Source organism: Mesorhizobium sp. CAU 1732, assembly GCF_039888675.1.
Classification (GTDB): domain Bacteria; phylum Pseudomonadota; class Alphaproteobacteria; order Rhizobiales; family Rhizobiaceae; genus Aerobium.
The window spans coordinates 55,570-279,684 of record NZ_JBDQQR010000001.1 but is presented as its reverse complement, the minus strand read 5'-3'; the positions used below and the strand labels follow the sequence as shown (position 1 = coordinate 279,684).

Sequence of the window (224,115 nt, the reverse complement as noted above, 5' to 3'; positions counted from 1 at the left end):
TGAGCGAAGCGGGTGCGCCGACCGACGACCTGGCGGGCCGGCCGCAAACGCAGATGGGCTCGCAGATCAGCGAAGGGCGCGCGGCGCTGGCGGGACAGGGCGTCGGGATGCTGACGCCGTTCTATTTCAAGGCCGAGCTGGACTCGGGCCGCCTCATCCAGCCCTTCGATCTGGTTTGCGAAAACGGCCACGCCTTCTGGCTGGTCTACCCGGAAGCCCGGCGCAATGTCCCGAAAATCGCGGCCTTCCGGACGTGGCTGCTCAACGAGATTGCCCGCGACTGACCCGCCGCGCTCCGATTTCCCTCATCTGCGAACACACCGACAAGACTGCGCGGGCGGCCATGCTGCGGCGCAGCATCGAATCGGCCTTGACTTCGCATGGCTGCGGCTGAATATTTGCCCATCGTACAAGCAAATGCTCATCATGGTTTCTAGGGAGGATGTCCATGGCACTTCGAACTGTATTGCTGGGCGCGTGCTCGGCACTCGCTTTCACCGGCTACGCATCGGCGGAAACGATCACCATCGCCACGGTCAACAATGGCGACATGATCCGCATGCAGAAGCTGACCGAAGACTTCACCGCCAAGAACCTCGACATCGAACTCCAGTGGGTCACGCTGGAAGAGAACGTGCTGCGCGAGCGCGTCACGACGGACATCGCCAGCAATGGCGGCCAGTACGACGTGATGACGATCGGCAACTACGAAGTGCCGATCTGGGCGAAGCAGGGCTGGCTGACCGAACTCAACGGCCTGGGCGACGACTACGACGTCGACGACATCCTGCCGTCGATCCGCGGCGGGCTCTCCGTCGACGGCAAGCTCTATGCCGCACCTTTCTACGGCGAATCCGCGATGATCATGTATCGCACGGATTTGTTCGAGGCTGCCGGTCTCGAAATGCCCGAGTCTCCGACATGGGAGTTCATCGGCGAGGCCGCCCGCAAGATCAAGGCGGACAACCCCGACGTGAACGGCATCTGCCTGCGCGGCAAGGCCGGCTGGGGCGAGAACATGGCCTTCATCACGGCACTGACGAACTCCTATGGCGGACGCTGGTTCGACGAGAACTGGGCGCCGCAGTTCGACCAGCCCGAATGGAAGAACGCGCTGCAGTTCTACATCGACCTGATGAAGGATACCGGCCCGGCCGGCGCCTCATCGAACGGCTTCAACGAAAACCTGACGCTGTTCCAGCAGGGCAAATGCGGCATGTGGATCGACGCCACGGTCGCCGCGTCCTTCGTGTCCAATCCAACGGACTCGACTGTGGCAGACAAGGTCGGCTACGCGATTTTCCCGGATACGGGCAACGGCAATCACGGCAACTGGCTGTGGTCGTGGAACCTCGCGATCCCCGCCAGCTCGCAGAAAGCGGAGTCGGCGCAGAAGTTCGTCGCCTGGGCAACCAGCAAGGCCTACACGGAACTGGTCGCCGAGAAGGAAGGCTGGGCCAACGTGCCGCCCGGCACGCGCACCTCGCTCTACGAGAATGCGGAGTATGAGAAGGAAGCGGCCTTCGCCGCACCCACGCTCGCGGCGATGAACGCGGCCGACATCACCAAGCCTTCGGTCAAGCCGGTTCCCTATACGGGTGGCCAGTTCGTCGCCATTCCCGAATTCCAGGGTCTCGGCACGACGGTCGGCCAGCTGTTCTCGGCGGCACTCGCCGGTCAGATGACGGCCGACGACGCCCTGGCACAGGCTCAGAACGTGGCGACGCGCGAGATGACCCGCGCCGGCTACATCAAGTAGGCGTCCTCCCGGAGCCTAGGCCGTCCGGCTTCGGCCGGGCGGCCACCTTCCCGACTCACGACATCGATGCTGCTCCAACGGCAGGGTGACAGCCATGGCCACGCGACAGACACGAACGCTTGCGCGCTTCATGATGGCGCCCGCGGTGATCTTCCTCCTGATCTGGATGATCGTGCCGCTTTCGATGACGATCTGGTACTCGTTCCAGAACTTCAACCTGCTGAACCCGGCAGGGCGCGGCTTCGCCGGCTTCTTCAACTACGTCTATTTCTACACCGACCCGGCCTTCTTCCAGGCGATCTGGAACACGCTGCTGATCGTCGTCGGCGTGCTGCTGATCACGGTCATCGGCGGCATCCTGCTCGGCATGCTGCTCGACCAGCCGATCTTCGGGCAGGGGATCGTGCGCATTCTCGTGATATCGCCGTTCTTCGTCATGCCGCCGGTCGCGGCGTTGGTGTGGAAGAACATGATCATGCATCCCGGCTACGGGGTGTTCGCCGACATTTCGCGCTTCTTCGGGCTCCAGCCCGTCGACTGGTTCGCGCAATATCCGCTGTTCTCGATCATCATCATCGTGGCCTGGCAGTGGTTGCCTTTCGCGACGCTCATCCTGCTGACCGCATTGCAGTCGCTCGACGAGGAGCAGAAGGAAGCCGCCGAGATGGACGGCGCGGGCTTCTTCAGCCGCTTCTGGTATCTGACGCTGCCGCACCTGGCGCGGGCGATCACGGTCGTGATCCTGATCCAGACGATCTTCCTGCTCGCCGTTTATGCGGAAATCCTGGTCACCACGAATGGCGGACCCGGCTACGCATCCACCAACCTCGCCTTCCTGATCTACCGCACGGCCCTTCTGTCCTACGACGTGGGTGGTGCATCGGCAGGAGGCGTCATCGCGGTCATCCTGGCCAACATCGTCGCCATCTTCCTGATGCGCGCCGTCGGCAAGAATCTGGATCGGTAGGAGCGACCCATGGCACGCAAGGTTTCGACACAACGCAAGGTCGTCGCCACGGCGGCGGCCTGGATCGTGGCGCTGATCATCTTCTTCCCGATCTTCTACATGGTCGTCACGTCCCTGAAGACGGAAGCCGAGGCGATCTCGGGCATCAGCCTGATCCCGTCGGGCACCTTCGAAAACTATTTCGAAGTGCAGTCGCAGCGCGACTATTTCAAGCCGTTCATGAACTCGGTGATCATCGCGCTCGGCTCGACGTTCCTCGCGCTCCTGATCGCCATCCCGGCCGCGTGGTCGATGGCATTCTCGCCGACGAGGCGCACCAAGGACATCCTGATGTGGATGCTCTCGACCAAGATGATGCCGGCCGTCGGCGTGCTGGTCCCGATGTTCCTGATCTTCCGCGACACCGGCCTTCTCGACACCAGGCTCGGCCTAACGATCGTTCTGACGCTCATCAACCTGCCGATCGTGGTGTGGATGCTCTACACCTACTTTCGCGAGATACCGGGCGAGATCCTCGAAGCCGCGCGCATGGACGGGGCGACGCTCTGGGGCGAAATCCTCTATGTGCTGACGCCGATGGCCGTGCCGGGCATCGCCTCGACGATGCTGCTCAACATCATCCTGGCCTGGAACGAGGCGTTCTGGTCGATCCGGCTCACGGCTGCCAACGCCGCGCCGCTGACGGCCTTCATCGCCTCGTTCTCGAGCCCGCAGGGTCTGTTCTGGGCCAAGCTTTCGGCAGCATCGACGCTCGCCATCGCACCGATCCTCATCATGGGCTGGTTCTCGCAACGCCAGCTGGTTCGCGGCCTGACGTTCGGCGCGGTCAAGTAGAAGCGCGGGAGGGACCCATGGGAAACATCACGCTCACCAACGTCAAGAAGTCGTTCGGATCGACCGAGATCATTCCGGACATCAGCCTCGATATCGCGGATGGGGAGTTCGTGGTCTTCGTCGGCCCCTCGGGCTGCGGCAAGTCCACTTTGCTGCGGCTGATCGCAGGTCTCGAGGACACGTCGGGCGGCACTATCGCCATCGACGGCAACGATGTCACCGACGAGGCGCCCGCCAAGCGGGGACTGGCGATGGTGTTCCAGTCCTACGCGCTCTATCCGCATATGAGCGTCTACAACAACATCGCCTTCCCGCTGAAGATGGCCGGCATCGACAAGGACGCGATCGACAAGAAGGTGCGCGGCGCCGCGGCTACGCTCAATCTGACCAACTATCTCGAACGGCGTCCCGGCCAGCTCTCGGGCGGACAGCGCCAACGCGTCGCCATCGGCCGCGCGATCGTGCGCCAGCCCAAGGCGTTCCTGTTCGACGAGCCCCTGTCGAACCTGGACGCGGCCTTGCGCGGCACGATGCGGCTCGAAATCAGCGAACTCCACCACCAGCTCGCGACGACGATGATCTACGTCACGCACGATCAGGTCGAGGCGATGACGATGGCCGACAAGATCGTCGTGCTCAACGCCGGCAATATCGAGCAGGTCGGCTCCCCGCTCGATCTCTACAAGACGCCGAAGAACCTGTTCGTGGCGGGCTTCATCGGCTCGCCGAAGATGAACCTGATCGATGGTACGGAGGCTGCCAAGCACGGCGCGAAGACGATCGGCATCCGGCCCGAGCACCTCAAGCTTTCCACGACCGAGGGAGCCTGGAAGGGCACGGTGGGTGTCGCGGAGCATCTAGGCTCCGACACGTTCCTGCACGTGCAGGCGGACGGCCTTGGTCAGATCACGGCGCGCGGGGACGGCGAGTTTTCGCTCCACCACGGCGACTCGGTCTGGCTCACGCCGGACCCCGCCAAGCTGCATCGATTCGGCGACGACGGCGAGGCCATCTGATGCCGCGACTTGCCGGAAAATCGGCCATCGTCACCGGTTCGGCACGCGGTATCGGACGCGCCTTCGCGGAGGCCTATGTGCGGGAGGGCGCCACGGTCGCCATCGCCGACATCGATTTTTCCCGCGCGCAGGATACTGCACAGGAAATCGGTGATGCGGCTTATGCGGTGCGGCTCGACGTGACCGATCAGGCTTCGATCAATGCTGCGATCGCCACCGTGGAGGTGCAGGCCGGCGGTATCGACATCCTGATCAACAACGCCGCGCTCTTCGACATGGCGCCGATCGTCGACATTACGCGCGCGAGCTACGACAAGCTTTTCGCCGTCAACGTCGCCGGCGCGCTGTTCACGATGCAGGCGGTCGCCAGGTCGATGATCGCGCGCGGACGCGGCGGCAAGATCATCAACATGGCGAGCCAGGCCGGCCGTCGCGGCGAGGCGCTCGTCGGCATCTATTGCGCGACCAAGGCCGCGATCATCTCACTGACGCAGTCTGCGGGCCTCGACCTGATCCAGCATGGCATCAACGTCAACGCGATCGCCCCCGGCGTGGTCGACGGCGAACATTGGGATCACGTCGACGCCCTGTTCGCACGGCATGAGGGCCGCGCGACCGGCGAGAAGAAGGCGCTCGTCGGCGCGTCCGTCCCGTTCGGTCGCATGGGCACCGCGCAGGATCTGACCGGAATGGCGATCTTCCTCGCCACGGCGGAAGCCGACTACATCGTCGCGCAGACATACAATGTCGACGGCGGGAACTGGATGAACTGACATGACGACGAAACTCTCGCTCGCCACGATCGATGCGCTGCCGGGCGATGTCGGCCGGCCGTCCTACAGCCGCGACCGGCTTTCCGCCGGCATTGTGCATTTCGGGGTCGGCAATTTTCACCGCGCGCATCAGGCGGTCTATCTCGACGATCTGTTCAATGCGGGCGAGGACCATGACTGGGCGATCGTCGGTGCGGGCGTTCTCGACGCCGAGCGCGCCGGCCGGGACAGCCTTGCGACACAGGATTGGCTGACGACCGTCGTCGAACAGGATGCGGGCCACATGGTCGCCCGCGTCACCGGCGTGATGATCGATTTCCTGGAGCCCGGCGATACCGAGACGATCGTGACGCGCCTCGCCGATCCCGCGATCCGCATCGTTTCGCTGACGATCACCGAGGGCGGCTATTTCATCGATCCCGCTTCGGGGCACTTCAATCCGGCTCATCCGGCGATCGCGGTCGATGCCACGAACATCGCCGCTCCGAAGACCGTCTTCGGCCTGATCCTCGCAGGCCTGATGCGGCGGCGCGATGCGAGCATCGCACCGTTCACCGTCATGTCGTGCGACAATATTCCGGGCAATGGCCATGTGACGCAGGATGCGGTGGCGGGTCTCGCCAGCCTCATTGATCCGGACCTCTCCGCCTGGGTGCGTTCCGACGTGGCGTTTCCGAACGGCATGGTCGATCGCATCACACCGGCGACGACGAACCGCGAACGCACGATGCTGCGCGATACGTTCGGCGTGGACGATGCCTGGCCGGTCTTTTGCGAGCCGTTCCGGCAATGGGTGCTGGAAGACAATTTCCCCTCCGGGCGACCGGCGCTCGAAAAGGCCGGCGTGACCTTCGTCGATGACGTCGCGCCTTGGGAATTGATGAAGATTCGCATCCTCAATGGCGGCCACGCGGCTATTGCCTATCCGGCGGCCTTGATGGACATTCATTTCGTGCACGAGGCGATGCAGGAGCCGCTTATCGCGGGGTTTCTCGCCAAGCTCGAAAACGAGGAGATCATCCCCGTCGTGCCGCCGGTTCCCGATACCGATCTCGGCGAGTATTTCGCCCTGATCGAGCGGCGCTTTTCCAACCCGACGATCGGCGACACCATCCCGCGCCTGTGCCTCGACGGATCGAATAGGCAGCCCAAATTCATTCTCCCCTCCGCAGCAGATCGCCTCAAGGCAGGCCAGAGCGTCACGGGCCTGTCGCTCGTCTCGGCGCTGTGGTGCCGCTACTGCGCGGGAACCAGCGATTCAGGCCGCGAGATCCCGCCCAACGACGCGAGTGCGGCGAGGCTGAAAGAGGCCGCACTGAAGGGGAAGGACGACCCAAACGCGTTTCTGGCGCTTTCGGATATTTTCGGCGATACAGGCACGTCGCCGGTGTTTGCCGAACATTTCGCCCGCAATCTCAGGTCGATCTGGGAGCGGGGCACCAGGCAGACGCTCGAAGACTATCTTGCCGGAACGCTCTGACCGGCCCACGAACCGGTAAGGCCTTGCATGCAACTTCCTCTTGTCATCTTCGATTGCGACGGCGTTCTGGTCGATAGCGAGCCGATTTCGATCGCGGTTCTGCGCGAGGTGATCGCGAGCGAGGGGTACGAAGTCGATGAAGAAACCGCCTACCGGCTCTTCCTCGGTCGATCGATGACGACCATCAGCACCACCCTCGCCGAGCAGTTCGGGCTGAACTTCACCGAGCAGCACCTCGCCGTCATCAGACAGCAGCTCTTCGAGCGGTTCCGTGCCGATCTGAAGGCGATCGACGGCATTCGCGACGCCCTTCTGGCCCTGCCGAATCCGCGCTGTGTCGCTTCCTCCAGCAAGCCGGAGCGGATCAGATTCTCGCTCGAGGTCTGTGGCCTCTTGGACTTGCTCGAACCGAACATCTACAGTGCGACCATGGTGAAGAACGGAAAGCCCGCGCCCGATCTTTTCCTGCACGCCGCGTCCCAGATGGGCGCGCACCCGCAGGATTGCGTGGTAATCGAGGACAGTCCGGCCGGCATCGAGGCCGCGAAGGCTGCCGGAATGCGCGTCTTCGCCTTCGCCGGCGGCTCGCATGCCACGGCGGGCGGGCTGATCGTCGCGTTCGACCGATTGCAACCCGACGTGATCTTCGACGACATGCGCACCCTGCCCTCGCTTCTGGGCCACCCGGTGGTGCGGTGACGGGCGGGCTCGTCTGCGCTGTCGATGTCGGAACCGGGAGCGCGCGCGCCGCGATCCTGGACCGGACCGGCAGCCTGCTCGGGCGCGGCGAACATCCCATCATGATGCACCGGCCGAACGCGGATCACGCCGAGCACGATTCGGAAGACATCTGGCGCGCGGTCTGCGCGGCGGTGAAAACCGCGCGCGAGGCGTCGGGGGCAGACCCTGCGGATATCGTGGGCATCGGCTTCGACGCAACCTGCTCGCTGGTCGCCCGCGACAAACGTCAGCAACCGCTTACGCTTTCAACGACCGGCGATCACCGCTGGGACACGATCGTCTGGCTCGATCATCGGGCCATCGACGAGGCGGACGAATGCACAGCGACCGGGCATGGCGTGCTCGCCCATCTCGGCGGCGCGATGTCGCCGGAGATGCAAACGCCCAAGCTGATGTGGGTGAAGCGCAACCTGCCCGAAAGCTGGCAGGCCGCCGGTCACTTCTTCGATCTCGCCGATTTTCTCACCTTCAGGGCCACCGGCAATCTCGACCGGTCGCAATGCACGCTCGCCTGCAAATGGAACTATCTGGCGCATCAGCAGCCCGGATGGCAGCGCGACTTCTTCGCCGCCGTCGGTCTCGACGATGTGATGCAGTGCGCGAACCTGCCCGAGAATGCCCGTCCGGTCGGCAGCGATCTCGGCCCGCTTTTGCCGGATGCCGCCGCCGATCTCGGGCTCTCGACGCACTGCCGAGTCGGCACCGGGCTGGTGGACGCCTATGCCGGCGCGCTCGGCGTGCTGGGCGGCTTCGCATCCGACCGCCACGAAATCGAGCGCCACATGGCGCTGATCGCCGGCACGTCGAGCTGCGTCATGGCCATGTCCACCGAAGCGAAGTCCTTCACCGGCGGCTGGGGCCCGTATCTGGGCGTCACGCTGCCCGACCTCTGGATGATCGAAGGCGGCCAGTCGGCGACCGGCGGGCTGCTCGACCATCTCATCCGCTGGCACGGCGCCGGCGGCGAGCCCGACGCCGCCATGCACCGCCGCATCAGCCAGCGCATCACGGCGCTGCGCGAGGCGGACGGCCCGAACCTCGCGAACCGGCTCCACGTACTGCCCGATTTCCACGGCAACCGTTCGCCGCTGGCCGACCCGCATGCCGTCGGCGTCATTTCGGGCCTGTCGCTCGACGCATCCTTCGACAGCCTGTGCAAACTCTACTGGCGCACCTGCGTCGGCATCGCGCTGGGCGTGCGCCACATCCTCGACACGCTCAACGAAGGCGGCTTCGTCATCGATACGCTGCATGTGACGGGCGGACACACGCGCAACCCCCTCCTGATGGAGCTCTATGCCGACGCAACCGGCTGCCGCGTGGTCGAACCGCTCGCCGACGAAGCGGTGCTGCTCGGCTCGGGCATGGTGGCGGCCACCGCTGCCGGGCTTTACCCGTCGCTCGCCGAAGCATGCGTGGCCATGCAGCAGGGCGGCCGCGAACGCACGCCTGACCCTGCGGCGCGCGAACGGTTCGACCGCGACTACCGCGTGTTTCTGGAGATGCACCGGCAGAGGCAGGTGCTGGACGCGATGTGAGAAGAGTTCTGCATCCGTTCAAAACGCCTTGAAGGTCAGTGTCGTCAGCGAGCGCACGATGCCTGCTATGTTGGCGACGTTGTCGTTGATGAATTTGCCGATATCGACGCCGTCCTCGATATAGACCTTCATCAGGAGATCGTAGTCGCCGCTGGTCGAGTACAGCTCGGAGGCGACTTCGCGCCTGAAGAGTTCGTCGGCGACCTCGTAGGTCTTGCCCGGCGAACACTGTAGCTGCACGAAAACCGGTCTCATATCTTGTCCTCGACTCCAGAACTCATCGCACGCCAACCGATGCGACGGGCATCGGTTGCAGACTCCCGCCTCGGCCTCACCCTGTCAACACGGTTCTGGTGAGCGGGTGGTCGGGATCGGCGAGGCCGTCGATGATTGTGAAGTGATGCTTGTCCGCCTCCTCGACGATCATCGTCTGCGCGCCGAGGCCGGTCCAGATATTGGCGAGAAGCGCGTTTTGGCGGATGAATTCGGCGCGTTCGCCAGCGCCAACCCAGCAGGCGATGCGCGCGCCGTCCATCGGCGTCAGGAGGACGGGGCTTTCGGCCAGGGCCTCGGCATCATCGATCTTCAGATCGGCATTGGTGGCGATGTTCATGATCGGCCGCAAATCGTGGACGCCCGAAATCGAGACGGTGGACACGATGCGGCTCTGCACGTCCGGCTTGAGCGGCGAGGTCGTGGTGATCATGCGCGAGACGAGATGGCCGCCGGCCGAATGGCCGGTCAGGTGCACCGGACCATCGACGAGGCCGGCTGCATGCTCGATCGCGGCCGCGACCTCCCTGACGATGCCGGCGATGCGGATGTCCGGGCAGAGGGTGTAGGACGGCATCGCCACCGCATAGCCGTGCGCGAGGGGCCCAGCCGCCAGATGCGACCACAGGCTCTTGTCAAGGCGAACCCAGTAGCCGCCATGCACGAAGACGACGAGACCTTTTGCCTTGCCCTTGGGCAGGAAGAGGTCGAGGCGGTTGCGCGGCTTGTCGCCATAGGGGATGTCGAGCTTTGCGCGCCCTTCGCCCGAGAGCCTGTCGCGGAAGGTTTTGGCGGGCTCTACCCACAGATCCGGCCACCGGTCGCCGCCCGCGATGTTCGGCCCGTTCGCATAGGCGTCGTCCCAATCGTCGATGCTGCGGTAGATCATGCTCAACTCCCCTGAAGCCCCACGCCTTCCATCGCGCGGCGCTATCACTCTGTCCAGTCCGCGAAGTTATTTCAACCTTGAAATTTCATACTTGAAGCAATCGGCGTTCGGTGCCATGCTCATGACAGACAAGAGCAGGACAATCTGCCGGGAACATCAAACGGAGAGTTCGACCCATGAAAGTTGCAGTGCTGGGCGGCGGACCCTCCGGCCTCTATTTCGCGATCTCCATGAAACTGCGCGACGCGGCGCACGAGGTCGTGGTGTTCGAGCGCAACCGCGCGGACGACACATTCGGCTGGGGCGTGGTTCTCTCCGACGAAACGCTGGACAATCTCGCCGCAAACGACGCCAAGAGCGCGGCCGCCATTCGCGAGCATTTCGCATATTGGGACGACATCGCCGTGGTCCACAAGGGTGTCCGCACCCTGTCGACCGGTCATGGCTTCTGCGGCATCGGGCGCAAGCGGCTCCTGATGCTTCTGCAGGATCGCGCGCGCGAACTCGGCGTCGACCTGCGGTTCGAGAGCGAGGTCGACGAGCCGTCCAGATACATGGCAGAATACGACCTCGTCATCGCCGCGGACGGGCTGAACTCGCGAGCCCGCACGACCTTTGCCGAGCATTTCCGTCCCGACATCGACACGCGCAAATGCAAGTTCGTCTGGCTCGGCACGAACCAGAAATTCGACGGCGCCTTCACCTTCATCTTCGAGAAGACCGAGCATGGCTGGGTCTGGGCGCATGCCTACCAGTTCGACCCGAACACCGCGACGTTCATCGTCGAGTGTTCGCAGGAAACCTGGGACAAGTTCGGCTTCGGCGAGATGAGCCAGCAGGAGTCGATCGCGGTCTGCGAACGCATCTTCAAGGATCATCTGGGCAGCCATCCGCTGATGACCAACGCCAACCACATTCGCGGTTCGGCGTGGATCAACTTCCCGCGCGTGCTGTGCGAGCGCTGGTCGTACAAGAACCTCGCTTTGATGGGCGACGCGGCGGCGAGCGCACATTTCTCGATCGGCTCGGGCACGAAGCTGGCGCTCGAAAGCGCGATTGCGATGGCCGAATACGTCCATTCCGAGCCGACGCTCGAGGCCGCTTTCGCGAAATACGAGGACGCACGGCGCACCGAAGTGCTCAAGCTGCAATCCGCAGCGCGCAACTCGCTGGAGTGGTTCGAGGAGGTGGAGCGCTACCTCAATCTCGATCCGGTGCAGTTCAACTATTCGCTTCTGACGCGCTCGCAACGCATCAGCCACGAGAATTTGCGCCTGCGTGACAAGGAATGGCTGGGCGGTGCCGAAGCGTGGTTCCAGCGCGAGGCAGGCTCTGCAGCGAATACCAACCGCGCGCCGATGTTCGCGCCCTATAAACTGCGCGGCATGGAGCTGAAGAACCGCGTCGTCGTCTCGCCGATGGCGCAGTACAAGGCCGTCGACGGCACGCCGACCGACTGGCACTTCGTGCACTATGCCGAGCGCGCAAAGGGCGGCGCCGGTCTCGTCTATGTCGAGATGACCTGCGTGTCGCCCGAAGGCCGCATCACGCCCGGCTGTCCCGGCCTCTACACCCCTGAACACGAGACCGCATGGACGCGTCTCGTCGATTTCGTCCACGCGGAGACCGAAGCAAAGATTTGCGCACAGCTCGGCCATGCCGGCGCGAAAGGCTCGACGCAGGTCGGCTGGGAAGATGCGGACATGCCGCTGAAGGACGGCAACTGGCCGCTTCTCTCGGCATCGGCGATCGCGTGGTCGCCCGACAACCAGACGCCGAAGGCGATGGACCGGACCGACATGGATCAGGTGCGCGACCAGTTCGTGGCATCCGCCGAAATGGCAGAGCGCTGCGGGTTCGATATGCTGGAACTGCATTTCGCCCATGGCTACCTGCTCTCCTCCTTCATCTCGCCTTTGACCAACACGCGCGACGACGACTATGGCGGGTCGTTGGGAAACCGGATGCGCTATCCGCTCGAAATCTTCCACGCGGTTCGTGCGGTCTGGCCCGCAGACAAGCCGATCTCGGTGCGCATCTCGGCCAATGATTGGGTCGGCGACGAGGGCGTGACGCCGGCAGAGGCCGTCGAGATCGCAAAGATGCTGCAGGCTGCAGGCGTGGACATCTGCGACGTGTCCGCCGGCCAGACGTCCAAGCGCGCGAAGCCGGTTTATGGCCGCATGTTCCAGACACCGTTCTCCGACCGTATCCGCAACGAGACCGGCATGGCGACGATGGCCGTCGGCAACATCTTCGAGCCGGACCACGTCAATTCGATCCTGATGGCGGGTCGCGCCGACCTCGTCTGCCTCGCACGGCCGCATCTGGCCGATCCGTACTGGACCCTGCATGCGGCGGCGAAGCTCGGCGACAAGGGGGTCACATGGCCGGACCCCTATCTCCCCGGTCGCGACCAGCTCTACCGGCTGGCCGAACGCGAGGCCGAACAGATGACGGGGAAGGTGTGAGAATGATTCGCCAGACTCCCACTCCGGTTCGCTGCGCGAACCACCTCTCCCTCTCAAAAGAGGAGAGGAAGAGCGCCAGGCGCCTCCTTCTTCCTCTCCCCCGGGCAGGGGGAGAGATGGCCCGCAGGGCCGGAGCGGGGGCGCTGTTCTGCCGGATTTCGAGGCCACATCCATGACCCACGCACTCGTCACAGGTGGTGGAACGGGCGTCGGCAAGGCGATCGCGCTGGCGCTCGCCGTGGCCGGGCACGCGGTGACGATCTGCGGACGGCGTGCCGATGTGCTGGACGACGTGGCGCGCGGCCATGAGCGCATCCATGCCGAGACCGCGGACGTGACCGACGAGGCCTCCGTGCTGGCGCTCTACGAGAAGGCGCAGGCGGCGCGCGGGCCGTTCGGCATCGTCGTCGCCAACGCAGGTGCGGGCGAGAGCGCGCCGGCGCACAAGACCTCGCTCGACCTCTGGCAAAAGACGCTGGACGTGAACCTCACCGGATCTTTCCTCACCGTGAAACCGGCGATCGAGCCGATGAAGCGTGCAAAGTCCGGCCGTATCGTCTTTGTGGCATCGATCGCGGGGCTGAAGGGTGCGCCTTACGTCTCCGCCTATGTCGCGGCCAAGCACGGCGTCGTGGGACTCACGCGCGCGCTTGCCCTCGAACTCGCGAAGTCGGGCGTGACCGTCAATGCCGTCTGTCCCGGCTATGTCGAGACACCGATGCTGGAGCGCACGCTGGCCAACATCATGGAAAAGACCGGCCGCTCGGAAGCCGAGGCGCGCGCGGACCTCGCGGGCGGCAATCCGCAAGGCCGCATCATCGAGGTCGACGAAGTCGCCGCCGCGGTGCTCTATCTCGTCGGCGAGGGCGCACGCTCGGTCAACGGCCAAGCGCTTGCGATCTGCGGAGGCGAGACATGGTGAGCGCACCGCTCGACATGGTGGATGCGCCGCTCGCCAACAAGGAACGGCTACGGCTGTGGATCCGGCTGCTGCGCGTCGCGCGCATCGTCGAGGGTGAGCTGCGCGAGCGGCTCAGGCGCGATTTCGACTCGACGCTGCCGCGCTTCGACGTGATGTCGGCGCTGTACCGGCAATCGGACGGCATGCTGATGAGCGACCTGTCGCGCTTCCTGCTGGTGTCCAACGGCAATGTGACGGGCATCATCGACCGGCTGGTGACGGACGGCTACGTCGTGCGCTCGAACCGCGAGGGCGACCGGCGCACATCGATCGTCCGGCTCACGGATTCGGGTCTGGCGCAGTTCCGCGCCATGGCCGCCGCACACGAAACATGGATCGCGGAACTTCTGGGTGAGATCGGCGAGACGGAGGCCCGTACGCTGTCCTCCATACTCAAATCGTTCCGCAGCAATTGGGAGGGTGAACATTGACCAGCATGGCGAACCTCAAGCCGAAGCATTTCCTGTGGCGCATGGAGGGACGCGTGGCGGTCATCCAGCTCGACCGGCCGGAGCGCAAGAACCCGCTGACCTTCGAGTCCTACGCCGAACTGCGCGACACGTTTCGTGACCTCGTCTATGCCGACGATGTCGATGTCGTCGTCTTCCTGCCGAACGGCGGCAATTTCTGCTCCGGCGGTGACGTTCACGACATCATCGGACCGCTGGTCGACATGGACATGAAGGGCCTTCTCGCCTTCACGCGCATGACCGGCGATTTCGTCAAGGCGATGCTCAATTGCGGCAAGCCTATCATCTCGGCGGTCGACGGCGTGGCGGTCGGCGCCGGCGCGATCATCACCATGGCCTCCGACATCAGGCTTGCGACACCGGAAGCGAAGACGGGCTTCCTCTTCACCCGCGTCGGCCTCGCCGGCTGCGACATGGGCGCCTGCGCCATGCTGCCGAGGATCATCGGGCAGGGCCGCGCCGCCGAACTGCTCTACACCGGCCGCACCATGAGTGCGACCGAGGGCGAACGCTGGGGCTACTACAACCGCCTCGTCGAGGCGGACGCACTGGAAGCCGAAGCGCTGAAGCTCGCGCAGCAACTCGCATCCGGTCCCACCTTCGCCCACGGCATCACCAAGACGCAGCTCAACCAGGAATGGTCGATGGGTCTCGACCAGGCGATCGAGGCGGAAGCGCAGGCGCAGGCGATCTGCATGCAGACCCAGGATTTCTCGCGGGCGTATCACGCATTCGTCGGGAAAGAACGCCCTGTGTTCGAGGGGAATTGAGGATGGTCTCGCGCCAGACACCCCCTCCGACCCTCAGGGCCACCTCCCCCGCTTCGCAAGGGAGGATCTCCGGTCGTGGACGGCTGCAGCGGCGGATCCTCCCCCATTCATGGGGGAGGGGGACCATGCGGAGCATGGTGGAGGGGGTATTGGTCTCTATGGTGGCACGTCATGCCTGAGCGCTCCTTCCTCTCCTGGCCATTCTTCGAGGACCATCATCGCGACCACGCGGAGCGTCTCGAAGCGTGGTGCAAAACGAACCTGCCCGTCGATCACACCGACGTGGACGAGGCCTGCAAATCTCTGGTCGCCAAGCTGGGCGAGGCCGGATGGCTGATGCCGACTGCGGTTGATCCGGCCGATCCGCAGCCGCTCGACGTGCGGACGCTGTGCATCACGCGCGAGACGCTGGCGCGCCATGACGGGCTGGCCGATTTCGCTTTCGCCATGCAGGGGCTCGGCACCGGTGCCATCAGTCTCTTCGGCACGCCCGAACAAAGGCAGTGGCTGGACAAGACCCGCCGGGGCAAGGCGCTGTCCGCCTTCGCATTGTCCGAGCCGCGCTCGGGCTCGGACGTCGCGAACATGGAAATGACCGCGACCCGCGACGGCGACGATTACGTTCTGTCGGGCGAGAAGACCTGGATTTCGAATGGTGGCATCGCGGATGTCTACTGCGTGTTCGCGCGTACCGGCGAAGCGCCGGGGGCCAGGGGCATCTCGGCCTTCGTCGTGCCCGCCGACACGCCCGGCCTGACCATCGCCGAACGCATCGAGGTCGTCGCGCCGCATCCGCTGGCCCGGCTGTCCTTCGACAACGTCCGTGTCCCGACTTCCGCCCTGATCGGCAAGGCGGGCGACGGGTTCAAGATCGCCATGTCGGTGCTCGACGTGTTCCGCTCCACGGTGGGCGCGGCGGCGCTGGGTTTTGCGCGGCGGGCGCTGGACGAGACCGTCTCCCGCGTCGGCGGCCGGCAGCTTTTCGACGCACCGCTCTTCGATCTGCAGATGGTGCAGGGCCATGTGGCCGACATGGCGCTTGACGTCGATGCGTCGGCGCTGCTGATCTATCGCGCCGCCTGGACGAAGGATTCAGGGGCTCCGCGCGTCACGCGCGAGGCCGCGATGGCAAAGCTCTACGCCACCGATCGCGCGCAGTCCGTGATCGACAAGGCGGTTCAACTTCACGGCGGAGACGGGGTGCGCAGGGGGCACATCGTCGAAAGCCTGTATCGGGAAATCCGCGCATTGCGCATCTACGAGGGCGCATCAGACGTCCAGAAGGTGGTGATCGCGCGGCAGGTCATGGGAGCAGGGTGAGATGCTTGGTGCGACAGCACATGTCGATACGTTTTGCCGGGACAATCTCCCCCCACATGACCAGTGGCCGGATCTGCCGCAGGACGGTTTCGACTATCCCGAATACATCAACTGCGCGGTCGAACTGACGGACCGTCTGGTCGAAAAGGGTTTCGGCGACAACACCGCACTGATCGGCAACGGCCGCCGCCGCACCTACAAGGAACTCTCCGATTGGACCAACCGGCTGGCGCGCGCGCTGGTCGAGAATTATGGCGTCAGGCCGGGCGACCGCATCCTGATCCGTTCGCCCAACAACCCGGCGATGGTCGCGTGCTGGCTGGCCGCGACGAAGGCCGGCGCCGTGGTCGTCAACACGATGCCGATGCTGCGCGCGGGGGAACTTGCAAAGATCGTCGACAAGGCAGAGATCGCGCTTGCCTTGTGCGACACGCGCATCAAGGACGAACTCGTCGCCTGCGCCAAGGACAGCCGCTTCCTCAAGCAGGTCGTCGGCTTCGACGGCACTGCGAACCATGACGCGGAACTCGATCGTGCCGCGCTTGACAAGCCGGTGCGCTTCGACGCGGTGAAGACTGGCCGCGACGACGTCTGCCTGCTTGGTTTCACATCCGGAACGACCGGTGTGCCGAAGGCGACCATGCACTTCCATCGCGACGTGCTGATCATCGCCGACGGCTATGCCAAAGAGGTTCTGGGTGTCACGCCGGAAGACGTTTTCGTCGGGTCGCCGCCGCTCGCTTTCACCTTCGGTCTCGGCGGGCTAGCCGTGTTTCCTCTGCGCTTCGGAGCAGCCGCGACGCTTCTGGAAACCGCCACGCCGCAGCACATGATCGAGATCATCGAGACCTACAAGGCGACGATTTCGTTCACCGCGCCGACCGCCTATCGCGCCATGATGAAGGCGATGGACGAAGGCGCCGACCTCTCCTCGCTTCGCATCGCGGTTTCGGCCGGCGAGACGCTGCCGGCCCCGGTCTACGAGGAGTGGACGCGAAAGACCGGCAAGCCGATCCTCGACGGCATCGGTGCGACCGAGATGCTGCATATCTTCATCACCAACCGCCTCGACGACCGGGCGCCGGGCGTCACCGGGCGTCCCGTCACCGGCTATGAGGCGAAAATCGTTGATGGCGAGATGAACGAGGTGCCGCGCGGCACGATCGGCAAGCTCGCCGTGCGCGGGCCGACAGGCTGCCGCTACCTCTCCGACGATCGCCAGGCCGACTATGTCCGCGACGGCTGGAACCTGACCGGCGACGCATTCATCCAGGACGAGGATGGTCGTTTCCGCTTCGCTGCGCGCACCGACGACATCATCCTGTCCTCGGGCTACAACATCGCCGGGCCCGAGGTCGAGGCCGCACTTCTCGCGCATGATCTCGTTTCCGAATGCGCCGTCATCGGTGTCGCCGACGACGAGCGCGGCCAAATCGTCGAGGCGCACGTGGTTCTCGTCGAAGGGACGGCCAGCGACAGCGCCACGGTCAAGCTTCTGCAGGACCATGTGAAGGCGCTGATCGCGCCCTATAAATATCCGCGCTCGGTGAAGTTCGTATCGGGTCTGCCCAAGACCCAGACGGGCAAGATCCAGCGGTTTCGATTGAAGGAAGGGGGATGATCCTCTTGCCGTCGTTCGCGCCTCCACCCCCACCCTGTATCCCTCCCCACACGGGGGAGGGAGACATGCACGTCCAGCCCCAACGCCAACGCAGCGCGTGGGGTATAGTTTTGGGCTCTTCGCCGACGACCCCCTCCCCCTTGTGGGGAGGGATACAGGGTGGGGGTTCGACATGACCGAGTCGGCTGAGAAGAACGAGAGCCACGGCGCGCAGACCGATTTTCGCGGCCGCATGTCCTATGCGGACTATCTGCACCTGGAAAAAATCCTCGACGCGCAGTCGCCGCTGTCGGCGTCGCCGGACGAACTCCTGTTTATCATCCAGCACCAGACGTCCGAACTGTGGATGAAGCTCGCGATCCACGAGATTTCGTCGGCGATGGAAGCGATCCGCGCCGACGATCTTCAGCCAGCGTTCAAGATGCTGACGCGCGTGGCGCGCATCTTCGAGCAGTTGAACAGTGCGTGGGACGTGCTGCGCACCATGACGCCCAGCGAATATACCCGGTTTCGCGGATCGCTCGGGCAGTCGTCCGGCTTCCAGTCCTGGCAGTACCGCGCGATCGAGTTTCTCGCCGGAAACCGCAACATTGCGATGCTCAAGCCGCACGCCCACGTGCCGGAGACGCTGACGCGGCTCGAAGCGATCCTCGCGCGCCCGAGCCTTTATGACGAGGCGATCGCGCTTCTCGCCCGCAGGGGTTTCGACATCGGTGCCGACGCTGCGCGTAGCAATTGGGACGCAAGCCGTGAGCCCAGCGATGCCGTCATGGCCGCGTGGAAAGAAATCTATGCCGCGCCCGAAACGCATTGGGCGCTCTACGAACTGGCCGAGAAGCTCGTCGATTTCGAGGATTATTTCCGCCGCTGGCGCTTCAACCACGTGACCACGGTCGAGCGCATCATCGGCCTCAAGCGCGGCACCGGCGGCACCGCCGGCGTGTCTTACCTGCGGCGCATGCTCGAGGTCGAACTGTTTCCCGAACTCTGGACCGTGAGGACGGAGCTTTGATCCCGTCAACACAAGCCCAGCAAGAAAAACACCGAGACGGGCTGGCAAAGCCCGCGCATTTTTTCCATCGTAGGAAACCCAGAGGGGTTTCAGGAACAACGGGAGCAGACCAATGAAACGAATGATTGCAGCGGGCCTTCTCGGCCTGTCGATGAGCGTATCCGGCCTCGCCTTTGCCGAGCCGGTCAAGGTTGGCCTTATCACCACGCTTTCGGGCGGTGGCGCGGGCCTCGGTATCGATGCGCGTGACGGCTTCATGCTCGCGCTCAAGAATGCCGGCGATGCCGCGAGCGAAATCGAGGTGATCACCGAGGATGACGGCCAGAAGCCGGAACTCGCGGTGCAGATCGCCGACAAGATGATCCAGTCCGACCAGGTCGACGTGCTGACCGGCATCATCTGGTCGAACCTCGCAATGGCCGTCGTGCCGAGCGCCGTCGCGCAGGGCAAGTTCTATTTGTCGGTCAATGCGGGGCCCTCCGCGCTCGCCGGCGCGCAGTGCAACGAGAACTATTTCAACGTCGCCTACCAGAACGACAACTTCCACGAGGCGATGGGCCAGTACGCGACCGAGACCTATAAGAAGACCTTCATCATGGCGCCGAACTACCCGGCCGGCACCGACTCGCTCACCGGCTTCAAGCGCTACTACAAGGGCGAACTCGCCGGCGAGGTCTACACGCAGGTCGGACAGACCGATTATGCGGCCGAGATCGCGCAGATCCGCGCCTCGGGTGCGGATTCGGTCTTCATCTTCCTGCCGGGCGGCATGGGCATCGCCTTCATGAAGCAGTACGCGCAGTCGGGCGTCGACATCCCGGTGATCGGACCCGGCTTCTCCTTCAGCCAGGACGTTTTGCCGGCTATCGGCGATGCCGCGCTCGGCGTGAAGGCCTCCGGCTCCTGGGCCAAGGACCTGGACAATGAAGCCTCCAAGACGTTCGTCGAGACCTTCCAGGCTGAATACAACCGCCTGCCCTCGATCTATGCCGCGCAGGCCTACGACACCGCCAACCTGCTGATCTCCGCTGCCGGCAAGGCGAGCGTCAAGGATGCGGACGCATTCCGCGCCGCGCTCAAGGAAGCCGACTTCGACAGCGTCCGCGAGAAGTTCTCCTTCAACAACAACAACCATCCGATCCAGGACATCTACGTCACCGAGGTGGTCAAGGAGGGCGACGTCCTGACCAACCACATCATCGCCACGGCCTTCACCGACCACGGCGACGCCTATGCCAAGGATTGCGCGATGCAGTAGCCATCGTTCCTTCTCCCCGTTCACGGGGAGAAGGTGCCGGCAGGCGGATGAGGGGCAGCGGATGCGGCGGCAACTGATTGTTGCGTTCGCGCCGCCCCACACCCGACCCATCGGGCCACCCTCTCCCCGTGAACGGGGAGAGGGTATCGTTACCGTCACCACATTGTCCTTCACCTGAAGAGCCAGACCAAACCCCGTGCAAATCGCCCTCTTCATCGAACAGATCCTCAACGGGCTGCAGCTCGGCGTGATGCTGTTCCTCATGGCAGCCGGCCTGACGCTGATCTTCGGCGTGATGGGGCTGATCAATCTCGCGCATGGCTCGCTCTACATGGTGGGCGCGTTCGCCTGCGCGACGGTCGCGGCGGCGACCGGGTCGTTCTGGCTGGGGCTGGCGGCGAGCCTCGCGGCAGCAGCGGCGGCAGGTGCGATCATTGAAGTGCTGGTGATCCGGCGGCTCTACGAGCGCGACCATCTCGACCAGGTGCTGGCGACATTCGCGCTCATCCTGATCTTCTCGGAGGGGACGCGCTGGCTGTTCGGCTCGTTCCCGCTCTATCTCGACATTCCCGCCGTACTGCAAGGCTCCGTGCCGCTGCCCGGCGGTTCGCGCTACCAGCTTTACCGCCTCGCCATCATCGGCGTCGGCATCGCGGTCGCGGTCGGGCTTTTCCTGCTGATCTCGAAAACGCGCCTCGGCATGCGCATCCGGGCCGGTGAAAGCGACCGCGAAATGATCGGCGCTCTGGGCGTCGATATCCGGACGCTCTACACGATCGTCTTCGCGCTGGGCGCGGCACTTGCCGGTCTCGCTGGCGCGCTTGTCGGCGCGATCCAGTCGGTTCAGGTCGGCATGGGCGAACCCGTGCTGATCCTCGCCTTCGTGGTCATCGTCATTGGTGGCATCGGCTCGATCCGGGGCGCGCTCGTCGGCGCGCTGCTGGTCGGGCTCGTCGATACGATGGGCCGTTTCCTGCTGCCGCAGCTCTTTGGTTTCTTCATGAACGCCTCGCAGGCCGGCCTTGTCGGCGGCGCGCTCGCCTCGATGCTGATCTACATCGTCATGGCCGCGATCCTCGCGGTGCGGCCGCAGGGCCTGTTCGGCGTGAGAGGGTGAAGCGATGACACTCTCCCGCGAAACCGCGATCAACCTCGCCGTCGCGCTCGTCCTTCTGGCGGTGCCGCTGGCCGCGCTCCAGTTCGGCAATCCGTTCTACGTGACGCTGGCGACGCGCATGGCGGTGCTTGGGCTCGCCGCAGTCGGCCTCAACCTCGCGCTCGGCCTCGGCGGCCTCGTCTCCTTCGGACACGCGGCCTTCTTCGGCGTCGGGGGCTATGCGGCCGGGATTCTCGCCAGTCATGCATTCTCCGGAGTGCCGTTCAATTTCGGCCTGTTCACACTGCCCGGCACGAATGTCATGCCGATCATCTGGATCGTGGCGATGCTCGTCGGCGGGCTTCTGGCCGCCGCGATCGGCGCAATCAGCCTGCGCACCTCCGGCGTCTACTTCATCATGATCACGCTCGCCTTCGCGCAGATGACCTTCTACTTCGCCATCTCATGGCCCGCCTATGGCGGCGAGGACGGCCTGTCGATCCTGGTGCGCAACACCATGCCGGGCTTCAACACGATGGTCCCGCTCAACTTCTTCTTCGTCTGCTACGGGCTGCTGCTCGCGGCCATCCTGTTCTTCACGCTGTTCAAGGGCTCGCGCTTCGGCGCGGCACTCCAGGCATCGCGGCAGAACGAGGTCCGCGTCGCCTCTGTCGGCATCGCGCCGTTCCGCATCAGGCTTGCAGCCTTCGTCCTATCCGGCATGATCACCGCACTTGCCGGCGCGCTCTACGCAGACCTCAACCGCTTCGTCAGCCCCTCGATGATGTCGTGGCACATGTCGGGCGAGTTCATCGTCCTGATCATCCTGGGCGGCGTCGGCCGCATCTGGGGTCCGGTGGCCGGCGCCATGCTGTTCGTGATGTTCGAATATCTGCTGGGTGGGCTGACCGAGCGCTGGCAGCTCTTCCTCGGGCTCCTGCTTCTCGGCGTGGTGCTCTTCGCGCGCGGCGGCCTGATCGGTCTTCTCGCCGGGAGGGCGCGTCATGGTTGAGCCTATCCTCGCGATCCGCGACCTCTCCAAAACCTTCGGCGCATTGAAGGCCACCGCCAATGTCAGCCTCGATCTGCGGCCCGGCGAAATCCACGCGCTGATCGGCCCGAACGGGGCCGGCAAGTCGACGCTGATCCACCAGATCGCCGGCACGCTCAAGCCCGACAGCGGAACGATCGAATTCCTCGGCGAGGAGGTCGGGCATCTCGGCGTGGCCGAGCGGGCGCGCATGGGGCTTGGACGCTCGTTCCAGGTGTCGTCGCTCGCGGCGGAGTTTTCGGCGCTGCGCAACGTGATGCTGGCGGTCCAGTCGCGGCAGGGCTCGTCGTTCCGCTTCTTCAAGCCGGTGATGAGCGATGCATCGCTGACCGAACCGGCGATGGCGGCGCTCGAGCGCGTCGGCCTCGCCGGGCGGGCGGGCATACCCGCGGCCGAGCTGTCGCATGGTGAGCGGCGGCAGCTCGAAATCGCGATCGCGCTGGCGCTTGGGTCCCGCGCCTTCCTGCTCGACGAACCGATGGCCGGCATGGGGCCGGAAGGCTCTCGCACGCTGACCGGCTTCCTCGACACGCTCCGCGCGGAAGCCCCCATCCTGCTCATCGAGCATGACATGGATGCCGTCTTCGCGCTCGCCGACCGCGTCTCGGTGCTGGTCTACGGGCAGGTGATCGCGTCGGGATCGGTCGACGAGATCCGCAACGACCCGGAAGTTCGCCGCGCCTATCTGGGAGACCCGTCATGAGCCTCCTGACCCTCTCGGGCATCGAAACCTATTACGGCGCAAGCCAGGCCCTGTTCGGCGTCGATCTCGACGTGGCGGAAGGCGAAGTCGTCGCCCTGATGGGGCGCAACGGCATGGGCAAGACCACGACGATCCGCTCGATCATGGCCCTGACGCCCGCGCGTTCCGGCACGATCCGCCTGGGCGGACAGGACATCCGGTCCAGGAGCCCGCATCGCATCGCGCGGCTGGGCATCGGGCTGGTGCCGGAAGGGCGGCGCTGCTTTCCCAACCTCACGGTCGGTGAAAACCTGATCGCGGCGGCCACCAACGGCCGTTGGAGCCTCGACGCGATCAACCAGCTTTTCCCGCGTCTGGCCGAGCGGCGCGACCAGATGGCGCGGTCGCTGTCCGGCGGCGAGCAGCAGATGCTCGCGATCGGCCGCGCGCTGATGACCAATCCGAAGCTACTCATCCTCGACGAGGCGACCGAAGGTCTCGCGCCGGTCATCCGCCACGACATCTGGTCGGTCATCCGGACGCTCAAGTCCGAAGGCCAGTCGATCCTGATCGTGGACAAGACGCTGGCCGAGCTTCTGCCCTCGGCCGACCGCTGCTTCGTGCTCGAAAAGGGCCGCACCGTCTGGAGCGGTTCGCCAACGGACCTGACGCCGGAACTGCAGGATCGCTACCTCGGCGTCTGACACGAACAAAATGAGACGGCGGCACGATGATGCCGTCCAATGGAGGCATTCATGACCGCGTCGCCCAAACCCCATCAGGAACTCCATCCCGCAAGCTGGAAGAAGGCCGTCGGCTACGCCAACGGTATCCAGGCCGAGGGCCGGATGGTCTTTGTCGGCGGACAGATCGGCTGGAACGGGGACCAGGTCTTCGAGGAAAAGGGTCTCGCCGGCCAGACGCGCCAGACGCTCGAAAACATCGTGGCCGTCCTCGCCGAGGCAGGCGGGCGGCCGGAGCATATTGTGCGCTTCACCTGGTACGTGGTCGACAAGCAGGAATATCTCTCCAACCTCAAGGGCGTCGGCGAGGCCTATCGCGCCGTGATGGGCCGCCACTTCCCCACCATGGCGATGGTGCAGGTCGTTGCCCTGATGGAAGACGATGCGCGCGTGGAAATCGAGGCGACCGCCGTCATTCCCTGAGCAAATGGCCCTGACCGCATAGTCTGCGGCCAGTCGGAACGATCGCCGACTTCGCTGCGTTGCCCCTTCGACATCAATCGACGGGAGACCATGACGGAATGGCGAAAAGCGAAAAGCCGGTTGTCCTCATCACAGGCGCCGCGGGCGGCATCGGAACGGCGCTCGCGAGCGAACTTCAACCCGACTACGCAATCGTTGGGCTCGACATGGAGGGAAAGCAGGCCGACTTTCCGCTCGCCGACGTCGACCTCTCGGATGCGGCTTCGGTTCGCAAGGCGCTCGAGACCATTGCCGAAACGCACGGTCGCGCCTTCGCCGCCGTCATCCATCTGGCCGCCTATTTCGACTTCACCGGTGAGGACAATCCGCTTTATCAGAGCGTCAATGTCGATGGGACGAAACACCTGCTCGACGCGTTGCAGGAATTCGAAGTCGAACGCTTCATCTATTCGGGAACCATGCTTGTTCACCGCGCCGGCAAACCCGGCGAGACGATCGACGAGGATGCCCCCCTCGACCCGCAATGGGCCTACCCTATCTCCAAGGCAAAAGCGGAAGACGCCATCCGTGCGCATCACGGCAAGATCCCGTACGCGCTGCTCCACCTCGCCGGCCTTTATGACGACGAAAGCGCCGTGCCGACGCTGGCGCATCAGATCACGCGCATCTACGAGCGCGACCTGAAGAGCCGGCTCTATTCCGGCGACAAGCGCGCCGGCCAGTCCTTCATCCATCGCGACGACATGATGCGCCTGTTCCGGCTGGCGGTGGAGAAGCGCAACGAGTTGCCCGCCGACGTAACGCTGCTGGCGGGCGAGGAGGACGCCATCGCCTATGAGGACATGCAGGATCGCATCGGGCAGTTGATCCATGGCAAGAACGAGTGGGCAACCATCTCTGTCCCGAAGCCGATCGCCAAAGTCGGCGCGTGGATCGAGGAGAAGGCAGAGCCCATCATCCCCGACGCAATCGACAAGGGCGAGAAGCCGTTCATCCGGCCCTTCATGATCGACATGGCGAGCGATCACTACTCGCTCGACATTTCGCGCGCCCGAACGCTTCTGGGCTGGGAACCGAGGCGCGGCATCCTCGAGACCCTGCCGTCCATCGTCGCGGCGCTGAAAGCGTCCCCGGCCGAATGGTACGAAAAGCACGGCATCACCCCGCCGAGTTCTCTTGAATCGGCCAAAAGCTGTTTCTCCTACGCACTGTCTAAATCGATTTAATGGCGAAGCTGTTGACACCGTCGGCGTTCGGTGACGAGATGACGTCAATCAAAGCGCTCTGGGGGATGGTGCTGCAAGGCGCGTCTCCGGAGGCAGACAGGAGGTGCGAAATGGAGGTTTCGCACCCACCAGCAGCGAGACTTCGAACGGGAGGAATTCATGAAAAAGACCCTGATGGCGGGCGTCGCGCTCGCCGGATTGACGCTCTATGCGGCGCCGGCCTCGGCGGAACTCAAGTTTGCGCCGGGCGAAGACGCGCGTTTCACATGGACCGACTTCGACACGCTGAAGGAAACCGACCTGTCCGGCGAGACGCTGACCGTGTTCGGCCCATGGCGCGGCCCCGACGAAGACCTTGCCCAGAGCATTCTCGAATATTTCCGCGAGGCCACCGGCGCGACGGTCAACTACGCGTCGTCCGAAAATTACGAACAGCAGATCGTCATCGACACGCAGGCCGGCAGTCCGCCCAACATCGCGATCCTGCCGCAGCCGGGCCTGATCCAGGATCTGGCCTCGAAGGGCTTGCTCACGCCGCTCGGTGACGAGACGGAAGCCTGGGTCGGGCAGAATTACGGTGCTGGCGAATCCTGGGTCGATCTCGGCACCTACAACGACAAGGACGGCAATCCGCAGTTCTTCGCCTTCCCCTACAAGGCCGACGTGAAGTCGCTCGTCTGGTACTCGCCGGACAATTTCGAGGATGCCGGCTACGAAATCCCCGAAACGATGGAAGACCTCCTCGCGCTGCAGGAGCAGATCGTCGCCGATGGCGGCGTGCCCTGGTGTATCGGGCTTGGCTCGGGCGGCGCGACGGGCTGGCCCGCGACCGACTGGGTCGAGGACATCATGCTGCGTATCAACGAGCCCTCGGTCTACGACCAGTGGGTGACCAACGAAATTCCCTTCAACGATCCGAAAGTGGTCGAGGCGCTCGAAATCTTCGCCTCCATCGCCACCAAGGACGAGAATGTCGACGGCGGCGCGGCCGCCGTGGCGGCCACCGACTTCCGCGACAGCCCGAAGGGTCTCTTCGGCATTCCGCCCAAATGCTACATGCATCATCAGGCGTCGTTCATCCCGTCCTTCTTCCCTGAAGGCACGGAACTCGGCGTCGATGCCGACTTCTTCTACATGCCCGCTTATGCGGAAAAGGATCTCGGCAAGCCGGTTCTCGGCGCGGGAACGCTCGCCATGATCACCAAGGACTCCGACGCCGCGCGCGCGTTCATCGAGTTCCTCAAGATGCCGCTGGCGCATGAATTGTGGATGGCGCAATCCGGTTTCGTCACCCCGCACAAGGGCGTGAATGTCGAGGCCTATGCCAACGACGCGCTCAAGAAGCAGGGCGAAATCCTTGCCGAGGCGACGACGTTCCGCTTCGATGGCTCGGATTTGATGCCGGGCAAGATCGGCGCGGGCTCGTTTTGGACCGGCATGGTCGATCTCGTCGGCGGCAAGCCGGCCGAACAGGTCGCAACCGAAATCCAGCAGAGCTGGGATTCTATCAAGTAGCGAGGGCCCACAGTCGAGGACGTCGCTGCCCCTCATCCGCCCTTCGGCACCTTCTCCCCCGTGAACGGGGAGAAGGGGAGACCGCAAAACGGGCCGACCGGATTGATTGCTATCGAGGGAGGAAGCGATGACGGGTCAGATAGTCTCTGCGATCCTGACGATCGTGTTCGGGGTCCTTGGTTGCGTCGCGTATTTCTGGGGCGCCAACAAGCTGGTCGACATCGTCTTTCCGTCACGCGGGGTGAGCGGTGCCGCCGCGATCGACAATCTGCGCCGTCAAGGGTTGATCCGCCCGTGGCTGTTCCTCGGACCTGCGCTGATCATCCTCACGATCTACCTGATCTACCCGGTCATCGAGACGGTGCGCCTGTCCTTCATGGACCGCAGCGGACAGAATTTCGTCGGCACCGCCAATTATGAATGGGCGCTGGGCGACCGTGAGTTCCGTCAGGCGATCTTCAACAATTTCCTCTGGCTCGCCGTCGTGCCGGCGGCTTGCACCTTCCTCGGGCTGGTGATCGCGGTCCTCACGGATCGCATCTGGTGGGGCAACATAGCCAAGATGTTCGTCTTCATGCCGCTCGCCATCTCCTTCGTCGGCGCCAGCGTGATCTGGAAGTTCATCTACGAGTATCGCGGCGTTGGGCAGACGCAGATCGGCGTGCTCAATTCGATTGTCCAGTGGTTCGGCGGCGATCCGCAAGTGTGGATCTCGATACCGTTCTGGAACAATTTCTTCCTGATGATCATCCTGATCTGGATCCAGACCGGCTTCGCGATGGTCATCCTGTCGGCCGCTCTGCGCGGCATTCCCGAAGAGACGATCGAGGCAGCCACGATCGACGGCGCCAACGGTTTCCAAATCTTCTGGAAAATCATGGTTCCGCAAATCTGGGGCACGATCGCCGTCGTCTGGACGACGATCACGATCCTCGTTCTCAAGGTCTTCGATATCGTGCTGACGATGACCAACGGGCAATGGAACAGCCAGGTCCTGGCCAACCTCATGTTCGACTGGATGTTCCGTGGCGGCGGCGATTTCGGGCGCGGTGCGACGGTCGCGCTGATCATCATGCTCGCCGTCATCCCGATCATGATCTGGAACATCCGCAACGCCACCCGCGAAACGGGAGAGCATTGAGATGGCCGCGCGAGCTGGACGATCCTTCTTCCAGCGCTGGGGCATCCACCTCATCGTGCTGGTGATCGTCATCATCTGGACGATCCCGACCTTCGGCATCCTGGTTTCGTCACTGCGCGACCGCGATCAGATCGCCGTCTCCGGCTGGTGGACCGCGATGACCACGTCGGCCCAGACCGGACAGGGCCGAACCGCGGGTGCCGACGCACAGGTGGAGCGTGACGGCGCCTTCGTCATCTCGGGCTCGCTCTTCGAGGACGGCGACACGCGCCGCATCATCTCGTTCGGCACCCGCATCCAGGCCCCGACGGAGCATAAGGCGGGGGCGGTTGCCGAACTGCGCGACGGCGAGACGTTGCAGGTCAATGAGGACGGGACATACGAAAACATCTCCCCCGTCGCCTTCGAGGGCAATCGCGGCCAGCGCATCTTCTTCGAGGCATCGACGCCGGCCAGCTTCACCACCGAGAATTACCGGACCGTGCTGTTCTCGGAGGGCATCGGTCGTTCCTTCGTCAACTCGCTGACGGTGACCATCCCCGCGACGATCATCCCGATCCTGATTGCGGCCTTTGCTGCATACGCCCTCGCTTGGATGAAGTTCCCCGGCCGCGCGATCCTCATCGCGGTGATCATCGGCCTGCTCGTCGTGCCGTTGCAGATGTCGCTCATTCCGCTCCTCAAGATGTATAACGGCGTCGGCGCGTTCTTCGGCGTCCCGGCCAAGACCTATCTCGGCATCTGGCTGGCACATACGGGTTTCGGCCTGCCCTTCGCGATCTACCTCCTGCGCAGCTATATCGCCGGCCTGCCGCGCGAAATCATGGAATCGGCGCGCATCGACGGCGCCAGCGATTTCGAGATCTTCGTGAAAATCGTGCTGCCCCTGTCGTTTCCGGTGCTCGCCTCCTTCGCCATCTTCCAATTCCTCTGGGTCTGGAACGACCTGCTGGTCGCGATGGTCTTCCTTGGCTCGGGTTCAAACCAACTTGTGCTGACCGGCAAACTCAACGCGCTGCTCGGATCGCGCGGCGGCGATTGGGAAATTCTCACCACATCTGCCTTCATCACCATAATCGTGCCACTGATCGTGTTCTTCTCATTGCAGCGCTATTTCGTCCGCGGTTTGCTCGCGGGCTCGGTCAAAGGTGGTTGATGACGATGCAGGGTGCGGTTCGGATGCAGGATATCGAGGGCGTCGAGCCCGCAATCGAAGTCGATCGCGACTGGTGGCGGGGAGCGGTGATCTACCAGATCTACCCGCGCTCCTTCCAGGATTCGAACGGCGACGGCATAGGCGACCTGCGCGGCATCCTCACACGGCTGCCGCATATCGCGGAACTCGGCGCGGATGCGATCTGGATATCGCCCTTCTTCAAGTCCCCGATGGCCGACTATGGCTACGACGTCTCGGACTACTGCGACGTCGATCCGTTGTTCGGCACGCTGGATGATTTCGACGCCGTCGTCGCCGAGGCGCACCGGCTGAACCTCAAGGTGATGATCGACCTCGTCCTGTCGCACACCTCGGACGTGCACCCCTGGTTCAAGGAAAGCCGGTCGTCGCGCGACAATGCGAAGGCCGACTGGTATGTCTGGGCCGACGCCAAACCCGACGGCACGCCGCCCAACAACTGGCTGTCGATCTTCGGCGGGTCGGCCTGGACGTGGGATACGCGCCGCCAGCAATATTACATGCACAATTTCCTGGCCGAGCAGCCGGACCTGAATTTCCACAACGCGCAGGTTCAGGACGCACTTCTCGACGCGACGCGCTTCTGGCTGGAACGCGGCGTCGATGGCTTCCGCCTCGACACGATCAACTTCTATTTCCACAGCCAGGGGCTCGAGAACAATCCGCCGCTCGCGGTCGAGGATCGCGATTACTCGACCGCGCCGGCGGTCAATCCCTACAACTGGCAGGACCATCTCCACGACAAGAGCCGGCCGGAAAACATCGCGTTCCTGCGCCGTTTTCGCGCGCTGCTCGACGACTACCCGGCTGCGGCAGCGGTCGGCGAGGTCGGCGACGCGCAGCGGGGCTTGCAGGTCGTAGCCGACTACACATCCGGCGATGATCTCGTTCACATGTGCTACTCGTTCGACTTTTTGGCGCCCGACAAGATCAGCGCATCACGGGTCCGCACCGTGCTCGAAACGTTCGGCGCGGTCGCCAAGGACGGCTGGTCGTGCTGGGCATTCTCCAACCACGACGTGATGCGGCATGCATCGCGCTGGGCGGCCAGCGAGGAGGATCGCAACGCCTATCTGAAGGTGATCTCGGCGCTTTTGATGTCGCTGCGCGGCTCGGTCTGCATCTATCAGGGTGAGGAACTCGGCCTGCCCGAGGCCGATCTCGCTTTCGAGGATTTGCATGACCCCTACGGCATCCGGTTCTGGCCGGAGTTCAAGGGGCGTGACGGCTGCCGCACGCCGATGACGTGGGATTCGAACACCGCCAATGCCGGCTTCTCGACGACCAAGCCGTGGCTGCCGGTTCCCGCCGAACACATCACCCTGTCGGTCAACACCCAGGCCGGCGACGAAACGTCGGTGCTCGAACATTACCGCCGCATGCTGTCGTTCCGCGCCGCGCATCCGGCGCTGTCGAAAGGGTCGATCAGCTTCATCGAGACGGAGGGCGATATCGTTGCCTTCACGCGCAAGCACAACAACGAGCAGATCCTGTGCGCGTTCAATCTGGGTGCCGGCTCGGGTTCCGTCATCCTTGGCGACGGCATCAATGCCGTGTCGATGCCCGGCCACGGTTTCGAAGGAACGACTGCGGACGGAAAGATCGTGCTGGGCAGCTACGGCGCCTGGTTCGGACGGATCGCCTGAACGAGACTGAACGCCGCCAGATCCGGGTCAACCGGATGCGGCCCGACGGGAGGGAAGCATGGCAGATCTACTGCTCAAGGATGTCAGGAAAGCCTATGGCAATCTGGAAATCCTTCACGGCATCGATCTCGACATCAAGTCGGGCGAGTTCATTGTCTTCGTCGGGCCGTCGGGCTGCGGGAAGTCCACGCTGCTGCGCACCATAGCGGGGCTGGAGGAGATCAGCGGCGGCACGCTTTCGATCGACGGCGAGGTGGTGAACGACGTACCGCCGTCGAAACGCGGCATCGCGATGGTGTTCCAGTCCTACGCGCTCTATCCGCACATGACGGTCTACGACAACATGGCCTTCGGCATGAAGATCGCCAAGGCGAGCAAGGCCGATATCGATGCGCGCGTAAACCAGGCCGCCGAAATCCTGCAACTGACGAAGTATCTCGACCGCCTGCCGAAGGCGTTGTCGGGCGGCCAGCGGCAGCGCGTCGCGATCGGCCGCGCGATCGTGCGCAATCCGAAGGTCTTCCTGTTCGACGAACCGCTTTCGAACCTCGATGCCGCGCTGCGCGTCGCGACACGCCTGGAGATCGCCAAGCTCAAGGAGTCCATGCCCAACACGACGATGATCTACGTCACCCACGATCAGGTCGAGGCGATGACGCTCGCCGACCGGATCGTCGTGCTCAAGGACGGCCATATCGAGCAAGTCGGCACTCCGATGGATCTGTATTGCAAGCCGGGCAATCTGTTCGTGGCGCAGTTCATCGGCTCGCCTGCGATGAACATCCTTCCAGCGAAAGTCGAGCGGGCGGGCGGTCCGACTGCGGTGCGGCTTGCGGGCGGTGTCGTCGCGCACGTGCCGACGCTGACGCCCGAAACGGCGACGGGCGCGGACATCAGCTTCGGCGTGAGACCGGAGGATTTGAAGATCGCCACCGACGCAGATGGGGGTATCCTGTTCGAGGGCACGGTCGACTATGTCGAGCAGCTCGGAGAGGTCCAATTGCTTTACATCGAGCTCGGACGCGACGGAGAGCCAATCGTGGCGAAGATGCCCGGCAATGCGCCGGTGGAACGCGGCTCGACCATCAGGCTCACGGCGGACCCGGCAAACCTCCACATCTTCGACGGCGATGGACTGTCCTTCGAGCGCGAGCGGCTTGCGATCGCCGCCGAGTAGGCTTGGCTGAATTATTCGGCCGCTTCGCGCCTGGCCGCCCCCGCGCTTTTGCGATGTTGCGCGGCGATCGGCGAGACGTCCTCCATCGGAAACGCATCGACCGCGATCAAGCGATCCGCAGCCGCTTTCGCAGTCGCAAGCTGGTCGAACTCGGCCGCACTGATCACGCCGGCGTCGCGTGCGGCAGTCGCATCACGCAGCTTGGCATCCCGCATCTTCTTCTCGATCGGCTCCACGGCCACCACGAGGCGGAACGCCTCTTCGAGATGCGCCAGAGCATGATCCTCGCGCCCCTCGCCCAGATAAATGCCGGGCGTCAGCCGGTCGCGCTGGGCCGACGGCCGCAGCAACATCTCCGCCACCTGATTGGTCAGGCGATCCGGGGGCGCCCTGTGCGCGATGCCGAACGGGAATGCGACGATCCGAACCGCCCATGCCGCCCAGCGCGCCGGAAGATTTTGCAGCACGCCGTCGAACGCGACCGCGATGCGCTCATTGCCGCGCAGCATGATGTAATCGACGATCGGCTCGTCTTCCTCGACGCGCCCCTCATCCTCGAAGCGCTTCAGAACCGCGCCGAGAAGATAGAGTTCGGACAGGATATCGCCAAGGCGCGCCGACAGCATCTCCTTGCGCTTGAGCTCCCCACCCAGGGTCAGCAGAGCGAGATCGGACAAGAGCGCGAACGCCGCTGCATGGCGCGACAGGCTTTTCCAGTGATGCGAGAGCGCCGCGCCATCAGGTGCCGGCCCGACGCGCCCGCCCGTCCAGCCCCGCCCGATTGACCGGAAGACGTTCTTCAACGCGTGACCGGCATGGCGCCAGAAGTTGCGATCGAACGCGTCGAGCCCACGCTCCTTGTCCTCGTCGGAGAGCGCCAGCAATTCCTCGAGCATAAAGGGATGCGAGCGGATCGCTCCCTGGCCGAAGATCATCAAGTTCCGCGTCAGGATGTTCGCGCCCTCGACCGTGATGCCGATCGGGACCGACCGGTACTGTCCGCCCATATAGTTCTTGGGGCCGTCGATGACCGCCTTGCCGCCATGGATATCCATGGCCTTCTCGATCGAGCGGCGCATGCGGTCGGTGGCGTGGAACTTCATGATTGCGGAGACGACCGACGGCTTGTGGCCGGCATCGAGCGCGGCGACCGTCAGCCGGCGCGCGGCGTCGATCAGATAGGCGTTGGCCGCGATGTCGGCGAGGTGCTCGCGAATGCCCTCAAACATGCCGATATGCACGTTGAACTGGCTGCGCACCCGCGCATAGGCACCGGTGGCGCGCGCGCACATCGCAGCCGAGGCGGCGGATTGGGACGGCAGCGAGATGCCGCGACCGGCGGCAAGCGCCGTCATCAGCATCTTCCAGCCCTGCCCGATCTGCTTCTGCCCGCCCAGAATCCAGTCGAGCGGGATGAACACGTCCTTGCCGTAGAGCGGGCCGTTCTGGAAGTGGGTGAATTGCGGAATGTGCCGTTCGCCGTGGCTGACGCCCGGCGTCGACGTCGGCAGCAGCGCCACTGTGATCCCGAGTTCCTTGCCGCGACCCAGCAGGTTTTCCGGGTCGTGCATCTTGAAGGCGAGACCCATCACCGTCGCGACAGGGCCGAGCGTGATATAGCGCTTGTGGAAGTTCAGGCGGATGCCGAGAACGCGCTCGCCCTCGTGCTCGCCCCATTCCACGACGCCCGAATCCGTCATCGCGGCCGCGTCCGACCCCGCATCCTCGGACGTCAGGCCGAAGCACGGAATCTCGGACCCATCGGCAAGGCGCGGCAACCAATGGTCGCGCTGCTCGTCGGTGCCGAAATGCATCAGCAATTCGCCCGGCCCGAGCGAATTCGGGACCATCACGGTCACGCCGGCCACGACGCTCGCCGACGACACGGTCCGCACGACTTCCGAATGCATCGTGTTGGAGAAACCAAGCCCGCCATATGTCTTCGGAATGATCATGCCGAAGAATTTCTGCTCGCGCATGAACCGCCAGACTTCGGGCGGAAGGTCGCGGTCTTCCCAGACGATCTTCCAATCGTCGATCATCGCGCAGAGCTGGCGGACCGGGCCGTCAATGAACGCCTGCTCTTCGGCCGAAAGACGTGCCGGCGGCATCGCCAGAAGCTGGTTCCAGTCGGGATTGCCGGTGAAGAGTTCGCCGTCCCACCACACCGTGCCCGCGTCGATCGCGTCGCGCTCGGTGTCCGAAATCGGCGGCATCACACCGCCGGCCCATCTGAAGATCGGCTTGGTGAGATAGTCCCTGCGAAGTGTCCTGATGCTCATGGCGCTCCCCGGCTTCTTCGAAGAATGCATCAACGGGTTCGATGGTTCCCCCCCGGACGATGCCGGTGATTGGGCCGGGCCTCTTCATCGTCGGCAAACGCCCGGCTGGTTCGCCCGACCTTGACGGAACAAGACCACCTTTTGTCCCGTTACCCGGGCCGCACCGCCGACCAATAGGCCTTCACCGGTGCAGGATGGAACGGTTTTCAGTCCCGGCTGTTTCTGGGGCGCGGCACGTCGCGTGACGGCCGGTTCCGCTCCAGATTTTCGGCTATCCAGTGGTGAAAAAAACTCCCTCCGAACGATCTCGTGCTGCCAAGCCATGGCGTGACCTCGGCCGTGCGGCGGGCGGTGCGGTCGTCTTTTCGCTGCCCATCCTCATGACGATGGAGATGTGGTGGCTCGGTTTCTACATGGACCGGCTTCGTCTGCTCGTCCTGTTCGCCCTGACGTTCCCGCTTCTGATGGGGCTTTCACGCCAGATCGGCTTCGAGGACAGCAGGAGTTGGGGCGGCGATTTTCTGGATAGCCTGATCGCGCTGGGGATCGGCGCGCTCGTTTCCTCGACGGTTCTCTGCATCTTCGGCGTGATCACGCCCGACATGTCCCTGGATGAGATCGTCGGCAAGATCGCGTTGCAGACCGTGCCGGCCGCGATCGGCGCGCTTCTCGCGCGCAGCCAGCTTGGGCGCAGCGAGGACGACGAGACCGGCGAACGCGAGGAAGGCTATTGGGGCGAGCTTTTCCTGATGGCGGTGGGGGCACTGTTCCTCGGCTTCAACGTCGCGCCGACCGAGGAGATGATCCTGATCTCGTACCAGATGACCTCGTGGCATGCGCTGGCGCTGGTGGTGCTCTCCCTGGGGATCATGCACGCCTTCGTCTTCTCGCTCGGTTTTGCCGGCGGAAGCGAAGTCGGGCCCGACGATCCTTGGTGGAGCGGCTTCGTACGGCTGACGCTGCCCGGCTACGTCATAGCCATCACGATCAGCCTTCTCGTCCTATGGCTGTTCGGGCGAACGGACGGGAACGCGTTTCACATGACGGCGTTCGCGACCATCGTGCTCGCCTTTCCATCCGCGATCGGCGCCGCCGCCGCACGCCTCATCCTGTAGAGCGCAAGATGCCAAAACCCGCCAAGCAATCACCTGCAACACATCCCCGCGAGGGAGGGCGCGGCATCGAATGGGTCGTCGGCATCGCCTCGGGGGTGCTCGTCTTGGCCATGATGCTCTATCTTGCCTATGAGGCGCTGTTTCTGGACGGCGAGCCACCGTCATTTGCGATCGTCATGGAACGAAGCGAGCGCCACGACGACGGCTTTCATGTCACCGTGGCGGTGACGAACACCGGCGACGAGACGGCCTCCAATGTCGAAATCGCCGGATTGCAGGAGAATGCTGGCGACGCGGACACAAGCCTCGAATTCGATTACGTGCCGGGCCGCTCTGTGCGCCGGGGTACATTCGTCTTCCAGGCAGACCCCGAAACGAACCCTGTGCGCTTCACGGTGCGGCGGCACGTCGAGCCCTGAGCAGGAACAAAATCGCTATGGTCGGCGACGACCAGCCCGGGGAATCAGGCGGCGTCCGTGCGCCCCGGCGATGTGACGGGAAACGTTTCCAGCTTCTCGACCGAGCTTGAGGCCGACGCCTCGTCGAGTTCCTTCAGCAGACGCGTGCGCGCCCTGTTGAGCCGGCTCTTGATCGTGCCCATCGCGCAACCGCAGATGTCCACGGCTTCCTCGTAGGAGACGCCCAGGACGCCGATGAGCATGATGACCTCGCGCTGTTCGGCGGGCAGGCGCTGGATCGCCGTGGCGACCTCGCGGCCACGCGCTGACCATTCCTGCGTCGCATCCGTGCTCAACCGTCCCGACACGCAGTCGGCACTTCCCGGCGCCTCGCGATTCGACACCTTCACCTTGGTGTAAAACGTGTTGCGCATAATCGTGAACAGCCACGATTTCATGCTCGTACCGGCGTTGAACTGGTGGATGGCGCCCAGCGCCCGCGTCAGCGTTTCCTGGACGAGATCGTCCGCATCGGTCGTATCGCGGTAGAAGGTTCGTGCAAAGGCGCGAAGCGCGGGGATGAGTTCGACGATCTCATCTCTCTCGGGCGACCGCCTCCGCGACTCGCGTTCCGGAACCGATGGCATCCGGCAGTTCTCCCTGGCTGTGCTGACAAGTCCACGCTCGAAAACGAAGCCGAGAGGATGTGGTTCCGGGCCAATCTCTCGATTTGAACGACAACGCTTCGCAGCGCCCTCGATGCTCAAGCGGCGTTGCGTTCTGACGCGCCGCGGAACATCATTCCTGCCGCGGGGTTGTTAACAGCCACAACCGAAGGAAGACCCGATGAGCAAGGTAACCTATGAAATCGTGGAGCACGATGGGGGCTGGGCGTACAAGCTTGGCGACGTGTTCTCGGAGACCTTCCCGAACCGCCACGACGCGGAGCTCGCAGCCGCTCAGGTTGCCTCGGAGCATGCGAGACCGGGCGAGAATGAACATATCGAATTTGAAGATGAAAAGGGCGTCTGGCACGAGGAAGACGCCGCCGGCAGCGATCGTCCGGATGTGAGCGTGCACAAGCCGGACTGACATCGCTAGCTATAGTCAGGCGTGCGGACTGTCCGTCAGGATTCCGTCGGCAACGAATTCAGATGTCTCCGCAAGGCGCTTCTCGTCCAAAGCGCCTTGCAAGGCTCTCGCGGCCTCGAGCAACCGCCCGGGCGTCGCTTCCGCCTCGACAACGGTGAGGACCTCGGCGAACTCCGCACGACCATCGGACGTCGAAATGCCCTCATCCCCGGCGCCCATGGCGTCTTTCTGTGTCATTTCAGACCCGTAACAAATGATAGTCCCTTGCCACCGGTATCGGTCGGCAGGGGTGTCATTGCAAGCTTTAGCTGGGGCCGTGCGTCAGATTGCCCGGCAGCGTGTCCCAACCGCAACGTCAGAAACGGCGGCTCAGGAAGCGCGAACCGGCAAGTCCGTAGCGGCGATGGAGGTCCACGGCCTTGCTGATGCCGATGCGCGGGCCGGCAATATGCTGGGCCTGAAGGGCAGGAGAAAGCACGAGATCGGTGCGGTTCAGGGGATGGCCATCCAGACCGCCGTCGATGGCAAGCGCCTGGCACAGGCGGCCCGGCCCCGCGCAGAGACGTCTTGGGTCATCGATCCCGCGACGCCGGATCATCTCGTCGACGCCGTGCGTCGGCTCGATGGCGCGGATGAGCACGGCCGATCCCGGACAGCACACCACGTTGAAGCACCAGTGCAAACCATAGGAGCGATACACATAAGCGGTGCCCGGCTGACCGAACATCGCGCCGTTCCTGACCGTGCGCCCCGCAAAACTGTGCGAGGCCGGATCGTCATGCTCATATGCCTCGGTTTCCACGACAATGCCGCCGACGCCGCCGTGCAGAAGCGTTGCGCCGAGCAGTTCGGGGGCGACGTCGCTGGCCGGACGATCGCAAAACGCGCGGAATCCGCCTTCGGTGTTCAGCGCGGCGGGGTCGAGAGGCGTCAAATCTCGTCGAACCGGCCGCCTTCCTTGCTCGGGTCCCGCGAGATCACACGTTCATCGAGGTCGTCGGGCAGGGCCTCGTCGCTGTTCTGGTAGGGATTGTCGTCGTCCTCCTCGGGCAGATCGCCGGATTGTTCTTCCTCACCATCCAGCTCCGCGATTTCCGGCGGAACGTCCCCGTCCGGTTCACCGGCATCGACGTCGTCCCAATCGACCTGTTCGATGCTCGGCGCTTCCTCGTCCAGTTCGACGCGGCGTTTCGGATCAGCAGGGTTCATGACGGGCTCCTTCAAAAGATCGGTGCATTGTCTGTCCTGCGCGCCCAACCGCCACGCCGGGAGAAAGGTTCCAACCCAGCCCGGATGCGAAAAATGCCGGAACAATTCGGCACGCATCGTGTTCGGGTGTCAGATCGCGGGCATCCCTCATGTCCCCAAACCCTGCCCGCGAACGCGCCTGCATTCAGCCCCTGCAGAGCGCCTCTCATGGCGGTCCCTCGCTCTCTCCTGGGGCCGCCATGCTTTTGTCCGTCATCCGGTTCGCTGGAACGACGACGCGATAAGAGCGTTGTCGCGATGCGCGTCTGGAGGACATCATGGCTCCGCGAACCTTCTGGAAGGGCTATCTCAAGCTCTCTCTCGTCACCTGCCCGGTCACGATGACGCCGGCCACGACCGATGGCGAGAAGGTGCGTTTCCGAACACTCAATCGCAAAAGCGGGCAGCCGGTCGTCAGCCGCTATGTCGATGCCGTGACCGGCAAGCCCGTCGACCAGGACGACGAGGTCAAGGGATACCAGCGCGGCGAAGACGACTATGTCATGCTCGAGGACGACGAAATCGATGCGGTCGCGCTTGAAAGCACGAGGACGATCGATATCGACACCTTCGTCGATGCGGACTCCGTCGATTGGATCTGGTTCGACCGGCCGCATTACCTCGCGCCCGACGATCCGGTCGGCGAGGAAGCCTTCTCCGTCATTCGCGATGCTATGGAAGCGACCGGGATGGTCGGCGTCTCGCGCCTCGTGATGTATCGCCGCGAACGCGCCGTGATCCTCGAGCCGCGCGGCAAGGGCATCGTCCTGTGGACGTTGCGCTATGGCGACGAGGTGCGCGACCGTGGCGACTATTTCGGCGACATGACGAAAGAGAAGACCGACCCCAAGCTCATGACGCTGGTCAAGACGCTGATCGACGAGCGCACCAAACCCTGGGACCCGTCCATGGTCGACGATCCCGTACAGGAGCGTCTGCTCGAAATCATTTCCGCCAAGAAAAAGCGGCGCAAGAAACCCGCCAGGGCCAGGAGCGAAACTGCGTCCGAGGAGACATCGAGCAACGTCATCAACATCATGGATGCGCTGCGCAAGAGCATCTCGTCGGAATCCGGCGCGAAGCCGAAGAAGCGGAGCTAGCGCTTCGTCCCGATCGCCTTTAGCGGCGGCAGCGCCGTTGCATCCTCGCGGAATTTCGCCCATGGGTCCGCGCGCAGCGACGACAGGCGTGCAGGCGCGTTTGCCACGGTGAAATAGGCTGAGCCGATCGCCGGATCGAGTTCATCCCATGACAGCGGCATCGACACCGGAGCGCCGGCGCGCGCGCGCGTCGAATAGGGCGCGACGGCGGTCATGCCGCGCTGGTTGCGCAGATAGTCGATCAGGATCCTGCCTTTGCGCTTCGACTTGGTGATCGTCGAGACGAAGTTTTGCGGCTCGTCCGCCGCCATCGCATCGGCGAATGCCTTGGTGAACCCCTTGACCGCGAGCCAGTCGGCCTTGGGCTTGAGCGGCGTCACGACATGAAGTCCCTTGCCCCCCGACGTCTTGACGAAGGCGGGCAGGCCGAGATCTTCCAGCCTACGGCGGGTTTCGCGCGCCGCCTCGATCACACGCTCCCACGGAACGCCGTCCCCCGGATCGAGGTCCATGACGATCATGTCCGGATGCTCCCAGTCGGCCAGCGTCGAACCCCATGGATGGATTTCGAGAACCGCCGCCTGAACGAGCCCCATCAGGCCATCCAAATCCTCGATGGCGATCAGCGGCTCGTCGCTCTTGTCCTTCGGGTCGGTCACCAGCCTGATTGAGCGGTGCAGCCCTTTCCACGCATGCTTCTGGAAGAATGTCTGGCCGTCTATCCCGCCCGGCGCACGAAGCAGGGCCAGCGGCCTGCCGACCACGAAGGGTGCGATATGCCGCCAGATGTCAGCGTAATAATCGCCCAGACCCTCCTTGGTCACGCCGGCATCGGGCCAGTAGATGCGGTCGGGGTGGGAAAACGTCACGGTGCGCGCTTGCGGCTTGTCGGCCTGGACCGACGTCTTCATCTGCTCGCGTACGATCTCGCGTGCCGGCTTGTCCTCGCGCAACCCGCGAAAGGAGGCGTGGCGCAGATTGCCGTCCGCCGTCCACGCGCGGAATTCCACTTCAGCGACCAGTTCCGGCCGCACATAACGCACCTGACGTGCCGCATCCGCAGTGAGCGGTTTCGCGAACGGTCTTTCCGTGACGCGCATGCGTTCCAGCGTCTTGTAGAGGCTCTCGGCAACCGACGCCGAAAAGCCCGTTCCGACGCGGCCGACATGCTCCAGAACGTCGCCATCATACACGCCGAGGACGAGCGACCCGATCGCCTTTCGCGAGGTCGTCGAGGGCACGTAGCCGGCCACGACGAATTCTTGCCGGGCCGAGCATTTCGACTTGATCCAGCTCTTGCCGCGTCCCGAACGATAGGGCGCGTCGCGCTGCTTGGAGACCACGCCTTCCAAGCTGAGCCTGCAGGCATGGCGCATCACGATCTCGCCGTTCTCCTCGAAATGCCCGCTGTAGCGCACGGTGCCGGTGGCGGGCAGCAGCGTCTCCAGCGCCGACTTGCGCGCGATCAGAGGCGCGCCGCGCAGATCGTAGCCGTCGAGATAGAGCAGGTCGAACGCGTAGAACAAAAATCGATCGGAACGGCCGTCACTCAGATCCGCCTGAAGCGCCGAAAAGTCCGACGCTCCGGCGCCGCTCTCCACGACGAGCTCGCCATCGATCAATGCCCTCTCGACAGGCAAGTCCGTCAGGGCCTTTGCGACGTCCCTGCCGAACTTCTTCGTCCAGTCGAGCCCGCTTCGCGTAAGAAGCTTGACCCGGCCCGCCTCAATGCGGGCCTGGAGCCGGTAGCCGTCGAACTTGATCTCATGCAGCCAGCGATCCCCGGACGGCGGACCCGATACCAGAGAGGCCAGCGTCGGCTCGACGAACGCAGGAAGCGCCGCCTTCTTCGCGCCCTTCAGCGATGACGGGTCCAGCGTATCGTCATCGGATTCCTTAGCCAGCTTCTTTGTTTGCACTTTCGCGGCGGGCGCGGTGGTTTTTTTCGCTGGCTTCTTCATGTCGAGTTTGCCCGTCTTCGACGACCAGCCGGGCTCTTCGCCGGCAATCTCCGCGAGATCGCGGCCCGTCTTCACCGATTCCGGGCGCTCATCGAGAATGTCGGGGTCGCCCTCTTCTCTCGCGACCTCGTCCTCGGCCTTGATCAGCAGCCAGTTTTCACGCTTTTCGCGCGGCTTCTTCGCCATGCGGACAAGGTGCCAGCGCCCCGTAAGCTTCTCGCCGGAGAGCGCGAATTCGAGATGCCCCTTGGCATAGCCTTTTTCGGGATCGAAAACCGGCTCCCACGTTCCGCGATCCCACAGGAGCACGGTGCCGCCACCATACTCGCCTTTCGGAATGGTGCCCTCGAAGTCGCCGTAGTCGAGCGGGTGATCCTCGACATGGACCGCGAGGCGCTTCTCACCCGGAACGAGGCTCGGCCCCTTGGTGACGGCCCAGCTTTTCAGCACGCCGTCCATTTCCAGCCGGAGATCGTAATGCAGCCGCGTGGCGTCGTGCTTCTGGATCGCGAAACTGTTGCCGCGTTTTCGCGCCTTTCGCCCCCTGGGTTCGGAGGTCGCGCCGAAGTTGCGCTTCTTGCGATAGGTTTCGAGCGGCATCAGCTAGCCTTGCGGCGAGGCGCGGCGGCTGCGGGCTTCTTGCTTGCCGACGCGGCGGCTTTCTTCGAGGTCGATGCCTTCTTGCCCCCGCCGGCGCTCTGGCGCAACGCATCCATCAGATCGATGACCTTGCCGCGCTCGGGCGCCTTGCGCTTTTCGATCTTGCGGCCTTCCATCTTCGCTTTCACGAGATCGGCAAGGGCGGCTTCGTAGCGGTCCTCGAAGGCAGACGGGTCGAATTTTCCGCGTTTGGTCTCGATGATGTGCTTGGCGAGATCGAGCATCTCGCCCTTGATCGTCATCGACGGCACGTCGTCAAAAACCTCTTTCGACGAGCGGACTTCGTAATCGAAGTTCAGTGTCGAGGCGACGAGCCCGTCATCATGCGCCCTGATCAGAAGCGTTCGCATCCGCCGGAACAGCACCGTCTGGGCAAGTGCTGCGACCTTCTTGGCCTTCATGCCATCGCGGATCAGCGCATAGGCTTCATCGGCATGGCGATCGCTCGGTGTCAGATAGTAGGGCTTGTCGAGATAGACGTCGTCGATCTCGTTGCAGGCGATGAAAGCCTCGATGCGCAATGTCTTGTCGCTGTCGGGTACCGCGGCGGCGACTTCCTCCGGCTCCAAGACGATGAATTCGTCCTTGCCGACCTCGTATCCCTTGACCTGGTCGTCGCGCTCGACCGGTTTGCCGTTCTGGCTGTCGACGAATTCGCGATGCAAGCGGTTCCCGGTTTCGCGGTTGAGCATATGGAAGGCGATGCGGTCGGATGTCGACGCGGCGGTGTAGAGCCCCACCGGACACGACAGTTCACCGATCCTGAGAAACCCCTTCCAGTTCGCACGCGGAGCCATCGTGGATACTCGCATTAGCCTCGGCTTGAACGAGTCTTGGGCTCGAATGTTCCGATGAGTCGGGCGTCATGCGCATATGCGGGGTGGAATACGGTGCAATGCCGCCGGGAAACTTGGTGGAGGTAAGAGAAAAATCCTCGAACCGAAACAAGGTCCCAACCGCGGCCCGGCCTTGGGGCCGCCCCATCGATGGAAGATGTGAGCGAAGCGAACTGCCGTGAGATAGGGAAATTTGGTGGAGCCAAGCGGGATCGAACCGCTGACCTCCTGCATGCCATGCAGGCGCTCTCCCAGCTGAGCTATGGCCCCACTTCCGGTCAGACCGGAGCCGTTTCCGGCAGTCAGGCCGGCGCACATGGGCAGCGCGCCGGGTATCGATGCGGCTTCTATCCTTGCCCGCAGGCAAGATCAAGCCTTGGTACTGGCCTTTTTTAAAGGCCTCAGCTTTCTTCGTCGTCGTCGCCGACGCTGATCATGTCCGAGACATCATCATCGTCCTCTTCGTCGTCGGCAAGGAAGGTGTCGTCGTCATCGTCGTCGCCGAGATCGACGTCTTCCTCGTCGTCGATTGCGAGATCGTCGCTCTTGCCTTCTTCGTCGGCCTCTTCCAGCGAGACGATCTCCGCGCCGTCCTCGACGTCGACTTCCTTCTCTTCGATTTCTTCCTCGTCCTCGATCACGGGTGTGCCGCTTTCGAAGTAGGATCGCGCATAGGTCTGCCCGGTATAGGGCGAGACGATCGGATCCTTGTTCAGATCATAGAACTTCCGGCCCGTTTCGGGGCAAATGCGTTTGGTGCCGAGATCGGATTTTGCCACGTGTGCCTCTTCGTCTGCTTGCTGCGGAGCCGGCCCCAGCCGCCCGGCCCGCCGAGGGGCGGCATTGCGTGCGACAGCCCCTTCCTCGTGAAAAAGTTCGGTCCCCTTAGCGGCAAGTTGGCGTGGTGTCAAAGCCTATGTCAACCGCGCTTCGACCGACACCGCCAGGCATTGCGAAACCCGGAAAATCCGGCCTCCCGCGCGCCCCTCGGCGAGGGATGACAAGGGGATGACCATAGGCTGCACGCATGATAGGAGAGCCGGCAAGACGCCGGGGCCGCCGCCCCGCCCCCCGCATGTACGGATCATTTCAGGATCGACGATGAACGCCCACGCAAAACCCACCCCCGCCACGGCGAGACGATCGGACGCACTGTCGGGTAGCGCCCGCATCCCCGGTGACAAATCCATCTCGCACAGATCCTTCATGTTCGGTGGCCTTGCCTCGGGCGAGACGCGCATCACCGGGCTGCTGGAAGGCGAGGACGTGATGCGCACCGGCGAGGCGATGAAGGCGATGGGCGCCTCGATCGAGAAACAGGGCGACGAATGGATCATCCGGGGCGTCGGCAATGGCTGCCTCCTGGAAGCGCAGGCACCGCTCGACTTCGGCAATGCGGGCACGGGCGCGCGGCTCACCATGGGCCTCGTCGGCACCTACGACATGAAGACGACCTTCGTCGGCGACGCGTCGCTGACGGGCCGTCCGATGGGTCGCGTCCTCAGTCCGCTGCGTGAGATGGGCGTGCAGGTGCTCGATGCGGCGCCGGGCGACCGCATGCCATTGACGCTGCGCGGGCCGAAGCGCGCAGCGCCGATCAGCTACCGCGTGCCGATGGCGTCCGCGCAGGTGAAGTCCGCCGTACTGCTCGCAGCCCTCAATGCGCCGGGGGTGACCACCGTCATCGAGCCGGTGATGACGCGCGACCACACCGAAAAGATGCTGGCCGGCTTTGGTGCGTCGCTTGAGGTCGAAACCGATGCCGACGGCGTCCGCCACATCCGCATCGAGGGCGAAGGCACGCTCACCGGGCAGACGATCGCGGTGCCCGGCGATCCGTCGTCGGCGGCGTTCCCGCTCGTTGCCGCGCTCATCGTGCCGGGCTCGGACATCACCATCGAGAACGTGCTGATGAACCCGACCCGCACCGGCCTGATCCTCACGCTGCAGGAGATGGGTGCGTCGATCGACATCATGAACCCGCGCAATGCGGGCGGCGAGGACGTTGCCGACCTGCGCGTGCGCTCCTCCGATCTCAAGGGCGTGACTGTACCGCCCGAGCGGGCGCCGACAATGATCGACGAGTACCCCGTTCTCGCCGTCGCCGCGTCGTTCGCCGAGGGCGAGACGGTCATGGACGGGCTGGACGAGCTACGCGTCAAGGAAAGCGACCGGCTGGCCGCCGTCGCGCGGGGCCTCGAAGTCAACGGAGTCGATTGCACCGAAGGCGAGATGTCGCTCACCGTCAGGGGCACGCCGGGCGGCAAGGGCCTCGGTGGCGGTCCAAATGGGGCGGGAGTTGTCGCCACGCATCTCGACCACCGCATCGCCATGGCTTTCCTCGTCATGGGCCTCGCGTCCGAAAAGCCGGTGACGGTCGATGACCGCGCGATGATCGCGACCAGCTTCCCCGAATTCATGAATCTCATGGCGGACCTGGGCGCGCGGATCGAATAGGGTCACCTGACGGATCGGAACGGAGAGACCACATGAGCAGTGACAAAGTCGCGATGATCGTCGGAGGCGGCTCCGGCATGGGCGCCGCTGCCGCGCGCAAGCTGTCGGATAACGGCTACCAGGTCGCCGTCCTGTCCTCCTCCGGCAAGGGCGAGGCGCTGGCGAACGAACTCGGCGGGCTTGGTTTTACCGGTTCCAACCAGTCAAACGACGATCTCAAGCGCTTCCTCGATCTGACGCTGGAGCGTTTTGGCCGCATCGACGCCCTGGTCAACGGGGCGGGACACGGCCCGCGCGCCGCCCTTCTCGAGATTACCGACGAGCAGTGGCATACGGGCCTCGACGTCTATTTCATGAACGTCGTGCGCGCCGTGCGGCTGGTCGCCCCGGTCATGGCGGCGCAGGGCAAGGGATCCATCGTCAATATCTCGACGGCATGGGTCGCAGAGCCCAGCGCGATGTTCCCGACGTCGGCAGTGGCGCGCGCCGGCCTCGCCGCCTACACCAAGCTCTTCGCCGACGACTTCGCGGGCAGGAACGTGCGCATGAACAACGTGCTTCCCGGCTGGATCGACAGCCTGCCGGGAACCGAAGAACGCCGCGAGGCGGTGCCCATGAAACGCTACGGAACGGTAAGCGAGGTGGCCGACCTCGTCCTGTTCCTCGCATCGGACGCGTCGAGCTACATCACCGGCCAGAATGTCCGCATCGACGGCGGCATGATGCGGTCGGTGTAAGGGCAAAAAGCAGTACGGCCCATGTTGCCATTTTGTTCACGTCCCTTTATCAAATAGGGATGACCGAAAGCGCTGACGGCCCCGTGAGACTTGTGGAAGATGCCGAAACCGGAGATCGGTTTCTCGTCTACGCCGCAAAAAGCGGGCCGCGCCTCGATATACGCTTCGAAGGCGAAACGCTCTGGATGACACAGGCGCAGATCGCAGAACTGTTTGGTGTCGATCGGTCTGTGGTCACAAAACACCTCTCCAACCTGTATCAGGAGGGAGAGTTGGAGGCAGAGGGAACTAGTGCAAAAATTGCACAGGTTCGATTCGAAGGCGCCCGACAGATCACCCGGCTGCTGGAGCACTACAATCTGGATGCCGTCATCTCGGTCGGCTACCGGGTGTCGTCGGGCCAGGCCACGGTCTTTCGTCGGTGGGCGACCAGCGTGCTCGTACAGTTCGCAAAAAAGGGGTTTGTCGTGGATGCGGCGCGCCTCAAGCAGCCCGACAATTCAGGCCGAATTGCCGAACTGCGCGACATCATTCGCGATTTGCGATCGGATGAGGCGAACCTCTACCGCGAACTGCGCAACATCTGCGCGATGTGCCAGGACTATGACCCCGCCAGCAGCGCGGCTCATGAATTCTATCGCAGGACGCAGGCCAATCTCGTCTTCGCGGTAACCTCCCATACCCCGGCTGAGATCGTAGCCGATCGGGCAGATCACGCGGCTGAACATATGGGATTGCAGACGTGGCCAAACGACAACATCCGAAAAACCGACGTCGCCGTCTCGAAGAACTACCTGACACCGCCTGAAGTGCGGGAGTTGAACCGGCTGACGACGATCCTGCTTGATATTTTCGAGGATCAACTCGACCTCGGGCGGCTTGTCATCATGCAGGACGCGCAAGACCTGCTTGACAGGCAACTTGAGCAGCTTGGAAGACCTGTATTGCGCAGCGGCGGATCGACCAAATCATCCGATGCAAGACGCAAAGCTGAAGCAGAATACGAAAAGTTCGATCAGAGCCGAAAGATCGAACGGCAAAACGATGCGGATGGGCGTATTGCAGCACTGGCAAAAGAGGCTAAGGGACTACCCAGAACGTCTGGTCGTTAATTTTCCGAGCCCGCGCCATGCCTAGCACCTTCACAATCGCCATCGACGGCCCCGCGGGCGCCGGCAAGGGTACGCTGGCGCGGCGTCTGGCCGACCATTTCCACCTCAATTTGCTCGATACGGGACTGACCTATCGCGCGGTCGCCCATCGCATGCTGCAATACGGGTTGCCGCTCGACAATGCGTCGGCGGCCGAAACCGCGGCGCGGCAGATCGACCTCGGTGCGCTCGATCGCGAGGTTCTCTCGGTTCACAGCGTCGGCGAGGCCGCCTCGCAGGTCGCCGTTATTCCGGCGGTCCGCCGCGCGCTGGTCGACAAGCAGCGCGCATTCGCCCGGACGCCGCCCGGCGCGGTGCTGGACGGGCGCGACATCGGCACGGTCGTCTGCCCGGATGCCGATGTGAAGCTCTATGTCACCGCGACCGCGCTGGTGCGGGCGCAGCGGCGCCTCGCCGAGATCGAGCAGCGGGGCGGCGCGGCGGAACTGGCCCAAATTCTGGCCGACATCGAGCGTCGCGACGCGCGCGACATGGGCCGCGAGGACTCCCCGTTGCGTCCCGCAACCGACGCGCACTTGCTCGACACGAGCGAAATGGATATAGAGACCGCGTTCCAGGCGGCCCGCGCATTGGTCGAACAGGCGCTGGCCCGCCGGAACGCGGACTGAAGACGAGACGCGGCGCACCGGCTTGCCCCAAGGGGTGGGCGGCTGCGGCGCATATTTCGCATTCTGACGAAACCGGCCTGCCCGCATCTTCATGCGCCGGAATACGCCGCGGCAGCGGCAGCGATCCCAAAGGGGACCGCGATGCACGGCAGGCTTTTGCAACGCAAACCACGGCGCCGCCCAAGGCCGAGATGGCCCAGGGCACCCAGGAGCACATATGTCTAACGCAAATCCAACCCGCGACGATTTCGCCAGCCTTCTCGACGAGTCGTTCTCCGAGAGCCATTCCACTGAAGGTTCGGTCGTCAAGGGTCTCATCACGGCCATTGAAAAGGATATGGCCATTATCGACGTCGGCCTGAAGGTCGAAGGTCGCGTCCCGCTCAAGGAGTTCGGCGTACAGGCCAAGGAACTCAAGGCCGGCGACGAAGTCGAGATTTATGTCGAGCGCATCGAAAACGCGCTTGGCGAGGCGATGCTTTCGCGTGAGAAGGCCCGCCGCGAAGAGAGCTGGGTCCGGCTCGAGGAGAAGTTCAACGCAGGCGAGCGCGTCGAAGGCGTCATCTTCAACCAGGTCAAGGGCGGCTTCACCGTCGATCTGGATGGTGCCGTTGCCTTCCTGCCGCGCAGCCAGGTCGACATTCGCCCGATCCGCGACGTCACTCCGCTGATGCACAACCCGCAGCCCTTCGAGATCCTCAAGATGGATCGCCGTCGCGGCAACATCGTCGTGTCGCGCCGCACCGTTCTCGAAGAGAGCCGTGCAGAGCAGCGCTCGGAGATCGTCCAGAACCTCGAAGAGGGCCAGGTGGTCGAAGGCGTGGTCAAGAACATCACCGATTACGGTGCGTTCGTCGACCTCGGCGGCATCGACGGCCTGCTGCACGTCACCGACATGGCATGGCGCCGCGTCAACCATCCGACCGAAATCCTCAACATCGGTCAGACGGTCAAGGTGCAGATCATCCGCATCAACCAGGAAACCCACCGCATCTCGCTCGGCATGAAGCAGCTCGAGAGCGATCCGTGGCAGGACATCGGCACGAAGTTCCCGATCGGCAAGAAGATCACCGGAACCGTCACGAACATCACCGACTACGGTGCGTTCGTCGAGCTGGAGCCGGGCATCGAAGGCCTCATCCACGTGTCCGAAATGTCGTGGACCAAGAAGAACGTCCATCCCGGCAAGATCCTGTCGACGACGCAGGAAGTCGATGTGGTCGTGCTCGAGGTCGATCCTCAGAAGCGCCGCATCTCGCTGGGCCTCAAGCAGACCCTCGAGAACCCATGGGAAGCGTTCGCACGCAACTTCCCGTCCGGCTCGGTTGTCGAAGGCGAAGTCAAGAACAAGACCGAATTCGGCCTGTTCATCGGCCTCGACGGCGACGTGGACGGCATGGTCCACCTCTCCGACCTCGACTGGAACCGTCCGGGCGAGCAGGTCATCGAAGAGTACAACCGCGGCGACATGGTTTCCGCGCAGGTGCTCGACGTCGACATCGAGAAGGAGCGCATCTCGCTGGGCATCAAGCAGCTCGGCAAGGATTCGCTCGGCGAAGCCGCCTCTTCGGGTGAGCTGCGCAAGGGTGCGATCGTCACGTGCGAAGTGACCGACGTCAAGGACGGCGGCCTGGAAGTGAAGCTCGTCGACCACGATATCGAAAGCTTCATCAAGCGTTCGGACCTGTCGCGCGATCGCGACGAGCAGCGCCCCGAGCGCTTCTCGGTCGGCCAGAAGGTTGACGCCCGCGTCATCGCCTTCGACAAGAAGACCCGCAGGCTGCAGGTCTCGATCAAGGCGCTGGAAATCGCCGAAGAGAAGGAAGCCGTCGCACAGTACGGTTCGACTGACTCCGGCGCGTCGCTCGGCGACATCCTGGGTGCCGCGCTCAAGAAGCAGACCACCAAGGACTGATCGATCAGTAGATACCAATTGAAAAGCCCCGCCGGAGCGATCCGGCGGGGCTTTTTTTGTCTCTTCAGAAAACCATCCCTGTTGATCAACCGGCTCCACTTGAGAAGTGCCGCCGGCCACAAGCTGAAATCTATTCACTTAACCGACGCCGGGACTTGAGTGGCGCCATGTAAACTTCGATGTTTCTAATTGTGATGCTGGAAGGTCCCGATTAAAGACAGAGGCCTTTTGCAATAATAAAATATATGATTACTATACTAAATTCCCGATCAGGAAATATAAAATAATATCTCTAAGCCCGGCAAAGGCCCATTTCGCATACATATATGCGCCTTAATTGATGTTGCACTTCTTATGTGCTGAAGTTTTTTCAGACAAAATTCAATAGATTTTGTTTTCTAGTTACGGGAACCTCTTCGAAGAAAGAAAATCTTAAGGAAATGAGCTTCCGCTAATTTATCCTTTAACATTTTCTTAATGTCTGAGGCGCCACCTTTTCTGCGGGGCGGTAATATCAAGCCAACACAGAGGAGGCGACTTTGGCAGTCTATAACAGTCCCAGCGCGACAAGCTTCAATCAAGAGTCGTTGTTTGTCGACAACCTCAACAGTGCATCGAACGTTCGCTTCGAAGGCCTGATCGGCACCGAGGGCAGCCCGCTTATCGGAGAATATACGGAGACATACACGACACTGGTCTTCGATGTCGGAGATCTGACCTATTCGTACAGCGGGCTTTGGACTCTCGAGGCAAATCGTCTCGTGCTCGTCGGTACCATTGCCGCCGCAGGCAGCTACAACTCGATTACCGTCGAGTCCGGTGGTCAGCTTCTCGCAAGCTATAGCGGCGCTGATCGTCAAGTCGACTTCGGAATGTCCGGCGATATTCCGCTGCTGAATTTCGTGGGTAATTTGCTGAGTCTGCTATTGGGCCTCAATTCGGGGGGCAGCGGCGCGTACGCCAATCTCAACACCGACGCGACGCCGAACCTGCCGGAGATCGCCTTCGAATGGAACGACACACTGACCGGGGGCGCCGGTTCAGACACGCTGAGGGGATATGCAGGAAACGACATCCTCAATGGCGCGGCGGGTAACGACATCATGTATGGCGGTGCAGGCAACGACATCTACATCGTTAGCTCAGCCGGGGACCAGACCGTCGAGTTGCCTGGCGAGGGAATCGACACTGTCCGCAGTTACGTTGACTGGGTACTGGACGCCAACATTGAACGGCTCGAATTGCAGGGCTCCGCCAATCTCAACGGCACCGGAAACGAGCTGAACAACACGCTGGTCGGCAACGCCGGCAGTAACATATTGAATGGCGGTGCAGGCGCCGACTACATGGCCGGCGGGGAAGGCAACGATATCTACATCGTGGCGTCAGAGGGCGATCGGACGGTGGAGATAGCGGGGCAAGGAACCGACACCGTCCGGTCCTCTATCAACTGGACGCTGAGTACGAATGTGGAGCGCCTGGAGCTCCAGGGCACAAGCCTGTTGAATGGAACGGGCAACTCGCTCGACAATACGCTGGTTGGAAACAGCGCAAGAAACACCCTGCTGGGTCTGGATGGCAACGACTACCTTTCCGGCGGGGGTGGCAACGACACCCTATCCGGCGGCAACGGCGACGATTGGCTGGTTGGAGGACTTGGAAACGACTGGCTGGGAGGAGGAGCAGGGGCGGACAGGTTTGTGTTCAACACAGCACTGAACGCCGCAACCAACGTGGATACCATTTCCGGGTTCACCTCTTCCGAAGATAAAATACAACTGGACAATGCCATCTTCACGGCATTGACGACGGTAGGTGCGCTGGCTGCGAGTGCCTTCCACGTGGGAACCGCAGCGGCAGATGCGAATGACCGCATCATCTACAACCAGACCACCGGGCACATCAGCTATGACGCCGACGGCGCCGGGGGGGCATCCGCGATACACTTCGCAACGGTAACAGCAGGCCTCGCGCTCACTCATTCAGACTTTTACGTCATCTGAGCTGCTTGAACTCCATGGCCTGCTTCACCGAGCAGGCCATGGTAGCGCCCGTCAGGGCGCTCGCTGCGGAACCGAAGGGTCGGATGCTCGGCGCAAGCCGTTCTCATATGCGCCTGGCCCCCCTAATGGCCGACACGGGCCACAGCCGTCCGGCTGAACAGGATCGAAGCTGTTAAGATCACAACGCAGGCGCTGGTCTGCGCTTTAGAATTCCCGTCCGAGCTTCGCATCCACCGAATGCCGGTTGCCGCCGCGAACCGCGAAGAACAGGAAGATCGCGGCCCACAGGATCGATTTCTCCGCGCCCATATAGCCCTCGTCGAGCGTGATCCAGTGGAACCACACGGTGACGAGGAGCACGAACAGGCCGGCGAACGCGGCCGGGCGCGTCAGCAGGCCGAGCGCGATCAGGATGCCGCCGAAAAACTCGGTAAACGCAAGCAACGGCGACCAGAGCGCGCCGGGGTAGAAGCCGAGCCCTTCGACCATCTCCACATTGGCAAGCGGACTGCCGATCTTGCCCGCGCCATGGATGACCAGCGCGAGGCCGGCGGTCACGCGGAGGATCGTCTCGGAGAGGTCGTGCAGCGAAACATACACCTTTCCGAGAGCGGGAATCATGAGGGTGCGGGATCGGTCCCGTTCGGAAGAAGATGCGATATGCGCCAAGAGAAGGCTCCTTGCTGGTTATGATGCAGCGCACCATGACCGATTCCCGACAGCGCTCGTCAAGTAAACAAGGTTTGAAGCGGAGTTCATCCCACGCGTCGCGCGGATCACATCCGAAGCCGGTCGAGGACCGCCTGCTCGACATGGATGCCGTCGCGTGCGGCGTTCGCACGGGCCTCGCCCTTCGCCGCGCCAGGGACATGAACGCCGAATTCGGCCTGAAGCCGCCGAAGCTGGGTTGCCAGACGCTCGCCGAAACCGGGCTCAAGCAGTGCGGGTGCGATCGCGATGATGAGAAGCCCGCTTCCGGGGCTCTGCGAGCCGGACACGAAGGACGGCGCATCGAGCGACCAGTTCGCGCCGGTGAGACCGGCGGACATCACTTCCACCATCAGCGCGATGTTGGCGCCGCGCGCGCCGCCGAAGGCCAGGAGTGCGCCTTTCACCGCCGCCGAGGCGTCGGTCGTCGGATTTCCGTCCACGTCGAGCGCCCAGCCGGGCGGGATCGGACGTCCCTCTCTCGCCGCCTCCCGGATGTTGATGAACGCGGTTTCGCTCGACGCCTGATCGATCAGCAATGGCGGGCCGTCGGCGCACGGCGCGGCGAAGGCGAGGGGGTTGGTACAGTAGACCCGCCCGGTGCCGCCCGAGCCCGCCATGAGCGCCGGGCCGTTCGTCGCGGCGAGGGCAACGAGGTCGCGATCGGCCAGCCGTCCCGCGAACCAGCCAAGCGCGCCGCAGGTGTAGGCATTGGATTGCGCGAAGAGGGCGAGGCCGAAGGTTTTCGCGGTGGCGACCAGGTCGTCGAATGCGATGTCGAAACCGAGTTGCGCGACCCCGCCGCCGGCATCGCTGCGGATCATCGCCGGCGCCGGGCGGGTGATCTGCGCGACCGCATCCCCCGTGATGCGTCCCGCCCGCAAGGCGTCGAGATGATCGACCAGATGTGCGAAGCCTACATTCGGCTGGCCGGCGCATTCCGCATCGACGATCGCCCGCGACAGGGACGTGGCAGCAGCCGCGCTTGCCCCTGCCCGGACACAGGCGTCCCGGCACAGGGTCAGCGCTTCAGTATTGGTCAATCTCGGCACGACTGCCCTTTCCTGTTACGAAATTCCGGAACCTGACCCACCCTGTTGCGTTTTCCACCCATCAGGCGGCGCTGCCGCTCCGATGAATGAAACGAAGGGAATTCAATCATGAACTGGAATCAGATCGAAGGAAATTGGGAGCAGTTCAAGGGCAAGGTGCAGTCCCAGTGGGGTAAGCTCACCAATGACGATCTCGACGTCATCAAGGGCAACCGCAAGCAGCTCGCCGGCAGGCTTCAGGAGCGCTACGGCCATGCCGAGGACGCCGCCGAGAAAGACATCGATGACTGGCTCGCGCGTCACTGATCCCGCGCTCTGGTCAGATGAAAAGCCCCGTTTGAGCGGGGCTTTTCTCGTTCAGGGACGGCAGTCCGAGCCTATTTCTGGATCTCGGTCCAGATGCGCGTGTAGAGTTCCATGACTTCCGGAGCGCATGTCTCCGTGAACTTTCCGGCCGCCGCAAACTCTTCCGGCACGATGATCTCGGGCGCGGAGGAGAGTTCCTCCGACATAAACTCTTCCGAGCCGGCGATGCCGTTCGCATATTTCGCGAACTCGGAAATCAGCGCCGCGTTTTCCGGCAGCATGATGAAGTTCATGAACAGCTTGGCGTTGTCGACGTTCTTGGCGTCGGCAAGGATCGCGACATTGTCCATCCAGACCGGATAGCCGTCCTTCGGGTAGCCATAGTGGATGTTCGGGTCCTGCTCGCGCATGCGCAGCGACGCGCCGTTCCAGTTCACGGTGGCGAGAAAGTCCTTGCGGGCCATCTGCTCGATGTTGCCGTAGTTCATCGAAATCCATTTGGGCTTGGCTTCGGCGAACTTGTCGCGAACCTTCTTCAGCACCTCCAGGTCGCCCGTGCACGGCTCGCCGCCGGCATAGGTGATCGCCATGTGCATGACGTCGATCATCTCGGGCACGACGTTGATCTTGCCGACCAGTTCCGGCGGCGGATCGAGGAAGATGGCGGCGGTGTTGATGTCGCCCTTGTATTCCGCCGTGTTGACGGAAACGCCGGTCGTGCCCCACTGCCACGGCACGGTGTAGTGACGACCCGGATCGAACGGCACGTCGACCCAGCGTTCGGCCATGTTCTTGAAGTTTTCCATCTCGTCCGGACGTGCCTCGAGAAGCAGGCCTTCCCTGATCCAGATCGGGATGACGCTCGCCGACGGCACAACGATGTCGAAGCCATGTCCGCCCTGACGGACCTTGGCGAGCGCGGTGTCGTTGGAATCGTAATCGGTGACGGTCACCTTGACGTCGAATTCGGTCTCGAACTTCTTGATCAGTTCGGGGTTCGTGTAGTTGCCCCAGTTGAAGATGTTGAGCTCGCCGGCGGCACTCGCGAACGTCGTCGAGGCAAGAAGCGCGGCACCGAGCGCGGCGATTGTCTTTCCAAGTCTCATCACAATACTCCCATTGTTGGAGCCGTCATTCGCGTCGGCGGCTCATGAAGAAGAACAGCGTCACGATGGCGACCGAGATGGCCAGGAACACCGTCGAAATCGCGTTCATTTCCGGCGTCACGACGCGCCGGAGTTGTCCGAGCATGTAGGTCGGCAGCGTATCCTGTCCCGCCGATTTGACAAACTCGGTGATCACCACATCATCGAGCGAGATGACGAAGGCGAGCATGAACCCGGCGATGATGCCGGGCCACAGCAACGGCAGCGTGACACGCCGAAACGCCATCCAGGGCGTCGCGTAGAGGTCGGCGGCCGCGGTCTCGAGCGAGAGGTCCATGCCTTCGAGACGCGCCCGGATCGGCAGATAGGCGAACGGGATGCAGAACGCCGTGTGCGCGACGATCAAGTAGCCGAGGCCGGAATAGCCGGTCATGACCTTGATACGCGAGAACAGGATCAGCAGCGCTACCGCCGTGACGATCTCCGGCACCATAAGGGGCTGGTTGATGGCTGCGTATTTCAGCGTCAGCCCGCGATAGGGCCGGGTCCGGGTGGTGGCGATCGCCGCCATCGTCGCGCAGATCGTCGCCAGCACGGCCGCGACGGCCGCGATCTGGAAGGACCGGATCGAAGCGTCGATCACCTGCTGGTTGTTCCATGCAGCCTCGAACCAGCGCAGCGAGAACCCTTCCCAGATCGCCACCGAGCGACCCGAATTGAACGCGTAGACCACCAGCGTGAAGATCGGGATGTAGAGCAAAGCGAAGCAGAACAGCGCGATCGTCGCAAAACCCGGCATGCGCTCGATGGAGAAGCTGCGAGGTCTAGCCATGCCGCCCGCCCGCGCCCGCAGCCTTGCGGACATAGATGAGAAGCGCGGCCATCACGATGATCAGCAGGAGCAGCGAGAGCGCAGCACCCAGCGGCCAGTTCCGGCCCTGCCCGAACTGAAGTTCGATCAGATTGCCCAGCATGAGCTGCCGCCCGCCGCCCAGCACGCGCGGCGTCACATAGGCGCCGAGCGACGGAATGAAGACGAGGATCGAGCCGGCGATGACGCCCGGCTTCACCAGCGGGATGATGATGCGCCACAGCACCTGAAGCTTGGTCGCGTAGAGATCGTAGCCCGCTTCGAGCAGCCGGAAGTCGAGCTTTTCCATCGAGGCGTAGAGCGGCAGCACCATCAGGGGCAGGTAGACATAGACCATGCCGATCATGATCGCCGTGTCGGTGTACATGATCTGGATCGGCGTCGAAATCAGGCCGATCTTGATAAGGACCGTGTTGAGCAGCCCCTCGTTGCGGATGACCTCCTGCACGGCGAAGGTGCGGATGAGGAGATTCGTCCAGAACGGGATGGTGATCAGGAACAGCCAGAGCGCGCGCGTGCGCTGCGGCCGCGTGGCGATGAAATAGGCGGTTGGGAAGCCGACCAGCAGGGCCGCCAGCGTCGTCATCAGCGACAGCCGTACGGAGCGCAGGAAGATCGACAGATGCGCATCGGCGATCGACAGGGTGTCGTCGAAGATGTCGCGTTGCAGGAAGACGCCGACCCACGCATCGGTCGAGAATTCCCAGCGCACGTCGCCATAGGAGCCCGGCGCGAGGAAGGAATAGACGATGACGATCAGCATCGGGCCGATCGAGGCGACGGCTATGAAGGCGAGCGCCGGGGCGGTGAGCAGCCAGCGGGTCCGCACATCCTGCTTTTCCGCCCGTTCCGCAATCTCCCCGGCTGCCGACATCCCGCTCAGTCCTTCAGAACCTGGGCTGCATCGTCGGAGATGACGATGCTCGCCCGGTCGCCGGCCTCAAACCCGCAGGATGCGCTGCGCGTGTTCTGCTGGCGCAGTGTGAAGAGCCCGCCGTCATCGAGGCGCACGTGAATGTTGGTGTCGGTACCGAAATAGACGATCGTCTCGACCGTGCCCGCGAGGTGGCCGTTCTCCTTGACCGCGCGGGCGTGTTCGGGACGCACGACGATTGTGACGTCGCCCGTCGGGACGATGCCCTCGGCCACCGTCGCCGGAATCGACGCGCCGGATGGAAGCCGGACGGTCGCGGTTCCGCCCGCTACGGCCTCGACCGTCGCCGTCAGAAAATTCGTCTCGCCGATGAAGTCGGCCACGAAACGCTCGGCCGGCTTGTCGTAGACGTCCCATGGCGAACCCACCTGAAGGATGCGCCCGGCCGACATGACCGCGATGCGGTCCGACATGGTCAGCGCTTCTTCCTGGTCATGGGTGACGAAGATGAAGGTGATGCCGGTCTCCGACTGAAGGCGCTTCAGCTCGATCTGCATCTCCTTGCGCAGCTTGTAGTCCAGCGCTGACAAAGGCTCGTCGAGCAGCAGGACCTTTGGCTGCGGCGCCAGCGCGCGGGCGAGCGCGACGCGCTGCTGCTGACCGCCGGAAATCTGGCTCGTCTTGCGGTTCTTCAGCGCCTCCATCTTGACCAGCTTGAGCATGGCCGCGACACGCGCCTCGATCTCGGCGCTCGGGCGCTTGAGCATCTGGAGGCCGAAGGCGATGTTTTCGCCGACCGTCATGTGCGGGAACAGCGCGTAGGACTGAAAGACCGTGTTGACCGGACGCTTGTAGGGCGGGAGAACCGCGATATCCTGACCGTAAAGCAGGATTTCGCCGTCGGTGGGGAAGTCGAAACCCGCGATCAGCCGCAGAAGGGTCGTCTTGCCGCAACCGGACGGTCCCAAAAGCGTGAAGAACTCGTTCTGCCTGATATCGACCGACACGGCGTCGAGGGCTTTGACCTGATCGTCGCCAGATCCGAAGACCTTGCTGACGCCGCGAACCTGGATTGCGCTTGTCTCCAGTGTTTCCGGCACGCTCACCCCTCGGTCCCGTTATGCCGTCTCATTGGCGGCTTTTCATGCGATGTCACCACAGGGCGCAGCACTTGGCAACCGCGCCGCTGAATGACGATTCAACTTTCCCTCGCCGTGCAATCGTCATGCCAGGATCACGCCTGATAGGTTATCCGACCGCCGCAGATGGTCCAGAGCGGCCGAACCTCGTGGAGCTTTTGGAGTGCTGCCGCCTCCACATCGCCCGAAAGCACGACGAGGTCGGCCAGATAGCCCGGTTTCAGCGCGCCCTTGCGGTCCTCGGCGAATTCCGCATACGCGCCTTCGACCGTGTAGCCCGCGATCGCCTCGTGCAGGGAAAAGCTCTGGTCCGGCAGATCGTCTGCCCAAGGTTTGCGCACGACCGCCGCCTGGATGCCTGCGATCGGGTCAACCGGCGAGACCGGCCAGTCGGACGCGAAGACGACATGCGCGCCGGTTTCCTTGATCGTGCGCCACGCATAGGCAAGCCGCCAGCGATCGCGGCCGATCTTCGACACGGTCGGCTCCATCGGCAATCCCATCGATCCCGGCGGATGGGGCGGCTGCATGGATGCGATGACGCCGAGCTGCGCGAAGCGCGGCATGTCGGCATCCGTCGTCACCTCGATATGCTCGATGCGATGGCGGCTGTCGCGCGCGCCATTGATCCTGGCCGCCTCCTGGTAGCCGTCGAGCACCGATCGGACTGCGCCGTCGCCGATGGCGTGGACGGCGATCTGGAGACCGCGCGCGTCGATCTCGGTTGCAAGCTCGGCGAACTCCTCGCTGGAAAAATACGGCTCGCCGCGCCAGTCGGGATCGTCGCCATAGGGTTCGACCATGTAGGCGGTGCCGGAATCCAGCACGCCATCCATGAAGACCTTGACCATGCCGGACTTGATCCAGTCGCCGGCGTAGCGCTCCGCCATGGCGGAGGCCTTTTCCAGATGGGCGAGCGTCATCGGCGCCTTGTAGTGGAACGGCACCTGCGCGCGGCAGAGAAGGCCGCCCTCCTTCTCGATCTCGGAGAGAATTTCGAGCTGGTAGAGATTGCCGTCCATGTTGTGGAACGAGGTGATGCCGTGGCTCGCGGCATAGGCGAGGCCGCGCCGCATGATCTCCTTGTCGGCTTCCCATTCCGCCGGGCTCGGCCGCTCGGGCGGCTCGCCGCCGGTCTGGATGCCGAGACGCACGCGGCTGGGACCCGCCAGATGCGAGACAGGCGTCATCGCCTCGCCCTCGCGCAACTCGCCCGTGGCAAGCCCGTCATCGCCCATCACGACCTCGTTGCCGGGATTGACCGTCTTGCCGTGCAGGATGCCCGCCAGTTCGAGCGCGCGTGTGTTGGCCCACATCGTGTGATGGTCGGGCGCGACGAGCGCCAGCGGACGATCCGAGACGATGCGGTCGAGATCGTGACGCGTCGGGCTGCGACCATCCATGATCGTGTAGTCGCAGCCCTGCCCGAACAGCACCCTGTCGTCCGGGCGCGCAGCGGCATAGGCTGTTACTTTCTCTTTCAGCGCATCGAAGCCCTTCACGCCGAAGAGCTGGAGATGAACCAGTTCCGCCGCGCCCATGAAGAGGTGGAGGTGGCTCTCGATGAAGCCGGGAAGAACCGAGCCGCCCTTGGCGTCGATGATTTGCGTCTGTGGACCGATCCAGGCTTCGATTTCGGATGCAAGCCCGAGTGCGGCGATCCTGCCGTCCTTCAGCGCGATCGCTTCCGCGTGCGGATTGTCGTCGTCCATGGTCAGGATGCGGGCGTTGGTGACGACGAGATCGGCAGCTTGCGGCATGATGTCTCCGGGATCGGCTTCGGTTGCGGGAGGCTACAAGCGAATGTCAGCCCTGCGACAGGCCAGACTGGCGCAACCGGGTGAGCCAGCGCCGCCATTCCACTGGCCCAGCCTTGCCTCACGGGCAGGGGCCTGTCTACGTTTGCGCGCCCTTCGCATAAATCATGGGAATCGATGATGAAGACAGTGTTTTCGCCGCGCCATGCCGGCCATTCCGGCAATCTCGAACTGATGGCGGGAGAGATCCTGCCTGCCTTCGAGAAACCGTCGCGGGCCGAAATCATCCGCAAGCGCATCGATGCGGTCGATCTCGGCCCCGTCAGCGAACCCGACGCCCACGATCTCTCGACCGCGAAAAAGGTCCACGATCCGGCCTTCATCGATTTCCTGCCGACCGTCTATCCGGAATGGGAGAAGTCCGGCCGGTCGGGCACCGCCATGCCCTACACCTGGCCGGTTCGCGGTCTGCGCGGCGACGTTCCGCCGGCGGCGATCGAAGCGAAGCTCGGCTTCTACTCCTTCGACGCAGGCGCGACCTTCGTGAAGGGCACGTGGGACGCGATCAAATCCTCGCACGACACGGCGCTGACGGCGGCAGCCCTCGTCAAGGCCGGCGAGCGTGCGGCTTTTGCGCTCTGCCGCCCGCCCGGCCACCATGCCGGCTCCAACTTCATGGGCGGATACTGCTTCATCAACAATGCCGCGGTCGCAGCGCAACGATTCCTCGACACCGGCGCGACACGCGTGTCGATCCTCGACGTCGACTACCACCACGGCAACGGCACGCAGCAGATGTTCTATGAACGCAGCGACGTGCAGGTGGTCAACCTGCACGGCGACCCGATGCAGGAATACCCTTACTTCCTCGGCCATGCCGACGAAAAGGGCGCCAGCGAGGGCGAGGGATTCAACCACAATTTCCCGATGCCGTGGGGCACCGATTTCGCGCAGTGGAAAGCAGCGCTCGATGCAGGCTGCGACCTCGTCGCCGACTACCGTCCCGACGTGCTGATCGTCTCGCTCGGCGTCGATACGTTCGAACGCGATCCGATCAGCCAGTTCAAGCTCAAGAGCGACGACTATCCCGAAATTGGCCGCCGCATCGCGGAACTCGGGCTTCCGACGCTGTTCGTGATGGAAGGCGGATATGCGGTCGACGAAATCGGCATCAACGCCGTCGGCGTGCTGACCGGCTTCGAGGGGAGGTGAGCGGCAGCCTCGTCCGCATGGCTGTCAGCCAGGTGGGACACGCCCGCCGCGCACAGGGAACAGCCCACGGCGGACTCCGGCACGTCGGCGACGGCCGGCCCGACCTTTGCCGTGCCCATGCTGCGCGGCTTCATCCATCGCAGATCGAACATCACTGGCGATCCCAACGCGGAAACGGATCGGGCAGGTCGCGCCAGCGCCCGGGCTGGAACCCGTCCTCGTCGACCAGGCAAGCATCGAGTTCCGCGCGTATTCTCGCCTCGTCGAGGCCGGCCGCGCCGATGAAGACGATCTCCTGCCGGCGGTCGCCCCAAACCGGATCGAGATATGACGCCATGCTCGTACGCCAGGCCTCGTCGTCCGGCCATTTCTGGCGCGGAACGGCAGACCACCAGTAACCCCGCCGACCGGTACGCACCATGGCTCCGGCCTGGCTGATCTCGCCTACATACATCGGCCGCGTCGCCAGCCAGAAGAATCCCTTCGCTCGAATGATGCCGGGCCAATCCTTGTGGATGAACCGGTTCAGACGCTCGGGATGAATGGGGCGGCGCTGACGATAGACGAAGCTGCGGATGCCGTATTCCTCGGTCTCCGGCACATGACTCGCGAAGCCGTTGAGTTCCTTGAACCACAGCGGATGCTCGCTCGCCCGATCGAAGTCGAAGCGGCCCGTATCGAGCACGCTTTCCAGCGGCACCGCGCCAAAGTCGCACTCGACGAGAGCAGCCTCCGCATTGAGCGCACGGACGATGCTGCGCGCGGCATCCATCTGATCCGGCCGGGCGCTCGATGCCTTGTTCAGGACGATGACGTCGGAGAATTCGATCTGCTCGACCAGAAGATCGACAAGGGTTCTGTCGTCGCCTTCCCCCGCCGTCTCGCCCCTTGCGGCAAGAAAATCAGATGACGCGTAGTCCTTGAGAAGATTGGCGGCATCGACGACCGTTACCATCGTGTCCAGGCGAGCCAAGTCCGACAGGCTTTCGCCGGCTTCGTCGCGAAATCCGAAGGTCGAGGCGACGGGCAACGGTTCGGAAATTCCCGTGGATTCAATCAGCAGGTAGTCGAACCGCCCCTCGGAAGCCAATCGGCGCACTTCCTTCAGGAGGTCGTCCCGCAAGGTGCAGCAGATGCAGCCATTCGTCATCTCCACCAGTTGCTCGTCCGTGCGCGAAAGATTTGCACCGCCCTCCCTGACGAGCGACGCGTCGATGTTGACCTCGCTCATGTCGTTGACGATGACCGCGACACGGCGACCTTCGCGATTGTTGAGCACATGATTGAGCAAGGTCGTCTTGCCCGCGCCGAGAAATCCCGAAAGCACGGTGACTGGCAGGAGGGGTCTCGACCCCTCCTCACCGATGTGACGTGTCGCAGCCATGGTCAGTCGTGCACCGCGCCGGAGCCGCCGACCGCGACGATGTTGAACGGCGTGCCGTCCACGGCGATGTCGCGGCTCTTTTCGAAGGTTTCGGCGTCGACCAGATGGATCACGCCCTTCAGCGGGTCGGTGACCGCGATTTCCTCGCCCGTCACCGCGATGCGCGGGCGCGGATCGCTCCAGTGGCCGTCCATCGAATAGGGTTCGGTCAGCTTGATCGACTTGCCGATCGTGCCCGACAGCACGTTGATCTGGTGCAGCGTGCCGTCCTCGGTGAAGACATAGGCGAACTTGGCGCGGATCGGATCGACCGCGAAGTGCACGCGGCGCGTCGGCAGTTCGATCAGGCGGAATGCGTCGGCATCGTCCGGGTCTATCAGCACCACCGCCTGCGGCCCGTAATTGCCGAGGAAATACTGCAGGCCCTTGCCGCCGAGAAGCGTCGAGGAACTGCCCTCCGGCAGTGAGTCCGAATAGGCGAGGTGTTCGATCTCCGGCGCGTCGCTGCCGCTCTTGATCACCAGAATGCCGGTGTCGCAGGCGAGCGCGTAGAGATTGCCCGAGCCGGCCGAGCCGTGCAGGCCGGGACAGTCATGGACCGCGCCCACCTGCGCCCCGTCATGGCCGACGACACGTGCGCCGATCGGACGCTTGGACGCGTCTTCCGGGTTGGGAACGGTGACGACCGCATGCGCCCGGTAGGGCACCGCCACGCCGTGATGCGGCGCGCCGACCGGCACCGAAACCACGTCCGGCTTACCGTCCAGAACAGCCTTCTCGGTCGTCAGCCGCGCGGCATCCTCGCCGTCGAAGAACAGCGCGATGCGGCCCTGCTGCTCGACGAAATGCGCCGGCTTGTTCCCCTCGAAGCCGAAATCCAGCAGCTTGGCGTCTTCGATGTCGATGTCGCCGTGGTCGCCGTGATCGTGGAACGCGATGCCGCTGGATATGACCGAGACGACGCCTGCCGCGCCCTGGACCGCGAAGACCGTCTCGCCGCCCGACGTCCGGTGGAGCGTTGCCGGCCCCTTCACCGCCATCGCATCGAGCGCCTTGCCGGACATGGCGTCGATGACCGTGACGACCGGTTTCGCATGGTCGGACACGAACAGGCGCCAGGCCTCGGCTTCATCGGCATGGGCACCCCCTGCACCGAGCGCCGTCAGCATCGCCACGGACGCCATCAATCCACGTGAAAATCTCATTTCTCTCTCCTTTAATGTAATAACGTTACACGCAGTCCCCCGAAAAGAGCGGGGCAGACCCGCTCTCTTCAGATTTCAAGAACGCAGGGTTTCTACCGTCCCTCCGTCAGCTCGGATCGGCGAGGCAGGTTGCAAACGATGTCGCCATGTTGCGCATCAGTTGCGGGTAGAGGTCGGGGCCGTCCTCGATGTCTGCGCCGAGCGGGTCGAGCACGCCGGTCCTTGCGGTCGTTCCCTCCGTCACTACCGACACCAGCCGCGGCTCGAATTGCGGCTCGGAGAAGACGCATGCCGCGCCGAGTTCCTGCACCTTTGCCTTGATGTCGGCCACGCGTTGCGCGCCGGGCAGCACCTCGGGGCTCACCGTGATCGAGCCGGCGACATTGATGCCGAAACGCTGCTCGAAATACTGGTACGCGTCGTGGAAGACGATCGACGGGCGGTCCTTCACCCGGGCGATCTGCGCCTCGATCTCGGCGACGAGTGCGTCCAACTGCCCGGCATAGGCGGCGGCGTTTTCGCGATAGCGCTCGGCATTGTCGGGGTCGGCTGCGCTCAACGTCCGCTCGATTTCCGACAGCATCGCCTTCGCGTTCAGCGGATCGAGCCAGAAATGCAAATCGTATTCGCCATGCGCGTGGTCATGGTCGTGTCCATGGTCATGATCGTCATCGCCATGCGAATGCGCTTCGAACGGGCCGCCCTCGCGATAGGCGAGTTTCTCCAGCCCCGGCGTGTCCTCCATCGCGACGACCGTCGCATTTCCGCCGAGCGTATCGATCGAATTGTTCAGGAACGTCTCCATCCCCGGACCGACCCAGAAGATCACCGTCGCCTGCTCGATCGCCCGGGCATCCGAGGGCCGCAGCGAATAGGCATGCTCCGAGCCGGTGCTGCGGACGATCAGCGTCGGCTCGCCCACCCCGTCCATCACAGCGGACACAAGCGAGTGGACCGGCTTGATCGACGCGACGACACCATCGAAGGCGTAGGAGGGCGCGACGAGCGCGAGCGTCGCTGCCGCCGAAGCGAGGAACAGTTTTCGGAATGTGCGGATCATGGAAACCTCAAGGGACGCGCGTGTCTGGGTCGGGTCTTCGATATGTAATGATATTACATTGCACGCGGCTATAACGTGTGCCATATGCCGGTGGCAAGCCCGAATGGACGAACGATGCTGAAAAAATCCGATGCCGCTTCCCGCGAGACGCTGGTGAGCCTGAAGAACGCCGGCGTGTTTCGCGGCGGGCGCTGGCTGGTGCGCGGCGTGGAGTTCGACATCCGCCGCGGCGAGATCGTGACGCTGATCGGCCCCAACGGATCGGGCAAGAGCACCACGGCCAAGACTGCGATCGGCGTGCTGCGGCCAAGCGAGGGCACCGTGACCCGGCATCCGGCACTCACGGTCGGCTACGTGCCGCAGAAGCTCGCCATCGACTGGACGCTGCCGCTGACCGTGGAACGCCTCATGAGCCTGACGGCGGGCCACACGGCGACCGAAATTACCGAGGCGCTGGCATCCGTCGGCATACCGCATCTCGCCCGGGCGGAAGTGCAGGCGCTGTCGGGCGGCGAGTTCCAGCGCGCGCTGCTTGCACGAGCGATCCTGCGCAAGCCCGATTTGCTCGTTCTCGACGAACCCGTGCAGGGCGTCGATTTCTCCGGCGAGGTGGCACTCTACGACCTCATCCGCCAAATTCGCGACCGCACCGGCTGCGGCATCCTGATGATCTCGCACGATCTGCATGTGGTGATGGCCGACACCGACACGGTCATCTGCCTCAACGGCCATGTCTGCTGCCGGGGCACGCCGGATTCGGTCGTCTCCAGCCCCGAATACCAGAAGCTCTTCGGCGTGCGCGCCGCCGAGACGCTGGCAATCTACCGGCACCATCACGACCATACGCACCTGCCCGATGGGCGCGTGCTGCACCAGGATGGCTCGGTCACCGAACATTGCCACCCCGGCGACGGCCATCATCACGTGCACGACCACGGCCATGACGACGGGCACGCCCATCACGCGCACGAGGGAGACGGCCGTGCTCGATGATTTTTTCACACGCGCACTCATCGCCGGTGTCGGACTCGCGCTGACGACGGGGCCGCTCGGCTGTTTCATCGTCTGGCGGCGCATGGCCTATTTCGGCGACACGATGGCCCACTCCGCGCTTCTCGGCGTAGCGCTCGCCTTCCTGTTCGAGATCAACCTGACCGCCGGCGTGTTCATCGTCGCCACACTTGTCTCGATCGCGCTGATGCTCCTCCAGCGCAGGGGCGCACTGTCGGCGGACGCGCTTCTCGGCATCCTGTCGCATTCGACGCTGGCGCTCGGCCTCGTCATCGTCGGCTTCATGAGCTGGGTGCGCGTCGACCTGATGGGCTTCCTCTTCGGCGACATCCTCGCGGTCTCGCGGCTCGACATCGCGCTGATCTATGGCGGCGGCGCTCTGGTCATCGCTGTCATCGCGTGGATCTGGCGGCCGCTGCTGGCGGCGACCGTCAATGAGGAACTCGCTCATGCCGAGGGCATGGCGCCCGAGCGCACGCGCTTCATCTTCATGCTCCTGATGGCGCTCGTCATCGCCATCGCGATGAAGATCGTCGGCGTGCTGCTTATCACCTCCCTGATGATCATCCCCGCCGCAACCGCCCGCAAATTCTCGGCCACGCCTGAGCAGATGGCGGTTCTCGCCTCGCTGATCGGCGCGGTGGCGGTGGTCGGCGGCCTCTTCGGGTCGCTCGAATTCGACACGCCATCCGGCCCGTCGATCGTCGTCGCGGCCCTCGTCCTTTTCCTCGCAAGCCTGTTGCCGTACGCTGGGCGTCTCAAGCGCGGCAGCGCAGTCTCCGGAAACCAGGTGCCATGAGCCATACGCATCACGATTTGACGAAGAACCAGACGCTGGTCCTCGGCACGCTGTCGGCGGCGGACGGCCCGCTCTCGGCCTATACGATCCTCGACCGGCTGCGCGGCGACGGCTTTCGCGCCCCGCTGCAGGTCTATCGCGCGCTCGAAAAGCTGCTCGGCTTCGGCCTCGTCCACAGGCTCGAATCGCTGAACGCCTTCGTCGCCTGCGCGCATCCGCATTGCCACGACCAGGGCCTGATCGCCTTCGCGATCTGCGAGACCTGCGGCCAGGTCGACGAATTCTCCGACGCGATCGTGCGCGAGCGTCTCGGCGCATGGTCGACGGACCACGGCTTCAAGGCCGAGAAGACCACGATCGAAATCCGCGGCCACTGCGCCGACTGCCGGGAAGCAGCCTGAGAGCGGAAGGTTGTAGCGCAGAGCAGGCGCCATCGCGACCGACATCCACCGCCTCGGTTGTCCCCACATTCCCCCCTTTCGTCATCCCCAAGGCGGCCCCCCCAACTCCGTCATCCTCGGGCGCAGCGAGATGCGCAGACCCGGGGACCCGTGCCTCGCCGGTTCAGCCGCAGGACGGTGCAGAACTTGGCGCCCGTGCGGGCAGCAACCGAAGATCGGCGGAACATCTTGACCATCCCGCTCGTCACCAACTGACGAGGCATGGATTCCCGAGTCTCCCTACGCTTCGCTCCAGTCGCCCGAGAATGACGAAGGTGAGGTGATATCCGGTGAGCCAGTTTCGGTGACGCTGACGGCTTATCGATGAGCGCTCCCACCCACTTCGTCATGCTTGGGCGGAGCAGCGAGCGAAGCGAGGTGCGCAGACCCGAGCATCCATGCCTCGCCGGGCCCGCCTCGGGGTGGTGCAGAAACCGGCGCCCGTGCGGGCAGCAACCGAAGATCGGCGGAACATCTTGATCATCCCGCTCGTCACCAACCGCCGAGGCATGGATTCCCGGGTCTCCCTACGCTTCGCTCCAGTCGCCCGAGAATGACGAAGCGGGGGGGTCGGCTGGGCCAAGTTCGGAGACGCTGACGGTTTTCGGTGAGCTTCGCTCCCTTCGTCATCCTCAAGGCATCCCCACCCACTTCGTCATGCTCGGGCGGAGCATTGAGCGAAGCGAAATGCGCAGACCCGGGGATCCATGCCTCGCCGGCCCCGCCGCGGGATGGTTCAGAACCTGGTGTTCCTTGTCCCTGCGTGAGCTTTTGGCCGCCCGTCTTACCACCTCAGAGTGGTGTTCTTTGAAATGATCAGGTGCTTCGGCAGGCGTGGTATCCGTGAAGCGCCCCCTCACTCTCTCCATCCGAACTTGACATTTAATCAATCGATTGATTAAATGTCTCCATGCCAAAGACACGCACATCCTCCCCCCTGCAAGCCGACGACACAAGGACCGCCCTGCTTCGGGCCGGGCTCCATCTGTTCGGCACCAACGGCTTCGCGGCGACCTCCACGCGCGAAATTGCGACTGCGGCCAAGGCCAATATCGGCTCGATCGCCTATCATTTCGGCAGCAAGGAGGGCCTGCGCGACGCCTGCGCCCAGCATATAGTGGACACGGTCAGGACCGTCGCCGCCCCGATCATCGAGGGGCTGCCCATGCCGCGCAACAGCCAGGAGGCGCGCGCACAGATCGAGCAGGCGCTGAGGCGCATGGGCGGCTTCCTTCTCGCCGGCCCGGAGGCGGGAGATATCGTGCCCTTCGTCCTTCGTGAAATGCAGACGCCGACGAAAGCACTGGACATCGTTTATGACGGCGTCTTCGAGCCGATCCACAAGAGGCTCTGCCAGATCTGGGGGATCGCGGCCGGCCGCGAGCCGGAGTCCGAGGAGACCCGCATCGCGGTTTTCACGATCATTGGGCAGATCGTCTATTTCCGCATCGGCCAGCAGGCGGTCCAGCGACGCATGGGCTGGGGCACCTTCGGCGCGGCCGAGGCGGCACGCATCACCGAAACCGTGCTCGCCAACGTCCATGCCATTCTCGATGCCGGCGCCGAGACCAAAACGGGTGAAGGAAACCGACCATGAGCTTCATCTGCGCCGTTCCCTTCGCCGCCCTGCTGTTCTCTGCATGCGCCGAACCCACGCCTTTGGCGGTCGGCTATGTCGAAGGCGAGTATGTGCTGCTCGCTCCGATCGAAACCGGCCAGCTTCTCACGCAAAGCGTCGCGCGCGGCGATCGTGTCGAGGCAGGCGCGGTCGTCGCCACGCTCGAAGCCGACGACGCGCAGATCGCCCTCGTCGAAGCCGAAGCCGCACTCGCCCAGGCCGAGGCGCAATTGGGCGACCTGAGGCTCGGCAAAAGGCCGGAGGAAGTCGCCGTGCTGGAAGCAGCGCTTCAATCCGCCAATGCGCAGGCGACCGAAGCGCGGAGCGCGCTGGAGCGCACGCGCGACCTTCAGCAGCGTGGAATCGCGCCGCCGGCCGAGCTCGACAAGGCCGAAGCGGGTCTCGAAGTGGCCGAGGCATCGATCGCCCAGGCCAGGGCCAATCTGGCGGTCGCCCATCTTGCCGCGCGGCCGGAGACGATCAAGGCCGCCGAAGGCCAAGTCGAGCGTGCGCGTGCGGTGGTCGATCAGGCGCGCTGGCGGCTGGAGAAGCGGACGATGACCGCGCCCGTTTCCGGCCGCGTCAACGATCTGATCCGCTATCCCGGCGACATCGCAGGGCCGACCGCCCCGATCCTGTCGCTGCTGCCCGACGGCGCGGTGAAGCTGAAGCTCTACGTGCCGGAGCCTGCCTTCTCCTCGGTAACCGTGGGCTCGCTGCTCGGCGTCCGGTGCGACGGCTGCCCTGCGGGCCTCACCGCGCGGGTCAGCTATGCCGCGCCCGAGCCCGAATTCACACCGCCCGTGATCTACTCACTGGAGACGCGGCAGAAGCTCGTGCATCTCGTCGAGGCCCGCCTTGAGGGTAATGCTGCCGCCACGCTGAAGCCGGGGCAGATCGTGGACGTGGTGTTGGTGACCGAAGAGCAGGCGGCGAAGCGGCCATGAACGCGATCGACGTCCACGGCCTTGTCAAGCGCTTCGGCGACAAGACGGTCGTCGACCACGTGTCGATGACTGTTCGCGAGGGCGAGATCGTCGGCTTTCTCGGCCCAAACGGCTCCGGCAAGACGACCACGATCCGGCTCATGTGCGGCCTGCTGACGCCCGACGAAGGCGAAGGCAGCGTGCTCGGTTTCGACCTGCGCACCCAGAGCCTGCTGATCAAGCGCGAGGTCGGCTACATGACCCAGAAATTCTCGTTCTACGAGGATCTGACGATTGCCGAAAACCTCGAATTCGTGGCGCGCCTCTATCGATTGAAGCCGGTGAGCGAGCATGTCGACCGCACGCTGGAGGACCTCGGGCTGACGTCGCGACGTGGCCAGCTCGCGGGCACGCTGTCGGGCGGCTGGAAGCAGCGGCTGGCGCTCGCCGCCTGCATCATGCACAAGCCGAAACTCCTGCTGCTCGACGAACCCACGGCCGGCGTCGATCCCAAGGCGCGGCGGGACTTCTGGGACGAAATCCATCGCCTCGCGGCCGACGGCCTGACGGTGCTCGTCTCCACCCATTACATGGACGAGGCGGAGCGCTGCCACCGCATCAGCTACATCGCCTACGGCAAGATGCTCGCCACCGGAACGGTGGAGGAGGTGGTGCGCGATGCGGGGCTCGCAACCTTCGTCCTGCGCGGCCCGGACCTGTCCCGCCTCGCCACCGAGGTCGCGACATTGCCGGGCGTGACACAGGTCGCGCCCTTCGGCGCGACGCTGCACGTCGTCGGACCCGACGAACAGGCGCTCGAAGCCGTCCTTCGCCCGCTGGCGAAAAGGGACGGCGTCACGCTCGCCAGGGGCGAGACGAGCCTGGAGGATGTGTTCATCCAGTTCATGGGCGGCGCACGGGACAACATGCAATGAAAAGCTTCTTCTCGCTCACCCGCCTCGGCGCGCTCCTGATGAAGGAATTCATCCAGATGCGGCGTGACCGCATCACCTTCGCCATGATGCTGGGCGTGCCGCTGATACAGCTCCTGCTGTTCGGCTACGCGATCAATTCGGACCCGAAACAGCTCCCGGCGGCGCTCGTCACGGTCAGCCAGGATCACTATACGCGCGCGCTGGTCTCCGCGCTTGAGACAACAGGCTATTACCGTTTCGATCATGTCACCGCGAGCGCGTCGGAAGCCGAGCAATTGCTGGCCTCGGGCCAGGTCGTCTTCGCGGTCACCATCCCGTCCGATTTCGCACGCCGGGTGGATCGCGGCGATCATCCGCAAATCCTGATCGAGGCGGACGCGACCGACCCGTCGGCGGCGAGCGGCGCGATCTCGACGCTGGGCACCGTCGCCCAGCAGGCGCTGCTGCGCGAGCGCGGCATGGAGACGGCCGCCGCGCTGGAGAAGGCGGGACAGCTCGAAGTGGTCGTCCACCGCCGCTACAATCCCGAAGGCATCTCGCAATACAACATCGTGCCCGGGCTGCTCGGCGTCATCCTGCAGATGACGATGGTGATGATGACCTCGATCGCACTCACCCGCGAGGTAGAGCGCGGCACGATGGAAAACCTGCTCGCGATGCCGGCGAGCCCGCTGGAGATCATGCTGGGCAAGGTGCTGCCTTACCTCGCTGTGGGTGCGGTGCAGGTCGTGGTTGTGCTGGCGACGGCGCGGCTGCTCTTCGGCATACCCTTCGTCGGCGATCCGGTGCTGCTCGTCGCCGCGATCCTCGCCTTCGTGATGGCGCTGGTCCTGCTGGGCTATTTCATCTCGACCGTCGCACGGACGCAGATGCAGGCGCTGCAGCTCACCTTCTTCTTTTTCCTGCCGTCGATCATGCTGTCGGGCTTCATGTTCCCGTTTCGCGGCATGCCGGTCTGGGCGCAGTGGATCGGCGAGTTCTTCCCGCTGACCCACTTCCTGCGCATCATCCGCGCCGTGATGCTCAAGGGCGCGAATGCCTCCGACGTGGGGTTCGAGGCCGCGGTTCTCTGCCTCTTCATCCTCGCCTATGCGTCCGTCGCGCTTGTGCGCTTCCGCCGGACGCTCGACTAGAAGAACACCAGGCTCATGAGGATGAACGTCGGCACCAGCACGACGCCGGACCAGAGCATGTAGCCGAAGAAGCTCGGCATGTTGACGCCCTGGCCGCGCGCGATGGCATAGACCATGAAGTTCGGCGCGTTGCCAATATAGGTGTTCGCGCCCATGAAGACCGCACCGGCCGAGATCGCGACGAGCGTGCGCGACAGAGTGGTCATCAGGACCTGCGGATCGCCGCCTGCGAGTTCGAAGAAGACGAGATAGGTGGGCGCGTTGTCGAGGAAGGACGAGAGCACGCCCGTCAGCCAGAAATAGGCGAAGTCGTTTGGCGCGCCGTCAGGCCCCGTCACCAGTGCGACCAGCGGCGCAAAGCCGCCGTCGAGGCCGGCACGCAGGATCGCGATTACCGGGATGATGCAGATGAAGATGCCGGCGAAGAGCTTGGCGACTTCCTTGATCGGCTCCCAGTTGAAGCCGTTGGCCGCGCGATATTCCTTGCTGGAGATTAGGAGGGAGATGAGCGCGAGCGCCAGGATGATGACGTCGCGCAGCAGATTCTGAAGCTCGACCTCGACACCGCCGACCGTGAAGCCGATGCCCGGCTTCCAGACCCCCGACATCAGGATCGCCGCAATGACGCCGCCCAGCAGCGGCAGGTTCACGAGACCGCGAATGCGCACCTTCGAATCCGGCGTCGGATCCTTGATCTTGGGCAGGCCGTTTTCACGCCTGTGCAGGATCACGTCGAGCACGATGAAGGCGGCAAGCACGATGACGCCGACGAACAGCATTTCGGGCAGCAGGTGGGTCGTCGTCCAGAAGAAGTCGACTCCGCGCAGGAAGCCGAGAAACAGCGGCGGATCACCGAGCGGCGTCAGCGAACCGCCGATGTTCGACACGAGGAAGATGAAGAACACGATCACATGCGCGTTGAAGGGGCGGTTGTCGTTGGCGCGGATGATGGGCCGGATCATGATCATCGACGCACCGGTCGTGCCGATCACCGAGGCCAGAAGCGCGCCGATCACCAGCAGGCCCGCATTGACCAGCGGCGTGCCGTGGATGTTTCCGGCAATCAGGATGCCGCCCGAGATCGTAAACAGCGCAAACAGCAGGATGATGAACGACATGTATTCGAGCAGCATCGTGTGAAGCACGGAATAGACCGTCGCATCGACGCCGAACGCCGCCAAAAGGGGAATGACGACGAGCGCCGACCAGGCGGCGGTGATCTTGCCGTAATGATGTTCCCACACATGCGGATAGAGAAGCGGGCCGGTCGCGATCGACAGGAGGATACCGACGAACGGTATCGCCCAGAGAAGCGACATCGTGGCACCGGGAAGCCCGTGCTCCTCGGCGGCGAAGGCTGCCGTCGACATCGTGATCACGGCGAGCGCCGTCATCAAAATCCTGCTTGCGAACCCCACGGACGTCCCTCCAGCCTCAAAGCCGCCCCTCTTAGCCGCCCCATTCCGACACGTGAAGCAAAATCGTCCGTCGGATGCGCAACGCCACCCTTTGCCTTTCCGCGCGGAGGCGCTAAGAAGCGGCGGAACAAGGCAGGCAATGGAGAGCCCGCGATGACCGCCATCACAAAGGTGCCACCGCTCGTCACCGTTTTCGGAGGCTCCGGCTTCCTCGGCCGTCACGTCGTGCGTGCCCTGGCCCGTCGCGGCTACCGCGTTCGGGTCGCGGTGCGCAATCCGAACCTCGCCGGCCATTTGCAGCCGCTCGGCAATGTCGGCCAGATCCAGGCGGTTCAGGCCAATCTGCGCGTGCGCTGGTCGATCGACCGCGCGGTGCAGGGCGCTGACCATGTCATCAACCTCGTCGGCATCCTGTTCGAAAGCGGGCGCCAGCGTTTCGACGCGGTGCAGGATTTCGGTGCGCGAGCCGTGGCGGAAGCTGCCCGTGCCGCAGGCGCGAAGCTGACGCATGTCTCTGCGATCGGCGCCAACGCACAATCGCAAGCCGCCTATGCCCGCACCAAGTCGCGCGGCGAGCAGGCCGTGCTGGATACGGTCAAGGACGCGGTGATCTTCCGCCCGTCGATCGTCTTCGGGCCCGAGGACGGCTTCTTCAACCGCTTCGCCGCCATGTCGCGGCTCTCGCCTGCATTGCCGCTGATCGGCTGCGGCGAAACGAAGTTCCAGCCCGTCTATGTCGGCGACGTCGCCGAGGCGATCGCGCGCTCGGTCGACGGCGTGATCGAAGGCGGCCGCATCTACGAGCTTGGCGGCCCCGAGACGCTGACTTTCAAGCAGTGCATGGAGCAGATGCTGTCGGTGATCGGCCGCAAGCGCCTGCTCGTGCCCGTTCCATGGTGGGCGGCAGGTCTGATGGGCTCGGTGCTGGGCCTGCTCCCCAATCCGCTGCTCACGACGGACCAGGTCGAGATGCTCAAGACCGACACGGTCGTCTCGCCCGAGGCCGAGAGCGAAGGCCGCACCTTTGCCGGTCTCGGCATCCAGCCCCAGCCGATGGATGCGATCCTGCCATCATACCTCTGGCAGTATCGTCCGGCGGGACAGTTCAACAAACCAACCTCCGCATAGGCGTCGCCGGCACTTGGAGACGATTGCCGCCCTGCTGCCCGAGGGGATCGGCATGGCGGTCGCCGCGCTGCTCGTCGTCGCCAGTTTCTTCACCTCCGCGCTGACCGCCGCTTTCGGCGTCGGCGGGGGCGTCGCGATGCTGACCCTGATGGGCCTCTTCGTGCCGGTCGCCGCACTCATTCCGGTTCACGGCGCGGTGCAGCTCGGCTCGAACACCGGACGCGCATGGCACCAGCGAGCGCATGTCCGGCATACGATCTTCCTGCCGTTCGTCGCCGGATCGCTCGTCGGCGCGGTCGCGGGCGCGATGGTCGTCGTGCAATTGCCGGATGCGGTGCTCAAGCTCGTGCTCGGCGTCTTCATCATCGCGGTGACGTGGGCGAAGATCCCCGGCTTCGAGCGGTTGGGGCATGCCGGCATCGCCATCGGCAGCGGCGTCACGGCCCTGATCACGATGTTCGTCGGTGCGACCGGGGCGCTGCTCTCGGCCTTTTTCGCCCAGATCATCCCGGACGACCGCAAGGCGCTGATCGCCACCCATGCCGCCGGCATGACGATCCAGCATTTTCTCAAGGTCGTCGTGTTCGGCTTTGCGGGATTTGCCTTCGCGCAATGGCTGCCGCTGGTCGCGATCATGATCGCGTCGGGCTATCTCGGAACGGTCTATGGCAGCCGGTGGCTGGAGGCGCTGCCGGAAGAAACCTTCCGGCGCTGGTTCAGGATCGGCATCACGCTGCTGGCACTCGACATGATCCGCCGGGGGTTCATGGATTTGTGACGGCGGTCAGCCCCAGACGAGAAGCGCGACCAGACCGGCCGTGCCGACGATCAGCCGCCACCACGCGAAGGGTGCGTAGCCACGCTTCGAGACGAAATCGAGCAGCCTGCGCACGACCAGTACAGCGCTGACGAACGCGAACACGAACCCCGTCGCGATGATCGGGAGATCGGCGGCGGTGAGAATGTCGCGGTTCTGGTAGAGGTCGTAGGCGAACGCGCCCGCCATCGTCGGCATGGCGAGGAAGAACGAGAATTCCGCCGCCGAGCGCTTGTCTGCTCCCAGCAGCAGCGCGCCGACGATCGTCGCGCCGGAGCGCGACGTGCCGGGAATCATCGCCAGGCACTGGAACAAGCCGATCCGGAAATAGACGGAGAGCGGAAACTTCGCCGCATCGGTGTATTTCGGCTCGACCTGACGCCTGTCCACCCACAGCAGCACGAACCCGCCAAGGATCAGCATCACGCAGATCAGCATCGGCGTCTCGAACAGCACGTCCTTGATGAAGCTGTGCGCCAACGCGCCGATCACGGCCGCCGGCAGGAACGCGATCAGGATGCCCCCGACGAAGGTCTGCGTGCCGCGGTCGGACGGCAGCGTGACGAGCATGTTCCAGAGCCGGGCGAAATAGACGGAGAGGATCGCAAGAATCGCGCCGAGCTGGATAAGGACCTCGAACGACTTACCGGTCGACTGGAACCCCAGGAAATGGCCGGCCAGCAGGATGTGTCCGGTCGAGGAAACCGGTATGAACTCCGTCAGTCCCTCGAGAATGCCGAGCAATGCCGCGCCGACGATCGTCTGTTCGCTCATGGAAATGCCTTTGGGTTGGCGGCGCCGCTTGCTTGTCACGCAAGGGATGAGCGCCTATAGGTCGAAAGGTCCCGCGCCCGACTCGAAACGGCCGAGAATTAGCCTTGCCGCCTTGAAAAGGCCAGAGCGTTCGTATTTTCACCAGTGCCATGCTGACCCTGTTTCATCACCCACTCTTCGCCGCCTGCCGTTTTGTCCGCCTCTCCTTCGGGGAGTATGGCGAGGAGCTGGCCCTGATCGAGGAGAAACCCTGGCTGCGGCGCAAAGAATTCCTGTCGCTCAACCCCGCCGCCACGCTTCCCGTCCTGCTGGCCGAGGGCGACGAGCCGATCGTGGGGGCGACGGTGATCGCCGAATATCTCGACGAGACACGCGGCGTTTTGAAGCGGGACAAGCGCCTCTTCGCGGAGGACCCGCTGGTCCGCGCGGAAATCCGCAGGCTGGTCGACTGGTATCTGGTCAAGACAGAGGCCGACGTGACGCGCCATCTGGTGCGCGAGCGCGTGCTGAAGCCGGTCATGGGCAGCGAGCATGGCGGCGGCTCACCCGATTCGTCGGCGATCCGTGCGGCCCGCGCGAACGTGCGCCAGCACCTGAAATACACCAACTGGCTGGCCGGCACACGCAACTGGCTCGCCGGTCCGCGCTTGACCTATGCCGACATGGCGGCGGCGGCGGCGCTTTCGGTTCTCGATTATCTCGGCGAGATCGACTGGAGCGACAATCCGGCTGCCAAGGACTGGTACACGCGCATGAAGTCGCGGCCCTCATTCCGGCCTATCCTGGCCGATCGCGTGCGGGGGCAGTCGCCGGTATCGCACTACGCCGATCTCGATTTCTGACCATGACCGGCCTGGAACCCGTCCGACCGGACCGGCTTCGGGATTTTCTCAACCGCGAAGCAGGGCATCTCGGCTTCGACGTGGTCGCCGTGACCGCGCCCGACGCCACCCCGCTCGCTTCCCAGCGGCTGGCATCCGCAATCGATCACGGCCGCCACGCCTCGATGGAATGGCTGGCTGAGACGGCTGCGAGACGGGGCGATCCGCGCGTCTTGTGGCCCGAAGTCCGCTCGATCGTCATGCTGGCGATGAATTACGGCCCCGACGAAAACCCGCTCGATCTTCTGGAGAGGCCCGACCGCGCTGCGATTTCCGTCTATGCGCGCCATCGCGACTATCACGACGTCATCAAGGGCAGACTGAAGGAACTGGCGCAGAAACTGGCCTCGCGCTCGGGCGCCGACGTAAAAGTCTTCGTCGACACAGCGCCGGTGATGGAAAAGCCGCTCGCGCATGCGGCAGGCATCGGCTGGCAGGGAAAACACACGAATCTCGTCAGCCGCGAGTTCGGCTCGTGGCTGTTTCTCGGGTCGATCTTCACGACTGCGGAACTCGCGCCGGACATCGCGGAAACCGACCATTGCGGCTCCTGCCGCGCCTGCCTGGACATCTGTCCCACCGACGCCTTTCCCGCGCCCTACCAGCTCGATGCACGACGCTGCATCTCCTACCTCACCATCGAGCACAAGGGACCGATCCCGCGTGAATTCCGCGCCGCCATCGGCAACCGCATCTATGGCTGCGACGACTGCCTTGCCGCCTGTCCCTGGAACAAGTTCGCGCAAACCGCCTCCGAGGCGAAGCTCGTGGCGCGGGACGACCTGCGCGAGCCGCGCCTGGCCGACCTGATCTCGCTGGACGATGGGGCGTTCCGCGCGCTTTTCAGTGGATCGCCGGTCAAGCGCATCGGCCGCGACCGCTTCATCCGCAACGTTCTGATCGCTGCGGGAAATTCAGGCGACCCCACGCTCATTCCGCCCGTCGAACCGTTGCTGGACGATCAATCACCGCTGGTACGCGGCGCGGCCGTCTGGGCGCTGTCGCGATTGCTGGACAACGCAAATTTCGCGCGTGCCATCGGTGACCGTCTTCACGACGAGGACGATCCGGCTGTCCTGGCCGAAATCGATACTGCGTACACACGTGAAACTGCCGGAGGACTTCAGTGACAAGCCGATTCTTCATCTTCGGCGCGGGCTATTCCGGCCTTGCCATCGCACGCGAAGCCATCGAAGCGGGCGGCATGGCTGCCGGCACGACGCGGTCGCCGGAAAAGGCAAAAGCGCTCGGCGCCGCAGGCGTCACGCCGCTCCTGTTCGACGGGACGTCGCTGTCGCCGGAGATCGCGGATGCCTTGCACGAGACGACCCATCTGGTCATTTCGATCGCCCCGGATCACGGAATGCGTGGTGAAGGCGCCGATTCTTCACAGCCACGTGCATCGGTCGATCCGGTTCTGGCGGTCGCGCGCGATACGATCGCGCGTTCCATGCCCGCGCTGCGCTGGGTCGGCTACCTCTCGACCGTCGGGGTCTATGGCGATCATGACGGCGCGTGGATTGATGAGGACTCAGCGTGCAACCCCACGTCGCGCCGGTCGCAGATGCGGCTGGAGGCGGAAAACGAGTGGCTGGCGCTTGGCAAGCAGACCGGCCTGCCCGTCGCGATCCTGCGGCTCTCCGGCATCTACGGTCCCGGCCGAAACGGGCTCGTGAACCTCGCAAGCGGGACCGCGAAGCGGATCATCAAGCCGGGGCAGGTTTTCAACCGCATCCATGTCGGGGACATCGCCGGCGCAGCGATGCTGCTCGCCGCATCCGAATCAGGCGGTATCTTCAACGTCACCGACGACGAACCCGCCCCGCCGCAGGACGTCGTCGCCTATGCGGCGTCGCTCATGTGCGCCGCGCCACCGCCCACGATCGCCTTCGACGAGGCCGAGATGACGCCCATGGCGCGATCCTTCTACGGCGAGAACAAGCGCGTCTCGAATGCCCGCCTGAGGGCCGCGGGCTACCGATTCCGGTTCCCCGACTACCGGGCGGCACTCGGCGATCTCTGGGGCACCGGGCGCTGGCGCGGCTGATCGCCGTACGGTGCGCCGTCGAAAAGCCACGTCGCGAATGTTATGATTCGGTTTACCATGGCTGGTCCATGCTCCGCGCCGCGTGGGGGCGCAGATCCGGCATCGGAGGCAACGAGATTGGCGATCCTGACGAACATCCGACGCGCCGTGCTTGGCATGGCCGCCCTGGCGACTATGCTTGGCGCGATGCCGGCATCAGCCGATCCGCTGGCCAAGGACGTGTTCGGTGCGACGCCCCTGCCCGCCGCCACGCAGCCCGCCTCCTACGGCTTTTATTCGAAGGGCTGTTTCGCCGGCGGTATGGCGATCGCGACCGACGGTCCCAACTGGCAGGCGATGCGGCTCTCGCGCAACCGGCGCTGGGGCCATCCGGAGATGATCACGCTGCTCGAGCGTTTTTCGCGCGAGGCCGCACAGGATGGCTGGCCGGGCCTGCTCGTCGGCGACATTTCTCAACCGCGCGGCGGGCCGATGCTGTCGGGCCATGCCTCGCATCAGATCGGCCTCGACGCCGACATCTGGTTGGTGCCGATGCCGCAGCGCAGGCTGTCGGTGGCCGAGCGCGAGCAGATGGACTTCGTGTCGATGCTCGCGCCCGATTCGCTCTACGTCGATGATCGCAAATGGACGCCGGCCCACGCGGCGATCCTGAAGCGCGCCGCGAACTATCCGAACGTGGAGCGCCTTCTGGTCCATCCCGGTATCAAGAAGAAGCTCTGCGACACGGTCTCCGGCGACCGCTCGTGGCTGTCGAAGGTGCGCCCGTTCTGGGGGCACGATTCACACTTCCACATCCGGATCGGGTGTCCCGCCGGTTCGCCCGGCTGCCGTGGTCAGGAAGCGACGCCGAAGGCCGATGGCTGCGACCAGTCGCTCGCCTGGTGGTTCACCGAGGAACCCTGGCGGCCGGCAACCGGGCCTGCGAAGCCCCGCGCCCGCGATGTGATGCGGATCTCCGATCTGCCGAAGGCATGTCTCGAGGTTGCCAACGCGCCCGCGCCCGCGTCCGAAGCGGCGGTGACGGTCGCGGGCCGAGGAAGCGCTCCCACGATCGCGGCATCAGGCGCGGTTCCCTTCACGGCCAACGCCTATGCGCCGACCCCCGATATCTCCATCCCCCTGCCCCAGCCGCGCCCTTACGAGTGAGAGCCACAGGCAGGGTCAGGCATCAGGCGTAATCAGTTCGACCGTGGGAAAATAGGCTCGATATCGACCGACATCCCGGGTCAGGAGAGGTAGCTTTTCAATTGCGGCATGTGCTCCGATGAAGAAATCGGGGAGAACGCCGGTTCGCGTGCCACCCGCTCTTCGATACTGGGTGAACACCTTTCCGGCGAGGAAAAGCGCAGCGCGCGGGATTGCCTCGACGCGCAGGGACGCCGCGGAAATGAATGCCTCCAGGGCCTCGATCCGCTCGTAGCGAACGGCGAGTTCGGCATAGACGACATCGTTGATGACCAGCGGACCCCGAAGGGCTGCACCCTCCAATTGCGCGATCGACCAGTCCGCCCAGCGCGGATCGTTTGTGACCAGATCGAGCAGGACGTTGCTGTCGACGAGGGTCACGCGTCGCCGCGCGTGAGCGCCATGATGGCGTCGGTGTCGAGACCCTCGCCCGCCTGGCCGCGCAGTCGCTCGAACCGGCTCGCGGGGCGAGTATCGTCAGCGCGGGACAGGATCACGCTGCCATCCGCCGTGCGCCGGAAATCGACCTTGCTGCCAGGTCCGATACCGAGGAGATCGCGTACGGGCTTCGGGATCGTCACCTGACCCTTTACCGTGACTGTGGTGCTCATCATCGAACCTCTGGTAATACCGTGCATCATGCATGTATTACTTTGCGAAGCCATCCGCAACAGTGCCGAGTTGATGGCAATCGACTGATAGAAGGGTCCTTCTTGACACCCGGAGCCGCGCAGCCTTAAACCGATTTAACTCACCAAGCGGTTTGCGACTTTGCCCGACAAACTTCGCCTCGCCTTGATCGCCCATGACCAGAAGAAGGACGACCTCGTCGCCTTCTGCGCTGCGCATGCCGGCTTTCTTGCCGGATGCGACATCGTGGCGACGGGCACGACCGGCGCCCGGATCGCGGAGGCCAACCCCGCGCTCAGCGTGCGGCGGCTCAAGAGCGGCCCGCTTGGCGGCGACCAGCAGATCGGCGCGTTGATCGCCGAGGCGGCGGTCGATGCGGTGATCTTCCTTGTTGATCCGCTGACCCCCATGCCCCATGACGTCGATGTGAAGGCCTTGATGCGGCTCGCCATCGTCTATGATATCCCCATCGCGCTCAACGTCGCGACGGCGGAGATGATCCTGGCGGCCCATGAGGCGCCGAGCGCGCGCAACTGACGACACGGACAGAACGGGACCACGCGCTTCCATGCCAGCCCAGACCGACGACACGACTATCCTGCGATTCCCGGTGCTGATCGGCGATATCGGCGGCACCAACGCGCGCTTCGCGATCCTGGTCGACGCCTATGCGGAGCCGAAAGAATTTCCCATCGTCCAGACGGCCGACTTCGCGACGATCGACGAGGCCATCCAGACGGCGATCCTGGACAAGACGTCCGTGATGCCGCTGTCGACGGTCCTCGCCGTTGCAGGCCCGGTCGACGGCGACGAGATCGAGCTGACCAACTGCAACTGGGTGGTGAAGCCCAGGCAGATGTTCGAGACGCTGGGTCTCGAAGAGGTCGTCGTGCTCAACGATTTCGAGGCGCAGGCCCTCGCCGTCGTGGCGCTCGGCCCGGAACATCTGGAAAAAATCGGCGGCGGCGAGCCCGAACCGACGGCCGGACGCGTCGTGCTCGGGCCGGGAACGGGCCTTGGGGTCGCAGGCCTCGTCCATTCGCGGCACACCTGGATCCCGGTTCCCGGCGAAGGCGGACATGTCGATATCGGACCGCGCACGGAACGCGACCTCGCCGTCTTTCCGCATATCGAGCGCATCGAAGGGCGCGTATCGGCCGAACAGATGCTGTGCGGTCGTGGGCTGGTGAACCTCTATCGCGCCGTCGCGGCCGCCGATGGCAGGCCCACAAGCTTCACGACGCCAGCAGAGATCACAAGCGCGGCACTCGCCCAAAGCGATGCCATGGCGCAGGAAGCGCTCGACATCTTCGTTACATGCCTCGGGCGGCTTGCGGGCGATCTGGCGCTTGTCTTCATGAGCCGTGGCGGGGTGTTCCTCACCGGCGGCATCGCGCAGAAGATCATTCCGGCACTCAAGAACGGGCTGTTTCGGGAGGCCTTCGAGGACAAGGCGCCGCATGGCGAGCTGATGCAGCAGATGCCGGTCTACGTCATCACCCATCCGCTTGCCGCCTTGACTGGGCTGGCCGCCTACGCCCGTACGCCCGCACTCTTCGGAGTCGAGACCGATGGTCGCCGTTGGGTGAAGGGCTGATCGTATTCCCATTTGGCGATTGCACCCCGCGCCGCGAGAGGGCATAGCCAACCGCAAAAGATCGGCCAGGGATTGAGCAGGTTGGCGTTAGACGCAAGCAAGCGGAAAACAGGTGGAGCGCGCGGCGAGATCATTCCCGTCCTCAGGCGCATTCTGTCGGAGAATGCCCGCGACTATGTCACGCTCTACGTGCTGGCGATCCTGTGCCTGATGATCACCGCCGGAGCGACGGCCTTCATCCCGTGGGTGATGCGGCCACTGATCGACGATGTCTTCTACAAGGAGAACTTCGATCTGGTGCCCTACATTGCTGGCGGCATCGCGGTTGTCTTTGTCGCCCGCGGGCTTGCCACCTATGGGCAGGCCGTTCTGCTGGCACGGATCGGCAACAATCTGGTCGCGCGCTATCAGAAGCGCATCTTCGACCATTTGATGAAGCTCGGCCTCGACTTCTATACCGACCAGCGGTCCGGCCGTCTCGCAGCCCAGATCAACGAAAACGTGCTCGGCGTGCGCGACATGCTGGGCATGACGCTGAAGTCGATCGCGGGCGACGCCGTGCTGCTCGTCGCGCTCCTTGTCGCGATGATCGCGCTCGATCCGGTCCTGTCGCTGATCGCGCTGATGATCGGGCCGCCGCTGATCTTCGCCGTGAACCGCATCATGCGCCGGCTGCGCAGCGTCGCGCGGCAGGCCGTCGAGGTGAACGCAAGGCTCGTCGGCGCCATGCAGGAAACCACGCAGGGCATCGCCGTGGTCAAGGCGTTCACGATGGAGGAGCAGCTCTCCGCGAAAATGGCGGGCGTCATCGCCGAGGCCGAGCAACGCGCCAACAAGATCGCCAAGGTCTCCGAGCGCGTGACGCCGATTTCCGAAATCCTCGCCGGTTTCGCGATCGCGGGCGTCATCGCCTACGCCGCCTATCGCACCTCTGCCGACGGCACGCCGCCCGGCTCGGTCTTCGGTTTCATCACCGCGCTGCTTCTCGCCTACGACCCGGCCCGCAAGCTTGCCCGCGTTCAGGTCAACCTCGAGCGCTCGCTGGTCAATGCCCGCATGATCTACGAACTGCTCGACCGTGAACCGCGACAGCGCGACAGCGACGGCGCGACCGTTCTCGAGGTCGATCGCGGGGAAATCCGGTTCGAGCACGTCACCTTCGGTTACAACGCGGAAATGCCGGTCCTGCGCGACGTCAGCTTCCGTGCGAAGGCGGGACAGACCACCGCGTTCGTCGGCAGCTCCGGCGCGGGAAAATCGACCGTCGTGGCGTTGATCCAGCGCTTCTACGACCTGCATTCCGGCACGATCCTGATCGACGGCCACGACATCGCCGGCGTTACCAAGGCTTCGTTGCGCCAGCACATCGCCTATGTCTCGCAGCATCCCTATCTGTTCGAAGGGTCCGTGCGCGACAACATCCGCTATGGGCGGCCCGATGCGACGGATGCCGAGATCGAGAACGCGGCCCGTCTGGCGCATGCCGAGGAGTTCATCCGGCAGATGCCGGCGGGCTACGACACGCTGGTCGGTGAAAACGGAATCACGCTGTCGGGCGGCCAGCGTCAGCGGCTGTCGATCGCGCGTGCGATCGTGCGCAACGCGCCCATCCTGCTCCTCGACGAGGCGACTTCGGCGCTCGACACCGAATCCGAAGCGCGGGTCCAGCAGGCGCTGGAAACGATCATGAAGGATCGCACCACGATCGTCATCGCGCACCGGCTGTCCACCATCGTCAACGCCGACCAGATCGTGGTCATGGAAGAGGGGCGCGTGATCGAGGAAGGCACGCACGCAGCGCTTCTCGACAGCGCATCCGGCGTCTATGCGCGCTTCCATCGCATGCAGGACGAACGCCGCGCGGCAATCGATACATCGGATCCGGCATCTGCAAGCGAACTGAACCAGCCTTCGAAAGGACTTGGGCGATGACCATGGGTCTCGTTGTGGTGGGTGCCGGCGGCCGCATGGGCCAGACGCTGATCCGCGCCATCCATGACGCGGACGGCGCGACGCTCGTCGGCGCCGTGGAGCGGGAAGGTTCGCCGTTGATCGGACGGGACGCCGGCGAGCTTGCGGGCGTCGGCACGTGCGGCGTCACGATTTCCGACGACCCGTTGCCGGCCTTCGCCAAGGCCGATGGCGTGCTCGACTTCACCGTTCCGGCCGCGACGGTCGCCTTCGCGGGCTATGCCGCGCAGGCCCGTATCGCCCATATCATCGGCACCACCGGCTGCTCGCCGGAGGACGATGCCAGGATCGAAGCCGCCGCGCGCCACGCCACGATCGTCAAGTCGGGCAATATGAGCCTCGGCGTCAATCTGCTCGGCGTGCTGGTCGAACAGGCGGCGCGCGCCTTGGCGGCAAGAGATTTCGACATCGAGGTGCTCGAGATGCATCATCGCCACAAGGTGGATGCGCCTTCGGGCACGGCGCTGCTGCTGGGCGAAGCCGCAGCCGAGGGCCGCGAGATCGCGCTTTCCGACAACAGCGTGCGCGTACGAGACGGCCATACGGGCCCACGCGAAACGGGATCGATCGGCTTCGCGACCCTGCGCGGGGGCTCCGTCGTCGGCGACCATTCGGTCATCTTCGCGGGACCGGGAGAGCGTATCGTGCTGTCGCACCATGCCGAGGATCGCTCGCTGTTCGCGCGCGGCGCGGTGACGGCAGCGCTGTGGGCCCATGGCCGCAAGCCCGGGCTCTATTCCATGCGAGACGTGCTGGGCCTCGGCACGTCCTGACTGTCCACTTCCCACTCGATGCAGGAGACTACCATGTCCGGAACACTGGTCCTCGTCCGCCACGGCCAGAGCGAATGGAACCTGAAGAACCTCTTCACGGGCTGGCGCGATCCCGCCCTGACCGAACAGGGCCATGCCGAGGCAAAGAAAGCCGGCGCGCTTCTCAAGGCGCGCGGGCTCACCTTCGACATCGCCTACACCTCGGTCCTGTCGCGCGCGGAAGTCACCTGCCAGCACATCCTCGACGCGGTCGGCCAGAGCGATCTCAAGACCATTCATGACCAGGCGCTCAACGAGCGCGACTATGGCGACCTGTCGGGCCTCAACAAGGACGATGCGCGCGCCAAGTGGGGCGAAGAGCAGGTCCATGTCTGGCGCCGCTCCTACGACGTGCCGCCGCCTGCCGGCGAGAGCCTGCGCGATACGGGCGCCCGCGTGTGGCCCTATTACATGCATGAGGTGCAGCCGCACGTGCTGCGCGGCGAGACCGTGCTCGTCGCCGCCCACGGCAATTCGCTGCGGGCTCTGATCATGGCGCTCGACGGCCTGACCGGCGAAGAGGTCATCAAGGTCGAGCTCGGGACCGGCGTGCCGATCGTCTATCGGCTCAATGCCGACTCGACGGTTGCGTCCAAGGACATCCTCGAAAACTGAGGAAGCAGCCGCATTCGGCGAAATCGCCGAGAATCGCATTGACAGCATCGGCGCGCCCGCTTACATCGGCGGCGCACCGAGCATGAACTCGAAGCCTTCGCGTTTCGGGAACAGTCATGCGGTCACTTGCCCAGGTGGCGGAATTGGTAGACGCGCACGGTTCAGGTCCGTGTGCCGCGAGGCGTGGAGGTTCGAGTCCTCTCCTGGGCACCACTTTTCCTGATCGATATTTTCTCATATCCATTTGAAAACATGCGACTTTTCGGCACCCTAAGCCAAAGCCGACGGGCGGCGCGCTGCGGTTGTCGCTTGATTTCGGGTAACATTTCGGGCAACAAAGCGCCCCATGCGCCGCGCCGATCGAGCCGATAGACACCTCCAGAAACGCACCGACGGCGGCTTCCGCTATGTGCGCCGCGTTCCGTCGCGCGCGCTGACCGCTATACGCTTGCATGATCCCGACTATCCCGAGTGGATTCGGCGCTCGCTCGACACGCAGTCGCGTGATGAAGCGCGCGCCAAGCGTGACGCAATGGAGCAAGCCGACGATAGCTATTGGGCAACGGCGGCGGGCGGTGACCAGCCTTCGCAAGATGCGCATGCGCGTGCTGTCGCCCGCGCGCGATCCATGAAGATCGACTATCGCCCTGTCTTGGACCTGGCTAACGACGCCAGCATCGACGAGATCATCCGGCGCCTGTCGCTTGCGGCCGGACATTTCGACCGCGCCACGTTCGATGCGGCCCTCGGCACGGCCGGCGACCAAACCGCAACGATCGACGAGGCGTTTTCGGTTTTCCAAACCGTGATACGACGCGCCTCTCTCGCCAAGAAATCCCCATGGCAGAGATTGAAATGGCGTCAGCTCAAGCAACGCGGGATCGCCAATTTCAAGCGGGCGATGGCGGAGGAATTTTCGGACGTCGACCGCATTGCGATCGAGAGCATCACGCGTTCGCATGCTCTCAAGTTTCATGCCTTCTGGCTGGCGCGGATAGTCCCTGAATCGCCGGAGATCAAACCCCTGTCGCCGTCGGCGGGCAATAAGGACATGGACACCATGCGCGCGCTCTTCGGCGAGTACATGGCGCATATCGGGCGGGAGGCCGTTCCGAACCCGTTTCGCGGCCTTCGCTTCGAAGACGATGGCGATGCGACCCGGCCGCCCTTCTCTGAAAAATGGTTGCGCGAGACAATCCTCGCGCCTGACGCTCTCGCGGGTCTCAATGACGATGCCCGGCTTGCGGTCTTGGTGTTGATCAACACCGGCGCGCGGCCGTCGGAGATCGTCAATCTGCCGCCCGATTGCATCGTTCTCGATGCGGAAATCCCCTATATCGACATCCGTCCCGCTGGCGGCCGCGATCCTGTCGCCGTGCGTGAACTCAAGGCCAAGTCGTCGCTGCGCCGCATCCCGCTTGCGGGCGTTTCGCTCGACGCGATGAAACAGGCGCGCCACGGTTTTCCGCGCTACCGTGACAGGGACAATCTGTCGGCGGCGGTGAACAAATATTTCCGCGAGAATGATCTGATGGAGACCCCAAAGCACACGCTCTATTCGCTGCGCCATGGTTTCGAGGCGCGGCTAAAGCTGGCGGAGGTCGATGAGGAACTGCGGCGCTATCTCATGGGGCACGCTATCAAGCGGCCAAAGTACGGCTATAGCGACGATCTGCGTTGGGCTTATGGTGCGATCGAGAAGGTCGCGCTTTAGCACGTAAGAGCGCCTGATCGAGGCGGTCGTCCACGTCCAGAAGACGCGCACGCTCGCGCTCAAGTCGTTCAAATATCGGTAGGGCAAGCAGCCCATGGTCGCCCTGCGCACGCATCAACAAAGCGAGGTCGGCCATGGCCTGCTCGATATCCTCGATCGTGTGTGGGCGCTGGCCGGCAGTCATTCTGCGGCCTCAAGGATGGGTTGCGCGTGTCGCTTGCGCTTCGGCGTCTGGCGGCGGCCGTTCGCCTCTTCGCGGCGGATCGCGTTGCGCTTGGCGGTGACCAATTCAAGGTGATCGTCGCGGATGCATCGGCGCTGCCGGCAGAGATGGTCGAGTTGCTTTTTGCCGGGCACATAGCCGTGTTCGTTCGTCCAGTTGACGATATGGACGGCGACCGTCTGGCCGTCGAGCGACATGCGTGGATAGCCTCCGCCGCGACCCGCTCCCGAATCCGGCCCGGTCCACAGATGGCACGGGGTCTTGTAGCCTGTGTCGACGATTTCGACACAGGCCATGATCTTTGCGCGGATGCGGTCGCGGCGGCACATGATCAGAACGGGATCGCGTCTATGTCGGGATTGCGAAACTCCGCAGTCCGAAGCTTGCTCGTCATCACTTCCGCAATGACCGCAATCGCGTTGTCGCGTTCGAAGGCCGCGTCCCATCCTCGCCGTGCGTTGCGGCTCTCGCCCCTCACGCGCGCTTTCAGTTCGGTGACCTGATGCCGCAAGAGCGCGTTTTGCTTTTCCAGATCGACGATCTTCTCGGCGACGGACAGGACGCCCGATTTCGGTTTTCTGCTGGTCATGGCGTCACCTGCCTAGAACGGGATTTCGTCGTCGAGATCGCGGCTGTAGCCGCCGCTCGATCCGCCTTCGTCGCGACGCTCGTTGCGGTCGCGCGAGCCGGACATCGTGCCGTAGTCATCCTGACTGCCGGCGGGCGGCGGACGGTTGCCGCCGGCGGATGAAGACAGCATTTCCATCTGCCCACGGAACTTCTGCAGGACGACTTCCGTCACATACCGCTCGATGCCGTCCTTTTCCCATTTGCGGGTTTGCAGGGCGCCTTCGATGTAAACCTTCGTGCCCTTCTTGAGATACTGCTCGGCGATCTTCGCCAGGTTCTCATTGAAGATGACGACCTGATGCCACTCCGTCTTTTCCTTGCGCTCGCCCGAATCCTTGTCGCGCCATGTGTCCGACGTCGCGATGCGCAGATTGACGACCGGATCGCCGGAATTTAGCCGACGGATTTCGGGGTCGGCTCCGAGGTTGCCGACCAGAATGACCTTGTTGACACTGCCTGCCATGGGTTTGCTCCTATTCAGCCCAAAGGAAAATCTTGCCGGCCCGCACGGCGTCGAGCCGTCGCCATGACCGCCGGCCGCCGCGCGTGGCCTTGTCGTCGTCACGAAACAGCGCAGCCAGCCGGTTGATGGTGCGCCACACCTTGAATTTGGTCGCGCGGGCGCGATCGAAGCGCGCGACCATGAGAAGGTCGTACAGTTCCGCGCCGCGCGTCATGCGCCGGTTGTTCCAAGCGCGGACGCATTTGCGCGAACAAAACTCCGCGTCCGTGCGCCTGGCCGTGATGTCCTCGCCGCATTCGAGGCACCGGCACACCGCGCGCGTCGGGCGTGGCGTGCTGGCGGCCTTTTGTGCGGCTTGTTCTAGAACGCTCACGACCTAGACCCGCATCGGCATGACGATGGCGAGAAAGTCCTCGTCGGTGGGGCTTTCGAGACGCATCGGGGAGCCGGAATCGGCGCTGTTGATGGTGATCGTCTCGACGCCGCGATCCTTGAGGGCGGCAAGCGTGATGCGCAGATAGCGACCGTTCACGCCATGCTCGGCCCAATCGCCCATGACCTCGCAGGCGACGCCGTCGACCGCGCCGGCAATCGTGTTGCGCCCGCCGTTCTGGATCGTCAGGGCATCGCCGTCGACGGACAGGCGAACCGCCGCCGTCTTCAGCTTCATGTCGGCTTCGTTGACGGTCTGGATTTTCAGGACGCGGTCGAGAGCGGCCAGCATCTCGCCGAGGTCGATCGTCAGCGCGTTGTCGCTTTCCTTCGGCACGACGCGCCGCCAGTCCGGATAGTTGCCGTCAACCAGCTTCGAAACGATGCGCTCGTCGCCGGATTTGACCGCGATGCCCGAACGGCTCGTCTCGATGATGACGGCGTTGCCTCCGGCCTTGCGCGCCAAGCGTTCGATTTCCTTGGCCGCCTTGGTCGGGATGATGATTCCATAGTCGAGCGTTGCCGCGTCCGTCATCGCGACGCTGGTCGTATGCAGACGATGTCCATCGGTCGCGACGGCATGCAGTCGACCATCGTGGCAATCGACGAAGACGCCTTGAAGATAATAGCGCGTCTCTTCGGTCGACACCGCGTCGACCGTCGATGCGATCAGGGTCGCCAGCGCTTCGCCTGCGAGGGTGAACCTGTGGTCGAACTGATGTGCAGCGCGTGGGAAGTCGCCGCCCGGCAGGACGGGCGCCTTGAAGCGCGCGCGGCCTGCCGAGAACGTCGCTTGCTGATCGTCGATCACGATCTTGATCATCTCGGCCCGCAGGCCGGCCGCCGCCTCCAGCAAGTAGGGCTGAATGCAGGTGGCGACGATGTCGGTGCTTGCCATCTCGATCGAGATCGTCGCCTCGATGTCCATGTCGGTTGCGGTGACGGAGATTCCGGTTTCCGTCGGCTCCAAGAGGTACGTCCCGCAAACGGGGATGACGTTCCGGCGTTCGGGGATCGATTTCAAAGCGCCGTGGATTGCGCCGATCACCTTGGGGTCGAGTGAGATGGTCAAGGTGTCGTCTCCTACTCGGCCGCGATCAGTTTGGTGGTTCGGCGCTGCTCTTCGCCAAGCTTCGCGCCGTTGTATTCCTCGCGATATGCGACGCCCTCGATGGCATCCCATCTCACGTTCGGAACCGTCGTCAGGTTGCGCGCGAGCAGGCGGACGAAGCCCCTGCGGTATCCGGCGAACAGCATGTCACCGCGCTCGAAAAGATCGACCTGGCTGTAAATACCCTTGTCGCTGATGATGACCTTGCCCGCCTCGACGATCGAGAACAGGTCCATATCTGCCAATGTCTTCGGCATGCTCTTGTCTCCTAAGCTGCGTGGGATTTGCGCGCGACGGCCGGGCAAAGCCTGACCAGACGGCTGCGGTATTCGTCGGCGGCTTTCGGCACCGGCCAGACGGGAAGGCGACCGCGTATCTTGAGCGGTTCGGCCTGCTCGACGACGGCCGCCCATCGCTTGACCGACGGCGACAGCAATTGCCGGCGCTCGGTGGCGAGCATGCGGATGTCGTAGAGTTTCACGGTTCGATGCTGTTGCGGCGTCGGCGGCCATGGCACGCCGCATGCCGAAAAGATCGCCTTGTCGGCTCGGCGCTTGGCCTCGGCGACGATGCTGGTCACGCGGCTGTCGCCGTACAGTTCTGCCTCAATCTCAGCAAAACCGTCCATCTGCGGCGTGGTGATGTCGCCCCAAATGTATTCGTGCGCGTCGTGCAAGAGCGCGATGGTCGCGATGTCGGCGTCGCCGATCTCTTCAAGAATGATGTCCGACATGATCACGCAGTGCTGCGCGACCGAATAGACACCGCCGGGAACCGCGCCGTTGTAACGGCATATGCGCGCCAACGCTTCCGGCAGGTCGAGCAGCGGATCGATGTCGCGTGCTTCCGGCTTGGCCATGGCAATCGCGCGGCCTGACAATGTCTGCATCCATGCTCGGGTCATGCTGCGATCCGCTTCTTGAGCGAGACCGCGACCGCCGTAATGACGGCGTTCTTTTCGCGCTCCAAGAGCGGAAGGTGCGCCAGAAAGACCTTGAGCCGCGACAGGCAGCGCTCGGATTGCGATACCCACGGATCGAGGCGATGCGCACCGACGGCCGTGCAGTAGCTCTGCCAGGCGACGGCCATCATCACGGCGTCCTTTGCGCCTGCCATGACCGGCATCGCCCCTGCGATGGCGTTGACCGCCTTGTCGGAGACGGTCGGCAGACGGTCGAATGCGCCGCCCGGTACGGTGATGACAAGGTTGACGTGCCGCCGCGCGTCCTCGCCAAGTTCAACGATCTCGCCTGCGCTGTAGCCTTCGGCGATCAGCGCCATTTCAGTGACGTTGCCGTCGCGAAAGAAGATTTCGCGCATCGTTTCGCCCATCTCCATCGCGCGCGAAGACGGTGCGCGCGTCGGGCCGGTGGGATCGTCGGCTCGGATGACCGGCGTGCGGGTTTGAGCGGTCGGCTGGCGCCGGCCCGGATGGTCGTGAAGCATGAAGTCCTCGTCAGGTATGGGAGAGCGGGTGAAGGTCGATCAGCGATGCGCCTCAAGCGCGGTCGCGATGCCGGGGTCGTCGCCGAACGCGACGAGCGCGGCGACGATGGCAATCAGGAAACAGAGAAGGCCAACCAAGGCCAAGACCTCGCTGGCCGCATGGCGGGCAAGGGCTGCGATCATCACATCGTCGGCCGTATCGAACGGTGCGACGGTCAAGCCGTCCGGCTGGTCGCGGGACGGTGACTGATCAATGATGGCGGTCGAAGGAAAGGGCATTTCGCGCACTCCAAGGGTTGCCTTGAGGCGCGAAGAAAGGCGGAAATTCCCGCCCTGTCAAGCTGCTTTACGTATTTTTCCGTAAATATCCGGAATTATTCCGTGAGGCCAACGATCTCGTTGAGGGGCAAAATGCGATGCATCTCAATCACTTCACTGCGGTTGAAATGGATTTCGTCGCCCGGATTGTATTGCTTGGTGACGATCTCGTCGGGATTGATGGTCACGAGTTCCTTGACCCATGTCTGATATTCGCCGGTGCGGGAATTGCGAATCAGGATCACGACGTCGTCGCCCGGCCAGGCGGGTTGATGCGGCGCGACGAAGATCGGATCGCGGTGCTTGAAGCGGGGATACATCGACACGCCGTCCACGTAGAGCATGTAGGCATCGCGCACGCGTGCAAGGCCGGGCGGGGCCGGCACCCACTCGATAATTTCGGTCTCGTGATGCGCTGCGCCAAGACGCGAACCGGCCGCCATCCCATAGACAGGAACCATTTGCTGGGCTGGCTGCGTATCGCCCGCCTCCTGTATGGCGTCGTCGTCGCCGAGCAGCCATGCGACCGTCGTTCCAAGTTCGTGCGCGATTCGCGCCAAGGCCTCGGAATTGATCTTCTTCTTACGGCCGGTCAAAAAATCGCGGATGAAATCCGTGCCGTAACCGCATGCCAGCGATACCTCGCTCGCCGATCGGCCGGTTTCATCCAAGCGCTGCCTGATGCGTTGAGCCAAAAGGCTGCCGCTGTCGTTCACGTCAAACGTCTCCATGAGAATCCCTCCTAGTTTTGGCACGGACGCTTACGCATCCAAAGGCGGAAATTAACGGTTGCATTACGGATATTTCCGTATAACAAATGCGCCATGACCGAAAACGATGCACGCAACACAATCATCCTGACCCGCCTCGCTGCCGCCGTGGCCGCATCCAGCCGCTCGATCGCAGAGATCGAAGCGGCCTGCATGCTCAAGCGCGACCGGCTCCGTGACTTCCTCTCGGGACGCAAGCGATCCATCGCTTTCGCCGACGCGGCTGCGGTTTCCGCCGAACTAGGCGTGTCGCTCGCATATCTCGCGGGCTCCGACGAGATGCGGGCGGCGGCGTGATGCGTGTCGTGATGTGCGGTCGTGTTCATGGCCGTGAGTTGTGCGCCGGAAATGCGGTCACGTCACGGAAAAATACGTAGTCAACTTTTCCATGGGGAATCCGATGAAGGATCGTCCGACTTCCGACCACCAACGCCAGAAGCTCAAGGCGTCGACCAAGCGCTCGGTTGATCGCGCCGGCGGCGGCACCGTGTTTGCCGGTCACACGCGCGTCGAAGGCGCGCAGCTTTCGAAATATGCCGCGCTTAGCGAGATCAACGCCTATATGCCGATCGACGTCGCGGTCGACTGCGACATGATCGGCGGCGCGCCGATCATCCTTGGCACGATGGCGACCGTCCTGGGCTATTCGATCGCGCCGATCGAAAGCACGCCCGGTCGCGTCACGCCCGAACTGGTCGGCTCGCTGATCCGCGAGACCGGGGAAGTTTCGGCGATCGTTCTGGAAACGATGGCCGCCGGAAAGCTGACGCCGACCGCACGGTCGGCAATCTCGAAAGAGATCGACGAAGCGCTCGCCGCCCTGTGGCAACTGCGCGCCGCCATCCGGTGCGAGGACTGACATGGGCGACGCGCCACGCATCCCGCAGGAAGCCATTGAGCAGGCGCGCGCCTTCGACGTGCGCGCGCTGGCCGAGCGCTATGGCTTCCGGGCGCGGGCCAGCGCGACCGGCGAGGCCGTCGGCCCCTGCCCCGGATGCGGCGGCACCGACCGCTTTTCGGTCAATGGCCGCAAGAACATATGGCGATGCCGGCAAGGTGCCGGCGACCTGATCGGCGGCGATGCTATCGCGCTGATCCAGCACGTCGAAAACTGTTCGTTCCTGAAAGCGGTCGAAATCCTGCTTGGCGACCTTTCGTCGATCCTGCCTCGCGTCGACAGCGGCAAGGCAGAAGCCGACCAGAATGTGTTTCGCGAAAAGGAACGGCGGCGCGCCTTCAATCTCTGGCGAGATGGCCGGCCTTTCCGCGACAATGGCCCGGTCGGCGCCTATCTCGCTGCACGCGCGATCGATCCGCGCCTTGCCCGTATGCCCGGCGCGCATTGCCGCGAGCATGGCGACTTTCCCTATTGGCACCATGTCGACGTCGGGCCGGGTCCATCCGGCGGCAGCGCGACGAAGGAATGGCGGATCGTGCATCGCGGCCCCGCCATGCTCTGGCCGATCACCGCGCTCGACGGGCATTTCCTTGGGCTGCATGTGACGTGGCTCGATGCGAGCGGGCCAAAAGGCAAGGCCGAGATTTTCGAGCCGGCGACCGGCGAGGAACTGCCGTCCAAAAAAGTCCGGGGGTCCCAAAAGGGCGGGCGCATCGTCCTGCGGTGTCTGAAACCGAACGACAGCGCCGCCGTCGGCGAAGGCGTGGAATCATCACTGTCATGGTTCGATCTCGCGGACCGCCCGGATGTCGGCGTTTACGCCGCCGTGAACCTGCACAACATCGCTGGCCGCGCCGCGCGAACCTTTGCGCATCCGACCGCGAAGATCACGCGCCGCGACGGCCGCATGATCCCGGTCCGCGTCCCCGGTCCCGATCCGCGACCCGGCGACGACCAATCCGAACTGTTTTCCCCGGACCCCGCCACGCGCCGCCTGACACTGATCGGCGATGCCGACAGCGACCCGATCGCAACGCAGGCCGCCATGCGGCGCGCGACAACGCGGCTGACGCGCAACGACCTCGCCGTCGTCACCGACTGGCCGCCGGCCGGGTGCGACTTCAACAGCCTTCTTATCCAGAACCGTCCCTAACGAGGAACCATCCATGGACGCACTCTTCGACCCGCCCGCCTTCCGCTATACCGTCCGCACGCCGGAATCGCGACATGCCGCGCTCAAGCAGTGCGCCGAACGCGTCGGCATGACGCCCGGCCAACTCGTGCAGGCGTTATTCGATTCCATCGACCTGACGTCGACCGACGGGCATGTGCAATTCGCCAAAGAGCATTTCGAAAAGCTGTTTCCTCGCAAGGAAACGACCAAGGAACTCGCCGAGCGCGCGGCTTCCGTCGGCATGACGGTTCGTGAACTGAAGGTGTTCCGGGCGCTCGCGGCGGCGGCCGGTCCGGTCCGGATCGTCAATCCTATGCCGTCCGACGTCATGGCGCGGTCAGGTGTGGCGATGGCCTATCTCGACGAGACCTATGACCGGCTGATCGCCAAGGGCTTCATTGCCGTCGGCACAAGCGGCGGGCGCGGCCGACGCCGCTTCACGATCGCCCGGATGCCCGAACTCTAAGACCCGAGCCCGCCATGACCGACTTGCCTGACTGCCGTCGGTTCCTCGACGGCCGCGTGACACTATACCCCGGCGACTGCCTGGCCATCCTCGATCGCCTGCCGGAAAACTCCGTCGACGTGATCATCTGCGATCCGCCCTACCATTTCGACACGATCGTCGAGCGGTTCGGCAAGGAAGGCGCCGCGCCTGCCAAGTTCGGCACGGATGGCGTGTTCTCACGCGCCTCGTCGGGCTTCATGGGCAAGGATTGGGATGGCGGCGACATCGCCTTCCGGCCCGACACATGGGCGAAAGCTCTGCGCGTTTTGAAGCCCGGCGGGCATCTGGCCGCGTTCTCTGCGCCGAAATGCGTGCACAAGATGGCATTCGGCATCGAGGCGGCCGGCTTCGAAGTGCGCGACCGCATCATCAACCTGATCGATCCCGACGAACGCGTGATCGCCTTCCTCGACAGCCTGTCGGCGGCGCAGTCCGATGCGCTGTTCCGGATGCTCGACCAGTTCGGCCCGCTCGGCGAGGCGTTCTGGACGTTCGGATCGGGGTTTCCGAAAAACCACGACGTGTCGAAGGCGATCGACAAAATCTTCGGCGCCGAGCGACCTATCGTCGGGCCGAACAAATTTTCTCACTTGAACGGCAAAGCTAACGTCAACGTTTTCGGTGCAGCGTCGAGACCAGACGAAACGGCATCGGCATCTTCCGAGGCTAAAACGTGGGAAGGCTGGGGCACGGCGCTGAAGCCGGCCTATGAGCCGATCGTGATCGCGCGCAAGCCGCTTGCCGAAAGCTCGATCGCCCGCCAAGCGCTCAAGACCGGCACCGGCGCGATCAACATCGACGCCGCGCGGGTGCGCTATGCCGACGAAGCGGATATGCGCGCAGAGACACGGGGCGTTCATGCTTCACGGAAGGATTATGCCGGGCTTTCAGAAGACGGCGGCGCGTTTAGCGGCCTTCCGTCGGGGCGCACGATCACGCCGCCGAATTCGTCGGGCCGCTTTCCCGCCAACCTGACACATGACGGCAGCGACGCCGTGCTTGCCGGGTTTCCGGGCGATGCGCGCAGCGCCGGCGTGGCCGCGCGGCCCGACAGCGTCGGCACTGGCGACGGCGTCACCTACCAACCGACCAAGCCGCAAGGCACGATTTATGCCGACGCCGCCGGGTCGGCCGCGCGGTTCTTCTATACCGCCAAGGCGGACGCGCACGACCGGATCGGCTCGGGCCATCCGACCGTCAAGCCGCTCGACCTGATGCAGTGGCTCTGCCGCATGCTGACGCCGCCTGGCGGAACCATCCTCGATATCTTCGCCGGCACCGGCACGACCGGCGAGGCAGCTTTTCGCGAAGGCTTTGACGCCATCCTGATCGAGCGCGATCCGGACTATCAGGCCGACATCGCGCGGCGCATGGAAAACGCCCTGTCCGGTCCCGTCGCCCGCCGCCATGCGGCAACGCGCGCCAAGGCCGCCCGCAAGGCCGCCGACGGGCTGGCGCCCGCCCCGAACCCCGTCGGCAGCACTGTCGATATGTTTGCGGATGGCGGGCTCTGATGACCATGCATGCGCGCAGCGATGCCGAACGCGAACTGATTGCCCGCTGCGCGGCCGAGCCCGAACACGACATCGGCAATGCGCGACGGTTCCTGCATTGGGCCGGCGACGACGTACGGCATGTGACGCATGTCGGCTGGCACGTCTTCGACGGCAAGCGCTGGCAAGAAGACGAGTCCGGCTCGATCGTTCGGCGGCATGCGCACCGCGCGGCCGAGGCGATTTTCGAAGAGGCGAAGTTGATGGCCGCGCCGCCGGACGATCAGGATTTGATCGATGCCGGCCGTGTGGCGCGCGAGGCGCTGTCCGCTCCCTACGATCCCAAGATGATGAACCGCGACCAGTTGTTCGCCCGGACCAAGGACGAAAAGGCGTGGCGCGAGGTCATCAAGCTTGCCGACGAGGCGCAGGCCCGGCTTGCCGATCATCGGGCGAACCGTCACCGCCACGCGAAATCGGCCTGCGGCACGTCGAAGCTCAATGCCATGCTGACCGAGGCATCGGCCTATCGTCCGGCATCGGTCGACGATCTCAATCGCGATATCTACGCATTCAACGTCGGCAACGGCACGCTGCGGTTCTACCAGACAGAAAGTGACGATGGCGATCTCGTCTGGCGCGTGCGCCTCGACCCGCATCGCCGCGACGACCTGATTTCCAAACTCGCGCCGGTCGACTTCTCCCTCGACGCGCCGCGCGCAAAAGCGTGGGAGAACTTCCTCGTGCGCGTGCAGCCTTCGGTCGCGATGCGCGGCTATCTGCAGCGCCTCGTCGGTTATGCCCTGCTCGGTCTCAACACCGAACAGATGATCGCGTTTTTCTTCGGTATCGGCCGCAACGGCAAATCGACCTTCGTCGACACGCTGGCCAAAATCTTCGCCGACTATGCGGTGACGCTGTCGATCGACAGTTTTGCCGGCGAGGACAAACGGTCGGGATCGGAAGCCACGCCGGACCTTGCCCGCCTGCCCGGCGCGCGCCTCGTCGCGGCATCGGAGCCCGACACCGGCGTGCGGTTCAAGGAAGCGCTGATCAAGCGCCTGACCGGCGGCGAGTCCATCGCGGTTCGCCGGCTGCATCAGGACTTCTTCGAATTCGCACCGCAATTCACGCTGCTCGTGTCGGGCAATCACAAGCCGGTCATCGTCGGCAATGATGACGGCATCTGGCGGCGCATCCACCTCGTGCCGTGGAACGAACAAATCTCGAAAGACGAGGTCGACAAGGACCTGCCGAACAAGCTGCTCGCCGAGGCGGCCGGCATCCTGAAATGGGCGGTGGAGGGTGCGGTCGATTTCCTCAATGTCGGCGGGCTCAATCCACCGTCCGACATCATCGACGCGACGCAGGAATATCGCGAGGAAGAGGACCCGATCGGGTCTTTCATCCGCCACGCCTGCGATGTCACCGGCGACGACCGCGACACGGAAAAGCCCTTCGATCTGTTCTGCTCATACGAGCGGTTCTGCATCGCCAGCGGCACGATCAAGGTGAAGGACACGACCTTCTATCGACGCCTGCCCGATGCGGCGCGACGCACCTGGCCGGCGCCTGACGGCAACGGCGTCCAGCAATTCCACAAGGCCAAAACCAACGGCACGCCGGTCTATCGCGGCATCCGAATCCGCGACGAGTGGGTGTCGAAGGGCATGGCCGATCAAACCGGAAAGGAAGCAATGGGATGACGACTGAAACTGCGATTCCAACGATCGTGTATGGCCCAATGGCTTGCGGCAAAACGTGCAATGCCGAGGCGCTGCGCATCCTTACGGGGTGCGATCGCGTCGTCGACGATTGGGATGGGTACAGGCCCCTACCCGAAGGCAACGTGTTGGTTCTAACCTATCTGACGGGCGCGGACATCAAGCGTCGCGCGCGCGGTCGTCATCGGGCGATACCTTTCGAGTCGTTCGATCGCGGGGCGCTCCGGCGAACTCCCGCTGCCGAGGCGGTCGATGACCGCATCCCGATAGCCGCAACAGACAACCGAGACGTTGATTGGGTGGACGTGACCGGCTGGGGCGTCTTCAAAGGCCATGCCATTCCGGTTGATGTCGCCCGCTTCATTGCGGAGAAGATCAACCTATACCACGCGCAGCGAGATCACCCGGTCACGACGCAGGCGACACACCGCCATAAGAGGCGCGGCACCGAATATGTGCTGATCGGCATCGGCGGAATGCAGTCCGAAGACTGGCGCGATCCCAGCAGGCCGGCGGACAACTGCCCGAACGGCGTTTCCGTGAATATGCGCCAGGTCGCGATTTACCGCAGCGTGGATGATGGCTCACTTTGGGTGCGGCCGCGCGAAGAATTTGAGGACGGCCGCTTCAAGGCCGTGGCGGCCGCTGACGCCGTGAAAGCGACCCCGGCCGCCCCGGACCCTGCCATCTTCGACGATGCCGAAGGGCGGAACTGATGTCCGCCGATCGCGCCAATGAACGGCGGCTGTCGACCGGCGCGCCGCTGCCCGCGCCGATCTGGCAGATGATCTGCGAATTCGCCAACGGGTCCTGTGTCTGCGCCGCCACGAGCGGCGACGGCGGCCCATGCCACGCGGTCGACCTGATCGCGCGGCGAGTCACCGACCGCGCCTATCACGACCTTTCCCAATCCCACGACCTTAGAAGGAAGTCGCGCCATGCTGGTTGACCTGTTCCCCGACGCGCCATCGCCCCGGACACCACCAACCGGCCGGCCGCTGATCATCGACAGCTTTGCGGGCGGTGGCGGCGCCTCGACCGGCATCGAAATGGCGCTTGGCCGCTCGCCGGATATCGCGATCAACCATTCGCCGGATGCGTTGGCGATGCACGAGGTCAACCATCCGGACACGCTGCATTTGTCGCGCAATATCTACCAGGTGGACCCGATCGCCGTCGTCGGCAATCGCCGCGTCGGGCTCGCGTGGTTCTCTCCCGACTGCAAGCACTTTTCGAAGGCCAAGGGCGGCAAGCCGGTCAAGCGCAACATCCGCGACCTGGCGTGGATCGTGGTCGATTGGGCAAGGCGCGTGCGGCCCGAGGTGATCATTCTGGAAAACGTCGAGGAATTCAAGGATTGGGGGCCTGTCCTGCTCGATGGCAAGCCATGCCCTTATCGCAAAGGTGCGACGTTCAAGGTCTGGACGGACAAGCTGAAGCGCCTCGGCTACCGGCTGGAGTTTCGCGAGTTGCGCGCGTGCGACTATGGCGCGCCGACCATCCGAAAGCGGTTCTTCATGATCGCACGGTGTGACGGTCAGCCGATCGTCTGGCCTCAACCATCGCACGGCAAGCCCGACGATCCCGACGTGATCGCCGGCCGCAAGCTGCCGTGGCGCACTGCCGCCGAAATCATCGACTGGTCGCTGCCGTGCCCGTCGATCTTCGACACGTCTGACGAGATTATGAAGGCATTTGGGCTGCGTGCGATCCGACCGCTGGCCGAGGCCACCATGCGGCGCATTGCGCGTGGCGTGTTGCGCTACGTGATTGAGGCGAAAAGGCCATTTATTGTGACTTATGGACAGCATGGCGGCGCAAACCGATCGCCTGACGATCCCCTGCATACCGTGACGGCAAGCCCTAAAGATCAGAACGCAATCATCGTGCCGTCATTCGTGGGTTGCGGCGGCCGGGCTGGTCAATGCGCGCCTCGCGGTGGCGCCGAGCCGCTAGGCACATTGACAGCAAAACCGGATGGCTGCGTCGTCGCTACATACGTTTCGCGCTTCACGCAGAACGGCATCGGCAGTGCCGCGGATGAACCTCTTGATACGGTCATGGCCGGCGCGCCGAAGTTCGGTGTCGTGGCGGCCTACCTGGCGCAGCACAACAATGACAGCCGACGGATCGGCGGCGTCAATCCCGGCCGGCCGGCTGATGAACCTCTGTCGACCCTGACGATCGCCGGCGCGCAACAGAACGTCGCCGCGGCGCATCTCTCGCACCTCTACTCGTCGAACACGCGCGGCGGCGCCGGCGATGTAGGCGCGCCGATCAAGACCATCACCGCCGGCGGCAATCATGCGGCGCTGATCTCCGGCTTTCTGACGAAATATTACGGCGAGGCGCTGCCAAACCAGTCGCTCGACGAGCCGGTGCATACTGTCACGACCAAGCCGCGTCACGGCCTCGTGACGGTCGAGGTCGACGGCGAGACCTTCGCCATCGCCGACATAGGCATGCGCATGCTGACGCCGCGCGAGCGCTTCCGCGCGCAAGGTTTCCCCGAAAGCTACATCATCGACCGACGTCCGGACGGCTCGCCGCTGTCGGCAACGGTGCAGGGCTCGTGTTGCGGCAATTCGGTCTGTCCGCCGCTGGCACAGGCGCTAGTCGCGGCGAATTGTGCGCACCTCGTCGAGCATCGCGAGGCGGCGGAATGAGGCTCTCAAAGTCAGTCTATCACTTCAAGGCTGCTTGCCGTCGCCATGCGGCGTTGATGCTCTTGGCCGATCATGCGGTACGATACTCGCAGGGTTATGGCGGCTGCGTACAGGTCGCCGCCGTCAATCACCTCGTCGCCTCGCCTTACATATATCTCGATCCGTTTCGCAGGGGGCGACTGGCTGCGATCCGTCCATCCGTTGACCATAATCCTCAAATCCGGGCGAAATCCCACCATCTTGCCCGACTCTTTGTACCCATGAATTGTGAGGTCGGGAGAACCAACAATTTCGTAGCCGTCAATGATCAGGTGGCGACGGTTCAAGTTTCTAGCCGTCAGGTGCATGCACGACGCATGGCGATTGCGTGTCACCACGAACTCGGGAGCGGTGTCGCCGATCACATAGTCGGCCTGCCGGTTGGCTTCGCGTACCTGCTGTTGGAGGTATGGAAGCGCGTACAGCGCGGCAATGAATGCGCCCGTCGCGGCCGCGTAGCCACTAAAAGCTCCTATCCAATCGCGCAGGCACGAAAGTCCTGTCTGGTTGTTGTTGCAGAACGATGGCAGGCCGGGACCAACGGTGTCGTAAAGCGTCAAAGCAAGCATGATGGCCACGAAGGTCCCGAAGCACGCATCGACGAACGCTCGCATTTGGGATTATTCCGCCACGATCAGGCCGGGGATCGAGGCGCCGGTTTCGCCGTACATGATCAACGCCGCCTCGCATGGTCCGTCTCCGGTCGCGGCGTCGAGCGTCGCCATGGTCTCACGCATCGTCGTGAGTGCGATCAGGTCATAGGGGCCGCCGTCGCGCATGTGAGCCGGGTCTATGCCGGCGCGCTCGATCGTCGCGCGCTCGACGTCGCCGTCGATCGCCTGGCCGGTGCAACTCTGTGCGAGGATCGTCGCTTCGGAAAGCTGGCGCACGACGTCGCGCTGCGCATCCGTCTGCGCGGCCGCCTGTGCCGTCATGCCAGCCAGCATGCCCGCCGTGATGATCGATGCCCTGCGCATGCGCCCCTCTCCCCGTACAGCCGCACCATAGCGTCGCGGCTGCGCCTTCCGCAACTGCCGCGCCACCCTTCTCCCCCTGCAGGCTACGCAACGATGACAGGGTCGATTTGCGGCCCTTACGGGGTCGCTAGGGTTGCAAGCCGTGGCGCGTGGGGTCGCTGCCAAAAGGGGTTTGGGGGAGAAAGATCAACAAAATCAATCTGCGCGGACGGAAGGGACGCTAGGGACGCGGTTTCCTGCCGTTCTTTCCATGTGCGTTTTGAATGGAAATCAAAATTCCATTCCCTTGCATGTGTAAGTCGGATTTATCCTCCCTAGCGTCCCTATCCTCCCTAATCTTCTATCAGATCATTTAAAATCAATAGGTTAGAGTTATGGAAAACAGGGACGCAAGGACCGGAAACGGGGACGCTAGGGCCGATAACGCAAAGCCAAAGCGGAAAATGACCGTGGCGGAGGCGCTGGCGTGGGCGTGGGGCGACGAACTGCCGAAAGAGGCCGCCACGCATGAAGGGGCGATAGCGGCGCTTCAGGCGCGGTCGGCGTGGTCGACGATCCTGCGCTATGGCGAGACGCATTCGGTGATCGATCGCGCGCCGAACCGCTGGGGCTGCGTGCCGTTCGATGCGAGCAGTTGGCCACATGCCGACGCCTATCGCATAGCGGACGCCGTGGGCAACCTTACCAAATGCACGGTCGACGTTCCCGGCGGCTGGCATCCCATGCCGTGGCTCGCGGCGATCGACGAGGCGCTAGCGCGGCGCGCGCTCGACGACACGATGCGCAAGGCCACGATCGCCACCGATGACGGCCTCGTGTTCCGCATCCGGCCCGACATGCTGGTCGTGCGCTTCGCGATCCTCGGCATCGTGCCCGACTGGCGGCTCGATACCGTGCCGGCGGTGGAATTCGAGATGGGCGCGAACGGCAAGCCGCGATGGTTCGTGCGGCGGACGGTGCAGACCGTCGCGGAGAACAGCGACCGCGTGATGACGGAGACGGTCGAGGTCGATGGCTGGTCGGCCAGGCTCAAGCGGCCCGTCGCCGGGGCCTATCGCCGCTCGCATTTCGAACCGAACCCGGTTCCGGCAATGGTGGCGCGGGCGGAGTATGAGATTTTCTGCGCGGCGATGACGATGCTCGCGGCCGAACTGACCGGCAGCCTTGAGACGATCGAGATCACGCCGATCGACTGGCCGGTGCAGCCGTGGGCAGATTCGCCCGAGGAACGCGCCAGGCGGCGGCGCGGCAGAATTCTTGAGGACATTTCTACGCCGACGAGCGCGAAAAGTGAGCCGAATTTGCAAGCGAAATCAACGGCTAAGAAGAAAGGCAAAGCGCTCGCAAAATCCCGTTGACGCGCGCCGGGAATTTTGCGCATTACTTGTCACGCACCAAAAGGAAACCCGCCCGGCCCCAAAAAGCCCGGCGGGTTTTTCTTTGCCGAAACGAAGCCGATGGGGGTCGAGATGATCACCGGCGGCCAAATCCGCCGACCGCGCGAGGCTCTTCGCCCATGATGATCGCCGACGCAGCCGAATACCTCGCGCTGTCGCGCGCTATCAGAAAACTGCCGGGCGAGATCAGGGCGAAAGCCTTCGCGCGCGCCGGACGCCGCGTCACGCAGATGGCGCGCACGCGCTACCTGAAGCGCGCCGCGCCGCGCCTGAAACTGCCGCAGCGCGTCATTCGTGAGAAAACGACAGCGCGGTTTAATGCGGGCGGAAACACGTCCGAAGTTGTAGTCAAATCCGGCTGGATTCCACTTCACAAACTCGGCGCGACGCAAACGCGTTCCGGCGTTCGGGTTCGCCTTCGTGGCTCGTACAAGTCAGCGTTCATAGCGCAGATGAAGTCCGGTCACGTCGGGGTCATGATGCGTGAGGGTGCGGCGAGGCTGCCTATCCGCGAGTTGTTCGGTCCGAACCCGGCGCATGACATCACCAACAATGACGCGGTCTACCTTGAACTGCTCGCCGAGGTGATCGACGAGGCCATGGCACCCCGCGTCCTGCACGAGATCGACCGCCTCCTCCCAAGGTGATCGACCAGCCGGTCCGGCCCATCGCCGTCGACCTGGCTGGTCGATCGGGCCGAGGGTGCATGGGTCCCTCTCCGCCCCCTCTCCCTTACGGGCCGGGGCGACCCCGAAATATTGCTAGTGAGGCTGCCCGAAAGTTGGGTTAACGCGGTTAACAACATGGCGGCCGGTTAACACGAAGAGGCTCGCCGGCGCATGGTTGCAAACGTCAATGCCGATGACGGCGGCGTTTGGGTGACGTGCGCCGATCTCGCGCGGAGCCGCAAGGTTTCGGCGGCGGCGATCACGAAGCGTCTCAACCAGATCGAGCGGGCCGGCACGATCGTCACCAAGCGTGACGGCCGGTCACGGCTTGTCGACCTGGCGGCGTTCGATCGCGCGATCGGCGAGGTCGGCGACGCCGTCAAGGAGCAGGCCGCCGCGACCGCGAGCGAGCAGCGCAACGCCTCGCCGATCATGCGCGATGCGCAGGCGCAGAAGGCGCAATATGACGCGCGCATCCGAGCGCTGGACCTGGCCGAACGGCAGCGGCAGTTGTTGCCGATCAAGGGTGATCATGGCGTCGAGGCTGCCGCGACAGAGATCGGCGCGGTGCTTGCCCGAGACCTCGACACGATGGCGCGCTATGCCGACGCGATGGCCAGCGCCGTGGGCAAGGATGGCGTCGCCGGCGCCCGCCGGCTGTTCAAGGAAATCTCCGTGACGATGCGCCGTCAGGTCGCGGTGTCGCTGTCGCAACTCGCAACGCAAGGCACCGATGCAGAGAGCGGCGGGCCGATCGAGACACTGTTGCCCGACGAATGAAGATTGCCCTTTCCCGTTCTGCCTTGGCGGTTATCGCCGGCGCAATGGCGGCGACCATCGAGCCACCGGCACCGATGCCGCCGTCGGCGTGGGCAGAAGCGAGCCTCGTCGTTCCGGATGGGCCTCGCGCCGGGGAATTGTGGGATCGGTCGCTTGGGCTGCACTGCCTAGAGATCGCCGACACGCTCGGGCCGGACGTGCCCGACAACGAAATAGCGGTGATGAAGTCGGCGCAGACCGGCTTCACGACGGTTCTGATTATTGCGGCTGGTCACTCGATCGACCGCGATCCATGCCGGATGATGATCGTCCAGCCGACCTCTGGGGCGCTGGCCGACTTCAACAAGGAAAAGTTGCAGCCGGCGATCGACGAGTCGCCGGCGCTCAAGGCGAAGGTTCGCGGGATATCCTCGCGTTCGTCCGACGGTTCGACGGCAACGTCGAAGCAGTTCCCCGGCGGATCGCTCACTCTGGCAATCGCCTCGTCGGCGGCCGACCTCCGGTCAAAGACGATCAAGAAAGCCTTTCTCGACGAGATCGACCAGTATCCGGACGATCTCGACGGGCAAGGCGACCCGCTCGATATGGTCGAGGCGCGTCAGATTTCGTTTCTGATGACCGCCGACTGGAAGCGGCTGTCGATCTCCACGCCTACGATCAAGGGCGCGTCGAAGATCGAAACCAAGTATCTCGCCGGCGACCAACGACGCTGGCATGTCGCATGCCCCGGCTGCGGCGCGCGCTTCGTCTTCGAATTCGACCGGGCTCACTTCCGGTTCAACGACGAGGCACCTTATCAGGCTCACTATGTCACGCCGTGCTGCGGGACAATCATCGAAGGGCACGACAAGAATTCCGTCTATGCGACGGGGCGCTACGTTCCGACGGCCTCGCGGCCAGGTGCAGGGCGCAGCTATCATTTCTGCGCGATGTCGTCGCCGCTCGTCCCTTGGGATGAAGTGGCGCGCAAGTTCGTCGAGGCGCAGGGCGATCCGCAAAAGCTGAAGGCGTTCTACAACCTCTATCTCGGGTTGCCGTACGAGGTCCGGGGCGACGCCCCTGATCATGTCCGCCTCATGGAGCGTCGCGAAAGCGATCTCGTGCGCGGCCGCATTCCGCCGATGGGGCTAATCCTTACCGGCTCCGCCGACGTGCAGATGCGTGGCATCTACTATGAGATCGCGGCCTATGGACCCGATCGACAGAAATGGATCGTCGAGGCGGGCATCTTGGAAGGCGAGACGGACGACCCGCATTCGGGCGCGTTCCTGAAGCTGACGGGCATCTACGAAAAGCAATGGCCGGACGCCTTTGGTGGCTATCGTCGGGCCGACGCTTTCGGCGTCGACTCCGGCTTCCGCAGCCATGTCGTCTATACGTGGTGTCGCGGTCGGCCTGGCGCGTATGCCCTGAAGGGCCTCGACGGATGGTCCCGTCCCGCGCTCGGGCAGGGCTCGCCTGTCGAGATCGACTTCAAGGGCAAGCGCATCCGCAATGGTGTGCTGGTCTACGGTGTCGGCACATGGCCGCTCAAGGGTGCGCATTATGCCGACCTGCGAAAAGAGGGCCGGAGGGCCGGGCAGGAAACCGACCCGCCGGGTTATTGCCATTTCGGAACGTGGCTCGACGAGGTCTACTTCCGGCAGATCACGTCGGAATATCTGGCGAGCGAGAATTTTCGCGGCCGGACACGGCGGGTCTGGAAGGTGCGCGGCGGCGAGGAAAACCATTTCCTCGACTGCACGATCTACAACAATGCGCTTGCCGACTATCTCGGTGTGTCGCGTCTGACGCCGGACGAGTGGGCGGTGCTTGGTGCGGACCGATGCGCGCCGGAGATCGTCAAGAACCCGGACCTGTTCGCGACGGAGCCGCTGGCAGTCCAGCGGCCTCGCGAACGCCCGCAAGCTACCGAAACCGCCAGTGACGAAGCGCCCCAAGGAAATTGGGGAGGCGATGACACTGGCTCCTTCTGGGATGGATATTGATGGCGTGGTCGCAATCCGATCTCGATGCAATCGAAAAGGCGATTGCGTCCGGCGCTCGTCGTGTCCGGTTTCAGACACATGAGGTCGAATATCAGTCGACCAGAGAAATGCTGAAGGCGCGCGACGTCATTCGTGCCGACATAGACGTGTCGACCCGTCCGGGTGTGATGCTGGCCGAATACTCGTCGGGGCACTGATGAACTTTCTCGATCGCGTGATTTCCGCCATCTCGCCGGAGGCTGGCGTGCGTCGCATCGGCGCGCGTCAGATGCTCGATGCGCATTCGCGCGCCTATGCGGCCGCGAAGCATGGTCGCCGGAACAAGGGATGGTCCGGACGCGCCACGTCCGCCAACGCCGAAGTCGGGTCGTCGCTGCGCGAGCTTCGCAATCGCAGCCGTGAATTCGTCCGCGACTCGTGGGCGGGTCAACGGATGCTCGACGTCCTCGTCAGCCATTCCGTCGGCACCGGCATCGTGACCGTCTCCGATACGGGAAACGACCGCGTCGACAATTCGGTCAAGTTGGTCTTTGAAGAGTGGTCCGAACAGGCCGATATCGAGGGTGTCCTCGACTGGCCTGGCATGCAGGCTCTTTCGGTGCGCTCGATGATCGAGGGCGGCGACACCGTCGTCCGTCATATCGATATTCCGCTTAACGACGCGGGCCGAACAGTCCCGGTTAGGCTTCTCGGTCTCGAAAGCGACCAGATCGACACGACACGCGACGGCATGTCGGGCAGCGGTTCCCGGCTTGGCGTGGAACTCGGCGAATGGGGACGGCGCAAGGGGCTTTGGCTTCTCGACAACCATCCGGGCGAATTCACGGCGGCCTCGACTGCGTCGGCGCTCGTCGGATGGAACGATCTCGCGCACCTCTATCGGCCATTGCGGTTCGGCCAGGTGCGCGGCGTTCCGTGGTTTTCGTCGATCCTCCTGACAGCACGCGAGTTGCAGGACATCGTCGAGGCGACACTCGTCAAGATGCGTGTCGAGGCCAGCTTCGGCGGATTCATTAAGCGCACAAGCGCCGGTCACTCTCCGCTCGTCGCGAAAACCGACGACAAGTCGGACAAGCCGATCACGCGGATCGAGCCGGGCATGATCGTCGATATCGGCGATGGTGAGATCAGCTTTGCCAATCCGTCGTCGCAGACGGCGTTCGGCGAGGTCTACATGGCTTCTAACATGGCCATGGCCGCTGGCGCGGGCATCACCTACGACCAGTTGACCGGCGACCTTCGCAACGCAAATTATTCGTCCTTGCGCGCCGGAAAGATCGAGTTTCGACGCCTCGTCGAACAGACGCAATGGACGATCCTCGTTCCGCGCCTGATCGCCCCTACGAAGCGGCGCGTTCTCGATCGGGCGATCCTTGCCGGCCGTCTCAAGAGCCGCGACCGACAGGGCGGATATCGCCTCAAACACATCATGCCGGCGGTCGAGCCTATCGATCCGAAAAAAGACCTTGAGGCCGACATTCTTGCGTGCCGATCCGGCCGCCTCGCGCCGCAGGAATTCATCGGCGCATGGGGACGGGACTGGCGCGACGTCGTCAATGACACGGCGTCGTTCATGGAATTTCTCGACAAGCAGCGCGACGGCGCGGGCCTCGCGCTCGACATCGACGCGCGCAATCCGATGAAAGGGTCTGCCAATGTCGGACAAAACAAACCAGACGCCGAAGACTAGCGGCGGCCCGGCCGACCTGCCGGTCGTCACGCGCGAGGCGGCTATCACGACGATCAATGTCGAAACGCGGACGATCGACGTGACGTGGACGACCGGCGCCGCCGGCGAGCGTTTCGACTGGTTTTCCGGCGTGCGCTACATCGAGGAACTGGCGGTCGATGACAAGTCGGTTCGCCTCGATCGTCTCAATGCCGGGGCGCCCGTCCTCGACAGCCACAACCGCTATGGTGGCCTGTCGTCGATGATCGCGGTTGTCGAGCGCGCATGGATCGAAAAGGGCGAAGGCCGGGCAACTGTCCGCTTCCCCAAGGCCGTGGACGATCCGGACGCTGACCGCGTCTTCCGCAAGGTGCAGGACGGCATCATCCGGTCCCTGTCGGTCGGCTATCGACGCCTGAAAATCGAGGTCGACAAAAAGAAGGACCCGCAGGTCTGGCGCGTCATCGATTGGGAGCCGTTCGAAATCTCGTTCGTCGCGGTTCCTTTCGATCTCGGTGCGCAGGTCCGCGACGGCGACAGTCCGAAGCATCCCTGTCAGTTCGTCAGTGTCGACGGAGACGAGAATGCGGCGCGACGTGCGCGCATGCGGATGCGCCAACGCGCCGCCTGATCTTCACGATCTCGACTGAAATACCACCTGCGTTCCCGCCGGGGCCGCAGGGCGACGGTTAATGCTGCCCCGGTATCATCCCAAGGAAACAGAAATGAAAAAATCCACGTTCATTCTGGCCGTCGCCCTGACTTTGTGTGTCGGCCTTGTCGCGTTTTTCCCTGAAACACAGCATGTGCTTACGGCTTTCGTGCCGCAGGACTTCGCCGGCGGCATGCTGCAGGCAAGTGTTCCTCTGGTCTTGCTGCGCAGCCAGCATGAGCAGAAAAAGCGCGACGCGGATGCCAAGATCGCCCTTATCGTCGACGGGATGCCTGACGACCAGGCCCGCGCGATCGAGACCGAGCATGAAGCCCTCCTGCGCGATATCGAGCAGTTGGAAACGCAGATCTCCGAACGCGAGGCTGAAGAGGCCCGCATGCTCCCCGGTTCCTCGCTTACGGCTGCACAGGCGGCCGATATCATGGATATCGGAACGCGCGCGGGTATGACGAACGACGACATCCTGAATGCGGTGCGGTCGAATGTCAGTGTCGAGACCTTCCGCTCGCAGGCGTTCAACCATCTGGCCGACGTTTCCCGCCAGGCACCGACGGAGCCCGGTCGGGTTCTTCGTGACGAACGTGAGACCCGACGGGCGGGCATGGTCGAGGCCCTGTCGATCCGTCTCGGCGCTCCCGTCGCGCAGGCTGGACCGACGGCAGCGGCGCGCGAATATATGGACATGGTCGATATCGTCGAATTCGCCGCGCGGTCGCTCGATCATCGCTCCCGCCTGGTCACGGTGCGGGATCGCGAAGAACTCCTGTCTCGCGCCTTCCACACGACCAGCGACTTTCCGGCGATCTTCTCCGATGCGATCAACGTGTCGCTTGAGCGCAGATACGCGCTTGCCGAGCAATCCTATCGCCGCATCTCGCGCCGCCGCGACTTCGTGGACTTCCGGCCGCACACCGCCGTCGGCATCGGTGAATTCCCGATGCTCAAGGGGCTGACGGAAGCCGGCGAGATCAAGTTCGGCACGTTCGGCGAAAGCAAGGAACAGATCGCTGTCGTGCCTTACGCACGCGGCATTCGCGTCACGCGTCAGATGCTCGTCAATGACCGCCTCGGCGCCATTGCCGAAATCATGGCCGGGTATGGCCGAACCGTGTCGCGTTTCGAGGAAATCACGTTCTTCTCGATGATGCTTTCGGCCAACACGAAGCTGGCAGACGGCAAGGCTGTTTTCCACGCGGATCACAGCAACCTCGCGAGCGCGGGCTCCGCAATCAACACGACCGCGATCTCTACCGGCAAGGCCGCGATGCGCAAGCAGAAGGGCCTCGACGACGCGAAGCTGAATATCACGCCGTCGATCCTGCTCGTTTCACCCGACAAGGAAGACGAGGCGTTGCAGTACCTCGCGCCGATCATGGCAAACGACTCCGTCAAGGTGAACGTCCATGTCGGGACGCTGTCGCCAGTCGTGTCTGCGGAGCTTGAGGGGAATCCTTGGTATCTCTTCGCTGACCCGGCCGATGCTGCTGTCTATCAGTGGGGTTTCCTCGACGGGTACACGGCACCGCGCGTGCGCTTCGACGAGCCGTTCGGCACGCAGGGTATCGGCATGACGGTCGAGCACGACTTCGGCTGCGGCGCCATCGACTTCCGGGGCGGCTTCAAGAACCCCGGCGCATAAAGCGCCAGCGGTTTAGGTGATCCGAGAGGCCCGCGTGTTTGCCACGCGGGCCTTTTCCATCCGCACTTTCCATCAATCCGGCGGCCTTGCCGCCCGTTCCTGAAGGGGACAGACATGAAGAACTACGTTCAGCCGGGCAACACGATCACGGTTCCCGCACCTGCCGGCGGTGCCGTCTCCGGCAAGCCGCTCGCGATCGGTTCGCTTCGCGGCTTTGCGTCCGCCACCGCTGCCGCTGGTGAGGATGTCGCGGTCGTTCGCACAGGCGTCCACGAGTACAAGAAGGCCACCGGCGCAGCGTGGGCCATCGGCGACAATCTGTATTACAGCGCCGCCAACGACTATTTCACCAAGACCGCGACCGACAATGTTCTGTTCGGCTTCGCCGCCAAGGCGTCGGCATCGGGCGAAACGCTTGGTGAAATCTGCCTCGGCGACACGATCTAGTCGCATGACGGATTTTGCCCGCCTCGCCAGTCTCGCTCGGCTTACCGTCGACGCCGTGCATGGCGGGGCGGTCCGCCTCCAGCCGAAGGAACGCGGCAAGGGGCCGCACGGCGCTGTCGTCAACTCGACGACGCGTCAAGCCGCCATCATCACAGTCGCCTTTTTCAGCGACACGGATTTCGCGGCGCGCAAGCGTGCCATGCCGACGATCGGCCAGGCCGGCGAGCGGATGCTCAACAGGTCACCGGAAACTTTCGCCTCGACCGCCTTCGCCGGCGAGATCGCGACGGGCGATCACATCGTGAAGCTCGACCCGGTCACACAGCAACCAACCGGCAAGGCTTATGAGGTCGTGTCCCGCGACCCGGACGATATCGGCAATGTCATCCTCGGCCTTGTGCACATTCACGGATAGATCATGCTCGCAGCCGAAGCCGTCCGCCTGGCCGCTCTTGAAGTCCTGTGCCCGACATCGGCGTTGTCGGGCGCCGGTCCCTATCCGACGCTTGCGGGTGACCGCATCTTCGACAGCCGGCTCGTCGGCATTGACGATCTCGATGCACAGGCAAAATTCACGCCGTGCCTCGCTCTCTTCACGATCGGATCGTCGACCGCGCCGCGTGGCGAAGCCGCCGCCTTCTACGACAGCGCGGCCGAATGCACGTTGGAGATCGTCGCCGAACTGGCCGTCGCTTCGACTGACGAAGATGGCGAGCCGTTTGCCGACGCCATGCCTGCGGACGACTGGGATGCGCGGCTTGTTCTCGCAGCGCTCTGCGCACAGGTCCGCCGGCTTCTGCAATATGACGAGCGCGGCCATCTGTTCCGGCGCTATGCGCGCCGCATCGCACGGTGGGAACAGGACACGTTTGCCATTCCGCAGCTTGGAGCGCGATGGCACCGCATCACCATGCGGCTGACGGTCGATCTGGCCGACGATGACTTCGGCGACGGCGACGGCCTTCCGTATCCGTTGGGTGACCTGGCGGCGCGGCTTCCCGCCGGTTCGCCGGCAGCCGACAAGCTGGCCGTTCTGGCCGCTCACTTCATGCCCGTCGAGCGATCCCCGCTCGATCTTGTTACCGGCGAGGACGTCGAGACAGGGCAGCATTTCAGCGCGCGCACTACGGAGTAAACCTGATGAGCCGACCAGTTCGATGCGTGCCGGCAAGGCCGGGCGCAGCCATTCCCATGCCCGACAGAGACAACCGTCTGATGCCGGCGGACGGGGTCAGCGTCGACCTCTCGACGCCCTATTACCGCCGGCTCCGAGACGACGGGGACATCGTGCCTGTCCAACACAAATCCGCAAGCCAGGCCGCCGCGCGCGGCCGCAACCGCAGCAAGGAAGCATGATCCATGTTCAACCAGATTCCCGGCAATATCATCGCCCCGATCGTGGCATTCGAAGTCAACTCGGGTGGCCAGTTCGAAAACCGTTCCCGTCTTCTCCTGATCGGCCACGCGAATGCGGGCGCCGTCATCGCGGCAAATACGCCGACGCCCTGCCCCACGATCGCCGAGGCCCGCCGTCTGGCCGGTGCGGGTTCGATTCTTGACGACATGGTGCGTGTCGCGCGTGCCAATGCGCCGGCGCAAGAAATCTGGATCATCGCCGCGCCCGCAACTGGCGTTGCCGCCACGCGGACGATCACGGTGGATGAAGCGCCATCGCCGGGAGCCGCCGCGCTCCAGATCGCCGGTGAAACCGTCTATCTGACGATCGCTCTCGGCGACACGGCCGACGACGTCGCTGCCGCCATCGCGGCGCGTGTCAACGGCTTTTTCAATGCGCTCAATGGCGCGTCACTTCCCTTCGCCGCAACGGTTACCACGGATACGGTGACGCTGACTGCCCGACATGCCGGCGCAATCGGGAACGGCATCGATATCCATGTGCCGGTTCTGGACGGTGCAAACGTCCTGTCCGGCAAGGTTACTATCGCGGAGGGTACGGCGGGCAGCGGAAACCCGGACCTTTCGGCGACGCTGGCCGCCCTCGGCGACGACGAATTCGACTGGATCGCGAGCCCGTTCGCGGACGCGACGAATGTCGGCCGCTACGCCTCGCTGCTCTCCGACACCTCCGGCCGGTGGGCGTGGAACCGTCAGCTTTACGGCCACGTCTTCTATCCGATGTCGGACTCCATCGCGAACCTGACGACGCATGCGCTCGATCGTGACAACCGGCATCTGTCGATCGTCCCGACCGTTGCTTCCTCGAAGGCTCCAAACCCGGTCTGGCAATGGGTGTCCGCATTTGCAGCGCGGCTTGCGCCGTGGCTGTCCGACGGTGCGACGGGCAACGTATCGCGAAACCAGACCGGCCTCGTGGTCGAGGGTATTCAGGCCCCGCGCGACCGTGCCGGCTGGCTGGACTTCGCCACGCGTGATGCGTTTCTGGGATCGGGCCTGTCGACATGGAAGGTGAACACCGGCGGCAGTGTCGTGATCGACAAGATCATCACGACCGCCCGGACCTTCAACGACGTGCCTGACAGCACGTTTCGCGATATCCAGAAGATCGGCCAACTGGTCTACGCCCTGCGCGCTTTCCGTACCGCGCTGACCTACGAACACGGACAGAAGGCCATCGCGGACGACAATCCGGGCAATTTGGCGACGATCTCGACGGTCGCGGATATCAAGGCGACCTTCATGCATGCCTATCAGGAAATGTCCCTGACCGGCGTCCTCGAGAACGCCGTCCGGGCAGCGGAGCGGATCGAAGTTCGCCGCAACACCGACAACCCGAACCGGGTCGATATCTTTGCGCCGATCGACGTTGTGAACCCGCTCGACGTCATCGCTGCCAACGCCGTCGTCTATTCGCAGTTCTCGCCGGCCTGACCGGCGAGCCTTTCCAGCGGGCACCAACGCGGCGCCCTAGCCAAAACCTCTTAATGGAGTGCCAAACATGGCCGGTAAAGACTTCGGTGGCGTGATGAAGTTCCGCGACTCTGCGGGACGCAACGTCTCGCTTCGCGGCAATTTCAGCGTGTATCCCCACAAGAACACGATCGAGGGTGTCGTCAATCAGGACGGCAGCCCCGACCGTGTCGCGACGCCGGTCGCGCCGCGCGCGGAAATCACCTTCGCTGACAAGGGCATCGACCTGGCGGGGATGATGGGCGATGCACGCCGCGACGTGACGATCGTCGAGGAATTCACCGGTATCGTGCATCTGTTCACGCGAGCATTCTACACCGGCGATCCCGCGTCGAACCGCATGAGCGGCGAGGTCACCGGGCTCGGGATCATGGCTGAAGCCTATCAGCGGATGTCCTGACGATGGCGGACATTACCGTCCCGCTGTCGCGGACCTACAGCGAGGCCGGGAAGACGTTGACGCATCTCGTCTTCCGGTCGCCGCGCTGGCAGGACTTCATCGACCTCGGCGACATCGAGGAATGGCAACCTATCGATGCGCCCGGCGTGACGGACCCGCGCATGATGCTCGTCCGTCATCACGACGTGATTGCCCGCTATGCCGAGCGATGCCTCAAGGACCCCGCAGGCCCCGCCGATCTCGCGGTCCTCGACCTCGTGGATACGATGAAAGTTCACGGGGCAATCCGTGATTTTTTCGCCGATGCCCGTCAGTCGCTGAAATCGCCGACGAACTCCTCTGGCGGTTCGGAAAAGGGTTCGACGACGTCGGGCGGCTGACCTTCGACGAGATCGAAACGTATGGCGTGCGCGCCATGAACTGGATCAAGCGCCATGTCAAACCGCGTCATTGAAGCCGTTCTTCGGCTCTCGTCGAAGCTCGGCAGCATGGCGGCTTTCAGTCAGCTATCGCAAAATCTCGACCGTGTGGACAGCAAGGCTCGGCGCTTCAATCGGGCGCAGGGCATGATCGCGGATGGCGGTCGCAACATGCATGCGACCCTTCTGCGCTATGCGGCGCCTGCGGCCCTGACCTATGGCGCCAAGCAGGCCTACGTCGATTTCGCCGAACTTGAGCGGCGCATGACACGCATCGGCATCACCGCCGATGCGACGGCATCCGAGTCGTCCGAAGCGTTCAAGGTGTTGCAGCGCCAGGCGAGAGACTTCGCCATGCCGCTCGACGACGTGATCGTCGGTCTCGATACGCTGGTTTCGTCCGGCCTCACGCTTCAGGACGCGATGTCATTCCTGCCGGCGATCCTGCGGACCGCGCAGGCGTCGGGGTCCGCAACGGAGGATATCGCGAATACGGCGCAGAAGTCGGCCTCCGCGCTCAAGATCACGGCCGGCGAAATGCAGTCGGCCTTCGACATCATGGTCGAGGGCGGCAAGGCCGGTCAGTTCGAATTGAAGGACATGGCGACATACGTCCCCGAACTCGCGAACTCGTTCGCGTCGCTCGGGTATGAAGGTCAGGAAGGTCTCAAGGCACTGGTCGCCATCCTGCAGACGATCCGCGAGGATACGGGGTCCGCTGGCGCCGCCGCGACGCAGGCGCAGAACATCTTCGGCAAGATGTACACCGAAGAGACCGCCAAAAAATTCAGCAAAATGGGCGTCGACATCCGCAAGGAGATGGCGGCCGCGAAGGTTGCGGGTGAAGGGGCGGTCGAGGCGTTCGTTCGCATCAGCCGGCAGACGATCAATGGTGACCTGACCAAGTTGCCGCTGTTGTTTACCGACCAAGAATTCCGTCTCGGTATGCAGTCCCTCATGACCAGTGCGGATAGCTGGTCGGCCTTCGTCGCCGCCGTGAACAGCGACCGCGTCGACGGGTCCGTGCTGCGAGACTTCAATCGCGTGCTGGACGACAATCAGGCCAAGATCGACCGCATGTCGAACTCTTGGAGTAAACTGAAAACGACGATCGGTGCGGCGAGTGCGCCCGCCATCAGCGCGGGCTTGGAGCATGTCAGCGAAGGCGTTTCCAAGGCGGACGCGATCAATTCGCAACTGGAAAAGGAAGGTTACAGCTTCCTCGGACGGCGCGGCTGGTGGGCTCAAAACGGCTTCAACATATCGGAGCAGGACGACAAGGCGTGGGCCGGCGGGTATCGGACGGATGAAGAGCGCCGCCAGATCGAAGCATATAGCGTCTACGGCAAGAGCCGGGCGGAAAGCAGCCCGACGCCAATGGTCGAGAAGGACGATAAGGGCATGCCGGTTGCCGGCATCATCCCGACCACGCGTCCGACCAGCGAGCCGGACACCGACGATTTCGAGACAAGCTTTCGTCGCCAGGTGACCACGGCGAAGGGTAATCGCGGGTTTGCGCCGGACGCTTCGCCACGCGATGCGGAGCGATCGTCGATGGTCGCGCTGCGTGACCAGCAAGGCGACATCGCAGACGCGTTGAATGACGCGTTGACGCGGGTCGCGGAGGCTCCACGCCAAAGAGACGAGGGGCCGACCAAGTTTGAGCGGTTCCTTTTCGGCGACGCTGCGGATGGCAAGAGTTTTCGTGAGGCCATGCGGATCGATGCCGGGATCGGCGGCGAGGCGCGACAGGTCGCAGCGAAAGACGTGCCGCCCGCGCCCCGCGTCGTTGAATTGCCGGAGCGGCCCACCAAGGCGGAGAATGTTTCGTCCGACCGGGATTTCGCGAAGCAGGTCCCTGTTCCGCCTCGTGTCATCGAACTGCCGGAGCAACCGGCAAAGCCAGAGAATGGTTCGTCCGATCGGGATTTCGCGAAGCAGGTCCCTGTTCCGCCCCGCGTCGTTGAATTGCCGGAGCGGCCCGCCAAGGCGGAGAATGTTTCGTCCGACGGGGATTTCGCGAAGCAGGTTCCTGTTCCGCCTCGTGCCATCGAACTGCCGGAGCGGCCCGCGACGCGGGAGAACGGCGCGTCCGACAATGTTGCGCAGCAAGACGTTCGCCCGGTGCGGGTCATTCCGTTGCCAGATCGGCAGCCCGTGCAAGCCAGCATGGCGGAAACCAGCGGTTCGTTCGGCGATATCGGGAAGCCGATCGACGAGGCGGCGGAGGCGGTCGCGGATGGCGGGCGAAAGGCCGGGGAGTCGATCGCGGACGCGGCGCGTCGAATCAACGAAGCCGGGACATCTGGTGGACAAGCCTTCGGCAATGAGGCGGGATCGACGTTCTCGCGAATGCTTGACGGCATGGCCGACCAGTTCGGCGCACGCGCTGCGGCCTCGCTGCGCGCCAACCTCGGCGCCATAACCGTGCAGACGCGCGCGACCGCGTCGCCGCAGGGTGAGGTGTCCGGCGTCCGGGGCCGAACCATGCCAAACGCGGGATCGACGCCCGGCAACTGACGATAGGTGAACGGAATGCGTGACTGGCAACGATCGCTTAGGCGGGCGTCCTTCCGGGGCGTGCCGTTCTGGGTTGAAAGCGATGGCAACGAAACGGGTCGTCGCGTTGCCGTTCATGAGGTCTCCGGCGGCGATACGATCATCACCGAGGACATGGGCCGTCGCGCGCGCAGCGTGTACGTCAGCGCCTATGTCATCGGCGATGTCGCCGACGGCAAGGGTCATGCGATCGAGGCGGCTTGCGTCGCCCCGAATGCCGCCTTGCTGGTCTTGCCGATCGACCCTGCGCGCTCGATGCATTGCCTGTCATGCAGGCGTGCCCGCTATCGCGATCGGGCTGGTTACATCGCCTACGATCTGGAATTCGTCGAAAGCGGCGCCGGCGGCCCTCTCGGATCGTCCGGGCTTGGCTCGATGCGCGACATCTTCTCTGCCGGTGCGGCTGCCGTCGTGACCGCGCTTTCCAGCTTTCGGATTTGACGATGACACGGTTTGCCGACTTCCTGATCCGACTCGCCGGCGACCACCTCGTCGACGACGACGACCGGCGTTTGGCTGATGCCCTGACGACGCGCCTAGTAACCGGCGGCGAGGATGCGGTGCGGGCGGCGCTCGACCTGGCGCGCCTGATCGGCGAAGCCGCCGAACCGCGCTCGGTGCTTGCTGCCATAGACAGGGCTATCGATGACGATGTCGCCACCAACGTCATGACGATGGTCGTTGCCGCCTTCGCAACCGTTCGGGCCACATATGAAGCGCGGCAGGATGCAACGACGGCTCGCGCTGCCTTGGCCGCTCGGGCGGAGGCGCTCTATCCGACCATAGCGCCGGTCGGGGCGGACGTTCTGGATTTCGTGATCCGGCTGGTCGGGTCTGCCTGCTTGCACCTGTCGATCGTTGCCGCGTCCCGCGTCCCGGTCGTCCGTGTCGAGACTGGCATTTCGCTTCCGTCGACGCTGCTCGCCTACGATCTTTATGGCGATGCACAACGGGCGGGCGATATCGTTGGCAGGAACAAGGTGGCGACGCCGCTGATCATGCCGAGTGTCTTTGAGGCGGTGGCGGCCTGATATGCTGGAGCGCATCACTTTTGCCGTGGCGGGTCGCGGCCTGCATCACACGGCATGTTCGCTGTCAGCATCGGCCGAAGAGGCGACGAGAACGGCCAGCTTTACCGTCGCATGGAACGGCGCGGGTATTCCCTGCGCGCCCGACGACGAGGCCACGATCCACGTTTCCGGTGATCTTTGGGGAACAGGCTATGTCCGCGATGTTCGCGGCAGCCATGATGCGTCGGATCGTCAATATCAGGTTACGTTCGTGTCGCGCAGTTGCGATGCGACCGAATGCTCGATCGATCATCCGACGGGTCTCAAGCGTGATGCCGACCTGAAGGGGATTGCGGAAGAATTCGACGTCTTGGGGGTCGGCATCGAGGCCGACATCGAGACGCTGAAAAAGTCGACGCACAAGGTGCGGCCTGGCGAAAGCCTGTTCAATACGCTTGAGACCGACGCCCGGTCGCAAGGCGTGCTGATCTATGACACGCCGGAGGGCAAGCTCCGCTTGGCGGACAAGCCCGAAGGCCGGCACGGTGGCGCGCTGGCGCGCGGGCATAACATTCTGCGCGCATCCGGCAGCCTATCCGGCGCTAAAAGCTTTTCATCGGTCAAGGTGCGCGGGCAGGCGTCAGTCGGCGTTACGGGATCTGCACTTCGACCCGAAGCCGAGGCGCGAGGAACCGCGCGCCGCAAGCGTCCGCTGATCGTCGTGCATGAAGGCGAGGCGACGTCCGATCGCGTCAAGAAGCGCGCCGATTGGGAGGCGCGTCGCGCCGCTGGCGCTGGCGTTGAATGCTCGATCGACGTCGCGGGATTTCGTGATGCGTCCGGAAAGATATGGTCGCAAAACCATCTCGTCGAGGTCCGCGACGACTGGCTCGGCATCGAGCAGGACATGATCATCGCTGCGGTGCGCCTCGTCCAAGACGCGGCGGGGGGCACGACGGCGAACCTGTCACTCAAGGACCCGCGCGCCCTTGGCGGAGAAAATCCGCGCGGCAAGTCGGCCTCGGCGTGGACAGCGCCGGCGACGTCCGCGCCAGAATACCGGGAAGGGTAAACGCATGGCCGACGGGCATCTGACGCGCATGCTGCTCGACGGCACGGTGTCGCATCGCGGCGGGCAACAATTCGTCAACGGCAAGGGCTTTGCCGGCGACGGCTTCGAAGAGGTTCATCGCATCGAGCCTCACGGTTTCGCGAGCCATCCGGTGAAGGGCGGCATCGCCGCCATTCTTTCGGCCCGGAATAATCGCGATTCCGCCTATGCGTTCGGCGGTGAAAACCCCGAACTGCGGCCCGACCTGCCGAGCGGCGGGACCGCAATCTATGATCATGCAGGCAACATCGTCTCGATCGTCGCGGCCGACATCCGCATCGTCCATTCCGCGAAGGTCCATATCATCGCGCCGGAGATCGTCCTTGAAGGACAGGTCAAGCTCGGTGGCCCTGATGCTGATCGCCCGGCCTCGGCAAGCGGTACGGTCGATACCGGCGGGTTTGTGGATACGTCGAACCCGGCAACCATGGTGCTGATGAAATGAAGATCATCCCGCTTGGGGACGACGTCGAGCCGCTACTCGATCCTGACCTTGTGTGGAACGGCATCGTTGGCGACCTGGCGGTGACGAGCCTCGCTGACCCGGTCAATCCCGGTGGGCTGCGATCTGGCCAGGCTCTCGCCACCGCGGTCCTGATCTGCCTGATGACCGACCGCCGCGTCGAGCAGACGGAATTGCGCGACGGCGACGTCAATCGCGGTTGGCCGGGCGACAGTTTTGATCTCGCAAACGGTGATGTGGCGCTCGGGTCCAAACTCTGGCTGTTGCGGCGCCGCGCGATCGAGCCGGGGCTGGAGGTGATCGCCGAGGACTACGCCCGAGAGGCGTTGCAAACCCTGATCGACCAAGGCGCGGTTGCTCGCTTTGATGTGGTTGCCGTCGCGGATCGGCCGGCGGCGCGGCTCGATCTTCATGTGTCGGCATTCGCCGTCGACGGCTCACGCACTTTCGACCGCCGTTTCGCGGTCCTATGGGAACAGATCGATGGCATTTCCGATCCGCTCGCTTGACGATCTCTCGCGCCTCGTGCGGGGTTCGGTCCGGCAATATCTTCCCGGCACCGATGCCAGCCTCAAACAGAACGTCCTGACCGTTATCGCGAAGGTCGTCGCGCTGCTCGCTCACGAATACGAGTTGCGGCTTGCTTGGATTTTCCGCCAGCTTTTCCTGTCGACCGCGACGAGCATGCCGATGGTTCGCATGCATGCCGCGGAATTCGGCGTCCTGCAAAAGCCGTCCTCGCCGGCATCCGGGCTGGTCGTGGGAACGGCGGCGCCGCATGAAGCCTATCCCGCAGGGGTTCGGTTTCTGTCGGGTGCCTCGACGTTCGTTACCTCCGATCCGTTCACTGCGAACGCCATTGGCGAATTCGAAGCGAAGGTCGTGGCAGAGCGGTCCGGGCTGGACACGAACCGCGATGCGGGCGCCGAACTCCTGCTTGCCGACGCCGTGCTTTATCCGGCCATGTCCGACCGTGTCGTGGTCGGCATCGGCGGGCTTGGCGGTGGCGCGGACGTCGAGACGATCGAGCAACTGCGCACGCGTGCCCTGAAACGGAAGTCCGCCCCTGCGCAGGGCGGGTCGCTCGTCGACTATGAAGGATGGGCGCTTGAGGTTCCGGGCGTCGTTAAGGCATGGGCGGCGAACTTCTCGAATGGTTTCGGAACCGTGGGCTGCTGGATACTGGTCGAAGGGCGCGCATACGGGATACCGACGCCGGCAGACCTCGATCTCGTCGATGCACATATCGTCGACAAGAGGCTCGTGCGAGCGCGGTTCTACGCGGCCGCGCCTGTTGCGGTCCCTGTCGACCTCTCCATTCGGCTGTCGCCTGATACGGCCGCAAATCGTGCGGCCGTGACGGCAAGCCTGGCAACTCTCTTCGATGCGACCAAGCCTGCCGGTGCGCGCGTCCGGCCGGGGCTTCCCGACGATCCCTTCCTCCTGTTGAGATCGTGGATATCGGAGGTGATCTCGACGACCGAGGGCGAAGACGGTCACTCGCTGGTCGAGCCGGCCTTCGACCTCACGTTCGATCCCGGTGAGTTGCCGGTCCTCGGCGACATCACATGGTTGTGAGGCATTCATGTCCGTTTGGTACGTCAATGCCGATTGGCCGGCTTTTCTGGCTCCCGATCTTGGCGAGGTCTTTTTCGTCTCGCCGGATGCGCGCGCTGCGCCTGGCCTGATCGAGACACGGGACATTCTGTCGGAACCCGACGTCGAGATGCTTCTGCAGGGTGGCCTCGCGTTGTGGCCACGCGGGTCGGCATGGGGAACGCCGGACGGTGAAGCGCCGTCCGTCACTTCCAAGATAGCAGGGCTGACGCGCGTTTTGCTTGCGCCCTTCGCGATGCTCTATGCCTCGGCGTGGAAACTCACGCTGGAGTCGCGGTCCGCGACGCTTGTCGACAGCCTCGACGAATGGGAACGCGATTACGGGCTCCCCGACCCTTGCGTGACGGAGCCGCAGACAATCACGCAGCGACGCGACAGCCTCGCGGCGCGGGTACAATCGCTTGCCACGATCACGCCTGCGGACGTCGTTCGGATGGCTGCTCGCGTGGGTTACATCATCGCCCTTGAAGAACCGGAAGCGTTTCTTGTCGGTGAAAGCCATTGCCTCGGCATTGGCGAGTTGAGCGACGCTGCGCTTGAACAGCAATGGGTTGTTCATGTCTTCGATGCGCCGGCCAGCCAATTCGAGGCCGGTATCGGTGATGCAGGCGTTACGCGGCTACTCGACTTCGACCACGGGGTGCTCGAATGCGCCATCCGGCGCATTGCGCCGGCGTGGACGGCCGTCGTTTTCTCCTACGCTTCGCTGCTTGCGGGCAACATTCTCGCCACCGAAAGCGGCGATCTCTTCGTGACGGAAACGGGGTTGCTCCTCGTCATGCCCGTCGCGGTCGACTGACATTCAACGGAGTTTCTGACATGCGCTACACCGCACCTCCCGGCGGCGATCTCGACGCGCCGTATATCGACGGCAATCGCAATGCGGGCATCAAGGGGTCGGTCGTCCCTGCGGCCGCTGTCGAGCATCCGCAGCGCGAACTTGACCATCTCATTGCCTTTTCCGGACAGACTCCGGATCGGACCGACCTTGAGCAGGTTCGCAAGGCGATCGAGAGCCTGATCTCCGCTGCGACCGGCGGCGGCGACACCTCCAAATTTCTGCTCGTCAGCCAGGCTCGCGCTCGCCTGCCTATTTTTCCTGAAATCCTGTCGGCGGACGGTCGGATGAACGTCACGTCGCCGGCGGCGGGAACGGTCCTCGTGCCGCCGACGGTCGCTTTTCAGCATCGCGGCATCTTCCCGATGTCGACCAGCGACTATAGCGAAGCACAGCGAAGCTTCGCGACCGTCGCGAACAAGACGTATCATCTGCGCTGGACGCTTGCCGACGGCTTCGTGCTGCGCGACCTGGCGAATGCCGGATACAATCCCGCCGTCGCCGCCGAGACGAACGAGCGGTTCGATTCCAGCTATGACGACATGCTGATCGCGCGCGTCACGACCAACGGGTCGAATGTGGCGACGATCACCAATCTGGCGAACCGCAACGCCTTGGCGTTCATGCAGCTGATTCACGGAACTGACGTCAAGCTTGGCAGCCAGAACGGTGCAAACTTCCTCGTCTCGCACGCATTCAATTGGGCGCGGACACCGAAAACCGTCTCGCTCGCGGCATCGCGCGTGGTGTCGGCCGAGGGCGGATATGACGCTGATATCGGCATCATGCCGGTCGGCGTTGATCGCAACAGCGCGCTTGCGCTTGCAAGCCATCCGGCGGCGATGCCGATCAATCGGTATCAACTCAACGGCGTTTATCTGCACGACATGGCTGCGGCCGTGACGCTGCTTTTTAGTGCGGGTGGCTAATGGCGAACACGATCACCATCGACGGGCTGAACCCGTCGCCATTGCCGTCTCGCCTGCATCGCCTGCCTGTGATGAAAGACGGCGTATCGCATCGGCTCGATGTCGACGCGCTGCTAAAGCTGGCGCTCTCGACCGACGTCACGATCGCCAACGCGGCGATGTTGCTTTTGCCGACGACCACCCTTCAGGCCGTCCTCGACGCGATCGACGATCACCTGATCGATCTGTGGAGCAATGCATCGGACGATGCTGCTGCGATCGTGGCGATTAACACTGCTTTGGCAAACCGTCTGCGCTTCGATGTTGCGCAGACGATCGACGCTGCCGGGCAGCTTCGCGCGCGCCAGAATATCGGAGCGGTCGGCGGGCGGTTTGTCGCCCCGGTGATCTTCACGGCGTCCGGCACCTACACGCTGCGTTCTTCGGTCGCTGCGATCGACGTTCTTTGCATCGGCGGCGGTGGCGGTGGCGGCGGTGCCGTTGCAACAAGCGCGGGCTTGTCGTCCGGCGGTTCGGGCGGTGGGGGCGGTTCTTCTGCTAGGAAGTTTTTCCGGCGGGCCGATCTTTCGTCAGGCCCCTACAGCATGATCGTCGGCGCAGGGGGTGCAGGGGGCGCCGGCGTTTCCGGAGAAAAAGGCGCTGTCGGTGGCGAGACGCGATTCAGCACATTGGTTCGCGCAGGCGGTGGTGATGGCGGGACATCCGGTGCCGATTCCAACAATTCCGTTCGGTCGGGCGGAGCGGGAGGCGTCGCGACCCTTGGCGACATCCTCGTCCGGGGCGCGCCCGGTGGACCGGGGTTTTGCCAAGGCTCACTTGGCCTCGGGGGCAATGGCGGTGCCTCGATCATCGGAGATGGCGGCGCAGGTATAACAGCCAGCGGTGGCGGCCAGAGTGGCGGTCAAGGTCTGTCCGGGGGTGGTGGTGCCGGCGCTTCCAATTCGGGCGGATCGGCCCCGGTGCGGACGGGCGGCAATGGAGGCGCGGGCCTCATCATCATATGGGAGTACGAATGATGCGCTCCGCAATTGTTGAAAACGGCGTGGTCACAAACGTCATCATCGGCCAGGTCGATGATTCCATCACCTGTGGTGACGACGTGGCGATCGGCTGGACCTATGACGACGGTGCGTTCTCGCCACCGCCGCCGCCCGAGCCGGAGCCGGAACCGCTGCCGCCGCTTTCGCCGCGACAGATGGGCATGATGCTTGTGTTCCTCGATATGAATGAAACGGATGTCGAGGATGCGATCGTCGCCACGACGATCGAAGGACAAGAGCGCGACGTCGCGCTCGTCGAATGGCGTAAGGCTGCGCACTACGACCGCGACCATCCGCTCGTCGACCAGCTAGCGGCGGCTATGGACTTCGCTCCGGCCGAACTCGACGACCTCTGGCGCTACGCCTCGACGCTCTAGCGTCATCTCTGGACAAACCCATGAAGCCCGTTCCCGATTGGCGGCGGGTGCTTCGCCGCGCGTGGAGCGTCCGCCTCATGATCCTTGCCGCCCTGCTTTCGGGCGTCGAGGTCGTCCTCCCCTTCCTCGGCGACCGGCTTCCGGTTTCCGCCGGCGTCTTCGCGGCGCTGTCGGGGATCGCGACGGCCGGCGCATTCGCGGCGCGCTTCGTCGCGCAGAAAGGTATCACCGATGTCGAAGATTAAGACCGCCGCCGGCGCATTGACCGCGCTTGGCATTCTCGCTGCCGCCTTCGTCGGCGGGTGGGAAGGCAAGCGCAATGCCGCCTATCAGGACATCGTCGGCGTCTGGACCGTCTGTTATGGCGAGACGCGCGGCGTAAAGCGGGGCGACCGCTACACGGATGCCGAATGCACCGCCATGCTTGGCCAAGGGCTCGCGGAATTCGAGACCGGCATGCGCAAGTGCCTGAAGGCGCCGGATGCCATTCCCGGCAAGTCCTACGCGATGTTCCTGTCGCTCTCCTACAATATCGGAACCGGCGCATTCTGCCGCTCGACCGTGGCCCGTCGCGCCAACGCCGGCGACATCGTCGGCGCGTGCAATGCCATCCCCTTGTGGAACAAAGCCGGCGGCCGGGTCGTCAAGGGTCTCGTCAACCGCCGCGCGGCCGAGCAGCGCATTTGCCTTGAGGGTGCGCGCGGATGATCGCCGGCGCTTTCCTCTCACGCGCCGCGCTCTCGCGGCCGGGCCTCGTCGCTCTGACCGCGCTCGTACTGGTCGCCTTTTATGAGGGGGCGCCGATCGCGCCGCTCGACCGCGTTCCGCTGCTTGGTCCTGTCCTCGCGGTCGTAACAAGCGGGCGCGTCGAACGCGCGAGCGCGGCCGCCGCTCGCGAGGCGCGGCAGGGCTATGTCCGTGAGGCCGAAAAATCGGCAGCCGAGGCGGCACTTGCCGAGACCAGACGGCAGTTGCGGGTCGCGACCGATGCCCGCGAGCGCTTCGCCACTGCGCTCGCACAGACCCGCGCCGCAACGTCTGCGCGGCTTGAAACCCTTGAAGCGGAGATCTCCGATTATGAAACGCGGTTGGCTTTGCAAGGCCGTATCTGTCGCCTTGATCGGGGCGATATCGACTGGCTGCGCATCGATTGATGCAGCGCGCCTTGCCGGGGCATCGCAGGGGGTAAGCGACGCCGGTCTGACGATCGGCGTTCTGCCGGATGACTGCCGAACGATCGAGCCTCACGCCGCACTCGTCGATGGAGCCGAAATCCGGTCCGTTCTCAAGCGCGAACGTGCGGCCCTCGATCGCGCCAATGCCCGCGTGACGCGGTGCGCGGACTATCACGACGACCTTGTCGAGCATCTGGATCGGACCTGACCTTGCGAAATCTCGCCAATTTACGGGCCACGCGTTCCCGCGCCAGCCAGGTCGTCGCGCTCGTGATTTCCGCGATCGTCCTGCTCTTCGTCGTCATGCTGTTGCCTGCGATGGCCCAATCGCCCCATGGCGTGCGCTTCGACATGACAGTCAATATCGCCGCCCTGATCGCCTTTGGCGGCATCGCTGCCGGTGGCATTGCCGCATGGGTGACGGTCCGCATGCGGCTGGCCGCGACGGAACTGGCTGTCGTCGACCTGAAAACCAAAAAGGCGGCTCTTGAAGCAACCATCGAGGTCTATGCGAAGCGGATCGAGGAAGTGCGCGCGAAGAGCGCGCACGAACTTTCCGAATTCAAGCTTGCGGTCGCCAAGGAATACGCGACGAACAACGCCATCGGGCAGATCGAGGAACGCCTGATCGGCGCGATCGATCGCCTAGGCGACCGTCTCGACAATCACTTTTCAAGCCGCGCCGCGCCGCGCGCCGGTGGAGCCACTAGGAAATGAACGAACCGAAACCAACCAAGCCCGGCGTCGGCATTTCCGACGACGTCCTGCGCGCCTTCGCGGATCGCATCAAGACCGCGATCGAGGCGGGATATGCCCGACCGGGAACCAATCCCGGCGCAGGCCAGACGACCGCACTGCGCGTCGCGGCAAAAGAACTCGGCCTGACGAAAAATCAGGCGGATGGACGGTTGCGCACCATCCGTGCGAAAGGCTTCGATGCGGTCTGGCATGACGTCGCGCCGGCCGCCGAGGCTTCCGCGACGGTGACCGCTCCCGAACCGCCGAAGGTCGAGGACAGGGTCCGCGAGCGCCGACTCGAGCGCGAGGTCGCCGCGCTGAAAGTCGAGCGCAAGGACATGCTCGATCGCATCATCGCGGCGGAGGATTTGCGCGCGACCGTTTTCGAACTCGCGCGGGCGATCGAGGCCCCGGCCGTGATCCGTCCGATGCCTGGCGATGGTCGCGGCGGCCGCCGATCGGTCATCCTGCACATTTCGGACGTGCATGCCGGCGAGGCCGTCGATCTTTATGAGATGGACGGGCTCAACGCCTACAGCCTCGATATCTGCCGTGCGCGGATGGAACGACTTTTCCAAAAGACGGCGTCGCTTCTGACCGACCATTGGAAAGGCGACCCGGTCGAGGACCTGATCGTCTGTCTTGGCGGCGACATGATCGACAACAATTTGCGCGAGGAAAGCCGCCGTGGCGGCGCCGCGCCGGTCGTGCCGTCGATCAAGGCAGTGTCAGAGACCGTCGCAGGCGGGCTGGCCTTCCTGCGCTCGACGGTCGGAATGCCGATCCGTGTCTACACGTCGCCCGGCAATCACGGCCGCCTGACGCCAAAGCCGCATTCGTCCGAAGGCAACATCGACAACCTCGACATGATTGTGTCGTGGGGTATCGAGAAGATGCTCGCCGGCGATCCGGGCGTGCAGTTCTATTATACCGGCTCGGGTGAAGCGCTGTTCAACGTCTATGGCTGGAAATTCCTCCTGCAACATGGGCACGAGGGCGCGTCCGGAACCGGCGGACTCTATGGGGCTGTCTACAAGCAGGTCAGGGGCATGTACCGCGCGCATCAGTCCTACGCCCGGCGCGGTCGCGGCTTTCATTTCGTTTTGCAGGGGCATGACCATACGTCGAGCAAGATACCGTTCGGTTTCGCCAATGGCTCGGTCGTCGGCTACAATCCCTACGCGATGCGCAAGCTGAAAGCCGACCCGTCGCCGGCCTCCCAAAACCTGCTCATTGTCGAGGAAAAGCTCGGCGTCATCGCGTATCAGGAATTGTTCCTTGGCACGCCTGACGAAGGCAGCCTCTATGAACCGCCGGCGATCGATATGGCGGGCGTCGCGGAGGTTGCGGCGTGAGCGAAGCGATGCCGCCGAACCCGAAACAGATTTTCGGAGATCGCAAGCCGCCTCTCGGAAACCTGCCGCTGACGGCCATGCTTGCCTGGCTGTCGGCGCACTATGACGGCGGGCTCAAATACGGGCTTTTCAACTGGCGCACCTGCCCTGTCGAGGCGATGACGTATGTTCATGCTGCCGAACGGCATCTGCGTCTTTGGTCCGCCGGCGAGGAACTGACACGCGACACGCGGATCGCCAACCTCGGCGCAGTGATGGCGTGCTGCGCGATCCTGATCGACGCGGAAGCGCATGGCACGCTCATCGACGACCGCATCAAGAGCGCCGTCGATGCGGATGCGCTGCATGCGGCGGAGGCGTGGGTGGCTGCATTGCAAGCGATGCAGGCAGGGCGGGAGAAGGGCGCCGTTACTTCACATCAGGGACCGTAGTCAGGGTTGGTGGTGGCAAATTGCTTGTGTCTAATAAAAGGGGATTTGTCGTTGTTGGTGCAGCGTCAGGCAAATAGGCCAGCATTGCGCCGATCACACTTCTAGCAATTCCGACTGTACCAAAAGCCTCTTCGACGGTCAGCACGACCTCGGGGTGGATTATCGGGTTGCGGTGAAGGCGCCCTATTTGCTTCAGCGATTCATAAATTCTCTCGTCGCCAATGTTTTGGCTATCCATGTGACTGGCAAAGACACCAATGGTTTGGGGTTTGGGACGTGGCTTCCCCATGCTTGCCGCATCCCAATATCGCTTCAGAACGCTTTCCATGATTCTGAAGGTGTGGAAACCGCATGCAGTGCCCATCTCATAAGCGAGGGCTCTACCAACCTCGCGCGCGTCTGCGAGGGTTTCAGGGGCTTTTGTAATCATTTCCGGAGGGAAGAGACCGACTCCGTCGCTGACTAAGAGAACAGGATCAAAGCTGCCTTTTTGGGTAACTAAGAAAATCGGAATGGTGGCTAACTCTGACCGGAATATTTTTACGAAATTGTCGACAGCAACGCCAATCTCGAATTTCGCGAAGTCTGTTATGTCGTTTGTCAGGGGCTGTTGCAGAACCCGGTCTATCGCCGCCTTAAGCGCTTCCCCGCTTTCTCGTGATGATCGCAAATATGACTTGTAGATGCTGTCGTTATACAGCGATGAAACTCTATCTTTTGCCTTGAAAAGCATGAAGTGGGCCATCATTTTTTCGGACGGAAGTGTCTCGCTCCGAATTTTGTTAACGGTGTCGATGACATCTAACACCCACGGTATGCTTATCAGTTGCATTGACGCCTTCCCGGGGAAATTCTACCCAAAAATTATTACTACGCGGCCTTGATCGTGGGTATGGCGCTCACGTCGATCTCACGCGCGGCATGCCAGGCGTCGTGCGACGCCTGAAGCCGCAGCCAGAGACCGGGACCGTTGCCGAGCAGCTTGCCAAGGCGGGCGGCCGTGTCCGGCGTGACCGGCTTGCGGCCCGCTAGGATCGCGTGAAACTGCTGGCGCGAGATACCGAGCAGGGCGGCAAGCTCGCTCTTGCTCTTGCCGATCTCCGGCAGCATGTCGTCGATGACGTCGCCGGGATGCGGCGGGCAACGGTCGGGATCAGCGATGGCGGTAAATTCGGTCATGGCTCAAACTCCTAATGGTATTGCTCGAAATCGACGCGGTAGGCATTGCCGCCCTCGAATTCGAATGTGATGCACCACGGGCCGTTTACGTGGACAGTGTAGCGGGTTGGATTGAAGCCGTGCAAGCCGTGGAAATCGTAGCCCGGCAGGTCGATATCGGCCACGACCCCCGCCTCGTTGATGGCGGCAAGACGAATGAGAATGCGCTTGTGCATCCGGGCATCGATCTTGCTGCGGCCGTTTGACCAGAGATCGGCGAGGGCTTTGTTTTTGAACGACTTGATCATGTCCACACTGTAATCGTTTTGATTACAGTGTCAACAGATAGATTACAGTTCACCGAAATTTCCCTACGCCCGATCGGCTGCGGCGGGCATGACGGGCTGCTATCTTCGCGCCTTTTTCGGCGGCAACTTCAGGTCAAGGCGATCATAGTGCTGCCCGTACATCCGCACGACCGCGTTGGCGCGGCCGGTGCAATCGAAACAGGGCGTATCGCAGGGCTCTTTTCGCCGGCAGATTGCGCGTGTGACTTCATCGCGTCTCGGCTTCGCATCGGCCGTGCGGAGTTTCAGCGAAATGATGTAGGCGGTTTCGCATGTGAGCGTGACGGTTGCCGATCTCTGGGCTCGATATTCGAGCAAGTTCGCCAGTTCGTCCAAGGTGTTCCATCTGTGCATGCGAATCCCGTCACGATGTCAAAGTTCCGCCGCACGTCAGGACGTTATTCCTAATTCTTCCTGTTCGTCAAGCTGTCGCACCATGGTTCGCGGCGGCCTCCCCACGGTCTGGCGAGACCTTCCTCGACCAGAACCGCGCCCACGTCGCGGCCGCCAACGCTGATCGTCGCCAGTGTTCGCCCATAGCGATCCTTTATGCGCCCCGTGTCGGGATCGCCCCGCAAGACGACGACTTCTCCGCTATCCATCAAACCTATGACGCGGCGCTTGGCGACCAGCCCGAGCCGCCGCTCCGCGTCGCACTTCGCGTGCCGAATTTCCGGCGCGTCGATATTGGCGATCCGAATGCGTTCGCTATCGATCTCTATCGTGTCCCCGTCGATCGTCTGTATCGCAGGGCCGGCGCTGCCTATGATGGTCGCGGCAATGAGGACGAAATACACGGAAAGCCCCTCCGAGTTTTGATGCTGTCATTGCACCGAAATTCAGGATTGAAGCAAGCGTATTGTTCGCAATATGTTCCACGTCACATCAACGCCAACGTGGCCTTGCCGCCCATTCGGGAGCGGGCAACAAATCGGGTAACAACCGATCTCCATACTCGTTGTAATCATTAGGCTTTTTTCTTGTTTGTGATCGCCAACGCGCCTCTCCTGGGCACCACTCTTCTCGAGTGACACCTGCCATCGATTGTTCAAAACTTGGAACGACGCTCAAGGGCGGGCGTCTGTGTCGGTGAATCCGCGGTTTTGTGGGCGATCTCGATCGCCGTGCATCCTTACGGACGTGGCGATCTATCTCTTTGTTTGAGCATCGGAATAGTCCGAAACCGGATTCCACTTTCGGCCCGGTGCCCTAGACCGTGGACAGGCAGGTCATGACCGTGCCTTTGGTGTTCGCGATGCCGATCGTCGCCTCTTGTCCCTCGCCAAGAACATTGCCCGCGGCATCGAGCAGCTCCGAAATCGGACCCGAGCCGAAGGTCATGTGCATGCCTTCGATCGCATAGGTTCCGGCTCCGTTGTGCGGCGCTTCCGGATCTGCCGCGAAGTCCGGCCCCTTTGCCGCTATGAGCTGATACATGCCGTGCCCGTCCAGAAGCAGCGTCGCCATCGGCCGCATGTCCGTGGCATGGCAGCGGAAGATGCCGACGGGCGGCTGGTTCGCCGCGGCTTCCAGCGATGTCAGCGCCAGAACGGCAATCGATACGCGAATGGTTCGTTTCATGCTTCGTCTCCCGTGAATGATTGTCGGCTTGGCCTGCGGCAGGGCGGTCTGGGGAACGGCGGCGGCAATCGTGTCACCGTTCCCCATCGCCATGGCCGGCGATTTGCCCCCGACCGGCCACGCGCAGACAACCGCCCGTCAGCGGTCGTCTGGTCTCACCCCCGACGGTGTCCCGTCGGGATTCATGCCATATCGGCGATAGAGGGCCTGCGTATCGCGCTCGAGCTGTGCGTCCATGCGCGCATCAGCGCTTCTCATCCACGCATTGCGTGCAGCCCGTCCCGCGGGCATCATGGCCATGCTGGCCAGACCCGTCGGGTCGAAGGCAGCAGCCATGCCGATTGCGCTCTGGGCCGTTCCGAACGCAGCCGCTTCCGCGCTCAGCTCCTTTTCGAGCCGCCGCGTATCGTCGGAGAAGATTTCGTTGTCGAAGTCGGACTCCGTGCTCTGGCAGCCGGCAAGCGCCAGAACCGCACCCGCAAACACGAGTTCAGTCCAGCCAATCCGGCGAGCACCGAGATTCGAATTCATCCCACCTGCCTTCGTTGCCATGCTCGGGCGACCAGTCGCACGTCCCACGGACATGAGAGCGCTTCCGGTGAAAACAGGGTCACCTTCATGCTCTATCTCATTGGTTTCACGCAATTCGGGACCGAAAACCGCCTCGCGCTTCCGTGCAGTTCCTCTAGAAAAAATGGATGCCGCCTGGCAACGCCGGTGACCGGCGCTCATAGCGCTTGCCGGCGCGCATAATCGCGAATGATGACGGATATGCCGTTCAGTCGTTGTCGAGGGCGGCGCGGCGATAGCGTCCGGGCGAAACCCCGAAGCGCCGTCGGAAGGCAGTGACAAAATTGGTCGTTTGCCCATAGCCGATCGACCATGCGAGCTGCTTGAGCGGCATGTGCAACCCGTCTTCGAGCATGCCGCGCGCGGCGTCCATCCGGGCATCCCTCAGATAGTCGAAGACAGTCGTTCCGAAGAGGGCGCGAAACCCGGCATTGAGCCGGCGCGGTGTCATGTTGACCGAGGCGGCGAGGTCTTCGAGGCAGGGTGGCTCGCGCAAATCCTGCAGCAACCGGTCGCGCGCTTCGCGCAGGCGCGTCAGTTCGCGACCCCGCGGAACGTCCTCGCACGAACTTTCGTCGGACAGGACATCAAACTGGTGGGCTAGGAATTCAAGCGCCTTCGACTGGCGATAGAGTCCGGTCATCGTTCCGGAATAGGTGGGGCGGAGCAATTCCTGCATCGTCTGGCGCAAGCTCGATGACAGCGGTTTTGCCTGCGCATGATCGCGGGTCCTGCCTTGCAATGCAGACGTCGCCAGCCTCGGGATCGGAGCATCGCGCGAGAGAAGATCAAGGGCATCCTCCTCCAGCCGCAGCGCGACACACGACCACCCCCTCTCGGTGGAAACGTCGTACGAGACCGCGCGATCGATCGGCGTGAGCGAGAACGCACGCCCTCCATCGCGCCAGTCGTGAGCATCGCATCCGTCCATTTCCAGCGTGCCCCGGCCACCCATTAGGCAGCCGAGAATGACGCGCCCGCCCTGTTTCGGGGGCTCCTTGGACATGCGGAAGCTGCCGCGCCCCCGCGCATCGACGCGGTAGAGCGAGACGCCGCTCATCACCGGCGTTTCTTCCATGAACGCAGTCATGGCGCCGCTCGCGAAGTCGATCCGCTCGCGTCGCTCGAAATCATGAATGACGGCGCACCCGCCGCTGTCGAAAAGCCAGTTCTGCATGATAGGTTGCCCCGCCCGGCACATTTGTATTGCCGTGTTGCATGCCGAACCGCGTACTGATCAGACCGAGACGGTCATCGCGCGCAACAATCTTCTCTTACACTTGAAACGACCTCACACGCAAGAACTGTACTTGCCTGCATTCGAGAGGCCGTCATGGCGACATGGGGGCGACCTATAGACCGGACAGCAACCTGATTCCCCTTTGCCTTCGGATGCTCTAAGCCAAAGGGCATGCAGAAGAACATCCTCTTCATCATGTACGACCAATTGCGCTTCGACTATCTGTCCTGCGCGGGTCATCCGCATCTGAAGACACCGAACATGGACAGGCTGGCGGCCAAGGGCGTGCGTTTCAGTCGTGCCTATGTACAGTCTCCCGTCTGCGGCTCGTCGCGGATGAGTTTCTACACCGGCCGCTACGTCCATTCACATGGCGCGACGCGCAACGGCGTGCCTCTCAAGGTGGGCGAAATGACGCTCGGCGATCATTTGCGGGCCGTCGGCATGGATGCGGTTCTTATCGGCAAGACGCATATGCGCGTGGATGCGGACGGCATGGAACGTCTCGGGCTGGCACGCGATACGATCATCGGTGCACGCGTCGCCGAATGCGGCTTCGACGTCTTCACCCGCGACGACGGACTTTGGGGTCGCGGGCCGGCCGGCTATTACGATGACGGTCCCCAACCCTACAATGACTATCTGAAGGCGAAGGGCTATCCGGGCGCGAACCCGTGGCACGATTTCGCCAACGCCGCCGTCGATGACGAGGGCGAAATGGCGTCCGGCTGGTTCATGGAGAATGCCGACAAGCCGGCAAACATCGCCGAGGAGGATTCCGAGACGCCATGGCTGACGCGTGAGGCCGAGGCGTTCATTGCCGGCGATCACGCGCGCCCATGGCTTTGCCATCTGTCCTACATCAAGCCGCACTGGCCCTATATCGTGCCCGAGCCCTATCACGCGATGTACGGGCCGGAACATGTCGTGCCAGCGGTGCGCGCACAAAGCGAGCGGCAGGATCCGCACCCGGTCTACAAGGCCTTCATGGACGGGCTGGTCGGTCGCAATTTCTCGCGCGACGATGTGCGTGAAAAAGTGATCCCGGCCTATATGGGCCTCATCAAGCAGTGCGACGACCAGCTTGGCCGGCTGCTCGATTTCCTGGAACGTGAAGGCCGGATGGCGGACACGATGATCGTCGTGACATCCGACCATGGCGACTATCTCGGCGATCACTGGATGGGCGAGAAGGATCTTTTCCATGAGCCTTCGGTCAAGGTGCCGCTGATCGTCTACGATCCGTCCCCCGACGCCGACGCGACGCGTGGGACCGTCTGCGATGCGCTGGTGGAATCGCTCGACCTTGCCGCCACCTTCATCGATTTCACCGGCGGCGCGATTCCAGCGCACATCGTGGAAGGGCGATCGCTCATGCCGTTCCTGCATGGAGCGACGCCGGTCGACTGGCGCGATTTCGTCGTCTCGGAATACGATTACTCGGCCACGCCGATCGCGACCGCATTGGGCAGGAAGCCACGCGAGGCACGTCTGATCATGGTCGCGGATACGCGCTGGAAGATGATGCACGCGGAAGGCTTCCGGCCCATGCTGTTCGACATGGAAGCCGATCCGCAGGAATTGCGCGATCTCGGCGACGACCCGGATTACGAAGCCATCGTCCGCATGATGTATGAGCGCCTGAGCCGCTGGGCGCGACGGATGGCGCAACGGACGACGCGCACGGATGCCCAGATGGAAGGCGGCGGCGGTTCGGGCGCCAAGGGTATCCTGCTCGGTGTCTTCGAGCCGGGCGAAGTGCCGGCCGAGGAGACGGCGTATTATCGCGGGAAGCCCGGCCGGCAGGATTAGAGCAATTCCTGCGAGGATTGGGCCACTCCGCCGGTGGACGGTAGCCCGCTCCGGCGGACGCAAAACCGTCAGTAGCAGGACGTCAGCGCGAAGATCCCCGCAAAGGTGAACGCCGTTGCGGCCACTGCCGCGACGGCTGTACCGTAGGCGGCGTGGCGGAGAAACTGCGCGGGGTGGTCGTCACCACGCGACGTCGATGCCGGCCGCAAGGCACGTGCGAGCCACAGGCCCGCGCCAAGATGAACGAGGAAGATCACGATGAGCTGGACGCGCTGCAGCGTCAGCCCTCCCGCCAGATCGATCCTGTCCCAACCATAGGCGCACCCGACGCTCAGCATGGCATAGAGCGCCACGAAGGCCACCGACCAGACGATGAACCCGGCTGCCAGAAGAACAAGCTGGCGCCCCTGAACTGTCACCTCGCTCATGGCTGGATCTCCGGAACGCCAGCAAGGATCGCCATCAGCGATGTGCCGACGAGGGCTATGATGCCGACAATTGCGGTATAGTCGTGCCAGAGCTTTCCGATCCGCAGATCGAGGCTGCGTCGCGCCGAGAGATAGCCGGCTTTCAAGCGCCACAGCCCGTAAACTGCGAAGATCGTTCCCACAGCCGTATGAAGTGCCGCATAGGCCAGAATGACGAAGACGGTCGCATGGTGCGCATGGCCGGTCGGCTCTACGACCTGCGCGGCCATCACCACCAGCAGGATCGTGGCAGTGGTCTGCCCGGCTGCACATGCGGCCAGCCAGGCGGCAGGCGATGAGCCCGCCACCAGGACCGAGGCTGCGCGGCGACCGCCGAGGCCTGCGACCAGCAATGCGACCGCGCAAGGCACGGCCAGCGCCAGCCCGGGGCCGGCGGCGATGGCAGGCGGCCAGCCCGGCGCGACCAGCCACAGGAACAGCGACCCGAAGATGAGCGAGGCGAACAGGGTGGCATTGGCTGCCAGCGTGAACACCATCGCCCACCAGGACGGCGCCTGGTCTGCCTCCCAATGGGGCGGCGCGCTTTCGCCCCCGCCGATCGCAAGCGGCCCGGTATCTTCGCGCGCGCCGGTGGTCCGCGTCCACGAGATGAGAATGACGACGGTCACCGCCAGCATGATGAGAGCCAGCCAGTACGTCTTGAACAGGAGCCCCAGCACGAAGCCGCCTGTTGCCAAGCCGCTCCACAAGGGAAGAAATGTCGGCTTCGGCAGGACGATCACCTGCTCGGGACGCCCGGTCGTCATGTCGACGCCCAGCGTTTCCTGCCAGCCATTGCGCATGAAGCCGAGATAGCCTTCGCCCCGCGCAAGGCTGGGCGCAAGCGCATCGGGATCGAGCCGGTCGGCGCGGTCCTCGATCGTCGGGAGAGATGCGAATGCATAGGACGCGGGCGGCGTCGGCATCGCCCACTCCAGCGTTCGCGCACCCCACGGGTTGCGGCGGAACGCCTTGCCGAAACGGACCTGGACGATCAGATCCAGCACGAAAAGCGCGAAGCCGATGGTCATCACGAAACTGCCGACCGACGACAGGAGGTTCAACCAGTCCCACCCCGCTTCGGCGGGATAGGTGGCGACGCGGCGCGGCATGCCGAGCAGGCCGGTCAGGTGCATCAGGAAGAAGGTGAGGTGAAAACCGGAGAAGATCAGCCAGAAGGCCGGCACCGACAGGCGGTGATCGGAGACCCGTCCGGTGAAGTGCGGCAACCAGTAGTGGGCAGCTGCCATCATCGGAAACACGAAGCCCCCGACCAGCACGTAGTGGAGATGCGCCACCACGAAATGCGTGTCGTGCGCCTGCCAGTTGAACGGCACCATCGCGAGCATCACCCCGGTCAGGCCGCCCAGCACGAAGACGACGAAGAAGCCCAGCAGATAGAGCATCGGCACGTCGAGACGCGGCCGCCCCTGCGCCATCGTCGCGATCCAGGCGAATATCTGCACCGCGGTCGGGATCGCCACCAACCCGCTCGCCGCCGAGAAGAACGCGATCGCCAGATGCGGAATGCCCACGGTGAACATGTGGTGCACCCACAGCCCGAAGGACAGGAACGCCATCGCGATCACGGCCACCACGATCGATCGGTAGCCGACGAGTTCGTGACGCGAGAAGGTGGGGATCATCATCGAGATCGCGCCGGCCGCCGGCAGGAAGATGATGTAGACTTCCGGATGACCGAACAGCCAGAACAGATGCTGCCACAGGAGCGAATCGCCGCCCCGCGTCGGATCGAAGAAGGGCAGGTCGAAGGCGCGTTCGAGCTCCAGCAGAATCGAGCCGAGGATCAGCGGCGGGAAACCGAACAGCATCATGAAGGCGGTGATCAGCAGATACCAGGCCATGATCGGCATCCGGTTCAGCGACATTCCGGGCGCCCGCATCTTCAAAACTGAGACGATGATCTCCACCGCGGCGGCCATGGCCGAAATCTCGACGAAGGTGATGCCGAGAAGCCAGACATCGGCATTGATGCCGGGCGAATAGGTCGAGGACGACAGCGGCGTGTACATGAACCAGCCGCCATTCGGCGCGACGCCGGCCAGCATCGCGCCGATCAGGATCGAGCCGCCGAAGACATAGCACCAGAAGCCGTAGGCGGTGAGGCGCGGAAACGCCATGTCGCGCGCGCCCAGCAGCTTGGGCAGCAGGTAGATCGCAAAGCCCTCGAACATCGGGATCGCGAACAGGAACATCATCACCGTGCCATGCATGGTGAAGATCTGGCCGTAGACCTCCGGCCCGACGAACGCCGTGTTCGACGTCGCGATCTGCACCCTGATGAGCATCGCCAGCAAACCGCCGATGGCGAAGAACACGAAGGCCGCGATCATGAAGCGCTTGCCGAGGATCGAGTGGTTTATCGCCGAAAGACGGCCCCATCCACCCGGCGTGTCCCACGCGGAAGACAGCGCCTTGTGAAGCTCGATCGGTGAAGACGCGCGCTCGGGTTCCTGGCTCATCGCGCACTCTCTTCCGCAATCGCGGCGGCGAGCCGCGCTTCGTAGTCGGCCTCTTCATGCGCTTCGACCGTGAACCGCATCACGGCGTGCCCCTCGCCGCAATATTCCGCACAGACCCCGCCATAGACGCCGGGGCGATCGGCGCGCAGCCGCACGATATTCTCGCGGCCGGGTATCGCATCGATCTTTCCGCCCAGGCGCGGAATCCAGAAAGCGTGGATGACGTCGCCGCTCGTCACCACGAAGTCGATGTCCTGTCCCGCCGGAATGTGAAGCCGGTTTCTGGTTTCCGAGCCGTCCGTCCCGGGATAGCGGAACGTCCATATCCAGCGTTCTGCGATGGCTTCTATGCGCATGGGAGCAGGGTCGCGCGGCGTCGCCAGCATGCGCTCGCCGAGCGCGAATGCGGCCACCACGAGCGCGGTCAGGACGATTCCGGGAAAGACGAGCCCGCCCCAGACCATGATCGTTTTCGGGCCGGCGGCGCGAAGCGGGCCGGGACGCGCATAGGCGAGAACCAGCATGGCCGAGACCAGCGCAAAAATCACCGCGCTGCCTGCGAGCATGATCCACCACAGCATTGCCGCGCCGCGGGCGGACGGCCCCTCCGGCTGAAGCGTCGAAAGCGGCCCGGCGCAGGCCGACAGCGCCAGCGCGGAGCCGAGGGCCGCCATCGTCTGAAAGACCTTGCGACGGCGCGGCATAGACGCGAAAGTCGCACGCGGACGGAACCATGCCGGCGCTCGGGCACTTGATGCCGGCAAAGGGGAATTTGCATGAACGAGACACGCGACCGCGGCAATCCGGTTATCGAAGAGGTGGTCGAGGAGACCGTTTCGTCCGCTGTCGCCGTTGCGGGACACCCGCTGCACGCTATGAGCGTCCATTTCCCGATCGCGCTCGTGATCGCGACGCTCGGGGTCGATGTCTTCTACTGGTGGACGGGCGATCCGTTCTGGGTGCGCGTCGGTCTGTGGTCCGCCGGTTTCGCCTTCGCGGCCGGCGTCGGTGCGGGCCTCGTGGGAACCGCGGAACTCCTGCTCGTCCATGGCATCCGCATTCGCGTGGCAAGTTGGACGCATGCCGTCGCCGCGATAATGCTGATCTCGATCGCCGGCACAAACTGGGGCCTGCGGCTGTCCGACGACAGCCTGGTGCTGCCGCACGGCCTCATGCTGTCGATCCTCGCGACGATCTTCACGGGGCTGGCGGGCTGGCATGGCGGCAAGCTCGTCTTCGATCACGGCATCGGCCTCATCATTTCCGAAAAGGATTGAGATCGAGAACGATCCGGCTGAGCGCGCCCGGCTCCGACATCGCATCCGGCAACAGGTTTGGCACGTCCGGCTTTGCAAGCACGATCGTCAGCACCATCGCCACGACAAGCACCGTGGCAGCGGTGACGGCGATGAAGCGCCACACCGGGTAGAGGTTTCCCTTCTCGAACAGCTTGATGATCACCAGTCCCGTCAGGATATGGATCACGACCATCGCGCCCACGAAGACGAGCTTCACCGAAAACCATGGCACCCACGCCTCGCGCGGGAAGATCAGTGCCGTGCCCGACCCGACCGCGATGAAGGCCGCAGGCGACACGATTGCCACATAGAGGAACCGCACCATGCCCTGCAGGCGATGAAGGGACTCGTCGTCGGGAACATGCGTGCGCTGCACATAGAGGCCCGGCAGACAGATCAGCCCGGCGCTCCAGATGGAAATCGTAGCCACGTGGAGAAGCTTGATCCACAGCATCAGCGCGCAGCCCGTGCCGCGCCGGTCGCATCGTCGGTGCGGTCGAACCGCCGGGCAACAAGCAGCAGCGCCGCGAGGAGATAGGGAAGTGCTGCCGGAACCCACATGACGAGGCCTGCGAGCTGCTGGTCTGCCACCGGTGTCAGGCCGTAGGGCAGCGTGGTGGTGAGATGGAGTTCGTAGAGCGGGCGGTCGGCGAATGTGAGCAACGCGCCGAGCATGCCCATCTGAACGATCGTCGCCAGATATGCGAACAGCGCGCTGCCCATGGCAAGGCCAGGAGCAAGCAGGCGTCGCCACATGAGAACCGCGCTTCCCAGAAGGCTGAGCTGCATCGCCCAGTAGGCAAACGCGCCCGAAACCCCGACCGCGTAGAGCGCGGGCGCATGCCAGAGCCAGACGATAGCTGTATGCGCGACCACCAGCCAGGCAAGCGGAATGCGCCGTGTCGCACTTCTCTCACGCTCCGGAAATGCCAGCGCAAGCATGGGCGCGACGATGGCGATGAGCACGACGTGGTGTGCGACGCGCGCCGAGAACAGCGCTGTCGTCAGCGCGCAGAGCGGCGAGAGGAAGAGCACGAGGATCAACACGATGGCCGACGCCAGCGGCACGCCACCGCCCCGATCCTGGCGGAGAAAATGTGTGACGGCGAGTGCCGCACAAAGCGCAATCGCGACGACGTCAAAATTCCATGCGTAAAGCAGCGCTTCTGGTGCGGGTGCTGGCCCGCAATATGGGGTCGGCGTTGCCGTCGGTTCCATTCCTCAGCCTCTCCGCGCACAAGACTATCCCAAACGAAGGCAGCGATCCATCCGCGGCCAGGCTGGAATTGCGCCGCGTTTTGACGCGCCTACTCGATGACTGCGCAGGCGAGCCGGTCTCCCGCGTCACCCGTCGGCTGCGTGACGTTGTCGTCCGCGCCGGCATGGATCATCAGCGCGCGACCGGCAATATCGGCGTCGCCGCTGCCGAGCGTCACGCTCGTATTGAACACCTGGGCGCGCAATATGCCGTCGGCACCGACATATTGGTTGGGCATGTCCCCGGCGTGCGGCCCGTTCTCGGCCATGAAACCGTGCTCTTTGCCGCCCGGATTGAAATGGCCGCCTGCCGATTCATGACCCGTTTCGTGATCGCAGTTTCCCGTCTCGTGAACGTGGAATGCAACCCACTGCCCTGCGGGCAAGCCCGACACCTCCAGCGCGATCAGCACCCCCGTCGGCGTTCCCGTCAGCTCCGCGCTGCCGACTTCGGCACCGGCCGCGTCGATGAATGTCGCGCCGGCGGTCCCCGTTTCCTGCGCGTTTGCGAGGGATGCGGTGGAGATAAGCAATGCAGCGGCGAGATACTTCATAGGTCCGTCCTCGTGGTTTGCCCCGTTTGCGTAACCACTCGCACGCCCATTCGTTCCCACCCGGACGCATGCAGGCCCGGGTCAGAACAGGCTCCGGCCGTGGCGGTCTTATGTTTCAGCATGATTCCATAAGTGTCCGCGCGTTGCGGATTAGGTCGCGCCCTCGCCCGATTCCCTACCTAGCGCCACATTTAACGTTAACGGCTATGGAACCACCCCGAATGATCGCAAAAGCCCTGCCCTACGCAGCAGCAGCCACCATCCTCACCCTCTCGGCCATGCCGGCCTCCGCACAATGCGGCAGCGCGTCCTGGTATGCGCTCACCTCGAAGACCGCGTCTGGCGAACGGATGAACCCCGCGGCCATGACCGCCGCTCATCGTTCCCTGCCCTTCGGCTCCAAAATGATCGTCACCAATCAGCGTAACGGCAAGTCCGTCGTGGTGCGGATCAACGATCGCGGACCATTCATCAAGGGTCGCGTCATCGACCTGTCCAAGGCCGCCGCCCAGAAGCTGGGTTTCATCAAATCCGGCCACACCAAGATCTGCATGACGAGCACGAGCTGATCGACGCTTGCGCTATAGCGCCAGCTTGGGATCGTGACGGCCCTTCATCGGCAGATCGATCAGGAAGGTCCTACCCGCCAGAGGGTCGGTCTTGCGCGCCGCCTCATCCATGCCCTGCCAGGCCGAGGTGACGATCATCCGCTCAGCTTTGGGGCCAACGAAGGCCGGACACGAACTCTGCCGCGCCGGGATGTCGATGCTCCGCAGCCTGCGCCCGTCCGGATGGTAGCAATCGACCGCGCCCGATCCCCAACGCGCGTTCCAGATTAGGCCCTCCGCATCGGTGACCGAGCCGTCGATGCCGCCAGCGATACCGGCATGGTCGAGGAAGACAGCCGGCTCACCCACCGGCAACCCGGTCTGTGGATCGCACGCCACGCGCATCAGACGGTTCAGATGCGTGTCGGCGAAATAGGCGACGGTGCCGTCGGGCGAAAAGCAGATCGAATTGGGGATCGTGATTCCGGGATAGAGGCGGCGAAGCTCGCCCTCGCGGTACCAATAGATAGAACCCGCGCCGACTTGCGTGCCCTTGCCCATGGTACCGAGCCAGAAGGCGCCGGAGGGATGAACGCGCGCATCGTTCGAGCGCGTCAGGGCATTGTCGGCCTCGATGGGGTGGAGAACACTGAGCGTGCCTGTCTGCACGTCACGCACATGGAGTCCGGTCTCGGTGAAAAGCGCGTGTCTCCCCTCATCGATCACCGCCAGTGCGCTTGCCATCTCGGGCAGTTCGTGGACGACGGTCTCGCCGTCGGGCCAGCGTTTTGAGAGCAGCGTCTTGCCGCGAATATCGAACCAGTATGCCGTGTCTGTCGCAGGATCGTAGGTCGGTCCCTCGCCAAGCTGGCAGACGTGATCCGAGAACACAGAAGCCGCTGTATCGTCCATCGCTTGTCCCCCGCGGTCCGGGCTGTCCCGGTCTGGTGATTTTGAGGCAGGTGCACACGTCCCGCAAGATCGCGTGTCGATCAGTCGGCCATCGCCATCGCACGATAGGCGTCGCGCAGGTAGCCCATCGTGGCGTCGGCGTCCGATGGTCGCCCGAACAGATAGCCCTGCCCGCCGCCGCATCCGAACTGGACGAGACGCGCAGCCTGCGCCTCTTCCTCGATGCCCTCCGCGACCACATCCATGCCCAGGCCCTCGCACATCGCCAGAATGGCGCGGATGATGTGTTCGGACGGCCGATCCTCGAGGATCGACGAGACGAAGGCGCGATCGATCTTCAGCTTGTCGAAATGGAACTCGCGCAGCCGCCCCAGCGATGACTGGCCGGTGCCGAAATCGTCCAGCGCGACGCGAATGCCGACACCGCGCAGATCGTTGACGATCTTTTCCGCAGATTGCGGATCGGACATCAGGCCGGTTTCGGTGATCTCGATTTCGAGACGTCTCGGATCGAAGCCCGTACGCTCCAGAATCGCCAGGATCTGCTGGCCGGTGTTCTGGTCGACCAGTTGCGACGGCGACAGGTTGAACGACAAAAAGAGCTCGTCGGGCCAGTTGCGGGCGGTCTGCGTCGCCTTGGACAGCAGGAGCTGCGACAGCGGACCGATAATGCCGCGCTCTTCCGCGATCGGAATGAATACGGCGGGCGAGACCGGCCCGAGGTCCGGATCGGTCCAGCGCGCCAGCGCCTCGAACCCGATGACCTGTCGCGACTTGAGATCGACGATCGGCTGGAAATGCGGCTCCACCTCGCCTGCCGCCACCGCGCGGCGCAGCGCCTGCTCGATGCGCGTCATGCGCTTGGCGGCTTCCTCCATCTCGCGGGTGTAGACCACGACCTTGCCACGGCCCGAGCGTTTGGCGTGATAGAGCGCGGTTTCCGCCTTGCTGACCAGCGTCTCGGTGTTCTCCTCGCCGGAATAGAACAGCGAGCAGCCGACCGAGGCCGAGAGCCGGGCGGTGCGGTCGCCGACATCGTAAGGCGCGGAGAGAATTTCGATCAGCATCAGCGCGCGCTGGTGCGCGGCGTCCTCGCTGAAGACCATCGGATAGAGAAAGGCGAACTCGTCGGCACCGACACGCGCCACGGTCGAGTGGTGGTCCATCGACGCCTTCAGGCGCATGGCGACCTGCAGCAGGATGTTGTCGCCCGCCCTGCGGCCAAACAAATCGTTGATCGGCTTGAAACCGTCAAGATCGAGAATGCCGACGGCGAACGGAGCGGGGTCCTCGGCTCGATCCACGATCAGCCGGTCCACCTTGTCGAAGAATCGGCGCAAATTGCCCAGACCCGTAAGCGGGTCCGTGAAGGCAAGGTCGGTGCCTTCGCTGGCGATCTGGCCGGTGCCGGACAGGTTGGGCATCGGCGCCTCTGTTGGTTTTCTCGTTTTCGCTTTTTTCAGGCCGAAAGCTGCCAGAAAACCCTTTAGGAAAGGTATCGGACAGAACAATCGCCCGGTCGCGCCAATGGCGACGATGACCAGCGCCAGCGCATGGCCACCGCGAGCCAGCCTGCTTTATCTCGACGCCGCCTGCGGGATGGGATAACCAGACGTCCCCGCCCTATGCATCCGCCGGAGTCTTCCCATGGCCCTTCGCGTCGCCGTCCAGATGGACCACATTTCCACCGTCTCGATCGCAGGCGATACCTCTTTCGCGCTGTCGCTGGAAGCACAGCGGCGCGGCCATGCGCTTTTCCACTACACGCCCGACCGGCTGACGATGGAGAATGGTGGCGTCTTTGCCCGTGTGGAGGCGATGGAGGTCCGCGATATCAAGGGCGACCACTACACGCTGGGGGCAGCCGAACGCACCGACCTGTCGACCATGGACGTGATCCTGCTTCGCCAGGACCCGCCCTTCGACATGAACTACATCACGACGACCCACATCCTGGAGCGCATCCATCCCAAGACGCTCGTCGTCAACGACCCGGCCTGGGTGCGCAACAGCCCGGAGAAGATCTTCGTCACCGAGTTTCCCGACCTCATGCCGGAGACGCTGATCACGCGCGATCCGGCGGAGGTGGATGCGTTTCGCCGCGCCCATGGCGACATCATCGTCAAGCCGCTCTACGGCAATGGCGGCGCCGGCATCTTCCACATGCGCGACGGCGACAGGAACCTCGGCTCGCTTCTGGAGATGTTCAGCCAAATGTTCCGGGAGCCCTTCATCGTCCAGCGCTATCTCAAGGATGTGCGCAAGGGCGACAAGCGCATCATCCTCATCGACGGCGAGGCCGTGGGCGCGATCAACCGCGTGCCGGCCGAGCACGATGCGCGTTCGAACATGCACGCCGGAGGACGCGCCGAGGCCACCGAACTCACCGAGCGCGAACGCGAGATTTGCGCGCGCATCGGTCCGTCGCTCAAGGAACGCGGCTTCATTCTCGTCGGCATCGACGTGATCGGCGACTACATGACCGAGATCAACGTCACGTCGCCGACCGGCGTGCGCGAGGTGAAGCGCTTCGGCGGTGCGGACATCGCCGCGCTGTTCTGGGATGCGGTCGAGGCAAAACGCGGGTAGATTTTTCCGGAGGGGCTGTCGGGTGCGGACGATCTGGTTCGTCCTTGGGGTATCGCACACAAGAGGAGAAGACCATGACTTCCGAAGCAAAGCCCGCCAACGACCGCGAACTCGTTCTCGACCGCCTGCTCGACGCACCACGCCACGCCATCTATCGCTGCTGGACCGAAGCCGACCTCTTGAAGCAGTGGTTCGTGCCGAAGCCCTGGACGATCGCCAGCGCCGAGGTCGATGTGCGCCCCGGCGGAACAAGCGACATCACGATGCGCGATCCGGACGGCAACGACTATCCCAACAAGGGTGTCTATCTCGACGTCGTGCCGAACGAGAAGCTGGTCTTCACCGACGCGTTCACGCACGCCTGGCAGCCATCCGAAAAGCCGTTCTTCGTTGGCGAGATCACGCTGGCAGACGAAGGCGGCAAGACACGCTACATCGCCCGGGCGCGGCACTGGACGGTGGAAGACCGCGAAAACCACGAGAAGATGGGTTTTCACGAAGGCTGGGGCCAGTCCGCCGACCAGCTCGAGGAACTCGCCAGGACGCTCTGAGCCTCCGCGAGATCGCTGTGGAAACCGCCTGAACGAGCCGGCCACGCGCCGGCTTTTTCGGTTTCGCGGAACAGATGTTCCGCATCTGCAACCACCTGCAACCTGTGTGCATCTCAAGCGCGAATTTGTTCTTGTATTGTTCTTGCCGTAGCGGCAGCTTTGTGCTTGAGTGCCGGCAGTCGGGTTTCGTTTTGGGACGGTTGCGTTTGGATTTGCCTGCGGGGGCGGATCGAAGGGGCAGGTAGAGCATGGTTGCGCGGGTCACCACCATCGCCTTCGAAGGCATCGAAGCCGTACCTGTCGATGTGCAGGTCATGGTCGGGCCTGGAAAGATCGGCATGCAGATCGTCGGCCTCGCCGACAAGGCGGTGGCCGAAAGCCGGGAGCGCGTGCAGGCCGCGCTTCACGCGTCCGGCCTGTCGATGCCGCCCAAGAAGGTGACGGTCAATCTCGCGCCGGCCGATTTGCCCAAGGAGGGCAGCCACTACGACCTGCCGATCGCGCTTGGCCTGATGGCCGCGCTTGGCGCCATCCCCGGCGATGTGCTGCAATCCTATGTCGTGCTCGGCGAACTCGCGCTGGATGGAACCACCGCACCGGTTACCGGCGCACTGCCGGCCGCGATCGGCGCGAACGCCCTGGGCAAGGGCCTGATCTGCCCCCATGCGGTGGGGCCGGAGGCGGCATGGGCAGGCTCCGACATCGACATCGTGGCGCCGCGCAGCCTGATATCCATCGCCAACCACTTTCGCGGCACGCAGGTTTTGTCGCGGCCGGAGCCGGCGGTTCATCCGGTCGCATCCAACCTGCCCGACCTCGCCGACATCAAGGGCCAGGAAAGCGCCAAGCGTGCCCTGGAGGTGGCGGCGGCCGGCGGGCACAATCTTCTGATGGTGGGGCCGCCGGGATCGGGAAAATCGATGCTGGCGCAGCGCCTTCCGTCGATCCTGCCGAAACTGTCGCCGCGCGAGTTGCTCGAAGTCTCGATGATCGCGTCGATCGCGGGCGAGATCGCCGGTGGAAAGCTCTCCGACCGACGGCCGTTTCGCGCGCCGCATCATTCCGCAACCATGGCCGCGCTCGTTGGCGGCGGCCTGCGCGTGCGGCCCGGCGAGGCGTCACTTGCCCATCACGGCGTGCTGTTTCTCGACGAACTGCCGGAGTTCAACCCGCAGGCGCTGGATTCCCTGCGCCAGCCGCTCGAGTCCGGCGAATGCGTCATCGCGCGCGCCAACGGGCGGGTCAGCTATCCCGCGCGCATCCAGCTCATCGCGGCCATGAATCCGTGCCGGTGCGGCATGGCGGGCGAGCCGGGCCATCGCTGCGCGCGCGGCCCGCGCTGCCAGGCCGACTACCAGGCCCGCATTTCCGGCCCGCTGCTCGACCGGATCGATCTGCGCATCGAGGTGCCTGCCGTCTCGGCGGGCGACCTCATCCGTCCCTCGCGCGCGGAAACCAGCGCTGTGGTGGCGGAACGTGTCGCACGTGCCCGGATGGTGCAGGCCGACCGCTATGCGGAGCGGGGGCTGTCCGGCATCACGACCAATGCGCTGTGTCCGACATCGCTGATCGAAGAGGTGGCGGCACTGGACCAGAGCGGCACGTCGCTGCTTCGCGACGCGAGCGAGAAGCTTAGCTTTTCAGCCCGCGCCTATCATCGTGTCTTGAAGGTCGCGCGCACCTTAGCCGATCTGGACGGCACGGCCAATGTCGGGCGTATTCATCTCGCGGAAGCGATCTCGTATCGCATGGCGGGAGAACGGCTCGCGCACGCGGCGTAGTCGAGCGACACTGCTCCGGTGTGAAACCGAGGCAGACAGATACCAACCGATCGAATAGCCCGTGGGTGGCTACGGCCCGCGCTACTCCAGAGCTCCGACGAGCATGTTCTGGTCTTCGCGAAGCGTCACCCAGCGACCCGTATGGACCGAAGCCTGCCGCTTCAGGAAGCGGTAGCCGGTCTTGTGCCAGAGGCGCATTTCGTTGCTCAGATTGTCGAGAACCATATCCCCGCGATCGGTGCGGACCGTCAGAACCGCGTGGCCTTCGCCGTCGCGCTTGCGCACCACGGTGATCAGAAGGTTCGACAGGGACATGCCCTTCTCTGCAAGTTGCCGGCGCTTTTCCAGCACATAGTCCTCGCAATCGCCGACATTGTTCACCGGATAGGCCCAGACCTCGTCCTTGCCGTAGATATCGAAGTCGCTCATCGGCTTCACGGCTTTGTTGACCGCGGCGTTGACGCGCAGGATCATCGCCTTGAGAGGCTCGGTCAGGATCGCGGGGCCGGAATCGCGCGGCCGGATAGAGCATTCCGAGGGATTGGTACGGCAAAAATCATAATGGCCGATCGGCTGGGAGGTGTATCCCCCAGTGATCATCGATCCGACGCCCGAAGCTTCGGTCGTCGTCCCCGTCGCCGCCGCGAAGAACAGCGCCGCGGCCGCGAGCGGCCACAGCCGCCACCTGCCATGCGTGGCTCTCATATCGCCCAAACCCCCGACTTCACCGATTCTTTTGATCGTTAAAGAAAAGTTAAATGGCGTTCGCCGCCGGAGTCAATCGGCCGAAAGGAGGAGTTCAAGGGGATGGTTAGCGTTACGAAAGCACTGTGTCTTCCATCACACAGGTGCCTGCACATAAATCAGGCGGCCTTTGAGGCGTCCGACCTGTGTGGGCGGGCCTTCACGCGACAAGCGAACAGAGGGCTCCGGAAGCCCCAAAACCTCGCGTTCGATGGGCGTTCTCAGCTCTTCACAAGGCGTGGTTTTGCCGACGAGCGCGCAGGGGTTGCCCGGCTTGTCATGAAGTCCACGATGCGCGGCACGATTTCGGAGCGGAAACGCGACCCGTTGAACACGCCGTAATGCCCGACCTTGGGCTGCATGTAATGCGCGCGCATCTCGTCGGGGATATTGACGCACAGATCGTGCGCGGCCTGCGTCTGGCCGATGCCTGAAATGTCGTCGTTCTCGCCCTCGACGGTGAACAGCGCGACGTTTCTGATCGCCGCCGGGTCCACCGGTTCGCCCCGATGCTTCATCCGCCCCTTGGGCAAATCCTGGCGCACAAAGACGGTTTCGACCGTCTGCAGGTAAAATTCGGCCGTCAAATCCATCACGGCGAGATATTCGTCATAGAAGTCGCGATGTTTTTCGGCGGAATCGCCATCGTCCTTGACGAGATGGACGAAGAAATCCTTCTGCGCGATCAGATGGCGATCGAGGTTCATGCTCATGAATCCCGAGAGTTGAAGGAAGCCGGGATAGACATCGCGCAGGAAGCCCGGATTCGGCCACGGCACCTGCATGATGACGTTGTCGCGGAACCAGTCGATGCCCTTTTCCTCGGCGAGCACGTTCACCGCGGTCGGGTTGCGGCGCGTATCGATCGGCCCGCCCATCAGCGTCATCGACGCCGGCGCGAAACGGTCGCCGCGCGCTTCCATCACTGCAACAGCCGCCAGCACGGGCACCGAAGGCTGGCACACGGCCATCACATGCGTATCGGGACCGAGATGGTGAAGCATCTCGATCACGTAGTCGACATAGTCGTCGAGATCGAAACGGCCCTCGGCCAGCGGCACCATGCGCGCGTCGATCCAGTCCGTGATGTAGACGTCGGCGTGCTGCGCCATGGCCTCGACCGTACCGCGCAACAGGGTCGCGTAGTGGCCCGACATCGGCGCGACGATGAGAAGCTTGGGGTCCGCCTTGCGCGATTTCGGCACGTCGCGCTGAAAATTGATCAGATTGCAGAACGGCTTCGACCAGACGGTCTTTTCAGCAACCGCCACTTCCTGGAAATCGAGCTTGACGCTGTTGATGCCGAAGCTCGGCTTGCCATAGCGGCGCGTGGTGCGCTCGAACACTTCCGCCGTCGCAGCGACCGAGCGGCCCCACGGCGTGGCTGCAAGGGGATTGAGCGGGTTCTGGTAGAACATGCGGACGGCGTCCGCATAGGCGCGCGCAGGCTGAAGCGCAGCGTGATTCATCTCATAGAGCTGATAGTACATCGATGCTCCCAACACCGCGGCCGGCAGCGGCGAATGGGTAAGCCGGTCGAGCAAATGTTATAAGGGAAAGCCTAACAGTCTTTTGCTGCAACGCAATAGAGTACGAAGGTCGAAGAGCTTACGCTCCGTGACGGCATTTCAGCCATCGGTCGCGCGCACCATCAGCACCCGTGCGGCAGGGGCCACGTCCTCCGGCAATTCGCGCAAAAAAGCCTCGCGCAGCGCAGGCGGCGCGCTGTCCAGCGGCAACTCGGAAAACCCGAGCGTCTCGTAGAAAGGCTGATTGAAGGGCACCGCGCGGAAGGTCGTCAGGCTCACGCCCTCAAGGCCGCGTGCCGCCGAGGCTTGCACGACCCTGCGCACCAACGCCGCGCCCAACCCCTTGCGTCCATGTACGGGATCGACGGAAAGCTCGCGCAGATGGAGGAACGAGCCCAGCGGTCCGGCAACCGCGTAGCCCGCCGGTTCTCCGCCGGCTGTCGTCGCCACCCAGACCTCGTGCCCCTTCGCCATAGCGCGGAAATCGGCCACGCTGGCGAACGGGTTGTCGGCGATCTCGGGGTAGCCGTGTTGGCGGAAGAGTTGGGCCGCCCGGTTCTCGATGCCCAGCAGCGCCGGATCGTCGTCCGGCCGGTGCGGGCGGATGGCGTAGCCCAGCGGCGGGCCATCACCCGGCGGCGCGGTATCGGCCCGTGCCACGGTTCAGCCCTCGGCGCCCTCGACGATCGTCATATCGGCGTCGGCCACCGTGATGCGGATCGCCTTGGCTGCCTGATACTCAGCCGAATTGTAGCAATCGAGCGCCGCCTGCATCGACGGGAATTCGATCACGACATTGCGGGCGCGGCCGGTGCCCTCAAGACCTTTCCACTCACCGCCACGCGCGAGGAAGTGCGCGCCGTAGCGCTCGAATGCGGGCTTCGCCGTCGCGACATAGTCCTTGTAGCGCTCGGGATCGCGTACATCGACATGCGCGATCCAGTATCCCTTGGCCATGATGTCCTCCCTGCGTCTTTTACGAAAACGTCGCTGCCTAAGCAGCTTCCATCTCGGCAATGATCGCCTGAGCCGCCGCGCGACGATCCTTCGCGCCGACGATCGGCCTTGCGACAACCAGATGGCTCGACCCGGCCCGCAAGGCGTCGGCCGGCGTCATCACGCGCTTCTGGTCGCCATGGTCGGCACCTACCGGCCTGATACCCGGCGTCACGACCGCCAGGTCCGGACCGACGATCTTGCGCACGGCTGCGGCTTCCGACGCGGCACACACGACGCCGCCCATGCCTTCGGTGCGGATCTGCTCGGCGCGGCGCAGCACCAGCGTGTGCGGATCATATTCGTAACCGGCATCGATCAGGTCCTGCTCGTCCATCGAGGTGAGCACGGTGACGCCCAGCAGGCAGAGATCGGAACCGCGCGCGGCTGCGACGGCGGCGCGCATCGCCTTGGGATAGGCGTGCAGCGTCAGCATCGTGACGCCCATCCTGACAATGTTCTCGACCCCCTCCGCGACCGTGTTGTCGATGTCGAGCAGCTTCATGTCTAAAAAGACCTTCTTGCCGTCGGCCACGAGGTCGCGGGCGAAATCGAGCCCGCCGGCAAAGGCCAGCCGATAGCCGATCTTGTAGAAATTCGCGACGCCATCCAACTCGCGAACGGCCTTTTCGGCGTCCTGAATGGTCGGCAGGTCCAGCCCGACGATGAGACGATCGCGCATCGAAGTCATTCAGTTCCCCCTGTCGGACATTAGCCACGCGTGCTCAATCAGCGTCTTGCACAGCCGCTGCATCCCCTTGCGCAGCCGCTCTTCCCTGAAATCGCCGTTCTCGTCGAAGGCCTCGCCGCTATTCGGCACAGAAACCTGCGGCGCGATCACGTCCACCTGCATGTGCGCAAGGACCGCGCGCAGATGGGCCGCGCTGCGTATGCCGGCGAAATGCCCGTTGGAAGAGGAGCAGATGGCCATCACCTTGCCAGGATACGGGCGCAGCGGCCTGCCATTGTCCGTGGACACGCGGCTCACCCAGTCGATCGTGTTCTTGAGAAGCGGCGGGATCGAGCCGTTATATTCCGGCGTCGCGATCAGGATCGCGTCATGCGCGGCGAACAACCGGGCAAGCTTGTAGGCGTTTTCGGGGATGCCCTCTTCCTTCTCAAGGTCTTCGTCCATGATGGGAAGGGGGTAGTCGGCGAGCGAGATGCGCGTCACTTCCGCGCCCTGCAACGCCAGTTCCTTCTGCGCCGCATCGGCATTTCGGCCGCTATAGGCGCCCGACCGGATCGAGCCTGCGAAGACGAGAATCTTGGGTGTCATGGGGCGCTTGCTTCCGCGTGTTCGAACGCCCCTTCGTATAGTCGAAGGGTCGGCGCTGTCAAAGCGCCGATAGCGCCGCCTGATTCAGGACGCGCGGGGGCGCCGGTAGATCCAGAGCTGGGTCGGAGGAAGATTGCGGATGATGAAGTCGAAATGTTCGACCGTGTAGTTTCCGCGGCCGGGCGGCACGGGAGAGCGCGGCCCGTAGGTAAGCTGCACGACCGGCCTGCCTGCCGGAATGCGGTCGAGCAGATCCTCGACATAGGCAACCCGCTGGGCGACGGGGAAATTGAGCAGCGGCACGCCCGATATGATCGAATCGAAGGTCAGGTCACGCTTGTCGCCGAGCGTCGCATCGAGGTCGAACGCATCGCCCTGAATGAAGTTGACCTGCGGGTAGGCACGTTCCAGATGCTCGACGAAATCCTCTGAATACTCGATCGAGTAGAGATCGCTCGGACTGACGCCTGCCTCCAGGATCGCCTTGGTGATCACGCCCGTGCCGGGTCCAAGCTCGAGAACGGGCAGTCCCGAATCGATATTGATGACGGACGCCATCTTTCGCGCGGTGACACCGCTGGTCGGCACGATCGAGCCCACGGCGCGGGGCTTGTCTATCCAGCCCTTGAAGAACCGCAGTTCTTCGTCGAAGCGGCGCGCCAGCGACCTGCGAAGGTCATGAGCCATGCGATCTCGTCTCCCGAACGTAAATTATCGTACCCTTACGTAAGGAATACGATCAGCGTTGCAAGCCTGAAGCGGAGCTTAGCACACACGCGGCCGGAACGCTGGGCCCGCTCAACATTTTTGCGTATGGCGTCAGCGCTCAGCCTATTCGCTGAACGAATCGAAGAAGACCTTCATGCGCGAGAAGAACCCGGTCGAATGGGGATTGTTTTCCTTCGACGAAATCTGCTCGAATTCCTCGAGGAGCTCGCGCTGGCGCTTGGTCAGGTTCTGCGGCGTCTCGATATCGACCTGGATGTAGAGGTCGCCGATGTTCGGCTGGCGCAGGATCGGCATGCCCTTGCCCTTGAGGCGGAACTGCTTGCCGTTCTGGGTGCCTTCGGGAACCTTCACGCGCGTCTGCGTGCCGTCGAGCGTAGCGACCTCGAACGAACCGCCGAGTGCTGCCGTCGTCATCGATATCGGGGCCTTGCAGAACAGGTCGGCGCCATCGCGCTGGAAGAATTCGTGCGGCTTGACCGACAGGAAGATGTAGAGGTCGCCGGCCGGCCCGCCGCGCGCGCCTGCCTCGCCTTCACCGGCGAGCCTGATGCGGGTTCCGTCCTCGATGCCCGAGGGAATGTTGACCGAAAGCGAACGCTCCTCGGTGACGCGGCCCTGGCCGGAGCATTTCGGGCAGGGGTCCTTGATCGTCTGGCCCCGGCCCTGGCACTGCGGGCAGGTACGCTCGATCGAAAAGAAGCCCTGCGACGCACGGACGCGGCCGGAGCCCGAGCACATCGAGCACGTGACGGGCTGGGTGCCCGGTTTCGCGCCTGAGCCCGAGCATTCGTCGCAGGTGATCGATGCCGGAACGTGGATTTGCGCGGTGCGGCCGTTGAAGGCCTCTTCCAGCGTGATCTCCATGTTGTAGCGCAGATCAGCGCCGCGCTCGCGGCCACCCGACGAGCGCCGCTGGCGGCCCATCATGTCGCCGAAGATATCCTCGAAGATGTCGGCGAAGCCGCCCGCTCCAAAGCCCTGTCCGCCGCCCATGCCGCCCTGCTCGAACGCCGCGTGGCCGAAACGGTCGTAGGCCGCGCGCTTCTGCGGGTCCTTCAGCGTCTCATAGGCTTCGTTGATCTCCTTGAAGCGCTGCTCGGACGCCGCATCGCCGGGATTGCGGTCGGGATGGCACTGCATCGCGAGCTTGCGAAACGCGCTCTTGAGCTCTTTTTCGTCCGCCCCCTTCTGGACGCCGAGCGTTTCGTAAAAATCAGCCTTCATGGGTTTCCCTGGGCGACGAGCCTTGGTTCAAGCGCCGATTGTTGCTGCGATACGCACACGCCCCCGGGCGCTGCATGTCATCGATTTAGTGAGCATTGCGTGGATATGCCAGATGTTGGCCGGTTCGAGCGGTGTTTTGTCCCGCATTCCAGCCGCAACCCGAAGCGCCCATCCACGGAAAAACCCGGCACTAGGCCGGGTTTCCGTTCGTTCTGGCCGGATCAGGCAGACTTCTTCTTGTCGTCGTCGTCGATTTCCTCGAAATCGGCGTCCACGACATCGTCGCCGCTCTTGGCCGCATCTGCCTTCGCGTCGGCCTCTGCGGCCTCCGCCTGGCTTGCCTCGTACATCGCCTGGCCGAGCTTCATCGATGCTTCGGCAAGCGTGTTGGACTTCGCCTTGATGTCCTCGGCGTCGTCACCCTCGGTGGCCGTCTTCAGCTCGGCGAGCGCGGCTTCGATGGCCTTGCGGTCCTCCTCGGAAACCTTGTCGCCATACTCCTTCAGCGACTTCTCCGAAGAATGGATCAGCGCTTCGGCCTGGTTCCTGGCCTCGACGGCGTCACGACGCTTCTTGTCCGTCTCGGCATTCGCCTCGGCGTCCTTGACCATCTTCTCGATGTCGGCGTCGGACAGACCGCCCGATGCCTGGATGCGGATCTGGTGCTCCTTGCCGGTGCCCTTGTCCTTGGCCGAAACGTTGACGATGCCGTTCGCGTCGATGTCGAACGTGACCTCGATCTGCGGCACGCCGCGCGGTGCAGGCGGGATGCCGACCAGATCGAACTGACCCAGCATCTTGTTGTCCTGCGCCATCTCGCGCTCGCCCTGGAAGACCCGGATCGTCACGGCCGACTGCGAATCCTCGGCGGTCGAGAAGACCTGGCTCTTCTTGGTCGGGATCGTGGTGTTGCGCTCGATCAGGCGGGTGAACACGCCGCCCAGCGTTTCGATGCCGAGGGACAGCGGGGTCACGTCGAGCAGCAGCACGTCCTTGACGTCGCCCTGCAGAACGCCGGCCTGAATGGCCGCGCCCATAGCGACGACTTCGTCGGGGTTGACGCCCTTGTGCGGCTCCTTGCCGAAGAACTGCTTCACGATCTCCTGGATCTTGGGCATGCGGGTCATGCCGCCGACCAGAACCACTTCGTCGATCTCACCGGCCTTGAGGCCGGCATCCTTGAGCGCCGCCTTGCAGGGCTCGACGGTGCGCTGGACGAGATCGTCGACGAGCTGCTCGAACTTGGCGCGCGTCAGCTTCATGGTCAGGTGCTTCGGACCCGTCGCATCGGCGGTGATGAAGGGCAGGTTGATCTCGGTCTGCGATGCCGACGACAGCTCGATCTTCGCCTTTTCAGCGGCCTCCTTGAGGCGCTGGAGCGCGAGCTTGTCGGTCTTCAGGTCGATGCCCTGTTCCTTCTTGAACTCGGCCGCCAGATACTCGACCAGGCGCATGTCGAAGTCCTCGCCGCCGAGGAACGTGTCGCCATTGGTCGACTTCACCTCGAAGACGCCGTCGCCGATCTCGAGCACCGAGATGTCGAACGTGCCGCCGCCAAGATCGTAGACGGCAATCGTCTTGCCTTCCTTCTTGTCGAGGCCATAGGCGAGTGCTGCCGCGGTCGGCTCGTTGATGATGCGCAGGACTTCGAGACCCGCGATCTTGCCGGCATCCTTGGTCGCCTGACGCTGGGCGTCGTTGAAGTAGGCCGGAACCGTGATGACGGCCTTGTCGACCTTCTCGCCGAGATAGGCTTCAGCGGTTTCCTTCATCTTCTGAAGGATCATCGCCGACACCTGGCTTGGCGACTGCTTGGAGCCGTGGGCTTCCACCCACGCGTCGCCATTGTCACCCTTCACGATCTTGTAGGGGACGAGCTTCTTGTCCTTTTCGGTGACCGGGTCGTCGTAGCGACGGCCGATCAGCCGCTTGATGGCGAACAGGGTATTTTCAGGGTTGGTCACCGCCTGGCGCTTCGCAGGCTGGCCGACCAGTCGCTCATCCGAATCCGTGAAGGCGACGATCGACGGCGTCGTGCGCGCGCCTTCCGCGTTCTCGATGACCTTGGCGTCCTTGCCGTCCATGACGGCGACGCAGGAATTCGTCGTTCCGAGATCGATACCAATAACTTTGGCCATGTTCATTCTCTCCGATTAGCAGGCCGTCGTGGACCCTCTAGAGGCATTCCGGGGGACGGCCCCCGTTACTCGACAAGTTCGCGAAAGCAGCCATCCATCGGCCACCTCGCGAGGTTGTGGGGTATATAAGAAGGTGGGATTTTCCGCGCAAGTCGCTGTCAGCGTGGATTTCGTTGGAATAGGTGGAGATTTGCGGCAATTTTGCGCTAGAAAGCGGCTCACAGCCGCTGACACGTCTCAGCCAACTCCCATATCGGCACCATGCAGCGCCCTATTCGCACAGATACGATACAGCCATCACGAATCGCAACGACGGCGAACAATGGCCGGGCGCTGCGCCTTTCGCAGCGCCACCTCGAGGCATTGGCGCGCGAAATCGCCGACCCCGGGCCTCGTCTCCTCAGCGGCTTTCGACCCGCCACGGAGACCGACTACGATGCGCTCGTGGCCGAACTGATGCAGCGGGCGCCACGCGACGATTTCTGGGTCTTCGCCTATGGCTCGCTGATTTGGAACCCCGAATATGACGTTGCCGAGCAGCGGGTCGCCCGGGCGCATGGCTGGCGGCGCTCCTTCTGCCTCGGCTGGGACTATCGCTTTCGCGGCAGCGACACCGAGCCGGGCCTCATGCTGGCGCTCGATCGCGGCGGCCAATGCAGGGGCGTCGTTCATCGCATTCCCGGCGACCGCCTCAAGGAAAACCTCGATCGCCTCGTGCGGCGCGAGATGAGCATGGTGCCGAGCGCCTTTCCCGCGCGCTTCATCCGGACCGAAACGGACGAGGGGCCCGTCACGGCGCTGACCTTCGCGATGAACCGCAACAGCGGGCGCTATGTCAGCGGTCTCTCCGATGAGGCGCTTGCCGATGTGCTGGCAAGGGCATGCGGTTTTCGCGGATCGATGGCGGAATATTTGTTCTCGACCGTATCCCGCCTGGAGGAACTCGGAATCCACGACCGGTACCTCTGGCGTCTCCAGGAACTGGTCGCCGAGCGGATCGAGCGGGCGCATTTCGGATCGGAAACCACCCCATGAGCGCTCTTTCAGGACCAACACTCATCGCCGCAGCAGGTCTTTGCGGCGCGGCAGGCGTGGCTCTGTCGGCGGCTGCGGCCCATGTGGGCGGCGGCAATCTCGGCACGGCCGCCAACTTCCTCCTGATGCACGCGCCGGCTTTGCTCGCAATCGGGCTCCTCGGCCAGCGCCGGTCGCTCACGATTGCAGGCTATGTGCTCCTGCTCGGCATGGCGTTGTTTTGCGGCGATCTCGTAGCCCGCGAAACCATCGGCCAGCGCCTGTTTCCCATGGCGGCGCCCGCCGGTGGCATCCTGATGATCCTCGGCTGGCTCGCCATTGCGGTTGCGGGCTTTGCGGAACGCACGGCCGGCCCGCGCTGACGCGCTGTCAGACGCTTTCCCACGTGTCGGTGTCGCCGGCGCGGAACACCGCGTCGATCAGCTTCTGGTTCTTCACGGACTCCTCGAGCGAGAAAAGCTGTACCGTTTCGCCGCGCGCCGCCCGGGCGAACGTCTCGACCTGAAGCTGATATTGTTTCGTTGCCGGGAAGCGGAAGATCTGTGCCGTTCCATGCCCCTGATCGTGCAAGGTCACGCGGTGGTCGTCGTAAAGGCCGGCATTGAAGGGCGATGCGACCTCGATGAAGCCCTTGTCGCCGTGGAAGACCATCATCTGCCGCGCGGCAAGCTGGGTGGACAGATAGAAGGACAGTTCGAAACTGCCGAAATCCGCCCGGATGCTCGAATGGATGTCGGTGCCGAAGGTCTTGTCACGCTCGACGGTCGCCTGCACCCGCCTCGGCTCCGCCCCGGTCGCAAAGCGCGTCGTCACGGCCGGATAGACGCCGATGTCGGGCAATGCGCCGCCGCCCAGTTCGGGCCGGTTGCGCATGTTCTGCGGATCGACATTGTAGTAGGAAAACGCGCCCTGCACGTAGCGAAGCCGCCCGATCGCACCGTCCGCGATCAGGTCGCGCACCTTCGCCCATTGCGGGTGGTACGTGACCATGAACGCTTCGGAGACGATGACCTTGTTGCGGTCCCGCGCGGCGATGACCGGCGCAATCTGATCGGCGTGGAGCGCGAGCGGCTTTTCCACCAGCACATGCTTGCCGGCATCGGCGGCCTTCACCGCCCACTCCACATGTTGCGAGGTGGGCAGCGGAATGTAGACGGCGTCGATCACGTGCGACGCCAGCATGTCCTCGTAGGAACCGAACGCATGCGGCGCGCCGAATCGCTCCGCCAGCGCCGAGGCTTTCGCTCCGTCGCGGCTGGCGATCGCGGACAGCACGCCGTTGTCCGATTCCTGGATCGCAGGAATGAGCTGCTCGCGTGCAATCTTGGCGGTGGACAGGATGCCCCATCTGAACATGTCGTCGTCTCCCTTGTCCTCGGCATGCATTCACCGAGGTTTTTTGCCTAGCGCTCCTGAACATGCGACCGTGAAGACCTATGTCAGGCGATAACTCTCCCACGCATACAATCCCATCGGAGCTCATCATGCAAAAGCGCAAACTCGGCCGCACGGGCCTGACCATCGCCCCACTGGTTCTTGGCGGCAACGTCTTCGGCTGGACGGCCGACGAAAAGACGTCCTTTGACATCCTGAGCGCATTTCATGGGGCGGGCTTCAACGCCATCGACACGGCCGACGTCTATTCGCGCTGGGCGCCCGGGCACGAAGGCGGCGAGTCCGAAGCGATCATCGGCAAATGGCTGAAGAGCGCGGCGATCCCGCGCGACGAGGTGGTGATCGTCACCAAGGTCGGCTCCGACATGGGGCAGGGGCACACGGATTTGTCGAGGACATGGATCATGGAGGCCGTCGAAAACTCTCTGAAGCGGCTCCAGACCGATCACATCGACCTCTATCTGTCGCACTGGCCCGACGATCGGACGCCCTATGAGGAAACGCTCGAGGCCCATGCGAAGCTCGTCGCCGACGGCAAGGTCCGCGCCTTCGGCGCCTCGAACCTCGACGCCGCACAGTTGCAGGCCTCGTTCGACGCCGCCAAGGCGGCTGGCCTGCCGCGCTACGACGCGCTGCAGCCTGAATACAACCTCTACAACCGCGACAGTTTCGAAGGGCCGCTGGCGGACCTCTGCCGCAGGCAAGAAATCGGGGTCATCACCTATTACAGCCTCGCCTCGGGCTTCCTGACGGGCAAATACCGCTCGGCCGGCGACACCAAAGGCAAGGCGCGCGGCGGCGGTGTGGCTAAATATCTCGACGCACGCGGCCTGGCGATCCTCGATGCGCTGGACGCGGTAAGCGCGGAGACCGACGCCAAACCCGCCGAGATCGCGCTTGCCTGGCTGATGGCGAAGCCGGCCGTCACCGCGCCGATCGCCAGCGCGACCAGCGTCGCACAGGTCGAAAGCCTGGTGAAATCCGCTACGTTCAAGCTTTCCGACGATCAGATGAAGCGTCTCGACGACGCAGGACAATGAGGCTCGCCATGCAGCACAGAAAACTCGGTTCGGAACTCGAAATTTTTCCCATCGGCCTCGGCTGCATGGGCATGAGCCACGCCTATGGCGGGCAGGACGAGAAGGACGCCATCGCCACGCTGCACCGTGCGGTCGAACTGGGCGTCACGCTGTTCGACACGGCGGAAGTTTACGGCCCGTTCACCAACGAGGTGCTGGTCGGCAAGGGGCTGAAGCCGCTGCGCGACAAGGTCCGGATCGCCACCAAGTTCGGCTTCAACATCGTCGAGACACAAGACGGTCCGAAGCAGGAGCCGGGCCTGAACAGCCGCCCGGAAAACGTCCGCAAGGTCGCCGAGGCCTCGCTGAAGCGGCTCGGCATCGAGGTCATCGACCTGTTCTACCAGCACCGGGTCGATCCCGACGTGCCGTTCGAGGAAACGGTCGGCGCGATGGCCGATCTCGTCAAGGAGGGCAAGGTGCGCACGCTCGGCCTGTCGGAAGCGAGTGCGGCGTCGATCCGGCGCGCGCATGCCGTGCATCCGATCGCCGCGGTTCAGAGCGAGTATTCGCTGTGGACGCGGGACCCCGAAGCCGAGGTGCTGCCCACCTGCCGCGAGCTCGGAATCGGCTTCGTGCCGTTCAGCCCGCTCGGACGCGGCTTCCTCACCGGCGCGATCACCTCGGCGGACCAGCTCGGCGAAAAGGATTTCCGGCGCGGGCTGCCGCGTTTCGAGGAGGAAAACCTCAAGCGCAACCTCGCCGCTGTGGCCGATCTTCAGGCCTTCGCGGCGACGAAGGGCGTGAGCGCAGCACAACTCGCGCTCGGCTGGGTGCTGCATCAGGGCGACTTCATCGTGCCGATCCCCGGTTCGCGCAAGATCGCCAATCTGGAGCAGAACGTGGCTGTGGCCTCGATCGCTCTCAGCGCCGACGATCTGGCCCGGATCGGCCGGATCGTCTCGCCGGAAACCACATCCGGCGAGCGCTATTCTCAAGCCATGCAGCAGCAGGCGAACCGGTAGCAGCGCGCCTCGTCCGAGCCGCCCGGGAGACACACGCTAGATCGCCGCGCATCCTTACGGACGCACGAGTGGCGATCTATCTCTTTTTGTTTGAGCATCGGAATAATCCGAAAACCGGATTCCACTTTTCGGTCCGATGCTCTACCATCTTCGAGGTCACGGGCTTCCAGCGAGGAAGGCGCTGACCTCGGAGAGGAACCTGTCGTGGGCCTCAAGCTGCACCCAATGGCCGCAGCCGGGAACCATGACGAGACGAGCGTCGGGCATGCGGGCGGCGGCCCGGCGCGATCCTTCCGGATCGACGATCGGATCGTCCTCGCCATGGAGGATCAACGTGGAAACCGCAATCGCGTGGACGCGATCGCTGAGGTCGTTCAGCATGCCTCGGCGCCCGATCGTTGCCTGGTTGTAGCGGCCATAGGCCAGGCCTCCGCGGGGGTGGCGGGCTTCGTGCACGAACTCCTCGACGACTTCGGGCGGCAGCTTGCGAATGTCCTTGACGATCGCGCGCAGCGCCGTCCGGGCGAAGCGATTGGAAAGGCGCGAGGCAGGCCGGAGCAGCCAGTCCGGCGACCGGGCCATGAGCCAGGCTCCAAAATGCGCGGCACGGTTTCGGAAGATCGGCACGAGCCCGCCCGGGGCGACCAGCACCAGCCCGCGCACGCGCCGGGGATGGTCGAGCGCCAGATTGAGCGCCACATCGCCGCCCATCGAAACACCAAAGACGATCGCCGGGCCTACGCCGAGCCGATCCATCGCCTCGGCGAGCACGGCGGCCATCTCGCGGGGGCCGCCGACAGGCTCGGCCCCGATGCTGCCGCCGAAACCAGGCAGGTCCAGCGCCCAGACCTCGCGGCTCCCGGCGAGCGGGCCGATCAGCCGATACCAGGAAATCGCAGCGCTATCGCTGCCCCCGCCATGCACGAGAACGACTGGAGATCGGTCATCCGCCGCAACGCCCGCGTGCAGAACGCGCAGCCGGCCCGCCGCCGTCGTCACATGTCGCTCTTCCGCGCCGGGCGGCAGAAGTCGCTTCGAGCCGTCCTTTTTGCGCATGTCTTTATCCCGAAGCCGGTTCCTACCTTCGGGCGACATGCGCTAGCCCCGCAACACGCCGCCGGTCTGCTTCGCGACGTTCTCGACGATCCGGCCGGCGAGCGCCTCGAAATCCTCGTCAGTGAGGGTTCGATCGACCGGCTGAATCGCGACTTCGATGGCGACCGACTTCTTGCCCTCGCCGAGCGACGCGCCCTCGAACACGTCGAAGACGCGGACGCCGGTGATCAGTTTCTTGTCGGCCCCGCTTGCGGCGCGCGTCAGCGTCGCCGCCTCGACGGCCTTGTCGACCACGAAGGCGAAATCGCGCTTCACCGCCTGGAAGGGCGAGAGATCGAGGCGCGGCTTGGTGCGCGTCGGCTTCGCCTTCGGCTCCGGGATCGCATCGATGAAGATTTCGAAGCCACACAGCGGCCCCGACGCGTCGAGCGCCTCCAGCGTTTTCGGGTGGAACTCGCCGAACGTGCCGAGCACGACCTTGGCGCCGAGTTTTATCGTGCCTGATCGGCCCGGATGATACCAGGCGGGGCCGCCGGCCTCGACCTGCAGCTTGTCCACCGGCGCGCCGGCCGCTTCCAGCACGGCCAAAGCATCGGCCTTCGCGTCGAAGACGCCGACCGCGCCCGCATTGCCGGCCCAGTTGCGGCCCTGCCCTTCGAGCTTCGCCGTGCCGCGACGCACGCCGCCGGCGACGCGGCGCTGGTCCTCCGGCTTGTCGCCCTCATAAGTGCCGGACACCTCGAACAGCGCCACATCGGCAAAGCCGCGATCGGCATTGCGCTGCGCAGCCGCGATCAGGCCAGGCAGCAGCGACGGGCGCATGTCGGACATATCGGCTGCGATCGGGTTGGCGAGCTTGAGCGCGTTCTGCCCACCGCCGAACAGCTCGGCATGCTTCGCCGGGATGAACGACCACGTCACCGCTTCCATCATGCCGCGCACGGCAAGCGCACGCTTGGCCGCGCGGGTGCGTATCTGGATCGTGGTCAGGATACGGCCGTTGACCGCGTCATGGCTCGTCAGCGGCTGCGGCGCGATCTTCTCGACGCCGTGGATACGCATGACCTCTTCCACGAGATCGGCCTTGCCCTCGACGTCCGGCCGCCAGGACGGCACCGCGACGTCGATGACGTCGCCGGTGCCACGCGGCTCGAAACCGAGGCGGGCGAGGATCGACGCGCTGTCGTCGGCGCCGACCTCGATGCCGGTCAGGCGCTTCACCTCCGCGAAGGGGAAGGCAACGATCTTCGGCTCATGGCCGGCATAGCCGACGATCTCGGCTTCGCTCGGCGTGCCGCCGCAGAGATCCATGACGAGCTTCGTCGCCAGTTCCAGCCCCGGCACCATGAATTCGGGATCGACGCCGCGCTCGAAACGGTAGCGCGCGTCGGTGATGATGCCGAGTTCGCGGCCGGTCCGCGCTACGTTGCGCGGGTTCCAGAGCGCGGATTCGATCAGAACGTCCGTCGTCGCCGCGTCGCAGCCGGAATGCTCCCCGCCCATGATGCCGGCAATCGATTCGACGCCATTGTCGTCGGCGATGACGCACATCTCCGGCGTCAGTGTGTATTCGCGCGTGTCGAGCGCCAGCACCGTCTCGCCGTCCTTCGCGCGGCGCACGACGAGATTGCCGGCGACCTTCTTCGCATCGAAGACGTGCAGCGGGCGGCCGCGGTCGAAGGTGACGTAGTTGGTGATATCCACCAGCGCATTGATGGGCCTGAGGCCGATCGCGATCAGGCGCTGTTGCAGCCATTTCGGCGACGGGCCGTTCTTGACGCCGCGAACCAGCCGCAACGCGAAACCGGGGCAGAGATCGCCATCTTCGATCGTCACCTTGACGGGGCAGGCACCGTCGCCCGCGACCGGCTCGACCGGCGCTGTCTTCAGCGTGCCGAGGCCGGCCGCCGCGAGGTCGCGTGCGATGCCGTAGACGCTGGTCGCATCGGGGCGGTTCGGCGTCAGATTGATCTCGATCACGGGATCGTCGAGCTTCGCCCAGGTCGCATAGGGCGTGCCGACCGGCGCATCCTCGGGCAGGTCGATGATGCCGTCATGCTCGTCGGACAGTTCCAGCTCACGCTCCGAGCACATCATGCCGTGGCTTTCCACGCCTCTGATCTTGCCGACCGAAAGCGTCACGTCGATGCCGGGAACATAGGTGCCGGGCGCCGCGAACGCGCCGACGAGGCCCGCCCGCGCATTGGGCGCGCCGCAGACGACCTGGATCGGGGCGCCAGTGCCTGTGTCCACGCTCAGCACGCGCAGACGATCCGCATCGGGATGCTGCACGGCCGTCAGAACCTTCGCGATGACGAAGGGTTTCAGCGATGCCTTGTCGTCGAGGCTCTCGACCTCAAGGCCGATCATCGTCAAACGCTCGACGATGTCGTCCAGCGTCGCGTCGGTCTCGAGGTGGTCCTTGAGCCAGGAAAGGGTGAATTTCATGATCGTCTTCCAGTCATTCGGTCAGCGCTCGATCGAGAAACCGTCATAGCGCGGCAGGTCGTCGTCGATGTGGAGAAACGGCAATTGCCGCTTCGTGAAGGCATGCAGGGTCGGCGCATAGCTCTCCGGGTCGTCCATGAAACCCAGCGAGAGATAGACCTCGCCCGGCAGCTTGGCATCGCGATAGCCGATCTGGCTGCCGCAATAATCGCAGAAGGAACGCGTCACGCCGCCCGCGTGCCATGTCTTCGGCTCGCCGTGCCAGACGAGATCGCCTTCCTTGAAGCCGACGAAAGCCATGACCGGCGCACCGGTCTGCTTGCGGCAGTCGCGGCAGTGACAATAGGAGCGCTGGAACGGTTCCGCGTTCGTCTCGGCGGAAATCAGTCCGCAACGGCATGAGCCTGTGTGGTGCATCGTCATTCGGCCGCGACCGAAGGCTCGACGGCACCGCGTGCTTTGCGGCCGCGTAGCATTCCGTCGACGGAAAGGTCCTCGTCCACATCCGGCCAATGAATACCGTCAAGCATGAGTCGGACGTTGTTGCGCTGCGCCGGGGTCGCATTCAGCAGGCGAGGATACCACCATAACGGCGTCGAAACGTGACGGCCGTCCGCGAGCCGGACATGGAGCTCGTGGAGATCGCACCAAGCCTCGACGGGCCGGTCCTTTTCCGGGTAATCAGGCGAAGAAGTCATTCCATGCCTCCAGAAACTGGTCTTGGTGTCGTGTCACGACCTGCATTATACGACGCATCTCCGGTCCACTGAAACCACCGCGTTTGGCAATCCGAAGGTCGCGAAGCCAGACTTTCGCTCTCATCCCGTTTGCATCGATATGGACATGCGGAGGCTCGTTCCAGTCGCCGGAGAAGAAGTGAAAGCGAAATCCGGCCTCTATCAGGAGCGTCGGCATCCTAGCTGCTCAGCCCTCCGAACAGCGTCGGCATGTCGAGCGGGCGGAAGCCGTAGTGCGATAGCCAGCGCACATCGGCGTCGAAGAATGCGCGCAAATCCGGCATGCCGTATTTCAGCATGGCGATGCGGTCGATGCCCATGCCCCAGGCGAAGCCCTGATACTCGTCCGGGTCGAGCCCGCCATGGCGCAGCACGTTGGGATGCACCATGCCGCAGCCGAGGATTTCCATCCAGTCCGAGCCTTCACCGAAGCGGACTTCGCCCGGCCGCGAGCGGTCGCACTGGATGTCGACTTCCATCGACGGTTCGGTGAAGGGGAAGAAGGACGGGCGGAACCGCATCTTCACATTCGGCACCTCGAAGAACGCCTTGCAGAACTCCTCCAGCACCCACTTCATGTTGGCGACATTGGCCGACTTGTCGATGACCAGCCCTTCGAGCTGGTGGAACATCGGCGAGTGGGTGGCGTCGGAATCCTGCCGGTAGGTCTTGCCCGGAATGACGATGCGGATCGGCGGCTTTTGCGTCTCCATGGTGCGGATCTGCACCGGCGAGGTGTGCGTGCGCAGCACCTTGCGCTCGCCTTTTTCGTCCGGCTGGAAGAAGAAGGTGTCGTGCATCTCGCGCGCCGGGTGGCCTTCCGGGAAATTCAGCGCGGTGAAATTGTAGTGGTCGGTCTCGATGTCCGGGCCCTCGGCGATCGCGAACCCCATGTCGCCGAAGATCGCAGCGATCTCGTCGATGATCTGGCTGATGGGATGGATGCGTCCGCGTTCCGCCGGTGGTTGGCGGACCGGCAACGTCACATCGACCTTCTCGGCGGCCAGGCGCGTCTCGATCGCAGCATCGCGCAAGGAGGCCTTGCGGATCGACAGGGCCTCGCCGACACGATCCTTGAGGCCGTTGATGGCGGGTCCCATCACCTGTCGCTCTTCCGCGCTCATCGAGCCCAGCGTCTTCAGCTTTTCGGATACGGAGCCCTTCTTGCCGAGTGCGGCGACGCGCACGGCTTCGATCGCCTGCTCATCCGAGGCGGCGGCGATGTCCGCGAGCAGCGTCGTTTCGAGGTCTGCCAGTTGGGCCTGTTGTTCGCTCATGGGCAAAGATCACTTCTACAGTCAGATTCACGTGAAACGTGCGTGCATATCAAAGAAAAACCCGCGCCAGCCGTGCCAGCGCGGGTTTCCCAATACCAATATCGAATGCCTGGGAAGCGCTGGTGCTTTAAGCGACCGCGCTCTCAAAAGCGTTCGGCGTGGTGTCCTTGAGGTATTCAAGCGCGGTCTTCGACTTGGCGACCAGCGCTGCGAATGCCTGCGGCTCGTGGATCGCCATGTCGGACATGACCTTGCGGTCGAGCTCGATGCCCGCCTTGTTCAGGCCGTCGATGAAGCGGCCATAGGTGAGGCCATGCTCACGCACAGCCGCGTTGATGCGCTGGATCCACAGAGCGCGGAAATTGCGCTTGCGGTTCTTGCGATCGCGGTAAGCGTACTGCAGCGACTTCTCGACTGCCTGCTTCGCGATGCGAATGGTGTTCTTGCGACGGCCGTAGAAACCCTTGGCGGCTTTCAGGACCTTCTTGTGCTTTGCGTGGGCGGTAACGCCTCTCTTTACGCGTGCCATGTCATGATCTCCTTAATCTGTCCGCTAAGCTCAGAGCCCGCCGCCGTTCGGCAGGAAGTTCTTGATGACCTTCTTTGCATCCGGCTCTGCGAGAACCATCATGCCGCGGGCATCGCGAATGAACTTGTTGGAGCGCTTGATCATGCCGTGGCGCTTACCGGCGGCAGCGGCTTTCACCTTGCCTGTGCCGGTGATCTTGAACCGCTTCTTGGCGGCCGATTTGGTCTTCATCTTGGGCATTTTGCTGTTTCCTGTTTCTGTGCGCGTGATTGCGCTTGTTTTTGCTCCAGGCCGACCAAAGCCCGGAAAGCATAAGAAACCGCCACGGCATGCCCTGCCGGGCGGTTCTTTGAACGCCGGCTCCATACCAGCAAGATGCGGGGGACGCAACAGCCGTGCGTCGCTTCAGTTACGGAAGACGCAACAGAACCGGCAGAGAACCGCTTGCCTGAAGCGCTTCGATCGTCTCGAACACCGGGACGGCAACGAAGAAGACGAGGCCGTCACCGAGGGTGCGGTAAAGCCGATCGGGCCGCAGCGTCACGGTCTCCGCGTCACGATAAAGCGAAAAACGCGGCAGGAAACGCGGGACACGCTGCATGTAGGCTGTGAAGGCCGCTCCGAAATTTGCCTTCAGATAGGCTTCTTCGCGCAGGATCACGACATGAAACGCGTTCGCCGAGATGACGGCGAATAAACCCGCGATAACGATGCTCCCCGTCTGCGCACCGACGCCGGCGGCTGCCAGCGTGGAAAACACGTAGAGCGGATTGCGGGAGATCGAATAGGGGCCTCGATCGACAATCTCGGCGGCTTTGCGCCCGCCGATATAGACCGTGCACCACAGCCGCCCGACGATCGCGACGCCGATCAATCCGAGCCCGACCGCTTCGACGAATTCATGCAGTTCGCTGCCTTGAGGCGCGGAACCGCAAAAGAGCAATCCCGCCGTCGCCACCAGTATGAGCGCAAACAAAACAAAACGCCGCGCTCGCTGGAAACGGGCGAGCGCGGCGGGATCGTTCGTCGACATGGGGCTACGATCCGCAGACGGGCTCGTTACTTCGGCGCAAGCACCATCATCATCTGACGGCCTTCGAGCTTCGGCTCGGCCTCGACCTTGGCGATCTCGGTCACTTCCTCGCGCACCTTGTTCAGGAGCTGCATGCCGAGTTCAAGGTGAGCCATTTCACGGCCACGGAAACGAAGGGTCAGCTTGACCTTGTCGCCTTCCTCGAAGAAGCGGCGCACCGCCTTCATCTTGGTTTCGTAATCATGGGTGTCGATGTTCGGACGCATCTTGATCTCCTTGATCTCGATGGTCTTCTGGCGCTTGCGCGCCTCCGCGGCCTTCTTCTGGCTCTGGTATTTCATCTTGCCAAGATCGGTGATCTTGCAAACGGGGGGCTGAGCGTGCGGCACGATCTCGACGAGATCCATCCCGGCGTCTTCGGCCAGGAGCAACGCCTCATTGATCGACACGACGCCACGGTTGACGCCCTCGGTATCGATCAGCTGTACCTGCGGAACACGAATCTCCAGATTTGCGCGCGGCCCTTCCTTGACGGGCGCTGCGGATTTGAACGGTCTGCGAATGGTCGTAGTCTCCTCGAATCGTTGACGATATTGTCCTGAAATCGTGCCGCCATCGCACATTTTGCAGATACGGCGCGACCGTCATTAGCACAGGACGAGAAAAGAATCACGGGGCTGGCGAAAAGTCGTGGGCCAATCGGCGATGCCTTCACTGCGGTCGCGCCCCATGGCATGACGTGCGGACAGACCGCAAGTAGGAAGTGCCAGCCGCCATGTCCAGCATCCAGACGCAACCCGACTTTATCGACGTCAACGGAGACCGCATCGCCGTGCGTCACCGCGATGGACAGTCGCCGGGCGTGGTGTGGCTCGGCGGTTATCGTTCCGACATGCTGGGTACCAAGGCGGAAACGCTTGACGCCTGGGCGGTCACCAACGGCCATGCCTTCACGCGGCACGACTATTCGGGCCATGGCGAATCCGGCGGCGCATTCGCAGACGGCACGATCTCGCTCTGGCTTGCGCAGAGCCTCGCCGTGCTGCGCGAGACGACAACCGGCCCGCAGATCCTCGTGGGCTCCTCAATGGGCGCCTGGATCGCCCTGCGCATGGTGCAGGCGTTGCACGAAGCAGGCGAGGGCGCGCGCGTCGCCGGGCTTCTGCTCCTCGCGCCCGCGCCCGACTTCACGGTCGAGTTGATGGAGCCCGCGCTGACGCAGGCGCAGAAATCCGACCTCGAAACGCGCGGGTTCATCGAGGAGCATTCCGACTATTCGCCCGAGCCGAACATCTACACCAAGGCACTGTTCGACGACGGCCGCGCCAACCGCGTTCTGGTCGGGCTTATCGATACGCATTGTCCGGTCCATATCCTGCAAGGCATGGCCGATCCCGACGTGCCGCACGCCCATGCACTGAAGCTGGTCGAGCATCTTCCGGCGGACGACGTGACGCTGTCTCTGATCCGGGACGGCGACCACCGCCTCTCGCGCCCCCAGGACCTGGCAATGATGATCTCGGCGCTCGAAGGCCTTGTCGAGCGCGCCTCGGAACATCGCTGATGCGGGCCTCGGTTCCCGCCTCCGCCTTCGTCGCTGCCATCGTCGGCTTCGGCGGCACGCTTGCGCTGATCATTGCCGCCGGCATGGCGGTGGGGGCGGCGCCCGACCAGGTCACGAGCCTCGTCGCCACGATCTGCCTGGCAATCGCCATCGAAACCGCCTGGCTCTCATGGCGCTACAAAATGCCGGTGATCACGGCGTGGTCGACGCCGGGCGCCGCACTGATGGCGACGACCACCGGACTGACGGTCAATGACGCGGTCGGCGCGTTCATCATTACCGCGGTGCTGCTCGTCGCCACAGGGCTGTTCCAGCCGCTGACGCGGCTGATGTCCAGGATACCGGCATCGGTGGCGTCAGGCATGCTTGCCGGCATCGTCCTGACTTTCGTGATGTCCGCGGCGCGCAGCGTCGCGATCGATCCATGGTTGGTGCTGCCGCTGCTGCTTGCCTTCTTCCTGATCAGGATCGTCAGCCCTGCCATGTCCGTCCTGTCGGTGCTGGTGGGCGGTGTTCTCATCTCATGGGCGACCGGACGGATACCCGCATTGCCGCCGCTTGAAATTTCCACGCTGACGTGGATCGCGCCCGAGTTTTCGCTTGCGGCAGCGGTAAGCCTCGCGGTGCCGCTCTATCTCGTCACCATGGCCTCGCAAAATCTCTCCGGGCTCGCCGTTCTCAAGGCGTCGGGTTATGAACCACCCGCCGGGCCATTGATCGCGGCAACAGGTTTGGTGTCCCTCCTCACGGCCCCTTTTCTGGCGCTGACGACCAATCTCGCCGCCATCTCGGCTGCGATCTGCACCGGGCCGGATGCCCATCCCGACCCGAGCAAGCGATGGCTCACCGGCCCGTTCTACGCTGCGATTTATCTGGTCTTCGCACTCTTCGGAGCGTCGCTCGTCGCGCTGTTCGCGATCCTCCCGCCGAGCCTGATCCTGCTCGTGGCGGGTCTCGGCCTGCTCGCTCCGCTCGCCAATGCGCTGTCGATCGCCATGGCGGATCCGAAGGACCGGACAGCCGCGGCGGTGGCGTTTGCCGTGACTGCATCGGGTCTCGCTGTCGCGGGCATCGGGGCCGCGTTCTGGGGGCTGGTCGCCGGCCTCGTCGTGCTGGCCCTGGACGCAGCGAAATTACGCTATTTCAAACAATAGCTTGTCCGGATTCATCCGATCCCGTCTTGAATCGCCATTTTTCCGTTCCCATTTCGAATTCAAGCAGCCGATCGTGGCTGCATCCAACTGGAAGGAACGGATGAATATGACCAAGACCGCTTTGATCCGTCCTGCGTGGACGCCCGCAACCATCGCGCTGATGGTCGTCGGTTTCATGGTGTTCTGGCCGCTGGGTCTCGCCATGCTCGCCTACATTCTCTGGGGCGACCGCCTCGAGGACTACAAGGGTGAGTGGAGCAAGGCCCGCAACAATTTCTTCGGCTCTTGCCGCAAGGGAGCGCACATGCACGCACGGACCGGTAACGTCGCATTCGACGACTGGCGCACGAAGGAACTGGAGCGCCTTGCGGAAGAGCGCCGCAAGCTCGAAGAAATGCGCGAGGAGTTCGACTCCTATGCCCGCGAACTTCGCCGGGCGAAGGATCAGGAAGAGTTCGACCGCTTCATGTCGCAGCGTTCGCGCAACACGCCGGCCCGCAACGAGCCCAAGGGCGAAGGCCTGCTCGACGACTGATAAGGATCCGCGCCACGGCGCATCCTCCCGAAGCGGCGCTGGAGACATCCGGCGCCGTTTTCGTTTGCCCTTCTTCGTCTCGCTCCCGCCGCACGGCGAATCGGATAGTATGTCGTCATGGTCTTCGGCTTTCTCCGCCCGTCAAAACCCGCTCCCCGACCACGCGCCGCACCGCTCGAGCGCGTGCATGTCGTCGCCAACCGCGAACTGCCGCTGCGCATCGTCGAAAACGACCGCGCCAAGCGGCTGACCCTGCGCATCGACACGGGCGGGCGAGGCTTGCGCATCACCGTGCCGCCGGGCGTGGCGCGCGGCGAGGTCGAGCGCTTTCTCGATCGGCATCAGGGCTGGCTCGAGACCAAGCTCGCCAACGTCCCGGACAGGCCGCAAGTGCGTCCCGGCGTCAAGCTGCCGTTGCGCGGCGTTCCGCATCTGATCGTTCACGAACCGGGCAAGCGGGGCACCGTGACGCTCGATGTTCATGACGGCAAGCCCGTCATCGTCGTCCACGGCGACCGGCGCCATCTGGGGCGTCGCCTGTCCGATTTCCTCAAGCGCGAGGCCAAGCGCGACATCGAACCGCTGGTGGGCAAGCACACCGCATCCGTCGGCCGCGCCGCGAAGGCCGTGCGCTTCAAGGATACGTCGTCACGCTGGGGATCGTGCACGTCGGACGGCAACCTCTCCTTTTCGTGGCGCATCATGATGGCCCCGCCGACAGTGATCGACTACCTCGTCGCCCACGAGGTTGCGCATCTGAAGGAGATGAACCACGGCCCGAAATTCTGGAAGCTGTGCAAGGAACTGTGCCCGCGCACCGAAGAAGCCCGCGCCTGGCTCAAGCGCAACGGCAGCGCGCTGCAGGCCATCGCGTTCGAGTGAACAGACGGCTCTTTCCTCGACTCCGCCTTGATTTCATGGCACTCCCGCGCTCATGACCCTCGACATCAAAATCTGTGGCCTCAAGACCCCCGAAGCGCTGGACGCGGCGCTCGATGGCGGTGCTTCGCATGTCGGCTTCATCTTCTTTCCCAAGAGCCCGCGAAACATCGCGCCGGCGGAAGCGGGCGTGCTTCGCGCGCGCGCCAGGGGCAGGGCGCAATCCGTCGCGGTGACCGTCGATGCCGACGACGCATTTCTGGATGCGATCGTCGAAGCGATGGCGCCCGATATGCTTCAGCTTCACGGCCGCGAAACGCCGGAACGCACCGCCGCGATCAAGGCGCGCTACGGCCTGCCGGTCATGAAGGCGTTTTCGATCAGCGAGGCGGACGATCTTGCAGCGATCGAGCCGTTCCTGGGCGTCGCGGACCGGTTTCTGTTCGACGCGAAGCCGCCCAAGGGCTCCGAGTTGCCCGGCGGCAACGGCGTCACCTTCGACTGGACCATTCTCGCCGCCCTTGACCCGGGCATCGATTACATGCTTTCGGGTGGGCTGACCGCCGCCAATATCCGCGATGCGCTGGCGCTCGCCAACCCGCCCGGCATCGACGTTTCGTCGGGCGTGGAAAGCGCGCCGGGCGTCAAGGATGCGGCATCGATAGCAGACTTCTTCAAGGCCGTCAGAGCCGCACGCGCGATCGCAGCCTGACGCCGCATTCCCGAGGAGACCGGCCGTGAACCAGCCCGTGCCGCCAAATTCGTTCCGCACCGGTCCCGACGAGCAAGGCATGTTCGGCATTTTCGGCGGTCGTTTCGTTGCCGAAACGCTGATGCCGCTGATCCTGGATCTTCAGGATCACTGGGACAAGGCGAAGAATGATCCCGCATTCAAGGCCGAACTCCAGGCGCTCTCGACGCACTATGCCGGCCGGCCATCGAAGCTCTACCACGCGGAGGGCCTGTCCAGGCATCTCGGCGGCGCGAAAATCTACTTCAAGCGCGAAGATTTGAACCACACTGGTTCGCACAAGATCAATAACTGCCTCGGCCAGATCCTGCTGGCCAAGCGCATGGGCCGCAAGCGCATCATCGCGGAGACGGGCGCCGGTCAGCATGGCGTCGCCTCCGCAACCGTCGCCGCGCGGTTCGGTTACCCGTGCGTGGTCTATATGGGCGCGACAGATGTCGAGCGGCAGAAGCCCAACGTCTTCCGCATGAAGCTGCTGGGCGCGGAAGTGAAGCCCGTCTCGGCTGGGCACGGCACCTTGAAGGACGCCATGAACGAGGCGCTTCGCGACTGGGTGACCAATGTCGAGGACACCTATTACCTGATCGGCACGGCCGCCGGACCGCATCCCTATCCGGAACTGGTGCGGGAGTTCCAGTCGGTGATCGGCACGGAGGCCCGAGAGCAGATTCTCGAGCGCGAGGGCAGGCTGCCGGACGTCGTCATCGCGGCGGTTGGTGGCGGCTCCAACGCGATCGGCATCTTCCACCCCTTCCTCGACGATAAAGACGTCAGGATCATCGGCATCGAGGCCGGCGGACGGGGGCTCGACGGCGCCGAACACTGTGCCTCGATGAATGCCGGCAAGCCCGGCGTGCTGCACGGCAACCGCACATACCTGCTTCAGAACGAAGACGGCCAGATTCTGGACGGCCATTCGATCTCGGCCGGCCTCGATTATCCCGGTGTCGGCCCGGAGCATTCCTGGCTGCGCGACAGCGGCCGCGTCGACTACCTGCCGATCCTCGATGACGAGGCTATGGAAGCGTTTCAGCTCACGACCCGCACCGAAGGCATCATCCCGGCGCTCGAATCCGCGCATGCCATCGCCCACGCCATGAAGATCGCGCCCGGCATGAGGAAGGACGAGATCATCATCGTCAACCTCTCCGGCCGCGGCGACAAGGACGTGCACACCGTGGCCGGCATGATGGGCATGGAGATTTGACGGGGCACGGTCGATAGACCAGGCGAGCGGCGACAAGAAGCTGGACGGTTTGAGCCAAGTGGCCGGCTGTGCTAGCTTTGCCCGAACAAGAGATCATGGCAATCCGACATGGCCAGACGAGAGAACACGGTAAGCGGTTTGGAGATCGAGAAGGCGGAGGCCGCGTCGTTTGCGGATGAAAAGCACCGCGATTACGCTTCCTTTTTGCGGGGTTCCGAAACCGAGCGCAGGCTGTTGAAGGAACGCATTGCAGAGGCTGACAAGGGCGTTTTCATCTCGGCCGAGGCTATGCATCGCTGGATCGAGAGCTGGGGCACCGAAAATGAGCTGCAACCACCGGAACCAGACGTCTTTCTGAAGCCCCGCCGTTCATGAGGCTAGTCTACCTGGCTTCCGCCAACGACGATCTGGCTTGGTTCCTGGAATATTACGGCAGCATCTTTCACGCAGGTTCGGAGCGCGCCACCAAGCAATACGTCAGAGCTGTTGCCACCCTTTCCGACCACCCTTACATCGGGAGGCCAGTGGACGAGACAGGGCTTCGTATATACAGCATCCCGCGTCTTCCGTTTGCAATCATCTATCGCGTAACCAAAGACAATATAGAGGTAGTCCGTGTTTGGGATCAGCGTGCCGATCCAGCGCAAGCGGGGCTTCAGGAAGAAGGCGACATGAACACCCGTATCGACCGCCGCATGGCGAAGCTCAAGGCCGAAGGGCGCCCGGCGCTCGTGACCTATTTCATGGGCGGTGATCCGAGCTACGACGAGTCGCTCAAGATCATGAAGGCGCTGCCAAAGGCCGGCGCCGACGTGATCGAGCTCGGCATGCCGTTCTCCGATCCGATGGCAGACGGCCCCGCGATTCAGGCGGCCGGGCTGCGTGCGCTCAAGGGCGGCCAGACACTTCCCAAGACGCTCGCAATGGCCGCCGATTTCCGCAAGGCGGACGACGAGACGCCGATCGTCCTGATGGGCTACTACAACCCGATCTACATCTACGGGGTCGAGCGGTTCCTGGCTGACGCCAAGGCGTCCGGCATCGACGGGCTGATCGTCGTCGACCTGCCGCCCGAGATGGACGAGGAGCTGTGCCTGCCAGCACTTCACGCCGGCATCAACTTCATCCGCCTCGCGACGCCAACGACCGACGACAAGCGCCTGCCCAAGGTGCTCTCGAACACGTCGGGCTTCGTCTACTACGTCTCCATGACCGGCATCACAGGCTCGGCGCTTCCCGATACATCGAAGGTCGGCGCAGCGGTTGCCCGCATCAAGGCGCACACCGACCTGCCCGTCTGCGTCGGTTTCGGCGTCAAGACCGCCGAGCAGGCGCGCGCCATCGGCGCGTCGGCTGACGGCGTCGTCGTCGGCACGGCGATCGTCAACGCCGTCGCGAACGTTATCGACGCCAACGGCAAGCTCACCGCCGATCCGGCCGAAGCCGTCGCAACGCTGGTTGACGGTCTCGCCCACGGCGTGCGCCGGGCCCGCCTTGCTCCTGCCGAATAGCGGCTCCATCCTCTCCACAGACCGAAGCGGAGACCTGCCATGAACTGGATCACCAATTTCGTCCGCCCCAAGATCAATTCGATGCTTGGCCGGCGCGACATGCCCGACAATCTCTGGATCAAGGATCCCGAGACCGGCGAAATGGTCTTTCACAAGGATCTCGAACAGAACCAGTTCGTGATCCCCTCGTCGGGCTACCACATGAAGATCACGGCCAAGGAGCGCCTCAAGGCATTCCTGGACGACGGCGCCTATTCGTTGCTCGAGAATCCCAAGGTCGCGCTCGATCCGCTCAAATTCCGCGACGAGAAGCGCTATACGGACCGTCTGCGCGACTACAAGGCCAAGACCGGTCTCGAAGACGCCGTCGTGTCGGCAACCGGCTCGATCGAAGGCCTGCCGATCGTCGTGACGGTGCAGGATTTCTCCTTCATGGGCGGGTCGCTCGGCATGGCTGCCGGCGAGGCGATCATCAAGGCGTTCGAAACCGCGATCGAACAGAAAAAGCCGCTGGTGCTCTTTTCCGCCTCGGGCGGGGCGCGCATGCAGGAAGGCATCCTGTCGCTCATGCAGCTCGCGCGCACCACGGTCGGGGTCGATCGTCTCAAGGAGGCAGGCCTTCCCTACATCGTCGTCCTGACCAATCCGACGACCGGCGGCGTCACCGCCTCCTATGCGATGCTGGGCGATATCCATATCGCCGAGCCGGGCGCGGTGATCGGCTTCGCGGGCGCACGCGTCATCGAACAGACGATCCGCGAGAAGCTGCCCGAAGGCTTCCAGCGCTCCGAATATCTGATGGAGCACGGCATGGTGGACATGGTCGTCTCGCGTCTCGATATGAAAGCCACGGTGTCGCGCCTGCTCAAGATCCTGCTCAAGGAAAAGGCGACCGAAGAGCCGCTCGCCGACATCCTCCCGCCGGTTCCCGCCGTGACCGAGGCGCGCGCCGAAGCCTAGGCGAAGCGCCACGTGAAAAAGTCGCTGCGCAAGTGCAGCACACTGCGCCATTTCGATTCCATCGGGATCGAAGTGGTTCTAGGCTCCACGTGAACGCAGTGCATCTCGCGACAGCAGGATCGGTCCCATGACCACCGAACTTCACGCCGCCGACCGCGAAATCGAACGGCTGATGGCCCTCCACCCGAAAGGGTTCGACCTGTCGCTGGAGCGCATCACGCGCTTGCTGGAGCGGCTCGGCAATCCGCACGAGCGGATGCCGCCGGTCATCCATATCGCCGGAACCAACGGCAAAGGCTCGACAGCCGCGTTCTCGCGCGCGTTGCTCGAAGCGTCGGGGCTGACCTGCCACGTCCACACCTCGCCGCACCTCGTCAACTGGCACGAACGCTACCGCATCGGAGCGGCAGGCGGCGGCAGGCTGGTCGAGGACGCGGTGCTGGCCGACGCGATCGCGCGGGTGGCCGAAGCCAATCGCGGCGAGATGATCACCGTCTTCGAAATCCTGACCGCGGTCATGTTCGTGCTGTTCTCGGAACACCCCGCCGACGCCGCGATCGTCGAGGTCGGCCTGGGCGGGCGGTTCGATGCGACCAACGTCATCGCCAAGCCCGCCACGACCATCATCATGCCGATCTCTCTCGACCACGAAGCCTATCTCGGCGACCGCGTCGAGCTCATCGCGATCGAGAAGGCCGGCATCATCAAGCCCGGCGTGCCCGTCATCGTGGGCGCGCAGGAGTATGACGCCGCACGCGACGTGCTGGTGGAGACGGCCGAGAGGCTGGGTGCGCCCGCGCTGATCTACGGGCAGGATTTCCTCGCCTTCGAGGAGAACCGCCGCATGGTCTATCAGGACGATGACGGGCTCTTCGACCTGACGCCGCCGCGCCTGCCCGGCCGTCACCAATATGCCAATGCGGCAGCCGCTATCGCCGGCGTGAAGGCGGCCGGGTTCCGCGTCACGAACCGCATCGCCGATATCGCCATGAACCGCGTCGCGTGGGCGGGGCGCATGCAGAAGCTCACCGAGGGCACGCTTGTCGATCTGGCACCGAAGGGGTCGGATATCTGGATCGACGGCGGTCACAACCCGGATGCCGGCGCGGTCGTCGCGGAGGCGCTGGCCGAGCAGGAGGACAAGCGGCCGCTACCGCTGGTGCTGATCTCGGGCATGATCAACACCAAGGACCAGACCGGCTACTTCCACAATTTCCATGGCATGGCGCGGCATGTCTTCACCGTGCCGGTCAACGAAAGCGATGCCGGCGTGCCGAATGACGAACTCGCTGCAAAGGCGACGGCTGCTGGGCTCAACGCCGAGCCCGTCGCCTCCGTGGAGAATGCGCTGATGCTGCTGCGCGACGCATGGGACGATCCGGACCATCCGCCGCGCATTCTCATCTGCGGCTCGCTCTATCTCATCGGCGAGGTTCTGGCGAAAAACGGCACCCCGCCAACGTGACAAAGAAAAAGCCCGGCGCGATGCCGGGCTTGTTTCATTCCACCAAAGTGTCGATCAGGCGACGTTGCCGCCGATCCAGGCCGACAGCGCGGTCTTCGGTGCAGCGCCGACCTTCATGTCGGCCACTTCGCCGCCCTTGAAGATCATCAGGGTCGGGATCGAGCGGACGCCGAACTGAGCGGCCAGTTCCGGGTTTTCATCGATGTTGATCTTGGCGATCTTCACCTTGCCGTCGAGTTCGCCCGCGATTTCCTCGAGAGCGGGCGCGATCATCTTGCAGGGACCGCACCACTCTGCCCAGAAATCCACGACGACGGGTTCCGCCGACTGCAGGACGTCGGACTCAAAATTGTTCTTGTCGATGGTGACGGTGGCCATATCGGTCTCCATGGGATTGTGTCGAGCCAGATGTGGGGGCCGGCGACCCCGACTTCAAGCACTTGTGTCACGCCGGCCTGAGTCGGGCAAGGGCGGCATCCATCACGTCATCGGCAAGGGCCAGAAGCACCGGGCTTTCGGTATAGACCAGTGCCGCACGGACTGTTCGTCCAGGATAGATCGGCCGCAACAGGTCGCGATAGAGCGCCATCTGCGCGACGTGGGAGGGCGGTAGGTCGGCGATACGGGACGGCGGCGGGCGGTTGGTCTTGTAGTCGACGATCAGTATTTCGCTGTCGGTGACGACCAGGCGGTCGATCTTGCCGGAGACGGCGCGCTCAGTTCCCGCAACGGTGAGGCGGCCCATCACGGCCACCTCCGCACGCGACCCTTCAGTGAAGATGTCGGCGAAATCGCCATGCGAGAGGATGCGGTCGACGGCCTGCCACAGCCAGGTGCGATCGCCTTCCGTCCACATCCTGCCGATACGCGACAGATAACGCTGTGCGGCGGCCTCGCGGTCGGCAACGGGCAGCGCGGGCAGAACCTGCAGCAGCCGGTGCGCCGCCGTCCCGCGTTCCATCGCAATGGAGGGCGCCAGTTCCGCGTCGAGCACCGGGGAACGCTGTGTCGGCGACAGTTCGGGTTCCGGCTCGATGATCGCGGACGTGCCCGAGGGTGACAGCGGGCGCGGCAAGGGAGGCGCGGCGGGGAGCTTCTCCCAGAGCGACGCTGGAACCGGGGCCGCAGCGTCCGCCACCGTCTTCGTCTCGGCTTCCGCCTCCACGCGCTGCGATGGCGTCACCGCGTAACGAAGGACCGTCTCGCCGGTCGCCTCATGCTGACGCTGTTGCGTATGCTCGGAGGCGGCAAGCGCGCCACCAACCATCGTGTGCCAGCTTCCGTCGGCCTGGCCGCGCTTGCCGTGGTAGCCGCAGACGATCAGCCTGTCCTCGGCCCGTGTCATTCCGACATAGAGGAGCCGCCTGTATTCCTGCTCCGCCTTGGCGCGGGCAAGCCCCGTCAACTCCCGCGAGAACGCGTTGTTCGTGTCGGAGGCGGCACGCCACAGGAAGCCGCGCCCGTGCCAACCTTTCCGCGGAGCGTCGAAGGGCATCAGGCGCGGAAGATGGCTGTCGGAGAACGCCGCGCTGCCGCTGTCGACGAGGAACACGACCGGCGCTTCGAGCCCCTTTGCGGCGTGGGCCGTCATGATGCGGACTTCGCCGCGCGTCTGGTCCATCTCGCGCTTGATCTCGGGGCCGCCGCCATCGAGCAGGGCGATCAACGCCTCGAGTTCGGTGACGCCCGTGCGCTCGGCGGCGAGACAGAAGTTCAGGAACTCGTCCACGACGTCGCCCGCTTCGGGGCCCAGCCGCGCGATGAAGCGGGAGCGCATGCGATCTCGGCCCAGAATGTTGCCAAAGAACTCGAATGGCGGGTGGAAGCCTGCTTCGCGCCGCCATTTTGCCAGCAAGTCAGCCACGGAACGCGCGCGCGCGTCGTGATCGGCGGCCAGACGCAACGATGCCAGAAGCGAACGGCCTTTCGGCCGATCCGCAGCTAAGCGATAGAGCGCGTCTTCGTCGAAGCCGAAGATCGGGCTCTTGAGCAAAGCGGCCAGAGAGAGGTCGTCGTCGGGCTGGAGCGCGATGCGCGCGATCGCCATCAGGTCCTGCACCGCGATATGGCCGGTCAGCATGAGCCGATCCGCGCCGGCGACCGGAATGCCGCGATCCTTCAATTCGCGCCCGAGCGCGTGGATGAAGCGGTCGCGTTTCCGAACCAGAACCATCACGTCACCGGCGCTCAGGCGACGGCCGGTGCCCTCGATCACGTTGGCGGTCTTCAGCCAATGCTCCACCGTGTCGGCGATCTGGCGCGCGAGCCTGACGGCGGGCGCGGACGCGTGATCGATCGCCTCGGTCCAGTCGTCGGGTTCCTCGACGTCGACGGGCCCCAGCGAAGGCCAAACCTCGACATGGCCGGGTGCGTTCTCGCGGATCGCCAGATGCTCGATCGGCTCCGGGTCACGCGTCAGCCCGTCGCGATTCTCCTCTCGGGCAAAAACGAGATCGACGGCTGAAAGCACGTCCCATGTCGAGCGAAACGAGCGCGTCAGCCGCACATGCTCGAAGCGCCCATCGGCTTCCACCACGCGATCACGGAATTCGCGGCCGCCGATGGCGAAGGATTCAGGATCCGCGCCCTGGAAGGAATAGATCGACTGCTTCTCGTCGCCAACGGCGAAAACCGTCCGTTGGACCTCGCGCGCGCCCTGGCCGGCGAAGAACTCCGAGGCGAGCGCCTTCACGACGGCCCATTGGTCGGGACCGGTATCCTGCGCCTCGTCGAGCAGGATGTGATCGATGCCCTTGTCCAGCTTGTACTGGACCCACGCGCCGGCATCGCGCCGCGAGAGCAATGCCGCCGTGCGTGTGATCAGGTCGTTGAAGTCGAGGAAGCCGCGCGCGCTTTTGAGCCGCTCATAGGCGGCGATCAGCCAGTCTGCGATCACCAGGGCCGCACGCGTCCCGTCGAGCATCGTGAACAGCGCAACGCGATCACAGGCCACGTCGATCGCGCCGGCGAAGCGCGCGAATTCCTCGGCGAATTCCGGGAAATGCTCGCCGACACCCTTCGCCATGATCGACTTGGTCGATCTCGCAGCCCAAACGCCCTCCTTCCTGGTCAGGAAAGCACCGCGCAGCGCCCACAGGCGGTCGCTCGGCGCTTCCAGCGCACAGGCGGCCGAGAGGTTCGCCGCGAACCCTGCCGCGGTCGCCTTGCCCGCCGCATGGGCCCGCGCATCGATCGCACGGGCGAGGTTCATGTCGAAATAGCTGTCCGGCCAGATGTCGCCAGCCAACGCGTCGGGCGTTTCAGAACCGGAAAAGCCAAATTCCTCGAACAGCGGGACGAAGCGAGGATCGCCTTCGCCGATCTGCGCGATGAAGCGCCGCAGCGCATCGCGTTGCGAGACGATCGCGCCCAGAAGCGCGTCGAGGCCCATCTCGCCGCCAATCTGCAGAACGGCGGCAAACGCTTCGCCGAGGCCCGGATGGTCCGAGCCTGCGGCCGTGATCATCTCGCGGCGCGCCTCGGCCACGAGTGCCGCCTCCATCTGGCTGTCCAGCATCTCGAAATGGCCGGCGATGTTGGCCTCGAGCGGAAACTGGTGCAGCACCGCTTCGCAGAACGCATGGATCGTCTGGATCTTGAGGCCACCCGGCGTCTCCAGCGCGCGGGCGAAGAGCTGGCGGGCGCGTGCGATGCGCGACGCATCGGGTGCGTGGCCGGTGAGCGTCGCGATTTCGGCCGAGAGTTCGGTATCGGCAAGCGTCGCCCAGCGCGACAGGTTCGCGAAGACGCGGTTCGCCATATTGGCGGCGGCAGCGCGCGTATAGGTCAGGCACAGGATGCGCGAGGGATCGGCGCCATCGAGCAGCAGCCGGATCACCCGCTGCGCCAGGACATGCGTCTTGCCCGAGCCGGCATTGGCCGACACCCATGCCGAGATGCGTGGCTGCGACGCCTTTGCCTGCGCGTCGATCGTATCCTGCGGCACGTGGAGGATGCGGCTCATTCCACCTCCTCCCCGGTATCGCCGCCGGCCGACCATTCCAGCACACGTGCGAGATGGTCGTAATTTCCGGTCATGTCGCCTTCGCGGAAGGGAAGGGCGCGCGACAGATATCCGGTTTCCGCCCGCTCATAATGTGCGACCAGCCGTTCCAGGCGTTCCCACGCCTCGTCGGAAAGCTGCGTGGCGGTCTTGGGCTGCCGGTTGAATTCCAGAATGGATTCCTCCAGCACGTCGCCGTTGGGCTTCATGCGCACATGGGCGAGTTCCGATGGCGTCACCTTACCGGCCTCGCCGAACGCACCGCGCATCAACAGCGCGCCTTCCAGCGCAAGCTGCGGCGCCAGCAGCGTGTGCGCCTGACCCTTGGATGGCGACGAGCCGGTCTTGAAATCGAGGATGTCGGCATGATCGGCGGCGCGCAGATCGATCCGGTCCGCACGTCCGCGCAGCGTGGCGCGGGTGACGCCGACCGGCGTGGCATCCGCGCGCGCCTCGGCGATGCGGCGCTTGATGCCGGCCGGGCGGCCGCGCTCCCAGACAATGAACCCGGATGCCATCTTGGCGAAGCGCGGCCACCAGATCGCATCGACATCGGGCGGCAAGGCCGCTTCGTCGAACAGCCTTCGGCCGATCTCGAGCAGCTTCGCTTCCGCCTCGGGGGCGAAGGGATCGATGCCCGCGACTGCGAATTGATGCACGATATCGTGGAACAGGTTTCCGCGTTCGGCGGCACCCGGATCCCGCAGCAGGGGTTGCAGCGGCTCCAGGCGAAGAATTCGCCGCGCATAGATGGCGTATGGATCGCGCCTGAGCGTCTCGATCTCCGTCACGGAGAAATTGACCGGACGCCTGTCCAGCGGGGGAATCGGGCGCGGTCGCGGGGCAAACGGGACAGGCTCGCTGCGGTCCAGATCACGGACCCAACCCAGCACAGCCATACCACGAGCGGCCATCGCCGCCACCGGTTCTTTGCCGGCAAATGTCTTGATCCGTTGCAGCCAGCGAGACGCGAGCGCCGGGGCGTCGCCAGCACGTGCCGCGCGCGTCAGCACAACGTTGGGCGTGCCCATCGCCATAACGAAGTCATGCGCGGCCTGACCGATGCGGCGCTCCGGCGGCTCGAGGTCCATGCCGGCCTTCATGAAGCGCGACATGAAGCGATCCGGCTCGGCCTTGCGCGGCCAGGAGCCTTCGTTGAGCCCGCCCAGAACCAGCGTGTCCACGGTCTGTAGCCGGGCTTCGAGCGCGCCCCAGATCGACACGCGGTAGTCGCCTGCCACCGACGGTTTCACCGTCTCGCCGGAGATGAGCGCCGCAAGCACCTCGGGCCACTCACCGGTGTCGACCGGTAGCTCGGCGGTGGCGCCCACAAGGGAGCGCAGGAACGCCGCAAGCCGGTCGCCTGCATCGCCGCGATAGAACTCGCCAAGGCTTCCATTTTCATCACGCCCGAGAGCCTCGATCGCGAGGACGGATGCGCGCGCAAGCTGCGACACCGATGATTTTTGCCCTCGCAAGCCCGCTAGTTCGGCCAGCGCGAGCCCGATCGCGTCGAGCAGGCGGCGGCAGCCATCGATCCGCTCCTGCGACAGGCGCTCCAGCCAGAACGGCTTGCGCGGGTCGCCCAGGAGGGCGTCGATGCAGCGATCAAACCGCGCGCGGAGTTCCGTGATGTCGGGCCGCCCCACACCGCCGCGCAGCGCGACCAGGTCGATCGCCTCAGCGGCAGCGCGGACATGCTGGCGATCCATGCCGGATCGGAGCAGCGGATGTTTCAGAAGCGCCATGATCGAGACCGAATCACCCGGCCGGAAGACCGCTTCCAGCATGTCGCGAAGCAATGTCGCCGGCGGCGTCGAGGAAAGCTGCGTCCCGCCCGAATCGTCGGCCTCGATGCCGAAACGCCGCAATTCGACCGAGACGCGACGCGCAAGCAGCCGGTCGCCCGTGACGAGCGCGGCACTTTTCGATCCATCCCCGATGGCGAGCCTCAGCGTCACGGCGATCGCCAGCGCTTCCTCGCGTTCATTGGCCGCCTCGATCAGGCTGACGCCATCGAACGTCGCCGGATCGACGGTTCGGTCGCCGATTGCCCACGCATCGGTGGTTTCGGCCGGTCGCAAAGCCTCGTTGACCGCGCGGATCCGGGCCGCCATGCCGGCAGGCGCGGACGAGACCTCCCTCACCTCGGAGCGATCGATGCCGAGAAGGCCGAGCAGCTTCTTCAGGCCCGCCTGCGGATGGCCGAAGCTCGAGGGCGGGTTGTCGTCGCTGGCGATCTCGGCCCAGCTTCGCGCGTCGGCTTCGCGGTCGAGACCGGGCAGGACGACCGCCCCCAAAGGAAGCCGCGCGATCGTGGCCAGAAGTTCCGCCGTCGCCGGGATCGAGCCCGTGGAACCCGCGGCGATGATGGGTCCGGCCGGCGGCGCGCGGGCAAGGCGGACGGCTTCCGCCCGGATCATCGCGTTACGGTGCGCGGCAGGGTTCGAGCGGTCGCGCTCGACCAGCAGCGCAGGCCAGGCGCGGGTGACGATATCGAGAAATTCGAGCGTCACCTGCCACCAATTGGCGAGATCTTCCGGAACGAGGCCCGCCAGCCGCGCCCAGTCCGCGCCGCCGGTCTCGATCTCGTCCATCAGATCGGCAAGGTCCCGCGACAGCCACAGCGCATCCGAGAGTGACGCCGGAACGACGACATCTTCGCCGAACAGGGCCGCGACATGAGCCGGCAGGCGACGTTTCCACGCCTGCACGAGCGGCGCCATGAGCAGAATTCGGTCGAGCGGCTCTATCGGCGGCGCGAGCGACAGTTCGTCGGCTTCCGACCCATCGAAAAGACCCGCGTCCTCCTCGAATTCGCCCAGCGGGCGGATGGTGGGCAGGATCGCCGACACCCCGCCAAGCCTGTCCACGAAGGCGCTGCGCAACGCCCGGGCCGCGCGGCGCGTCGGCACGTAGATCGTCGTCGCGGCCAGCGCCAGCGGATCGTCGCGTGTCGCCACGCCCTCGACAAGCCGGCCATCCAGCACGGCATCTGCGAGCGTTTCGAGGAAGGGCACGCCGGCGGGGATCGACAGGACATTCGGCACTTCGCGCGCCGCCGTATCGAAGCCCGTCATCGAGCCCGCAGGCGCGCGACCGCCGCTTCGGCATCCACCAACGAGTTCGGCGTGCTGACCGTGATCCAGTGTCCTTGCATCGGCAACCCGAACAGGGTGCCGCGCGCGATCATCTCGTCGAAATAGCGGTTCAGCGAATGCGGTTCAGCGGCAGCGCCATCGAATATGCGTGGATGCACGATGCCCGCGCCGGCATAGATCAGGCCGTCGGGCGACGCATTGGCGCGCGAAAGGCGGCCGTCACCGCCGATCAGGAAATCGGTGGTGCCGCTATGGCCTGTCGCGTCGTCGAGATGGGCAAGCATGAGCAGACTATCCATCCGCCCGGCGTCCCATGCAAGGGCAAGACGCTCCAGATTGGAGTTTGCGGCGTCGATCCAGAACGTATCCGCGTTTATGATGTAGAACGGCTCGCCGCCCAATTCGCCGAGCGCCTTCACGATACCGCCGGCCGAATCGAGCAGCCGGTCCGTCTCGTCCGAGATCACGATGCGCGGCGCGGCGCGGCCCGCCAGATGATCGACGATCTGGGAGCCGAGGTAGTGGACATTCACGACCGCCTTCTCGATGCCTGCCGCGCTGAGCGCGTCGAGGCCCCAGTCGAGCAACGGCTTTCCGGCAACCGGGATCAGCGGCTTCGGCGTATTTTCGGTCAGGGGACGCATGCGTTTGCCGAGACCGGCGGCCAGCACCATCGCCGTACGCGGCCCGGCGTTCATTCGGCGGCTCCAATGATACCGGCAGACGCGTAAAAATCGCGCAGAGCGCGCAGCGACGGATGGCTGAGCGCGCGCGAGACATAGTCGCGAATGCGCGGCAGGTGCTTCATATAGCCGGGCTTGCCGTCGCGGACGTTGAGACGGACGAAGATGCCGAGAATCTTGGAGTTCCGCTGCGCCGCCATGATCGCGTAGGCCTCTTCGAAAGCCGCGCGGTCGAACGACCCCGAAGCCTCGCGGGCCGCGCAGTAGGCATCGACGATGCGGCGTTCCAGTTCCGGCGGGATCGTCACCCGCGCATCCATCGCAAGCGACGCGACGTCATAGGCCGCGGGGCCGATCATCGCATCCTGAAAGTCGATCAGGCCGATCCGGTCATGGCCGACTTTGTCACCGCGCCAGATGAGGTTCGGCGAATGATAGTCGCGCAGGACGAGGCTTTTTTCCGCGTGGTCGAGCCTGTCGAACGCCGCGCTCCAGGCGCCCGCGAAGTTCCGTCGTTCGGCTTCGCTTGCCGGGCGGCCGGCGACGTGCGGCAGATACCAGTCGGTCAGAAGCTCGGTCTCGATCGCCATCGCGCCGTGGTCATAGGCCGGCACCTGGTGGATCACGCCCCCGCCCAGATCGATGTGGGACGGCCAGCGGCGGGTGTGCATGGCAGCGAGCAATTCGGCGGCTGCAATGTATCGCTCAGCGATCGGCACACCTGACGCATCGAGCACGCCGTCCGACCCCAGATTCTCGACCAGAAGCATGCCCTGATCGAGATCGGCTGCCGGGATTTCGGGCGCGGCGAGGCCGGCGTCACGCAGCACCTTCGCGATCGCCACGAAGGGCGTCACGTCTTCCGCCAGATGCGCGATCTGGCTGTAGGGCTTGCCGTCGCGGATCGGCGGGCCATCGGGACGCCGCGGCGCGTTCATGAGGATCAGTGGTTCGCGGCCCGGCGCGGAAATCGTCTCGTAGGCACGGGAGGACGCGTCACCGACCAGAAAACGACGCTTAGCCGGCTCAAATCCCGACGTCTGGACGAAGGCGCGAAGCGCAAGTGAGCGCTGGAGCCTCTCCATGAAGGCTTCGGGCCCCGAAATCGATACGATCCGGCCATCGCCATGTTCGGAGAGCGCAATCGTCACGGCATCGGACGGCATCGCACCGGCCGCACGCTGCGGCCACTCGATCAGCACCGCGGCCTGTTCGATCGCTTCGGCGAAACCGAGTTCGTCGAGTTCGTCCGGTGAGGTCAGGCGGTAGAGATCGAAATGCTGGATCGGAATGCGGCCCTCATAGACCTGGACCAGCGTGAAAGTCGGGCTCGGCACGTCCAGATCGTCGTCCCCGGCCATGGCGCGGATGATCGCGCGGGCAAGCGTCGTCTTACCCATGCCGAGATCGCCGTCGAGCGCGACCACGTCGCCCCGCGCCAGCATCATGGCGATATCCTCGCCGAGCCTGCGCGATGCATCCTCATCTGGCAGTTCGAGCCGCAGCAACGTGCTTGTCATGCAGGTTTATTCCGCCGCCGCCCGGTATCCCTCGGGCGCCATCGGGAACCGGCAGATCACGGTCGTTCCGCGCCCTTCGCCGGTGTCGATCTCGACAGTGCCGTCATGCAGCTCGACGAAGCTCTTCACGATCGAGAGGCCGAGGCCCGCACCGCGATGACGCCCGCCATTGGTGCGCGGCTCGAAGCGCCGGAAGATGCTCTCCAGCACGTCGTCCGGGATGCCCGGCCCGTCGTCATGAACCGAGAACGCGACGCCGCCCGGATTGCTCTCGCAGCGCAGCCGGATCGTCGATCCTTCCGGCGCGTAGTTCGCTGCGTTGCTCAGGAGGTTGAACAGAACCTGGCGAATACGGTTCTCGTCGGCATGGAACGAGGACGGCGCGCGGCCGAGATCGAGTTCCAGGCCAATGCGGTGTTCGCGCAGCCGTTCGGCCACCAGGTCGGCCGCCGAGTTCACGGTGCTCTCGATCAGGATTTCGCTGATCTCCAGTTCCATGATGCCGGCATCCACGGTCGCCAGATCGAGAATGTCGTCGACGATCGTATCCAGTTCGGCAGACGACGAGGCGATATGGCCGACATAGTCGCGCTGGCGCTGGTTGAGAGGCCCGGTCGTCTCCTGGCCAAGGAGTTCCGTGAAGCCGATGATGTTGGTCAGCGGCGAGCGAAGCTCGTAGGACACGTGCTGGACGAAGTCGTTCTTGAGCTGGTCCGCGCGCTCCAGCGCCTCGTTCTTGTCCTTGAGCATGCGCTCGACATTCACGCTGTCGGTCACGTCGACGAAGGTCGTCATCACCTGCCCGTTCGGCAGATGGACGAGTGCGTAGCGGAGCACCGAGCCGTTGTTGAGCTCGACCTGGCCCTGGCCATCGCGGCGTTCCTCGTCAAAGCCAGTCGCGGCGGCGGCAAGCTCGCCCCACGGGCTCGACCGTGTCAGCGACTGGCACGCGGCCTTCACCACGGAGATGTGCGTCCCGGCCTTCACCAGTCCGGCCGGAATGCCCCAAAGGGTGGAAAAGGCGGGGTTGGAAAGCCGCACACGGCCGTCCGGCCCGAAGACGGCAACGCCTTCTGCGAGGTTGTCCAGCGTAACGTTCTGAACCCGAACAGCGGTGTTGTAGCGGCTTTCGAGGCTGATCTTCTCGGTCAGGTTTTCGAAGACCCACGTCACGCCGCCCTTCGGCTGCGGGTTGGCGACGACGCGAAGCGTCTGGCCGTCCGGCAGGTGCCAGAGATGCTCCTCCGGCTCGACGGCGCGATAGGCCTCAAGCAGCGCTTCCTTCCAGCGCCGCCACTCGGGCTGTTCCGCAAGCTTGCCGTCGCTGCGCAGGCGATCGAGCAGGATCGTGTTGTCGGGCCCGCTCGACAGGAAGGCGATATCCAGCTCCCAGAGCTTTTGGAAAGCCTGGTTGAAGAAGCGCAGTTTCTGGTCGGTGTCGAAGATCGCGACGGCGGTGTTCAACTGGTCGAGCGTGTCGGCATGGCTGCGCACGGTCCGCTCATGCTCCTCGCGGATCGCCTCGATATCGCTGATGTCGCAGGCGAGGCCGACCGAGCCGTCCTTGCCGGCAAAGTCGGTGACCGCGAACACGCGGCGGTCGCCACCGATCACCGTGGACAGGCTCTGCGCAAAGACGGGGCTGGACAGATGCGCGTGGCCGATCTGCTCGCGCGCGGCGGTGCCGAGCATCTCGCGCTTCTCGTCGATGGCCATCGCCGCCGTCGGCGCCTCGACCGCTTCGGCATAGGCCGCGTTGACCCAGCTCAAGCTGCCATCGCCCGAACGCATCCAGGCCGGCATTTTCAGCGTATCGAGAAGGCCGAGAAGATTTCCGTGTTCGCTCTGCAGGCGCTGGTGATCGAGACGCAGTTCCGCGTGGTCGCGGCGGGCGTCGGTCAAAGAAAGGAAGCGCACGGCGACATGCGAGGCCGCGATCCGGCCCTGGATTTCAAGCAATGCGCCCCTGTTCGTTTCCGCAACGAGGTCGAACGCCTTGCGCTGCTCGCGCAATCCCGCAATCGCACGCTCGAGCGCGGCCGCGCTGCGCGGCGACATCCATTTGCCGAACGCCATGAACGTGGCGCGATCTTCCGGTGCATCGGCGGCCGCGAGCGTGCCGACCAGTTCGGGCTTACGCGCATCGTCGAACCAGACGACGATGCGCTGGTCCCTGAGATTGAGCAGCGATTCGGAGCGCTGGAGTGCGGTGCCCAGCTCGGCCACGCGTTCGCGCAGATGAACGTTCTCGTTCGCGGTGCGGGCGCGCTCGCGGATCAGGAGGATCGCCGACAGCATGGCCGCGCCGGTTATGCCCAGGAAGAGCGCAAGCTGGATCACGTCGCTGGTCGCAAGCGAGACGCGGCCGGCGGCGCGCGCGGCCTCACCGCTCTGCGCGAAGGCGACGACCGGCAACGACAGGACGCCAAGTCCGGCGACGGAACCCGCAAGCGCGTCAGCCAGGCGGCGGGCCGTTCCCCGACCAATCGTTTCGCATCCGGAATCAATCCGGTCCCCGGTGCAGGTCATCCCCGCCTCCAGTGGGTCAACCCCTGGCATCGTCCCAAGTCCTCTCCGCCGCATGGACGCCTCGACGCCCAGAAAGGACGCACCATACTGGTTCCCCTCACCAGCCGGCGGCGTCGCGAATCACGTCACTGTACAGCGCGGCCGAATCGTCGTGAAGGTGACCCGCGCGCAAAAAAGGGGCCGGGCAAAAGTCAATTGCCCGGCCCCAATATGTTGTGCCAAATGGTTAATAAATCAGTAGCGGTAGTGCTCCGGCTTGAACGGACCCTGCTGGGTCACACCGATATAATCGGCCTGTTCGTTCGAAAGCTGGGTGAGCTTCGCGCCGACCTTGTCGAGATGCAGCCTCGCGACCTTCTCGTCGAGGTGCTTCGGCAGCACATAGACCTCGTTCTGGTACTGGTCGCCCTTCGTCCAGAGTTCGATCTGCGCGAGCACCTGGTTGGTGAAGGAGGCCGACATCACGAAGGACGGATGGCCGGTCGCGTTGCCGAGATTGAGCAGGCGGCCTTCCGAGAGAAGGATCATGCGGTTGCCACCGGGGAATTCGATCAGATCGACCTGCGGCTTCACATTGGTCCACTTCAGATTGCGCAGCGCCTCGACCTGGATCTCGTTGTCGAAGTGGCCGATGTTGCCGACGATCGCCATGTCCTTCATCTTGCGCATGTGGTCCAGCGTGATGACGTCCTTGTTGCCGGTCGTCGTGATGACGATGTCGGCGGTCGATGCGGCATCGTCCAGCGTAACGACCTCGAAGCCGTCCATCGCAGCCTGCAGCGCGCAGATCGGGTCGACCTCCGTCACCTTGACGCGGGCGCCGGCACCCTGAAGCGAAGCGGACGAGCCCTTGCCGACATCGCCATAGCCGCAGACGATGGCGACCTTGCCGGCCATCATCGTGTCGGTGGCGCGGCGGATGCCGTCGACCAGCGATTCCTTGCAGCCATACTTGTTGTCGAACTTGGACTTGGTGACGCTGTCGTTGACGTTGATCGCCGGGAACGGCAGGAGACCGCGCTTCTGAAGCTGGTAGAGGCGGTTGACGCCGGTCGTGGTTTCTTCGGTCACGCCGCGGATCGCGTCGCGGTTCTTGGTGAAGAAGCCCGGTGTCGCGGCCATGCGCTTCTTGATCTGGGCGAAGAGGATTTCCTCTTCCTCATTGCCCGGCTTGGACAGGACGTCCTCGCCAGCCTCGGCGCGCGCGCCGATGAGGATATACATCGTGGCGTCGCCGCCATCGTCCAGGATCATGTTCGTGGTGCCGCCATCGGTCCACTGGAAGATCTTGTCGGTGTATTCCCAATATTCGGTGAGGGTTTCGCCCTTGATGGCGAAGACCGGCGTGCCGGCGGCGGCGATGGCTGCTGCGGCGTGGTCCTGCGTCGAGAAGATGTTGCACGAAGCCCAGCGGACGTCCGCGCCGAGCGCCTGAAGCGTCTCGATCAGCACCGCCGTCTGGATGGTCATGTGCAGCGAGCCGGAAATGCGCGCGCCCTTGAGCGGCTTGGTGGTGCCGAACTCCTCGCGCGAGGCCATCAGGCCCGGCATCTCGGTCTCGGCGATCTCGATTTCCTTGCGGCCCCAGTCAGCGAGTGAAATATCCGCGACAACGTAGTCTTTGGCGGTCATGGCGTTTGCTCCGATCTCATGAAAATCCGCGCCATGCGTCGTGCAGAAAAGGGCGCGTTTTGGCGCCTGACTAGCAGAAATCACCTGCCCGGGCAATGCAACATAAAGAAATCTTTATTCGTGCATGTCTGCCGATCCCCATCGGGGTTCAGCACTCTTCTCCGAAGCGGTCGGCCACGAGGGCGGAGAGCGCTTCCATGATTTCGCCAGCCTGCCGACCCGTGGCGGTCACGGAAATCGATGAGCCGACGCCCGCAGCCAGCATCATCAACCCCATGATCGATGTGCCGCCGACCTCGACGCCGTCCTTCTCGACCCGGACATCCGCGTCGTAGCCCGTCACCAACTGGACGAACTTGGCTGACGCGCGCGCATGCAGACCTCGCTTGTTGACGATGGTCAGGTCACGATGGAGCGCGGCGGCGTCTGAACTCACTGGGGACCGTCTACTTGCCGCTAAGAAGCTGGCTGGCGACGTTGATGTATTTGCGGCCTGCCATCTGCGCTTGATGCAGGGCGGCAGGCATGTCGTCGCCGGTGCGCACGCTGGTAAGCTTGATCAGCATCGGCAGGTTCACGCCCGCAATGACCTCGACCTGACCCGAACTCATGACCGAAATGGCCAGATTTGACGGCGTGCCGCCGAACATGTCGGTCAGGACGATGACGCCTGCACCCGTGTCGGCGCGCGCAACGGCATCGACGATGTCCTTGCGGCGCTGCTCCATGTCGTCATCGGCTCCGATGCACACGGTTTCGATGTGGTCTTGCGGTCCCACCACATGCTCGACGGCGTGGCGGAACTCTTCGGCCAGCCGGCCATGCGTGACGAGCACGAGACCGATCATACGGCTGACCGTGCCGGGAACACGCTGCCGCACAAGATCGTCATGGAAGCCGGCGATTTTCGGCCAAGCATGCCGGCCGCGAAGTGGCGACGCCAGCCTCTTCCGGCACTGTGAAAACTGATCACCACCCCACTCCCGTCATTCGTGCAGCACGGCCATTCTGCGAGCCTGCTCGCTGCGTCGGTTCGAACCATAGCCAGTAGCGTTTTTTTCGGCCGGACGACAGGTGCGCTATCTTGTCAGCGCTTTGGCCTTTGACAAGTGTAAAATGACGCGCGCCTACGCCAAATTGACGCAGTTTGGCCGTGTCTCTACCACTTTCGGAGCGGCGTTGCACTCTCTGGATCGGAAGCCAGCCAGCCGAGCACAGCGCGCGAACAGCTTTCGGGATTGCCTGACGGGAGGTCGAGGCGCGGGAGGAGGACGCCGAGGATGTCTTCCGTCGCGGGTTCGCGATGGCGCGGGGCCCGGGATGGCTCGACGAGGTTGACCACTGCATCGACGAGAGTCCGCCGCTCGTGATCGACCGCCGTCGGTCCATTGCCACGGGTTTCGATAAGGCCTGCGATCGCGTCGGGCACTTCCGCGACGATGCGCCCGGCAGAAACCGAAATCCACGCGCGGTCATCCGCGACCAGACACGAAAACACGCGTTTTGCGGCGCATGAATCGATCAGGCGTGCGGCGAGAGACGATTTACCCGACCCCGACGTGCCCTGGATGAGAAGCCCGGTCCGCCCCACGACGAGCACCGTCGCATGGACATTGATACGCGCGTCCGATTGCATGTGGCGTCAGCCCTCTGCGGGCAGGGTCACGACGAAGCGTGCGCCCTGGAACTCGCCGGGCTTCGTGCCTGCGATGTTCTCCGCCGTCAGCCTGCCGCCATGCGCCTCGACGATCTGGCGGCTGATCGACAGGCCGAGACCGGAGTTCTGGCCGAAGGCCTCGCCCGACGGGCGATCGGTGTAGAAACGCTCGAAAATGCGCTCGATATCCTCGACGTGGATGCCGGGGCCATTGTCGTCCACCGTCACGATCACATGACGGGGCGAGCGCGACAGGGTGATCAGGATACGGCCCTTGTCATCCGGCACAAAGGAGCGGGCGTTCTCGATGAGGTTCGTCAGGACCTGGCCGAGCCGCAAATCGTGGCCGGGAACGTAGAAGTCCCGCGCCGGCTGATCCTTCTTGGCGGTGCGCACCTCGATCGCCACGGCGCGCTTGTGACGACCGGCTTCGCGGGACGCGCCCGCAAGGTCCTGTACCAGCTTCAACAGATCGACGCGCGACGCATCGTCACGAGCGAGTTCCGCGTCGAGACGCGACGCATCCGAAATATCGGTGATCAGGCGGTCGAGGCGGCGGACATCGTGCTGGATCACCTCCATCAGTCGATCGCGCGACGTTTCATTCTTGGCCAGCGGCAGCGTTTCGACCGCGCTGCGCAGCGACGTCAGCGGGTTCTTGAGTTCATGGCTCACATCGGCCGCAAAACTCTCGATCGCCTCGATGCGGGCATAAAGCGCGTTGGTCATGTCGCGCAGGGCGACGGACAGGTTGCCGATCTCGTCCTGCCTGTCGGAGAAATCGGGAATTTCCTCGCGGCTCTTCACGCCGCGTCGAACCCGGACGGCGGCAGCCGACAGGCGCCGCAGGGGATTGGCGATGGTGGAAGCCAGAAGCATCGACAGGATCGCGGTGACGGTCGCCGCCACCGCAAACACGCGCAGGATCGCTCGGCGCTCGGCAGCGACGATCTTGTCGATATCGCCACCCTGGGTCGACAGCATCAACACGCCCAGAACGGCGCGAAAGCGCTGCACCGGAACGGCGACGGACACGATCTGCTCGCCCTGTTCACTGACGCGCACCAGCGTCGACGGGCTGCCCTGCAATGCGCTCATGACTTCCGGAAAGCCCGCGCCGCTGCCGCCGGGCTGCTCCTTGTAGACCGGCAGGTCCGAACGGGCGAACAGCTTCGTGACGAACTTCTCCAGCCGCTGCAGCGGGCCAAGCTCCTCCTCGGCCACGGCAGGCAGATTGTAACGAAGGATCTGGCCGCGCGAATAGAGGTGGCGGGAATCGAGCAGAAGGTTCGCGTCGCGGTCGAAGATGCGCGCGCGCGTCAATGTGGGCGATATCAGGCGGCGCAGGACCGGCGCGACACGCTCGGGATTGATCGGAAAGTCGAGACTGTCGAGTTGGCCCGTCCCGGGCGGCAGGCTTTCGCCCGCCTGCAGTTCGAGCAGCTTTTCGGGGTCGATCGTGATCGAATCCGTCTCGACCGTGGCCGACGCGGCGATCGCACCGGCGATGATCTCGCCCTGCGTCATCAGGCTCTCGATGCGGGCCTGCACGAGGCCGTCGCGAAACTGATTGATGTAGAGGATGCCGATGACCATGACGCAGAGCGCGGCAAGGTTGAGGAACAGGATGCGTCGGGTCAGGCTCGAAAAGACGTAGTGGCCCAGCATGCGGCGGACGCGCACGAGAATCCGGCTCCAACGATTGGATCCGCCTCTCGCCTCACGCTTCGCTCTGGCCGCGTCCATCTCGGCGTCTGCCGTCATAAGTTCCTGCACTCCGCGCCAGGGTTCAGGCCTCGCGGAAGCGGTAACCTACCCCATAAAGCGTCTCAATCATGTCGAAATCGTCATCGACCGATTTGAACTTCTTGCGCAGGCGCTTGATGTGGCTGTCGATCGTGCGGTCGTCGACATAGACCTGCTCATCATAGGCAGAGTCCATCAGCGCATCGCGGCTCTTCACGACACCGGGACGCTGGGCAAGCGAATGCAGGATCAGGAATTCGGTGACGGTGAGCGTCACGGGCTCGCCGCGCCAGGTGCAGGTGTGCCGCTCCTGGTCCATCACGAGCTGGCCGCGCTCGAGCGACTTGGCCTGTTGTGCGGGCGTCTTCGCTCCGGCTTCGCGGGCATTGGCGCGACGAAGCACCGCACGGACACGCTCGACCAGAAGACGCTGGGAGAAGGGTTTGCGGATGAAATCGTCGGCGCCCATCTTCAGGCCGAAGAGTTCGTCTATCTCGTCATCCTTCGACGTCAGGAAGATCACGGGCATATCGCTCTTCTGACGCAGGCGCCGCAGCAGTTCCATGCCGTCCATGCGGGGCATCTTGATATCGAAGATCGCGAGATTCGGGGGACGCGCAGCCAGCCCTTCCAGCGCGGAAGCGCCGTCCGTGTAGGTCTCTACCCGGTAGCCCTCGGACTCCAACGCAATCGATACGGACGTCAGGATGTTGCGGTCATCATCGACCAGCGCGATCGTTGCCATGTCAAGCGGCTCCCTCATGAGCGGGTGTCCCTTCCTGCTTTGGAGAAGGGGGTATAGGCGGACAAATTGGGTACAAATTGTGGCATAAGCCTTTACCGGACGGGCCGCAATGCCCAGCGTGTACTTAACCGTCTGTCCGATCCACGGTTGTCGTTGCTGCACAATATGCGTGCACCACCTGTCGATTTAAACAGCTACAACCGATTTAAAAAGAATTCAAAATCTTTAAATCGATTAAAGATTTGAAATCAATGGCTTTTTCTGGTTTTGACCATTCATACTTCGGTTCGCTGGCCGCACGATCCTCGCCGGCAAACGGAAGCTTGTTCTGTCGGCTCCGAGCTTTGGTGGTGAGGATGAAAGAAATCGGTTTGCGTAATCCCGGCAACGGGATCGAATCCATCGGCCTCGCGACCGCGGGTACCGTCCACTACAATCTGGGCCCTGCCGAGCTGGTCGAACATGCGCTTCAGCGCAACGAGGCCAAGCTCACCGCGCACGGCGCACTGGTCGCCTATACGGGCCAGCACACCGGCCGCTCGCCGAAGGACAAGTTCGTCGTCCGGGACGCCTCCACCGAGGACAAGGTCTGGTGGGACAACAACAAGCCGATGAGCCCGGAGCGGTTCGAACTGCTGCGCCAGGATTTCATCGCTCACGCGGCCGAACTCGATCTCTACGTCCAGGACCTCATCGGCGGCGCCGACGAAGACAACAGCCTGCCGACGCGCGTCATCACCGAATTCGCCTGGCACTCGCAGTTCATCCGCAACCTGTTGATCCGGCCGGAGCGTTCGACGCTCGACCGCTTCGTGCCGAAGATGACGATCATCGACCTGCCGTCGTTCCGCGCCGATCCCGCACGCCATGGCTGCCGCACCGAAACGGTGATCGCGATCGACTTCACCCGCATGCTCGTGCTGATCGGCGGCACGTCCTATGCGGGCGAGATGAAGAAGTCGGTGTTCACCGCGCTGAACTACCTGCTGCCCGAAAAGGGCGTCATGCCCATGCACTGCTCGGCCAATGTCGGCGCGCAGGACGACGCGGCCGTGTTCTTCGGCCTGTCGGGCACCGGCAAGACGACGCTGTCGGCCGATCCGTCGCGCACGCTGATCGGCGATGACGAGCATGGCTGGGGCGAGCACGGCATCTTCAACTTCGAAGGCGGCTGCTACGCCAAGACGATCAAGCTCTCTGCGGAAGCCGAACCGGAAATCTTCGGCACGACGCGGCGCTTCGGCACCGTGCTGGAAAACGTCGTGCTCGACGAAACGCGCGTTCCCGATTTCGACGACGGTTCGCTGACCGAGAACACGCGCTGCGCCTACCCGCTCGATTTCATCGCCAATGCGAGCGAAACCGGCCGCGCGGCACACCCGAAGAACATCATCATGCTGACCGCCGACGCGTTCGGCGTGATGCCGCCGATCGCAAAGCTCACGCCGGCGCAGGCGATGTACCACTTCCTGTCCGGTTATACCGCGAAGGTCGCGGGTACGGAAAAGGGCGTGACGGAGCCGGAAGCGACGTTCTCGACCTGCTTCGGTGCGCCCTTCATGCCGCGCCACCCGTCGGAATACGGCAACCTGCTGCGTGACCTGATCGCGCGCCACGGCGTCGATTGCTGGCTCGTCAACACCGGCTGGACCGGCGGCGCTTACGGCACCGGCAAGCGCATGCCCATCAAGGCGACGCGCGCGCTGCTCTCGGCAGCGCTGGACGGTTCGCTCAATTCGGTCGAATTCCGCACCGACCCGAATTTCGGCTTCGACGTGCCCGTCTCGGTTCCCGGCGTCGATGCCGCGATCCTCGACCCTCGGGCGACATGGGCGGACAAGCCGGCCTATGACCGCCAGGCCAAGCGCCTCGTCGGCATGTTCATCGACAACTTCGCCAAGTTCGAGCAACACGTCGATGCGACCACGCTCAACGCCGCGCCACGCCTGCAGGAAGCCGCCGAGTAGCTGCCGCACGACGCAACGGATCGCCAAAGGCCCGGCCCACACGCCGGGCCTTTTGCTTGATGGCTTCCGCGCTTTTGCTTACGGCTTTCGCCGGGGCCGATGCCAGCCTATGTAGGGATCACGGGATCGCGGAAGGAATGGCGCAATGACATCGGAGAAAGGACTTCGCATAGCGCCCGGCGTCGAGGTCGGCGAAGATGAACTCGATGAAAACTTCATCCGCTCGTCGGGTCCGGGCGGACAGAACGTCAACAAGGTCGCGACCGCCGTCCAGTTGCGGTTCGACGTGGTCAACTCACCGGGCCTGCCTGAACGCGTGCGCGAACGGGCGCTGCACTTCGCAGGCCAGCGCGCGACCAAGGACGGCGTCATCGTCATCGAGGCGAGCCGCTTCCGCACGCAGGAGCAGAACCGCGCCGATGCGCGCGAGCGTCTCACCGAACTCCTCGCTAGGGCTGCCGAACCGCCGCCCAAGCCGCGGAAGAAGACACGGCCCTCGAAAGGCTCCGTGGAGCGCCGCCTGAAAGAAAAGGCGGGCCGCTCCGGCGTCAAGAAGATGCGCGGCAAGGTCACGTCCGAGTAGATCGCCGCATTGGGTCGCTCGACTGGTTCTCTTGAAAATCTTCCTACGCGGCGGCATCATCGCCGCCGGATTCGGTTTCAGGTCATGCCATGATGCTCGTCCTTCCAGGCGGCGTGCGACACATCCCGGACTATCTCGACCGCGCAGCGCAGGAAGCGCTTGTCGAGGACATTCGCGCCGTGGTGCAGGCCGCACCGCTCTACGTGCCGACCATGCCGCGCACTGGCAAGCCGATGAGCGTGCGCATGACGAATTGCGGCGTGCTTGGCTGGGTCACGGACAAGGAGCGCGGCTATCGTTACCAGCCCACGCACCCCGCCACCGGCGAGCCATGGCCGGCGATCCCGCAACGGCTTCTCGACATCTGGAACGACGTCGCCCGGTACGACGCGCCGCCCGAGGCCTGTCTCGTGAATTTCTATACGGCGGACGCGAAGATGGGCATGCACCAGGATCGCGACGAGCACGATCTGGACGCGCCGGTCGTCTCGATCTCGCTTGGGGAAACCTGCCTGTTTCGCGTCGGCGAGCGCACACGCGAGGGCCGGACCGTGTCGTTCAAGCTCAAGAGCGGCGATCTGGTCGTGCTTGGCGGCGAAGGTCGTCTCGCCTTCCACGGCGTCGACCGGATTTACCCGACGACCTCGACGCTGCTCAAGAATGGCGGGCGGATCAACCTGACGCTGCGCCGTGTGACGCGTCCTGACGCCATCTGAGCATCTCGCCCAATGCCGGAACTCAGAGCTTCCTGAGCGCGACTTCTTCGATCAGGTGATCCGCCCCCTTGCGCAGGACGAGATCGGCGCGCGGGCGCGTCGGAACGATGTTTTCGCGCAGGTTCCTGAGGTTGATGTTCGCCCACAACCCTTCGGCGATCGCGCGCGCGGCTTCCTCGGACAGTTGCGAATAGCGATGGAAGAAGGATTCCGGATCCTTGAATGCCGTCTCGCGCAGCCGCATGAAGCGGTCGATGTACCATTTGTGGATCATGTCCTCGTCCGCATCGATATAGATCGAGAAGTCGAAGAAATCCGAGACGAAGGGCACGAACTTGCCGTCCGGCGGAAGCTTCCGCGGCTGGAGGACGTTGATGCCCTCGAAGATGAGGATGTCCGGCCGATCGATCGTCACATAGGCGCCCGGCAATACGTCATAGGTCATGTGCGAATAGAGCGGCGCGCGCACGTCGCGCTGGCCGGACTTGATGCCCGACAGGAACCGCAGCAGCGCACCGACATCGTAACTTTCGGGAAAACCCTTTCGCTCCATCAGGTTTTCGCGGCGCAGAACCGCATTGGGCAGCAGGAAACCGTCCGTCGTGATGAGATCGACCTTGGGGCTGGACGGCCAGCGCTGCAGCAACTCCTTGAGGACGCGGGCCGTGGTCGACTTGCCGACCGCGACCGATCCTGCGATGCCGATGATGAACGGCGTTTTCACCGCGTCATTGGCTTCGAAGAAAATCTGGCGTTGCCGGAAGAGAAGCTGGCTCGACTCGACATGGGCGGACAGGAGCCGGGACAGCGTCAGGTAGATGCGGCGGATTTCGTCGAGGTCGACGGGATCGTTCAGCGACCGCAGCCGCCTGACCTCATCCTCGCTGAGCGTCAGCGGCGTATCGGCCCGGAATTCCGCCCAACGTTCGGCCGAGAAGATCCGGTAGGGAGAGTATTTTTCGGTGGGGACGAGCTGGTCCATCGGCATGTGCCTTGAGCGCGACGCGATCTAACGCGCGCGCGACGCCTTTTCTTCGATGCCCGAACGCGTGGTGCGTGCTTCGAGCTCGGCCATCACATCATCGACCGTCACGCCGGCCAGCGAAAGAACGACGAGCCAGTGGTAGAGAAGGTCGGCACTTTCCGAAACGAGCCCGTCGCGATCGCCCTTGACCGCAGCGATGACGGCCTCGACCGCCTCTTCGCCCATCTTCTGCGCGGCCTTGTCGGTTCCCTTGGCGAAAAGCTTCGCCGTCCACGAATCCGCCGCGCCCGACCGTCCCCGTTCGGCAATGATCGCTTCCAGATCAATCAGCGAAAATCCGGCCAAAGATCCCTCCCCAGGCTCAGGCGGCATCGAGCCGCACGGCCAAGCCCGCTTTTGCCATGTGCGCCTTGGCCTGCGCAATGGTGTATGTGCCGAAGTGGAAGATCGAGGCCGCCAGCACCGCGGTTGCATGCCCGTCGCGTATGCCCTCGACCATGTGATCGAGCGTTCCCACGCCACCCGACGCGATGACCGGCGCACGCACGGCATCCGCGATAGCGCGCGTCAGTGCGATGTCGTAACCGGCCTTGGTGCCGTCCCGGTCCATCGAAGTCAGGAGGATTTCGCCGGCACCGAGATCGACCACCTTGCGCGCAAAGTCGATCGCGTCGATGCCGGTGGTCTGGCGGCCGCCATGGGTGAAAATTTCCCACCGATCCGCCTCGCCTTCGCCCGACACCCTCTTGGCGTCGATCGCGACGACGATGCACTGGTTGCCGAATTTGTCGGCAGCTTGCGCCACGAAATCCGGGTTCTTCACCGCCGCCGTGTTGATCGAGACCTTGTCGGCGCCGGCGAGCAGGAGCTTGCGGATATCCGACACCTGCCGCACCCCGCCGCCCACCGTCAGCGGCATGAAGCACTGCTCGGCCGTCTTGGCGACGATGTCGAAAATCGTCTCGCGATTGTCGGACGACGCCGTGATGTCAAGGAAGCAAAGCTCGTCCGCACCGGCGGCATCATAAGCCTTCGCCGCCTCGACCGGATCGCCGGCATCGATCAGATCGACGAAGTTGACGCCCTTGACCACGCGGCCATCATGCACGTCGAGACAAGGGATAACGCGGGCTTTGAGGGTCATCTGGGATCCTCGAACAGTGCCGGTTCGACCTTCAGCGTGCCCTTCAGGATCGCCAAGGCCTCGGCCGGATCGATGCGGCCGTCATAGAGCGCGCGGCCGGAGATTGCGCCTTCGAGCTTTTTTGCGTCCGGCATGGTCATGCGCACGATGTCGGCGATCGATGCGAGGCCGCCGGATGCGATCACCGGGATCGAGATGGCGTTCGCCAGATCGATCGTGGCGTCCCAGTTGATGCCGGTCAGGACGCCGTCGCGGTCGATATCCGTATAGATGATCGCGGACACGCCTGCGCCCTCGAACTTCTTCGCCAGTTCCACGACACCGAGCGACGAGGCTTCCGCCCAGCCCTCGACGGCGACCTTGCCGCCCTTGGCGTCTATGCCGACGGCGATTTTTCCGGGAAACGCCTTGCACGCTTCCTTCACGAGGTCAGGATCGCGCACCGCGACCGTGCCGAGGATCACGCGCGCCAGCCCCTTGGAGAGCCACGCCTCGATATGGGCCAGCGTCCGGATGCCGCCGCCGAGCTGGACCGGGTTGGTCGTCGCCTTCAGGATCGCCTCGACCGCCGCGCCGTTGCGGCTTTCACCGGCAAAGGCGCCGTCGAGATCGACCACGTGAAGCCACTCGAAACCCTGCTCCTGGAAATCCCTCGCCTGAGCGCCGGGGTCGGGATTGTAGACCGTCGCGCTCGCCATCTCGCCCAGCTTGAGCCGGACGCACTGGCCTTCCTTGAGATCGATCGCGGGAAACAGGATCACGTGGTCAAACGCCTTCTACGATCGCGAGCTGCGCCGTCGAGCATTCCTTGCGGATTTTCAGCGCCGCCTGATATTCGGGCGAGTTGAAGCAGGCGAGCGCGACGTCGTAGCTTTCGAACTCGATGATCACCTGCCGGTCGCCTGTCGGCAGTTCCGGGTCGGTGTGCTGCCCGCCGCGCACCAGAAATTTCGCGCCATATTTCTCGAAGGCAGCCGCATTCGCGCTGATATATTTTGGATATCCATCCGGATCGCTGATGGTGACCATCGCCATCCAATACCCCTTCTTGCTCATCGCGTGCTCCTCAAGGCTTCCAGTTTAGAAAATTGCCGATCAGGGCCAGACCCAGCGCCTGACTCTTTTCCGGGTGGAACTGCGTGCCCGCAACATTGTCGCGCGCGACGGCCGCGGTTACCGGCCCGCCATAGTCCGTAACGGCCAGAACGTCTTCTGCGTGCTTCGCCTCCAGATGGTAGGAATGCACGAAATAGGCGTGCAGGCCGTCCTCACCGGTGCTGATTCCGGCGAAGAGCGGGTGGGAATGTTTCACGTGAATCGTGTTCCAGCCGATCTGCGGGATCTTCAGTGACGGGTCCGACGGCAGCATTTCCGTCACATCGCCCTCGATCCAGCCGAAGCCGTTGGTGATCGTCTTTTCCAGACCCCGCGACGACATGAGCTGCATGCCGACGCAGATGCCGAGGAACGGCCGGCCCTTCCGGCGCACCATTTCGTCGATCGCCTCGACCATGCCCGGCACGGCATCGAGGCCCGCTCGGCAATCCGCATAGGCCCCGACCCCCGGCAGCACGATCCGGTCGGCGGTGCGGACGCGTTCCGCGTCGTCCGTCAAGTCGATCTCGGCCGATATGCCGGCCTCACGCGCGGCGCGCTCGAAGGCCTTGGTGGCGGATTTGAGGTTGCCCGAGCCGTAGTCGATGATCGCGACGCGCATTCAATGTCTGCCTGGATAGGAAAAGAGCCCCAGCGCCGGACCGGCCGCAGGGACCGTCTGGCGCAGTTGCGATGCGGAAGACAGGACCGGCAAAGGCGCGGGACGATCGTCCGCAGTCCCGTCGACATAGGCTTCCGCGATATAGCGCGTTTCGGCGTCGGTGCGGTTGTCGGCTTCGACCACGCCCCATTCGCGCCAGCCGCGACGGCGCAGCGCAGCCAACTTCAGCGACGCGCCTTCGAGGCCGACATAAAGCGAAACGAGGAGCGACAGGGCCGGTGCGGCGGCGAAGCCGGCATAGGACCCGGCAAAGCCGAGCGCCAGGGCAACCACCAGCGCGATCAGCGCCTCGATCCAGAGACGATGCACCAGCAGCCAGACGAACGGGATCAGGAACGCGAAGACGTGGAAGCCGTCGCGCACGATCACCGCGTCGGCTTCCACACGTGCGGGCGGTTCCATAACGACAAAGCTAGCCATGATCGGTGCTCATCCGTTCAACGTGCCCTTGGTCGACGGAATCGCACCCGCCTGCCGTGCATCGGGCTCGATCGCGGCGCGCAACGCCCGCGCCACCGCCTTGAAGCAGGTTTCGGCGATGTGGTGGTTGTTGGCGCCGTGGTGGTTGAGGACGTGGAGCGTGATGCCGGCATTTTGCGCCAGCGCCTGGAAGAACTCGCGCACCAGTTCGGTATCGAAGGTGCCGATCTTCGGCGACGAAAAGGCGACGTTCCAAACGAGGAACGGCCGTCCCGAAACGTCGATCGCCGCCTTGGTCAGCGTCTCGTCCATGGCGAGGTCGATCGAAGCATAGCGCGCGATCCCGCGTCGCTCGCCGAGCGCCTTGGCGATGGCCTGGCCGATCGCGATGCCGGTGTCCTCGACCGTGTGGTGATCGTCGATGTGGAGGTCGCCCTCGGCCTTGATCGTCATGTCGATCAGCGAGTGGCGTGCGAGCTGGTCGAGCATGTGGTCGAAGAAGCCGACGCCTGTCGAAATGGCGGATACGCCCTTCCCGTCCAGATCGACCGTGACGGCGATCCGGGTTTCCTTTGTCGCGCGCTCGACGCTCGCCTTGCGATCCTGACCGGCCATTCTATGGAACCTCGCCCTCTTGAAAGCGTGAGCCTCTTACCAGCATGGTCGCGGGATTGCCAGCACACCGCCCAAGGCGGTTGCGATTTGCATTCCGCCGGTCCGCACATACATACACGCGACGCGGTCGGCGCTGCATTTCACCATAGGCCGGCCGGAGGCAGTATCGGAGTTGATATGTCGAACGAACTGACAATGCACGCGACGACGATCGTCACCGTGCGAAAGGACAACAAGGTCGTGATCGCGGGCGACGGGCAGGTCAGCCTCGGCCAGACGATCATGAAGGGCAACGCGAAGAAGGTCCGGCGCCTCGGCAAGGGCAACGTCATCGCAGGTTTCGCCGGCGCGACCGCCGACGCATTCACGCTTCTCGAGCGGCTCGAAGCCAAGCTCGAGCAATATCCCGACCAGTTGACGCGCGCCTGCGTCGAACTCGCCAAGGACTGGCGCACGGACCGCTATCTGCGCCGCCTCGAGGCGATGATGCTGGTGGCCGACAAACACGTGACGCTGGCGCTCACCGGCACCGGCGACGTGCTGGAACCCGAGCATGGCGTGATGGCCATCGGCTCCGGCGGCAATTATGCGCTCGCTGCCGCCCGCGCGCTGATGGACACCGACAAGGATGCAGAGGACATCGCCCGCAGGGCCATGAAGATCGCAGCCGAGATCTGCGTCTACACGAACGACAGCTTCGTGGTGGAAACGCTCGATGCCGAAGAGGGCTGACGATATCGCCTTCCTGCCGGTGGAACCGAAGCACTACCCGTTGCTGGAGCAATGGCTGAAAAGTCCGCACATGCGCGAGTGGTGGGGCGATCCCGAAGAGGAACTCGGCTTCATCCGCGACATGGTCGAGGGACGGGATACGACGCGCCCATTCCTCATCACCGTGGACGGCGACCCGGTCGGCTACATCCAGTACTGGTTCATCGGCCACCATCAGAACGAACAGTGGCTGAAGGATCATCCCTGGCTTGCCGAACTGCCGCCTGAAACCATCGGCGTCGACCTGTCGATCGGCGATCCCCAGCTTCTCTCGAAAGGCATCGGCTCGGCGGCCCTGAAGGCATTCGTGTCCGACAGAATCGACGAAGGCCATGCGAGCATCGTCATCGACCCCGATGCCGACAACGCCCGCGCCATCCGCGCCTATCAGAAGGCCGGCTTTGTGCCGGTCCCTCATCTTGTCGGCCGGACTGGCGATACGCTCATCATGCAGTATGGTGCCGCCCGCGTGCCGCGATAATGCGGCAGGCAGCAAGACGGGGTTAACATGATCAGCGCGCAAACGCTCGACAATGCGGTTGTGGAAGGCGTCATCTCTCCTGCCCAGCGCGATCGCCTCCATCAGATGGAGCAAGCGCTCACGCTGTCACCCGACGATGACGACAGCGCTCAAGACGAAAACCTGCGGCTCATCGGCGGCGGCAACGACTTGTTCGTCACGGTCGGCATCGTGCTTCTGACGGCCGGTTTTTATTTCGTGCTGTCGACGCTGATCGAGAATCGTCCGATCTGGATCGCCGGGTTGCTGGCCGGCTTTTCCTGGCTGGTTGCGGAAGTCGTCACGCGTCAGCACCGCATGAAGCTGTCCTCGACAGTGCTCAGCCTGCTGTTTGCTGGCTCCATCGCGGCTGTGCTGCTGCTGGTTGCCGACGCGCGCTATACGATCCGCATGCCTGAATCATTGTGGCAACTGCTGGCGCTGAGACAGATCGTCGGACCTGCCGGCTATCTCGTCTTGGGCGGGGTGATTGCTGCGGCGGCGATCTATTTCTGGCGGTTTCGCGTTCCTATCCTTGCGGGCGTCGTCGCCATCGCGGCAACCCTGCTCGCATTCCTGCAAACGGCCCTCATTCTTTACGACGGCGTCGCCGCCGGGTCGGTCGCGATGCCGCAAATCGAGGAGATGCCGGAACTGCTCCGCGCCTCGCTCTATATGCCGCTGATCTGTGGACTGGTGGTGTTCGCCATTGCGGTCGCGCTCGATATCCACGACCGCGAGCGGCGCACCACATGGTCGGACTGCGCTTTCTGGCTGCATGTGGTGTCAGCGCCGATGCTGGTGCATCCGCTGTTCATCATGGCGACAGGACAGGACGTGGTTCTGGGCAATATCGAGCCCGACACCAGCGCGACGATCATGCTCGCATTGCTGATCGCCAGCTTCGTCTATGTGGCGCTTGCCATAGACCGGCGCTCGCTGCTGGTGCCCACACTTGCCTATTTCGGCTCGCTCGGCATCTATTACCTCGTCAATTCGACGGCCAATACGACCGGCGTGCCGCCGTTCGCGCTTATCCTGCTGGTGGTCGGTGCGCTGATCATCACCTTCGGCGCGGGCTGGCAGCACATCCGCCGCTTGATCGTGCGGCCAACGCTCCCCACATCCGTGCTCAACAAGCTCCCTCCCATCAAGGCTTAGCGTAAAAGTAGATGACCACTTTTTCCCCCCGCGAGATCGTTTCCGAACTCGACCGCTACATCATCGGCCAGAAGGACGCCAAGCGCGCCGTGGCCATTGCGATGCGCAATCGCTGGCGCCGCCAGCAACTGGAAGGCCAGATGCGCGAAGAGGTGATGCCGAAGAACATCCTGATGATCGGCCCCACCGGCGTCGGCAAGACCGAGATTTCGCGCAGACTGGCGAAGCTCGCCGGTGCGCCCTTCATCAAGGTCGAGGCCACCAAGTTCACCGAAGTCGGCTATGTCGGCCGCGATGTCGAGCAGATCATCCGCGATCTGGTCGAGGTCGCCATCGGGCTCGTGAAGGACACGATGCGCGAGGACGTGAAGGCGCGCGCGCATATCAACGCCGAGGAGCGCGTGCTGGAGGCGCTGGTCGGCAAGACCGCAAGCCCCGCGACGCGCGATTCCTTCCGCAAGAAGCTGCGCGACGGCGAGCTCGACGACAAGGAGATCGAGGTCGAGGTCGCCGACACGGGAACGGGCGGGATGCCCGGTTTCGAGGTTCCCGGAATGCCGGGCGGCGTCGGCATGATCAATCTCAGCGAGATGATGCAGAAGGCGATGGGCGGCCAGCGCACCAAGACGCGCAAGACCACGGTGAAGGAATCCTACAGCCTTCTGGTGAGCGACGAGTCCGAAAAACTTCTCGACCAGGAGGAAGTCGTGCGCCGCGCTCTGGAATCGACCGAGAACAACGGCATCGTCTTCCTCGACGAGATCGACAAGGTCGCGACCCGCAGCGACGTTGCCGGCGGACCGTCGCGCGAAGGCGTGCAGCGCGATCTGCTGCCGCTGGTCGAAGGGACGACCGTTGCGACGAAATACGGGCCGATCAAGACCGACCACATCCTCTTCATCGCGTCGGGCGCCTTCCACGTGGCGAAGCCGTCCGATCTTCTGCCCGAGCTTCAGGGCCGCCTGCCGATCCGCGTCGAACTGCGTGCGCTCGAGAAGGACGACTTCCGCCGCATCCTGACCGAAACCGAGGCGAGCCTGATCAAGCAGTATATCGCGCTGATGCTGACAGAGGGCGTGTCGCTCTCGTTCAGCGACGATGCGATCGACACGCTCGCGGGCATCGCCGTCGATCTCAATGCAAGTGTCGAGAACATCGGCGCTCGGCGCCTCCAGACCGTGATGGAACGGGTGCTGGACGACATCTCGTTCAACGCGCCGGACAAGTCCGGTACGGAGATCACGATCGACGCCGAATATGTCGACAAGCATGTCGGCGACCTGGCGAAGAACACGGATTTGTCGCGATTCATCCTGTAAAGGGGTGTGACAGCAAAAGCATAGTTGCAGAACTTCGGAGCCCTGACGAACGATTGAGCGTCGGGGCTCTCGACTCGATAAGAGCCTGCAACTAGGTTTGCGCGTCCTCACGAACGAGCCTCTGGTCTAGACCACACATGAAGATCGCCGCCCGGCTACTCGCCGTCCTCTGCTTTTCGGCGATGGCCACCAGCTTTGGAGCCGCGTCCGCGGGTGCCGCCACGCTGGTGCCTCCGGGCAACCGCCATGCCGAGCAGCCAGGTGTTCCGGCCGCGTCGGCAAACCGCACCCGCGCCGCGCGCTCCACCTATGACGCCAAGTACCGCAAGGTCTACGCGCTGTTGCAGACCGACAACGCGCTGCGCTCAAAGATCGTATCCGTGTCGGCGCGTTACGGCATCGATCCGATGCATATGGTCGGCGCGATCGTCGGCGAGCACACCTACAATGTCGATGCCTATGACCGGCTCCAGACCTACTATGTGAAGGCGGCGTCCTATCTCGGCTCGAACTTCAACTTTTCGCATGGCGGCGAGTCCGTCAGCGCCTTCGTCGCCCGTCCGCAATTCCAAAGCTGCGCCTCGGTCTCGGACAGCTACGATCTCTGGTCCTGCCGCGAGGCGGTGTGGGAGAAGACATTCCGGGGCCGCACGGTGGATGGCGCCAGTTTTCCCAACGACCGGTTCAGTGCCGTCTTCTTCCAGCCCTTCTATGCCGGGCAGACATTCGGCATCGGCCAGCTCAACCCGCTGACCGCGTTGCAGATGAGCGATCTCGTGACGCGCGTGTCGGGACTGCCGAAACTCGATCATGAGAACCCGCAGCAGGTATATCGCACGATCATGGACCCGGACCTGACGCTCGCCTATGTCGCCGCAACGCTGAAGACGTCGATCGACGCCTATCGCAAGATCGCCGGGTTCGACATCTCGAAGAATCCCGGCGTCACGGCGACGCTTTACAATGTCGGCAACCCCGAGCAGCGGGCCTACGCGCTCAAGGCCGAGAACGAGCGCCGCCGCAGGGCGGGCGAAACCCCGCGCCTGCCGGAAGAAAACTATTATGGCTGGCTGGTGAACGACAAAATCGCGGAATTGCAGGCGCTGTTCTAGATCGGGACAGGATCAGGCGTTCTTGCTCTTGCGTATCGCGGCTTCGAGATTTTCCGTCAGCGCCGCGATGTCATCGTCCGAAAGCTTGCCGATTTCCGATGCGAGCCGATTGGCGAGAAGCGTGGCCGGCGCCGACAGGCCCGACGTATCGACGACAATCCGGGGATGCGACGCGGCCGCCAGGGTCTGCAACTCCTCGGCATCGTCCCAGATCACATTGAAATAGCCGACGATCTTTTGCACGAGCGCCCAGCTCGGCGCGCCGCGCTGCCCATGCTCCAGAGCCGACAGATAGGCTGCGCTGACGCCAAGCGCCGCCGCCATCTGCTTTTGCGTTACGCCTTTCCCGGTGCGGAGTTCACGCATCTTTGCGCCGAACGGTGTCATCACGCACCGCCGGACGGTCGGCGCAGCCGCACATAGATCGCGCCGGCACCGCCATGGTTGCGTGCGGCATGCTCATGCCCGCCGACCAGTGCGCGAAACGGCGGCGTGGCGAACCAGGCCGGCACCGCGCGCTTCAGGACGCCATCGCTGCCCAGCGACGAGCCTTTGCCCGTCACCACCAGGACGTGGCGGCGGCCATCGGCATAGGCGCGATGCAGGAAGGACAGGAGCAGCGCATGCGCCTCGCTCTGCGTCAGGCCGTGGAGATCGACCTTGCCCTCGATCGGGATCCGGCCCTTCGCGAGCTTGTCGCGCGTCGGAGAATCGATGCCGTGCTGGCGCGCCTGCGATGATTTCGGCCGGGAAGGCTCCGGTTGAGGCTCGGCTGCCGCTCGCTTCGGCGTCTTGACGGGCGCGTCCAGCAGGTCGGCGAACTGCTCGACGACAGCCGGCGGCTCCTCGACCGCCTTGCCTGGCAGGGGTTTCGTGGAGCGCGCGACCCGGTTCCATAAAATCCGGTCTTCCATCGACAGCGGCTTGTCGGCCTTCGCGTTCATGCCGCCGCTCCCGGCACGAGACCCACCGGAACCAGTGCGACGATATCCGCATCGTGGCGGATGACGCCCGCGATCTCGCCCGCTGCATCGCCCGACCCGGCAAACAGGTCACCGCGGGCCGGGCCGACGATCGCGGAGCCGGTGTCCTGCGCGATCATGAGGCGGCGAAACGGCGCGCTGCCGAACGCATCCAGCGAGGGCGCGACGACATGGAACGGCGTCGCGAAGGTGTGCAGCAACCTGTCGACCGCCATCGAGCGGCCAGCCGTAAGCGGAACTTTCGCGGCCGCGATCGGCCCAAGGCCGGCATCGTCGACCGCGGCCTCGCGAAAGAAGATGTACGACCGGTTCTGGCGGAGGATGTCGTCGACACGGTGCGGATGCGCCGCAAGCCACGCCCTGATCGACTGCATCGTCACGGCAGCAAGGGGGATTTCTCCCAGGTCGACAAGAATTCTACCTGCCCCGGTAAAGCGCTGGCCCGACTTCGCCGCATAGGTGATGCGCCGCATCCGCCCATCCGGCATCACGAGCCGCGCTGCGCCCTGGACATGGATGAAGAACGCGTCGACCGGGTCGGCAACCCAGGCAAGCGCCTCGGCGCGATCGCCCAGCGCACCCTCTTCGATCGCGCGCCGGTCGTGATATTCGACGATCCCGTCCGGCGTTTGCCTTCCGAAAGCAAGATAGGGATCGAGCCCGGCTGGCCGGTTGCCGTCATCGATCTTCGCGAGATCGGCGGGAGGCGCCAGAAGCGGAACCTTGAACGCATCCGTGCGAACTGGCGAAGCATTCACCTGCGGCTCGTAGAAGCCGGTGACGAAGCCCGACGCCGCATCATCGGGGACGATCCGCATCGGTTGGAAATGGGTTTCGAAGAAGTGCCGGGCCTGCTGGTCGTTCGGACCGTCGAGCCGCAACGCTGCGGCGAACGCGTCTGTGAAAGCAGCGTGCTCGACGCCAAGCGTACCCGTTCGATAGGTCGCGCCGGTTGCATAGACCGCGCTCAGGCGAAATGCAGCGAGCGCCTCGGCGTGATGGTCATCGTTCCAGCCGGGAAGATCGCCGAAGGCGACAGGCTGGAAGAGCGGGGAAAGCGGCACGGCACGGCCTCGCGCAAGGTGGCCGGCCGATCAGTCGTCGGCTTCGGTGGCGACAAGCTTCCAGTTCGGATCGTTCGATCGCGTGTCGCGGGCGAATGTCCAGACGTCCTTGACCTCGGCCACGGTTTCCGGGTCGCCATCGATCACTTCACCGCCGCTGTTGCGGGTCGCCGAAATCAGCTCGCTGACGACGCGCAGCGTGACATGCGATTCGCTGCCCTTCATCTCGGCCGCGACGATATCGGCCTTGTCGATGCCGACGAAGGAGGACTGGATTTTTTCCGAACGGCTCTCGCGGTCGGCGATCGCGGCGACGAAACCGTCATAGACTTCGCGCGACAGGAGGTTCTTCAGCGTGCGGCGGTCGCCATCGGCATAAGCCATGACGATCATCTCGTATGCCATCTTCGCGCCGTCGACGAAGGTCTTCGGCTCGAATGTCGGATCGTTGTCGTGAATGGCCCGCATGCCCTTGTTCAGGTCGGTGCCGGGCTTTGCAAACGCATCGATTGCGGCATAGGCTTCAACGTCGGGTTCGCCATTGCCCTTGCGGCGCGGCAGCGACACGACATTCTCGGCAGGCGACGTTGCTTCCGGCTTCGGACCGGTACGCGCAGACGTGTAGGGATCGAACGGCTGGCGTTCGTTCCCGGTCCGTCTGCCCAGCACGTTACGCAGCTGGAAAAAGATCACGATCGCCGCGACGAGAAAGAAGATCGTGCCGAAGTCGAAAAATTCCATATCGTCCGCCAAAAACCTTTATGCCGGCAAAGACCAGAACCTGCCAGCGACACCATTGCATATAGAACGCATCAAGCCATCATTCAAATCAAAGCGCAGACAACCTATCTAGAGCGGATACGCCGTACGTCACCGCCCCACCCTGCTGAAAGATCGAGATCCCGTGCCATTCGCCATTGCACCCCTGTTCTTCCTCGCGATGCCGCTCATCGAGATCGCCGCGTTCATCATCGTGGGCAGTCAGATCGGGGTGCTGCCGACAATCGGCCTGACGATCGCCACATCCGTTCTCGGCGCGGTCCTCCTTCGGGTCCAGGGCTTCGGCATCCTGTCGCGGATGCGCACCACCATGGAAGCGGGCGGCACGCCGGGGCGCGATCTGGTTCACGGTCTGATGGTGATGGTGGCGGGCGTTCTGTTGATTCTGCCCGGCTTCGTGACCGACGCGATCGGGCTGTTGCTGTTCATTCCCGCGGTGCGTGACCTGGGCTGGCAGTTTCTGAAGCGCCGGATCGTAGTCGTCGGCGGAACGGCCGGCGGCGCGTCAACCGGTGGATGGCGCAGGCAGCGCGGTCCCAACACGATCGATCTCGACGAGGACGAGTATACGAAGGAACCCGGTCCCGACGACCGCAAACGCTTCCTCAAGGATGATCGATAGCGCCTTTGCAGCACTGGCCCGGCCTCCGGACGTGGCCGTTCGCCAAGCTTGTCAGGCCCGACATGCCATGGTAGCCAAGCCCGCGATTTCAATGCCCGGCCGTGAGAGGCTGAAGAAAGAGGATTCCGCCTGATGGCCAAGCAACCCGAAGAAACGAACACGCCACCCGCAGGCGCGGCGAAGACCGGCAACGGCGCGCAGCCCGCGCTCAACGTCCTGACCCAGTATGTGAAGGATTTGTCCTTCGAAAGCCCGGGCGCACCGAACTCGCTGCGCAGCCGCGACAAGGCACCCAGCATCAACATCAACGTCAACGTTAACGCAAATCCGATCTCGGAAGGCGAATACGACGTGACGCTGACGCTGAACGCCAAGGCATCGGCCGACAGCGACGTGCTGTTCAATGTCGAACTGATCTATGGCGGCGTGTTCCGCGTGGCGGGTTTTCCGCAGGAGCACATGCTGCCAATCCTCTTCATCGAATGCCCGCGCCTGCTGTTCCCGTTCGCGCGCCAGATCATCGCGGACTCGACGCGCAATGGCGGTTTCCCCCCGCTGATGATCGACCCGATCGATTTCGCGCAGATGTTCCAGCAGCGCATGGCGGAAGAACAGGCGAAGGCCAAGGTCAGCGGCAACGCCTGATCGGGCACCAGCCAGATTTGATAAGAATGCGAAAGGCCTGGACATCGTCCGGGCCTTTTCTTCGTCAGGGTGTGGACGCGTCGAGATAGGCCTGATCGACCTGACGCCAGATCGCGTCGCCGCCGATCGTGTCCACCAGCGCCCGGTGCGCCTCGGCTTCGGCGGCACTGAGGCGTGGTGCAAGCGGGCGTTCGCGCTGCACGATCACGACCGCGATATCGCCATCGCCGTTCGCAGCATCGACCTGAATCTCGACTTCGAGCCCAAGTGCTGCCTGCTTTCCACCAATCAGCTCGATATAGACTTCGGCCAGAAGCTCCGAGTCGAGGAGCGCCCCGTGCTTGACGCGGTGGTTGTTGTCGATGCCGTAGCGCCGGCATAACGCGTCGAGCGAGTTCGGCCCCATCGGATGCTTGCGCCGGGCGATCGCGAGCGTGTCGATCACCTGCCCCGGATCGACGGGCCCGATGCCGAGCCTGCCGAATTCGGCATTCAGGAAGCCGATATCGAAATTGGCGTTGTGAGCGACGAGGTGGGCGCCATCCAGAAAGGCGACGAGCTCATCGGCAATCGCCGAAAAGACCGGCTTGTCAGCAAGCTGAGCGTCGCTGATGCCATGGACCGCCAGCGCCTCGGGGTGCACCGAGCGCCCCTGTGGATTGATGTAGACATGAAACGTGCGCCCGGTCGGAAACCGGTTGACGAGCTCGATACCGCCGAACTCGATGATCCGGTCCTCGCGGTTGTCGAGGCCGGTGGTTTCCGTATCGAAAATGATCTCACGCATCGATTCGCTCCTGCGCGATCAGGATGGACGCTGACGATGGCTGCGACAAGCTCAGCGTGATGTCTCGGCCCGATCGCCCCCAGACAGTTGGCGGACGATGTCGTTCACGCTCGCTTTGGCCGCTTTCAGCCCGAGGCTCGTATCGATGACGTAGTCCGCCCGCGCGCGCTTTTCGGCATCCGGGGTCTGCCGGGCGCGGATCGCCTCGAATTTTTCCGCCGTCATGCCGGGCCTGGCCAGAACGCGCTCGCGCTGAACGTCGGCCGGCGCGGTCACGACGACGATGCGATCGACGCGGCCCTCGCCGCCGGTCTCGAACAGGAGCGGGATGTCGAGCACCACGACGGGCGTGCCCGCGTCCCGGTTGCGCGTCAGAAATGCGTCGGCCTCAGCCCGCACCAGCGGGTGGATGATCGCTTCGAGATCGCGCATCGCGGCGGGATTGTCGAGAACCTCACCGGCAAGTTTCTGCCGATCGACCGCGCCATTCGCCGTCACGCCGGGAAACCGGGCCTCGATCAGCGGCGCGGCGCGCCCGGAATAGAGCCGATGGACCGTCTCGTCGGAATCATGAACCGGCACGCCGGCCTCGACGAACATCTTTGCCGTGGTCGATTTGCCCATGCCGATCGAGCCGGTCAGACCAAGAATGATCATCGATGCGCCTCGATGTCCGCGACGACGAGTGCCCGCAGCGCTTCGGTGACCTGCGGCCTGACCCCGAACCAGCGCTCGAAGCCGGGCACGGCCTGCTCGAGAAGCATGCCCAAACCGTCCACGGTCTTCAGGCCACGCGCCCTGGCAGCCGCAAGCAGCGGCGTCAGAAGGGGTGTGTAGACGATATCATTGACGATCGCATCGTCCGGCAGGTTGGCGACGTCGAGCGGTGAGCCGCCTTCGCCATTCAGGCCTATCGACGTCGTGTTCACGACGAGCTGGGCACCGCTGGCGAGCTCATTACGCGCATCCCAGAGCTCGGCGCGAACGCCTGATCCGAAACGATCGGCGAGTTCGCGCGCACGCTTCGGCGAGCGGTTCACCAGCCGGATTTCCGGGATGCCGGCCTGGATAAGCGCAAAAAGCACCGCGCGCGATGCGCCACCCGCGCCGAGGACGAGCGCGGCACGCGCCTGTCTCCAGCCGGCCGCGCGATTGTCGAGATCCGCCGCAAAGCCGGGCGCGTCGGAATTGGATCCATTGAGCCGACCATCCTCGAACCACAGCGTGTTCGCCGCTCCGATCAATTGGGCAGCTTCGTCCACATGATCGACAAGCCCGCAAACCGCCTCCTTGTGCGGGATCGTGACGTTGCCGCCGACGAAACCGTTGTCTCGCATGCCGCGAACGAAGGCGGTCAGATCGGACGGGGCGACGTCGATACGCTCATAGCTGCCGGCAAGATCATACTTCTCGAGCCAGTGACCATGGATCATCGGCGAGCGCGAATGCGAAATCGGATGCCCGATGATAAAGGCTTTCCTTGCCGCTTCAGCCATCGATCGCTCCCAGGTCGCGCAGTTTGGCAAGCAGCGGCAGCAGCGGCAGGCCGACGATCGTGAAATGATCCCCGTCGATCGCCTCGAAGAGCTGGATGCCTTCGCCCTCGATCTGATAGGCGCCCACGCTCGACAAGGCCTTGTCGCCGACCTGCGCCAGATGACGCCCGATGAAGCCCGGATCGAGGGTGCGCATCGTCAACCGGGCAATCCCCACATGACGCCACACGACCTGCTGGTCACGGGCCAATACGACGGCGCTGTTGAGCTGGTGGGTTTTCCCGGAGAGTGCAAGAAGACGCCGGCGCGCCTCCTCCATATCGCGGGGCTTGTGCAAAACCTCGTCGCCGAGCGACAGCGTCTGGTCGCAGCCGATGACAAGCGCGCCGGGATTGCGCTCCGCAACGTCCAGCGCCTTGGCTTCGGCCAGGATCAGCGCCAGATCATCCGGCATCATGCCGGCATTGGCCACGGCACTTTCCACCGCGCGCTCGTCTGTCTCGGGGGATTCCGCATCGAAGACCAGACCCGCATCCGCCAGCATCTTGCGGCGAAACGGGCTTCCCGAGGCGAGAACAATGCGATCCGGCATGAAGATATCCTTCCCTGCCGCGCGGTTACCGTGTCTTGCCGCGCAACGCAACGATGGCGGCGGCCGTTTCCTCGATCGATCGTCGGCTGACATCGATCGTCGACCAGCCGTGTCGTGAGCAGAGCTGGCGGGCATAGGCGAGTTCCTGCGCGATGACCGTGCGATCGACATAGGATTGCTGGTCGTAGCCGATGGAACTGCCGAGCATGCGGTTTTCGCGGACATGGGAGATGCGCTCGGCCGTTGCGACGAGCCCGACCACCAGCGGCTTCTTGGCATAGATGACGCTTTCCGGGATCGGCACACCCAACACGATGGGGATGTTCGCCGTCTTGATGCCGCGGTTCGCCAGATAGATGCTCGTCGGCGTCTTCGACGTTCGCGAAATTCCCATCAGGATGACGTCCGCATCCTCGACGTCGTTCGAGAGCTGACCGTCATCGTGCTCCATCGTGTAATTCAGCGCGTCGATACGGCGGAAATATTGCGCATCGAGAACGTGCTGCGCGCCCACCCGTCTGCCGGCAGGTGCCCCGAGATAGGACTGGAAGACCGTCAGGACCGGCTCGAGCACGGAGACGCAAGGAAGACCCATCGTGGCGCAGCGGCTGTCGATGAGGCGGCCAAGGTCCTGATCGACGACCGTGTAGAGGACGATGCCGGGCGACTCATCGATTTCCTCGAGCACCTTGATGAGCTGCCGCTCGGTCCGGATTAGCGGATAAATGTGCTCGATCGCACGCGCATCCTTGTACTGGGCCGCAGCCGCGCGGCCCGCCGAGAGCAGCGTTTCGCCCGTCGCGTCGGAGATCATGTGGAGATGAAAGAAGCTTTGCTGTTTGTTCACAGGCCGTCCCGTACCCTGTTGGTGCGTGTGGATAACGGAGACAGTTTTCCCCGGCATTCCGACCGGACTGTATCAGAGGCCGGTTTGTCCACAATTCGCCCTGCCGTCGAAAACGAAAGGGGGCTGTGAATGAAAATGGGGGCTGCGTCGCTTCGTCCCGCCGAGCGCCAAACCCGGCATTTTTCGTCGATCCGTAAGAGACTGATTCTCATCTCTTTTTCAGGGTTATCCCCGAAGTTGTTCCACGGGTATCCTGACGATACCGGAAACGCTTACAGCGTCTTTCTCGCGGCCTGATCGTGCAGAACCGACAATTGCCGTTACCAACAGAGTCGTAGAATCAAAAGATTCCATTAAAAGAGTCTTTTTAGTTTTAGGGCGCTTGGTCCTCGAAGGGTAAGAATGGCTGAGAAGAAGCGAATCGTCCTTGATGTGCTCAGGGGAGAGACCGTTTTCCCGCCACCGATCTGGATGATGCGACAAGCGGGACGCTACCTTCCCGAGTACCGTGAAACGCGCAAGCGAGCAGGTGGTTTCCTCGACCTCTGCTACAATCCGGATTTCGCCGTTGAAGTGACCCTGCAGCCGATCAAGCGGTTCGGCTTCGACGCCTCGATCCTGTTTTCCGATATCCTGGTCGTTCCCCATGCGCTTGGCCGTGACCTGCGCTTTGAGGAAGGACGTGGGCCTGTGATGACGCCGATCGCGATGGAAGACATTGCCACGCTGTCTACCGAGGCTTTCCACGAGGTTTTGGCGCCGGTCTACGAGACGGTCCGGCGGTTGCGCAAAGAGCTGCCTGAGGAAACCACGCTGCTCGGTTTCTGCGGCGCGCCCTGGACGGTCGCGACCTACATGATCGCGGGGCATGGAACGCCCGACCAGGCACCAGCGCGGCTCTTCGGTTATCGGCATCCCGAGGCCATGCGCGATCTGCTCGACCTGCTTGCCCGTCAATCCGCCGACTATCTCATTCGCCAGATCGATGCCGGCGCGGACGCAGTCCAGATTTTCGATTCCTGGTCCGGTGTCCTCGATGAAGCGTGTTTTCAGGACTATTGCATGCGTCCGGTGGCCGAGATCGTGCGACGGGTCCGCGCTGTTCATCCCGACACGCCGATCATCGGCTTTCCGAAGGGTGCTGGATCGCTCTACGACGGCTACAGGGCGGCCACTGGCATCACTGCGCTGGGCATCGATTGGTCCGTGCCGCTGAGCCAGGCAAAGACGCTCCAGGGGCACGGTGCGGTACAGGGCAATCTCGACCCGCTGCGACTGGTTGCCGGCGGCAAGGCGCTCGATGAGGGTGTCGACGCCATCCTGCGCGAACTCGGTTCCGGCCCTCTGGTGTTCAACCTTGGTCACGGCATCACGCCCGAGGCTCCCATCGCCCATGTGGAACGCATGGTGGCGCGGGTTCGTGAGGCGACGACATGAGTGGTGCTACCGCATCGAAATCCGGCACTCCGATGATGCGGGCGCTCGTGTCGCTGCTGATCGTCGCCGGACTGACGGCCGCATTGTTTCTGGCTGCGCCGGTGTCGTGGTACGACTGGATCAAGGCATTCCATGTGATCGCGGTAATCTCCTGGATGGCCGGGATGCTCTACCTGCCGCGCCTTTTCGTCTATCATGCGCAGGCCGAACCGGGTTCCGACACGTCCGAGACCTTCAAGGTGATGGAGCGCAGGCTTTTGCGGGCGATCATCAATCCGGCGATGGTCGTCACCTGGGTCCTGGGGCTCTGGCTGGCCTGGCGGGGCTTCGGTTTTTCAGGGGGCTGGCTGCATGCCAAGATCGCGGCCGTCTTGCTGCTGTCCGGCGTTCACGGCTACCTCTCGGCATCGGTGCGCAGGTTTGCCGGGGATAGCAACACAAAACCGACACGACACTGGCGCATCGTCAACGAGATCCCGACCGTTCTGATGGTGGTGATCGTGATCCTCGTGGTGGTTAAACCCTTGTAGAACGGCTTGGAAATCCTACCTTGCGCTTTGGAAGGTTGGCGTTTAAGAGTCTGACCTCTCTCCCCGCATGGCGTAGTGCATACTGTTCTTCAGCGGGCGCCCCCGGCGCACACACTGCCGCCCCGCATTCCCTCCCTTTCTTGCCTATCCAGGTTCCGCAACATGCAGGAAATGAAACTACAAGAGCTCAAGAGCAAAGGCCCCACGGACCTCATTGCGTTCGCCGAATCGCTCGAGGTCGAGAACGCCAGCGTTCTGCGCAAGCAGGAGCTGATGTTCGCCATTCTCAAGAAGCTCGCGGCACAGGACATCGAGATCATCGGCGAAGGCGTCGTCGAGGTTCTGCAGGACGGATTCGGCTTCCTGCGCTCGGCCAATGCCAACTATCTGCCGGGTCCCGACGATATCTACATCTCGCCGTCACAGATCAGGCGCTTTTCGCTCAAGACCGGCGATACGGTCGAAGGCCCTATCCGTGGACCGAAGGAAGGCGAGCGCTATTTTGCGCTGCTAAAGGTCAACACGATCAATTTCGAGGATCCCGAAAAGATCCGCCACAAGATCCATTTCGACAATCTGACGCCGCTCTATCCGAACGAGCGTCTGCGCATGGAAACGGAGGCTCCGACCACCAAGGACCTCTCCGCGCGTGTCATCGATCTGGTCGCTCCGCTCGGCAAGGGCCAGCGTGGTCTGATCGTCGCGCCGCCGCGTACCGGCAAGACGGTCCTGCTGCAGAACATCGCGCATTCGGTCGCCACCAACCATCCCGAGGCTTATCTCATCGTTCTTCTGATCGACGAGCGCCCGGAAGAAGTGACCGACATGCAGCGCTCGGTGAAGGGCGAGGTCGTCTCCTCGACCTTCGACGAGCCGGCGGTTCGTCACGTTCAGGTCGCCGAGATGGTGATCGAGAAGGCCAAGCGCCTGGTGGAGCATGGCCGCGACGTCGTCATCCTGCTCGATTCCATCACGCGCCTCGGCCGCGCCTACAACACGGTCGTGCCGTCATCCGGCAAGGTCCTGACCGGCGGTGTCGACGCCAACGCGCTCCAGCGGCCGAAGCGCTTCTTCGGCGCTGCCCGCAACATCGAAGAAGGTGGCTCGCTCACCATCATCGCAACCGCGCTGATCGATACCGGCAGCCGCATGGACGAAGTGATCTTCGAGGAGTTCAAGGGTACCGGCAATTCGGAAATCGTGCTGGACCGCAAGGTCGCGGACAAGCGCATCTTCCCGTCCATGGACATCCTGAAGTCTGGAACGCGCAAAGAAGACCTGCTGGTCGCGCGTCAGGATCTCCAGAAGATCTTCGTGCTTCGCCGCATCCTGGCGCCGATGGGAACGACGGACGCGATCGAGTTCCTGATCGACAAACTGAAGCAGACCAAGTCGAACGCGGACTTCTTCGATTCCATGAACACGTAGGCGCGGGTCGAGACAATCGATTCGCACACGTAACAAAGTTCAATCGGAGGCCCTCGCGGCCTCCGATTCGTTTCCGAAACAATTCTGGGAGCGAGGTTCATGTTCCGGGATACGATTTTCGCCCTGTCCAGCGGAGGCTTGCCGTCCGGCGTGGCGGTTATTCGCGTCTCGGGACCCGACGTCGAGCCGGTTCTTCGCGGCGCAATTGGACGCATCCCTGCATCTCGCAAAGCGGAACTTTGTACAATCAGGCAGCAGGATGGAACCGTCCTGGATCGCGGGCTCGTGGTCTACTTCCCCGCGCCACACAGCTTCACCGGCGAGGAATGCGTCGAGTTCCATCTGCATGGCGGCAAGGCGGTTGTCCAGGCTATGTTGTCATTTCTGACGACTTTTGAGGGGCTTCGCCACGCGGAAGCCGGGGAATTTACCCGCAGGGCCTTTATCAATGGAAAGGTCGATCTCACAGGCGCTGAAGCATTGGGGGATCTGATCGCTTCAGAGACCGAGGCACAGCGTCGGCTCGCCGTCACACACGCGGACGGCGGCCAGGCAAAGCTCTACGCGGGTTGGCGCAATCAACTTCTTCATGCGCGCGCCATGATCGAGGCTGAGCTGGACTTTGCGGACGAGGCCGATGTTCCGGGTTCGGTATCGGATCAAGTCTGGCAGTCCATGCGCTCGCTGCATTCGCAGATCGAGCAGCATCTGACGGGCTATCACGCAGCGGAAATCGTGCGCGAGGGTTTCCGCGTCGCGCTGATCGGCGCCCCCAATGCGGGAAAATCAAGCCTTCTCAATGCATTGGCGCGCCGGGACGTGGCGATCGTCACGGACGTACCGGGTACCACACGCGATACGATCGACGTCGTCCTTGATCTGTCGGGCTACAAAATCATCGTTACGGATACGGCCGGCCTGCGGGACACGACCGATATCGTCGAGGTGATCGGGGTCCAACGGGCGCTGGCCGCAGCGGCAAATGCGGATCTGATTCTTGAGCTGATCGATTCGTCTGATAGGAATTTACCCTCCCCGCTATCGGTGCCTCAGAATACCGTATGGAGGATCGGGACAAAGCGTGATCTGCAGACAGCGGATGCACGTGAGGAATTCGACCACCTCGTATCCAGTCATACCGGAGAAGGTCTCAACGGCCTGCTGGACGCTATCGCTTCAAAAGCCGCCGACGCTGGTTCCGTCACGAGCATCGTTCCGTTTCGGGCTCGTCATGTAGAGCTTTTGACAATGTGCGCAGGGCACGTTGCGAACGCTGCCGGGGAGCCGGCAGCCGATCTGGAGTTACGCGCCGAGGAGCTTCGCTTGGCGGGTGACGCGCTTGGTCGGATCACCGGAGCCGTGGATGTCGAGGAGTTGCTCGGCGTCATCTTCTCGCAATTCTGCATCGGGAAGTGATTCACGTGAAACACGCGAAACGCTGGCAGCGTCGCTGACTCACGTGAAACAGTGAGGGTGCCCGTCGGTGTGTTGTTTCACGTGAAACGTGACGCCGGCTCTTGACAGTCTATCGCTCCGGGATCATGCACCGTACCTTCCATGGAGCGAGTCATGCCAACGACATATGATGTCATCGTCATAGGTGGAGGTCACGCCGGCTGCGAAGCCGCGTCGGCTTCCGCGCGCGCCGGCGCGCGGACTGCGCTGGTCACCATGAAGCGCGACAATATCGGTGTCATGTCTTGTAATCCGGCCATAGGCGGGCTGGGTAAGGGACATCTCGTTCGCGAGATCGACGCGCTGGATGGATTGATGGGCCGGGTTGCCGATCGCGCTGGAATTCAGTTTCGCTTGCTCAACAGACGCAAGGGCCCGGCGGTCCGCGGCCCCCGTACACAGGCGGATCGCAAGCTCTACCGGCTCGCAATGCAGGAGGCGATCGACGCTCAGGAGAATCTCCATATCGTCGAAGGCGAGGTCCTGGATATCCGCATGGATGGCGGCGCGGTAGACGGCGTCGTCCTTGCAAACGGCGATCATCTCGCATGTTCAAGTGTCGTCCTGACGACCGGCACCTTCCTGCGCGGCTTGATCCATATTGGAGAAGAACAATTTCCCGCCGGCCGAATGAACGAGAACGCATCGATCGGCCTGTCCGCGACCATGGCGAGACTCGGGTTTTCGCTGGGCCGGCTGAAGACCGGAACCCCGCCGCGGCTTGATGGACGAACCATCGATTGGGACGGTCTCGACAAGCAATTGGCCGACATTGATCCGGTTCCGTTCTCGCTCATGACGGATGTGATCAGCACCCCGCAGATTGCGTGCGGCATCACGCGCACGACCGACAAGTCGCATGAGGTGATCCGTGCCAATTTGCATCGCTCGGCCATGTATTCCGGCTCGATCGAGGGGGTCGGCCCCCGTTACTGCCCGTCGATCGAGGACAAGATTGTCAAGTTCGGCGACCGCGACGGCCATCAGATCTTCCTTGAGCCCGAAGGGCTGGACGACGATACGGTTTATCCTAATGGTATATCAACCTCGCTGCCGCGTGATGCGCAGGAGGCGCTGGTAGCCACGATCCCTGGTCTGGAGCGCGCGGGAATCCTTCAACCCGGCTATGCGATCGAATATGATCACATCGATCCGCGCGAGCTCCGGCATTCGCTCGAGACGCGCAAGGTCGGGGGCCTGTTTCTCGCAGGCCAGATCAATGGCACCACCGGGTATGAAGAGGCTGCCGCGCAGGGACTCGTGGCAGGATTGAATGCGGCCCGCGCCGCGCAAGGGCTCGACGCTGTCACATTCGGACGCGGCGATGCCTATATCGGCGTTCTGATCGACGACCTTGTGCAGCGCGGCGTCAGCGAGCCCTACCGGATGTTTACGTCGCGGGCGGAGTTTCGGCTGTCGCTGCGTGCCGACAACGCGGATGACAGGCTTACGCCAAAAGCCGTCGAGCTCGGTATCGCCAGCGCCGCGCGGGTGGACCGATTCACCGAGCGCAGCGCGGCGTTGACCCGCGCACGCGCGCTTACCAAAAGCCTGTCGGTCACGCCGAACATGGCTGTGCGAAGCGGTTTGAACCTCAATCAGGACGGACAACGCCGCACTGCTTACGAGCTCCTCGCCTATCCGGATATCGACATGGCGCGGCTCACGGCGATCTGGCCCGAGTTGGGAGGCTTTCACGGGTCCGTCGTAGAGCGGCTCGAAACCGAGGCGCGCTATGCCGTCTACCTCGATCGGCAGGAGGCGGACGTCGCCGTCCTGCGACGCGAAGAGGCTCGCGCGATTCCAGAGGATTTGGATTTCAGCCACCTTCCCGGTCTTTCCAACGAATTGAAGCAGAAGCTGGCTGCGCGGAAACCGCGGTCAATAGCCGAGGCGCAGCGCATAGAGGGTATGACGCCGGCCGCCCTGGCTATTTTGCTTTCGAGCCTTCGCCAGGATCTAGCACGACAGGGCGCAGCGTGAGCGATCGCTACGACGAACTCCAAAATGTCGCTGGACCGGTTTCACGTGAAACATTTGAACGGCTTGTCACGTTCGAACGGGAATTCCGGAGATGGTCGGCCAGCATCAATCTCGCAGCCCCCTCGACGCTCGACAGCCTATGGCGCAGGCATATCCTGGATAGCGCGCAACTCGCGGCGCTGCAGCCAACTGCATCGAAGTGGCTCGATCTCGGATCCGGTGGCGGGTTTCCCGGCGCCATCATGGCCATTCTGCTGATGGACAGACCCGGCGCGTCGATCGAATTGGTCGAGAGCAACAACAAGAAGGCGGCGTTCCTTCGCACTGTTCTGGGAAGCCTGCGGGCGCCTGCCAAGGTGCATATTTGCAGGATAGAGGATGCCGCAGACCGCGTCGCCGTGCCTGAAGTGGTGACGGCGCGGGCCCTTGCGCCCCTGCCCCTCTTGTTGAATCTGTCCGCTCCATGGTTGACGAAGACCGCAACCGCGCTCTTTCACAAAGGCCGGGATTACGCGTCGGAGATTGTCGAAAGTCATGACGCCTGGCGATTCGATCTGGTAGAACATGTCAGCAAGATCGATCCGGAGAGCCGCATCCTGGAGATATCCAGGCTTGAACGCCGCCGGGACAACGAAGCGAGCGATAGAACGAACGCGCCATGACATCGCGACCCCGCATCATCACAGTCGCCAACCAGAAGGGCGGCGTCGGCAAGACCACAACGGCCATCAACCTCGCCACCGCGCTCGCCGCGATCGGCGAACGGGTGCTGATCGTGGATCTGGACCCGCAAGGCAATGCCAGCACTGGACTCGGCATCGATCGCCAGGACCGGTCGGTATCGTCATACGATCTTTTGACGGGTGAGGCCGGCGTTGCCGAGTCGGCCATGCCGACCGCCGTGCCCGGCTTATATATCATTCCGTCAACTCTCGATTTGCTCGGTATCGAGATGGAGATCGCGGCCGCGCCCGATCGTGTGCTGCGGCTGAGGAACGCGTTGCGGCGCGCTGCCGGAGAAGGGGTCGATTTCGGTTACGTGCTGATCGACTGTCCGCCGTCTCTCAACCTTCTGACGCTGAATTCGATGGCGGCGGCCGATTCGGTGCTCGTCCCCTTGCAATGCGAGTTCTTCGCGCTCGAAGGGCTCAGCCAGTTGCTCCAGACCGTCGA

Annotated in this window: 239 protein-coding genes and 2 tRNA genes (2 of these 241 cut by a window edge); 139 read left to right on the top strand and 102 right to left on the bottom strand. The window is 63.8% G+C overall.

From position 1 onward, the window contains the following. The 9 genes from AAFN55_RS01485 to AAFN55_RS01445 form a co-directional block, all read left to right on the top strand. Positions 1-284: the end of a LysR substrate-binding domain-containing protein gene (locus AAFN55_RS01485; RefSeq protein ID WP_347797116.1), read on the top strand. 607 nt of this gene lie to the left of the window's left edge; 284 of the gene's 891 nt are visible here — the last part of the coding sequence; its start codon lies off the left edge, out of view; it ends in the stop codon at positions 282-284. Between the two features lie 164 nt (positions 285-448). Then, positions 449-1,759, top strand: a complete 1,311-nt coding sequence (locus AAFN55_RS01480) for a sugar ABC transporter substrate-binding protein (RefSeq protein WP_347797115.1) — start codon at positions 449-451, stop codon at positions 1,757-1,759. A gap of 94 nt (positions 1,760-1,853) precedes the next feature. Further along, complete coding sequence (locus AAFN55_RS01475) at positions 1,854-2,726, top strand: sugar ABC transporter permease (protein ID WP_347797114.1); 873 nt, start codon at positions 1,854-1,856, stop codon at positions 2,724-2,726. A 9-nt stretch (positions 2,727-2,735) separates the two neighbouring features. Continuing rightward, positions 2,736-3,560, top strand: a complete 825-nt coding sequence (locus AAFN55_RS01470; protein WP_347797113.1) for a carbohydrate ABC transporter permease — start codon at positions 2,736-2,738, stop codon at positions 3,558-3,560. Between the two features lie 17 nt (positions 3,561-3,577). Next, positions 3,578-4,576: an ABC transporter ATP-binding protein gene (locus tag AAFN55_RS01465; RefSeq protein WP_347797112.1), complete on the top strand. Its 999-nt coding sequence runs from the start codon at positions 3,578-3,580 to the stop codon at positions 4,574-4,576. Then, a complete protein-coding gene (locus AAFN55_RS01460; protein WP_347797111.1) occupies positions 4,576-5,349 on the top strand; it encodes an L-iditol 2-dehydrogenase in 774 nt (257 codons plus the stop codon). The genes AAFN55_RS01465 and AAFN55_RS01460 overlap by 1 nt, the downstream gene beginning before the upstream one ends. A 1-nt stretch (position 5,350) precedes the next feature. Continuing rightward, complete coding sequence (locus AAFN55_RS01455; protein WP_347797110.1) at positions 5,351-6,829, top strand: mannitol dehydrogenase family protein; 1,479 nt, start codon at positions 5,351-5,353, stop codon at positions 6,827-6,829. A gap of 27 nt (positions 6,830-6,856) precedes the next feature. Then, positions 6,857-7,528 (top strand): HAD family hydrolase, encoded by a 672-nt coding sequence (locus tag AAFN55_RS01450; protein WP_347797109.1) that lies wholly within the window; start codon positions 6,857-6,859, stop codon positions 7,526-7,528. Beyond that, positions 7,525-9,108 carry an FGGY-family carbohydrate kinase gene (locus AAFN55_RS01445; RefSeq protein ID WP_347797108.1) on the top strand — a complete coding sequence of 528 codons (1,584 nt, stop codon included), beginning with the start codon at positions 7,525-7,527 and terminating at the stop codon, positions 9,106-9,108. The genes AAFN55_RS01450 and AAFN55_RS01445 overlap by 4 nt, the downstream gene beginning before the upstream one ends. A gap of 18 nt (positions 9,109-9,126) precedes the next feature. On the opposite strand, the gene AAFN55_RS01440 is transcribed toward AAFN55_RS01445, so the two are convergent. Together AAFN55_RS01440 and AAFN55_RS01435 are read right to left on the bottom strand one after the other, a co-directional pair. After that, positions 9,127-9,363: an Lrp/AsnC ligand binding domain-containing protein gene (locus AAFN55_RS01440; RefSeq protein WP_347797107.1), complete on the bottom strand. Its 237-nt coding sequence runs from the start codon at positions 9,361-9,363 to the stop codon at positions 9,127-9,129. 76 nt (positions 9,364-9,439) lie between these two features. Further along, on the bottom strand, positions 9,440-10,270 hold the full coding sequence (locus AAFN55_RS01435) for an alpha/beta hydrolase (protein WP_347797106.1): 831 nt from the start codon (positions 10,268-10,270) through the stop codon (positions 9,440-9,442). A 176-nt stretch (positions 10,271-10,446) separates the two neighbouring features. Here AAFN55_RS01435 and AAFN55_RS01430 point away from each other — a divergent pair, with 176 nt between their 5' ends. From AAFN55_RS01430 to ugpC, 19 genes are all read left to right on the top strand, one after another. After that, a complete protein-coding gene (locus AAFN55_RS01430) occupies positions 10,447-12,741 on the top strand; it encodes a bifunctional salicylyl-CoA 5-hydroxylase/oxidoreductase (protein WP_347797105.1) in 2,295 nt (764 codons plus the stop codon). A gap of 172 nt (positions 12,742-12,913) precedes the next feature. Beyond that, complete coding sequence (locus tag AAFN55_RS01425; RefSeq protein ID WP_347797104.1) at positions 12,914-13,663, top strand: SDR family NAD(P)-dependent oxidoreductase; 750 nt, start codon at positions 12,914-12,916, stop codon at positions 13,661-13,663. Further along, complete coding sequence (locus AAFN55_RS01420) at positions 13,657-14,133, top strand: MarR family transcriptional regulator (protein WP_347797103.1); 477 nt, start codon at positions 13,657-13,659, stop codon at positions 14,131-14,133. The genes AAFN55_RS01425 and AAFN55_RS01420 overlap by 7 nt, the downstream gene beginning before the upstream one ends. Continuing rightward, a complete protein-coding gene (locus AAFN55_RS01415) occupies positions 14,130-14,942 on the top strand; it encodes an enoyl-CoA hydratase family protein (protein WP_347797102.1) in 813 nt (270 codons plus the stop codon). The genes AAFN55_RS01420 and AAFN55_RS01415 overlap by 4 nt, the downstream gene beginning before the upstream one ends. 171 nt (positions 14,943-15,113) lie before the next feature. Next, positions 15,114-16,262 carry an acyl-CoA dehydrogenase family protein gene (locus AAFN55_RS01410; protein WP_347797101.1) on the top strand — a complete coding sequence of 383 codons (1,149 nt, stop codon included), beginning with the start codon at positions 15,114-15,116 and terminating at the stop codon, positions 16,260-16,262. A 1-nt stretch (position 16,263) separates the two neighbouring features. Then, entirely contained in the window at positions 16,264-17,883 is a 1,620-nt protein-coding gene (locus AAFN55_RS01405; protein WP_347797100.1) for an AMP-binding protein, read from the top strand. A 172-nt stretch (positions 17,884-18,055) separates the two neighbouring features. Continuing rightward, positions 18,056-18,895, top strand: coding sequence for a tryptophan 2,3-dioxygenase (gene kynA, locus AAFN55_RS01400; protein ID WP_347797099.1), 840 nt, complete (start codon positions 18,056-18,058; stop codon positions 18,893-18,895). 112 nt (positions 18,896-19,007) lie between these two features. Further along, entirely contained in the window at positions 19,008-20,153 is a 1,146-nt protein-coding gene (locus tag AAFN55_RS01395; RefSeq protein ID WP_347797098.1) for an ABC transporter substrate-binding protein, read from the top strand. A 196-nt stretch (positions 20,154-20,349) separates the two neighbouring features. Continuing rightward, positions 20,350-21,270 (top strand): branched-chain amino acid ABC transporter permease, encoded by a 921-nt coding sequence (locus AAFN55_RS01390; protein WP_347797097.1) that lies wholly within the window; start codon positions 20,350-20,352, stop codon positions 21,268-21,270. Positions 21,271-21,274: 4 nt separating this feature from the next. After that, positions 21,275-22,261 (top strand): branched-chain amino acid ABC transporter permease, encoded by a 987-nt coding sequence (locus AAFN55_RS01385; protein ID WP_347797096.1) that lies wholly within the window; start codon positions 21,275-21,277, stop codon positions 22,259-22,261. Further along, the gene (locus AAFN55_RS01380) at positions 22,254-23,003 is read left to right on the top strand and encodes an ABC transporter ATP-binding protein (protein WP_347797095.1); all 750 of its coding nucleotides are present in this window, start codon (positions 22,254-22,256) and stop codon (positions 23,001-23,003) included. The genes AAFN55_RS01385 and AAFN55_RS01380 overlap by 8 nt, the downstream gene beginning before the upstream one ends. Beyond that, positions 23,000-23,686 (top strand): ABC transporter ATP-binding protein, encoded by a 687-nt coding sequence (locus AAFN55_RS01375; protein WP_347797094.1) that lies wholly within the window; start codon positions 23,000-23,002, stop codon positions 23,684-23,686. Before AAFN55_RS01380 ends, AAFN55_RS01375 begins: the two co-directional genes overlap by 4 nt. Before the next feature lie 51 nt (positions 23,687-23,737). Continuing rightward, positions 23,738-24,148: a RidA family protein gene (locus AAFN55_RS01370; RefSeq protein ID WP_347797093.1), complete on the top strand. Its 411-nt coding sequence runs from the start codon at positions 23,738-23,740 to the stop codon at positions 24,146-24,148. Positions 24,149-24,246: 98 nt separating this feature from the next. Further along, a complete protein-coding gene (locus AAFN55_RS01365; protein WP_347797092.1) occupies positions 24,247-25,374 on the top strand; it encodes an NAD(P)-dependent oxidoreductase in 1,128 nt (375 codons plus the stop codon). A 159-nt stretch (positions 25,375-25,533) separates the two neighbouring features. Further along, positions 25,534-26,889 (top strand): ABC transporter substrate-binding protein, encoded by a 1,356-nt coding sequence (locus AAFN55_RS01360; protein WP_347797091.1) that lies wholly within the window; start codon positions 25,534-25,536, stop codon positions 26,887-26,889. Positions 26,890-27,016: 127 nt separating this feature from the next. Continuing rightward, on the top strand, positions 27,017-28,030 hold the full coding sequence (locus AAFN55_RS01355; protein WP_347797090.1) for a sugar ABC transporter permease: 1,014 nt from the start codon (positions 27,017-27,019) through the stop codon (positions 28,028-28,030). A gap of 1 nt (position 28,031) precedes the next feature. After that, entirely contained in the window at positions 28,032-29,186 is a 1,155-nt protein-coding gene (locus AAFN55_RS01350; RefSeq protein WP_347797089.1) for a carbohydrate ABC transporter permease, read from the top strand. 5 nt (positions 29,187-29,191) lie between these two features. After that, positions 29,192-30,871 (top strand): alpha-glucosidase, encoded by a 1,680-nt coding sequence (locus tag AAFN55_RS01345; protein ID WP_347800146.1) that lies wholly within the window; start codon positions 29,192-29,194, stop codon positions 30,869-30,871. Between the two features lie 58 nt (positions 30,872-30,929). Further along, on the top strand, positions 30,930-32,048 hold the full coding sequence (gene ugpC / locus AAFN55_RS01340) for a sn-glycerol-3-phosphate ABC transporter ATP-binding protein UgpC (protein WP_347797088.1): 1,119 nt from the start codon (positions 30,930-30,932) through the stop codon (positions 32,046-32,048). An 11-nt stretch (positions 32,049-32,059) separates the two neighbouring features. Here ugpC and AAFN55_RS01335 read toward each other — a convergent pair whose 3' ends face one another. Beyond that, on the bottom strand, positions 32,060-34,330 hold the full coding sequence (locus AAFN55_RS01335; protein ID WP_347797087.1) for an acyl-CoA dehydrogenase: 2,271 nt from the start codon (positions 34,328-34,330) through the stop codon (positions 32,060-32,062). Positions 34,331-34,611: 281 nt separating this feature from the next. Between AAFN55_RS01335 and AAFN55_RS01330 the strand changes: the two genes are divergently transcribed. Both AAFN55_RS01330 and AAFN55_RS01325 read left to right on the top strand, forming a co-directional pair. Further along, on the top strand, positions 34,612-35,445 hold the full coding sequence (locus tag AAFN55_RS01330) for a TIGR02587 family membrane protein (protein WP_347797086.1): 834 nt from the start codon (positions 34,612-34,614) through the stop codon (positions 35,443-35,445). Positions 35,446-35,453: 8 nt separating this feature from the next. After that, on the top strand, positions 35,454-35,864 hold the full coding sequence (locus tag AAFN55_RS01325) for a hypothetical protein (protein WP_347797085.1): 411 nt from the start codon (positions 35,454-35,456) through the stop codon (positions 35,862-35,864). A 44-nt stretch (positions 35,865-35,908) separates the two neighbouring features. Here AAFN55_RS01325 and AAFN55_RS01320 read toward each other — a convergent pair whose 3' ends face one another. Further along, positions 35,909-36,490, bottom strand: a complete 582-nt coding sequence (locus AAFN55_RS01320) for a sigma-70 family RNA polymerase sigma factor (RefSeq protein WP_347797084.1) — start codon at positions 36,488-36,490, stop codon at positions 35,909-35,911. 199 nt (positions 36,491-36,689) lie between these two features. On the opposite strand from AAFN55_RS01320, the gene AAFN55_RS01315 reads away from it, so the two are divergent. Continuing rightward, positions 36,690-36,935, top strand: coding sequence for a hypothetical protein (locus AAFN55_RS01315; protein WP_347797083.1), 246 nt, complete (start codon positions 36,690-36,692; stop codon positions 36,933-36,935). Positions 36,936-36,950: 15 nt separating this feature from the next. Here AAFN55_RS01315 and AAFN55_RS01310 read toward each other — a convergent pair whose 3' ends face one another. The 3 genes from AAFN55_RS01310 to AAFN55_RS01300 all read right to left on the bottom strand — a co-directional run bounded on the left by AAFN55_RS01310 (position 36,951) and on the right by AAFN55_RS01300 (position 38,144). After that, the gene (locus tag AAFN55_RS01310; protein ID WP_347797082.1) at positions 36,951-37,172 is read right to left on the bottom strand and encodes a hypothetical protein; all 222 of its coding nucleotides are present in this window, start codon (positions 37,170-37,172) and stop codon (positions 36,951-36,953) included. Positions 37,173-37,290: 118 nt separating this feature from the next. Then, positions 37,291-37,869: a DNA-3-methyladenine glycosylase gene (locus AAFN55_RS01305; protein ID WP_347797081.1), complete on the bottom strand. Its 579-nt coding sequence runs from the start codon at positions 37,867-37,869 to the stop codon at positions 37,291-37,293. After that, positions 37,866-38,144 carry a hypothetical protein gene (locus AAFN55_RS01300; protein ID WP_347797080.1) on the bottom strand — a complete coding sequence of 93 codons (279 nt, stop codon included), beginning with the start codon at positions 38,142-38,144 and terminating at the stop codon, positions 37,866-37,868. The genes AAFN55_RS01305 and AAFN55_RS01300 overlap by 4 nt, the downstream gene beginning before the upstream one ends. Before the next feature lie 317 nt (positions 38,145-38,461). On the opposite strand from AAFN55_RS01300, the gene AAFN55_RS01295 reads away from it, so the two are divergent. Continuing rightward, positions 38,462-39,283, top strand: coding sequence for a Ku protein (locus AAFN55_RS01295; RefSeq protein WP_347797079.1), 822 nt, complete (start codon positions 38,462-38,464; stop codon positions 39,281-39,283). Here the strand turns inward: AAFN55_RS01295 and ligD are convergent. The 4 genes from ligD to AAFN55_RS01275 form a co-directional block, all read right to left on the bottom strand. Next, a complete protein-coding gene (gene ligD, locus AAFN55_RS01290; RefSeq protein WP_347797078.1) occupies positions 39,280-41,844 on the bottom strand; it encodes a DNA ligase D in 2,565 nt (854 codons plus the stop codon). The two genes, AAFN55_RS01295 and ligD, sit on opposite strands and share 4 nt — an antisense overlap. Beyond that, positions 41,844-42,701 (bottom strand): Ku protein, encoded by an 858-nt coding sequence (locus AAFN55_RS01285; RefSeq protein WP_347797077.1) that lies wholly within the window; start codon positions 42,699-42,701, stop codon positions 41,844-41,846. Before AAFN55_RS01285 ends, ligD begins: the two co-directional genes overlap by 1 nt. A gap of 233 nt (positions 42,702-42,934) precedes the next feature. After that, positions 42,935-43,010, bottom strand: a tRNA-Ala gene (locus AAFN55_RS01280). 131 nt (positions 43,011-43,141) lie between these two features. Continuing rightward, a complete protein-coding gene (locus tag AAFN55_RS01275) occupies positions 43,142-43,519 on the bottom strand; it encodes a TIGR02300 family protein (RefSeq protein ID WP_347797076.1) in 378 nt (125 codons plus the stop codon). A gap of 322 nt (positions 43,520-43,841) precedes the next feature. Between AAFN55_RS01275 and aroA the strand changes: the two genes are divergently transcribed. From aroA to AAFN55_RS01245, 6 genes are all read left to right on the top strand, one after another. Next, on the top strand, positions 43,842-45,197 hold the full coding sequence (gene aroA, locus AAFN55_RS01270; RefSeq protein ID WP_347797075.1) for a 3-phosphoshikimate 1-carboxyvinyltransferase: 1,356 nt from the start codon (positions 43,842-43,844) through the stop codon (positions 45,195-45,197). A 32-nt stretch (positions 45,198-45,229) separates the two neighbouring features. Then, a complete protein-coding gene (locus AAFN55_RS01265; RefSeq protein WP_347797074.1) occupies positions 45,230-45,934 on the top strand; it encodes an SDR family oxidoreductase in 705 nt (234 codons plus the stop codon). 59 nt (positions 45,935-45,993) lie between these two features. Then, a complete protein-coding gene (gene rhuM / locus AAFN55_RS01260) occupies positions 45,994-47,046 on the top strand; it encodes a RhuM family protein (RefSeq protein ID WP_347797073.1) in 1,053 nt (350 codons plus the stop codon). A 17-nt stretch (positions 47,047-47,063) separates the two neighbouring features. Beyond that, on the top strand, positions 47,064-47,714 hold the full coding sequence (cmk, locus tag AAFN55_RS01255) for a (d)CMP kinase (protein ID WP_347797072.1): 651 nt from the start codon (positions 47,064-47,066) through the stop codon (positions 47,712-47,714). Positions 47,715-47,931: 217 nt separating this feature from the next. Continuing rightward, on the top strand, positions 47,932-49,629 hold the full coding sequence (gene rpsA / locus AAFN55_RS01250) for a 30S ribosomal protein S1 (RefSeq protein ID WP_347797071.1): 1,698 nt from the start codon (positions 47,932-47,934) through the stop codon (positions 49,627-49,629). Between the two features lie 539 nt (positions 49,630-50,168). Beyond that, complete coding sequence (locus AAFN55_RS01245) at positions 50,169-51,632, top strand: calcium-binding protein (protein WP_347797070.1); 1,464 nt, start codon at positions 50,169-50,171, stop codon at positions 51,630-51,632. A 204-nt stretch (positions 51,633-51,836) separates the two neighbouring features. Here AAFN55_RS01245 and AAFN55_RS01240 read toward each other — a convergent pair whose 3' ends face one another. Both AAFN55_RS01240 and AAFN55_RS01235 read right to left on the bottom strand, forming a co-directional pair. Then, entirely contained in the window at positions 51,837-52,253 is a 417-nt protein-coding gene (locus tag AAFN55_RS01240; RefSeq protein ID WP_347797069.1) for a DoxX family protein, read from the bottom strand. A gap of 155 nt (positions 52,254-52,408) precedes the next feature. Then, complete coding sequence (locus AAFN55_RS01235) at positions 52,409-53,392, bottom strand: Ldh family oxidoreductase (RefSeq protein WP_347797068.1); 984 nt, start codon at positions 53,390-53,392, stop codon at positions 52,409-52,411. A gap of 108 nt (positions 53,393-53,500) precedes the next feature. Between AAFN55_RS01235 and AAFN55_RS01230 the strand changes: the two genes are divergently transcribed. Next, entirely contained in the window at positions 53,501-53,698 is a 198-nt protein-coding gene (locus AAFN55_RS01230; protein WP_347797067.1) for a CsbD family protein, read from the top strand. Between the two features lie 71 nt (positions 53,699-53,769). On the opposite strand, the gene AAFN55_RS01225 is transcribed toward AAFN55_RS01230, so the two are convergent. From AAFN55_RS01225 to AAFN55_RS01205, 5 genes are all read right to left on the bottom strand, one after another. Further along, complete coding sequence (locus tag AAFN55_RS01225) at positions 53,770-54,804, bottom strand: extracellular solute-binding protein (protein WP_347797066.1); 1,035 nt, start codon at positions 54,802-54,804, stop codon at positions 53,770-53,772. A gap of 25 nt (positions 54,805-54,829) precedes the next feature. Further along, complete coding sequence (locus AAFN55_RS01220; RefSeq protein WP_347797065.1) at positions 54,830-55,636, bottom strand: ABC transporter permease; 807 nt, start codon at positions 55,634-55,636, stop codon at positions 54,830-54,832. Beyond that, on the bottom strand, positions 55,629-56,549 hold the full coding sequence (locus AAFN55_RS01215; RefSeq protein WP_347797064.1) for an ABC transporter permease: 921 nt from the start codon (positions 56,547-56,549) through the stop codon (positions 55,629-55,631). Before AAFN55_RS01215 ends, AAFN55_RS01220 begins: the two co-directional genes overlap by 8 nt. A 5-nt stretch (positions 56,550-56,554) precedes the next feature. Beyond that, positions 56,555-57,649, bottom strand: a complete 1,095-nt coding sequence (locus tag AAFN55_RS01210; RefSeq protein WP_347797063.1) for an ABC transporter ATP-binding protein — start codon at positions 57,647-57,649, stop codon at positions 56,555-56,557. Between the two features lie 134 nt (positions 57,650-57,783). Continuing rightward, the gene (locus tag AAFN55_RS01205) at positions 57,784-59,448 is read right to left on the bottom strand and encodes an amidohydrolase (protein WP_347797062.1); all 1,665 of its coding nucleotides are present in this window, start codon (positions 59,446-59,448) and stop codon (positions 57,784-57,786) included. Positions 59,449-59,625: 177 nt separating this feature from the next. Here AAFN55_RS01205 and AAFN55_RS01200 point away from each other — a divergent pair, with 177 nt between their 5' ends. Then, entirely contained in the window at positions 59,626-60,657 is a 1,032-nt protein-coding gene (locus AAFN55_RS01200; RefSeq protein ID WP_347797061.1) for a histone deacetylase family protein, read from the top strand. A 151-nt stretch (positions 60,658-60,808) separates the two neighbouring features. Here AAFN55_RS01200 and zigA read toward each other — a convergent pair whose 3' ends face one another. The 3 genes from zigA to znuA all read right to left on the bottom strand — a co-directional run bounded on the left by zigA (position 60,809) and on the right by znuA (position 64,303). Further along, complete coding sequence (gene zigA / locus AAFN55_RS01195) at positions 60,809-62,041, bottom strand: zinc metallochaperone GTPase ZigA (protein ID WP_347797060.1); 1,233 nt, start codon at positions 62,039-62,041, stop codon at positions 60,809-60,811. A gap of 2 nt (positions 62,042-62,043) precedes the next feature. Then, a complete protein-coding gene (gene aztD, locus AAFN55_RS01190) occupies positions 62,044-63,246 on the bottom strand; it encodes a zinc metallochaperone AztD (protein ID WP_347797059.1) in 1,203 nt (400 codons plus the stop codon). Positions 63,247-63,352: 106 nt separating this feature from the next. Then, entirely contained in the window at positions 63,353-64,303 is a 951-nt protein-coding gene (gene znuA / locus AAFN55_RS01185) for a zinc ABC transporter substrate-binding protein ZnuA (RefSeq protein WP_347800145.1), read from the bottom strand. Between the two features lie 117 nt (positions 64,304-64,420). Between znuA and znuC the strand changes: the two genes are divergently transcribed. The 7 genes from znuC (at position 64,421) to AAFN55_RS01150 (ending at position 71,168) form a co-directional block, all read left to right on the top strand. Next, complete coding sequence (gene znuC / locus AAFN55_RS01180; RefSeq protein WP_347797058.1) at positions 64,421-65,299, top strand: zinc ABC transporter ATP-binding protein ZnuC; 879 nt, start codon at positions 64,421-64,423, stop codon at positions 65,297-65,299. Then, positions 65,247-66,116, top strand: coding sequence for a zinc ABC transporter permease subunit ZnuB (gene znuB / locus AAFN55_RS01175; protein ID WP_347797057.1), 870 nt, complete (start codon positions 65,247-65,249; stop codon positions 66,114-66,116). The genes znuC and znuB overlap by 53 nt, the downstream gene beginning before the upstream one ends. Next, positions 66,113-66,517: a Fur family transcriptional regulator gene (locus AAFN55_RS01170; protein ID WP_347797056.1), complete on the top strand. Its 405-nt coding sequence runs from the start codon at positions 66,113-66,115 to the stop codon at positions 66,515-66,517. Before znuB ends, AAFN55_RS01170 begins: the two co-directional genes overlap by 4 nt. Before the next feature lie 949 nt (positions 66,518-67,466). After that, positions 67,467-68,153 (top strand): CerR family C-terminal domain-containing protein, encoded by a 687-nt coding sequence (locus AAFN55_RS01165; RefSeq protein ID WP_347797055.1) that lies wholly within the window; start codon positions 67,467-67,469, stop codon positions 68,151-68,153. Then, positions 68,150-69,121 (top strand): HlyD family efflux transporter periplasmic adaptor subunit, encoded by a 972-nt coding sequence (locus tag AAFN55_RS01160; protein WP_347797054.1) that lies wholly within the window; start codon positions 68,150-68,152, stop codon positions 69,119-69,121. The genes AAFN55_RS01165 and AAFN55_RS01160 overlap by 4 nt, the downstream gene beginning before the upstream one ends. Next, entirely contained in the window at positions 69,118-70,035 is a 918-nt protein-coding gene (locus tag AAFN55_RS01155) for an ABC transporter ATP-binding protein (protein WP_347797053.1), read from the top strand. Before AAFN55_RS01160 ends, AAFN55_RS01155 begins: the two co-directional genes overlap by 4 nt. Further along, a complete protein-coding gene (locus AAFN55_RS01150; protein ID WP_347797052.1) occupies positions 70,032-71,168 on the top strand; it encodes an ABC transporter permease in 1,137 nt (378 codons plus the stop codon). Before AAFN55_RS01155 ends, AAFN55_RS01150 begins: the two co-directional genes overlap by 4 nt. Here AAFN55_RS01150 and AAFN55_RS01145 read toward each other — a convergent pair. Next, on the bottom strand, positions 71,165-72,562 hold the full coding sequence (locus AAFN55_RS01145) for a sodium:proton antiporter (protein WP_347797051.1): 1,398 nt from the start codon (positions 72,560-72,562) through the stop codon (positions 71,165-71,167). The genes AAFN55_RS01150 and AAFN55_RS01145 overlap by 4 nt on opposite strands. Positions 72,563-72,739: 177 nt before the next feature. Here AAFN55_RS01145 and AAFN55_RS01140 point away from each other — a divergent pair, with 177 nt between their 5' ends. Next, on the top strand, positions 72,740-73,714 hold the full coding sequence (locus AAFN55_RS01140) for a complex I NDUFA9 subunit family protein (protein ID WP_347797050.1): 975 nt from the start codon (positions 72,740-72,742) through the stop codon (positions 73,712-73,714). Between the two features lie 13 nt (positions 73,715-73,727). After that, positions 73,728-74,492, top strand: a complete 765-nt coding sequence (locus AAFN55_RS01135; RefSeq protein ID WP_347797049.1) for a sulfite exporter TauE/SafE family protein — start codon at positions 73,728-73,730, stop codon at positions 74,490-74,492. A 6-nt stretch (positions 74,493-74,498) separates the two neighbouring features. On the opposite strand, the gene AAFN55_RS01130 is transcribed toward AAFN55_RS01135, so the two are convergent. Next, positions 74,499-75,305: an undecaprenyl-diphosphate phosphatase gene (locus AAFN55_RS01130; RefSeq protein ID WP_347797048.1), complete on the bottom strand. Its 807-nt coding sequence runs from the start codon at positions 75,303-75,305 to the stop codon at positions 74,499-74,501. Positions 75,306-75,454: 149 nt separating this feature from the next. Between AAFN55_RS01130 and AAFN55_RS01125 the strand changes: the two genes are divergently transcribed. The 4 genes from AAFN55_RS01125 (at position 75,455) to mepA (ending at position 79,379) form a co-directional block, all read left to right on the top strand. After that, positions 75,455-76,147 carry a glutathione S-transferase family protein gene (locus AAFN55_RS01125; protein ID WP_347797047.1) on the top strand — a complete coding sequence of 231 codons (693 nt, stop codon included), beginning with the start codon at positions 75,455-75,457 and terminating at the stop codon, positions 76,145-76,147. 2 nt (positions 76,148-76,149) lie between these two features. Next, entirely contained in the window at positions 76,150-77,316 is a 1,167-nt protein-coding gene (gene queG / locus AAFN55_RS01120) for a tRNA epoxyqueuosine(34) reductase QueG (protein WP_347797046.1), read from the top strand. After that, positions 77,313-78,233 (top strand): SDR family NAD(P)-dependent oxidoreductase, encoded by a 921-nt coding sequence (locus AAFN55_RS01115; RefSeq protein WP_347797045.1) that lies wholly within the window; start codon positions 77,313-77,315, stop codon positions 78,231-78,233. Before queG ends, AAFN55_RS01115 begins: the two co-directional genes overlap by 4 nt. A 156-nt stretch (positions 78,234-78,389) precedes the next feature. Then, positions 78,390-79,379, top strand: coding sequence for a penicillin-insensitive murein endopeptidase (mepA, locus tag AAFN55_RS01110; RefSeq protein WP_347800144.1), 990 nt, complete (start codon positions 78,390-78,392; stop codon positions 79,377-79,379). Positions 79,380-79,394: 15 nt separating this feature from the next. Here the strand turns inward: mepA and AAFN55_RS01105 are convergent, their stop codons facing one another. Beyond that, positions 79,395-79,799, bottom strand: coding sequence for a type II toxin-antitoxin system VapC family toxin (locus tag AAFN55_RS01105; protein WP_347797044.1), 405 nt, complete (start codon positions 79,797-79,799; stop codon positions 79,395-79,397). Continuing rightward, a complete protein-coding gene (locus tag AAFN55_RS01100) occupies positions 79,796-80,029 on the bottom strand; it encodes an AbrB/MazE/SpoVT family DNA-binding domain-containing protein (RefSeq protein ID WP_347797043.1) in 234 nt (77 codons plus the stop codon). The genes AAFN55_RS01105 and AAFN55_RS01100 overlap by 4 nt, the downstream gene beginning before the upstream one ends. Positions 80,030-80,189: 160 nt before the next feature. Between AAFN55_RS01100 and AAFN55_RS01095 the strand changes: the two genes are divergently transcribed. From AAFN55_RS01095 to AAFN55_RS01065, 7 genes are all read left to right on the top strand, one after another. After that, positions 80,190-80,585: a methylglyoxal synthase gene (locus tag AAFN55_RS01095; RefSeq protein WP_347797042.1), complete on the top strand. Its 396-nt coding sequence runs from the start codon at positions 80,190-80,192 to the stop codon at positions 80,583-80,585. A gap of 31 nt (positions 80,586-80,616) precedes the next feature. After that, on the top strand, positions 80,617-81,645 hold the full coding sequence (locus tag AAFN55_RS01090; RefSeq protein ID WP_347797041.1) for a glucokinase: 1,029 nt from the start codon (positions 80,617-80,619) through the stop codon (positions 81,643-81,645). 81 nt (positions 81,646-81,726) lie between these two features. Then, complete coding sequence (locus tag AAFN55_RS01085) at positions 81,727-83,577, top strand: ABC transporter ATP-binding protein (RefSeq protein ID WP_347797040.1); 1,851 nt, start codon at positions 81,727-81,729, stop codon at positions 83,575-83,577. Positions 83,578-83,579: 2 nt separating this feature from the next. Beyond that, the gene (gene dapB, locus AAFN55_RS01080) at positions 83,580-84,389 is read left to right on the top strand and encodes a 4-hydroxy-tetrahydrodipicolinate reductase (protein ID WP_347800143.1); all 810 of its coding nucleotides are present in this window, start codon (positions 83,580-83,582) and stop codon (positions 84,387-84,389) included. Positions 84,390-84,422: 33 nt separating this feature from the next. After that, positions 84,423-85,043 (top strand): 2,3-bisphosphoglycerate-dependent phosphoglycerate mutase, encoded by a 621-nt coding sequence (locus AAFN55_RS01075; RefSeq protein ID WP_347797039.1) that lies wholly within the window; start codon positions 84,423-84,425, stop codon positions 85,041-85,043. Positions 85,044-85,171: 128 nt separating this feature from the next. Beyond that, positions 85,172-85,256, top strand: a tRNA-Leu gene (locus AAFN55_RS01070). Between the two features lie 133 nt (positions 85,257-85,389). Beyond that, positions 85,390-86,757 carry an integrase gene (locus tag AAFN55_RS01065; protein ID WP_347797038.1) on the top strand — a complete coding sequence of 456 codons (1,368 nt, stop codon included), beginning with the start codon at positions 85,390-85,392 and terminating at the stop codon, positions 86,755-86,757. Positions 86,758-86,937: 180 nt separating this feature from the next. On the opposite strand, the gene AAFN55_RS01060 is transcribed toward AAFN55_RS01065, so the two are convergent. The 10 genes from AAFN55_RS01060 to AAFN55_RS01015 form a co-directional block, all read right to left on the bottom strand. Next, a complete protein-coding gene (locus tag AAFN55_RS01060) occupies positions 86,938-87,312 on the bottom strand; it encodes an HNH endonuclease signature motif containing protein (protein WP_347800142.1) in 375 nt (124 codons plus the stop codon). Next, positions 87,312-87,569: a hypothetical protein gene (locus AAFN55_RS01055; RefSeq protein WP_347797037.1), complete on the bottom strand. Its 258-nt coding sequence runs from the start codon at positions 87,567-87,569 to the stop codon at positions 87,312-87,314. Before AAFN55_RS01055 ends, AAFN55_RS01060 begins: the two co-directional genes overlap by 1 nt. Before the next feature lie 12 nt (positions 87,570-87,581). Continuing rightward, a complete protein-coding gene (gene ssb / locus AAFN55_RS01050) occupies positions 87,582-88,073 on the bottom strand; it encodes a single-stranded DNA-binding protein (RefSeq protein WP_347797036.1) in 492 nt (163 codons plus the stop codon). Positions 88,074-88,083: 10 nt separating this feature from the next. Then, positions 88,084-88,287 carry a hypothetical protein gene (locus AAFN55_RS01045; protein WP_347797035.1) on the bottom strand — a complete coding sequence of 68 codons (204 nt, stop codon included), beginning with the start codon at positions 88,285-88,287 and terminating at the stop codon, positions 88,084-88,086. Between the two features lie 162 nt (positions 88,288-88,449). After that, complete coding sequence (gene dnaN, locus AAFN55_RS01040; protein WP_347797034.1) at positions 88,450-89,577, bottom strand: DNA polymerase III subunit beta; 1,128 nt, start codon at positions 89,575-89,577, stop codon at positions 88,450-88,452. An 11-nt stretch (positions 89,578-89,588) separates the two neighbouring features. Then, entirely contained in the window at positions 89,589-89,873 is a 285-nt protein-coding gene (locus AAFN55_RS01035; RefSeq protein ID WP_347797033.1) for a hypothetical protein, read from the bottom strand. An 11-nt stretch (positions 89,874-89,884) separates the two neighbouring features. Beyond that, on the bottom strand, positions 89,885-90,520 hold the full coding sequence (locus AAFN55_RS01030; protein WP_347797032.1) for a hypothetical protein: 636 nt from the start codon (positions 90,518-90,520) through the stop codon (positions 89,885-89,887). After that, on the bottom strand, positions 90,517-91,062 hold the full coding sequence (locus tag AAFN55_RS01025) for a hypothetical protein (RefSeq protein ID WP_347797031.1): 546 nt from the start codon (positions 91,060-91,062) through the stop codon (positions 90,517-90,519). Before AAFN55_RS01025 ends, AAFN55_RS01030 begins: the two co-directional genes overlap by 4 nt. Positions 91,063-91,101: 39 nt before the next feature. Further along, complete coding sequence (locus tag AAFN55_RS01020; RefSeq protein ID WP_347797030.1) at positions 91,102-91,350, bottom strand: hypothetical protein; 249 nt, start codon at positions 91,348-91,350, stop codon at positions 91,102-91,104. An 86-nt stretch (positions 91,351-91,436) separates the two neighbouring features. Continuing rightward, positions 91,437-92,111 carry a S24 family peptidase gene (locus AAFN55_RS01015; protein WP_347797029.1) on the bottom strand — a complete coding sequence of 225 codons (675 nt, stop codon included), beginning with the start codon at positions 92,109-92,111 and terminating at the stop codon, positions 91,437-91,439. 93 nt (positions 92,112-92,204) lie between these two features. On the opposite strand from AAFN55_RS01015, the gene AAFN55_RS01010 reads away from it, so the two are divergent. From AAFN55_RS01010 to AAFN55_RS00970, 9 genes are all read left to right on the top strand, one after another. Further along, on the top strand, positions 92,205-92,447 hold the full coding sequence (locus AAFN55_RS01010; protein WP_347797028.1) for a hypothetical protein: 243 nt from the start codon (positions 92,205-92,207) through the stop codon (positions 92,445-92,447). A gap of 103 nt (positions 92,448-92,550) precedes the next feature. Then, the gene (locus AAFN55_RS01005) at positions 92,551-93,009 is read left to right on the top strand and encodes a phage regulatory CII family protein (RefSeq protein WP_347797027.1); all 459 of its coding nucleotides are present in this window, start codon (positions 92,551-92,553) and stop codon (positions 93,007-93,009) included. Between the two features lies 1 nt (position 93,010). After that, positions 93,011-94,201 (top strand): DNA primase, encoded by a 1,191-nt coding sequence (locus AAFN55_RS01000; protein WP_347797026.1) that lies wholly within the window; start codon positions 93,011-93,013, stop codon positions 94,199-94,201. A gap of 13 nt (positions 94,202-94,214) precedes the next feature. Further along, the gene (locus tag AAFN55_RS00995) at positions 94,215-94,688 is read left to right on the top strand and encodes a hypothetical protein (protein WP_347797025.1); all 474 of its coding nucleotides are present in this window, start codon (positions 94,215-94,217) and stop codon (positions 94,686-94,688) included. A gap of 14 nt (positions 94,689-94,702) precedes the next feature. Further along, positions 94,703-96,244, top strand: coding sequence for a DNA methyltransferase (locus AAFN55_RS00990; protein WP_347797024.1), 1,542 nt, complete (start codon positions 94,703-94,705; stop codon positions 96,242-96,244). Continuing rightward, complete coding sequence (locus AAFN55_RS00985; protein WP_347797023.1) at positions 96,244-97,929, top strand: phage/plasmid primase, P4 family; 1,686 nt, start codon at positions 96,244-96,246, stop codon at positions 97,927-97,929. The genes AAFN55_RS00990 and AAFN55_RS00985 overlap by 1 nt, the downstream gene beginning before the upstream one ends. Next, positions 97,926-98,663, top strand: coding sequence for a hypothetical protein (locus AAFN55_RS00980; protein ID WP_347797022.1), 738 nt, complete (start codon positions 97,926-97,928; stop codon positions 98,661-98,663). The genes AAFN55_RS00985 and AAFN55_RS00980 overlap by 4 nt, the downstream gene beginning before the upstream one ends. Beyond that, a complete protein-coding gene (locus AAFN55_RS00975) occupies positions 98,663-98,896 on the top strand; it encodes a hypothetical protein (RefSeq protein WP_347797021.1) in 234 nt (77 codons plus the stop codon). The genes AAFN55_RS00980 and AAFN55_RS00975 overlap by 1 nt, the downstream gene beginning before the upstream one ends. Continuing rightward, positions 98,886-100,613: a DNA cytosine methyltransferase gene (locus AAFN55_RS00970; protein WP_347797020.1), complete on the top strand. Its 1,728-nt coding sequence runs from the start codon at positions 98,886-98,888 to the stop codon at positions 100,611-100,613. Before AAFN55_RS00975 ends, AAFN55_RS00970 begins: the two co-directional genes overlap by 11 nt. Positions 100,614-100,624: 11 nt before the next feature. On the opposite strand, the gene AAFN55_RS00965 is transcribed toward AAFN55_RS00970, so the two are convergent. After that, the gene (locus tag AAFN55_RS00965) at positions 100,625-101,266 is read right to left on the bottom strand and encodes a hypothetical protein (protein ID WP_347797019.1); all 642 of its coding nucleotides are present in this window, start codon (positions 101,264-101,266) and stop codon (positions 100,625-100,627) included. 6 nt (positions 101,267-101,272) lie between these two features. Then, complete coding sequence (locus tag AAFN55_RS00960; RefSeq protein ID WP_347797018.1) at positions 101,273-101,629, bottom strand: hypothetical protein; 357 nt, start codon at positions 101,627-101,629, stop codon at positions 101,273-101,275. A gap of 449 nt (positions 101,630-102,078) precedes the next feature. Here AAFN55_RS00960 and AAFN55_RS00955 point away from each other — a divergent pair, with 449 nt between their 5' ends. From AAFN55_RS00955 to AAFN55_RS00795, 33 genes are all read left to right on the top strand, one after another. Further along, on the top strand, positions 102,079-102,987 hold the full coding sequence (locus tag AAFN55_RS00955; protein ID WP_347797017.1) for a hypothetical protein: 909 nt from the start codon (positions 102,079-102,081) through the stop codon (positions 102,985-102,987). A gap of 158 nt (positions 102,988-103,145) precedes the next feature. After that, positions 103,146-103,673, top strand: coding sequence for a phage tail protein (locus tag AAFN55_RS00950; protein WP_347797016.1), 528 nt, complete (start codon positions 103,146-103,148; stop codon positions 103,671-103,673). A gap of 192 nt (positions 103,674-103,865) precedes the next feature. Further along, positions 103,866-104,474 carry a helix-turn-helix domain-containing protein gene (locus AAFN55_RS00945; RefSeq protein ID WP_347797015.1) on the top strand — a complete coding sequence of 203 codons (609 nt, stop codon included), beginning with the start codon at positions 103,866-103,868 and terminating at the stop codon, positions 104,472-104,474. A 44-nt stretch (positions 104,475-104,518) separates the two neighbouring features. After that, positions 104,519-106,462 (top strand): terminase gpA endonuclease subunit, encoded by a 1,944-nt coding sequence (locus AAFN55_RS00940; RefSeq protein WP_347797014.1) that lies wholly within the window; start codon positions 104,519-104,521, stop codon positions 106,460-106,462. Continuing rightward, a complete protein-coding gene (locus tag AAFN55_RS00935) occupies positions 106,462-106,659 on the top strand; it encodes a hypothetical protein (protein ID WP_347797013.1) in 198 nt (65 codons plus the stop codon). The genes AAFN55_RS00940 and AAFN55_RS00935 overlap by 1 nt, the downstream gene beginning before the upstream one ends. Continuing rightward, positions 106,659-108,152: a phage portal protein gene (locus tag AAFN55_RS00930; RefSeq protein WP_347797012.1), complete on the top strand. Its 1,494-nt coding sequence runs from the start codon at positions 106,659-106,661 to the stop codon at positions 108,150-108,152. The genes AAFN55_RS00935 and AAFN55_RS00930 overlap by 1 nt, the downstream gene beginning before the upstream one ends. Next, positions 108,118-108,762, top strand: a complete 645-nt coding sequence (locus tag AAFN55_RS00925; RefSeq protein WP_347797011.1) for an HK97 family phage prohead protease — start codon at positions 108,118-108,120, stop codon at positions 108,760-108,762. Before AAFN55_RS00930 ends, AAFN55_RS00925 begins: the two co-directional genes overlap by 35 nt. 94 nt (positions 108,763-108,856) lie before the next feature. Beyond that, positions 108,857-110,443, top strand: a complete 1,587-nt coding sequence (locus AAFN55_RS00920) for a Mu-like prophage major head subunit gpT family protein (protein WP_347797010.1) — start codon at positions 108,857-108,859, stop codon at positions 110,441-110,443. A gap of 114 nt (positions 110,444-110,557) precedes the next feature. Then, positions 110,558-110,890 carry a DUF2190 family protein gene (locus AAFN55_RS00915; protein WP_347797009.1) on the top strand — a complete coding sequence of 111 codons (333 nt, stop codon included), beginning with the start codon at positions 110,558-110,560 and terminating at the stop codon, positions 110,888-110,890. 4 nt (positions 110,891-110,894) lie between these two features. Continuing rightward, positions 110,895-111,305 carry a hypothetical protein gene (locus AAFN55_RS00910; RefSeq protein WP_347797008.1) on the top strand — a complete coding sequence of 137 codons (411 nt, stop codon included), beginning with the start codon at positions 110,895-110,897 and terminating at the stop codon, positions 111,303-111,305. A 3-nt stretch (positions 111,306-111,308) separates the two neighbouring features. Beyond that, entirely contained in the window at positions 111,309-112,025 is a 717-nt protein-coding gene (locus AAFN55_RS00905; RefSeq protein WP_347797007.1) for a hypothetical protein, read from the top strand. A 5-nt stretch (positions 112,026-112,030) separates the two neighbouring features. Beyond that, entirely contained in the window at positions 112,031-112,246 is a 216-nt protein-coding gene (locus AAFN55_RS00900; RefSeq protein ID WP_347797006.1) for a hypothetical protein, read from the top strand. 3 nt (positions 112,247-112,249) lie between these two features. Further along, on the top strand, positions 112,250-113,740 hold the full coding sequence (locus AAFN55_RS00895) for a phage tail sheath subtilisin-like domain-containing protein (protein ID WP_347797005.1): 1,491 nt from the start codon (positions 112,250-112,252) through the stop codon (positions 113,738-113,740). A 67-nt stretch (positions 113,741-113,807) separates the two neighbouring features. Continuing rightward, on the top strand, positions 113,808-114,179 hold the full coding sequence (locus AAFN55_RS00890; RefSeq protein WP_347797004.1) for a hypothetical protein: 372 nt from the start codon (positions 113,808-113,810) through the stop codon (positions 114,177-114,179). Between the two features lie 2 nt (positions 114,180-114,181). Then, positions 114,182-114,559, top strand: a complete 378-nt coding sequence (locus tag AAFN55_RS00885; protein ID WP_347797003.1) for a hypothetical protein — start codon at positions 114,182-114,184, stop codon at positions 114,557-114,559. 54 nt (positions 114,560-114,613) lie between these two features. Further along, a complete protein-coding gene (locus AAFN55_RS00880; RefSeq protein ID WP_347797002.1) occupies positions 114,614-117,118 on the top strand; it encodes a phage tail tape measure protein in 2,505 nt (834 codons plus the stop codon). A gap of 15 nt (positions 117,119-117,133) precedes the next feature. Further along, a complete protein-coding gene (locus tag AAFN55_RS00875) occupies positions 117,134-117,598 on the top strand; it encodes a DNA circularization N-terminal domain-containing protein (RefSeq protein ID WP_347797001.1) in 465 nt (154 codons plus the stop codon). A gap of 2 nt (positions 117,599-117,600) precedes the next feature. Continuing rightward, on the top strand, positions 117,601-118,188 hold the full coding sequence (locus AAFN55_RS00870) for a hypothetical protein (protein ID WP_347797000.1): 588 nt from the start codon (positions 117,601-117,603) through the stop codon (positions 118,186-118,188). Between the two features lies 1 nt (position 118,189). Further along, positions 118,190-119,239 (top strand): hypothetical protein, encoded by a 1,050-nt coding sequence (locus AAFN55_RS00865; RefSeq protein ID WP_347796999.1) that lies wholly within the window; start codon positions 118,190-118,192, stop codon positions 119,237-119,239. Between the two features lie 4 nt (positions 119,240-119,243). Beyond that, complete coding sequence (locus AAFN55_RS00860) at positions 119,244-119,723, top strand: phage baseplate assembly protein (RefSeq protein WP_347796998.1); 480 nt, start codon at positions 119,244-119,246, stop codon at positions 119,721-119,723. Next, positions 119,720-120,250, top strand: a complete 531-nt coding sequence (locus AAFN55_RS00855) for a phage GP46 family protein (protein ID WP_347796997.1) — start codon at positions 119,720-119,722, stop codon at positions 120,248-120,250. Before AAFN55_RS00860 ends, AAFN55_RS00855 begins: the two co-directional genes overlap by 4 nt. Beyond that, positions 120,225-121,319, top strand: a complete 1,095-nt coding sequence (locus AAFN55_RS00850; protein WP_347796996.1) for a baseplate J/gp47 family protein — start codon at positions 120,225-120,227, stop codon at positions 121,317-121,319. Before AAFN55_RS00855 ends, AAFN55_RS00850 begins: the two co-directional genes overlap by 26 nt. Positions 121,320-121,326: 7 nt before the next feature. Beyond that, a complete protein-coding gene (locus tag AAFN55_RS00845; protein WP_347796995.1) occupies positions 121,327-122,157 on the top strand; it encodes a putative phage tail protein in 831 nt (276 codons plus the stop codon). A gap of 20 nt (positions 122,158-122,177) precedes the next feature. Then, positions 122,178-123,125 carry a hypothetical protein gene (locus AAFN55_RS00840; RefSeq protein ID WP_347796994.1) on the top strand — a complete coding sequence of 316 codons (948 nt, stop codon included), beginning with the start codon at positions 122,178-122,180 and terminating at the stop codon, positions 123,123-123,125. After that, a complete protein-coding gene (locus tag AAFN55_RS00835) occupies positions 123,125-124,141 on the top strand; it encodes a hypothetical protein (protein ID WP_347796993.1) in 1,017 nt (338 codons plus the stop codon). Before AAFN55_RS00840 ends, AAFN55_RS00835 begins: the two co-directional genes overlap by 1 nt. Then, complete coding sequence (locus AAFN55_RS00830; RefSeq protein WP_347796992.1) at positions 124,141-124,542, top strand: hypothetical protein; 402 nt, start codon at positions 124,141-124,143, stop codon at positions 124,540-124,542. Before AAFN55_RS00835 ends, AAFN55_RS00830 begins: the two co-directional genes overlap by 1 nt. Before the next feature lie 20 nt (positions 124,543-124,562). Then, positions 124,563-124,787, top strand: coding sequence for a hypothetical protein (locus AAFN55_RS00825; RefSeq protein ID WP_347796991.1), 225 nt, complete (start codon positions 124,563-124,565; stop codon positions 124,785-124,787). Beyond that, positions 124,774-125,250, top strand: coding sequence for a lysozyme (locus AAFN55_RS00820; RefSeq protein WP_347796990.1), 477 nt, complete (start codon positions 124,774-124,776; stop codon positions 125,248-125,250). The genes AAFN55_RS00825 and AAFN55_RS00820 overlap by 14 nt, the downstream gene beginning before the upstream one ends. Further along, positions 125,247-125,696, top strand: a complete 450-nt coding sequence (locus AAFN55_RS00815) for a hypothetical protein (protein ID WP_347796989.1) — start codon at positions 125,247-125,249, stop codon at positions 125,694-125,696. The genes AAFN55_RS00820 and AAFN55_RS00815 overlap by 4 nt, the downstream gene beginning before the upstream one ends. Further along, positions 125,659-125,925: a hypothetical protein gene (locus AAFN55_RS00810; RefSeq protein WP_347796988.1), complete on the top strand. Its 267-nt coding sequence runs from the start codon at positions 125,659-125,661 to the stop codon at positions 125,923-125,925. Before AAFN55_RS00815 ends, AAFN55_RS00810 begins: the two co-directional genes overlap by 38 nt. A gap of 2 nt (positions 125,926-125,927) precedes the next feature. After that, on the top strand, positions 125,928-126,434 hold the full coding sequence (locus tag AAFN55_RS00805; protein ID WP_347796987.1) for a hypothetical protein: 507 nt from the start codon (positions 125,928-125,930) through the stop codon (positions 126,432-126,434). Further along, positions 126,431-127,810 carry a metallophosphoesterase gene (locus AAFN55_RS00800; RefSeq protein WP_347796986.1) on the top strand — a complete coding sequence of 460 codons (1,380 nt, stop codon included), beginning with the start codon at positions 126,431-126,433 and terminating at the stop codon, positions 127,808-127,810. The genes AAFN55_RS00805 and AAFN55_RS00800 overlap by 4 nt, the downstream gene beginning before the upstream one ends. Then, positions 127,807-128,241, top strand: a complete 435-nt coding sequence (locus tag AAFN55_RS00795; protein ID WP_347796985.1) for a dATP/dGTP diphosphohydrolase domain-containing protein — start codon at positions 127,807-127,809, stop codon at positions 128,239-128,241. Before AAFN55_RS00800 ends, AAFN55_RS00795 begins: the two co-directional genes overlap by 4 nt. Here the strand turns inward: AAFN55_RS00795 and AAFN55_RS00790 are convergent. The 8 genes from AAFN55_RS00790 to AAFN55_RS00755 form a co-directional block, all read right to left on the bottom strand. Further along, entirely contained in the window at positions 128,219-129,073 is an 855-nt protein-coding gene (locus tag AAFN55_RS00790) for a hypothetical protein (protein ID WP_347796984.1), read from the bottom strand. The genes AAFN55_RS00795 and AAFN55_RS00790 overlap by 23 nt on opposite strands. A 38-nt stretch (positions 129,074-129,111) precedes the next feature. After that, positions 129,112-129,420: a HigA family addiction module antitoxin gene (locus AAFN55_RS00785; protein ID WP_347796983.1), complete on the bottom strand. Its 309-nt coding sequence runs from the start codon at positions 129,418-129,420 to the stop codon at positions 129,112-129,114. A gap of 11 nt (positions 129,421-129,431) precedes the next feature. Next, complete coding sequence (locus AAFN55_RS00780) at positions 129,432-129,707, bottom strand: type II toxin-antitoxin system RelE/ParE family toxin (RefSeq protein ID WP_347796982.1); 276 nt, start codon at positions 129,705-129,707, stop codon at positions 129,432-129,434. A 99-nt stretch (positions 129,708-129,806) separates the two neighbouring features. Then, entirely contained in the window at positions 129,807-130,082 is a 276-nt protein-coding gene (locus tag AAFN55_RS00775; RefSeq protein ID WP_347796981.1) for a hypothetical protein, read from the bottom strand. Between the two features lie 68 nt (positions 130,083-130,150). Then, positions 130,151-130,543, bottom strand: a complete 393-nt coding sequence (locus tag AAFN55_RS00770; RefSeq protein ID WP_347796980.1) for a thermonuclease family protein — start codon at positions 130,541-130,543, stop codon at positions 130,151-130,153. Positions 130,544-130,955: 412 nt separating this feature from the next. Then, positions 130,956-131,327, bottom strand: coding sequence for a hypothetical protein (locus AAFN55_RS00765; RefSeq protein WP_347796979.1), 372 nt, complete (start codon positions 131,325-131,327; stop codon positions 130,956-130,958). A gap of 138 nt (positions 131,328-131,465) precedes the next feature. Continuing rightward, positions 131,466-131,858: a hypothetical protein gene (locus AAFN55_RS00760; RefSeq protein ID WP_347796978.1), complete on the bottom strand. Its 393-nt coding sequence runs from the start codon at positions 131,856-131,858 to the stop codon at positions 131,466-131,468. A gap of 247 nt (positions 131,859-132,105) precedes the next feature. Continuing rightward, positions 132,106-133,074, bottom strand: a complete 969-nt coding sequence (locus AAFN55_RS00755; protein WP_347796977.1) for an AraC family transcriptional regulator — start codon at positions 133,072-133,074, stop codon at positions 132,106-132,108. Positions 133,075-133,308: 234 nt separating this feature from the next. Between AAFN55_RS00755 and AAFN55_RS00750 the strand changes: the two genes are divergently transcribed. Further along, the gene (locus AAFN55_RS00750) at positions 133,309-134,949 is read left to right on the top strand and encodes an alkaline phosphatase family protein (protein WP_347796976.1); all 1,641 of its coding nucleotides are present in this window, start codon (positions 133,309-133,311) and stop codon (positions 134,947-134,949) included. A gap of 68 nt (positions 134,950-135,017) precedes the next feature. Here the strand turns inward: AAFN55_RS00750 and AAFN55_RS00745 are convergent, their stop codons facing one another. Genes AAFN55_RS00745 through coxB form a run of 3 tightly spaced genes read right to left on the bottom strand, consistent with a single transcriptional unit; the run spans position 135,018 to position 138,573 of the window. Further along, positions 135,018-135,377: a hypothetical protein gene (locus AAFN55_RS00745; protein ID WP_347796975.1), complete on the bottom strand. Its 360-nt coding sequence runs from the start codon at positions 135,375-135,377 to the stop codon at positions 135,018-135,020. Beyond that, positions 135,374-137,899 (bottom strand): cytochrome c oxidase subunit I, encoded by a 2,526-nt coding sequence (ctaD, locus tag AAFN55_RS00740; RefSeq protein ID WP_347796974.1) that lies wholly within the window; start codon positions 137,897-137,899, stop codon positions 135,374-135,376. Before ctaD ends, AAFN55_RS00745 begins: the two co-directional genes overlap by 4 nt. Next, complete coding sequence (coxB, locus tag AAFN55_RS00735) at positions 137,896-138,573, bottom strand: cytochrome c oxidase subunit II (RefSeq protein WP_347796973.1); 678 nt, start codon at positions 138,571-138,573, stop codon at positions 137,896-137,898. The genes ctaD and coxB overlap by 4 nt, the downstream gene beginning before the upstream one ends. A gap of 102 nt (positions 138,574-138,675) precedes the next feature. Between coxB and AAFN55_RS00730 the strand changes: the two genes are divergently transcribed. Next, positions 138,676-139,176 (top strand): DUF2231 domain-containing protein, encoded by a 501-nt coding sequence (locus tag AAFN55_RS00730; protein ID WP_347796972.1) that lies wholly within the window; start codon positions 138,676-138,678, stop codon positions 139,174-139,176. Here the strand turns inward: AAFN55_RS00730 and AAFN55_RS00725 are convergent. The 3 genes from AAFN55_RS00725 to AAFN55_RS00715 form a co-directional block, all read right to left on the bottom strand. Continuing rightward, positions 139,157-139,651 (bottom strand): CopD family protein, encoded by a 495-nt coding sequence (locus AAFN55_RS00725; RefSeq protein ID WP_347796971.1) that lies wholly within the window; start codon positions 139,649-139,651, stop codon positions 139,157-139,159. The genes AAFN55_RS00730 and AAFN55_RS00725 overlap by 20 nt on opposite strands. After that, positions 139,651-140,415: a cytochrome c oxidase assembly protein gene (locus AAFN55_RS00720; protein ID WP_347796970.1), complete on the bottom strand. Its 765-nt coding sequence runs from the start codon at positions 140,413-140,415 to the stop codon at positions 139,651-139,653. Before AAFN55_RS00720 ends, AAFN55_RS00725 begins: the two co-directional genes overlap by 1 nt. Before the next feature lie 89 nt (positions 140,416-140,504). After that, positions 140,505-141,008 (bottom strand): superoxide dismutase family protein, encoded by a 504-nt coding sequence (locus AAFN55_RS00715; protein WP_347796969.1) that lies wholly within the window; start codon positions 141,006-141,008, stop codon positions 140,505-140,507. Between the two features lie 278 nt (positions 141,009-141,286). Here AAFN55_RS00715 and AAFN55_RS00710 point away from each other — a divergent pair, with 278 nt between their 5' ends. Further along, complete coding sequence (locus AAFN55_RS00710) at positions 141,287-141,577, top strand: septal ring lytic transglycosylase RlpA family protein (RefSeq protein WP_347800141.1); 291 nt, start codon at positions 141,287-141,289, stop codon at positions 141,575-141,577. A 12-nt stretch (positions 141,578-141,589) separates the two neighbouring features. On the opposite strand, the gene AAFN55_RS00705 is transcribed toward AAFN55_RS00710, so the two are convergent. Both AAFN55_RS00705 and AAFN55_RS00700 read right to left on the bottom strand, forming a co-directional pair. Continuing rightward, entirely contained in the window at positions 141,590-142,468 is an 879-nt protein-coding gene (locus AAFN55_RS00705; protein WP_347796968.1) for an SMP-30/gluconolactonase/LRE family protein, read from the bottom strand. An 80-nt stretch (positions 142,469-142,548) separates the two neighbouring features. Next, the gene (locus AAFN55_RS00700; protein ID WP_347796967.1) at positions 142,549-143,892 is read right to left on the bottom strand and encodes an EAL domain-containing protein; all 1,344 of its coding nucleotides are present in this window, start codon (positions 143,890-143,892) and stop codon (positions 142,549-142,551) included. Between the two features lie 223 nt (positions 143,893-144,115). Between AAFN55_RS00700 and gshB the strand changes: the two genes are divergently transcribed. The 3 genes from gshB (at position 144,116) to AAFN55_RS00685 (ending at position 147,389) form a co-directional block, all read left to right on the top strand. Next, on the top strand, positions 144,116-145,057 hold the full coding sequence (gene gshB / locus AAFN55_RS00695; protein WP_347796966.1) for a glutathione synthase: 942 nt from the start codon (positions 144,116-144,118) through the stop codon (positions 145,055-145,057). A gap of 74 nt (positions 145,058-145,131) precedes the next feature. After that, positions 145,132-145,608 carry an SRPBCC family protein gene (locus AAFN55_RS00690; RefSeq protein WP_347796965.1) on the top strand — a complete coding sequence of 159 codons (477 nt, stop codon included), beginning with the start codon at positions 145,132-145,134 and terminating at the stop codon, positions 145,606-145,608. A 248-nt stretch (positions 145,609-145,856) separates the two neighbouring features. Next, positions 145,857-147,389, top strand: a complete 1,533-nt coding sequence (locus AAFN55_RS00685) for a YifB family Mg chelatase-like AAA ATPase (protein ID WP_347796964.1) — start codon at positions 145,857-145,859, stop codon at positions 147,387-147,389. Positions 147,390-147,470: 81 nt separating this feature from the next. Here AAFN55_RS00685 and AAFN55_RS00680 read toward each other — a convergent pair whose 3' ends face one another. The 9 genes from AAFN55_RS00680 to dnaK form a co-directional block, all read right to left on the bottom strand. Continuing rightward, positions 147,471-147,989: a transglutaminase-like cysteine peptidase gene (locus AAFN55_RS00680; RefSeq protein ID WP_347800140.1), complete on the bottom strand. Its 519-nt coding sequence runs from the start codon at positions 147,987-147,989 to the stop codon at positions 147,471-147,473. Between the two features lie 365 nt (positions 147,990-148,354). After that, positions 148,355-149,623: a polyhydroxyalkanoate depolymerase gene (locus tag AAFN55_RS00675; RefSeq protein WP_347796963.1), complete on the bottom strand. Its 1,269-nt coding sequence runs from the start codon at positions 149,621-149,623 to the stop codon at positions 148,355-148,357. Between the two features lie 138 nt (positions 149,624-149,761). After that, the gene (locus tag AAFN55_RS00670) at positions 149,762-150,322 is read right to left on the bottom strand and encodes a GNAT family N-acetyltransferase (RefSeq protein WP_347796962.1); all 561 of its coding nucleotides are present in this window, start codon (positions 150,320-150,322) and stop codon (positions 149,762-149,764) included. Between the two features lie 3 nt (positions 150,323-150,325). Continuing rightward, complete coding sequence (locus AAFN55_RS00665; RefSeq protein ID WP_347796961.1) at positions 150,326-150,619, bottom strand: DUF1330 domain-containing protein; 294 nt, start codon at positions 150,617-150,619, stop codon at positions 150,326-150,328. A gap of 37 nt (positions 150,620-150,656) precedes the next feature. After that, a complete protein-coding gene (gene pyrF / locus AAFN55_RS00660) occupies positions 150,657-151,349 on the bottom strand; it encodes an orotidine-5'-phosphate decarboxylase (protein ID WP_347796960.1) in 693 nt (230 codons plus the stop codon). Next, a complete protein-coding gene (locus AAFN55_RS00655; protein ID WP_347796959.1) occupies positions 151,350-151,937 on the bottom strand; it encodes an NAD(P)H-dependent oxidoreductase in 588 nt (195 codons plus the stop codon). An 84-nt stretch (positions 151,938-152,021) separates the two neighbouring features. Further along, positions 152,022-152,624, bottom strand: a complete 603-nt coding sequence (pmtA, locus tag AAFN55_RS00650) for a phospholipid N-methyltransferase PmtA (RefSeq protein WP_347796958.1) — start codon at positions 152,622-152,624, stop codon at positions 152,022-152,024. A 144-nt stretch (positions 152,625-152,768) separates the two neighbouring features. Continuing rightward, positions 152,769-153,890 (bottom strand): molecular chaperone DnaJ, encoded by a 1,122-nt coding sequence (dnaJ, locus tag AAFN55_RS00645; protein WP_347796957.1) that lies wholly within the window; start codon positions 153,888-153,890, stop codon positions 152,769-152,771. Positions 153,891-154,111: 221 nt separating this feature from the next. Continuing rightward, positions 154,112-156,028: a molecular chaperone DnaK gene (dnaK, locus tag AAFN55_RS00640; protein ID WP_347796956.1), complete on the bottom strand. Its 1,917-nt coding sequence runs from the start codon at positions 156,026-156,028 to the stop codon at positions 154,112-154,114. 261 nt (positions 156,029-156,289) lie between these two features. On the opposite strand from dnaK, the gene AAFN55_RS00635 reads away from it, so the two are divergent. Together AAFN55_RS00635 and AAFN55_RS00630 are read left to right on the top strand one after the other, a co-directional pair. After that, positions 156,290-157,063, top strand: coding sequence for a gamma-glutamylcyclotransferase (locus tag AAFN55_RS00635; protein ID WP_347796955.1), 774 nt, complete (start codon positions 156,290-156,292; stop codon positions 157,061-157,063). Beyond that, positions 157,060-157,425 (top strand): DUF423 domain-containing protein, encoded by a 366-nt coding sequence (locus AAFN55_RS00630; protein WP_347796954.1) that lies wholly within the window; start codon positions 157,060-157,062, stop codon positions 157,423-157,425. The genes AAFN55_RS00635 and AAFN55_RS00630 overlap by 4 nt, the downstream gene beginning before the upstream one ends. A 7-nt stretch (positions 157,426-157,432) precedes the next feature. On the opposite strand, the gene AAFN55_RS00625 is transcribed toward AAFN55_RS00630, so the two are convergent. Further along, the gene (locus AAFN55_RS00625; protein ID WP_347796953.1) at positions 157,433-158,419 is read right to left on the bottom strand and encodes a Gfo/Idh/MocA family oxidoreductase; all 987 of its coding nucleotides are present in this window, start codon (positions 158,417-158,419) and stop codon (positions 157,433-157,435) included. Positions 158,420-158,547: 128 nt separating this feature from the next. Between AAFN55_RS00625 and AAFN55_RS00620 the strand changes: the two genes are divergently transcribed. Beyond that, complete coding sequence (locus AAFN55_RS00620; protein WP_347796952.1) at positions 158,548-159,498, top strand: aldo/keto reductase; 951 nt, start codon at positions 158,548-158,550, stop codon at positions 159,496-159,498. An 8-nt stretch (positions 159,499-159,506) separates the two neighbouring features. Beyond that, complete coding sequence (locus AAFN55_RS00615) at positions 159,507-160,502, top strand: aldo/keto reductase (protein ID WP_347796951.1); 996 nt, start codon at positions 159,507-159,509, stop codon at positions 160,500-160,502. 156 nt (positions 160,503-160,658) lie between these two features. Here the strand turns inward: AAFN55_RS00615 and AAFN55_RS00610 are convergent, their stop codons facing one another. The 10 genes from AAFN55_RS00610 to infC all read right to left on the bottom strand — a co-directional run bounded on the left by AAFN55_RS00610 (position 160,659) and on the right by infC (position 168,145). Further along, the gene (locus AAFN55_RS00610) at positions 160,659-161,558 is read right to left on the bottom strand and encodes an alpha/beta hydrolase (RefSeq protein WP_347796950.1); all 900 of its coding nucleotides are present in this window, start codon (positions 161,556-161,558) and stop codon (positions 160,659-160,661) included. Positions 161,559-161,600: 42 nt separating this feature from the next. Beyond that, on the bottom strand, positions 161,601-164,006 hold the full coding sequence (gene pheT / locus AAFN55_RS00605) for a phenylalanine--tRNA ligase subunit beta (protein ID WP_347796949.1): 2,406 nt from the start codon (positions 164,004-164,006) through the stop codon (positions 161,601-161,603). Between the two features lie 21 nt (positions 164,007-164,027). Continuing rightward, the gene (locus AAFN55_RS00600; RefSeq protein WP_347796948.1) at positions 164,028-164,429 is read right to left on the bottom strand and encodes a GFA family protein; all 402 of its coding nucleotides are present in this window, start codon (positions 164,427-164,429) and stop codon (positions 164,028-164,030) included. Beyond that, the gene (locus tag AAFN55_RS00595; protein WP_347796947.1) at positions 164,426-164,704 is read right to left on the bottom strand and encodes a DUF2442 domain-containing protein; all 279 of its coding nucleotides are present in this window, start codon (positions 164,702-164,704) and stop codon (positions 164,426-164,428) included. Before AAFN55_RS00595 ends, AAFN55_RS00600 begins: the two co-directional genes overlap by 4 nt. Further along, entirely contained in the window at positions 164,688-164,921 is a 234-nt protein-coding gene (locus AAFN55_RS00590) for a DUF4160 domain-containing protein (protein WP_347796946.1), read from the bottom strand. Before AAFN55_RS00590 ends, AAFN55_RS00595 begins: the two co-directional genes overlap by 17 nt. Before the next feature lies 1 nt (position 164,922). Next, positions 164,923-166,020: a phenylalanine--tRNA ligase subunit alpha gene (gene pheS / locus AAFN55_RS00585; RefSeq protein ID WP_347796945.1), complete on the bottom strand. Its 1,098-nt coding sequence runs from the start codon at positions 166,018-166,020 to the stop codon at positions 164,923-164,925. Positions 166,021-166,147: 127 nt separating this feature from the next. Beyond that, positions 166,148-166,549, bottom strand: a complete 402-nt coding sequence (gene rplT / locus AAFN55_RS00580) for a 50S ribosomal protein L20 (protein WP_347796944.1) — start codon at positions 166,547-166,549, stop codon at positions 166,148-166,150. A 30-nt stretch (positions 166,550-166,579) separates the two neighbouring features. Beyond that, positions 166,580-166,789, bottom strand: a complete 210-nt coding sequence (rpmI, locus tag AAFN55_RS00575; RefSeq protein WP_148915466.1) for a 50S ribosomal protein L35 — start codon at positions 166,787-166,789, stop codon at positions 166,580-166,582. A gap of 169 nt (positions 166,790-166,958) precedes the next feature. After that, positions 166,959-167,582, bottom strand: coding sequence for an isoprenylcysteine carboxylmethyltransferase family protein (locus AAFN55_RS00570; protein WP_347796943.1), 624 nt, complete (start codon positions 167,580-167,582; stop codon positions 166,959-166,961). A gap of 26 nt (positions 167,583-167,608) precedes the next feature. Continuing rightward, entirely contained in the window at positions 167,609-168,145 is a 537-nt protein-coding gene (gene infC, locus AAFN55_RS00565) for a translation initiation factor IF-3 (protein WP_347800139.1), read from the bottom strand. Positions 168,146-168,357: 212 nt separating this feature from the next. On the opposite strand from infC, the gene AAFN55_RS00560 reads away from it, so the two are divergent. The 10 genes from AAFN55_RS00560 (at position 168,358) to AAFN55_RS00515 (ending at position 177,608) form a co-directional block, all read left to right on the top strand. Beyond that, positions 168,358-169,146 carry an alpha/beta hydrolase gene (locus AAFN55_RS00560; protein WP_347796942.1) on the top strand — a complete coding sequence of 263 codons (789 nt, stop codon included), beginning with the start codon at positions 168,358-168,360 and terminating at the stop codon, positions 169,144-169,146. Next, on the top strand, positions 169,146-170,300 hold the full coding sequence (locus tag AAFN55_RS00555; protein WP_347796941.1) for a benzoate/H(+) symporter BenE family transporter: 1,155 nt from the start codon (positions 169,146-169,148) through the stop codon (positions 170,298-170,300). The genes AAFN55_RS00560 and AAFN55_RS00555 overlap by 1 nt, the downstream gene beginning before the upstream one ends. A 106-nt stretch (positions 170,301-170,406) precedes the next feature. Continuing rightward, a complete protein-coding gene (locus tag AAFN55_RS00550; protein ID WP_347796940.1) occupies positions 170,407-170,835 on the top strand; it encodes a DUF2852 domain-containing protein in 429 nt (142 codons plus the stop codon). 117 nt (positions 170,836-170,952) lie between these two features. Continuing rightward, positions 170,953-171,717 (top strand): M48 family metallopeptidase, encoded by a 765-nt coding sequence (locus AAFN55_RS00545; RefSeq protein WP_347796939.1) that lies wholly within the window; start codon positions 170,953-170,955, stop codon positions 171,715-171,717. A 52-nt stretch (positions 171,718-171,769) separates the two neighbouring features. Continuing rightward, a complete protein-coding gene (locus AAFN55_RS00540; RefSeq protein WP_347796938.1) occupies positions 171,770-172,426 on the top strand; it encodes a phosphoribosylanthranilate isomerase in 657 nt (218 codons plus the stop codon). Between the two features lie 25 nt (positions 172,427-172,451). Beyond that, complete coding sequence (gene trpB, locus AAFN55_RS00535) at positions 172,452-173,672, top strand: tryptophan synthase subunit beta (RefSeq protein ID WP_347796937.1); 1,221 nt, start codon at positions 172,452-172,454, stop codon at positions 173,670-173,672. Between the two features lie 138 nt (positions 173,673-173,810). Beyond that, complete coding sequence (locus AAFN55_RS00530; protein WP_347796936.1) at positions 173,811-174,047, top strand: hypothetical protein; 237 nt, start codon at positions 173,811-173,813, stop codon at positions 174,045-174,047. Positions 174,048-174,343: 296 nt separating this feature from the next. Continuing rightward, positions 174,344-175,183, top strand: a complete 840-nt coding sequence (gene trpA / locus AAFN55_RS00525) for a tryptophan synthase subunit alpha (protein WP_347796935.1) — start codon at positions 174,344-174,346, stop codon at positions 175,181-175,183. A gap of 39 nt (positions 175,184-175,222) precedes the next feature. Further along, positions 175,223-176,143 (top strand): acetyl-CoA carboxylase, carboxyltransferase subunit beta, encoded by a 921-nt coding sequence (gene accD / locus AAFN55_RS00520; RefSeq protein ID WP_347796934.1) that lies wholly within the window; start codon positions 175,223-175,225, stop codon positions 176,141-176,143. 127 nt (positions 176,144-176,270) lie between these two features. Further along, positions 176,271-177,608 (top strand): folylpolyglutamate synthase/dihydrofolate synthase family protein, encoded by a 1,338-nt coding sequence (locus tag AAFN55_RS00515; protein WP_347796933.1) that lies wholly within the window; start codon positions 176,271-176,273, stop codon positions 177,606-177,608. A 54-nt stretch (positions 177,609-177,662) separates the two neighbouring features. On the opposite strand, the gene trxA is transcribed toward AAFN55_RS00515, so the two are convergent. The 12 genes from trxA to AAFN55_RS00455 form a co-directional block, all read right to left on the bottom strand. After that, positions 177,663-177,986 (bottom strand): thioredoxin, encoded by a 324-nt coding sequence (gene trxA / locus AAFN55_RS00510; RefSeq protein WP_347796932.1) that lies wholly within the window; start codon positions 177,984-177,986, stop codon positions 177,663-177,665. Between the two features lie 67 nt (positions 177,987-178,053). After that, a complete protein-coding gene (addA, locus tag AAFN55_RS00505; protein WP_347796931.1) occupies positions 178,054-181,572 on the bottom strand; it encodes a double-strand break repair helicase AddA in 3,519 nt (1,172 codons plus the stop codon). Continuing rightward, positions 181,569-184,691, bottom strand: coding sequence for a double-strand break repair protein AddB (gene addB / locus AAFN55_RS00500; RefSeq protein WP_347796930.1), 3,123 nt, complete (start codon positions 184,689-184,691; stop codon positions 181,569-181,571). Before addB ends, addA begins: the two co-directional genes overlap by 4 nt. Next, positions 184,688-185,410, bottom strand: a complete 723-nt coding sequence (locus AAFN55_RS00495; RefSeq protein ID WP_347796929.1) for a nucleotidyltransferase family protein — start codon at positions 185,408-185,410, stop codon at positions 184,688-184,690. Before AAFN55_RS00495 ends, addB begins: the two co-directional genes overlap by 4 nt. Beyond that, positions 185,407-186,915 (bottom strand): tRNA (adenosine(37)-N6)-threonylcarbamoyltransferase complex ATPase subunit type 1 TsaE, encoded by a 1,509-nt coding sequence (gene tsaE / locus AAFN55_RS00490; RefSeq protein WP_347796928.1) that lies wholly within the window; start codon positions 186,913-186,915, stop codon positions 185,407-185,409. The genes AAFN55_RS00495 and tsaE overlap by 4 nt, the downstream gene beginning before the upstream one ends. Before the next feature lie 6 nt (positions 186,916-186,921). Then, complete coding sequence (locus AAFN55_RS00485; protein ID WP_347796927.1) at positions 186,922-189,444, bottom strand: ATP-binding protein; 2,523 nt, start codon at positions 189,442-189,444, stop codon at positions 186,922-186,924. 234 nt (positions 189,445-189,678) lie between these two features. After that, positions 189,679-191,076, bottom strand: coding sequence for an adenosylhomocysteinase (ahcY, locus tag AAFN55_RS00480; protein WP_347796926.1), 1,398 nt, complete (start codon positions 191,074-191,076; stop codon positions 189,679-189,681). Positions 191,077-191,224: 148 nt separating this feature from the next. Further along, positions 191,225-191,512 carry an HPr family phosphocarrier protein gene (locus AAFN55_RS00475; protein WP_347796925.1) on the bottom strand — a complete coding sequence of 96 codons (288 nt, stop codon included), beginning with the start codon at positions 191,510-191,512 and terminating at the stop codon, positions 191,225-191,227. Between the two features lie 10 nt (positions 191,513-191,522). Beyond that, positions 191,523-191,924 (bottom strand): PTS sugar transporter subunit IIA, encoded by a 402-nt coding sequence (locus tag AAFN55_RS00470; RefSeq protein ID WP_347800138.1) that lies wholly within the window; start codon positions 191,922-191,924, stop codon positions 191,523-191,525. A 311-nt stretch (positions 191,925-192,235) separates the two neighbouring features. Next, the gene (locus tag AAFN55_RS00465) at positions 192,236-192,712 is read right to left on the bottom strand and encodes a hypothetical protein (protein WP_347796924.1); all 477 of its coding nucleotides are present in this window, start codon (positions 192,710-192,712) and stop codon (positions 192,236-192,238) included. A 6-nt stretch (positions 192,713-192,718) separates the two neighbouring features. Then, a complete protein-coding gene (locus AAFN55_RS00460; RefSeq protein WP_347800137.1) occupies positions 192,719-194,479 on the bottom strand; it encodes a sensor histidine kinase in 1,761 nt (586 codons plus the stop codon). A 43-nt stretch (positions 194,480-194,522) separates the two neighbouring features. After that, the gene (locus AAFN55_RS00455; RefSeq protein WP_347796923.1) at positions 194,523-195,224 is read right to left on the bottom strand and encodes a response regulator transcription factor; all 702 of its coding nucleotides are present in this window, start codon (positions 195,222-195,224) and stop codon (positions 194,523-194,525) included. Positions 195,225-195,580: 356 nt separating this feature from the next. On the opposite strand from AAFN55_RS00455, the gene AAFN55_RS00450 reads away from it, so the two are divergent. The 3 genes from AAFN55_RS00450 (at position 195,581) to AAFN55_RS00440 (ending at position 198,490) form a co-directional block, all read left to right on the top strand. Next, the gene (locus AAFN55_RS00450) at positions 195,581-197,191 is read left to right on the top strand and encodes a phosphoenolpyruvate carboxykinase (protein WP_347796922.1); all 1,611 of its coding nucleotides are present in this window, start codon (positions 195,581-195,583) and stop codon (positions 197,189-197,191) included. A 145-nt stretch (positions 197,192-197,336) separates the two neighbouring features. Further along, on the top strand, positions 197,337-197,774 hold the full coding sequence (arfB, locus tag AAFN55_RS00445; RefSeq protein WP_347796921.1) for an alternative ribosome rescue aminoacyl-tRNA hydrolase ArfB: 438 nt from the start codon (positions 197,337-197,339) through the stop codon (positions 197,772-197,774). Between the two features lie 92 nt (positions 197,775-197,866). Beyond that, a complete protein-coding gene (locus AAFN55_RS00440; RefSeq protein WP_347796920.1) occupies positions 197,867-198,490 on the top strand; it encodes an alpha-ketoglutarate-dependent dioxygenase AlkB in 624 nt (207 codons plus the stop codon). Between the two features lie 22 nt (positions 198,491-198,512). Here AAFN55_RS00440 and coaA read toward each other — a convergent pair whose 3' ends face one another. The 8 genes from coaA to hisB are packed head-to-tail and all read right to left on the bottom strand — an operon-like array spanning position 198,513 to position 203,431. Further along, positions 198,513-199,472, bottom strand: a complete 960-nt coding sequence (gene coaA, locus AAFN55_RS00435; RefSeq protein WP_347796919.1) for a type I pantothenate kinase — start codon at positions 199,470-199,472, stop codon at positions 198,513-198,515. 27 nt (positions 199,473-199,499) lie between these two features. Continuing rightward, positions 199,500-199,820, bottom strand: a complete 321-nt coding sequence (locus AAFN55_RS00430) for a phosphoribosyl-ATP diphosphatase (RefSeq protein ID WP_347796918.1) — start codon at positions 199,818-199,820, stop codon at positions 199,500-199,502. A gap of 16 nt (positions 199,821-199,836) precedes the next feature. Continuing rightward, the gene (hisF, locus tag AAFN55_RS00425; RefSeq protein WP_347796917.1) at positions 199,837-200,619 is read right to left on the bottom strand and encodes an imidazole glycerol phosphate synthase subunit HisF; all 783 of its coding nucleotides are present in this window, start codon (positions 200,617-200,619) and stop codon (positions 199,837-199,839) included. Further along, entirely contained in the window at positions 200,616-201,380 is a 765-nt protein-coding gene (hisA, locus tag AAFN55_RS00420; protein WP_347796916.1) for a 1-(5-phosphoribosyl)-5-[(5-phosphoribosylamino)methylideneamino]imidazole-4-carboxamide isomerase, read from the bottom strand. The genes hisF and hisA overlap by 4 nt, the downstream gene beginning before the upstream one ends. 4 nt (positions 201,381-201,384) lie before the next feature. Beyond that, the gene (locus tag AAFN55_RS00415) at positions 201,385-201,675 is read right to left on the bottom strand and encodes a DUF1330 domain-containing protein (protein WP_347796915.1); all 291 of its coding nucleotides are present in this window, start codon (positions 201,673-201,675) and stop codon (positions 201,385-201,387) included. 10 nt (positions 201,676-201,685) lie between these two features. Continuing rightward, positions 201,686-202,336, bottom strand: a complete 651-nt coding sequence (hisH, locus tag AAFN55_RS00410; RefSeq protein WP_347796914.1) for an imidazole glycerol phosphate synthase subunit HisH — start codon at positions 202,334-202,336, stop codon at positions 201,686-201,688. Further along, positions 202,337-202,816 carry a DUF2628 domain-containing protein gene (locus AAFN55_RS00405; protein WP_347796913.1) on the bottom strand — a complete coding sequence of 160 codons (480 nt, stop codon included), beginning with the start codon at positions 202,814-202,816 and terminating at the stop codon, positions 202,337-202,339. It lies immediately after the preceding gene. 9 nt (positions 202,817-202,825) lie between these two features. Beyond that, the gene (gene hisB, locus AAFN55_RS00400) at positions 202,826-203,431 is read right to left on the bottom strand and encodes an imidazoleglycerol-phosphate dehydratase HisB (protein ID WP_347796912.1); all 606 of its coding nucleotides are present in this window, start codon (positions 203,429-203,431) and stop codon (positions 202,826-202,828) included. A 177-nt stretch (positions 203,432-203,608) separates the two neighbouring features. Between hisB and hslV the strand changes: the two genes are divergently transcribed. The 5 genes from hslV (at position 203,609) to AAFN55_RS00375 (ending at position 208,293) form a co-directional block, all read left to right on the top strand. Beyond that, complete coding sequence (hslV, locus tag AAFN55_RS00395; RefSeq protein WP_347796911.1) at positions 203,609-204,163, top strand: ATP-dependent protease subunit HslV; 555 nt, start codon at positions 203,609-203,611, stop codon at positions 204,161-204,163. Further along, on the top strand, positions 204,147-204,683 hold the full coding sequence (locus AAFN55_RS00390) for a GNAT family N-acetyltransferase (RefSeq protein WP_347796910.1): 537 nt from the start codon (positions 204,147-204,149) through the stop codon (positions 204,681-204,683). Before hslV ends, AAFN55_RS00390 begins: the two co-directional genes overlap by 17 nt. Before the next feature lie 27 nt (positions 204,684-204,710). Beyond that, positions 204,711-205,862 carry a hypothetical protein gene (locus AAFN55_RS00385; protein ID WP_347796909.1) on the top strand — a complete coding sequence of 384 codons (1,152 nt, stop codon included), beginning with the start codon at positions 204,711-204,713 and terminating at the stop codon, positions 205,860-205,862. A gap of 11 nt (positions 205,863-205,873) precedes the next feature. Then, complete coding sequence (hslU, locus tag AAFN55_RS00380) at positions 205,874-207,181, top strand: ATP-dependent protease ATPase subunit HslU (protein ID WP_347796908.1); 1,308 nt, start codon at positions 205,874-205,876, stop codon at positions 207,179-207,181. Between the two features lie 182 nt (positions 207,182-207,363). Then, positions 207,364-208,293, top strand: coding sequence for a DUF1402 family protein (locus AAFN55_RS00375; protein WP_347800136.1), 930 nt, complete (start codon positions 207,364-207,366; stop codon positions 208,291-208,293). 12 nt (positions 208,294-208,305) lie between these two features. Here the strand turns inward: AAFN55_RS00375 and AAFN55_RS00370 are convergent, their stop codons facing one another. From AAFN55_RS00370 to AAFN55_RS00355, 4 genes are read right to left on the bottom strand one after another with little or no spacing between them, the layout of a single operon-like run. Further along, positions 208,306-208,680 carry a helix-turn-helix domain-containing protein gene (locus tag AAFN55_RS00370; protein WP_347796907.1) on the bottom strand — a complete coding sequence of 125 codons (375 nt, stop codon included), beginning with the start codon at positions 208,678-208,680 and terminating at the stop codon, positions 208,306-208,308. Continuing rightward, a complete protein-coding gene (locus AAFN55_RS00365; protein ID WP_347796906.1) occupies positions 208,680-209,237 on the bottom strand; it encodes a Smr/MutS family protein in 558 nt (185 codons plus the stop codon). Before AAFN55_RS00365 ends, AAFN55_RS00370 begins: the two co-directional genes overlap by 1 nt. Next, complete coding sequence (locus AAFN55_RS00360; protein ID WP_347796905.1) at positions 209,234-210,340, bottom strand: murein transglycosylase A; 1,107 nt, start codon at positions 210,338-210,340, stop codon at positions 209,234-209,236. Before AAFN55_RS00360 ends, AAFN55_RS00365 begins: the two co-directional genes overlap by 4 nt. A 30-nt stretch (positions 210,341-210,370) precedes the next feature. Continuing rightward, a complete protein-coding gene (locus AAFN55_RS00355) occupies positions 210,371-211,081 on the bottom strand; it encodes a Tim44/TimA family putative adaptor protein (RefSeq protein ID WP_347796904.1) in 711 nt (236 codons plus the stop codon). 163 nt (positions 211,082-211,244) lie between these two features. On the opposite strand from AAFN55_RS00355, the gene AAFN55_RS00350 reads away from it, so the two are divergent. Both AAFN55_RS00350 and secB read left to right on the top strand, forming a co-directional pair. Continuing rightward, a complete protein-coding gene (locus tag AAFN55_RS00350) occupies positions 211,245-211,742 on the top strand; it encodes an FxsA family protein (RefSeq protein ID WP_347796903.1) in 498 nt (165 codons plus the stop codon). A gap of 132 nt (positions 211,743-211,874) precedes the next feature. Further along, positions 211,875-212,387, top strand: coding sequence for a protein-export chaperone SecB (secB, locus tag AAFN55_RS00345; RefSeq protein WP_347796902.1), 513 nt, complete (start codon positions 211,875-211,877; stop codon positions 212,385-212,387). Between the two features lie 64 nt (positions 212,388-212,451). On the opposite strand, the gene dnaQ is transcribed toward secB, so the two are convergent. From dnaQ to AAFN55_RS00320, 5 genes are read right to left on the bottom strand one after another with little or no spacing between them, the layout of a single operon-like run. Beyond that, a complete protein-coding gene (dnaQ, locus tag AAFN55_RS00340; protein ID WP_347796901.1) occupies positions 212,452-213,174 on the bottom strand; it encodes a DNA polymerase III subunit epsilon in 723 nt (240 codons plus the stop codon). A gap of 51 nt (positions 213,175-213,225) precedes the next feature. Next, a complete protein-coding gene (gene coaE, locus AAFN55_RS00335; RefSeq protein ID WP_347796900.1) occupies positions 213,226-213,831 on the bottom strand; it encodes a dephospho-CoA kinase in 606 nt (201 codons plus the stop codon). Next, positions 213,828-214,670, bottom strand: coding sequence for a shikimate dehydrogenase (locus tag AAFN55_RS00330; RefSeq protein WP_347796899.1), 843 nt, complete (start codon positions 214,668-214,670; stop codon positions 213,828-213,830). The genes coaE and AAFN55_RS00330 overlap by 4 nt, the downstream gene beginning before the upstream one ends. Continuing rightward, entirely contained in the window at positions 214,663-215,262 is a 600-nt protein-coding gene (locus tag AAFN55_RS00325) for a Maf-like protein (protein ID WP_347796898.1), read from the bottom strand. The genes AAFN55_RS00330 and AAFN55_RS00325 overlap by 8 nt, the downstream gene beginning before the upstream one ends. A gap of 25 nt (positions 215,263-215,287) precedes the next feature. Then, positions 215,288-216,109: a pyruvate, water dikinase regulatory protein gene (locus AAFN55_RS00320; protein WP_347796897.1), complete on the bottom strand. Its 822-nt coding sequence runs from the start codon at positions 216,107-216,109 to the stop codon at positions 215,288-215,290. A 402-nt stretch (positions 216,110-216,511) separates the two neighbouring features. Between AAFN55_RS00320 and hemE the strand changes: the two genes are divergently transcribed. The 7 genes from hemE to AAFN55_RS00285 form a co-directional block, all read left to right on the top strand. Further along, entirely contained in the window at positions 216,512-217,546 is a 1,035-nt protein-coding gene (gene hemE / locus AAFN55_RS00315; RefSeq protein ID WP_347796896.1) for a uroporphyrinogen decarboxylase, read from the top strand. Next, a complete protein-coding gene (gene hemJ / locus AAFN55_RS00310) occupies positions 217,543-218,076 on the top strand; it encodes a protoporphyrinogen oxidase HemJ (protein ID WP_347796895.1) in 534 nt (177 codons plus the stop codon). Before hemE ends, hemJ begins: the two co-directional genes overlap by 4 nt. Positions 218,077-218,238: 162 nt before the next feature. Continuing rightward, the gene (gene rho / locus AAFN55_RS00305) at positions 218,239-219,504 is read left to right on the top strand and encodes a transcription termination factor Rho (RefSeq protein WP_347796894.1); all 1,266 of its coding nucleotides are present in this window, start codon (positions 218,239-218,241) and stop codon (positions 219,502-219,504) included. A gap of 99 nt (positions 219,505-219,603) precedes the next feature. Continuing rightward, positions 219,604-220,920, top strand: coding sequence for a tRNA uridine-5-carboxymethylaminomethyl(34) synthesis GTPase MnmE (gene mnmE, locus AAFN55_RS00300; RefSeq protein WP_347796893.1), 1,317 nt, complete (start codon positions 219,604-219,606; stop codon positions 220,918-220,920). Positions 220,921-221,073: 153 nt separating this feature from the next. Then, a complete protein-coding gene (mnmG, locus tag AAFN55_RS00295; protein ID WP_347796892.1) occupies positions 221,074-222,942 on the top strand; it encodes a tRNA uridine-5-carboxymethylaminomethyl(34) synthesis enzyme MnmG in 1,869 nt (622 codons plus the stop codon). After that, the gene (rsmG, locus tag AAFN55_RS00290; RefSeq protein WP_347796891.1) at positions 222,939-223,604 is read left to right on the top strand and encodes a 16S rRNA (guanine(527)-N(7))-methyltransferase RsmG; all 666 of its coding nucleotides are present in this window, start codon (positions 222,939-222,941) and stop codon (positions 223,602-223,604) included. Before mnmG ends, rsmG begins: the two co-directional genes overlap by 4 nt. Further along, a protein-coding gene (locus AAFN55_RS00285; RefSeq protein WP_347796890.1) for a ParA family protein crosses the window boundary here: on the top strand, positions 223,601-224,115 show its 5' portion. 283 nt of this gene lie beyond the right edge of the window; only the first 515 of its 798 coding nucleotides appear in the window; it begins with the start codon at positions 223,601-223,603; its stop codon lies off the right edge, out of view. Before rsmG ends, AAFN55_RS00285 begins: the two co-directional genes overlap by 4 nt.

Bases quoted from the DNA above. Each gene is read 5' to 3' on its own strand.
- AAFN55_RS01200 (WP_347797061.1), top strand. From the start codon at position 59,626: ATGAAGACAGTGTTTTCGCCGCGCCATGCCGGCCATTCCGGCAATCTC.
- AAFN55_RS01310 (WP_347797082.1), bottom strand. From the start codon at position 37,172: ATGACACAGAAAGACGCCATGGGCGCCGGGGATGAGGGCATTTCGACG.
- AAFN55_RS00725 (WP_347796971.1), bottom strand. From the start codon at position 139,651: ATGCTGTGGATCAAGCTTCTCCACGTGGCTACGATTTCCATCTGGAGC.
- hisB (WP_347796912.1), bottom strand. From the start codon at position 203,431: ATGGCCGGTCAGGATCGCAAGGCGAGCGTCGAGCGCGCGACAAAGGAA.
- AAFN55_RS00865 (WP_347796999.1), top strand. From the start codon at position 118,190: ATGCTGGAGCGCATCACTTTTGCCGTGGCGGGTCGCGGCCTGCATCAC.
- AAFN55_RS01240 (WP_347797069.1), bottom strand. From the start codon at position 52,253: ATGATTCCCGCTCTCGGAAAGGTGTATGTTTCGCTGCACGACCTCTCC.
- pheT (WP_347796949.1), bottom strand. From the start codon at position 164,006: ATGAAATTCACCCTTTCCTGGCTCAAGGACCACCTCGAGACCGACGCG.
- coaA (WP_347796919.1), bottom strand. From the start codon at position 199,472: ATGGACCAGCTCGTCCCCACCGAAAAATACTCTCCCTACCGGATCTTC.
- AAFN55_RS01360 (WP_347797091.1), top strand. From the start codon at position 25,534: ATGAAAAAGACCCTGATGGCGGGCGTCGCGCTCGCCGGATTGACGCTC.
- AAFN55_RS00325 (WP_347796898.1), bottom strand. From the start codon at position 215,262: ATGCCGGATCGCATTGTTCTCGCCTCGGGAAGCCCGTTTCGCCGCAAG.
- AAFN55_RS01045 (WP_347797035.1), bottom strand. From the start codon at position 88,287: ATGACGCGCGGCGCGGAACTGTACGACCTTCTCATGGTCGCGCGCTTC.
- AAFN55_RS00985 (WP_347797023.1), top strand. From the start codon at position 96,244: ATGACCATGCATGCGCGCAGCGATGCCGAACGCGAACTGATTGCCCGC.
- AAFN55_RS01460 (WP_347797111.1), top strand. From the start codon at position 4,576: ATGCCGCGACTTGCCGGAAAATCGGCCATCGTCACCGGTTCGGCACGC.
- arfB (WP_347796921.1), top strand. From the start codon at position 197,337: ATGACATCGGAGAAAGGACTTCGCATAGCGCCCGGCGTCGAGGTCGGC.
- AAFN55_RS01130 (WP_347797048.1), bottom strand. From the start codon at position 75,305: ATGAGCGAACAGACGATCGTCGGCGCGGCATTGCTCGGCATTCTCGAG.
- AAFN55_RS01005 (WP_347797027.1), top strand. From the start codon at position 92,551: ATGAAGGATCGTCCGACTTCCGACCACCAACGCCAGAAGCTCAAGGCG.
- AAFN55_RS00375 (WP_347800136.1), top strand. From the start codon at position 207,364: ATGGCCACCAGCTTTGGAGCCGCGTCCGCGGGTGCCGCCACGCTGGTG.
- AAFN55_RS00540 (WP_347796938.1), top strand. From the start codon at position 171,770: ATGACCCTCGACATCAAAATCTGTGGCCTCAAGACCCCCGAAGCGCTG.
- coxB (WP_347796973.1), bottom strand. From the start codon at position 138,573: ATGGCGGCCCTCGGCTCCGCGCTGGCGCTGTCGGCCTGCGCCGGGCCG.
- AAFN55_RS00935 (WP_347797013.1), top strand. From the start codon at position 106,462: ATGGCGTGGTCGCAATCCGATCTCGATGCAATCGAAAAGGCGATTGCG.
- rho (WP_347796894.1), top strand. From the start codon at position 218,239: ATGCAGGAAATGAAACTACAAGAGCTCAAGAGCAAAGGCCCCACGGAC.
- AAFN55_RS01065 (WP_347797038.1), top strand. From the start codon at position 85,390: ATGCGCCGCGCCGATCGAGCCGATAGACACCTCCAGAAACGCACCGAC.
- AAFN55_RS00705 (WP_347796968.1), bottom strand. From the start codon at position 142,468: ATGGACGATACAGCGGCTTCTGTGTTCTCGGATCACGTCTGCCAGCTT.
- gshB (WP_347796966.1), top strand. From the start codon at position 144,116: ATGGCCCTTCGCGTCGCCGTCCAGATGGACCACATTTCCACCGTCTCG.
- AAFN55_RS00365 (WP_347796906.1), bottom strand. From the start codon at position 209,237: ATGAACGCGAAGGCCGACAAGCCGCTGTCGATGGAAGACCGGATTTTA.
- AAFN55_RS00545 (WP_347796939.1), top strand. From the start codon at position 170,953: ATGGTCTTCGGCTTTCTCCGCCCGTCAAAACCCGCTCCCCGACCACGC.
- AAFN55_RS00715 (WP_347796969.1), bottom strand. From the start codon at position 141,008: ATGAAGTATCTCGCCGCTGCATTGCTTATCTCCACCGCATCCCTCGCA.
- AAFN55_RS00780 (WP_347796982.1), bottom strand. From the start codon at position 129,707: ATGATCAAGTCGTTCAAAAACAAAGCCCTCGCCGATCTCTGGTCAAAC.
- AAFN55_RS00550 (WP_347796940.1), top strand. From the start codon at position 170,407: ATGACCAAGACCGCTTTGATCCGTCCTGCGTGGACGCCCGCAACCATC.
- AAFN55_RS01090 (WP_347797041.1), top strand. From the start codon at position 80,617: ATGCCAGCCCAGACCGACGACACGACTATCCTGCGATTCCCGGTGCTG.
- AAFN55_RS00870 (WP_347797000.1), top strand. From the start codon at position 117,601: ATGACACGGTTTGCCGACTTCCTGATCCGACTCGCCGGCGACCACCTC.
- AAFN55_RS01285 (WP_347797077.1), bottom strand. From the start codon at position 42,701: ATGGCTCCGCGTGCGAACTGGAAGGGGTTTCTCAGGATCGGTGAACTG.
- rplT (WP_347796944.1), bottom strand. From the start codon at position 166,549: ATGGCACGCGTAAAGAGAGGCGTTACCGCCCACGCAAAGCACAAGAAG.
- AAFN55_RS00460 (WP_347800137.1), bottom strand. From the start codon at position 194,479: ATGGACGCGGCCAGAGCGAAGCGTGAGGCGAGAGGCGGATCCAATCGT.
- AAFN55_RS00765 (WP_347796979.1), bottom strand. From the start codon at position 131,327: ATGAAACGAACCATTCGCGTATCGATTGCCGTTCTGGCGCTGACATCG.
- AAFN55_RS00730 (WP_347796972.1), top strand. From the start codon at position 138,676: ATGAACGAGACACGCGACCGCGGCAATCCGGTTATCGAAGAGGTGGTC.
- AAFN55_RS00405 (WP_347796913.1), bottom strand. From the start codon at position 202,816: ATGGCTAGCTTTGTCGTTATGGAACCGCCCGCACGTGTGGAAGCCGAC.
- AAFN55_RS00720 (WP_347796970.1), bottom strand. From the start codon at position 140,415: ATGGAACCGACGGCAACGCCGACCCCATATTGCGGGCCAGCACCCGCA.
- AAFN55_RS01345 (WP_347800146.1), top strand. From the start codon at position 29,192: ATGCAGGGTGCGGTTCGGATGCAGGATATCGAGGGCGTCGAGCCCGCA.
- AAFN55_RS01395 (WP_347797098.1), top strand. From the start codon at position 19,008: ATGAAACGAATGATTGCAGCGGGCCTTCTCGGCCTGTCGATGAGCGTA.
- AAFN55_RS01015 (WP_347797029.1), bottom strand. From the start codon at position 92,111: ATGGAGACGTTTGACGTGAACGACAGCGGCAGCCTTTTGGCTCAACGC.
- AAFN55_RS01440 (WP_347797107.1), bottom strand. From the start codon at position 9,363: ATGAGACCGGTTTTCGTGCAGCTACAGTGTTCGCCGGGCAAGACCTAC.
- pyrF (WP_347796960.1), bottom strand. From the start codon at position 151,349: ATGACTTCGATGCGCGATCGTCTCATCGTCGGGCTGGACCTGCCGACC.
- dapB (WP_347800143.1), top strand. From the start codon at position 83,580: ATGGGTCTCGTTGTGGTGGGTGCCGGCGGCCGCATGGGCCAGACGCTG.
- AAFN55_RS00850 (WP_347796996.1), top strand. From the start codon at position 120,225: ATGGCATTTCCGATCCGCTCGCTTGACGATCTCTCGCGCCTCGTGCGG.
- AAFN55_RS00450 (WP_347796922.1), top strand. From the start codon at position 195,581: ATGAAAGAAATCGGTTTGCGTAATCCCGGCAACGGGATCGAATCCATC.
- rpmI (WP_148915466.1), bottom strand. From the start codon at position 166,789: ATGCCCAAGATGAAGACCAAATCGGCCGCCAAGAAGCGGTTCAAGATC.
- AAFN55_RS01380 (WP_347797095.1), top strand. From the start codon at position 22,254: ATGGTTGAGCCTATCCTCGCGATCCGCGACCTCTCCAAAACCTTCGGC.
- AAFN55_RS00370 (WP_347796907.1), bottom strand. From the start codon at position 208,680: ATGACACCGTTCGGCGCAAAGATGCGTGAACTCCGCACCGGGAAAGGC.
- kynA (WP_347797099.1), top strand. From the start codon at position 18,056: ATGACCGAGTCGGCTGAGAAGAACGAGAGCCACGGCGCGCAGACCGAT.
- AAFN55_RS00685 (WP_347796964.1), top strand. From the start codon at position 145,857: ATGGTTGCGCGGGTCACCACCATCGCCTTCGAAGGCATCGAAGCCGTA.
- AAFN55_RS01450 (WP_347797109.1), top strand. From the start codon at position 6,857: ATGCAACTTCCTCTTGTCATCTTCGATTGCGACGGCGTTCTGGTCGAT.
- AAFN55_RS00745 (WP_347796975.1), bottom strand. From the start codon at position 135,377: ATGAGCGAGGTGACAGTTCAGGGGCGCCAGCTTGTTCTTCTGGCAGCC.
- AAFN55_RS00690 (WP_347796965.1), top strand. From the start codon at position 145,132: ATGACTTCCGAAGCAAAGCCCGCCAACGACCGCGAACTCGTTCTCGAC.
- cmk (WP_347797072.1), top strand. From the start codon at position 47,064: ATGCCTAGCACCTTCACAATCGCCATCGACGGCCCCGCGGGCGCCGGC.
- ligD (WP_347797078.1), bottom strand. From the start codon at position 41,844: ATGCCGCTCGAAACCTATCGCAAGAAGCGCAACTTCGGCGCGACCTCC.
- hslV (WP_347796911.1), top strand. From the start codon at position 203,609: ATGTCGAACGAACTGACAATGCACGCGACGACGATCGTCACCGTGCGA.
- AAFN55_RS00880 (WP_347797002.1), top strand. From the start codon at position 114,614: ATGTCAAACCGCGTCATTGAAGCCGTTCTTCGGCTCTCGTCGAAGCTC.
- AAFN55_RS00385 (WP_347796909.1), top strand. From the start codon at position 204,711: ATGATCAGCGCGCAAACGCTCGACAATGCGGTTGTGGAAGGCGTCATC.
- AAFN55_RS00600 (WP_347796948.1), bottom strand. From the start codon at position 164,429: ATGACGATGCACCACACAGGCTCATGCCGTTGCGGACTGATTTCCGCC.
- AAFN55_RS00630 (WP_347796954.1), top strand. From the start codon at position 157,060: ATGAGCGCTCTTTCAGGACCAACACTCATCGCCGCAGCAGGTCTTTGC.
- AAFN55_RS00620 (WP_347796952.1), top strand. From the start codon at position 158,548: ATGCAAAAGCGCAAACTCGGCCGCACGGGCCTGACCATCGCCCCACTG.
- AAFN55_RS00555 (WP_347796941.1), top strand. From the start codon at position 169,146: ATGCGGGCCTCGGTTCCCGCCTCCGCCTTCGTCGCTGCCATCGTCGGC.
- AAFN55_RS00830 (WP_347796992.1), top strand. From the start codon at position 124,141: ATGCGCTCCGCAATTGTTGAAAACGGCGTGGTCACAAACGTCATCATC.
- AAFN55_RS00330 (WP_347796899.1), bottom strand. From the start codon at position 214,670: ATGGCTGAAGCGGCAAGGAAAGCCTTTATCATCGGGCATCCGATTTCG.
- AAFN55_RS01225 (WP_347797066.1), bottom strand. From the start codon at position 54,804: ATGAGACTTGGAAAGACAATCGCCGCGCTCGGTGCCGCGCTTCTTGCC.
- ssb (WP_347797036.1), bottom strand. From the start codon at position 88,073: ATGGCAGGCAGTGTCAACAAGGTCATTCTGGTCGGCAACCTCGGAGCC.
- AAFN55_RS01100 (WP_347797043.1), bottom strand. From the start codon at position 80,029: ATGAGCACCACAGTCACGGTAAAGGGTCAGGTGACGATCCCGAAGCCC.
- rhuM (WP_347797073.1), top strand. From the start codon at position 45,994: ATGACCGAAAGCGCTGACGGCCCCGTGAGACTTGTGGAAGATGCCGAA.
- AAFN55_RS00945 (WP_347797015.1), top strand. From the start codon at position 103,866: ATGGTTGCAAACGTCAATGCCGATGACGGCGGCGTTTGGGTGACGTGC.
- hisF (WP_347796917.1), bottom strand. From the start codon at position 200,619: ATGACCCTCAAAGCCCGCGTTATCCCTTGTCTCGACGTGCATGATGGC.
- hemE (WP_347796896.1), top strand. From the start codon at position 216,512: ATGGCTGAGAAGAAGCGAATCGTCCTTGATGTGCTCAGGGGAGAGACC.
- AAFN55_RS00920 (WP_347797010.1), top strand. From the start codon at position 108,857: ATGAAAAAATCCACGTTCATTCTGGCCGTCGCCCTGACTTTGTGTGTC.
- mnmE (WP_347796893.1), top strand. From the start codon at position 219,604: ATGTTCCGGGATACGATTTTCGCCCTGTCCAGCGGAGGCTTGCCGTCC.
- AAFN55_RS01455 (WP_347797110.1), top strand. From the start codon at position 5,351: ATGACGACGAAACTCTCGCTCGCCACGATCGATGCGCTGCCGGGCGAT.
- AAFN55_RS01000 (WP_347797026.1), top strand. From the start codon at position 93,011: ATGGGCGACGCGCCACGCATCCCGCAGGAAGCCATTGAGCAGGCGCGC.
- AAFN55_RS01300 (WP_347797080.1), bottom strand. From the start codon at position 38,144: ATGAACCCTGCTGATCCGAAACGCCGCGTCGAACTGGACGAGGAAGCG.
- AAFN55_RS01425 (WP_347797104.1), top strand. From the start codon at position 12,914: ATGACCCACGCACTCGTCACAGGTGGTGGAACGGGCGTCGGCAAGGCG.
- pheS (WP_347796945.1), bottom strand. From the start codon at position 166,020: ATGAGCGAACAACAGGCCCAACTGGCAGACCTCGAAACGACGCTGCTC.
- zigA (WP_347797060.1), bottom strand. From the start codon at position 62,041: ATGGCTGCGACACGTCACATCGGTGAGGAGGGGTCGAGACCCCTCCTG.
- AAFN55_RS00790 (WP_347796984.1), bottom strand. From the start codon at position 129,073: ATGCAACTGATAAGCATACCGTGGGTGTTAGATGTCATCGACACCGTT.
- AAFN55_RS01430 (WP_347797105.1), top strand. From the start codon at position 10,447: ATGAAAGTTGCAGTGCTGGGCGGCGGACCCTCCGGCCTCTATTTCGCG.
- AAFN55_RS01220 (WP_347797065.1), bottom strand. From the start codon at position 55,636: ATGGCTAGACCTCGCAGCTTCTCCATCGAGCGCATGCCGGGTTTTGCG.
- aroA (WP_347797075.1), top strand. From the start codon at position 43,842: ATGAACGCCCACGCAAAACCCACCCCCGCCACGGCGAGACGATCGGAC.
- AAFN55_RS00825 (WP_347796991.1), top strand. From the start codon at position 124,563: ATGAAGCCCGTTCCCGATTGGCGGCGGGTGCTTCGCCGCGCGTGGAGC.
- AAFN55_RS00470 (WP_347800138.1), bottom strand. From the start codon at position 191,924: ATGATCGGTCTCGTGCTCGTCACGCATGGCCGGCTGGCCGAAGAGTTC.
- AAFN55_RS01410 (WP_347797101.1), top strand. From the start codon at position 15,114: ATGCCTGAGCGCTCCTTCCTCTCCTGGCCATTCTTCGAGGACCATCAT.
- ctaD (WP_347796974.1), bottom strand. From the start codon at position 137,899: ATGAGCCAGGAACCCGAGCGCGCGTCTTCACCGATCGAGCTTCACAAG.
- AAFN55_RS00905 (WP_347797007.1), top strand. From the start codon at position 111,309: ATGCTCGCAGCCGAAGCCGTCCGCCTGGCCGCTCTTGAAGTCCTGTGC.
- AAFN55_RS00595 (WP_347796947.1), bottom strand. From the start codon at position 164,704: ATGACTTCTTCGCCTGATTACCCGGAAAAGGACCGGCCCGTCGAGGCT.
- AAFN55_RS00465 (WP_347796924.1), bottom strand. From the start codon at position 192,712: ATGCAATCGGACGCGCGTATCAATGTCCATGCGACGGTGCTCGTCGTG.
- znuC (WP_347797058.1), top strand. From the start codon at position 64,421: ATGCTGAAAAAATCCGATGCCGCTTCCCGCGAGACGCTGGTGAGCCTG.
- AAFN55_RS01215 (WP_347797064.1), bottom strand. From the start codon at position 56,549: ATGTCGGCAGCCGGGGAGATTGCGGAACGGGCGGAAAAGCAGGATGTG.
- rpsA (WP_347797071.1), top strand. From the start codon at position 47,932: ATGTCTAACGCAAATCCAACCCGCGACGATTTCGCCAGCCTTCTCGAC.
- AAFN55_RS00835 (WP_347796993.1), top strand. From the start codon at position 123,125: ATGGCGAACACGATCACCATCGACGGGCTGAACCCGTCGCCATTGCCG.
- tsaE (WP_347796928.1), bottom strand. From the start codon at position 186,915: ATGACAAGCACGTTGCTGCGGCTCGAACTGCCAGATGAGGATGCATCG.
- AAFN55_RS01010 (WP_347797028.1), top strand. From the start codon at position 92,205: ATGACCGAAAACGATGCACGCAACACAATCATCCTGACCCGCCTCGCT.
- AAFN55_RS01435 (WP_347797106.1), bottom strand. From the start codon at position 10,270: ATGATCTACCGCAGCATCGACGATTGGGACGACGCCTATGCGAACGGG.
- AAFN55_RS00930 (WP_347797012.1), top strand. From the start codon at position 106,659: ATGAACTTTCTCGATCGCGTGATTTCCGCCATCTCGCCGGAGGCTGGC.
- AAFN55_RS00800 (WP_347796986.1), top strand. From the start codon at position 126,431: ATGAACGAACCGAAACCAACCAAGCCCGGCGTCGGCATTTCCGACGAC.
- AAFN55_RS01405 (WP_347797100.1), top strand. From the start codon at position 16,264: ATGCTTGGTGCGACAGCACATGTCGATACGTTTTGCCGGGACAATCTC.
- trpA (WP_347796935.1), top strand. From the start codon at position 174,344: ATGAACACCCGTATCGACCGCCGCATGGCGAAGCTCAAGGCCGAAGGG.
- dnaK (WP_347796956.1), bottom strand. From the start codon at position 156,028: ATGGCCAAAGTTATTGGTATCGATCTCGGAACGACGAATTCCTGCGTC.
- AAFN55_RS01075 (WP_347797039.1), top strand. From the start codon at position 84,423: ATGTCCGGAACACTGGTCCTCGTCCGCCACGGCCAGAGCGAATGGAAC.
- AAFN55_RS00820 (WP_347796990.1), top strand. From the start codon at position 124,774: ATGTCGAAGATTAAGACCGCCGCCGGCGCATTGACCGCGCTTGGCATT.
- AAFN55_RS01145 (WP_347797051.1), bottom strand. From the start codon at position 72,562: ATGACGGCGCTCGCCGTGATCACGATGTCGACGGCAGCCTTCGCCGCC.
- AAFN55_RS00390 (WP_347796910.1), top strand. From the start codon at position 204,147: ATGCCGAAGAGGGCTGACGATATCGCCTTCCTGCCGGTGGAACCGAAG.
- AAFN55_RS00845 (WP_347796995.1), top strand. From the start codon at position 121,327: ATGTCCGTTTGGTACGTCAATGCCGATTGGCCGGCTTTTCTGGCTCCC.
- coaE (WP_347796900.1), bottom strand. From the start codon at position 213,831: ATGATCATTCTTGGTCTGACCGGCTCGATCGGCATGGGCAAATCGACC.
- AAFN55_RS01155 (WP_347797053.1), top strand. From the start codon at position 69,118: ATGAACGCGATCGACGTCCACGGCCTTGTCAAGCGCTTCGGCGACAAG.
- AAFN55_RS00785 (WP_347796983.1), bottom strand. From the start codon at position 129,420: ATGACCGAATTTACCGCCATCGCTGATCCCGACCGTTGCCCGCCGCAT.
- AAFN55_RS00995 (WP_347797025.1), top strand. From the start codon at position 94,215: ATGGACGCACTCTTCGACCCGCCCGCCTTCCGCTATACCGTCCGCACG.
- AAFN55_RS01420 (WP_347797103.1), top strand. From the start codon at position 13,657: ATGGTGAGCGCACCGCTCGACATGGTGGATGCGCCGCTCGCCAACAAG.
- AAFN55_RS00960 (WP_347797018.1), bottom strand. From the start codon at position 101,629: ATGCGCAGGGCATCGATCATCACGGCGGGCATGCTGGCTGGCATGACG.
- AAFN55_RS00915 (WP_347797009.1), top strand. From the start codon at position 110,558: ATGAAGAACTACGTTCAGCCGGGCAACACGATCACGGTTCCCGCACCT.
- ahcY (WP_347796926.1), bottom strand. From the start codon at position 191,076: ATGACCGCCAAAGACTACGTTGTCGCGGATATTTCACTCGCTGACTGG.
- AAFN55_RS00610 (WP_347796950.1), bottom strand. From the start codon at position 161,558: ATGCGCAAAAAGGACGGCTCGAAGCGACTTCTGCCGCCCGGCGCGGAA.
- queG (WP_347797046.1), top strand. From the start codon at position 76,150: ATGACCGGCCTGGAACCCGTCCGACCGGACCGGCTTCGGGATTTTCTC.
- AAFN55_RS00855 (WP_347796997.1), top strand. From the start codon at position 119,720: ATGAAGATCATCCCGCTTGGGGACGACGTCGAGCCGCTACTCGATCCT.
- AAFN55_RS00615 (WP_347796951.1), top strand. From the start codon at position 159,507: ATGCAGCACAGAAAACTCGGTTCGGAACTCGAAATTTTTCCCATCGGC.
- AAFN55_RS00635 (WP_347796955.1), top strand. From the start codon at position 156,290: ATGCAGCGCCCTATTCGCACAGATACGATACAGCCATCACGAATCGCA.
- AAFN55_RS00900 (WP_347797006.1), top strand. From the start codon at position 112,031: ATGAGCCGACCAGTTCGATGCGTGCCGGCAAGGCCGGGCGCAGCCATT.
- mnmG (WP_347796892.1), top strand. From the start codon at position 221,074: ATGCCAACGACATATGATGTCATCGTCATAGGTGGAGGTCACGCCGGC.
- hslU (WP_347796908.1), top strand. From the start codon at position 205,874: ATGACCACTTTTTCCCCCCGCGAGATCGTTTCCGAACTCGACCGCTAC.
- aztD (WP_347797059.1), bottom strand. From the start codon at position 63,246: ATGAGATTTTCACGTGGATTGATGGCGTCCGTGGCGATGCTGACGGCG.
- AAFN55_RS00875 (WP_347797001.1), top strand. From the start codon at position 117,134: ATGCGTGACTGGCAACGATCGCTTAGGCGGGCGTCCTTCCGGGGCGTG.
- AAFN55_RS01315 (WP_347797083.1), top strand. From the start codon at position 36,690: ATGAGCAAGGTAACCTATGAAATCGTGGAGCACGATGGGGGCTGGGCG.
- AAFN55_RS00980 (WP_347797022.1), top strand. From the start codon at position 97,926: ATGACGACTGAAACTGCGATTCCAACGATCGTGTATGGCCCAATGGCT.
- AAFN55_RS00750 (WP_347796976.1), top strand. From the start codon at position 133,309: ATGCAGAAGAACATCCTCTTCATCATGTACGACCAATTGCGCTTCGAC.
- AAFN55_RS01170 (WP_347797056.1), top strand. From the start codon at position 66,113: ATGAGCCATACGCATCACGATTTGACGAAGAACCAGACGCTGGTCCTC.
- AAFN55_RS00840 (WP_347796994.1), top strand. From the start codon at position 122,178: ATGCGCTACACCGCACCTCCCGGCGGCGATCTCGACGCGCCGTATATC.
- AAFN55_RS01355 (WP_347797090.1), top strand. From the start codon at position 27,017: ATGACGGGTCAGATAGTCTCTGCGATCCTGACGATCGTGTTCGGGGTC.
- AAFN55_RS01205 (WP_347797062.1), bottom strand. From the start codon at position 59,448: ATGCCGCAAGCTGCCGATCTCGTCGTCACCAACGCCCGCATCCTGACC.
- AAFN55_RS01035 (WP_347797033.1), bottom strand. From the start codon at position 89,873: ATGCCGAAGACATTGGCAGATATGGACCTGTTCTCGATCGTCGAGGCG.
- secB (WP_347796902.1), top strand. From the start codon at position 211,875: ATGGCCAAGCAACCCGAAGAAACGAACACGCCACCCGCAGGCGCGGCG.
- AAFN55_RS00940 (WP_347797014.1), top strand. From the start codon at position 104,519: ATGGCGGCGACCATCGAGCCACCGGCACCGATGCCGCCGTCGGCGTGG.
- addB (WP_347796930.1), bottom strand. From the start codon at position 184,691: ATGACGGGCTTCGATACGGCGGCGCGCGAAGTGCCGAATGTCCTGTCG.
- AAFN55_RS00560 (WP_347796942.1), top strand. From the start codon at position 168,358: ATGTCCAGCATCCAGACGCAACCCGACTTTATCGACGTCAACGGAGAC.
- AAFN55_RS00890 (WP_347797004.1), top strand. From the start codon at position 113,808: ATGGCCGGTAAAGACTTCGGTGGCGTGATGAAGTTCCGCGACTCTGCG.
- AAFN55_RS01265 (WP_347797074.1), top strand. From the start codon at position 45,230: ATGAGCAGTGACAAAGTCGCGATGATCGTCGGAGGCGGCTCCGGCATG.
- AAFN55_RS00925 (WP_347797011.1), top strand. From the start codon at position 108,118: ATGTCGGACAAAACAAACCAGACGCCGAAGACTAGCGGCGGCCCGGCC.
- AAFN55_RS01325 (WP_347797085.1), top strand. From the start codon at position 35,454: ATGCCAAAACCCGCCAAGCAATCACCTGCAACACATCCCCGCGAGGGA.
- ugpC (WP_347797088.1), top strand. From the start codon at position 30,930: ATGGCAGATCTACTGCTCAAGGATGTCAGGAAAGCCTATGGCAATCTG.
- AAFN55_RS00415 (WP_347796915.1), bottom strand. From the start codon at position 201,675: ATGAGCAAGAAGGGGTATTGGATGGCGATGGTCACCATCAGCGATCCG.
- AAFN55_RS01320 (WP_347797084.1), bottom strand. From the start codon at position 36,490: ATGCCATCGGTTCCGGAACGCGAGTCGCGGAGGCGGTCGCCCGAGAGA.
- AAFN55_RS00675 (WP_347796963.1), bottom strand. From the start codon at position 149,623: ATGTACTATCAGCTCTATGAGATGAATCACGCTGCGCTTCAGCCTGCG.
- AAFN55_RS00885 (WP_347797003.1), top strand. From the start codon at position 114,182: ATGGCGGACATTACCGTCCCGCTGTCGCGGACCTACAGCGAGGCCGGG.
- mepA (WP_347800144.1), top strand. From the start codon at position 78,390: ATGGCCGCCCTGGCGACTATGCTTGGCGCGATGCCGGCATCAGCCGAT.
- AAFN55_RS01165 (WP_347797055.1), top strand. From the start codon at position 67,467: ATGCCAAAGACACGCACATCCTCCCCCCTGCAAGCCGACGACACAAGG.
- AAFN55_RS01375 (WP_347797094.1), top strand. From the start codon at position 23,000: ATGAGCCTCCTGACCCTCTCGGGCATCGAAACCTATTACGGCGCAAGC.
- AAFN55_RS00700 (WP_347796967.1), bottom strand. From the start codon at position 143,892: ATGCCCAACCTGTCCGGCACCGGCCAGATCGCCAGCGAAGGCACCGAC.
- AAFN55_RS00860 (WP_347796998.1), top strand. From the start codon at position 119,244: ATGGCCGACGGGCATCTGACGCGCATGCTGCTCGACGGCACGGTGTCG.
- pmtA (WP_347796958.1), bottom strand. From the start codon at position 152,624: ATGGCTCATGACCTTCGCAGGTCGCTGGCGCGCCGCTTCGACGAAGAA.
- AAFN55_RS00755 (WP_347796977.1), bottom strand. From the start codon at position 133,074: ATGCAGAACTGGCTTTTCGACAGCGGCGGGTGCGCCGTCATTCATGAT.
- AAFN55_RS00485 (WP_347796927.1), bottom strand. From the start codon at position 189,444: ATGACCTGCACCGGGGACCGGATTGATTCCGGATGCGAAACGATTGGT.
- trxA (WP_347796932.1), bottom strand. From the start codon at position 177,986: ATGGCCACCGTCACCATCGACAAGAACAATTTTGAGTCCGACGTCCTG.
- AAFN55_RS00515 (WP_347796933.1), top strand. From the start codon at position 176,271: ATGACCACCGAACTTCACGCCGCCGACCGCGAAATCGAACGGCTGATG.
- addA (WP_347796931.1), bottom strand. From the start codon at position 181,572: ATGAGCCGCATCCTCCACGTGCCGCAGGATACGATCGACGCGCAGGCA.
- AAFN55_RS00680 (WP_347800140.1), bottom strand. From the start codon at position 147,989: ATGATCACTGGGGGATACACCTCCCAGCCGATCGGCCATTATGATTTT.
- AAFN55_RS00975 (WP_347797021.1), top strand. From the start codon at position 98,663: ATGTCCGCCGATCGCGCCAATGAACGGCGGCTGTCGACCGGCGCGCCG.
- AAFN55_RS01295 (WP_347797079.1), top strand. From the start codon at position 38,462: ATGGCTCCGCGAACCTTCTGGAAGGGCTATCTCAAGCTCTCTCTCGTC.
- AAFN55_RS00895 (WP_347797005.1), top strand. From the start codon at position 112,250: ATGTTCAACCAGATTCCCGGCAATATCATCGCCCCGATCGTGGCATTC.
- AAFN55_RS01370 (WP_347797093.1), top strand. From the start codon at position 23,738: ATGACCGCGTCGCCCAAACCCCATCAGGAACTCCATCCCGCAAGCTGG.
- AAFN55_RS00760 (WP_347796978.1), bottom strand. From the start codon at position 131,858: ATGAATTCGAATCTCGGTGCTCGCCGGATTGGCTGGACTGAACTCGTG.
- AAFN55_RS00570 (WP_347796943.1), bottom strand. From the start codon at position 167,582: ATGTCGACGAACGATCCCGCCGCGCTCGCCCGTTTCCAGCGAGCGCGG.
- AAFN55_RS01025 (WP_347797031.1), bottom strand. From the start codon at position 91,062: ATGCTTCACGACCATCCGGGCCGGCGCCAGCCGACCGCTCAAACCCGC.
- AAFN55_RS00455 (WP_347796923.1), bottom strand. From the start codon at position 195,224: ATGGCAACGATCGCGCTGGTCGATGATGACCGCAACATCCTGACGTCC.
- AAFN55_RS01350 (WP_347797089.1), top strand. From the start codon at position 28,032: ATGGCCGCGCGAGCTGGACGATCCTTCTTCCAGCGCTGGGGCATCCAC.
- AAFN55_RS00815 (WP_347796989.1), top strand. From the start codon at position 125,247: ATGATCGCCGGCGCTTTCCTCTCACGCGCCGCGCTCTCGCGGCCGGGC.
- AAFN55_RS01470 (WP_347797113.1), top strand. From the start codon at position 2,736: ATGGCACGCAAGGTTTCGACACAACGCAAGGTCGTCGCCACGGCGGCG.
- AAFN55_RS00495 (WP_347796929.1), bottom strand. From the start codon at position 185,410: ATGAACGCCGGGCCGCGTACGGCGATGGTGCTGGCCGCCGGTCTCGGC.
- AAFN55_RS01150 (WP_347797052.1), top strand. From the start codon at position 70,032: ATGAAAAGCTTCTTCTCGCTCACCCGCCTCGGCGCGCTCCTGATGAAG.
- AAFN55_RS01125 (WP_347797047.1), top strand. From the start codon at position 75,455: ATGCTGACCCTGTTTCATCACCCACTCTTCGCCGCCTGCCGTTTTGTC.
- AAFN55_RS01465 (WP_347797112.1), top strand. From the start codon at position 3,578: ATGGGAAACATCACGCTCACCAACGTCAAGAAGTCGTTCGGATCGACC.
- AAFN55_RS00355 (WP_347796904.1), bottom strand. From the start codon at position 211,081: ATGGAATTTTTCGACTTCGGCACGATCTTCTTTCTCGTCGCGGCGATC.
- AAFN55_RS01160 (WP_347797054.1), top strand. From the start codon at position 68,150: ATGAGCTTCATCTGCGCCGTTCCCTTCGCCGCCCTGCTGTTCTCTGCA.
- hemJ (WP_347796895.1), top strand. From the start codon at position 217,543: ATGAGTGGTGCTACCGCATCGAAATCCGGCACTCCGATGATGCGGGCG.
- AAFN55_RS01475 (WP_347797114.1), top strand. From the start codon at position 1,854: ATGGCCACGCGACAGACACGAACGCTTGCGCGCTTCATGATGGCGCCC.
- AAFN55_RS00665 (WP_347796961.1), bottom strand. From the start codon at position 150,619: ATGGCCAAGGGATACTGGATCGCGCATGTCGATGTACGCGATCCCGAG.
- AAFN55_RS00625 (WP_347796953.1), bottom strand. From the start codon at position 158,419: ATGTTCAGATGGGGCATCCTGTCCACCGCCAAGATTGCACGCGAGCAG.
- AAFN55_RS00970 (WP_347797020.1), top strand. From the start codon at position 98,886: ATGCTGGTTGACCTGTTCCCCGACGCGCCATCGCCCCGGACACCACCA.
- AAFN55_RS01230 (WP_347797067.1), top strand. From the start codon at position 53,501: ATGAACTGGAATCAGATCGAAGGAAATTGGGAGCAGTTCAAGGGCAAG.
- accD (WP_347796934.1), top strand. From the start codon at position 175,223: ATGAACTGGATCACCAATTTCGTCCGCCCCAAGATCAATTCGATGCTT.
- AAFN55_RS01365 (WP_347797092.1), top strand. From the start codon at position 24,247: ATGGCGAAAAGCGAAAAGCCGGTTGTCCTCATCACAGGCGCCGCGGGC.
- AAFN55_RS00440 (WP_347796920.1), top strand. From the start codon at position 197,867: ATGCTCGTCCTTCCAGGCGGCGTGCGACACATCCCGGACTATCTCGAC.
- AAFN55_RS00965 (WP_347797019.1), bottom strand. From the start codon at position 101,266: ATGCGAGCGTTCGTCGATGCGTGCTTCGGGACCTTCGTGGCCATCATG.
- AAFN55_RS01055 (WP_347797037.1), bottom strand. From the start codon at position 87,569: ATGACCAGCAGAAAACCGAAATCGGGCGTCCTGTCCGTCGCCGAGAAG.
- hisH (WP_347796914.1), bottom strand. From the start codon at position 202,336: ATGCGCGTCGCGATCATCGACTACGGCTCGGGCAACCTCAAATCCGCC.
- AAFN55_RS01385 (WP_347797096.1), top strand. From the start codon at position 21,275: ATGACACTCTCCCGCGAAACCGCGATCAACCTCGCCGTCGCGCTCGTC.
- AAFN55_RS00950 (WP_347797016.1), top strand. From the start codon at position 103,146: ATGATGATCGCCGACGCAGCCGAATACCTCGCGCTGTCGCGCGCTATC.
- AAFN55_RS00710 (WP_347800141.1), top strand. From the start codon at position 141,287: ATGCCGGCCTCCGCACAATGCGGCAGCGCGTCCTGGTATGCGCTCACC.
- AAFN55_RS01030 (WP_347797032.1), bottom strand. From the start codon at position 90,520: ATGACCCGAGCATGGATGCAGACATTGTCAGGCCGCGCGATTGCCATG.
- AAFN55_RS00990 (WP_347797024.1), top strand. From the start codon at position 94,703: ATGACCGACTTGCCTGACTGCCGTCGGTTCCTCGACGGCCGCGTGACA.
- AAFN55_RS00910 (WP_347797008.1), top strand. From the start codon at position 110,895: ATGACGGATTTTGCCCGCCTCGCCAGTCTCGCTCGGCTTACCGTCGAC.
- AAFN55_RS01480 (WP_347797115.1), top strand. From the start codon at position 449: ATGGCACTTCGAACTGTATTGCTGGGCGCGTGCTCGGCACTCGCTTTC.
- AAFN55_RS01335 (WP_347797087.1), bottom strand. From the start codon at position 34,330: ATGAGCATCAGGACACTTCGCAGGGACTATCTCACCAAGCCGATCTTC.
- dnaQ (WP_347796901.1), bottom strand. From the start codon at position 213,174: ATGCGTGAGATCATTTTCGATACGGAAACCACCGGCCTCGACAACCGC.
- znuB (WP_347797057.1), top strand. From the start codon at position 65,247: ATGACGACGGGCACGCCCATCACGCGCACGAGGGAGACGGCCGTGCTC.
- AAFN55_RS00655 (WP_347796959.1), bottom strand. From the start codon at position 151,937: ATGACACCCAAGATTCTCGTCTTCGCAGGCTCGATCCGGTCGGGCGCC.
- dnaJ (WP_347796957.1), bottom strand. From the start codon at position 153,890: ATGAAGGCTGATTTTTACGAAACGCTCGGCGTCCAGAAGGGGGCGGAC.
- AAFN55_RS00590 (WP_347796946.1), bottom strand. From the start codon at position 164,921: ATGCCGACGCTCCTGATAGAGGCCGGATTTCGCTTTCACTTCTTCTCC.
- AAFN55_RS01140 (WP_347797050.1), top strand. From the start codon at position 72,740: ATGACCGCCATCACAAAGGTGCCACCGCTCGTCACCGTTTTCGGAGGC.